This window comes from Saccharothrix sp. DSM 118769, from assembly GCF_052936295.1.
Map to the genome: position 1 here is coordinate 8,242,594 of NZ_CP193627.1, position 225,481 is coordinate 8,468,074.

At 73.7% G+C, this 225,481-nt stretch carries 228 protein-coding genes, 2 tRNA genes, 4 pseudogenes and 2 riboswitches (2 of these 236 running past the window's edge); of the genes and pseudogenes, 67 read left to right on the plus strand and 167 right to left on the minus strand.

Translation table 11 applies throughout. From position 1 onward, the window contains the following. Both ACRAKJ_RS34750 and ACRAKJ_RS34755 read left to right on the plus strand, forming a co-directional pair. Nucleotides 1–81, plus strand: partial view of a 1-acyl-sn-glycerol-3-phosphate acyltransferase gene (locus tag ACRAKJ_RS34750; RefSeq protein ID WP_438919449.1) — the final stretch only. It extends 690 nt beyond the left edge of the window; only the last 81 of its 771 coding nucleotides appear in the window; its start codon lies off the left edge, out of view; its stop codon occupies nt 79–81. Further along, entirely contained in the window at nt 78–986 is a 909-nt protein-coding gene (locus ACRAKJ_RS34755) for an EamA family transporter (RefSeq protein WP_438919448.1), read from the plus strand. Before ACRAKJ_RS34750 ends, ACRAKJ_RS34755 begins: the two co-directional genes overlap by 4 nt. On the opposite strand, the gene ACRAKJ_RS34760 is transcribed toward ACRAKJ_RS34755, so the two are convergent. The 8 genes from ACRAKJ_RS34760 to thyX all read right to left on the minus strand — a co-directional run bounded on the left by ACRAKJ_RS34760 (nt 958) and on the right by thyX (nt 8,002). Then, nucleotides 958–1,146, minus strand: a complete 189-nt coding sequence (locus ACRAKJ_RS34760; RefSeq protein WP_447008792.1) for a DUF397 domain-containing protein — start codon at nt 1,144–1,146, stop codon at nt 958–960. The genes ACRAKJ_RS34755 and ACRAKJ_RS34760 overlap by 29 nt on opposite strands. Continuing rightward, nucleotides 1,106–1,978, minus strand: a complete 873-nt coding sequence (locus ACRAKJ_RS34765) for a Scr1 family TA system antitoxin-like transcriptional regulator (RefSeq protein ID WP_438919447.1) — start codon at nt 1,976–1,978, stop codon at nt 1,106–1,108. The genes ACRAKJ_RS34760 and ACRAKJ_RS34765 overlap by 41 nt, the downstream gene beginning before the upstream one ends. Before the next feature lie 113 nt (nt 1,979–2,091). Beyond that, nucleotides 2,092–3,774 (minus strand): RNase J family beta-CASP ribonuclease, encoded by a 1,683-nt coding sequence (locus ACRAKJ_RS34770; RefSeq protein ID WP_438919446.1) that lies wholly within the window; start codon nt 3,772–3,774, stop codon nt 2,092–2,094. Continuing rightward, nucleotides 3,771–4,667, minus strand: a complete 897-nt coding sequence (gene dapA / locus ACRAKJ_RS34775) for a 4-hydroxy-tetrahydrodipicolinate synthase (RefSeq protein ID WP_438919445.1) — start codon at nt 4,665–4,667, stop codon at nt 3,771–3,773. The genes ACRAKJ_RS34770 and dapA overlap by 4 nt, the downstream gene beginning before the upstream one ends. 37 nt (nt 4,668–4,704) lie before the next feature. Next, a complete protein-coding gene (locus ACRAKJ_RS34780) occupies nt 4,705–5,319 on the minus strand; it encodes a TIGR03085 family metal-binding protein (protein WP_438919444.1) in 615 nt (204 codons plus the stop codon). 13 nt (nt 5,320–5,332) lie between these two features. Beyond that, nucleotides 5,333–6,787, minus strand: a complete 1,455-nt coding sequence (locus ACRAKJ_RS34785; protein ID WP_438919443.1) for a protein kinase domain-containing protein — start codon at nt 6,785–6,787, stop codon at nt 5,333–5,335. A gap of 71 nt (nt 6,788–6,858) precedes the next feature. Beyond that, complete coding sequence (locus tag ACRAKJ_RS34790; protein WP_438919442.1) at nt 6,859–7,248, minus strand: ACT domain-containing protein; 390 nt, start codon at nt 7,246–7,248, stop codon at nt 6,859–6,861. Nucleotide 7,249: 1 nt separating this feature from the next. Next, nucleotides 7,250–8,002: an FAD-dependent thymidylate synthase gene (thyX, locus tag ACRAKJ_RS34795; RefSeq protein WP_438919441.1), complete on the minus strand. Its 753-nt coding sequence runs from the start codon at nt 8,000–8,002 to the stop codon at nt 7,250–7,252. A gap of 161 nt (nt 8,003–8,163) precedes the next feature. Between thyX and ACRAKJ_RS34800 the strand changes: the two genes are divergently transcribed. Both ACRAKJ_RS34800 and ACRAKJ_RS34805 read left to right on the plus strand, forming a co-directional pair. Beyond that, nucleotides 8,164–8,673 carry a toxin-antitoxin system HicB family antitoxin gene (locus tag ACRAKJ_RS34800; protein ID WP_438919440.1) on the plus strand — a complete coding sequence of 170 codons (510 nt, stop codon included), beginning with the start codon at nt 8,164–8,166 and terminating at the stop codon, nt 8,671–8,673. A gap of 11 nt (nt 8,674–8,684) precedes the next feature. Further along, nucleotides 8,685–9,590 carry a DUF4097 family beta strand repeat-containing protein gene (locus ACRAKJ_RS34805; RefSeq protein ID WP_438919439.1) on the plus strand — a complete coding sequence of 302 codons (906 nt, stop codon included), beginning with the start codon at nt 8,685–8,687 and terminating at the stop codon, nt 9,588–9,590. Between the two features lie 57 nt (nt 9,591–9,647). Here ACRAKJ_RS34805 and ACRAKJ_RS34810 read toward each other — a convergent pair whose 3' ends face one another. From ACRAKJ_RS34810 to ACRAKJ_RS34820, 3 genes are all read right to left on the minus strand, one after another. Continuing rightward, the gene (locus ACRAKJ_RS34810) at nt 9,648–10,232 is read right to left on the minus strand and encodes a TetR family transcriptional regulator (protein ID WP_447008793.1); all 585 of its coding nucleotides are present in this window, start codon (nt 10,230–10,232) and stop codon (nt 9,648–9,650) included. Nucleotides 10,233–10,277: 45 nt separating this feature from the next. Next, nucleotides 10,278–11,288: an aldo/keto reductase gene (locus tag ACRAKJ_RS34815; RefSeq protein WP_438927049.1), complete on the minus strand. Its 1,011-nt coding sequence runs from the start codon at nt 11,286–11,288 to the stop codon at nt 10,278–10,280. Nucleotides 11,289–11,375: 87 nt separating this feature from the next. Beyond that, on the minus strand, nt 11,376–12,581 hold the full coding sequence (locus ACRAKJ_RS34820) for a DNA glycosylase AlkZ-like family protein (RefSeq protein WP_438927050.1): 1,206 nt from the start codon (nt 12,579–12,581) through the stop codon (nt 11,376–11,378). Nucleotides 12,582–12,663: 82 nt separating this feature from the next. Between ACRAKJ_RS34820 and ACRAKJ_RS34825 the strand changes: the two genes are divergently transcribed. After that, complete coding sequence (locus ACRAKJ_RS34825; RefSeq protein ID WP_447008794.1) at nt 12,664–13,215, plus strand: N-acetyltransferase family protein; 552 nt, start codon at nt 12,664–12,666, stop codon at nt 13,213–13,215. Nucleotides 13,216–13,236: 21 nt separating this feature from the next. Next, entirely contained in the window at nt 13,237–13,746 is a 510-nt protein-coding gene (locus ACRAKJ_RS34830; protein ID WP_438926804.1) for a hypothetical protein, read from the plus strand. Here the strand turns inward: ACRAKJ_RS34830 and ACRAKJ_RS34835 are convergent. The 3 genes from ACRAKJ_RS34835 to ACRAKJ_RS34845 all read right to left on the minus strand — a co-directional run bounded on the left by ACRAKJ_RS34835 (nt 13,694) and on the right by ACRAKJ_RS34845 (nt 16,391). Then, complete coding sequence (locus ACRAKJ_RS34835; RefSeq protein WP_438926805.1) at nt 13,694–14,074, minus strand: hypothetical protein; 381 nt, start codon at nt 14,072–14,074, stop codon at nt 13,694–13,696. The genes ACRAKJ_RS34830 and ACRAKJ_RS34835 overlap by 53 nt on opposite strands. 119 nt (nt 14,075–14,193) lie before the next feature. Then, the gene (locus ACRAKJ_RS34840; protein ID WP_438926806.1) at nt 14,194–15,657 is read right to left on the minus strand and encodes a hypothetical protein; all 1,464 of its coding nucleotides are present in this window, start codon (nt 15,655–15,657) and stop codon (nt 14,194–14,196) included. After that, entirely contained in the window at nt 15,654–16,391 is a 738-nt protein-coding gene (locus tag ACRAKJ_RS34845; protein WP_438926807.1) for a hypothetical protein, read from the minus strand. Before ACRAKJ_RS34845 ends, ACRAKJ_RS34840 begins: the two co-directional genes overlap by 4 nt. Nucleotides 16,392–16,584: 193 nt before the next feature. Between ACRAKJ_RS34845 and ACRAKJ_RS34850 the strand changes: the two genes are divergently transcribed. Then, a complete protein-coding gene (locus tag ACRAKJ_RS34850) occupies nt 16,585–17,331 on the plus strand; it encodes a cyclic nucleotide-binding domain-containing protein (RefSeq protein ID WP_438926808.1) in 747 nt (248 codons plus the stop codon). 144 nt (nt 17,332–17,475) lie between these two features. On the opposite strand, the gene ACRAKJ_RS34855 is transcribed toward ACRAKJ_RS34850, so the two are convergent. The 19 genes and pseudogenes from ACRAKJ_RS34855 to rimP form a co-directional block, all read right to left on the minus strand. Further along, nucleotides 17,476–17,931, minus strand: coding sequence for a tetratricopeptide repeat protein (locus ACRAKJ_RS34855; protein WP_438926809.1), 456 nt, complete (start codon nt 17,929–17,931; stop codon nt 17,476–17,478). A 5-nt stretch (nt 17,932–17,936) separates the two neighbouring features. Beyond that, nucleotides 17,937–18,722, minus strand: coding sequence for a 4-hydroxy-tetrahydrodipicolinate reductase (dapB, locus tag ACRAKJ_RS34860; RefSeq protein ID WP_438926810.1), 786 nt, complete (start codon nt 18,720–18,722; stop codon nt 17,937–17,939). Then, nucleotides 18,719–20,020 (minus strand): M16 family metallopeptidase, encoded by a 1,302-nt coding sequence (locus tag ACRAKJ_RS34865; RefSeq protein WP_447009111.1) that lies wholly within the window; start codon nt 20,018–20,020, stop codon nt 18,719–18,721. Before ACRAKJ_RS34865 ends, dapB begins: the two co-directional genes overlap by 4 nt. Nucleotides 20,021–20,121: 101 nt before the next feature. Continuing rightward, on the minus strand, nt 20,122–22,359 hold the full coding sequence (locus tag ACRAKJ_RS34870; protein ID WP_447008795.1) for a polyribonucleotide nucleotidyltransferase: 2,238 nt from the start codon (nt 22,357–22,359) through the stop codon (nt 20,122–20,124). Nucleotides 22,360–22,592: 233 nt separating this feature from the next. Further along, the gene (gene rpsO / locus ACRAKJ_RS34875) at nt 22,593–22,862 is read right to left on the minus strand and encodes a 30S ribosomal protein S15 (protein ID WP_438926223.1); all 270 of its coding nucleotides are present in this window, start codon (nt 22,860–22,862) and stop codon (nt 22,593–22,595) included. A 123-nt stretch (nt 22,863–22,985) separates the two neighbouring features. Then, nucleotides 22,986–23,420, minus strand: a pseudogene (locus tag ACRAKJ_RS34880) (2'-5' RNA ligase family protein); the annotation flags it as partial. A 130-nt stretch (nt 23,421–23,550) separates the two neighbouring features. Next, a complete protein-coding gene (locus ACRAKJ_RS34885; protein ID WP_438926222.1) occupies nt 23,551–24,033 on the minus strand; it encodes a helix-turn-helix domain-containing protein in 483 nt (160 codons plus the stop codon). A gap of 89 nt (nt 24,034–24,122) precedes the next feature. Further along, nucleotides 24,123–25,064 (minus strand): bifunctional riboflavin kinase/FAD synthetase, encoded by a 942-nt coding sequence (locus ACRAKJ_RS34890; protein WP_438926221.1) that lies wholly within the window; start codon nt 25,062–25,064, stop codon nt 24,123–24,125. 28 nt (nt 25,065–25,092) lie between these two features. Beyond that, nucleotides 25,093–25,452, minus strand: coding sequence for a hypothetical protein (locus tag ACRAKJ_RS34895; protein WP_447008796.1), 360 nt, complete (start codon nt 25,450–25,452; stop codon nt 25,093–25,095). Between the two features lie 398 nt (nt 25,453–25,850). Further along, on the minus strand, nt 25,851–26,795 hold the full coding sequence (gene truB / locus ACRAKJ_RS34900) for a tRNA pseudouridine(55) synthase TruB (RefSeq protein ID WP_438926226.1): 945 nt from the start codon (nt 26,793–26,795) through the stop codon (nt 25,851–25,853). Continuing rightward, entirely contained in the window at nt 26,771–28,090 is a 1,320-nt protein-coding gene (locus ACRAKJ_RS34905; protein WP_438926219.1) for an MFS transporter, read from the minus strand. The genes truB and ACRAKJ_RS34905 overlap by 25 nt, the downstream gene beginning before the upstream one ends. A 117-nt stretch (nt 28,091–28,207) precedes the next feature. Beyond that, the gene (locus ACRAKJ_RS34910; protein WP_438926218.1) at nt 28,208–29,677 is read right to left on the minus strand and encodes an MATE family efflux transporter; all 1,470 of its coding nucleotides are present in this window, start codon (nt 29,675–29,677) and stop codon (nt 28,208–28,210) included. Continuing rightward, nucleotides 29,674–30,693, minus strand: a complete 1,020-nt coding sequence (locus ACRAKJ_RS34915; RefSeq protein WP_438926217.1) for a DHH family phosphoesterase — start codon at nt 30,691–30,693, stop codon at nt 29,674–29,676. Before ACRAKJ_RS34915 ends, ACRAKJ_RS34910 begins: the two co-directional genes overlap by 4 nt. A 108-nt stretch (nt 30,694–30,801) precedes the next feature. Continuing rightward, entirely contained in the window at nt 30,802–31,251 is a 450-nt protein-coding gene (gene rbfA, locus ACRAKJ_RS34920) for a 30S ribosome-binding factor RbfA (RefSeq protein ID WP_438926216.1), read from the minus strand. Nucleotides 31,252–31,264: 13 nt separating this feature from the next. Then, entirely contained in the window at nt 31,265–31,561 is a 297-nt protein-coding gene (locus tag ACRAKJ_RS34925) for a DUF503 family protein (protein ID WP_438926225.1), read from the minus strand. Nucleotides 31,562–31,639: 78 nt separating this feature from the next. Next, nucleotides 31,640–34,750 carry a translation initiation factor IF-2 gene (gene infB, locus ACRAKJ_RS34930; RefSeq protein ID WP_447008797.1) on the minus strand — a complete coding sequence of 1,037 codons (3,111 nt, stop codon included), beginning with the start codon at nt 34,748–34,750 and terminating at the stop codon, nt 31,640–31,642. An 86-nt stretch (nt 34,751–34,836) separates the two neighbouring features. Further along, nucleotides 34,837–35,172: a DUF448 domain-containing protein gene (locus tag ACRAKJ_RS34935; protein ID WP_438924389.1), complete on the minus strand. Its 336-nt coding sequence runs from the start codon at nt 35,170–35,172 to the stop codon at nt 34,837–34,839. Nucleotides 35,173–35,236: 64 nt separating this feature from the next. Then, entirely contained in the window at nt 35,237–36,259 is a 1,023-nt protein-coding gene (gene nusA, locus ACRAKJ_RS34940) for a transcription termination factor NusA (protein ID WP_438924390.1), read from the minus strand. Next, a complete protein-coding gene (gene rimP, locus ACRAKJ_RS34945) occupies nt 36,256–36,780 on the minus strand; it encodes a ribosome maturation factor RimP (protein ID WP_438924391.1) in 525 nt (174 codons plus the stop codon). The genes nusA and rimP overlap by 4 nt, the downstream gene beginning before the upstream one ends. A 180-nt stretch (nt 36,781–36,960) precedes the next feature. Between rimP and ACRAKJ_RS34950 the strand changes: the two genes are divergently transcribed. Further along, nucleotides 36,961–37,404 (plus strand): hypothetical protein, encoded by a 444-nt coding sequence (locus tag ACRAKJ_RS34950; protein WP_438924392.1) that lies wholly within the window; start codon nt 36,961–36,963, stop codon nt 37,402–37,404. Beyond that, the gene (locus ACRAKJ_RS34955) at nt 37,401–37,841 is read left to right on the plus strand and encodes a DUF4439 domain-containing protein (protein WP_438924393.1); all 441 of its coding nucleotides are present in this window, start codon (nt 37,401–37,403) and stop codon (nt 37,839–37,841) included. The genes ACRAKJ_RS34950 and ACRAKJ_RS34955 overlap by 4 nt, the downstream gene beginning before the upstream one ends. Nucleotides 37,842–37,880: 39 nt before the next feature. On the opposite strand, the gene ACRAKJ_RS34960 is transcribed toward ACRAKJ_RS34955, so the two are convergent. Genes ACRAKJ_RS34960 through ACRAKJ_RS34975 form a run of 4 tightly spaced genes read right to left on the minus strand, consistent with a single transcriptional unit; the run spans nt 37,881 to nt 40,958 of the window. Beyond that, nucleotides 37,881–38,597, minus strand: a complete 717-nt coding sequence (locus tag ACRAKJ_RS34960; RefSeq protein WP_438924394.1) for a hypothetical protein — start codon at nt 38,595–38,597, stop codon at nt 37,881–37,883. A gap of 55 nt (nt 38,598–38,652) precedes the next feature. Continuing rightward, a complete protein-coding gene (locus ACRAKJ_RS34965; RefSeq protein WP_438924395.1) occupies nt 38,653–39,660 on the minus strand; it encodes an aminotransferase in 1,008 nt (335 codons plus the stop codon). 7 nt (nt 39,661–39,667) lie between these two features. After that, nucleotides 39,668–40,150: a DUF4442 domain-containing protein gene (locus tag ACRAKJ_RS34970; protein WP_438924396.1), complete on the minus strand. Its 483-nt coding sequence runs from the start codon at nt 40,148–40,150 to the stop codon at nt 39,668–39,670. Nucleotides 40,151–40,181: 31 nt separating this feature from the next. Continuing rightward, complete coding sequence (locus ACRAKJ_RS34975) at nt 40,182–40,958, minus strand: SDR family NAD(P)-dependent oxidoreductase (protein ID WP_438924397.1); 777 nt, start codon at nt 40,956–40,958, stop codon at nt 40,182–40,184. Between the two features lie 62 nt (nt 40,959–41,020). On the opposite strand from ACRAKJ_RS34975, the gene ACRAKJ_RS34980 reads away from it, so the two are divergent. From ACRAKJ_RS34980 to ACRAKJ_RS34995, 4 genes are read left to right on the plus strand one after another with little or no spacing between them, the layout of a single operon-like run. Next, the gene (locus tag ACRAKJ_RS34980) at nt 41,021–41,428 is read left to right on the plus strand and encodes a YjbQ family protein (RefSeq protein ID WP_438924398.1); all 408 of its coding nucleotides are present in this window, start codon (nt 41,021–41,023) and stop codon (nt 41,426–41,428) included. A gap of 26 nt (nt 41,429–41,454) precedes the next feature. Continuing rightward, nucleotides 41,455–42,564, plus strand: a complete 1,110-nt coding sequence (locus ACRAKJ_RS34985) for a hypothetical protein (protein WP_438924399.1) — start codon at nt 41,455–41,457, stop codon at nt 42,562–42,564. Continuing rightward, nucleotides 42,561–43,250, plus strand: coding sequence for a hypothetical protein (locus ACRAKJ_RS34990; RefSeq protein ID WP_438924400.1), 690 nt, complete (start codon nt 42,561–42,563; stop codon nt 43,248–43,250). Before ACRAKJ_RS34985 ends, ACRAKJ_RS34990 begins: the two co-directional genes overlap by 4 nt. Next, on the plus strand, nt 43,247–43,927 hold the full coding sequence (locus ACRAKJ_RS34995; protein ID WP_438924401.1) for a haloacid dehalogenase-like hydrolase: 681 nt from the start codon (nt 43,247–43,249) through the stop codon (nt 43,925–43,927). Before ACRAKJ_RS34990 ends, ACRAKJ_RS34995 begins: the two co-directional genes overlap by 4 nt. A 4-nt stretch (nt 43,928–43,931) precedes the next feature. Here the strand turns inward: ACRAKJ_RS34995 and ACRAKJ_RS35000 are convergent, their stop codons facing one another. After that, the gene (locus ACRAKJ_RS35000) at nt 43,932–45,683 is read right to left on the minus strand and encodes a proline--tRNA ligase (RefSeq protein ID WP_438924402.1); all 1,752 of its coding nucleotides are present in this window, start codon (nt 45,681–45,683) and stop codon (nt 43,932–43,934) included. 165 nt (nt 45,684–45,848) lie between these two features. On the opposite strand from ACRAKJ_RS35000, the gene ACRAKJ_RS35005 reads away from it, so the two are divergent. Both ACRAKJ_RS35005 and yaaA read left to right on the plus strand, forming a co-directional pair. After that, nucleotides 45,849–46,199 carry a VOC family protein gene (locus tag ACRAKJ_RS35005; RefSeq protein ID WP_438924403.1) on the plus strand — a complete coding sequence of 117 codons (351 nt, stop codon included), beginning with the start codon at nt 45,849–45,851 and terminating at the stop codon, nt 46,197–46,199. Between the two features lie 40 nt (nt 46,200–46,239). Further along, entirely contained in the window at nt 46,240–46,974 is a 735-nt protein-coding gene (yaaA, locus tag ACRAKJ_RS35010; protein WP_438924404.1) for a peroxide stress protein YaaA, read from the plus strand. A 58-nt stretch (nt 46,975–47,032) separates the two neighbouring features. Here the strand turns inward: yaaA and ACRAKJ_RS35015 are convergent, their stop codons facing one another. Then, on the minus strand, nt 47,033–47,260 hold the full coding sequence (locus ACRAKJ_RS35015; RefSeq protein ID WP_438924405.1) for a hypothetical protein: 228 nt from the start codon (nt 47,258–47,260) through the stop codon (nt 47,033–47,035). Between the two features lie 87 nt (nt 47,261–47,347). Here ACRAKJ_RS35015 and ACRAKJ_RS35020 point away from each other — a divergent pair, with 87 nt between their 5' ends. The 4 genes from ACRAKJ_RS35020 (at nt 47,348) to ACRAKJ_RS35035 (ending at nt 52,198) form a co-directional block, all read left to right on the plus strand. Then, nucleotides 47,348–48,298, plus strand: coding sequence for a helix-turn-helix domain-containing protein (locus ACRAKJ_RS35020; RefSeq protein WP_438924406.1), 951 nt, complete (start codon nt 47,348–47,350; stop codon nt 48,296–48,298). Nucleotides 48,299–48,366: 68 nt separating this feature from the next. Next, nucleotides 48,367–48,870, plus strand: coding sequence for a hypothetical protein (locus tag ACRAKJ_RS35025; RefSeq protein WP_438924407.1), 504 nt, complete (start codon nt 48,367–48,369; stop codon nt 48,868–48,870). 409 nt (nt 48,871–49,279) lie between these two features. Further along, nucleotides 49,280–50,194, plus strand: coding sequence for a serine protein kinase RIO (locus ACRAKJ_RS35030; protein ID WP_438924422.1), 915 nt, complete (start codon nt 49,280–49,282; stop codon nt 50,192–50,194). A gap of 525 nt (nt 50,195–50,719) precedes the next feature. Next, complete coding sequence (locus tag ACRAKJ_RS35035) at nt 50,720–52,198, plus strand: DEAD/DEAH box helicase (protein ID WP_438924408.1); 1,479 nt, start codon at nt 50,720–50,722, stop codon at nt 52,196–52,198. A 143-nt stretch (nt 52,199–52,341) separates the two neighbouring features. Here ACRAKJ_RS35035 and ACRAKJ_RS35040 read toward each other — a convergent pair whose 3' ends face one another. Next, the gene (locus tag ACRAKJ_RS35040; RefSeq protein ID WP_438924409.1) at nt 52,342–53,196 is read right to left on the minus strand and encodes a DUF5937 family protein; all 855 of its coding nucleotides are present in this window, start codon (nt 53,194–53,196) and stop codon (nt 52,342–52,344) included. Nucleotides 53,197–53,290: 94 nt separating this feature from the next. On the opposite strand from ACRAKJ_RS35040, the gene ACRAKJ_RS35045 reads away from it, so the two are divergent. Beyond that, a complete protein-coding gene (locus ACRAKJ_RS35045) occupies nt 53,291–54,229 on the plus strand; it encodes a hypothetical protein (protein ID WP_438924410.1) in 939 nt (312 codons plus the stop codon). Here the strand turns inward: ACRAKJ_RS35045 and cobA are convergent. The 10 genes from cobA to ACRAKJ_RS35095 all read right to left on the minus strand — a co-directional run bounded on the left by cobA (nt 54,174) and on the right by ACRAKJ_RS35095 (nt 64,838). Then, nucleotides 54,174–55,391, minus strand: coding sequence for a uroporphyrinogen-III C-methyltransferase (gene cobA, locus ACRAKJ_RS35050; RefSeq protein ID WP_438924411.1), 1,218 nt, complete (start codon nt 55,389–55,391; stop codon nt 54,174–54,176). The genes ACRAKJ_RS35045 and cobA overlap by 56 nt on opposite strands. Nucleotides 55,392–55,461: 70 nt before the next feature. Further along, complete coding sequence (locus tag ACRAKJ_RS35055; protein WP_438924412.1) at nt 55,462–55,761, minus strand: hypothetical protein; 300 nt, start codon at nt 55,759–55,761, stop codon at nt 55,462–55,464. Between the two features lie 81 nt (nt 55,762–55,842). Then, the gene (locus ACRAKJ_RS35060) at nt 55,843–56,631 is read right to left on the minus strand and encodes a trypsin-like serine protease (RefSeq protein WP_438924413.1); all 789 of its coding nucleotides are present in this window, start codon (nt 56,629–56,631) and stop codon (nt 55,843–55,845) included. A 101-nt stretch (nt 56,632–56,732) separates the two neighbouring features. After that, nucleotides 56,733–57,992: a cobalamin biosynthesis protein gene (locus ACRAKJ_RS35065; RefSeq protein WP_438924414.1), complete on the minus strand. Its 1,260-nt coding sequence runs from the start codon at nt 57,990–57,992 to the stop codon at nt 56,733–56,735. Next, a complete protein-coding gene (locus tag ACRAKJ_RS35070; RefSeq protein ID WP_438924415.1) occupies nt 57,989–58,873 on the minus strand; it encodes a bifunctional cobalt-precorrin-7 (C(5))-methyltransferase/cobalt-precorrin-6B (C(15))-methyltransferase in 885 nt (294 codons plus the stop codon). Before ACRAKJ_RS35070 ends, ACRAKJ_RS35065 begins: the two co-directional genes overlap by 4 nt. A gap of 1 nt (nt 58,874) precedes the next feature. Continuing rightward, nucleotides 58,875–60,035 carry an SAM-dependent methyltransferase gene (locus tag ACRAKJ_RS35075; protein ID WP_438924416.1) on the minus strand — a complete coding sequence of 387 codons (1,161 nt, stop codon included), beginning with the start codon at nt 60,033–60,035 and terminating at the stop codon, nt 58,875–58,877. Nucleotides 60,036–60,094: 59 nt separating this feature from the next. Further along, on the minus strand, nt 60,095–61,474 hold the full coding sequence (locus ACRAKJ_RS35080; protein WP_438924417.1) for a cobyrinate a,c-diamide synthase: 1,380 nt from the start codon (nt 61,472–61,474) through the stop codon (nt 60,095–60,097). Continuing rightward, nucleotides 61,471–62,085, minus strand: coding sequence for a cob(I)yrinic acid a,c-diamide adenosyltransferase (gene cobO / locus ACRAKJ_RS35085; protein ID WP_438924418.1), 615 nt, complete (start codon nt 62,083–62,085; stop codon nt 61,471–61,473). Before cobO ends, ACRAKJ_RS35080 begins: the two co-directional genes overlap by 4 nt. A 13-nt stretch (nt 62,086–62,098) precedes the next feature. Then, entirely contained in the window at nt 62,099–64,108 is a 2,010-nt protein-coding gene (locus ACRAKJ_RS35090; protein WP_438924419.1) for a putative cobaltochelatase, read from the minus strand. A 60-nt stretch (nt 64,109–64,168) separates the two neighbouring features. Beyond that, nucleotides 64,169–64,236, minus strand: a riboswitch (cobalamin riboswitch). Between the two features lie 8 nt (nt 64,237–64,244). Beyond that, nucleotides 64,245–64,838 (minus strand): TetR family transcriptional regulator, encoded by a 594-nt coding sequence (locus ACRAKJ_RS35095; RefSeq protein WP_438924420.1) that lies wholly within the window; start codon nt 64,836–64,838, stop codon nt 64,245–64,247. Nucleotides 64,839–64,929: 91 nt separating this feature from the next. Between ACRAKJ_RS35095 and ACRAKJ_RS35100 the strand changes: the two genes are divergently transcribed. Beyond that, on the plus strand, nt 64,930–65,826 hold the full coding sequence (locus ACRAKJ_RS35100; protein WP_447008798.1) for a quinone oxidoreductase family protein: 897 nt from the start codon (nt 64,930–64,932) through the stop codon (nt 65,824–65,826). Between the two features lie 21 nt (nt 65,827–65,847). On the opposite strand, the gene ACRAKJ_RS35105 is transcribed toward ACRAKJ_RS35100, so the two are convergent. Further along, a complete protein-coding gene (locus tag ACRAKJ_RS35105; RefSeq protein WP_447008799.1) occupies nt 65,848–66,762 on the minus strand; it encodes an IS982 family transposase in 915 nt (304 codons plus the stop codon). A 53-nt stretch (nt 66,763–66,815) separates the two neighbouring features. Further along, the gene (locus tag ACRAKJ_RS35110) at nt 66,816–68,012 is read right to left on the minus strand and encodes a cytochrome P450 (protein ID WP_447008800.1); all 1,197 of its coding nucleotides are present in this window, start codon (nt 68,010–68,012) and stop codon (nt 66,816–66,818) included. 36 nt (nt 68,013–68,048) lie between these two features. On the opposite strand from ACRAKJ_RS35110, the gene ACRAKJ_RS35115 reads away from it, so the two are divergent. After that, the gene (locus ACRAKJ_RS35115) at nt 68,049–69,227 is read left to right on the plus strand and encodes an aminotransferase class I/II-fold pyridoxal phosphate-dependent enzyme (RefSeq protein ID WP_438926999.1); all 1,179 of its coding nucleotides are present in this window, start codon (nt 68,049–68,051) and stop codon (nt 69,225–69,227) included. On the opposite strand, the gene ACRAKJ_RS35120 is transcribed toward ACRAKJ_RS35115, so the two are convergent. Together ACRAKJ_RS35120 and ACRAKJ_RS35125 are read right to left on the minus strand one after the other, a co-directional pair. Beyond that, a complete protein-coding gene (locus ACRAKJ_RS35120; RefSeq protein WP_438926998.1) occupies nt 69,181–69,636 on the minus strand; it encodes a GNAT family N-acetyltransferase in 456 nt (151 codons plus the stop codon). The two genes, ACRAKJ_RS35115 and ACRAKJ_RS35120, sit on opposite strands and share 47 nt — an antisense overlap. A 20-nt stretch (nt 69,637–69,656) precedes the next feature. Further along, the gene (locus tag ACRAKJ_RS35125) at nt 69,657–70,394 is read right to left on the minus strand and encodes a trypsin-like serine protease (protein ID WP_438926997.1); all 738 of its coding nucleotides are present in this window, start codon (nt 70,392–70,394) and stop codon (nt 69,657–69,659) included. Nucleotides 70,395–70,571: 177 nt separating this feature from the next. Between ACRAKJ_RS35125 and ACRAKJ_RS35130 the strand changes: the two genes are divergently transcribed. Next, on the plus strand, nt 70,572–71,183 hold the full coding sequence (locus tag ACRAKJ_RS35130) for a LysE family transporter (protein ID WP_438926996.1): 612 nt from the start codon (nt 70,572–70,574) through the stop codon (nt 71,181–71,183). Nucleotides 71,184–71,280: 97 nt separating this feature from the next. On the opposite strand, the gene ACRAKJ_RS35135 is transcribed toward ACRAKJ_RS35130, so the two are convergent. After that, on the minus strand, nt 71,281–72,072 hold the full coding sequence (locus tag ACRAKJ_RS35135; protein ID WP_438926570.1) for a trypsin-like serine protease: 792 nt from the start codon (nt 72,070–72,072) through the stop codon (nt 71,281–71,283). 47 nt (nt 72,073–72,119) lie between these two features. Next, nucleotides 72,120–73,139, minus strand: coding sequence for a M48 family metalloprotease (locus ACRAKJ_RS35140; protein ID WP_438926569.1), 1,020 nt, complete (start codon nt 73,137–73,139; stop codon nt 72,120–72,122). 70 nt (nt 73,140–73,209) lie between these two features. Here ACRAKJ_RS35140 and ACRAKJ_RS35145 point away from each other — a divergent pair, with 70 nt between their 5' ends. Next, nucleotides 73,210–74,142, plus strand: coding sequence for an alpha/beta fold hydrolase (locus ACRAKJ_RS35145; protein WP_438926568.1), 933 nt, complete (start codon nt 73,210–73,212; stop codon nt 74,140–74,142). Between the two features lie 10 nt (nt 74,143–74,152). Here the strand turns inward: ACRAKJ_RS35145 and ACRAKJ_RS35150 are convergent, their stop codons facing one another. Continuing rightward, nucleotides 74,153–74,734, minus strand: coding sequence for a TetR/AcrR family transcriptional regulator C-terminal ligand-binding domain-containing protein (locus ACRAKJ_RS35150; RefSeq protein WP_438926567.1), 582 nt, complete (start codon nt 74,732–74,734; stop codon nt 74,153–74,155). A gap of 72 nt (nt 74,735–74,806) precedes the next feature. On the opposite strand from ACRAKJ_RS35150, the gene ACRAKJ_RS35155 reads away from it, so the two are divergent. Further along, nucleotides 74,807–75,454: a CatB-related O-acetyltransferase gene (locus ACRAKJ_RS35155; RefSeq protein WP_438926566.1), complete on the plus strand. Its 648-nt coding sequence runs from the start codon at nt 74,807–74,809 to the stop codon at nt 75,452–75,454. Between the two features lie 32 nt (nt 75,455–75,486). Here the strand turns inward: ACRAKJ_RS35155 and ACRAKJ_RS35160 are convergent, their stop codons facing one another. Continuing rightward, nucleotides 75,487–76,296, minus strand: a complete 810-nt coding sequence (locus ACRAKJ_RS35160) for a hypothetical protein (RefSeq protein WP_438926565.1) — start codon at nt 76,294–76,296, stop codon at nt 75,487–75,489. A gap of 136 nt (nt 76,297–76,432) precedes the next feature. Here ACRAKJ_RS35160 and ACRAKJ_RS35165 point away from each other — a divergent pair, with 136 nt between their 5' ends. Further along, entirely contained in the window at nt 76,433–78,346 is a 1,914-nt protein-coding gene (locus ACRAKJ_RS35165; protein ID WP_438926564.1) for a patatin, read from the plus strand. Nucleotides 78,347–78,379: 33 nt separating this feature from the next. Here the strand turns inward: ACRAKJ_RS35165 and ACRAKJ_RS35170 are convergent, their stop codons facing one another. After that, nucleotides 78,380–79,180: an SAM-dependent methyltransferase gene (locus tag ACRAKJ_RS35170; protein WP_438926563.1), complete on the minus strand. Its 801-nt coding sequence runs from the start codon at nt 79,178–79,180 to the stop codon at nt 78,380–78,382. Between the two features lie 154 nt (nt 79,181–79,334). On the opposite strand from ACRAKJ_RS35170, the gene lon reads away from it, so the two are divergent. Together lon and ACRAKJ_RS35180 are read left to right on the plus strand one after the other, a co-directional pair. Beyond that, the gene (gene lon, locus ACRAKJ_RS35175) at nt 79,335–81,689 is read left to right on the plus strand and encodes an endopeptidase La (protein ID WP_447008801.1); all 2,355 of its coding nucleotides are present in this window, start codon (nt 79,335–79,337) and stop codon (nt 81,687–81,689) included. Nucleotides 81,690–81,885: 196 nt separating this feature from the next. After that, entirely contained in the window at nt 81,886–82,377 is a 492-nt protein-coding gene (locus ACRAKJ_RS35180; RefSeq protein ID WP_438925656.1) for an HIRAN domain-containing protein, read from the plus strand. A gap of 114 nt (nt 82,378–82,491) precedes the next feature. Here ACRAKJ_RS35180 and ACRAKJ_RS35185 read toward each other — a convergent pair whose 3' ends face one another. Then, the gene (locus tag ACRAKJ_RS35185) at nt 82,492–82,983 is read right to left on the minus strand and encodes an AMIN-like domain-containing (lipo)protein (RefSeq protein ID WP_438925657.1); all 492 of its coding nucleotides are present in this window, start codon (nt 82,981–82,983) and stop codon (nt 82,492–82,494) included. Between the two features lie 147 nt (nt 82,984–83,130). On the opposite strand from ACRAKJ_RS35185, the gene ACRAKJ_RS35190 reads away from it, so the two are divergent. Further along, nucleotides 83,131–83,658: a YbhB/YbcL family Raf kinase inhibitor-like protein gene (locus tag ACRAKJ_RS35190; RefSeq protein ID WP_438925658.1), complete on the plus strand. Its 528-nt coding sequence runs from the start codon at nt 83,131–83,133 to the stop codon at nt 83,656–83,658. Between the two features lie 40 nt (nt 83,659–83,698). Continuing rightward, nucleotides 83,699–85,072: a mycothione reductase gene (locus ACRAKJ_RS35195; protein ID WP_438925659.1), complete on the plus strand. Its 1,374-nt coding sequence runs from the start codon at nt 83,699–83,701 to the stop codon at nt 85,070–85,072. 108 nt (nt 85,073–85,180) lie between these two features. Here ACRAKJ_RS35195 and ACRAKJ_RS35200 read toward each other — a convergent pair whose 3' ends face one another. Then, entirely contained in the window at nt 85,181–86,395 is a 1,215-nt protein-coding gene (locus ACRAKJ_RS35200) for an MFS transporter (RefSeq protein ID WP_438925676.1), read from the minus strand. A gap of 125 nt (nt 86,396–86,520) precedes the next feature. Between ACRAKJ_RS35200 and ACRAKJ_RS35205 the strand changes: the two genes are divergently transcribed. Further along, entirely contained in the window at nt 86,521–87,192 is a 672-nt protein-coding gene (locus ACRAKJ_RS35205) for an FCD domain-containing protein (protein ID WP_438925660.1), read from the plus strand. A 97-nt stretch (nt 87,193–87,289) separates the two neighbouring features. Here ACRAKJ_RS35205 and ACRAKJ_RS35210 read toward each other — a convergent pair whose 3' ends face one another. After that, entirely contained in the window at nt 87,290–88,198 is a 909-nt protein-coding gene (locus ACRAKJ_RS35210) for a LysR substrate-binding domain-containing protein (RefSeq protein ID WP_438925661.1), read from the minus strand. 49 nt (nt 88,199–88,247) lie between these two features. On the opposite strand from ACRAKJ_RS35210, the gene ACRAKJ_RS35215 reads away from it, so the two are divergent. Beyond that, nucleotides 88,248–89,264 carry an EamA family transporter gene (locus tag ACRAKJ_RS35215; protein WP_438925662.1) on the plus strand — a complete coding sequence of 339 codons (1,017 nt, stop codon included), beginning with the start codon at nt 88,248–88,250 and terminating at the stop codon, nt 89,262–89,264. A 31-nt stretch (nt 89,265–89,295) separates the two neighbouring features. Further along, on the plus strand, nt 89,296–90,240 hold the full coding sequence (locus tag ACRAKJ_RS35220; protein WP_438925663.1) for a pentapeptide repeat-containing protein: 945 nt from the start codon (nt 89,296–89,298) through the stop codon (nt 90,238–90,240). A gap of 306 nt (nt 90,241–90,546) precedes the next feature. Here ACRAKJ_RS35220 and ACRAKJ_RS35225 read toward each other — a convergent pair whose 3' ends face one another. Then, entirely contained in the window at nt 90,547–92,106 is a 1,560-nt protein-coding gene (locus ACRAKJ_RS35225) for a cobyric acid synthase (protein WP_438925664.1), read from the minus strand. A 7-nt stretch (nt 92,107–92,113) separates the two neighbouring features. Here ACRAKJ_RS35225 and ACRAKJ_RS35230 point away from each other — a divergent pair, with 7 nt between their 5' ends. Continuing rightward, complete coding sequence (locus ACRAKJ_RS35230) at nt 92,114–92,812, plus strand: alpha/beta fold hydrolase (protein ID WP_438925665.1); 699 nt, start codon at nt 92,114–92,116, stop codon at nt 92,810–92,812. Here ACRAKJ_RS35230 and map read toward each other — a convergent pair. From map to dxr, 9 genes are all read right to left on the minus strand, one after another. Beyond that, nucleotides 92,799–93,656: a type I methionyl aminopeptidase gene (map, locus tag ACRAKJ_RS35235; RefSeq protein WP_438925666.1), complete on the minus strand. Its 858-nt coding sequence runs from the start codon at nt 93,654–93,656 to the stop codon at nt 92,799–92,801. The two genes, ACRAKJ_RS35230 and map, sit on opposite strands and share 14 nt — an antisense overlap. Before the next feature lie 47 nt (nt 93,657–93,703). Continuing rightward, nucleotides 93,704–93,856 carry a hypothetical protein gene (locus ACRAKJ_RS35240; RefSeq protein WP_438925667.1) on the minus strand — a complete coding sequence of 51 codons (153 nt, stop codon included), beginning with the start codon at nt 93,854–93,856 and terminating at the stop codon, nt 93,704–93,706. 72 nt (nt 93,857–93,928) lie between these two features. Further along, entirely contained in the window at nt 93,929–94,111 is a 183-nt protein-coding gene (locus tag ACRAKJ_RS35245; protein WP_438925668.1) for a hypothetical protein, read from the minus strand. Beyond that, the gene (locus tag ACRAKJ_RS35250; protein WP_438925669.1) at nt 94,108–94,374 is read right to left on the minus strand and encodes a type II toxin-antitoxin system Phd/YefM family antitoxin; all 267 of its coding nucleotides are present in this window, start codon (nt 94,372–94,374) and stop codon (nt 94,108–94,110) included. The genes ACRAKJ_RS35245 and ACRAKJ_RS35250 overlap by 4 nt, the downstream gene beginning before the upstream one ends. Before the next feature lie 33 nt (nt 94,375–94,407). Continuing rightward, complete coding sequence (locus ACRAKJ_RS35255; RefSeq protein ID WP_438925670.1) at nt 94,408–96,207, minus strand: penicillin-binding transpeptidase domain-containing protein; 1,800 nt, start codon at nt 96,205–96,207, stop codon at nt 94,408–94,410. Between the two features lie 46 nt (nt 96,208–96,253). Next, nucleotides 96,254–97,108, minus strand: coding sequence for a GNAT family N-acetyltransferase (locus ACRAKJ_RS35260; RefSeq protein ID WP_438925671.1), 855 nt, complete (start codon nt 97,106–97,108; stop codon nt 96,254–96,256). 49 nt (nt 97,109–97,157) lie between these two features. After that, nucleotides 97,158–98,315 (minus strand): flavodoxin-dependent (E)-4-hydroxy-3-methylbut-2-enyl-diphosphate synthase, encoded by a 1,158-nt coding sequence (ispG, locus tag ACRAKJ_RS35265; protein WP_438925672.1) that lies wholly within the window; start codon nt 98,313–98,315, stop codon nt 97,158–97,160. A gap of 30 nt (nt 98,316–98,345) precedes the next feature. Next, complete coding sequence (locus ACRAKJ_RS35270; RefSeq protein ID WP_438925673.1) at nt 98,346–99,539, minus strand: site-2 protease family protein; 1,194 nt, start codon at nt 99,537–99,539, stop codon at nt 98,346–98,348. Between the two features lie 2 nt (nt 99,540–99,541). Next, entirely contained in the window at nt 99,542–100,762 is a 1,221-nt protein-coding gene (gene dxr / locus ACRAKJ_RS35275; protein WP_438925674.1) for a 1-deoxy-D-xylulose-5-phosphate reductoisomerase, read from the minus strand. A gap of 155 nt (nt 100,763–100,917) precedes the next feature. On the opposite strand from dxr, the gene ACRAKJ_RS35280 reads away from it, so the two are divergent. After that, nucleotides 100,918–101,184 carry a GlsB/YeaQ/YmgE family stress response membrane protein gene (locus ACRAKJ_RS35280; RefSeq protein ID WP_438925675.1) on the plus strand — a complete coding sequence of 89 codons (267 nt, stop codon included), beginning with the start codon at nt 100,918–100,920 and terminating at the stop codon, nt 101,182–101,184. Between the two features lie 182 nt (nt 101,185–101,366). Here ACRAKJ_RS35280 and ACRAKJ_RS35285 read toward each other — a convergent pair whose 3' ends face one another. From ACRAKJ_RS35285 to ACRAKJ_RS35315, 7 genes are read right to left on the minus strand one after another with little or no spacing between them, the layout of a single operon-like run. Beyond that, on the minus strand, nt 101,367–101,924 hold the full coding sequence (locus ACRAKJ_RS35285; RefSeq protein WP_438926792.1) for a hypothetical protein: 558 nt from the start codon (nt 101,922–101,924) through the stop codon (nt 101,367–101,369). Further along, entirely contained in the window at nt 101,921–102,571 is a 651-nt protein-coding gene (locus ACRAKJ_RS35290; RefSeq protein WP_438926791.1) for a response regulator, read from the minus strand. The genes ACRAKJ_RS35285 and ACRAKJ_RS35290 overlap by 4 nt, the downstream gene beginning before the upstream one ends. 3 nt (nt 102,572–102,574) lie before the next feature. Continuing rightward, the gene (locus ACRAKJ_RS35295) at nt 102,575–104,218 is read right to left on the minus strand and encodes a histidine kinase (RefSeq protein WP_438926790.1); all 1,644 of its coding nucleotides are present in this window, start codon (nt 104,216–104,218) and stop codon (nt 102,575–102,577) included. A gap of 40 nt (nt 104,219–104,258) precedes the next feature. Beyond that, nucleotides 104,259–105,083 carry an ABC transporter permease subunit gene (locus tag ACRAKJ_RS35300; RefSeq protein WP_438926789.1) on the minus strand — a complete coding sequence of 275 codons (825 nt, stop codon included), beginning with the start codon at nt 105,081–105,083 and terminating at the stop codon, nt 104,259–104,261. Then, nucleotides 105,080–105,922, minus strand: a complete 843-nt coding sequence (locus ACRAKJ_RS35305) for an ABC transporter permease subunit (RefSeq protein WP_438926788.1) — start codon at nt 105,920–105,922, stop codon at nt 105,080–105,082. The genes ACRAKJ_RS35300 and ACRAKJ_RS35305 overlap by 4 nt, the downstream gene beginning before the upstream one ends. After that, nucleotides 105,922–107,067 (minus strand): extracellular solute-binding protein, encoded by a 1,146-nt coding sequence (locus ACRAKJ_RS35310; protein ID WP_438926787.1) that lies wholly within the window; start codon nt 107,065–107,067, stop codon nt 105,922–105,924. The genes ACRAKJ_RS35305 and ACRAKJ_RS35310 overlap by 1 nt, the downstream gene beginning before the upstream one ends. Beyond that, complete coding sequence (locus ACRAKJ_RS35315) at nt 107,064–108,221, minus strand: polyamine ABC transporter ATP-binding protein (protein WP_438926786.1); 1,158 nt, start codon at nt 108,219–108,221, stop codon at nt 107,064–107,066. Before ACRAKJ_RS35315 ends, ACRAKJ_RS35310 begins: the two co-directional genes overlap by 4 nt. A 178-nt stretch (nt 108,222–108,399) precedes the next feature. Between ACRAKJ_RS35315 and ACRAKJ_RS35320 the strand changes: the two genes are divergently transcribed. After that, nucleotides 108,400–108,657 (plus strand): DUF2631 domain-containing protein, encoded by a 258-nt coding sequence (locus ACRAKJ_RS35320; RefSeq protein WP_438926785.1) that lies wholly within the window; start codon nt 108,400–108,402, stop codon nt 108,655–108,657. A 221-nt stretch (nt 108,658–108,878) separates the two neighbouring features. Next, a pseudogene (locus ACRAKJ_RS35325) lies at nt 108,879–108,977 on the plus strand (carbonic anhydrase); the annotation flags it as partial. 95 nt (nt 108,978–109,072) lie between these two features. On the opposite strand, the gene rlmN reads toward ACRAKJ_RS35325, so the two are convergent. After that, complete coding sequence (rlmN, locus tag ACRAKJ_RS35330) at nt 109,073–110,179, minus strand: 23S rRNA (adenine(2503)-C(2))-methyltransferase RlmN (RefSeq protein ID WP_447008802.1); 1,107 nt, start codon at nt 110,177–110,179, stop codon at nt 109,073–109,075. 207 nt (nt 110,180–110,386) lie between these two features. Between rlmN and ACRAKJ_RS35335 the strand changes: the two genes are divergently transcribed. Then, the gene (locus ACRAKJ_RS35335) at nt 110,387–111,055 is read left to right on the plus strand and encodes a helix-turn-helix transcriptional regulator (RefSeq protein WP_438926757.1); all 669 of its coding nucleotides are present in this window, start codon (nt 110,387–110,389) and stop codon (nt 111,053–111,055) included. A 6-nt stretch (nt 111,056–111,061) separates the two neighbouring features. Here ACRAKJ_RS35335 and ACRAKJ_RS35340 read toward each other — a convergent pair whose 3' ends face one another. After that, nucleotides 111,062–112,045 carry an aldo/keto reductase gene (locus ACRAKJ_RS35340; RefSeq protein ID WP_438926758.1) on the minus strand — a complete coding sequence of 328 codons (984 nt, stop codon included), beginning with the start codon at nt 112,043–112,045 and terminating at the stop codon, nt 111,062–111,064. Nucleotides 112,046–112,107: 62 nt separating this feature from the next. Then, a complete protein-coding gene (locus ACRAKJ_RS35345; RefSeq protein ID WP_438926759.1) occupies nt 112,108–112,854 on the minus strand; it encodes a methyltransferase domain-containing protein in 747 nt (248 codons plus the stop codon). Nucleotides 112,855–112,936: 82 nt separating this feature from the next. Here ACRAKJ_RS35345 and ACRAKJ_RS35350 point away from each other — a divergent pair, with 82 nt between their 5' ends. Beyond that, nucleotides 112,937–113,728 (plus strand): VOC family protein, encoded by a 792-nt coding sequence (locus ACRAKJ_RS35350; protein ID WP_438926760.1) that lies wholly within the window; start codon nt 112,937–112,939, stop codon nt 113,726–113,728. A gap of 10 nt (nt 113,729–113,738) precedes the next feature. Here ACRAKJ_RS35350 and ACRAKJ_RS35355 read toward each other — a convergent pair whose 3' ends face one another. The 5 genes from ACRAKJ_RS35355 to rpsB form a co-directional block, all read right to left on the minus strand. Continuing rightward, the gene (locus tag ACRAKJ_RS35355) at nt 113,739–114,596 is read right to left on the minus strand and encodes a phosphatidate cytidylyltransferase (protein ID WP_438926762.1); all 858 of its coding nucleotides are present in this window, start codon (nt 114,594–114,596) and stop codon (nt 113,739–113,741) included. A 115-nt stretch (nt 114,597–114,711) separates the two neighbouring features. Then, nucleotides 114,712–115,269, minus strand: coding sequence for a ribosome recycling factor (frr, locus tag ACRAKJ_RS35360; protein ID WP_438926761.1), 558 nt, complete (start codon nt 115,267–115,269; stop codon nt 114,712–114,714). Between the two features lie 45 nt (nt 115,270–115,314). After that, complete coding sequence (gene pyrH, locus ACRAKJ_RS35365) at nt 115,315–116,025, minus strand: UMP kinase (RefSeq protein WP_438926763.1); 711 nt, start codon at nt 116,023–116,025, stop codon at nt 115,315–115,317. A gap of 148 nt (nt 116,026–116,173) precedes the next feature. Further along, complete coding sequence (gene tsf / locus ACRAKJ_RS35370) at nt 116,174–116,989, minus strand: translation elongation factor Ts (RefSeq protein WP_438926764.1); 816 nt, start codon at nt 116,987–116,989, stop codon at nt 116,174–116,176. A gap of 91 nt (nt 116,990–117,080) precedes the next feature. Continuing rightward, entirely contained in the window at nt 117,081–117,950 is an 870-nt protein-coding gene (gene rpsB / locus ACRAKJ_RS35375) for a 30S ribosomal protein S2 (protein WP_447008803.1), read from the minus strand. A gap of 368 nt (nt 117,951–118,318) precedes the next feature. Here rpsB and ACRAKJ_RS35380 point away from each other — a divergent pair, with 368 nt between their 5' ends. After that, complete coding sequence (locus tag ACRAKJ_RS35380) at nt 118,319–119,023, plus strand: peptidoglycan DD-metalloendopeptidase family protein (RefSeq protein WP_438924119.1); 705 nt, start codon at nt 118,319–118,321, stop codon at nt 119,021–119,023. 213 nt (nt 119,024–119,236) lie between these two features. Here the strand turns inward: ACRAKJ_RS35380 and ACRAKJ_RS35385 are convergent, their stop codons facing one another. The 26 genes from ACRAKJ_RS35385 to allB all read right to left on the minus strand — a co-directional run bounded on the left by ACRAKJ_RS35385 (nt 119,237) and on the right by allB (nt 144,594). Continuing rightward, nucleotides 119,237–120,232, minus strand: coding sequence for a FliA/WhiG family RNA polymerase sigma factor (locus ACRAKJ_RS35385; RefSeq protein WP_438924118.1), 996 nt, complete (start codon nt 120,230–120,232; stop codon nt 119,237–119,239). Beyond that, nucleotides 120,207–121,184: a tyrosine-type recombinase/integrase gene (locus ACRAKJ_RS35390; protein WP_438924117.1), complete on the minus strand. Its 978-nt coding sequence runs from the start codon at nt 121,182–121,184 to the stop codon at nt 120,207–120,209. Before ACRAKJ_RS35390 ends, ACRAKJ_RS35385 begins: the two co-directional genes overlap by 26 nt. Before the next feature lie 33 nt (nt 121,185–121,217). Continuing rightward, on the minus strand, nt 121,218–122,669 hold the full coding sequence (gene dprA / locus ACRAKJ_RS35395) for a DNA-processing protein DprA (RefSeq protein ID WP_438924116.1): 1,452 nt from the start codon (nt 122,667–122,669) through the stop codon (nt 121,218–121,220). Then, nucleotides 122,666–124,177 (minus strand): YifB family Mg chelatase-like AAA ATPase, encoded by a 1,512-nt coding sequence (locus tag ACRAKJ_RS35400; RefSeq protein WP_438924115.1) that lies wholly within the window; start codon nt 124,175–124,177, stop codon nt 122,666–122,668. Before ACRAKJ_RS35400 ends, dprA begins: the two co-directional genes overlap by 4 nt. Continuing rightward, nucleotides 124,177–124,530, minus strand: a complete 354-nt coding sequence (locus tag ACRAKJ_RS35405) for a YraN family protein (protein ID WP_438924114.1) — start codon at nt 124,528–124,530, stop codon at nt 124,177–124,179. The genes ACRAKJ_RS35400 and ACRAKJ_RS35405 overlap by 1 nt, the downstream gene beginning before the upstream one ends. Nucleotides 124,531–124,707: 177 nt before the next feature. Beyond that, the gene (locus ACRAKJ_RS35410) at nt 124,708–125,031 is read right to left on the minus strand and encodes a DUF2469 domain-containing protein (RefSeq protein WP_438924113.1); all 324 of its coding nucleotides are present in this window, start codon (nt 125,029–125,031) and stop codon (nt 124,708–124,710) included. Next, nucleotides 125,031–125,825, minus strand: a complete 795-nt coding sequence (locus ACRAKJ_RS35415; protein WP_438924112.1) for a ribonuclease HII — start codon at nt 125,823–125,825, stop codon at nt 125,031–125,033. Before ACRAKJ_RS35415 ends, ACRAKJ_RS35410 begins: the two co-directional genes overlap by 1 nt. A gap of 9 nt (nt 125,826–125,834) precedes the next feature. Beyond that, the gene (gene lepB / locus ACRAKJ_RS35420) at nt 125,835–126,737 is read right to left on the minus strand and encodes a signal peptidase I (RefSeq protein WP_438924111.1); all 903 of its coding nucleotides are present in this window, start codon (nt 126,735–126,737) and stop codon (nt 125,835–125,837) included. Between the two features lie 16 nt (nt 126,738–126,753). After that, complete coding sequence (gene lepB, locus ACRAKJ_RS35425) at nt 126,754–127,653, minus strand: signal peptidase I (protein WP_438924110.1); 900 nt, start codon at nt 127,651–127,653, stop codon at nt 126,754–126,756. Nucleotides 127,654–127,687: 34 nt separating this feature from the next. After that, complete coding sequence (gene rplS, locus ACRAKJ_RS35430; RefSeq protein WP_438924109.1) at nt 127,688–128,059, minus strand: 50S ribosomal protein L19; 372 nt, start codon at nt 128,057–128,059, stop codon at nt 127,688–127,690. A gap of 161 nt (nt 128,060–128,220) precedes the next feature. Beyond that, nucleotides 128,221–128,955 carry a tRNA (guanosine(37)-N1)-methyltransferase TrmD gene (gene trmD / locus ACRAKJ_RS35435; RefSeq protein ID WP_438924108.1) on the minus strand — a complete coding sequence of 245 codons (735 nt, stop codon included), beginning with the start codon at nt 128,953–128,955 and terminating at the stop codon, nt 128,221–128,223. After that, nucleotides 128,945–129,460, minus strand: coding sequence for a ribosome maturation factor RimM (rimM, locus tag ACRAKJ_RS35440; RefSeq protein ID WP_438924107.1), 516 nt, complete (start codon nt 129,458–129,460; stop codon nt 128,945–128,947). The genes trmD and rimM overlap by 11 nt, the downstream gene beginning before the upstream one ends. 8 nt (nt 129,461–129,468) lie before the next feature. Continuing rightward, nucleotides 129,469–129,708, minus strand: coding sequence for an RNA-binding protein (locus ACRAKJ_RS35445; protein ID WP_015104447.1), 240 nt, complete (start codon nt 129,706–129,708; stop codon nt 129,469–129,471). Beyond that, complete coding sequence (gene rpsP, locus ACRAKJ_RS35450; protein ID WP_438924106.1) at nt 129,705–130,142, minus strand: 30S ribosomal protein S16; 438 nt, start codon at nt 130,140–130,142, stop codon at nt 129,705–129,707. The genes ACRAKJ_RS35445 and rpsP overlap by 4 nt, the downstream gene beginning before the upstream one ends. Before the next feature lie 134 nt (nt 130,143–130,276). Then, nucleotides 130,277–131,050 carry a 5-oxoprolinase subunit PxpA gene (locus ACRAKJ_RS35455; RefSeq protein WP_438924105.1) on the minus strand — a complete coding sequence of 258 codons (774 nt, stop codon included), beginning with the start codon at nt 131,048–131,050 and terminating at the stop codon, nt 130,277–130,279. Further along, complete coding sequence (locus ACRAKJ_RS35460; protein ID WP_438924104.1) at nt 131,047–131,829, minus strand: CPBP family glutamic-type intramembrane protease; 783 nt, start codon at nt 131,827–131,829, stop codon at nt 131,047–131,049. The genes ACRAKJ_RS35455 and ACRAKJ_RS35460 overlap by 4 nt, the downstream gene beginning before the upstream one ends. 9 nt (nt 131,830–131,838) lie before the next feature. Next, entirely contained in the window at nt 131,839–132,540 is a 702-nt protein-coding gene (locus tag ACRAKJ_RS35465; protein WP_438924103.1) for a CPBP family glutamic-type intramembrane protease, read from the minus strand. 129 nt (nt 132,541–132,669) lie between these two features. After that, complete coding sequence (locus ACRAKJ_RS35470; protein ID WP_438924102.1) at nt 132,670–133,746, minus strand: amidohydrolase family protein; 1,077 nt, start codon at nt 133,744–133,746, stop codon at nt 132,670–132,672. Next, nucleotides 133,743–135,293 (minus strand): signal recognition particle protein, encoded by a 1,551-nt coding sequence (ffh, locus tag ACRAKJ_RS35475; RefSeq protein WP_438924101.1) that lies wholly within the window; start codon nt 135,291–135,293, stop codon nt 133,743–133,745. The genes ACRAKJ_RS35470 and ffh overlap by 4 nt, the downstream gene beginning before the upstream one ends. 56 nt (nt 135,294–135,349) lie before the next feature. Then, nucleotides 135,350–135,895 carry an AAA family ATPase gene (locus ACRAKJ_RS35480; protein ID WP_438924100.1) on the minus strand — a complete coding sequence of 182 codons (546 nt, stop codon included), beginning with the start codon at nt 135,893–135,895 and terminating at the stop codon, nt 135,350–135,352. A gap of 274 nt (nt 135,896–136,169) precedes the next feature. After that, on the minus strand, nt 136,170–138,539 hold the full coding sequence (locus tag ACRAKJ_RS35485; protein WP_438924099.1) for a [protein-PII] uridylyltransferase: 2,370 nt from the start codon (nt 138,537–138,539) through the stop codon (nt 136,170–136,172). A gap of 19 nt (nt 138,540–138,558) precedes the next feature. Continuing rightward, on the minus strand, nt 138,559–138,897 hold the full coding sequence (locus tag ACRAKJ_RS35490) for a P-II family nitrogen regulator (protein WP_344035194.1): 339 nt from the start codon (nt 138,895–138,897) through the stop codon (nt 138,559–138,561). Next, entirely contained in the window at nt 138,894–140,237 is a 1,344-nt protein-coding gene (locus ACRAKJ_RS35495) for an ammonium transporter (protein WP_438924098.1), read from the minus strand. Before ACRAKJ_RS35495 ends, ACRAKJ_RS35490 begins: the two co-directional genes overlap by 4 nt. A gap of 347 nt (nt 140,238–140,584) precedes the next feature. Beyond that, nucleotides 140,585–142,150, minus strand: a complete 1,566-nt coding sequence (locus tag ACRAKJ_RS35500; protein WP_447008804.1) for an alpha/beta fold hydrolase — start codon at nt 142,148–142,150, stop codon at nt 140,585–140,587. 123 nt (nt 142,151–142,273) lie between these two features. After that, on the minus strand, nt 142,274–143,302 hold the full coding sequence (gene alc, locus ACRAKJ_RS35505) for an allantoicase (protein ID WP_438924096.1): 1,029 nt from the start codon (nt 143,300–143,302) through the stop codon (nt 142,274–142,276). After that, entirely contained in the window at nt 143,299–144,594 is a 1,296-nt protein-coding gene (gene allB / locus ACRAKJ_RS35510; protein ID WP_438924095.1) for an allantoinase AllB, read from the minus strand. The genes alc and allB overlap by 4 nt, the downstream gene beginning before the upstream one ends. A gap of 115 nt (nt 144,595–144,709) precedes the next feature. Between allB and uraD the strand changes: the two genes are divergently transcribed. From uraD to pucL, 3 genes are read left to right on the plus strand one after another with little or no spacing between them, the layout of a single operon-like run. Then, the gene (gene uraD / locus ACRAKJ_RS35515) at nt 144,710–145,213 is read left to right on the plus strand and encodes a 2-oxo-4-hydroxy-4-carboxy-5-ureidoimidazoline decarboxylase (RefSeq protein ID WP_438924094.1); all 504 of its coding nucleotides are present in this window, start codon (nt 144,710–144,712) and stop codon (nt 145,211–145,213) included. After that, complete coding sequence (locus ACRAKJ_RS35520; RefSeq protein ID WP_438924093.1) at nt 145,210–145,497, plus strand: hydroxyisourate hydrolase; 288 nt, start codon at nt 145,210–145,212, stop codon at nt 145,495–145,497. Before uraD ends, ACRAKJ_RS35520 begins: the two co-directional genes overlap by 4 nt. A gap of 2 nt (nt 145,498–145,499) precedes the next feature. Then, nucleotides 145,500–146,432, plus strand: coding sequence for a factor-independent urate hydroxylase (gene pucL, locus ACRAKJ_RS35525; RefSeq protein WP_438924092.1), 933 nt, complete (start codon nt 145,500–145,502; stop codon nt 146,430–146,432). A 28-nt stretch (nt 146,433–146,460) separates the two neighbouring features. On the opposite strand, the gene ACRAKJ_RS35530 is transcribed toward pucL, so the two are convergent. From ACRAKJ_RS35530 to aceB, 4 genes are all read right to left on the minus strand, one after another. Then, nucleotides 146,461–147,033 carry a GNAT family N-acetyltransferase gene (locus ACRAKJ_RS35530; RefSeq protein ID WP_438924091.1) on the minus strand — a complete coding sequence of 191 codons (573 nt, stop codon included), beginning with the start codon at nt 147,031–147,033 and terminating at the stop codon, nt 146,461–146,463. Between the two features lie 44 nt (nt 147,034–147,077). Then, on the minus strand, nt 147,078–147,536 hold the full coding sequence (locus tag ACRAKJ_RS35535) for an Imm1 family immunity protein (RefSeq protein ID WP_438924090.1): 459 nt from the start codon (nt 147,534–147,536) through the stop codon (nt 147,078–147,080). Between the two features lie 88 nt (nt 147,537–147,624). Next, nucleotides 147,625–148,815 carry a DUF6986 family protein gene (locus ACRAKJ_RS35540; RefSeq protein ID WP_438924089.1) on the minus strand — a complete coding sequence of 397 codons (1,191 nt, stop codon included), beginning with the start codon at nt 148,813–148,815 and terminating at the stop codon, nt 147,625–147,627. Nucleotide 148,816: 1 nt separating this feature from the next. Continuing rightward, nucleotides 148,817–150,382, minus strand: coding sequence for a malate synthase A (gene aceB, locus ACRAKJ_RS35545; protein WP_438924088.1), 1,566 nt, complete (start codon nt 150,380–150,382; stop codon nt 148,817–148,819). A gap of 83 nt (nt 150,383–150,465) precedes the next feature. Between aceB and ACRAKJ_RS35550 the strand changes: the two genes are divergently transcribed. Beyond that, the gene (locus tag ACRAKJ_RS35550) at nt 150,466–151,212 is read left to right on the plus strand and encodes an IclR family transcriptional regulator domain-containing protein (RefSeq protein WP_438924087.1); all 747 of its coding nucleotides are present in this window, start codon (nt 150,466–150,468) and stop codon (nt 151,210–151,212) included. A 176-nt stretch (nt 151,213–151,388) separates the two neighbouring features. Here ACRAKJ_RS35550 and ftsY read toward each other — a convergent pair whose 3' ends face one another. Beyond that, nucleotides 151,389–152,798, minus strand: coding sequence for a signal recognition particle-docking protein FtsY (gene ftsY, locus ACRAKJ_RS35555; protein WP_438925091.1), 1,410 nt, complete (start codon nt 152,796–152,798; stop codon nt 151,389–151,391). Nucleotides 152,799–152,913: 115 nt separating this feature from the next. Between ftsY and ACRAKJ_RS35560 the strand changes: the two genes are divergently transcribed. Beyond that, entirely contained in the window at nt 152,914–154,029 is a 1,116-nt protein-coding gene (locus ACRAKJ_RS35560; protein ID WP_438925090.1) for an anhydro-N-acetylmuramic acid kinase, read from the plus strand. Continuing rightward, nucleotides 154,016–155,572, plus strand: coding sequence for a sodium:solute symporter (locus tag ACRAKJ_RS35565; RefSeq protein WP_438925089.1), 1,557 nt, complete (start codon nt 154,016–154,018; stop codon nt 155,570–155,572). The genes ACRAKJ_RS35560 and ACRAKJ_RS35565 overlap by 14 nt, the downstream gene beginning before the upstream one ends. 342 nt (nt 155,573–155,914) lie before the next feature. Here the strand turns inward: ACRAKJ_RS35565 and ACRAKJ_RS35570 are convergent, their stop codons facing one another. Further along, entirely contained in the window at nt 155,915–156,850 is a 936-nt protein-coding gene (locus tag ACRAKJ_RS35570) for a GNAT family N-acetyltransferase (RefSeq protein ID WP_438925088.1), read from the minus strand. A gap of 48 nt (nt 156,851–156,898) precedes the next feature. On the opposite strand from ACRAKJ_RS35570, the gene ACRAKJ_RS35575 reads away from it, so the two are divergent. The 4 genes from ACRAKJ_RS35575 to ACRAKJ_RS35590 all read left to right on the plus strand — a co-directional run bounded on the left by ACRAKJ_RS35575 (nt 156,899) and on the right by ACRAKJ_RS35590 (nt 159,862). Continuing rightward, nucleotides 156,899–157,525, plus strand: a complete 627-nt coding sequence (locus tag ACRAKJ_RS35575; RefSeq protein WP_438925087.1) for a maleylpyruvate isomerase N-terminal domain-containing protein — start codon at nt 156,899–156,901, stop codon at nt 157,523–157,525. Nucleotides 157,526–157,535: 10 nt separating this feature from the next. Then, entirely contained in the window at nt 157,536–158,741 is a 1,206-nt protein-coding gene (locus ACRAKJ_RS35580; RefSeq protein ID WP_438925086.1) for a cytochrome P450, read from the plus strand. Nucleotides 158,742–158,849: 108 nt separating this feature from the next. Next, on the plus strand, nt 158,850–159,131 hold the full coding sequence (locus ACRAKJ_RS35585) for a hypothetical protein (protein ID WP_306747635.1): 282 nt from the start codon (nt 158,850–158,852) through the stop codon (nt 159,129–159,131). A 14-nt stretch (nt 159,132–159,145) separates the two neighbouring features. After that, on the plus strand, nt 159,146–159,862 hold the full coding sequence (locus tag ACRAKJ_RS35590) for a 1-acyl-sn-glycerol-3-phosphate acyltransferase (RefSeq protein ID WP_438925085.1): 717 nt from the start codon (nt 159,146–159,148) through the stop codon (nt 159,860–159,862). 15 nt (nt 159,863–159,877) lie between these two features. On the opposite strand, the gene smc is transcribed toward ACRAKJ_RS35590, so the two are convergent. The 4 genes from smc to ACRAKJ_RS35610 form a co-directional block, all read right to left on the minus strand. Next, a complete protein-coding gene (gene smc / locus ACRAKJ_RS35595) occupies nt 159,878–163,681 on the minus strand; it encodes a chromosome segregation protein SMC (protein WP_438925084.1) in 3,804 nt (1,267 codons plus the stop codon). Between the two features lie 64 nt (nt 163,682–163,745). Next, nucleotides 163,746–164,435, minus strand: a complete 690-nt coding sequence (locus ACRAKJ_RS35600; RefSeq protein WP_438925083.1) for a zf-HC2 domain-containing protein — start codon at nt 164,433–164,435, stop codon at nt 163,746–163,748. After that, a complete protein-coding gene (locus tag ACRAKJ_RS35605; protein WP_438925082.1) occupies nt 164,432–165,010 on the minus strand; it encodes a sigma factor-like helix-turn-helix DNA-binding protein in 579 nt (192 codons plus the stop codon). The genes ACRAKJ_RS35600 and ACRAKJ_RS35605 overlap by 4 nt, the downstream gene beginning before the upstream one ends. A 33-nt stretch (nt 165,011–165,043) precedes the next feature. Beyond that, complete coding sequence (locus ACRAKJ_RS35610) at nt 165,044–165,331, minus strand: acylphosphatase (protein WP_438925081.1); 288 nt, start codon at nt 165,329–165,331, stop codon at nt 165,044–165,046. 73 nt (nt 165,332–165,404) lie between these two features. On the opposite strand from ACRAKJ_RS35610, the gene ACRAKJ_RS35615 reads away from it, so the two are divergent. From ACRAKJ_RS35615 to ACRAKJ_RS35625, 3 genes are all read left to right on the plus strand, one after another. Further along, entirely contained in the window at nt 165,405–166,118 is a 714-nt protein-coding gene (locus ACRAKJ_RS35615) for a CAP domain-containing protein (protein ID WP_438925080.1), read from the plus strand. A gap of 18 nt (nt 166,119–166,136) precedes the next feature. Next, the gene (locus ACRAKJ_RS35620; RefSeq protein ID WP_438925079.1) at nt 166,137–166,688 is read left to right on the plus strand and encodes a hypothetical protein; all 552 of its coding nucleotides are present in this window, start codon (nt 166,137–166,139) and stop codon (nt 166,686–166,688) included. Nucleotides 166,689–166,823: 135 nt separating this feature from the next. Beyond that, nucleotides 166,824–167,282, plus strand: coding sequence for a hypothetical protein (locus ACRAKJ_RS35625; protein WP_438925078.1), 459 nt, complete (start codon nt 166,824–166,826; stop codon nt 167,280–167,282). 15 nt (nt 167,283–167,297) lie between these two features. Here ACRAKJ_RS35625 and ACRAKJ_RS35630 read toward each other — a convergent pair whose 3' ends face one another. After that, nucleotides 167,298–167,834, minus strand: coding sequence for a GNAT family N-acetyltransferase (locus ACRAKJ_RS35630; protein ID WP_438925077.1), 537 nt, complete (start codon nt 167,832–167,834; stop codon nt 167,298–167,300). Here ACRAKJ_RS35630 and ACRAKJ_RS35635 point away from each other — a divergent pair. After that, nucleotides 167,809–169,005 (plus strand): FAD-dependent oxidoreductase, encoded by a 1,197-nt coding sequence (locus ACRAKJ_RS35635; protein WP_438925076.1) that lies wholly within the window; start codon nt 167,809–167,811, stop codon nt 169,003–169,005. The genes ACRAKJ_RS35630 and ACRAKJ_RS35635 overlap by 26 nt on opposite strands. A 12-nt stretch (nt 169,006–169,017) precedes the next feature. Here ACRAKJ_RS35635 and ACRAKJ_RS35640 read toward each other — a convergent pair whose 3' ends face one another. Then, a complete protein-coding gene (locus ACRAKJ_RS35640) occupies nt 169,018–169,695 on the minus strand; it encodes a response regulator (RefSeq protein WP_438925075.1) in 678 nt (225 codons plus the stop codon). Between the two features lie 256 nt (nt 169,696–169,951). On the opposite strand from ACRAKJ_RS35640, the gene ACRAKJ_RS35645 reads away from it, so the two are divergent. Then, a complete protein-coding gene (locus ACRAKJ_RS35645; RefSeq protein WP_438925074.1) occupies nt 169,952–170,383 on the plus strand; it encodes a MarR family transcriptional regulator in 432 nt (143 codons plus the stop codon). Between the two features lie 72 nt (nt 170,384–170,455). On the opposite strand, the gene mutM is transcribed toward ACRAKJ_RS35645, so the two are convergent. From mutM to ACRAKJ_RS35700, 11 genes are all read right to left on the minus strand, one after another. Then, the gene (mutM, locus tag ACRAKJ_RS35650) at nt 170,456–171,313 is read right to left on the minus strand and encodes a bifunctional DNA-formamidopyrimidine glycosylase/DNA-(apurinic or apyrimidinic site) lyase (protein WP_438925073.1); all 858 of its coding nucleotides are present in this window, start codon (nt 171,311–171,313) and stop codon (nt 170,456–170,458) included. Nucleotides 171,314–171,323: 10 nt separating this feature from the next. Beyond that, nucleotides 171,324–171,554 carry a hypothetical protein gene (locus ACRAKJ_RS35655; RefSeq protein WP_438925072.1) on the minus strand — a complete coding sequence of 77 codons (231 nt, stop codon included), beginning with the start codon at nt 171,552–171,554 and terminating at the stop codon, nt 171,324–171,326. Nucleotides 171,555–171,561: 7 nt separating this feature from the next. Beyond that, nucleotides 171,562–172,365, minus strand: a complete 804-nt coding sequence (rnc, locus tag ACRAKJ_RS35660) for a ribonuclease III (protein WP_438925071.1) — start codon at nt 172,363–172,365, stop codon at nt 171,562–171,564. 30 nt (nt 172,366–172,395) lie between these two features. Further along, nucleotides 172,396–172,578 (minus strand): 50S ribosomal protein L32, encoded by a 183-nt coding sequence (gene rpmF, locus ACRAKJ_RS35665; protein WP_438925070.1) that lies wholly within the window; start codon nt 172,576–172,578, stop codon nt 172,396–172,398. 2 nt (nt 172,579–172,580) lie between these two features. Next, nucleotides 172,581–173,168, minus strand: a complete 588-nt coding sequence (locus ACRAKJ_RS35670; protein ID WP_438925069.1) for a YceD family protein — start codon at nt 173,166–173,168, stop codon at nt 172,581–172,583. Between the two features lie 94 nt (nt 173,169–173,262). Then, nucleotides 173,263–173,979, minus strand: coding sequence for a DivIVA domain-containing protein (locus ACRAKJ_RS35675; protein WP_438925068.1), 717 nt, complete (start codon nt 173,977–173,979; stop codon nt 173,263–173,265). 222 nt (nt 173,980–174,201) lie between these two features. Beyond that, a complete protein-coding gene (gene coaD / locus ACRAKJ_RS35680; RefSeq protein ID WP_438925067.1) occupies nt 174,202–174,684 on the minus strand; it encodes a pantetheine-phosphate adenylyltransferase in 483 nt (160 codons plus the stop codon). A 54-nt stretch (nt 174,685–174,738) separates the two neighbouring features. Beyond that, nucleotides 174,739–175,305 carry a 16S rRNA (guanine(966)-N(2))-methyltransferase RsmD gene (gene rsmD / locus ACRAKJ_RS35685; protein WP_438925066.1) on the minus strand — a complete coding sequence of 189 codons (567 nt, stop codon included), beginning with the start codon at nt 175,303–175,305 and terminating at the stop codon, nt 174,739–174,741. Nucleotides 175,306–175,309: 4 nt separating this feature from the next. Then, a complete protein-coding gene (locus ACRAKJ_RS35690) occupies nt 175,310–176,461 on the minus strand; it encodes an MBL fold metallo-hydrolase (RefSeq protein WP_438925065.1) in 1,152 nt (383 codons plus the stop codon). 105 nt (nt 176,462–176,566) lie between these two features. After that, on the minus strand, nt 176,567–177,103 hold the full coding sequence (locus tag ACRAKJ_RS35695) for a hypothetical protein (protein ID WP_438925064.1): 537 nt from the start codon (nt 177,101–177,103) through the stop codon (nt 176,567–176,569). Nucleotides 177,104–177,185: 82 nt separating this feature from the next. Next, nucleotides 177,186–180,563 (minus strand): pyruvate carboxylase, encoded by a 3,378-nt coding sequence (locus ACRAKJ_RS35700; RefSeq protein WP_447008805.1) that lies wholly within the window; start codon nt 180,561–180,563, stop codon nt 177,186–177,188. A 410-nt stretch (nt 180,564–180,973) separates the two neighbouring features. Between ACRAKJ_RS35700 and ACRAKJ_RS35705 the strand changes: the two genes are divergently transcribed. Next, nucleotides 180,974–182,152: a hypothetical protein gene (locus ACRAKJ_RS35705; protein WP_438925952.1), complete on the plus strand. Its 1,179-nt coding sequence runs from the start codon at nt 180,974–180,976 to the stop codon at nt 182,150–182,152. Nucleotides 182,153–182,155: 3 nt separating this feature from the next. On the opposite strand, the gene ACRAKJ_RS35710 is transcribed toward ACRAKJ_RS35705, so the two are convergent. From ACRAKJ_RS35710 to ACRAKJ_RS35720, 3 genes and pseudogenes are all read right to left on the minus strand, one after another. After that, nucleotides 182,156–182,995, minus strand: a complete 840-nt coding sequence (locus tag ACRAKJ_RS35710; RefSeq protein WP_438925951.1) for a hypothetical protein — start codon at nt 182,993–182,995, stop codon at nt 182,156–182,158. Nucleotides 182,996–183,018: 23 nt separating this feature from the next. Next, nucleotides 183,019–185,208 (minus strand): ATP-dependent DNA helicase RecG, encoded by a 2,190-nt coding sequence (recG, locus tag ACRAKJ_RS35715; RefSeq protein WP_438925950.1) that lies wholly within the window; start codon nt 185,206–185,208, stop codon nt 183,019–183,021. A 94-nt stretch (nt 185,209–185,302) separates the two neighbouring features. Then, a pseudogene (locus ACRAKJ_RS35720) lies at nt 185,303–186,841 on the minus strand (DAK2 domain-containing protein); the annotation flags it as partial. 146 nt (nt 186,842–186,987) lie between these two features. On the opposite strand from ACRAKJ_RS35720, the gene rpmB reads away from it, so the two are divergent. Beyond that, nucleotides 186,988–187,179: a 50S ribosomal protein L28 gene (gene rpmB / locus ACRAKJ_RS35725; protein ID WP_306747451.1), complete on the plus strand. Its 192-nt coding sequence runs from the start codon at nt 186,988–186,990 to the stop codon at nt 187,177–187,179. A gap of 331 nt (nt 187,180–187,510) precedes the next feature. Here rpmB and ACRAKJ_RS35730 read toward each other — a convergent pair whose 3' ends face one another. The 5 genes from ACRAKJ_RS35730 to ACRAKJ_RS35750 form a co-directional block, all read right to left on the minus strand. Then, a complete protein-coding gene (locus ACRAKJ_RS35730; protein ID WP_438925948.1) occupies nt 187,511–188,155 on the minus strand; it encodes an RICIN domain-containing protein in 645 nt (214 codons plus the stop codon). A 115-nt stretch (nt 188,156–188,270) separates the two neighbouring features. After that, nucleotides 188,271–188,945 carry a uracil-DNA glycosylase gene (locus ACRAKJ_RS35735; RefSeq protein WP_438925947.1) on the minus strand — a complete coding sequence of 225 codons (675 nt, stop codon included), beginning with the start codon at nt 188,943–188,945 and terminating at the stop codon, nt 188,271–188,273. A gap of 14 nt (nt 188,946–188,959) precedes the next feature. Continuing rightward, nucleotides 188,960–189,481: a gamma carbonic anhydrase family protein gene (locus ACRAKJ_RS35740; protein WP_438925946.1), complete on the minus strand. Its 522-nt coding sequence runs from the start codon at nt 189,479–189,481 to the stop codon at nt 188,960–188,962. A gap of 18 nt (nt 189,482–189,499) precedes the next feature. After that, nucleotides 189,500–189,970 (minus strand): GNAT family N-acetyltransferase, encoded by a 471-nt coding sequence (locus ACRAKJ_RS35745; RefSeq protein ID WP_438925945.1) that lies wholly within the window; start codon nt 189,968–189,970, stop codon nt 189,500–189,502. 14 nt (nt 189,971–189,984) lie between these two features. Then, a complete protein-coding gene (locus ACRAKJ_RS35750; protein WP_438925944.1) occupies nt 189,985–190,950 on the minus strand; it encodes a thiamine-phosphate kinase in 966 nt (321 codons plus the stop codon). A gap of 97 nt (nt 190,951–191,047) precedes the next feature. Here ACRAKJ_RS35750 and ACRAKJ_RS35755 point away from each other — a divergent pair, with 97 nt between their 5' ends. Both ACRAKJ_RS35755 and ACRAKJ_RS35760 read left to right on the plus strand, forming a co-directional pair. Continuing rightward, nucleotides 191,048–191,281, plus strand: coding sequence for an Lrp/AsnC family transcriptional regulator (locus ACRAKJ_RS35755; protein WP_033431506.1), 234 nt, complete (start codon nt 191,048–191,050; stop codon nt 191,279–191,281). A gap of 20 nt (nt 191,282–191,301) precedes the next feature. Beyond that, nucleotides 191,302–191,886, plus strand: coding sequence for a DUF3515 domain-containing protein (locus ACRAKJ_RS35760; RefSeq protein ID WP_438925943.1), 585 nt, complete (start codon nt 191,302–191,304; stop codon nt 191,884–191,886). On the opposite strand, the gene ACRAKJ_RS35765 is transcribed toward ACRAKJ_RS35760, so the two are convergent. Next, nucleotides 191,883–192,950, minus strand: a complete 1,068-nt coding sequence (locus ACRAKJ_RS35765; RefSeq protein WP_438925942.1) for a D-alanine--D-alanine ligase — start codon at nt 192,948–192,950, stop codon at nt 191,883–191,885. The two genes, ACRAKJ_RS35760 and ACRAKJ_RS35765, sit on opposite strands and share 4 nt — an antisense overlap. 190 nt (nt 192,951–193,140) lie before the next feature. After that, complete coding sequence (gene pdxR / locus ACRAKJ_RS35770) at nt 193,141–194,547, minus strand: MocR-like pyridoxine biosynthesis transcription factor PdxR (protein ID WP_447008806.1); 1,407 nt, start codon at nt 194,545–194,547, stop codon at nt 193,141–193,143. Between the two features lie 67 nt (nt 194,548–194,614). Between pdxR and ACRAKJ_RS35775 the strand changes: the two genes are divergently transcribed. Beyond that, on the plus strand, nt 194,615–195,262 hold the full coding sequence (locus tag ACRAKJ_RS35775; protein ID WP_438926657.1) for a pyridoxamine 5'-phosphate oxidase family protein: 648 nt from the start codon (nt 194,615–194,617) through the stop codon (nt 195,260–195,262). Here the strand turns inward: ACRAKJ_RS35775 and ACRAKJ_RS35780 are convergent. The 4 genes from ACRAKJ_RS35780 to ACRAKJ_RS35795 all read right to left on the minus strand — a co-directional run bounded on the left by ACRAKJ_RS35780 (nt 195,259) and on the right by ACRAKJ_RS35795 (nt 198,681). Continuing rightward, nucleotides 195,259–195,708, minus strand: coding sequence for a cysteine dioxygenase (locus ACRAKJ_RS35780; protein ID WP_438926658.1), 450 nt, complete (start codon nt 195,706–195,708; stop codon nt 195,259–195,261). The genes ACRAKJ_RS35775 and ACRAKJ_RS35780 overlap by 4 nt on opposite strands. Nucleotides 195,709–195,909: 201 nt before the next feature. After that, a complete protein-coding gene (locus ACRAKJ_RS35785; protein WP_438926659.1) occupies nt 195,910–196,974 on the minus strand; it encodes a cystathionine gamma-lyase in 1,065 nt (354 codons plus the stop codon). Further along, nucleotides 196,971–197,975 carry an NAD(P)H-dependent glycerol-3-phosphate dehydrogenase gene (locus ACRAKJ_RS35790; RefSeq protein ID WP_438926660.1) on the minus strand — a complete coding sequence of 335 codons (1,005 nt, stop codon included), beginning with the start codon at nt 197,973–197,975 and terminating at the stop codon, nt 196,971–196,973. Before ACRAKJ_RS35790 ends, ACRAKJ_RS35785 begins: the two co-directional genes overlap by 4 nt. A gap of 1 nt (nt 197,976) precedes the next feature. Continuing rightward, entirely contained in the window at nt 197,977–198,681 is a 705-nt protein-coding gene (locus ACRAKJ_RS35795) for a 1-acyl-sn-glycerol-3-phosphate acyltransferase (protein WP_438926661.1), read from the minus strand. A gap of 84 nt (nt 198,682–198,765) precedes the next feature. Here ACRAKJ_RS35795 and cofC point away from each other — a divergent pair, with 84 nt between their 5' ends. The 4 genes from cofC to ACRAKJ_RS35815 all read left to right on the plus strand — a co-directional run bounded on the left by cofC (nt 198,766) and on the right by ACRAKJ_RS35815 (nt 202,852). Next, complete coding sequence (cofC, locus tag ACRAKJ_RS35800; RefSeq protein ID WP_438926662.1) at nt 198,766–199,368, plus strand: 2-phospho-L-lactate guanylyltransferase; 603 nt, start codon at nt 198,766–198,768, stop codon at nt 199,366–199,368. Between the two features lie 34 nt (nt 199,369–199,402). Next, the gene (locus tag ACRAKJ_RS35805; protein ID WP_438926663.1) at nt 199,403–199,597 is read left to right on the plus strand and encodes a hypothetical protein; all 195 of its coding nucleotides are present in this window, start codon (nt 199,403–199,405) and stop codon (nt 199,595–199,597) included. A gap of 67 nt (nt 199,598–199,664) precedes the next feature. After that, complete coding sequence (locus tag ACRAKJ_RS35810) at nt 199,665–201,932, plus strand: RNA degradosome polyphosphate kinase (protein WP_438926664.1); 2,268 nt, start codon at nt 199,665–199,667, stop codon at nt 201,930–201,932. Continuing rightward, a complete protein-coding gene (locus ACRAKJ_RS35815; protein ID WP_438926665.1) occupies nt 201,929–202,852 on the plus strand; it encodes an NUDIX domain-containing protein in 924 nt (307 codons plus the stop codon). Before ACRAKJ_RS35810 ends, ACRAKJ_RS35815 begins: the two co-directional genes overlap by 4 nt. A 628-nt stretch (nt 202,853–203,480) precedes the next feature. Here ACRAKJ_RS35815 and ACRAKJ_RS35820 read toward each other — a convergent pair. The 3 genes from ACRAKJ_RS35820 to leuC all read right to left on the minus strand — a co-directional run bounded on the left by ACRAKJ_RS35820 (nt 203,481) and on the right by leuC (nt 206,525). Then, a complete protein-coding gene (locus tag ACRAKJ_RS35820; RefSeq protein ID WP_438921852.1) occupies nt 203,481–204,293 on the minus strand; it encodes an HU family DNA-binding protein in 813 nt (270 codons plus the stop codon). 210 nt (nt 204,294–204,503) lie between these two features. Continuing rightward, entirely contained in the window at nt 204,504–205,106 is a 603-nt protein-coding gene (gene leuD / locus ACRAKJ_RS35825; RefSeq protein WP_438921851.1) for a 3-isopropylmalate dehydratase small subunit, read from the minus strand. A gap of 15 nt (nt 205,107–205,121) precedes the next feature. Then, a complete protein-coding gene (gene leuC / locus ACRAKJ_RS35830) occupies nt 205,122–206,525 on the minus strand; it encodes a 3-isopropylmalate dehydratase large subunit (protein WP_438921850.1) in 1,404 nt (467 codons plus the stop codon). A 71-nt stretch (nt 206,526–206,596) separates the two neighbouring features. On the opposite strand from leuC, the gene ACRAKJ_RS35835 reads away from it, so the two are divergent. After that, on the plus strand, nt 206,597–207,298 hold the full coding sequence (locus ACRAKJ_RS35835; RefSeq protein WP_438921849.1) for an IclR family transcriptional regulator domain-containing protein: 702 nt from the start codon (nt 206,597–206,599) through the stop codon (nt 207,296–207,298). A 196-nt stretch (nt 207,299–207,494) separates the two neighbouring features. Here the strand turns inward: ACRAKJ_RS35835 and ACRAKJ_RS35840 are convergent. The 4 genes from ACRAKJ_RS35840 to gltX form a co-directional block, all read right to left on the minus strand. Further along, nucleotides 207,495–207,567 (minus strand) — tRNA-Glu (locus tag ACRAKJ_RS35840). 109 nt (nt 207,568–207,676) lie between these two features. Beyond that, nucleotides 207,677–207,748: transfer RNA gene (locus ACRAKJ_RS35845), tRNA-Gln, on the minus strand. Nucleotides 207,749–207,865: 117 nt separating this feature from the next. Continuing rightward, nucleotides 207,866–208,603, minus strand: a complete 738-nt coding sequence (locus tag ACRAKJ_RS35850; RefSeq protein WP_438921848.1) for an HAD-IA family hydrolase — start codon at nt 208,601–208,603, stop codon at nt 207,866–207,868. Nucleotides 208,604–208,707: 104 nt separating this feature from the next. Further along, nucleotides 208,708–210,198: a glutamate--tRNA ligase gene (gltX, locus tag ACRAKJ_RS35855; protein WP_438921847.1), complete on the minus strand. Its 1,491-nt coding sequence runs from the start codon at nt 210,196–210,198 to the stop codon at nt 208,708–208,710. Nucleotides 210,199–210,271: 73 nt separating this feature from the next. On the opposite strand from gltX, the pseudogene ACRAKJ_RS35860 reads away from it, so the two are divergent. Next, nucleotides 210,272–211,537 (plus strand): annotated as a pseudogene (locus ACRAKJ_RS35860) (FAD-dependent oxidoreductase); the annotation flags it as partial. A 4-nt stretch (nt 211,538–211,541) separates the two neighbouring features. On the opposite strand, the gene ACRAKJ_RS35865 reads toward ACRAKJ_RS35860, so the two are convergent. After that, the gene (locus tag ACRAKJ_RS35865) at nt 211,542–212,312 is read right to left on the minus strand and encodes a fumarylacetoacetate hydrolase family protein (RefSeq protein ID WP_438921846.1); all 771 of its coding nucleotides are present in this window, start codon (nt 212,310–212,312) and stop codon (nt 211,542–211,544) included. A 57-nt stretch (nt 212,313–212,369) separates the two neighbouring features. On the opposite strand from ACRAKJ_RS35865, the gene ACRAKJ_RS35870 reads away from it, so the two are divergent. Beyond that, nucleotides 212,370–213,032, plus strand: coding sequence for a S1 family peptidase (locus ACRAKJ_RS35870; RefSeq protein ID WP_438921845.1), 663 nt, complete (start codon nt 212,370–212,372; stop codon nt 213,030–213,032). On the opposite strand, the gene cimA is transcribed toward ACRAKJ_RS35870, so the two are convergent. The 9 genes from cimA to ilvC all read right to left on the minus strand — a co-directional run. Beyond that, complete coding sequence (gene cimA, locus ACRAKJ_RS35875) at nt 213,013–214,608, minus strand: citramalate synthase (protein WP_438921844.1); 1,596 nt, start codon at nt 214,606–214,608, stop codon at nt 213,013–213,015. The genes ACRAKJ_RS35870 and cimA overlap by 20 nt on opposite strands. A gap of 209 nt (nt 214,609–214,817) precedes the next feature. Continuing rightward, on the minus strand, nt 214,818–215,792 hold the full coding sequence (locus tag ACRAKJ_RS35880; protein WP_438921843.1) for an ABC transporter substrate-binding protein: 975 nt from the start codon (nt 215,790–215,792) through the stop codon (nt 214,818–214,820). Further along, entirely contained in the window at nt 215,792–216,541 is a 750-nt protein-coding gene (locus ACRAKJ_RS35885) for an ATP-binding cassette domain-containing protein (RefSeq protein ID WP_438921842.1), read from the minus strand. The genes ACRAKJ_RS35880 and ACRAKJ_RS35885 overlap by 1 nt, the downstream gene beginning before the upstream one ends. Beyond that, a complete protein-coding gene (locus ACRAKJ_RS35890; RefSeq protein WP_438921841.1) occupies nt 216,541–217,599 on the minus strand; it encodes an iron chelate uptake ABC transporter family permease subunit in 1,059 nt (352 codons plus the stop codon). The genes ACRAKJ_RS35885 and ACRAKJ_RS35890 overlap by 1 nt, the downstream gene beginning before the upstream one ends. A 110-nt stretch (nt 217,600–217,709) precedes the next feature. Beyond that, a riboswitch (cobalamin riboswitch) is annotated at nt 217,710–217,779 on the minus strand. Nucleotides 217,780–218,082: 303 nt separating this feature from the next. Continuing rightward, nucleotides 218,083–219,123: a 3-isopropylmalate dehydrogenase gene (locus ACRAKJ_RS35895; protein WP_438921840.1), complete on the minus strand. Its 1,041-nt coding sequence runs from the start codon at nt 219,121–219,123 to the stop codon at nt 218,083–218,085. A gap of 227 nt (nt 219,124–219,350) precedes the next feature. Next, nucleotides 219,351–222,683, minus strand: a complete 3,333-nt coding sequence (locus ACRAKJ_RS35900) for a S8 family serine peptidase (protein ID WP_438921839.1) — start codon at nt 222,681–222,683, stop codon at nt 219,351–219,353. Nucleotides 222,684–222,974: 291 nt separating this feature from the next. Next, nucleotides 222,975–224,564 (minus strand): phosphoglycerate dehydrogenase, encoded by a 1,590-nt coding sequence (gene serA / locus ACRAKJ_RS35905; protein WP_438921838.1) that lies wholly within the window; start codon nt 224,562–224,564, stop codon nt 222,975–222,977. 197 nt (nt 224,565–224,761) lie between these two features. Beyond that, complete coding sequence (locus ACRAKJ_RS35910; protein ID WP_438921837.1) at nt 224,762–225,031, minus strand: DUF397 domain-containing protein; 270 nt, start codon at nt 225,029–225,031, stop codon at nt 224,762–224,764. Between the two features lie 69 nt (nt 225,032–225,100). Next, nucleotides 225,101–225,481, minus strand: the 3' portion of a protein-coding gene (gene ilvC / locus ACRAKJ_RS35915; RefSeq protein WP_438921836.1) for a ketol-acid reductoisomerase. 633 nt of this gene lie beyond the right edge of the window; 381 of the gene's 1,014 nt are visible here — the last part of the coding sequence; its start codon lies beyond the right edge, outside the window; it ends in the stop codon at nt 225,101–225,103.

The following is a 225,481-nucleotide window of genomic DNA, read 5'->3' on the forward strand; positions in this document are numbered from 1 at the left end:
CTGCGCGTGGACGAACCGGACCAGCCCAGGTTCCACGACCCGACGCGGCCGACCACGGGGTCCTCGCCCTGGCGACCGTGAGGGCGCGCGGGACCGCGCTGGCGCTGCTGTCGTCGTTGACCTTCGGCACGTCCGGCGTGCTGGCGAAGCCCGTGATGGCGGCGGGCGCCGCGCCGGCGCAGGTGACCAGCGCCCGGATCGCGCTGGCGGCCGTCGTGCTGGCGGTGGGCGTGGGCCTGTTCCGGCCGGGGGCGCTGCGGTTCGGGCGCGGCGACGGGCTCCTGCTCGTCGGCTACGGCGCGTTCGGCGTGGTCGGGGCGCCGCTGCTGTTCTTCGTGTCGGCGTCGCGCATCCCGGTGGGCATCGCGATGCTGCTCCAGTTCACCGCGCCGGTGCTGGTGGCGCTGTGGGTGCGGTTCGTGCGCGGCACCCGGCTGCCGGCGGCGGTGTGGTGGGGCACCGGCGTGGCCGTGGCCGGGCTGGCGGTGGTCGGCGAGGTCTGGCGCGCGCCCCGGCTGGACGCGGTGGGCGTGGCGGCGGCGCTGTGCTCGGCGCTGTGCATGACGGCCTACTACCTGCTGGGCGAACGGGCCGGCGCGCGCGACCCGTACGGCGTGCTGGCGGGCGGCATGGTGTTCGGCGCGGTGGTGCTGGCGGTGATCAGCCCGCCGTGGTCGGTGCCGCTGGGCGGGTCGACGGCCCTCGGCCCGGCCTGGCTGGTGCTGCTCGCGCTGGCGCTGGTCGCGACCGTGGTGGCCTACCTGGCCGGGGTGCTGTCGATGCGCCACCTGACCCCGTCGGCGGCGAGCGTGATCGGCCTGCTGGAGGTCGTGGTGGCGGCGGTGCTGGCCTGGTGGCTGCTGGGCGAGGCGCTGACGGCGGCGCAGGTGGTGGGCGCGGTCGTGCTGCTGGCCGGCGCGGCGGTGGTGCAGGTGGCGAGCGGGCGGAAGGCCCCGGCTACGCCCGAAGCGGTGCCGCGCGCGTGAAGGCGCGCCACGCGGCGGGGGTGAAGGCGAGCTGCGGAGCGGTGTTCTTGGAGTCCCTGACGCCGATGAGGTCTTCGGACGCGAACGCCACTTCCACGCAGGCTGCCTCGGGGCCTTCGCTATAGCTGCTCTTGCGCCACCCCGACGCCGTCCACCGCACGCTGGGCCTCCCGCAGCCGGTCGTACCTGTCCGCCCACTCGGCGAACACCGTCCGCGATTCTTCCTCAGCCAGCGCTAGTGCGGCCAGGGCGGCGCAACTGCGCTCGTACGCGCCGGTCGCTTCGGGCGCGTCCAGGAACAACGACACCGGTCCGGCCTCCACGTAGGTCACCGGCAGGTGATCGGCGTAGGTCATGTGCGCGAACGAACCGGACAGCCCCACCGGCAGCGCGGCGGTGAACGGCACCAGGCGGATGCCGCCGTGGAAGACCAGGTGCAGCATCTGCTCGTACATGACCTGGGCAGTCCCCACGAGGCGGTGGAGGGCTGCTTCGTAGAGGTAGAACTCGGCCGCCGGGGGCTTCTGCTGGACCAGGACGGACTGCCGGGCCATGCGCCACCCGACCGCTTGCTCGGCATTGTGGGCATCGCCCATGAGCGCGCGGGCGTAGGAGGGGGTTTGGACCAGTCCCGGCACGACCGCGAGTTCGTACCAGAGCATGGTCTCGGCAGTTCGCTCGTGCAGGTACAGGGTGCGCAGGTTGTCCGGCATCCCCATGTCGTGCGGTCGGACGTGGTAGCCGGTGTCGGTTTCGTGGGCCAGGGCCATGATCCGGTCGAACGCGGCCTGCTCGGGCCGCAGGTAGCCGGCGTAGCGGGCGATGTCGAGCGGGCTGGTGCCCCTGGTGCCCGTCTCCAGCTTGGAGATCCGGGCGACCGACCAGCCCAGCTGCTCGACCAGCGCCCCCGTCCTGACCTTGGAGCGGCGGCGGGCCTGGCGGAGCGCGTCGCCGAGTTCACGGCTGAGCGCGGTGGAGGTTCGTGGTTCCATGCGGGCACGCTAGAACCGCCTGACCAGCGGTTCCCAGCCGTTGTTGATGTTTACACCCCAAGGGGTGCAGCTCGTACCCCGGGTCAACAACGGCCGGGAACCACTCGAAGGTGTCAGTTCACCGGGATGATCGTCGGCACGATCATCGGCCGCCGCCGGTAGGTCTCGGCGACCCAGCGGCCGACGACCCGGCGCACGGCCTGCGCGATGCGGTGCGAGTCGGTGATGTTCTCCGCCTCGGTGCGGGACAGCTCCATCTCCACCAGGGAGATGGCCTGGTCCAACGCCTTCGGGTCGTCGGAGAACCCGCGCCCGGACACGGTCGGCGGGGCGACCGCGCGGCCGGTGGCGGAGTCGATCGCCACCGTGATGGCGATGAAGCCGCCCTCGCCCAGCACGAGCCGGTCGGACAGCGTGGACTCGCCGACGTCGCCCACGGACAGGCCGTCGACGTACACGTGGCCCACCTCGACCTTGCCGCTGACGGCCGCCTTGCCGTCGAGCAGGTCCACGACCACGCCGTCCTCGGCGATGACGACCCGCTCCGGGTCGACGCCGGTGGCGACGGCCAGCGCGGCGTTGGCGCGCAGGTGCCGCCACTCGCCGTGCACCGGCATCACGTTCGACGGCCGCACCGCGTTGTAGAGGAACAGCAGCTCGCCCGCCGGCGAGTGGCCGGAGACGTGGACCTTGGCGTTGCCCTGGTGGACGACGGTCGCGCCGAGCCGCGCCAGGCCGTTGACGACGCCGAACACGGCGTTCTCGTTGCCCGGGATGAGCGAGGACGCCAGCACGACGGTGTCGCCGGCCCGGATGGAGATCTGCCGGTGCTCGCCGCGCGCCATGCGCGACAGCGCGGACAGCGGCTCGCCCTGGGACCCGGTGGACACGAAGAGGACCCGGTCCTCGGGCATGTCCATGGCCTCGTTGAGGTCGACGAACAGGCCGTCCGGCACCTGGAGGTAGCCCAGCTCGGCGGCGATGCCCATGTTGCGGACCATGGACCGGCCGACCAGGGCGACGCGGCGCCCGTAGCGCACGGCCACGTCCAGCACCTGCTGCACGCGGTGCACGTGGGAGGCGAAGCAGGCCACGATGACGCGCTGCCCGGCCTGGCGGACGACGTTCTCCAGCACGGGGCCGATCTCGCGCTCGGGCGCGACGAACCCGGGCACCTCGGCGTTGGTGGAGTCCACCAGGAACAGGTCGACGCCCTCGTCGCCCAGGCGGGAGAAGCCCGCGAGGTCGGTCAGGCGGCCGTCCAGGGGCAGCTGGTCGAGCTTGATGTCGCCGGTGTGCAGCACCAGGCCGGCCGGCGTGCGGACGGCGACCGCGACGGCGTCCGGGATGGAGTGGTTGACCGCGAAGAACTCCAGGTCGTACGGCCCGAACGAGCGCCGCTCGCCGTCGGTGATCTCCACCAGGCGCGGCGTCTGCCGGTGCTCCTTGCACTTCGCGGCGAGCAGCGCGAGGGTGAACCGCGACCCCACCACGGGCACGTCGGGCCGCAGCTTCAGCAGGAACGGCACCGCGCCGATGTGGTCCTCGTGGCCGTGCGTCAGCACGAGGGCCTCGATGTCCTCCAGGCGGTCCTCGATGGCCCGGAAGTCCGGCAGGATCAGGTCGACGCCGGGCTGGTCGTCCTCGGGGAAGAGGACACCGCAGTCCACGACCAGCAGCCGCCCGGCGTGCTCGAACACGGTCATGTTGCGGCCGACCTCGCCGATGCCGCCCAGTGCGACGACGCGCAGACCTCCGTCGGGCAGTGCGGGCGGGGGTGAGTTCGGGTTGATCACGCGTGGGCTCCCAATTCGGCCTCGACGGCCTCGACGTCCTCGGTTGATGCGGGTACGAGGGGCAGCCTCGGGTCGCCCACGTCGAGCCCGCGCAGGCGCAGCGCGGCCTTCGTGTAGGTGACGCCGGGCATCCTGCGGAACGGGCGCAGCAGCGGCAGCAGGGCGTGGTGGATCGCGGTGGCGCGCTTGACGTCGCCGGACTCGAACGCGTCGAGCATGTCGCGCAGGCGGTCGGCGGCGAGGTGCGAGACGACGCTGACGAACCCGACGGCCCCGACCGAGAGCCACGGGAGGTTCAGCGGGTCGTCGCCGGAGTAGTAGGCCAGGTCGGTGGCCGCGATGACCTTGCTGCCCTCGTGCAGGTCGCCCTTGGCGTCCTTGACCGCGACGACGCGCGGGTGCTCCGCCAGCCGCAGCAGGGTCTCCACCTCGATGGGCACGACGCTGCGCGGGGGGATGTCGTACAGCATGACCGGCAGGCCGGTGGCGTCCGCCACGGCCGTGAAGTGGGCGAGCAGGCCGCGCTGGGACGGCCGCGAGTAGTACGGCGTCACCACGAGCAGGCCGTGCGCGCCCGCCGCCTCGGCCTCGCGGGCCAGGTGCGCGCTGTGCGCGGTGTCGTTGGTGCCGGCGCCGGCGACGACGGTGGCCCGGTCCCCGACCGCCTCCACGACGGCCCGGAGCAGGTCGGCCTTCTCCGCGTCGGTGGTGGTGGGGCTCTCGCCGGTGGTGCCGTTGACCACGAGCCCGTCGCTGCCGCCGCGGACCAGGTGCTCGGCCAGTTCCTGCGCCTTGCCGAGGTCCACCGCCCCCCGGTCGTCGAACGGCGTGACCATGGCGGTGAGCACTCTGCCGAACGGGCGTCCGGGTGAGGCGGAAGGACTTGCGGTCATGTGCGAAATCTACCGCGTCACCGTCCGCAAGCTGCGACTACACACCCCGGTCGAGGGCCTTGACGAGCCGCACGGCCTCGTCGGCGCCGTCGTGCTCGACCCGGGAGGCGGAGCGCCCGAACACGTGCAGCAGCAGTTCCCCGACCTCGCCGGTCACCACGACGGGGTCCGCCCCGCGCCTGGCCACCACGGCCTCGCCGTCGGGCCGGCGCAGCACCACGCCCACGGGGCTCTTGCGGTACATCAGCTTCGCGGTGGCGGGCAGGCGCTTCCACAGCACCTCGTCGCGCACCGGATCGGGTGAACGCGGCTCCCAGTGGGGGCGGGCGCGCCGCACGTCCTCGTGGTGCACGAAGTACTCGACGGCGTTGACCGCCTCGTCGACCAGGCCGAGCGGCGCGGGCGGGCCGGTGCGCACCAGCTCGACCAACCGCTCCCACGGCCTCGCCGCGTACGAGTCCTGCACGCTCCTGGTGTGCCCGGCGAGGGGCGCGAGCACGATGCCCGCCGCCGCGTCCGGGCGGCGCTCCCGCAGCACGAGGTGCGCGGCCAGGTCGCGGCTCCGCCACGGGTCGCACAGCGTGGGCGCGTCCGGCCCCACCTGGAGGAACAGCTCGCTCAGCAGCCTGCGTTCGTCGCGCGCCACACCCATGCGACCAACCTACCTACTCGGCGGTCACCTGGCTGGACAGCTCGGCCTTGTCCTTGCTCCACAGCACGCAGGAGACCTCGCGGGTGAGGTCGCTGTCGTTGGGGTCGACCTGCCACTCGCTCTCGGTGGGCACGACGGCGGCGTAGTGCAGCTTGTCGACCTTGCCCTCCAGCGGGACGACGTCGGACATGAAGTGCAGCGTGCAGAAGTTCTCGGCGTAGGCGCGCAGCCACTGCTCGCCGGGGTACTCGTGCTTGCCCGAGGAGCCGAACGGGCTGCCGGCCGCGAAGAACTCGACCCGGTGGTCCTTGTTGCACTCGGTGTAGTTGACCGTGACGGTGGGTTCGAGGAAGTTGTCGCCGCACTTCTGGCCGCTCATCTTGAACTGGCTCGCGGACATCGTGCCGCCGGAGCCGAAGCTGATGGTCTCGACCATCGCGGCGGGCCTGGACGGCGTGAACCACCAGCGCCCGAGGAACACGCCCGCGACCAGCAGCACGACGGCCGCCAGCGCGCCGCCGCCGATCAGCGCGCCCTTGAGCCACGGCTTGCGCGCCACGGCCTGCCGGGCGCCGTTCGCGAGCTGCGTGTAGTTCACCGTCGCGTTGGGCGGGACGCCGAACCCGGTGGGCGGGGTGGGCTGGGCGAGGGCGCGTTCGAGCATGGCGCGGGCCTGCTGGCCGGTGAGGCGGGCGTTCGGGTCGGGCATCAGCAGGCCGGTGATGACCGCGCCGAGCACGCCGTGCGCCCTGGTCAGGCGGGGCGCCTCGTTCATGATCGCGTGCAGGGTGGACGCGGTGGACGAGCGCTCGTAGGGGCTCACGCCCTCGACGGCGTAGGCCAGCGTCGCGCCCAGCGCCCACAGGTCCGAGGCGGGCCCGGCCTCGTGGCCGTGGATGCGCTCCGGCGACATGTAGGCGGGCGAGCCGATGAGGCTGCCGCTGGTCGTCAGGCGCGGGTCGTCGACGGCCTGGGCGATGCCGAAGTCGGTCAGCTTGACCCGGCCGTTCGGGGTGATCATGAGGTTGCCGGGCTTGACGTCCCGGTGCACGACCCCCGCCTGGTGCGCGGAGTCCAGCGCGGACAGCGCCTGCACCGCGATGGAGACGACGCGCTCCTGCGGCATGGGGCCCTGGGCGTTGATGAGCGTGGAGAGCGTGGCGGCCTCCACCAGCTCCATCACGATGTAGGTCATGCCGCCCTCGACGACCACGTCGAACACGGTGACCACGGCGGGGTCGTTGAGGCGGCCCGCGGTGCGCGCCTCGCGCAGCACCCGCTCCTCCAGCACCCGGCGCTCCTCGTGCGCGATGCCGTCGGGCAGGTGCAGCTCCTTGATGGCGACCTGGCGGCCGATCACGGTGTCCTGGGCGCGCCACACCACGCCCATGCCGCCGCGCCCCAGCTCGGCGAGCAGGGTGTACCTGCCCGCGATGACCCGCGGTCGCACGCCTTGTGGACTGTTCACCGTCACTCCTCGCCACCAACCCCAGGAACGGGCGGAACGCTAGCTCAGACCCCGCGCGACCCGATCCGGTTTCACGGTTTCGTGACTTCGTGGCCCGCCGCGCGCAGCGCCCGCACGGCGCGCTCCAGGTCCACCGCCTTCACCAGCAGGTGGTCGGTGTCGTACGTGGACAGCGCGAACAGGCTCACGCCCGCGGCGGCCAGCTCGCCGGACAGCGCGGCCATGATGCCGGTGAGGGTGAACTCAAGCGGGCCGCGGACGGTGAGCAGCCGCCAGCCGGGCTGGGCCGCGCCGGCGGCGGGCGCGTGCTCGCCGGGGCACACCACGGACAGCTCGTCGGGCGTCCTGGTGACGGAGACCAGGCCGGGCCGGTCGAGCAGCCCGGCCGGGACGGGCGCGTCGGCGGGCAGCCGCGCGACGGTGTACTCCCCCGGCCGGACGTCGACGATCAGGTGCTTCACGTCAGCCCTCGGTCACCAGCGGGCTGGAGGCGACCTCGGTGCCGTCGGGCAGCTCGGAGATCGCGAAGTCGGCGAACGCGTTGGCCGCCGCCTTCTGGAGCTGGCGCAGGCACTCCACGGCCAGGGCGCGGATCTCCACGTCGGCGTGCTCGGTCGCGCGCATCGCGATGAAGTGCCGCCACGCGCGGTAGTTGCCGGTCACCACGACGCGGGTCTCGGTGGCGTTGGGCAGGACCGCGCGCGCCGCCTGGCGGGCCTGCTTGCGGCGCAGGGTGGCGCTGGGCACGTCGGAGAACTTCTCCTCCAGGCCCTTGAGCAGCTCGTTGTACGCCTCGACGCTGGCCTGCGCGGCCTTGAGGAACATCTCGTGCAGCTCGGGGTCGTCCGCGATGACGTCCGGCTCGACCATGGCGGCGTCGCGCTCGGGCACGTACCGCTGGGACAGCTGGCTGTAGGAGAAGTGCCGGTGCCGGATCAGCTCGTGGGTGAGCGAGCGGGAGATGCCGGTCAGGTAGAAGCTGACCGAGCCGTGCTCCAGCACGGACAGGTGGCCGACCTCGATGATGTGCTTGATGTAGCCCGCGTTGGTGGCGGTGGCCGGGTTGGGCTTGGTCCACGACTGGTAGCACGCGCGGCCCGCGAACTCGGCGAGCGCCTCGCCGCCGTCGGCGTCGGTGGACCACGGGACGTCCGCCGGGGGGAAGAACTCCGTCTTCGCGATCAACTGCACCTTCGGCGACACCGTCTGAGCCACGACGAACCTTCCCTGGAGCTGCAAGCAACGCAGGGAGCCTAGTCGAGGGCCGGGGGGCGACCTCCCATGGTAGAGCGCTCGTGTCCCCCGCCACACGGCTGCGTCAGGCGTGACACCACTCGTCGGTTGCGTGATGTCGGAAGTGATGTCATGGTGGTGTCATGGACCTGTCGCCTTACATCGCCGCACTGCGCGAGGACCTCGCGACGGCCGCGTCCGCCGGGGACGACAACACCCGGCGCACCGCCGCCCTGCTGTCCGCCGCACTGGAGCCGGCCGCACGGCTGGCGCTCATGAACGCGCTGTCCGACCTGGCCGCCGAGGTCACTGCCGCCCTGGACGGACTGGTGGTCGACGTCCGCCTGGACGGTCGTGACGTGCAGGTGGTCGTCACCGGGGGCGCTCCCCGCGAGGACCGCGAACCGGAGCCCCGGGAGGTTCCCCGGCCGGCCGCCGGTGACGCCACGCGCATCACCCTGCGCCTGCTCGACGAGCTGAAGTCGAAGGCCGAGCAGGCCGCCGCGTCGCAGGGCATGTCGTTGAACACCTTCGTCGCGCAGGCCGTGCAGGGCGCGGTCGGCGGTCGGCGGGGTCACCACAAGAGCTGGGCCCCGCCGACGGACCAGCCGGGCGGCTCCGGCTCCCGGGTCCGCGGCTGGGTCCAGGGCTGAGGAGGGGGAACGTGGAGTCATCCGATGTCGTGCGGCAGCAGAGCTTCGAGGTCGACGGCACCGTCGAGGTCGAGGTGTCCGTGCCGGCGGGCCGGGTGCGGGTGCACCTGGTCGAGGAGCCCGGCGCGCACGTCGAGGTGAAGCACCAGCCGGACGCGGGCGGCGAGCCCTGGGCCGCGGGCCTGTCCGGCCTGCTGAACTGGGCCAACGAGCAGTTCGGCGGCCAGTTCGGCGGTGGCCGCACCCAGCCGTCCGGCCCGGCGGAGGCGGTGCGCGACGCGCGCGTCGAGCTGACGGGGTCGCGGCTGGCGGTGCGGGCGTCCGAGGCCCTGCCGCTGCGCGGCGTGCCGCTGGACGTCGTGGTCCGCGCGCCGCGGGGTTCGCACGTGATCGTGAAGTCGAACTCGGCGGACGTGACCGTGACGGGCCCGGCGGGCAGGCTGGAGATCCGGACCGGCACGGGCCACGTGACGGCGGACCGCGCCGAGGGGTCCTCGCAGGTCGACTCGCGCAGCGGCAAGGTGCGGCTGGGCCCGATGCTGGGCGGCCTGCGGGCCAAGACCGGCTCCGGCGACATCGAGGTCTCGTCGATCGGCGGCAACACCGTGCTCTACACCGGCACCGGCGACGTGTGGCTGGGCGCCGTGCAGGACGACGTGCAGGTCCGCACGGGCAGCGGTGACGTGACGGTCGCCGACGCCGCCGCCGGGCGCATCCAGATGGGCACCGGCTCGGGTGACGTCCGCGTGGGCGTGCGGCCCGGCGTGGCGGCCCAGATCGACCTGGTCTCCAGCTCCGGCGCGGCCCGCTCGGAGCTGGACGTGTCCGACACCCCGCCCCCGGGCGACCCGCTGCTGTTCATCACGGGCCGCACGGGCACCGGCACGGCCCTGGTGACGACGGCGACGACCGGCTGAACCGGCCGGACCCGGCCCGACGCGGCGCGCGCACCCCGGGGTGCGCGCGCCGCGTCGTCACGTCGTGGCCCGCAGACCGGCCACCAGCAGCGACACGACCGCCTCGAACTCGTCGTCCACGTCCGCCCCCGACCACGTCGACGCGTGCGCCGGGTCGTGGTAGCGGGCGGTGGCGGCGAGGACCGCGCGGGCGGCGCGGGCCGGGTCCGGGGTGGTGAAGCAGCCCGTGTCGACGCCCGCCTGCACGATCTTGGTCAGGTCGTCGACCAGCGCGGTCACGTGGGCGGACACGACCCGGCTGTTCTCGGCCACCAGGACCTGGAAGGTGGCGAACAGCTCCGGGTCGCCCAGCGCCTTGCGGCGCTTGGCGTCGAACAGGGCGGCCAGCCAGTCGCGCAGCCGGCGCGGCGGGTCGGTCGGCGCGGTCACCAGCTCCGCCAGGCCCGCGTGGGCGCGGTCGAGCCAGCGCTGGGTCACCGCCTCGCGCAGCGCCGCCTTGGTCGGGAAGTGCCGGTAGACGCTGCCGTGGCTCACGCCCAGCACCCGCGCCACGTCCACCACGGTGGCCTTCGCCGGGCCGAAGCGCCGCAGGACGTCCTCGGTCGCGCCGAGGATGGTCTCCGCGGTGAGTGCTTCGGCCACGGCGTCCTCCAGGTCCGGGTGGGTCCGGTGATTGTGCCCGCCCGGTCAGTGCTCGCTGTCGAGGTGGGCCATCTGCGCTTCGGCGTACCGGCTGCCGGCGGCGGCGTCGGGGGGCACGGCGGCCTCGACGGCGGCCAGGTCGGCCGGGGTCAGCTCCACCTCCAGCGCGCCCAGGGCCTCGGCGAGGCGGTCGCGGCGGCGCGCGCCCACCAGCGGCACGACGTCGTCGCCCCGCGACAGCACCCAGGCGATGGCGAGCTGGGCGACGGACGCGCCCTTGGCGGCGGCGACCGCGCGCAGCGCCTCGACCAGCGCCAGGTTGTGGTCGAGGTTGTCGCCCTGGAAGCGCGGCGAGGCCGCGCGGAAGTCGGCGATCCGGCGGGACGCGGTCCAGTGGCCGGAGATGAGGCCCCGCGACAGCACGCCGTAGGCGGTGACGCCGATGCCCAGCTCGCGCGCGGTCGGCAGGATGTCCCGCTCGACGCCGCGCGAGATCAGCGAGTACTCGATCTGGAGGTCGGTGATCGGGTGCACGGCGTGCGCCCGGCGCAGGGTCTCGGCGCCCACCTCGGACAGGCCGATGTGCCGCACGTACCCCTTCTCGACCTGCTCGGCGATGGCGCCGACGGTGTCCTCGATCGGCACGGCGGGGTCGAGGCGGGCCGGGCGGTAGACGTCGACGTGGTCGGTGCCCAGCCGGCGCAGGGTGTAGGCGAGGAAGTTGCGCACGGCCTCGGGCCTGCCGTCGTTGCCGTGCCAGCCGCCGTCCGCGTCGCGCAGCGCGCCGAACTTCACGCTGATCGCCACGTCCTCGCGCCGCCGGTCGGCCAGCGCGCGGCGGATCAGCATCTCGTTGTGGCCCATGCCGTAGAAGTCGCCGGTGTCGAGCAGCGTCACGCCCGCGTCGACCGCGGCGTGGATCGTCGCCACGCTCTCCGCCTCGTCGGCCGGGCCGTACAGGTCGGACATGCCCATGCAGCCCAGGCCGAGCGCGGAGACGCGGAGGTCGCGGCCGAGCCGCCGTTCGCGGGTGACCCGGGGAGTGGAGTCGGTCATGACCCCACTCTGCCCCATCAGCTGACAGATTTCACTATTTGTCACTCCACCGGAGTCATCCCCCCGGCAGGGTCATCCCCCGGCAGGTCATCGCACCACCGCCGACAGCGCGGGCGCCAGGTCGCCGCGCGGCGCCACGACCACGTCGTCCAGCTCCAGCCAGTCGGCCATGTGCCGCAGCTCGGCGGCCAGCTCCACCGCCACCCGGCCCACGTCCGCCGTCGGCTCGGAGAACGCCGACTGCACGCGCAGCACGCCCGCCGCCCGGTCCGCCTTGAGGTCGACCCGCCCCACCAGCTCGCCGTCCAGCAGGAACGGGAACACGTAGTAGCCGTGCACCCGCTTCGGCGCGGGCACGTAGATCTCGATGCGGTAGAAGAAGTCGAAGATGCGCTCGGTGCGCGCCCGCTCCCAGATCAGCGGGTCGAACGGGCACAGCAGCGCCCGGCCCAGGACCCGGCGCGGCACGCGCGCCTCCACGTGCTTGTAGGCGGGCGCGGTCCAGCCGCGCACCTCGACCGGCTCCAGCACGCCCGCGTCCACCAGCTCGGCGACCGCCTGCCTGCTGCGCGCCGGGTCGAGCCGGTAGTAGTCGCGCAGGTCCGGCTCGGTGGCCACGCCCAGCGCCGTCGCCGCCCGCGCCACCAGCTCCCGCGCGCCCTCCTCCGGCGCCACGCGGCGGGCCAGCACGTCGGCCGGCAGCACCCGCTCGGTCAGGTCGTAGAGCCGCTCGAAGCCGCGCCGGGTGCCCGTCGTCAGCACGCCCGAGCCGAACAGGTACTCGCAGACCTTCTTGACCTCCGACCAGTTCCAGCCCCAGTGGTCCTTGGCCCGCGGCACGCCGCCGGCCAGCGCCTTCTCGATCGCGCCCGCGCCCAGCGGCCCCAGCTCCCCCACCACCGCCAGCACGTCGTCGACGAGCCCCGGCGACGCCTCGACCACCGTCGCGTAGTTGCGCCACCAGCCCTGGCGCTTGGCGCCGGAGTGGAACAGCGGCCAGTCCTCCACCGGCACCAGGCTCGCCTCGTGCGCCCAGTACTCCACCAGCAGCCTCGGCCGGCGCGGGCTGTGCGCCCACGCCGCGTCGTCCAGCAGCGCCGGCTCGTAGGACCCGAGGCGGGAGAACAGCGGCATGTAGTGCGCGCGCACGGCGACGTTGACCGAGTCGAGCTGGAGCAGCCGGACGCGGGACAGCACCTTCTGGAGGTGCCGCCGGGTGGGCGCGCCCGTCGGGCGGGGATCGGCGAAGCCCTGCGCCCCGAGGGCGATGCGGCGTGCGACGTCGGCGCTCATCTTCTGCACGCCCGGATGATCCCACCGGGGTACGACAACCCTGCGGGTGATCACCGGGAGGGCCGCCGGCTAGGGTGCTGCCATGGCCGACGCCGCGGTGCGCACCGCGAAGCCCGACGACGTGGCGGAGATCGCCCGCATCCACCGGGACACGTGGCGGACCGCCTACCGCGACCTGGTGCCCGAGGAGGTGCTGGCGGGCCTGGACGTGGCGGGCACCGCCGCCGCCTGGGCCGAGGCCGTCGAGGGCGGCCGGGTGCTGGTGGCCACCGAGGGCGGCTGGCTGGTGGGGTTCTGCGTGGCCGGTCCCGCGCCCGACGGCGAGGTGGCCCGCGCGGACGGCGCGCTGCCCGCCGACGCGGCCACGACGGCGCTGGTCAGCGTGCTCGTCGAACCCCGCTGGGGTCGGCGCGGGCACGGCGGCAGGCTGCTGGCCACGGCCGCGGCGCGGCTGCGCGAGGAGGGCGCGACCCGGGGCGTCGCGTGGGTGCCGGAGGCCGACAAGGCGTCGACGGGCTTCTACGCCAAGGCCGACTGGGTGCCCGACGGCACGGTGCGCACCCTGGACGCCGGGGGTCGACCCCTGAGGGAAATCAGGGTTTCCGGGGGGCTTTCCCTGCTGTTGACGACGTGATCCGTCGGTAACCTCGGTCACGTGCTCGGGTGGTTGTGCCTCACGTTCGGCATCGCGTTCGGCTCCGCGGTGCTCCCGCTGATCAGCATCGAGATCTTCGTCATCGGCCTGGTGACGCAGCAGCCCGGCATCGCCTGGTGGTGGGTGGGCCTCGCCGTGGCCCTGGGTCAGGTGCTGGGCAAGATGTTCTACTTCCTGGCCGCGCGCGGTTCGCTGCGCCTGCCCGCGTTCCTGCGGCGCGCGGGGAAGCCGGAGAAGCCGGGGAAGCCGCTGCCGCCGTGGCGGCTCAGGTGGGGGGCGAGGCTGGAGTGGGTGCGCCTGCGCTGCCACCGCCACCCGCACTGGATGTTCGGCACGCACGCGGTCAGCTCGGTCGTCGGCCTGCCGCCGTTCATGTTCACCACGGTCCTCGCGGGCCTGGCCGGCATGTCGTCGTGGCTGTTCATCTCCACCGGCGTGATCGGTCGCTTCACGCGGTTCAGCGCGCTGGCCGCGTCGCCTGCCGCGCTCGCGGGCTGGCTGGTGCACTAGCGCCCGCGCGGTCGTGCGGCACCAGCCCCTGCTCGGGCACCGACAGGCCGTAGTGGTCGTGCAGGCGGGTCACGTCGGCGTCGGACAGCGCGGAGTCGTCCACCCGCGGCCCGTCCTCGACCTCGCGGCGGTCCACCGGGATGACGAGCCGGCGGTCGCGGACCTGGGCGCCGCGGATCGGCACGACGGCCGTGCCGGCCGTTCTGCGCACGCAGGCCCACGTCGGCCGGCCGTTCGACAGCCACAGCCCGACGACGTGGCCGATGTGCCGGCCGTGGCGGTCGAGCACGTCGCAGTCGTAGAGGCGGTCCACCGCAGTGCGATCCATGCCCACGCCTTTACCCGGCGCTTCCGCGATGTCACGCGGGTTCACCCGTTCGGACGCCCGGCAGGGTCCCCTGACCGGTCCGGTCGGTCCGGTCCGGTCCGGCAGGGGACCCCTCGGCTTCACCGGGCGCCGTGGCGGGCGCGCACCAGCTTCTGGATGACGTTCAGCGCGTGCTCGTTGTTGCGCCAGGCGACCTTGCCGTTGGCCTCGGCCACCGGCCCGCTGTAGCCGGTGTCGACCTCCAGGGCCTCGCCGCTGGTGATGGACAGCCTGAACTGGTGCGCGAGCGAGATCGTCGCGTCGATGCCGTACACGACCTCGACCAGCTCCGACAGCGGCTTGGGCATCGGGATCGACGTCGAGGAGACGCCGACGATGTCCTGGTAGTGGTGCTCCTGCGTCTCGTCGAACAGGACGTCGCCGGACTCGAAGTCGAGCAGCCCGCGGTAGGCGCTGACCAACCCGCCGGTGAGGAAGAGGATGACGACGTCGTAGGTGTTGGCGCGCAGCTCCCCGTCGCCGCCCCGGCACATCCGGACGCGCCGGGCCGCGCCGTACTGGGACCGCGGGATGCCCACGACCACCTGGGCCGGGACGACGAGGTCGCCGCCGTGGGTGTTGATCCGGATGTTGAGCCGCAGGCGGCGCGCCGCCTTGCGCTTGATGTGCTCCACGTCGTCGCCGAGCCACTCGTCCATCCGCCGGTCGCTCGGCTTCGGCTCGGCGGCGGCCAGCAGCCGCAGGTACTCGCGGTACTCCTTGGCCAGGCGGAAGCCGGCGCGGCCGGCGAAGAACGCGCCCGCGAAGCACACGACGAGGAAGAGGGGGTCTCCCGCGATGAGGCCGACGAGGACGAGCAACGCGGCCGTCGCCGCCAGCGCCTGCCACGGCCACGCCTGCCGGGGCTCCGGCGTGGGGGTGAAGTACTTCCGCACCGCCTCCGCGCGCCTCGGGTCACCGCCGCGCCGCACCTCGTCCACCTCGGCGACGGAGATCGGGATGCCGAGCTCGCCCGCCCGGGTCGTCAGCGCGCGCCACGTCTCCCCGCGGGCGGGCGCGACGTGCTCCACCAAGGTGGTCACCTCGTGCGGGCCGAGCATCCCCACGCCCCTCCGCAGCGTCGCCGCGTCCGGCGGCGGCGCCGGCATCCCGTCGGCGTCGTAGTAGTCGTCCTTGACGATCGCCCACAGCACCGACGCCTGGCTGTGCACGGGGTGCGCCGGGTCCGCCTTCAGCGCGTTCTCCAGGTGCCGGTTGACCCGGAGGACCTCCTCCGGCGTGCGGTACGACGGCGGGCTGCCCGAGAGCAGCGCCATCGCGGCGTACACGTGCGCGCAGGCCAGGGTCACCTGCGCCTCGGCGTCGGCGGCGTCGGCCAGGCCGGCTCGGGGCGCGGTGGCCAGGTAGGTCTCGAAGAGATCGAGCGCCTGGGGGTAGAGGTGGTGCTTGAGCGCTTCCAGGCCGTCGCGGAAGTGGTCCCGGGCTTCCTGCGCGTAGATGTTCTGCGTGCCGCCCTGGTTGGCGTACACGTTGCCGCCCGCGGCGGGTGCGTTGTACTGCCGGGGGCCTTTGTCGTCGATCATCGGGGACCTCCGGTCCAGAAGTGCTGGTTTCCACCTTGACTGGCATAGACGACACCGTGCGCGGACGGCGTGTTGTGCTGCACGAAACCCGGTGCGGATTTCTCCGGGGCCGGTGCGGAGCCGGCGGTACCGGGCATTCGGCGATCGCGCGCCGGCGCGCCCCCGGCGACCCGGAGCCAGGCGTCGACGGCCGTTTCCTTCACCTCGACGGCCACCGCCCGGAAGTCGTCGGGGTCGATTCCGGGATAACCGTGGCGCACCACCTCCTCGTGCACGTGCGCCGAGGTGATCAACGCGAGCGGCGCGGACTCCGGCGCGGTGGCCAGCGCCTGGCGCAACTGCGGTGCGTCGAGCAGCCTGGCCAGGAGTTCCATCGGGCTGCCGACGATGCGGTCGCCGTCGACCAGCACGTCGCCGGCGTGCACCGCGACGCGGACCCTGATCCCGGTCAACTCGCCCGCCAACCGGTTGTGCGCCCGCAATCGTGCGGCCAGTTCCGGCACCAGGGGATGGATGATGCGGTTCTTCGCCGTCATCGCGGGAAAGACGATCATCATCCCGTCACCGAGATCCTCGCGAAAGCACTCCGCCCACTCGATCCCGCTCTCCCGGCAGGAGGATTCCAGTTCCGCGAACAGGACCCGGCGCAACTCCTTGCGCGCCGCTTCCCCCCGGCCGCTGGACCGCTGCACGTCGAGCGCCAGCATGGCCCGGTATTCCAGGTCGTTCAGCATGTTCCTGCTTCCGTGTTCTTTACTCCCACATGCGGGTGATATCCGTCCACGCATGTGGAGAACATGGCAGGAAACAGCCCAGCTGTCTGGGACGGATGTCCCACAGCCCACTGCTCCACCTATTCGTTATCTACCCGATCGGACGATCCCCGGTGACCTGACGTCACGGGGTGCGGCCGGAGAGGCAGGCGTCGTGGCACCGCCGAACCACCGCGGGGGACGCCCCGCACCCGACTCGCTGTGGGCGCTGCTCACCGACGCCGAACGGGAGGTGCTGCTGGCGTGCGGCGTCGAGGAGAGCTACGGCGCGCGCGAGGAGGTGCTGCACGAGGGCGACACGAGCAGGTCGGTCCACGTCGTCCTGGAGGGCCGGGTGAAGGTGGTGGCCGCGTCCACGAGGGGCTGCGGCCACGTCCTGGCCGTGCGGCGCGCGGGCGACGTGCTCGGTGAGCTCGCCGCCATCGACGGGAAGCCGCGGACGGCGACGGTGACCGCCGTCGACGACCTCACCGTGCTCCGGGTGCCGGCGGACCGGTTCACGTCCGCCCTCCGGGCGAACCCGGGCATCGCCCTCGCCCTGCTGGCGGTGATGTGCGGCCGACTGCGCACGGCCACGCGGCGGCGCACCGAGTTCGGCGACAGCACGACCGCCCAGCGCCTGGCGTCGCTGCTGTCCGAACTGGCCGACGAGCACGGCGCGGCGCACGCCGACGGGGTGGCGATCACCCTGCCGTTCAGCCAGGAGGAACTGGCCGGGTCGATCGCGTCGTCGCGCAAGGCGGTCGTGCGTGCGCTGCGCGCGCTGCGGGACGAGGGGATCGTGGCCACTGCACGGCAGCGGGTCGTGGTGCTGCGACCGGACGCGCTCCGCCGCCGCTCCGCGGCCACGTGGGAACCGGAGCCGGCCGGGACGACTAGGTCAGGGCGAGGGCGGCGGTGAGCGCGGCGGCGACGACGAGCAGGGCCACGGTCAGGCGCAGGGCTTCGCAGGTGTGCGTCACAGCCCATACGATACGGAGAGTGACGATCGAATCCAAGGCAAGAGAGCGTTAAGACCGGATGAACCGCGTCTCACTCGGGTGGCTCACGCCCGATTCGTAGGCACGTGGAAAAGGTCGATGGCTTTGCGCATCGTCTCGCGCGCCCGCCCCCGGTCACCCGACAGGTCGTACGCCTGGGCCAGCAGGAACCACGCCCGCCAGTCCCCCGGCCGCGCCTCCACGTCCCGCCCGCGCTCCTCGAACCACGCGTCGGCCGCAGTCCGGTCCACTCGGCCGGACGGCGTGCGCGGCAGGCCGGAGAGGTCGGGCAGCGCGCCCTCTGCCTCCAGCTGCCGCGCCATCCGCTCCGTGGTGAAGCCGAACCTGATGTTGGTCCACGCGATCCACGCGCCGATCAGCGGCAGCAGCAGCACTCCCACGCCGAGCGCGACGCCCACCGGGTCGCCGGTGCCCAGCAGCACCACCGCCCGACCGCCGAGCAGCACGAAGTACACCGCCAGCGCGGCGGTGACGAGGAACGCGGCGGTGCGGGTGCTCATCGCCCTCAGAGGTCCATGTACTTGTCGAGGCCCACGGACAGGCCCGGGTGCTCCCCGATCCGCCGCACGGCCAGCAGCACGCCCGGCATGAACGACTTGCGGTCCAGCGAGTCGTGCCGCAGCGTCAGCGTCTCGCCCTCGGTGCCGAACACGACCTCCTGGTGCGCGATCAGCCCCGCCACCCGCAGCGAGTGCACCCGCACGTCGCCCACGAGCGTGCCGCGCGCCCCCGGCGCCTCCTGCGTCGTCGCGTCCGGCATCGGGCCGAGCCCGGCCGCCTCGCGCGCCTGGGAGATCAGCCGGGCGGTGTGCGCGGCCGTGCCCGACGGGGCGTCCACCTTGCGCGGGTGGTGCAGCTCGACGACCTCGACCGACTCGTAGTACCGGGCGGCCAGCTCGGCGAACCGCATGGACAGCACCGCGCCGATCGCGAAGTTCGGCGCGACCAGCACCCCCACCCCCGGCTTGGCGTCGAGCCACTCGGAGACCGTGCCCAGCTTCCGCGCGTCGAACCCGGACGTGCCGACGACCGCGTGGATGTCGTTGTCCACGCAGAACCGGATGTTGTCCATCACGACCTCGGGGCTGGTGAAGTCGACCACGACCTCGGCGCCCGCGTCGGACAGGTTGAACAGCCAGTCGCCCGCGTCGACCATCGCCACGACTTCCATGTCCGGCGCGGCCTCGACCGCCCGGCACACCTCCGCGCCCATCCGGCCGCGCGCGCCGATGACGCCGACGCGGAGCGGTTCTTCCCGCACGGTCTCGTCGAGGGGGGACGGGTCGTTCAAGAGATCACCTCGTGCACCTGGGACGGCAGATCGTCCACGTGAGAGTAGGGGCCGACCACGGCGCCGGCGACGGGGCGTCGCAACAGGTCGCCCGCCAGCGCCGCGACGTCCTCGGGCGTGACCGCGTCGATGCGCGCCAGGGTCTGCTCCACCGACAGGTGGTCGCCGTAGTTCAGCTCGCCCTTGCCGATGCGGGACATGCGCGAACTGGTGTCCTCCAGCCCCAGCACGAGCCCGCCGCGCAGCTGGCCCTTGCCGCGCGCCACCTCGGCGTCCGACAGGCCCTCGCGGGCCACCGCGTCCAGCACGTCGCGCACGACGCCCGCCACGTCGCCGAGCCGGTCGGGCTGGCAGCCCGCGTACACCGACAGGGTGCCCGCGTCCGCGTACAGGCCCACCGACGAGTACACCTGGTAGGCAAGGCCGCGCCGCTCCCGGACCTCCTGGAACAGCCGCGAGCTCATCCCGCCGCCCAGGGCCGCGTTCAGCACGTTCAGCGTGAACCGGCGCTCGTCGTGCCGGTCCAGCGCCCGCACGCCCAGCATCAGGTGCGCCTGCTCGGTGTCGTCGTCGTGCAGCACCAGCCGGCGCGTCGCCGGGAAGCGCGCCCGGCCCGCGCGCGGCGCCACCGGCGTGCCCGCGCGGTCCAGGCGGGCGCCGACCAGCTTGCGCACCAGGCGCATCACCTGGGCGTGCTCGACGTTGCCCGCCACCGCCAGCACCATCCGCGGCAGCGCGTAGCGGCGCTTGTAGAAGCCGAACAGCGCGTCGCGCCGCATGTCCCCGATGGACTGCTCGGTGCCCAGCACCGGCCGCCCCAGGGGGTGCTCGCCCAGCAGGGCGTCGAGGAACGCGTCGTGCAGCAGGTCCTCGGGGTCGTCGTCGCGCATCGCGATCTCCTCGAGCACCACGCCGCGCTCGGTCTCGAAGTCCCGCGGCTCGCACAGGGCCTCGAACACCACGTCGCACACCAGGTCCACCGCGAGCGGCAGGTCCTCGTCCAGGACGTGCGCGTAGTAGCAGGTGTGCTCCTTCGCGGTGAACGCGTTCAGCTCGCCGCCGACCGCGTCGATCTCCTCCGCGATGGCCGCCGCCGAGCGGTTCGCCGTGCCCTTGAACAGCAGGTGCTCCAGGTAGTGCGCGGCGCCCGCGACCTCGGCGCGCTCGTCGCGCGACCCCACCTGCACCCACAGGCCGACCGACGCCGACCGCACGCCCGGCACGCGCTCCGTGATCACCCGCAGACCCGACGGCAGCAGGGTCCGGCGGACCGTCACGCCGCTGTCGCCGCGCTCCAGCGCGACCGTGCTGCCGGGCTTCTGGAGGTGCCCGGGGCGCCGGGTAAGCGGACGGCCGCGAGCGCCAGCAGCGCTCGCGGCCGTCCCGTTGACGCTCGTCGTCACTCGGCCGAAGCCTCCGCCGGAGCGGCGTCCTGCTCGGGCGCGTCGGCGGCCGGGGCCGCGTCGGCGTCCTCGTTGACCAGGACCAGGCTGATCTTGCCGCGCTGGTCGATGTCCGCGATCTCGACGCGGAGCTTGTCGCCGACCTTCACGACGTCCTCGACCTTGGCGATGCGCTTGCCGTTGCCCAGCTTGGAGATGTGGATCAGGCCGTCCTTGCCCGGCAGCAGCGACACGAACGCGCCGAACGCCGCGGTCTTCACCACGGTGCCCAGGAAGCGCTCGCCCACCTTCGGCAGCTGCGGGTTCGCGATGGCGTTGATCAGGTCGATGGCGGCCTCCGCGGACGGGCCGTCCGCCGCACCGACGTAGATCGTGCCGTCGTCCTCGATGGAGATGTCGGCGCCGGTCTGCTCGGTGATCGAGTTGATCATCTTGCCCTTGGGCCCGATGACCTCGCCGATCTTGTCGGTCGGGATCTTCACCGACGTCACGCGCGGCGCGAACGGGCTCATCTCGTCCGGGCGGTCGATGGCCTCGGCCATGACCTCCAGGATGGTCAGGCGCGCGTCGCGGGCCTGGCCCAGGGCCTTGGCCAGCACGTCGGACGGGATGCCGTCGAGCTTCGTGTCCAGCTGGAGCGCGGTCACGAACTCCTTGGTGCCGGCGACCTTGAAGTCCATGTCGCCGAACGCGTCCTCGGCGCCCAGGATGTCGGTCAGCGCGACGTACTCCGTCTTGCCGTCGACCTCGTCGGACACCAGGCCCATGGCGATGCCGGACACCGGCGCCTTCAGCGGCACACCGGCGTTGAGCAGCGACATCGTCGAGGCGCAGACCGAGCCCATCGACGTGGAGCCGTTCGAGCCCAGCGCCTCGGACACCTGGCGGATCGCGTAGGGGAACTCCTCGCGCTTGGGCAGCACGGGCGTGAGCGCCCGCTCGGCCAGCGCGCCGTGGCCGATCTCGCGGCGCTTCGGCGACCCGACGCGGCCGGTCTCACCGGTGGAGAACGGCGGGAAGTTGTAGTGGTGCAGGTAGCGCTTGTGCGTCTCCGGGGACAGCGAGTCGATCTGCTGCTCCATGCGCAGCATGTTCAGCGTGGTGACACCCAGGATCTGGGTCTCGCCGCGCTCGAACAGCGCCGAGCCGTGCGCCCGCGGGATGACCTCGACCTCGGCCGACAGCGACCGGATCTCGGTGAGGCCGCGGCCGTCGATGCGGACCTTGTCGCGCAGGATGCGCTGGCGGACCAGCTTCTTGGTCAGCGAGCGGAACGCGGCGCCGACCTCCTTCTCGCGACCCTCGAACTGCTCGGCCAGCTTCTCCAGCACCGACGCCTTGATCTCGTCGGTGCGGGACTCGCGCTCCTGCTTGCCCGCGATGGTCAGCGCCTGGGACAGCTCGCCCGCCGCGGCCTGCTCGACGGCCTCGAAGGCGTCGGTCTGGTAGGCCGGGTAGGTCGGGAAGTCGCCGGTGGCCTTCGCGGCGACCCGCGCCAGCTCGGCCTGCGCCTCGCACAGCGACGCGATGAACGGCTTGGCGGCCTCCAGACCGGCGGCCACCACCTCCTCGGTGGGCGCCTGCGCGCCCTCGCCGACCAGGTCGATCACGCGCTCGGTGGCCTCGGCCTCGACCATCATGATCGCGACGTCCTCACCGACGATGCGACCGGCGACGACCATGTCGAACACGGCCTTCTCCAGCTGCTCGTGCGTGGGGAACGCCACCCACTGGCCCTCGATCAGCGCCACCCGGACGCCGCCGATGGGGCCGGAGAACGGCAGGCCCGCGAGCTGCGTGGACGCGGACGCGGCGTTGATCGCCACCACGTCGTACAGGTCCTGCGGGTTCAGGCTCATCACCGTGATGACGACCTGGATCTCGTTGCGCAGACCGTCCACGAAGGACGGGCGCAGCGGGCGGTCGATCAGGCGGCAGGTCAGGATCGCGTCGGTCGACGGGCGACCCTCGCGGCGGAAGAACGAGCCGGGGATGCGGCCCGCCGCGTACATGCGCTCCTCGACGTCCACCGTGAGGGGGAAGAAGTCGAAGTGCTCCTTGGGGTGCTTCGACGCCGTGGTGGCCGACAGCAGCATGGTCTCGTCGTCCAGGTAGGCGACGACGCTGCCGGCGGCCTGGCGGGCCAGGCGGCCGGTCTCGAAGCGGATGGTGCGGGTGCCGAACCGACCGTTGTCGATCACAGCGGAAGTCTCGTGGACCTCGAATTCCGTCATGCGGAAAACTCCTCGTCGTGCGGGCCGCAGCGCGCTCGGGTGCGGGATCGCGGTTCGGACGAGGCCGGTCTTCGATCGAAGTCCCCTGGTCATCTCCACTGCCAGGGGGCCACTACCGAGGACCGGCGAACTGTCGTCCCGTGCGCCGCGCTTACGTCCCTCGTCTTTGTTGTCTTGTTCTTACCTAAGCCGAAGGGGGAGTGATCGTCGTGATCACTCCCCCCCGGCACGTCTCACCTGCGCAGACCGAGGCGACCGATCAGGTCGCGGTAGCGCTGGATGTCCACCTTCTGGAGGTAGTTGAGCAGCCGGCGGCGACGGCCGACCAGCAGCAGCAGACCACGACGCGAGTGGTGGTCGTGCTTGTGCTTCTTCAGGTGCTCGGTCAGGTCGGCGATGCGCTTGCTCAGCAGCGCGACCTGGGCCTCGGCGGAGCCGGTGTCCGTGTCGTGGACGCCGTACTCGGCGAGGATGGTCTTCTTCTCAGCGGTGGAGAGTGCCACGTTCCTGCTTCCTGGTTCTCGTCTTCCCGTGCCGTGGGGCCCCGCTCGCGCGAGGTAGTCGGTACTGGCCGCCACGGACCGCAGCCAGACCCAACTGTCGAGGTTACCAGTAGTGGCGAACGACTACCCGTTCGGCTCGTCCGGCGTGCTCAGCGGCACCCGGTCGAGGACGGTGTAGCCCCCGGTCGGGCCGCTGCGCACCAGGGCCACCTCGGTCGGCGTCCACTCGCGACCGGTGAAGTCGACCACCGGCAGGACCCCGCCGCGGGCGACCGTCAGGTGTGGACGCCAGTCGGCCCGCACGCCCGCCGCGCGCGCGAACCCGGTCAGGTCGCCCTCGACGCCGATCCACAGCACGTTCGCGAAGTGCCCGCCGCCCCGCAGCCGCAGCACCGGCGCGGCCAGTCCCCGCAGGCCCGCGAGCTGGGTCGCCGGGTCCGGCTCGGCCGCGCCGAAGAACCCCACCGTCACGTGGTAGCGATTCGGGTCGGTCCAGCGCAGCGCCGGGTGGGCGCGGCGCACCGGCCGCAGCGCCTCGTGCAGCTCGGCCACCACCGGCTCGGGCGGGAAGAGCGCGGAGAAGGTGTTCCGCTGTCCGGACCGCCGTGTTCACGGTGTTCACGTCGTTCGTTCGTCGTTCATTTCGTCCGCTTTGTCGTTCGTGTCGTTCGTTTGTCGTTCAGGGTGTTCAGTCGCGTTCCTTCGCGGCGCGGCGCAGCAGCTCCGCCAACGCCGGGAAGTCCTCGCCCAGCACGTCGGCGGCCTGCGACAGCTCGCGGCGGTCGGCCAGGCGGCGCAGGAACGGGAACACCACGGCCTCGTGGTCGGCCAGGTTCACCGGCAGCGACTCGCGGCTCACCGTGGGCTTCGAGTCGCGGACCTCGTCCAACGCGCGCTGGAGCGCCTCCGGGGCACCGGTGGCCACGTCGGGGGTGAGGACCTTGCGCTCCAGCATGATCATCCGCGCCAGCACCGACGGGTTGCCGATCTTCGCGCGGCGACCGCTCATGACCTGGCTGAGCATCGGGGCGCTGATCCCCAGGACGTCGGCGAGCTGTGCCTGGGAGACGTTGAACGCGACCACCAACCGGCGCACCCGGTCGCCCAAGGGCTCCCCGTACCACTCGCGCTGCAACGCGAGGTTGCGCTGGACGATCTTGTGGTCCTCCACCTGCGCCTCTCCCTAGCCCGCTCGACGTGACAGCATCTTGCCAGGCCGACCCCCGCGACAAGGGTGGTTCCACCCACCTGGTTCAACCGTCACAGCCGCTCTTCGGCCACCAGGACGTCGCGGGCCACGGCCACGTCGCGGTGCATCTGCTCCAGCAGCGCGTCGACCGCGTCGAACTTCTCCATGCCGCGCAGGCGTTCCACGAAGTCCAGCGCCACCCGCTGGCCGTAGAAGTCCTCGTCCACGTCGAGCACGTACGCCTCGACGCGCCGCTCCCGGCCCGAGAAGGTCGGGTTCGTGCCCACGCTCACCGCCGCCCGCAGCCGCTCCCCGTCGCCGCGGACGAACCAGCACGCGTACACGCCGTCCGCGGGCACCGCCGCGAAGCGGGTCGTGGACAGGTTCGCAGTCGGGAAGCCCAGCTCCTTGCCCCGGCCGTCGCCGCGCACCACGATGCCCTCCAGCCGGTGCGGCCTGCCCAGCGCGTGCGCGGCGGCCGCCACGTCACCCGCGTCGATGCACGCCCGGATGTAGGTCGACGAGTACGTCACCCCGTCATCGGTCACCAGATCCGCCCCCTCAGTCACGAAGCCGAACCGCTTGCCCAACGTGCCCAGCAGGTCGACGTTGCCCGCGGCCTTGAAACCGAACGTGAAGTTCTCGCCGACCACCACGGCCGTCGCGTGCAGCCGCTCCACCAGGATCTCGTGCGCGAACTCGTCCGCGGGCATCCGGGACACCTCGGGGGTGAACGGGATGACGCAGAAGACGTCCGCGCCCAGCCCCTCGACGAGCTCGGCGCGGCGGTGCAGGCTGGTCAGCTGCGCGGGGTGGCTGCCCGGGCGCACCACCTCGGCGGGGTGCGGGTCGAACGTCATGACGACGCTCGGCACCCCCTTCGCCGTCGCCAGGTCCACCGCGCGGCCGATCAGCGCCTGGTGGCCCCGGTGGACGCCGTCGAACACGCCGATCGTCACGACGCAGCGGCCCCAGCCGCCCGGAAGGAGGTCGAGCCCTCGCCAGCGTTGCACGCGGCAAGCGTACGGGGCGGGCCCCGGGCTACGGGTTGGGGTTGACGTCCCGTCCGGCCTGGTAGACCGTGCCGCCGTCGCGGGCGACCGCGTTCTGGTTGATCGTCGTGGGCGAGTTGACGGTGACCGAGCCCAGGTTCCCGGCCTGCACCACGCCACCGTGCACCGTGCCGCTGATCGTGTTGTGCACCGAGGGCTCCCGACGAGCCCGCTCCGGTCGCTCCGACCGCTCCGACCGGGGCGGCGTGGCGGCGCCCTGCTCGGCCGGCCTGGCGTGCGGCTGCTGCTGCATCCGCAGGGTGATCGCCACGCCCAGCACGGTGAGCAGCACGACCACCACCCAGGCCAGCGGGTCACCGGCCGCGTCGGTGGCCACGTTGATGGCCACACCGGTAGCCGAAGTAACCCCACCCGCCGCCGCGGGCAACACCCATCGCGCCATGTGCCCCACGGTAGGTCCGGGAAGCCGAACGCGGAACCGCTATCGGCGGAGAGCGGCCAGGAGGCTTCGCGTTCACCGGAACCGGTGAACGGTGCAACGAGGGACAACCCCGACCGCATTTCTTCCGTTAGCCGGAGGAACACGGCACAGCGGCGGCAGGAGCGGGCGACGCCACGAGCCGGGCCGCGGGAGCGAGCAGGAGGCGCGCCCGGTGGGGTCGGTCGGGCTGGGCCGGGTTGGGCGGGCTCGGGCGGACGCTCGGGCGGGCTCGGGCGGCCTCGGGCGGGTGGGGCGGCCTCGAGCGGGTGGGGCGGCCTCGAGCGGGTGGGGCGTTCGGGGTGGGGTCAGTCCGCGGGGGTGAGGACCACCAGGGGCTTGGCGATGGGGCCTTCGTCCTTCGCCAGGGCCACGACGTGGCCGTCCGGGCCGAAGACGCCGTACGTGCCGTCCAGGCCACCCGCGGGGAGGCGTTGACCGTGGGAGAGGGCCACGGCTTCCCTCGGGGCGATCTCGCGGCGCGGGAAGGCCGTGGACACCGCCGCGTCCAGGTCCAGGGACAGGCCGGGGGTGTCCTCCAGCTGCTGGAGGGTCTTGGCGACCCGCAGGTCGAAGGGGCCGACCCTGGTGCGGCGGAGGTTGGCGAGGTGGCCGCCCACGCCCAGGTCCGCCCCCAGGTCGCGGGCCAGCGCGCGGACGTACGTGCCGGACGAGCACTCGACCATCACGTCGATCTCGGTGGCCTCGCCCTCCCGCCGGATGCCCAGCACGTCGAAGCGGTGCACGGTGACCGGGCGGGCCGGGATGTCGACGACCTCGCCGTCGCGCACCCGCGCGTAGGCGCGCTTGCCGTCGATCTTCACGGCGCTCACGGCGCTCGGCACCTGCTGGATGGCACCGGTCAGCTTGGCGACGCCCGCGCGGATGGCGTCTTCCGGGACCTCGGACGCGTCGGCGCTCGACACGACCTCGCCCTCGGCGTCGTCGGTCGTGGTGGACGCGCCCAGGCGGATCGTGGACAGGTACGCCTTGCTGTCGAGCGCGAGGTGGCCGAGGAGCTTCGTGGCGCGCTCGATGCCCAGCACGAGCACACCGGTCGCCATCGGGTCGAGCGTGCCCGCGTGCCCGACCTTGCGGGTGCCGAGGATGCGGCGGACCTTGGCGACCACGTCGTGGGAGGTCATGCCGTCGGGCTTGTCGACGACGACGAGGCCGGGCGCTACGGGCGGACGGGACGGGCGAGGAGATGCGGGCACGAGCGGACATCTTAGGCGTCGGCCAGGACGTCCCAGCGCCGGCGACGCAACTGCACCGGCACGGTCTCCCCCCGGTCGAGGGCGGCGAACACGGCGGCCCGCGCGCGGCGCCACCAGACGACCGTGCGCCACACGCCGACCAGCAGCACGGCGACCACGGACAGGAACGCGACCCGGTAGGCGTCGGGCGCCGGGGTGGACGCGGTGACGTCGAGCAGGACGCCCACGGCGAGCGCGGTGAACGTGATGGCGCCGAACCCGCCGACGTTGGCGACGCCGGTGGCGGTGCTGACGCGGTGCAGCGGGTTGTAGTCGCGGACGAGCGCGAAGGCGACGCCGGACACGGGGTTGCCGATGGCGAGCAGGGCGAAGACCGCGTAGAGGACGGGGGTGGGCAGCACGCCGCCGGGCCAGCCGAGCAGCACGGCCCAGCACAGGACGGCCACGCCGAGGTAGGCGCCGACGATGGGCATGCGCCACTCGGGGTGGCGGGCGATGACGGTGCCCATGACGGGTCCGGCGACGACGGCGACCACGACGAGGGTGCTGAGCACGGCGGACGCGGCGGGGCGGGTGAGGCCCTGCGCTTCGACGAGGTACGGGAAGCCCCAGAGCAGGCCGAGCAGGGCGGGGGTGGACATGGAGGTGAAGTGGACCCAGAAGCCGAGGCGGGTGCTGGGTTCGCGCCACGCGGTGGCGACGCGCGGGCCGAGGGTGCGCAGCGGCACGGGTTCGGCGGCGGGTTGGGGCACGCCGTCGGGTACCTCGCGGACGCGCCAGGCGACGACGGTCGAGTAGCCGGCGGTGGCGATGCCGGCGATGAGGAACGTCGCGGTCCAGCCGGTGTTCTCCAGGAGGAGGGTGAGCGGGACGGTGGCGACGAGGTTGCCCGCGCCGCCGAGGGCGGCGGACAGGGTCATGACGACGGTGAAGCGGCGGGGCGGGAAGTGGGCGGCGGCGAGCCGCAGCACGCTGACCCAGGTCATGGCGTCGCCGATGCCGAGGACGGCGCGGGCGGCGAGGCCGACGGGGTAGGAGGAGGCGAGGGCGAACAGGACCTGCCCGGTGCCCATGAGCAGTGTGGCGGCGGTGAGGACGCGGCGTGGTCCGAAGCGGTCGACGAGGAGGCCGGTGGGGATCTGCATCAGCGCGTAGAGGCCGATCTGGAGCACGGTGAACGTGCTGAGCGCGGCGGGTCCGACGGAGAACCGCTCGGACGCCTCCAGGCTGGCGACGCCGAGCGAGGTGCGGTGGAACAGTGCGGCGACGTAGACGGCGACGGCGGTTGACCAGATCAGCCACCCTTGTTTCGTGGCGCGATCGACCGGCAAGGGACGACTCCTCGTAGACCGTGCGGCGGCACTCCCAGTATCGAGAAACAGTTGCCTTGTGTTAACGATTCCCGCACGTGCCCCTCACCACACCGGACCGGGGTCGGCCGCCGCGCCTCACCGCACGGCGCCGACCCTGGCCCACTCACCGGAACGGGTGCGCGCCAGCACGGCGACCAGCCGCAGCACCATGAACGCGGTCAGGCCGGTCCAGATGCCGACGAGCCCCCAGCCGAACGCGTGGGACGCCCACACCAGCGGCAGGAAGCCGAGGGCGGCGGAGGCGAGGGTGGCGGTGCGCAGGAACCCGGCGTCGCCCGCCCCGAGCAGCACGCCGTCGAGGGCGAACACGACGCCGGCGACGGGTTGGAGGGCGACGAAGAACCACCAGGCGTGCGGGATCTCGTCGAGGACGAGCCGGTCGGTGGTGAACACCAGGGGCAGCGGCCCGGACAGCGCCGCGAACAGGACGCCGAGCAGCACGCCGAACACCAGCCCGTAGCCGGTGACCTGCCAGGCGAACCGGCGGGCCTGGGCGCGGCGGCCCGCGCCGAGGGCCGCGCCGACGATGGACTGGGCGGCGATGGCGAGCGAGTCGAGGACGAGCGCGAGGAACGTCCACAGCTGGAGCACGACCTGGTGCGCGCCGACGGCGGCGACGGAGGTGCGGGCGGCGACGGACGCGGCGGACAGGAAGCACGCCTGGAACGCGAGGCTGCGCAGCACGAGGTCGCGGCCGAGGCCGAGCTGGGCGCGCATGCGGCGCGGGTCGGGCCGCAGGGTGACGTGCTCGGCGCGCAGGGCGTTGCCGAAGAGGGCGGCGGAGAGGAACTGCGCGATGACGTTCGCGATGGCCGAGCCCTCCAGGCCCCAACCGGCGACGTGCACGAACAGGGGGCACAGGACGGCCGAGATGCCGTTGCCGACGAGCACGTAGCGCAGTGGTCGGCGGGTGTCCTGCACGCCGCGCATCCACCCGTTGCCGGCCATGGTGACCAGCACGAACGGCGCGCCGAACAGGGCGATGCGCAGCCAGGCGACGGCGTTGTCGGCGACGTCGCCGGGGCCGGCGAGGAGGTGCGCGGCGGGGACGGCGAGGAGCTGTCCGAGCACGATCACGAGCGCGCCGACGGTGAGCGCGAGCCAGGTGGCCTGCACGCCCTCCTCGACGGCCTCGGTGCGGCGGCCGGCGCCGAACAGGCGGGCGGCGCGGGCCGTGGTGCCGTAGGAGAGGAAGGTGAGCTGGGTGGCGACCTGGGTGAACAGGACGCCGCCCAGGGCGAGGCCGGCGAGGGGCAGTGCGCCCAGGTGGCCGACGACGGCGGTGTCGACCAGGACGTAGAGGGGCTCGGCGGCCAGGACGACCAGGGCGGGGGCGGCCAGGCCGATCACGCGGCGCGCGGGGACGCGATCGGCGTCCTCGTCGGGGTCCGGCGCGGTGTTCACGTTGTTCAGGGTCGTGTTCGCGGTGTTCGCGGTGTTCAGCGTGTCCGGGCCGGTGTTCGGCGTGTTCGGACCGGTGTTCGGGGTCGTGCTCGCGGTGCTCGGCGTGTCCGGGCCGGTGTTCGGTGGGGTGTCGTCGGTCATCGACCCGCTACCTCGGCCAGCGCCTCCCGCAGCCGCTGGAGCACGGCGTCGGCCGGTCCGGTCGCGGTGAAGCCCGCGGCGAGGCGGTGGCCGCCGCCGCCGAGGAGGTGGGCGACCTCGCGGACGTCCACCCGGCTCACCGCGCGCAGCGACACCGACCACGTGGCGGGCCGCAGCTCCTTCAGCACGGCCGCCACCTCGGCCTCGGCGGTGGTGCGCACCAGGTCGACGACGCTCTCGACCTCCTCGGGCCGCAGCCCGGCGGCGTCGTCGAGCGTCACGACGGCGTGCACGAACCCGAGCCCGCCGGCGGCGTCCGGCTCCAGCCGCGCCCCGCGCAGCACGGTCGACAGCATCCCCAAGTAGCCGAACGGGTGGGAGTCCATGAGCGGCCGGGAGACGGCTTCGGCGTCGACGCCCGCGGCGAGCAGCCGGGCCGCGACCCGGTGCGTGGACGCCGACGCGTGCCGGAACGAGCGGGTGTCGGTCACCAGTCCCGCGTAGACGCAGCGGGCGATGGGTTCGTCCAGTTCGACGCCCAGTTCGTCGAGCAGCCGCAGCACGACGACCGCGGTGGCCTCGGCGCGGTCGTCGACGACGTTGACGTGCCCGAACCGGGGGTTGGACACGTGGTGGTCGAGCACGACGACCACGCCGGCGGTCCGCACGCGGTCGCCGAGCGGGCCGAGCCGGCCGACGCTGCCGGCGTCCAGGGCGACGAGGACGGGTGGCGCGGCGGGCACCTCGGAGGCGGGCACGAGGAGGCCGGCGACGTCCAGGTCGCGCAGGGTCTCGGGCACCTCGTCGGGTGCGCCGAACGACACCCGCGTGGTCACGCCGCGGCGGTGCAGGGCCAGGCCGAGCGCCAGGGCGCTGCCGAGCGCGTCCGCGTCGGGGTTGACGTGGGCGAGCAGCGTGACGTCGCCGGCGGAGGACAGGACGCGGGCGGCGGCGGCGAGGTCGGCGGCGATGTCGGGGGCGGGGCCGGCGGGGTCGCCGGTGGGGTCGTTGTGCACAGCCGGAACGCTAGTCGGCGCGGCCCGGGTGGACTCCAGTCGGCATCCTCCCGGACCGCGCCGGTCACAGCTCCGCCCGCCCCGGTGTCCCGGAGGGGCGGCTGGTGCCTACTCGCCGTCCTCGGTCTCGCGCGGCGGCTTGTACGGGTCGGGCTCACCGGCGGGTTCGGCGCCGGACGCGATGCGCGCCACCTCGGCGTCCGCCTCGCGCGCCCTGGCCAGCAGCTCGTCCATCCGCCGCGCCTCGTCGGGCACGGTGTCGGTGATGAACGTCAGCGTGGGGGTGAACCGCACGCCGGTCTGCTGGCCGACCATGGTGCGCAGCACGCCCTTGGCCTTCTCCAGCGCCGCCGCGGCGCCCGCGAGGTCCGGCTCGGAGTCCAGCTTCTCGCCGAGCACGGTGTAGTAGACCGTGGCGTCGTGCAGGTCGCCCGTCACGCGGGTGTCGGTGATGGTGACGCGGGCCAGCCGCGGGTCCTTCACCTGGTGCTCCAGCGCGGAGGCCACGATCTGCGAGATCCGCTTGGCCAGCTTGCGAGCCCGTGCCTGGTCGGCCACGGCGCTCCCTCCTTCAGTCGTCCTCCGGCCCGACGAGCCTGTGGCGGGCGGAGAGCAGTTCCAGTTCGGGTCGTCCGGCGACGAGCCGTTCGCAGGCGTCCAGGACTTCCCTGACATGCTCGGCGTCGGCGGCGACCACCGCCACTCCGATCAACGCGCGGCGGTGCAGGTCCTGGTGGCCGGCCTCGGCGGCGGACACCTCGAACCTGCGCCGCAGTTCGGCCACGACGGGCTTCACCACGGACCGCTTCTGCTTCAACGAGTGGACGTCGCCGAGCAGCACGTCCAGCTCAAGGGCACCGACGAACAGGGGTCATCACCACGGGGTATCTCGAAGGGGTGCGGGGTCGTCCCGGAGGACGACCCCGCACCTCCTGTCCGGAGACGGTCAGGCGCGCGGCTTCTCGCGCATCTCGAACGTCTCGATGACGTCACCGACCTTCAGGTCGGCGTAGTTGCCGAGCGTCAGACCGCACTCGTAGCCCTCGCGGACCTCGGTCGCGTCGTCCTTGAACCGCCGCAGCGAGCTGATCGGCAGGTTCTCCTGGACGACGTTGTTGTCGCGCAGCAGGCGGGCCCGCGCGTTGCGGCGGATCTCGCCCGAGAGCACGAGGCAACCGGCGATCGTGCCGACCTTGGAGGACTTGAAGACCTCGCGGACCTCCGCGCGGCCCAGCTGGACCTCTTCGTACTCCGGCTTGAGCATGCCCTTGAGGGCCTGCTCGATCTCGTCGATCGCCTGGTAGATCACCGTGTAGTAGCGGACGTCGACACCCTCGCGGTTCGCGAGCTCGGTCGCCTTGCCCTCGGCCCGGACGTTGAAGCCCAGGACGATGGCGGAACCGGCGACGGCGAGGTTGATGTCGCCCTCGGTGATGCCACCGACGCCGCGGTGGATGACCCGCAGCTCGACGTCGTCGCCGACCTCGATCTTCATGAGCGCGTCTTCCAGTGCCTCGACGGTACCGGAGTTGTCGCCCTTGATGATCAGGGTGAGGGCGCTGGTCTCCTTCAGCGCGGCGTCCAGGTCCTCCAGGCTGACGCGCTTCCGCTTCGCCGCGTTCATGGCGTTGCGGTTGCGGGCCTGGCGGCGCTCGGCGATCTGCCGGGCCACCCGGTCCTCCTCGACCACGAGGAACGTGTCACCCGCACCGGGCACCGAGGTGAGGCCGATGACCTGCACCGGGCGCGACGGGGTCGCGACGGTGACGTCCTCGCCGTGCTCGTCGACCATGCGGCGCACGCGGCCGTAGGCGGCGCCCGCCACGATCGAGTCGCCCACGCGGAGCGAACCGCGCTGCACCAGCACCGTGGCGACCGGACCGCGACCGCGGTCGAGGTGCGCCTCGATGGCGACGCCCTGCGCCTCCATCTCGGGGTTGGCGCGCAGGTCGAGCGACGCGTCGGCGGTCAGCAGGATCGCTTCCAGCAGGCCGTCGATGTTGATGCCCTGCTTCGCCGAGATGTCGACGAACATGGTCTCGCCGCCGTACTCCTCGGCGACCAGCCCGTACTCGGTGAGCTGCTGGCGGATCTTGGCGGGGTTGGCCCCCTCCTTGTCGATCTTGTTGACCGCGACCACGATCGGCGCGTTGGCCGCCTGGGCGTGGTTGATCGCCTCCACCGTCTGCGGCATGACGCCGTCGTCGGCCGCCACCACGATGACCGCGATGTCGGTCGAGTTCGCACCACGTGCACGCATGGCGGTGAACGCCTCGTGACCCGGGGTGTCGATGAAGGTGATGAGGCGCTCGTTGCCCTCCAGCTCCGTGTTCACCTGGTAGGCGCCGATGTGCTGGGTGATGCCACCCGCTTCGCCCTCGGCCACCTTCGCGGTGCGGATCGTGTCGAGCAGTCGCGTCTTGCCGTGGTCGACGTGACCCATGACGGTGACGACCGGCGGGCGGATCTCGAGGTCCTCCTCGCCGCCGGCGTCGTCGCCGTAGGTGATGTCGAACGTCTCCAGCAGCTCGCGGTCCTCCTCCTCGGGGGACACGACCTGCACGGTGTAGTTCATCTCGGAGCCGAGCAGCTCCAGGATCTCGTCGGACACGGACTGCGTCGCGGTGACCATCTCGCCGAGGTGGAACAGCACCTGCACCAGCGAGGCCGGGTTGGCGTTGATCTTGTCGGCGAAGTCGGTCAGCGAGGCACCGCGGGGCAGGCGGATCGTCTCGCCGTTGCCCTTGGGCAGGCGGACGCCGCCGACCGACGGCGCCTGCATGTTGTCCATGTACTCCTGGCGCTTCTGGCGCTTGGACTTGCGCCCGCGCCGCGCCGGACCACCGGGGCGACCGAAGGCGCCCGCGGCACCGCCGCGACCACCGGGGCCACCGCCACCGGGACGACCGCGGAAGCCGCCGCCGCCACCGCCGGCCGGGGCACCGCCGCCGCCACCGGGGCGGAAACCGCCACCGCCGGCGCCACCGCCGCCACCGCCACCGGGGCGGAAGCCACCGCCACCGCCGCCACCGCCGCCACCGGGACCGCCGCGGAAGCCGCCGCCGCCGCCACCGCCACCGGGACGACCGCCGCCGCCACCGGGACCGCGGCCACCGCCGGCACCACCGGGGCCGCCGCCGGGACGACCGCCACCGCCACCGGGGCGGGGACCGGCCGGACGACCGGGCATCATGCCCGGGTTCGGCCTGGGCGGCATGTTGCCGGGGTTGGGCCGGGGGCCACCGGGGCCACCGGAACCACCCGGACGGGGACCGGCCGGACGCGGGTCACCGGGCTTGGGACCGGTGGGCCGCTCGGAGCGGTCGCCGCCGCCGGGGGTCTGCGGGCGCGGGCCCTGCGGACGCGGCGCGGGAGCGCCACCACCGACGCCGAACGGGTTGTTGCCCGGGCGCGGCGGCCGGGCACCGGCGGGCTTGGGGGCCTGCGGGCGCGGCGGGACCACGGACGGGGGGTTCTGCGCCGCGGCGGGTTGCTGCTGCTGGGGCGCGGGGCGCGGACCGGGACGCGGGCCGGCGGGCCGGGAGGCCTGCGGCTGCTGGGTCGGCGCCGGGGCCTGGGCCGGCTGCTGGGTCGACGCGGCGGCCGGGGCCGGGGCCGGGGGGGCCACCGGGGGCTTCGGCTGCTGGGTCGGCTGCTGCACCGGGGCCGCGGCGGGAGCCGGGGCCGGCTGCTGGGCCGGCGCGGCGGCCGGGGCCGGGGTCGCGGGCTTCGCCGCGGGCGGCTTCGGGGCCATCGGCTTCGGACCGGGCACGGGGCGCGGGCCGGGCTTGCCGGCGGGCACGCCGGGGCGCGGGGCGTCGCCGCCGCCGTTGGTCGCGGGGACCTGCGGCTTCGGCGGTGCCGGACGGGCGCCGGACGACTTCGGCTTGGAGTCGTTCTTGGCGTAGGCGTCGCGCAGTCGCCGGGCCACGGGGGCCTCGACGGTGCTGGACGCGGACTTCACGTACTCGCCCTGGTCGGCGAGCTTGGTCAGCAGTTCTTTACTCGTGACACCGAGCTCTTTGGCGAGCTCGTGCACGCGGGCCTTGCCTGCCACTGCACTCCTCTGTGAGGGAGGCCGGCGGCAGTCCCGTCGACCTCGTCTTATCGTCGCGCGTTCATGTCTTCAGCTTCACGGCTGACTCATGACGGGTCGACCTGCTTCCTTGCTTCCTGCTGGTCACGGGGCGATCCCGCGACCTCCTGGCGGTGCTGCTCGAAGTGTTCCCGCAAGCCTTCGACGTCGAGCGGACCCTGGACCCGGAAGGCCCTGGGGAACGCCCGTCGCTTCTCCGCGTTGCGGAGGCAGTCCGGATCGGGGTGCAGCCATGCTCCCCGCCCCGGCAACCGTCGGCGCGTGTCCGGGACAACCGTCCCGTCCACGACCACCACGCGCAGCAGCTCGGAGGGCAACGCCCGGGAGCGGCACCCTATGCACGTGCGGACCGGGCCGTAGGGCGTTGAACCGCCGTTCGGCATGAGGTCGTCGTGCGTGGAAACCGATCCCCGACGTTGAACCACTGAGAAGTCTATCCCCTAATGCCTATTCAGCCGAACCGGACGTCGCCGCACCCGCCGGAGCAGCGCCTCCGGGCTCCGCGTCGGAGCGGATGTCGATGCGCCAACCGGTCAGCCGGGCGGCCAGCCGGGCGTTCTGGCCCTCCTTGCCGATGGCGAGGGAGAGCTGGAAGTCCGGCACGACGACCCGCGCCGTCTTGGCGCGTTCGTCGAGCACCCTGACGGAGACAACCTTCGCAGGCGACAGGGCATTCCCGACGAACGTGGCGGGGTCGTCCGAGTGGTCGATGATATCGATTTTCTCGCCCGCGAGCTCGCTCATGACGTTGCGCACACGGGCGCCCATCGGGCCGATGCAGGCGCCCTTGGCGTTCACGCCGGAGACCGTGGAGCGGACCGCGATCTTCGAACGGTGACCTGCCTCACGTGCCACCGCGGGGATCTCCACGGTGCCGTCCGCGATCTCCGGGACCTCCAGCGCGAAGAGCCTGCGCACGAGGTTCGGGTGGGTGCGGGAGAGGGTGATCTGCGGGCCGCGCTGGCCGCGGGACACGCCCACGACGTAGCACTTGAGCCGCGAGCCGTGCTCGTAGGACTCCCCGGGCACCTGCTCGGCCGGGGGCAGCACGCCCTCGGTGTCGCCGACCTGGACGACCACCATGCCGCGGGCGTTCGCGCGGGCGTCGCGCTGCACGACGCCGCCGATGATCTCGCCCTCCTTGGCGGAGAACTCGCCGAAGGTGCGCTCGTGCTCGGCGTCGCGCAGGCGCTGGAGGATCACCTGGCGGGCGGTGGTGGCGGCGATGCGGCCGAACCCCTCGGGGGTGTCGTCCCACTCCTCGGCCACCGAGCCGTCCGGGTTGAGCTCCTGGGCGAGCACGCGGACCACGCCGTTCTTGCGGTCGATCTCGACGCGCGAGTGCGAGTGGTGGCCGTCGGTGTGCTTGTAGGCGGTGAGCAGGGCGGTCTCGATGGCTTCCAGGACCGTGTCGAAGGGGATGTCCTTGTCCCGTTCGATCGCCCTGAGAGCGGCGATGTCGACGTTCACTCCGACTCCTCCTTCAGGTGCTTGCCCTCCAGGAGCGCGAGCTCCTCGACGGGCGGTTGCTTGAACTCCACTTCCACGGCGGCGCGCTCGATCGTCGAGTACTCGACGCGGCGCAGCTCGCCCTTGACCAGCAGCACGACCCCGGTGTCGTCCGCGTCGCCGACCCGGCCGAACCACTCGACCTGGTCGGGTTGCTTGACCTTCACCAGGCGCAAGCGGTTGCGCTTCCAGTGGCGCGGCCTGGTCAGCGGGCGGTCGGCGCCCGGCGAGGTGACCTCAAGCGTGTACGGGCCGGCGATGAGGTGCTCGTTCGCGTCGAGGGCGGCGGACACGGCGCGGCTCGCCTGGGCCACCTCGTCCAGCCCGATCCCCTCGTCGCCGTCGACGACCACCTTCACCAGCCTGCGACGCCCAGCCTGGTTCACGTCGAGCAGTTCGAGGTCGAAGCCGATGGCCTCGACCGCCTCCCGCACGACGGGGGTTAGCTGCGCGGCGAGTTCTCCGCGCGGCGGGCTGGACACGTGGTGACTCCTCGTATTCGCGTGTGCAGGGGCAAGGGCGGAGGGCATGACTGCCCCGGTCGACGCTGCACTCGCCGGCCGTGGTCGCCCAGACTATCTGGTCCCGGCGGGGGCGCACGTCCCACGGGCGGGTGGCCGGGTGGCTCGGCGCCCCTCCCGGCTCTGGCAGGATCGGAACCCGTGATCGGTGAAACGGCGTTCAGCAGGCGGGGGGTGCTGCTGGCGGCGGTCGCGGCGCCGCTGGTGGTCGCCTGCACCCCCGAGCCCCCTCCCCCTCCGCCCCCGGACGTGCTGGAGGGGCTGGTGGAGGCCGCGCTGGCGGACGCCGCCCTGGCCGCGGCGGTCGGCGCGGCGGAGACGGCCGCGGCGCGGGCCGAGCACGCCGACCGGTTGCGCGCGGAGGTCGAGCGGGCGACGCCCCGGGTGCCGGGGTCCACGACGCCGTCCTCGCCGCCGCCCTCGGTGGCGGCGCTCGCGGGTGGGACCAGGGAGACGTTGGTGACATCGCTGCGGGCGGCGCAGAAGCAGGCGGGCGACCTGGCGGTGACGGTGGGGTCGCACCGGGTGGGGTTGGTCGCCTCGGTGGCGGCCGGGTGCGCGAGCTTGGTGGAGGCGCTGTCGTGAGCGTTGTCGTGAGCGTCGACGCGGTGCAGGACGCGTTGGGGGCCGAGCACGCGGCCGTGTGGACGTACGGGCTGGTCAGCGCGTTCATCGACCAGCAGGCGGCGGCCGTGGCGGAGGGGGCCGACGCGCACCGGGCGCGGCGGGACACCACCGAGCGGTGGTTGCGGGACCGGGCGGCGACGCCCCGGCCGCCCGCGGCGGCGTACCTGCCGCCCCAGCCGGTGGACAGCGCGGCGGCGGCCGTGGCGGCGCTGATCGCGGTGGAGACGGACGCGTGCGTGGCGTGGCGCGGGGTGCTGGAGCGGACCGACGACGGCGAGCTGCGGCGGTCGGCGCTGGACGCGTTGACCACGTCGGCGGTGCGGGCCACCCGGTGGCGCAAGGTCGCCGGGGTCGCGCCGTCGTCGATCGCGATGCCGGGCGCCGGGGTCGGCTGACCACCGGTCCCCGGAGGTCAGCCGGCGGTCAGCCGGGGGTCAGGTGATGAGGTCGTCGGCGAGGCGCATGGCGTCGAAGCTGATCTTCTTCATCAGTCGGTTGTGCTCGGCCTCGTTGGCGCCGTGCTTGAGCGAGTCCGACTCGATGATGACCAGGTCCCGGTCCTTGAGCTGGGCCGCGAAGCCGCCGTTGCCCAGGGTGGTCAGGCCCTCGACCTTCACGGCGCCGTCCTTGACCAGGTCGTTGACGTTGCCGGTGCCGTCGCGGCTGGTCAGGTCCTTGAGCTTGGTGGCGTCCTCGGCGGTCTTCATCCGCACGACCGACACCGACGTGTAGACCGTCACCCCGTCGGGGGTCTTCGTCGTGTACAGGCCGCGGGTCAGCTGCAGGCACGGGGTGGCGGTCAGGAACGCCCTGGTCTCGCCGTAGGCGTGCGACGCGCAGTCGCTGTCCTTGAGCGGTTCGGGGACCTGCGCGGAGGTGGCGAAGGTGAACTCCCCCGCCGGCGCGGACGTGGGGGCGGGCGTGCCGGTGGGTGTGTCGTCGGGCATGACCAGCAGCCACACCAGGCCGGACACCACGGCCACGCCGAGCAGGCCGGCGGCCTTCACGAGCAGGCCGCGGCGGGAGGGCCGCGGTGGTGGCGGCGGCGGTGGCGCGGGTGTGGTCAGCAGGGAGTCCAGCTGCCCGATCTCGGACGGCCGCCACAGGGGGGCGGTGTCCGAGGGGCGGATCGGGGAAATCCGCTGCGTCACCTCTTCGGGTGATTCGGGAGGAACCGACACAAAGACCCACGGTAACGGAAGGCCGTCAGCGGAGCGCTTCGAGCACCGCGTCGACGTCCTCGGCCGTGTTGTAGAGGTGGAACGCGAGGCGGACCCGGCCCGCCCGGAGGCTGGAGCGGATGCCGGCGGCGGCCAGTCGCCCGCTCGCGCCGGGGAGGTCGAGGGAGACGATGGGCGTGCTCGCCGGGGGCAGGTCCAGGGCGGTGAGCAGGGAGTTCGCCAGGGCGACGGCGTGGTCGCGGACCTCCGCGAGGTCCAGGCCGGCCAGGTAGGGCAGGGACCGGGCGGCGCCGAACTGGGCCAGCCAGACCGGGGAGAGGTCCAGGCGGCGGGCATCGGGGGCCAGGCGCAGGGGCAGGCCGTAGACGGAGGTCCAGGGGTCGTCGCCCGCGTACCAGTTGGCGGCGGCGGGGACGGTGCGGGCCAGCGCGCCCGGCGAGCAGGCCAGCCAGGCGCAGCCCCTCGGGGACAGCAGGAACTTGTAGCCGGCGGCCACCACCCAGTCGGCCCAGCCCAGGTCCAGCGGGGTCCAGCCGACCGCCTGGGTGGCGTCCAGCAGGACGGGGACGCCGGTGGCGCGGAGGGCCGCGAGGTCCACCGCCCGGCCGTCGGCGGACTGGACGACGCTCACCGCGACGAGGTCGTGGCGCGGCGCCTCGGCGGGGAGGTCGTCGAGGTCCGCTTCGGTGATCCGCAGGCCGCGGGCCGCGAAGGGGAAGGTGAGGCTGGTGAAGTCGCCCTTCGCGACGAGGACCGAGGTGGTGGGCGGGACGCTCGCGGCGACCAGGGCGACCAGCTGGGACACCGAGGCGCCGGACGCGACGCGGTCGCGGGGGACGCCGACCAGGCGGCCGAACGCCTCGCGGGCGGCGGTGACGTGGGGGTCTGCGGTGCTGCCGGTGTCCAGGCCGGTGGACCAGCGGTGGACGGCGTCGGCGACGGCGGCCGCGGTCGGCGTGGGCGGCACACCGACCGCGGCCGTGTTCAGGTAGCCGAGGGGGACGTCGAAGGTCGTTCCGAAGGCGTCGCGCACGCGGTCATCAGACGGCCTGCGGGGCGTCGGTGTCCACCGACTTCCGGGGGCGCTTGCGGCGGGCGTAGACCTGCTTGCGGACGCGGGCGACCACGGCGCCGGCCTCGTCGGTGACCGTGTTCTCGAACCAGACGAGGGCCTTGTCGCCGTCGCGGGTCAGCGCGCGGATCTCGTCGAGGCGCTCGTCGGTGAGGTGGAACTCGGCGGTGACGGTGCCCCGGCCCGGCGCGACGAACTCGATCTCGCCCGCCTTGTCCCAGACGACGTGCTCGCGGCCGAGGTGGTGCAGGACGAGCAGCATCCAGAACGGGTCGGTCATGGCGAACAGCGAGCCGCCGAAGTGGGTGCCCACGTAGTTGCGGTTCCACCGGTGCATGCGCAGGCGGACCTTGGCGCGGCGGTAGTCGTCGGACAGCTCCACGACGCGGATGCCGGCGAAGAGGAACGGCGGCCACAGGTTCATGCCCCGACGGAGGTGAGATGCCTTCACGGACCTGATGTTACCGGCGGGTAGGGCAGGATCAGTGCAGGCTGATCACGTTCTTCGTCACTGCCGCGGCCTCGTCCGAGCAGAGGAAGGCGACGACCTTCGCGACGTCCTCCGGCTGGGAGACGTCGTGCTGGGCGCGGACCGCGTCGTTGACCCAGCCGGTGTCGGTGACACCGGGCTTCACGACGTTGGACGTGACGCCGTGCGGCCACAGCTCGGCGGCGGCGGACATGGCGTAGTTGTCGAGCGCCGCCTTCGCCGCGCCGTAGGTCACCTCGCTGGGGAACCCGAGGGGACCGCCCGAGGTGAGGCCGACGATGCGGCCCCAGTTGCCGCCGCGCGCGATGTGCCGGCGGGCGAACTCGGCGATCATCAGCGCGCCCGCGCGGGCGTCCACGGCGAACTGCGCGTCGAACGCCTGGGGCGTGACGGCGCGCAGCACCCGGCCGAACCGGTCGGTCTCGGCGGCCAGGAACGTGTCCTGCACCCAGCTGGAGGCGTTGTTGACCAGGACGTCCACCGGGCCGAAGACGTGCTCGGCCACGTCGAACAGGCGGGCGGGCGTCAGCGGGTCGGCGAGGTCGGCCTCGACGGCGTGGGCCCTGCCGCCCGCCTCGGCGATGGCGGCCACGACGTGGTCGGCGTTCGACTCGCGGGCGGTGAAGTACTCGGGCGGGGTGCTCGGGTCCGGCGCCGGGGCGAAGCGCAGGAACGTGACGAGGACGTTCACCCCCCGCGCCGCGAGGGCCTTGGCCGTGGCCGCGCCGATGCCCTGGTTGGCGCCCGTGACGATCGCGGTGTGGATCACACCGGTGATCCTGCCCGACGGCCCGCGGGCGCGGCAGGCGATTTTTGGGCAGGGTGTGGGTCATGCGCAGCGAGGAGATCGAGATCCGCACCGGGTCGGACGAGGTCGTGCACGACCTCACGCGGGCGTGCGAGGAGTTCCTGGCCGACGTGGGGGGCGACGGGCTCCTGCACGTGTGGGTGCCGCACGCCACGGCGGGCCTCGCCGTGCTGGAGACCGGGGCGGGCAGCGACGACGACCTGCTGGCCGCGCTGAAGGACCTGCTGCCCGCCGACGGGCGGTGGCGGCACCGGCACGGGACGCCCGGCCACGGCCGCGACCACGTGCTGCCCGCCCTGGTGCCGCCGTACGCGACGATCCCGGTGCTGGGCGGTGTGCTCGCGCTCGGCACGTGGCAGTCGGTGTGCCTGGTGGACACCAACGTCGACAACCCCGTGCGCAAGGTCCGGCTGAGCTTCCTCCCGGGCTAGGCGCGACCTCGGGGTACGGTTCACCGGTGACTTACCCAGGTGACGGGCAGACCGGCTGGGGCGGCCAGTCCAACCAGGGCGACCAGGGTGACTGGGCCCGCCCGCAGCCGCAGGGCGGGTATCCGCAGCAGGGGCAGCAGGGCTACGGGCCGCCGCCGGAGTACGGGCAGCAGCCGGGCTACGGGCAGCAACCGGAGTACGGGCAGCAGCCGGGCTACGGGCAGCAACCGGAGTACGGGCAGCAGCCGGGCTACGGGCAGCAGCCGGAGTACGGCGGGCAGCCGGGCTACGGGCAGCAGCCGGGGTACGGCGGGCAGTACCCGCAGCAGGGGTTCGGGTCCTACGGCGGGCTCGGCGTGTTCTCCGGCGGGGACGAGCCGCCGCCGCGCAAGGACAGGACGAGGCTGTGGATCGCCGTCGGGGCGGTCGTGCTGGTGCTCGTCGGCGGCGGGCTGACGACGTACTTCCTGACCAGGTCCGGGTCCACCCCGGCCGCGCAGGCGTCGAGCGGCTCCCCCGGCCCGACGACCACGACCACGACCGCGCCCAGCACCACGAGGTCCACCGAGGCCGGGCCGTCCTGCGAGGCGGCGAAACCGGACTGGAACTGCCTGCCGGTGCCCGCCCTGTCCTACAGCTACGACGTGCCCAAGGGCTGGTCCCCGGCGGGGGGCTCGGCGAACGTCGAGGGCATGGCGGACGTGAAGCTCACCGGCCTCACGCTGACCGGCGCCTACGACTGCAAGGGCAACGGCTTCACCCGCGGCGGGGCGGGCGGCGTGGTCGTGCCCGCCGGCGACCTGGCGGCGGTGGCCGGGGACTTCGCGCAGAAGCTCGGCACCCAGTTCTACAACTCGGCCCCGCGGTTCGACGTGAAGCTCGGCGAGCCCAAGCCGGTGAAGCTCACCGGCGACGTCGTGATCGAGGGCGTGCAGGTCGACGCGACCATCACCACGTCCGGCAACGAGTGCCTGGCCACCAAGGGCGTGGTGAAGGTCCTCGTGCTCAAGGGCGACCCCGGTTTCCACGTGTTCATGGCCAACGGCGACCTGGAGGGCGGCCCCGCCGAGCCGAAGCCGCCCACCGAGGCCGACCTCCAGGCCATGGTCGACTCCGTGAAGCCGCTGGAGCGGTGAGCTACACCGGTTTCGGGGTCTACCAGCAGCCGCCGGCCCCGCGGAAGCCGAACCGGGCGCCGCTGTGGGTGGCGCTCGGGGTCGTCGGCGCGCTCGCGGTGGGCGGCGCGGTGGCGCTGGTCGTGGCGGGCACCGGCGACGAGCCCGCCGCCCCGCCGCCGTCGCCGTCGTCCCCGGCGGCCCCGGCGTGGCAGGTGGTGGAGGACTCCCGGTCCGGCCTCGCCTACGAGCTGCCGCCCGGGTGGGAGTCGCGGGGCGGCGGGTCGTCGGGGCGGATCGCGCTCGGCTCGTCGTACGTGTCACGGCCGTTCGAGTGCCGGGGCCGCTCCATGATCCAGGCCCAGGCGGTGGCCGGGTCGGTCGTCGACGACGACCCGGAACAGGTCGGCACCGAGCTGGTGCGGCGGCTCGCGACGAGCGGCTACAGCGCGGACGGCGCACCGCCCGAGGTCGGCGAACCGCGGGTCGCGGGCGACGGCGACCGGGTCGTGGTGAGCGTCGGCGTCACGCCGAAGTCCGCCAACGCCTGCTACGCGCCGAGGGCGACGATCACGGCGGTGGCGGTGCGCGACGGCGACGAGGTGGCGGTGTTCGCCCTCAACGTCGCCGAGGGCGGCCCGCACGCGGCCGAAGGACCGTCGGAGGACGACGTGGAACGCATCCTGGGGAGTGTGGAGCTGTCGTGAACACCCTGGTGCTGTGGGACATCGACCGCACCCTGGTCGACGCGGGCGGGCTCGGCGTCGACTGGTACCGGACGGCGCTGCGCGCGGCGGCCGGCCTGGACATGGTGCGCGAGCCGGACTTCGCCGGGCGCACCGAGCGCGCCATCACGCTGGAGCTGCTGGCGCTGCACGAGCTGGACGCCACCGAGGAGCTGATCGCCCGGCTGCACGACGAGCTGATCGACGCGGCGCGGCGGCAGCACGCGCTGCTGACCGAGCGCGGGCGGGCCCTGCCCGGCGCGCTGGAGGTGGTGCGGGCGCTGGCCGGGCGCGACGACGTCGTGCAGACCCTGGTGACCGGCAACCTGGTGGAGGTCGCCCGGTTCAAGCTCGCCCCGTTCGGCCTGGACGAGCACCTCGACTTCGACATCGGCGGCTACGGCACGCTGTCCGAGCACCGGCCCGAGCTGGTGCTGGAGGCGGTGCGGCTGGCGTCGGCCAAGCACGGCCGCGAGTTCCGCGCCGTGGTCGTCGGCGACACCCCGCACGACGTGGACGCCGCGCTGCGCCACGGCGCCGTCGCCGTCGGGGTGGCGACGGGCCGCAGCAGCGCGGAGGAGCTGCGGGAGGCCGGCGCGCACGTGGTGCTCGCCGACCTGTCCGACACGGACGCCGTGCTGGCGGCCGTCCTCCCCTAGCCGCTCAGGCGCCCTGGCCCCGCACGACCTCGACGAGGTGGCTCACGGCGTCGTCCACGGCCACCTCGACGCGCTCGCCGGAGCGGCGGTCCTTGACCTCGACCAGGCCGTTGGCCAGGCCGCGGCCGACGACGAGGATCGTGGGCACGCCGATCAGCTCGGCGTCGGCGAACTTCACGCCGGGGCTGGCCTTGCGGTCGTCCAGCAGCACCTTCAGGCCCCGCGCGGACAGCTCGCCGGCCAGCTTCTCGCCGCCCGCGAGGAGCGTCTCGTCCTTGCCCGCCACGACCAGGTGCACGTCGAACGGCGCCACGTTGCGGGGCCAGATCAGGCCGCGCTCGTCGTGGCTCTGCTCGGCGATGGCCGCGACCAGGCGGGACACGCCGATGCCGTAGGAGCCCATGGTGATGCGGATGGGCTTGCTGTCCGGGCCCAGCGCGTCGAGCTGGAACGCGTCGGCGTACTTGCGGCCCAGCTGGAAGATGTGCCCGATCTCGATGCCGCGCGCGGCGACCAGCACGCCCTTGCCGTCGGGCGACGGGTCGCCCTCGCGCACCTCGGCGACGTCGATCACGCCGTCCGGGGTGAAGTCGCGGCCCACGACCAGGTCCACCACGTGGTGGTCGGCCTTGTCCGCGCCGGTCACCCAGGCGGTGCCGCGCACGACCCGCGGGTCGGTCAGGTACCGCACGCCGTTGGCCTGGAGCGCGCCCGGGCCGATGTAGCCCTTGACCAGGAAGGTGTTGCGGGCGAAGTCCTTCTCGTCCAGCATCGCGACCTCGGCGGGCTCCAGCGCCGCCTCCAGGCGCTTGAGGTCCACCTCGCGGTCGCCGGGCAGGCCGATCGCCAGCAGCTCCCAGTCGCCGCCAGGGACCCTGGTCTTCACCAGGACGTTCTTGAGGATGTCCGCGGCGGTGAAGGCGCGGTCGGTGTTGGCGTTGAGGAAGTCCACCAGGGACTCGATGGTCGGCGTGCTCGGCGTGTGGTGGACCTGCGCCCCGGGCTTGGTCGCCGGGTCCTGCTCGGCGGGGGCGGGCGTGGTGACCGCCTCCACGTTCGCCGCGTAGCCGGACTCCGTGCTGCGCACGAACGTGTCCTCGCCGGTGGGCGCGACCGCCAGGAACTCCTCCGACGCCGAGCCGCCCATCGCGCCCGACGTGGCGGAGACGATCACGTACTCCATGCCGAGGCGGTCGAAGATGCGGATGTAGGCGTCGCGGTGCTGCCGGTAGGAGTGGCTCAGGCCCTCGTCGGTGAGGTCGAACGAGTACGAGTCCTTCATGACGAACTCGCGGCCGCGCAGGATGCCCGCGCGGGGGCGCGCCTCGTCGCGGTACTTCGTCTGGATCTGGTACAGCGTGACCGGGTAGTCCTTGTACGAGGAGTACTCGCCCTTCACGGTGAGCGCGAACAGCTCCTCGTGGGTGGGTCCGAGCAGGTAGTCGGCGCCCTTGCGGTCCTTGAGGCGGAAGATGTTGGGGCCGTACTCGGTCCACCGGCCGGTGGCCTCGTAGGGCTCCTTCGGCAGCAGCGCGGGGAACTGGATCTCCTGCGCGCCGAACGCGTCCATCTCCTCGCGCACGACCTGCTCGATGTTGCGCAGCACCCGCAGCCCCAGCGGCAGCCACGAGTAGCCGCCCGGCGCGACCCGCCGCACGTACCCGGCGCGGACCAGCAGCTTGTGGCTGGGGACTTCGGCGTCGGCCGGGTCCTCGCGCAGGGTGCGCAGGAACAGCGACGACATCCTCGTGATCACGGTGGGTGCTCCTCGTGGCGCTGGTTGTCCGGCAAGGGTAGTGAACGGCGTCCGCGCAGTTCCAACGGGTTCCGCCCGGCGCGGAACCCTCGCGCCCGGCCGCCGCCGGGCCGCGGTCGGCGGCGGGGCCCGGCGTTGTCGGTGGTCGGGTCTAGCGTCCCCGGGATGGGCATCGACATCGACACGATCACGATCGACACGACCGACCCGCACCGGTTGGCGGAGTTCTGGACCAGGGCGCTGGGCACGTCGGTGGAGCACGACTGGGACGGGTACCTGGTCCTCGCGCCCACCGCGGGCGGGCGGGTGCGGCTGGGCATCCAGCGGGTGGACGACCCGGTGCCGGGCAAGAACCGCGTGCACTTCGACGCCCACGTGGAGGACCGCGCGGCCGAGGTGGCGCGGCTGGTGGGGCTGGGCGCGGAGGTGGTGTCGGAGCACAGCGTGCCGGGGCTGGGCTGGACGGTGCCGGCCGACCCCGACGGCAACCGGTTCTGCGTCGGCCAGTCGGACTGAGGGCGGGGGCGCGGGGGAGCGGGTACTAGGCTGCCCGGTCGTGCTGGTGCTGCTCCCCCCGTCGGAGACCAAGGCCGTCGGTGGTGCCGGCGCGCCGCTCGACCTCGACCTGCTGTCGCACCCCGGGCTGACGCCCGTGCGGGCGAAGCTGGTGGACGCGCTGGTGGAGCTGGCGGCCGACGTGCCGGCCTGCCTGGCCGCGCTCGGGCTGTCCGAGCGGCAGGCGGGCGAGGTGGAGCGCAACGCGCGGCTGCGGGGGTCGCCGACGATGCCGGCGCTCGCCCGCTACACCGGGGTGCTGTACGACGCGCTGGCGCTCGACTCGTTCACCAAGGTCGAGCGGGCGCGGGCGTACGAGCGGCTGGCGGTGGCCTCGGCGCTGTTCGGGCTGGTCGGCGGCGGGGACCCGATCCCGGCCTACCGGTTGTCCGGCGGCAGCGCCCTGCCGTCGGTGGGTCCGCTGGGCGCGCTGTGGCGGCCCGCGCTGGAGCCCGTGCTGGCGGGTGCCGGGTTCGTGGTGGACCTGCGGTCGAGCCCGTACACCTCGCTGGCCCGGGTTCCCGACGCGGCGGTCGTGCGGGTGGTCACCGAGGGCGACGGCGGGCGGCGGGTCGCGGTCAGCCACTTCAACAAGGCCCACAAGGGCCGGCTCGCGCACGCCCTGGTGAGGTCGCGCGCCGAGCCGGGTGACCTCAGGGGGGTGGCGAAGGTCGCCGTGAAGGCCGGGCTGCGGGTCGAGGTGACCGGGCCGGGGACGGCCGACCTGGTGGTCTGAGCCGGGGCCGGCCGCGCTGAGCCGGGTCGTGCTGAGCCGGGTCGCGCCCGGCCCGGGGCTAGCAGGAGCAGGCGACCTGCGCGGAGCTGGTGGTCCGGGTCCGGGGAGCGGGCCGGGCGGGTTCCGTGCGCACGGCGGCGGCGCGCAGGTCGGCGCGCAGGCGGACCAGGTCGCGGTCGTCCACGTCGGTGCTGCCGGCCAGGTGGGCGCGGTGGGTGGTGTGGTTGCGCTCCAGGCCGTAGACGACGAGCGCGAGGACGGCCAGGGCGGTGAGGATCGCGGTCATGGCACCAACTGTGCGATGCGCAAGAAGCTGCCACCACTGGCAGTTGTGCCGTTGTGCGTCAAAATCCAGCCAAGTACCGTGGCGGACATGCTGAGCACCGTCGCCACCGTCGTCGTCGACGGCCTGGCGCCCTTCGAGTTCGGCGTGGTCTGCGAGGTCTTCGGCGTCGACCGCTCCGAGGAGGGCGTGCCGGCGTTCGACTTCCGGGTCTGCGGCGAGCGGCCGGGCGAGCCGGTGCGCACCGACGTCGGCGTGTCCCTCGTCCCCCACCTCGGCCTGGACGCCCTGGAGGGCGCCGACCTGGTCGTCGTGCCCGCCGCCGGGGTCCGCGACGAGTACCCGCCCGCGGTGCTCGACGCGGTCGTCCGGGCCCACGCGCGGGGCGCGACGCTGCTGTCGGTGTGCAGCGGCGCGTTCCTGCTCGGCGAGGCGGGCCTGCTCGACGGCCGGCGCTGCACGACGCACTGGCGGTACGCGCGGGAGTTCGCCGAGCGGTTCCCGCGCGCCGAGGTCGACCCCGACGTGCTGTTCGTCGACGAGGGCGACGTGGTGACCAGCGCGGGCACCGCGGCGGGCATCGACGCGTGCCTGCACCTGGTGCGCCGGGAACTCGGCTCGACCGTCGCGGGTGTCATCGCGCGCCGCATGGTCGTGGCCCCGCAGCGCGACGGCGGCCAGCGCCAGTTCATCGAGCTGCCCACCCCGCAGCACCAGGCCGACAGCCTGCAACCGGTGCTCGCGTGGCTCCAGGACCGGCTCGACGAGGAGCACACCGTGGCCGGGCTCGCCGAGCAGGCCAACATGTCCGAACGCACGTTCGCCCGCCGGTTCGCCGCCGAGACCGGCACCACCCCGCACCGCTGGCTCACCACGCAGCGCGTGCTGCGCGCCCGGCAGCTGCTGGAGGAGACGCGGCTGACCGTCGAGGACGTGGCGCACCGCTCCGGGTTCGGCTCGGCGGCGCTGCTGCGCCACCACTTCACGTCCGCCGTGGGCCTGTCGCCCAAGGACTACCGGCGGTCGTTCTCCCGGACCTGACCGGCCAAACGCGTGACGGAGCGCAGCGAGGTGTCACCAGTCGTGACGCGGGTGTCAGAATGGCCCGCGTGAGCCCCGACACACCAGGCGACACACCCGCCGAGACCGTCACCCCCGCCCTCCTGGGGGGGATCACCGAGGACCTGCGCACCCACCCGCTCGACGCGCCCGAGGCGCTCAAGCTGGTCTGGTCCGGGCTGTGCGCGGCCCGGCTGCTCGGCCTGCGGCTGGCCGCGACGGACGGCGACCGCCGGCGGTTCCAGCGCAACGCGGAGTCCGTCGAGCACCAGCTGGCCCGGGACCTCGGCACCTCGTCGACGTTCACCGGCACCGCGCTCGCGCTGCCCGACGACGACAGCCCGTGCCCGCTGGCCGAGCACGAGGTGGACGAGGCGCTCGACGCGCTGGTGGAGTTCAGCTCGGTCGCCCGGCGGCGGATGCTCGCCACCGCGCCCCGGGCGGCGCGGTGGCACGACGAGCGCGTGCTGCGGCACGACTCGCTGGTGATGGGCGAGCTGGCGGCGGCGTGGCTGGGCCACCGCACCAGCTACCGCGTGGACCGCTCGCGCTGAGGACCCGCGCCGCCCACGCCGCTCCGGTGGACCCGTCGAGCGCGGTCGGTCCCGGTCCCGTCGAGATCCGGCCCGTCTAAATCCGGTTGCGGGCGCACGGGGGCGCGGGGGAACCTGTGCGGGCAAGCGTCGCAGCGCCGGCGGTGGAAGCCGCGGCGGACCAGAGGAGGTGCCAGATGGTGATTGCCGTCCGGGACGTGGCACCGACCCGTCCGCCCGCCCCGCTCGCCTGACGCGGACCACCCACGCCGCGCCGGGTGCGGGGGCGACCACCCCCACCTCACCTGGAGCACATCCAGTGCGCGAGCACGACGTCGACATCGACACCAACGACCTTCGGCACGACCACTTCCAGCACGACGACCTCCAGCACGACGACTTCGAGAGCGCCTTCGACCACGCGGACGACCTGGGCTGGCAGTCCAGGAAGGCCGGGAGGGCGCGTCGCCGCGAGGACGTCGACCCGGCCCGCCGGGGCCGCCTCACCGAGGAGGCCAAGGACCGCCTGGCGCAGGTGCGCGAGGACGCGGCGGTCGAGGACGCGCCGCCCGAGGGCGACCGCTGGTCCACCTGGGGCGACGCCGACCAGGGCCCCGAGCCGTACCCGTCGTGGCTGGTCACGGACCTGTCCGCGGTGGACCGCGAGCTGGGGGTCGTGAAGACCGGCAAGGAGGCGGACGTCTTCCTGCTGGAGCGGTGGACGCCCGGCACCGACCGGACGTGCCTGCTGGCCGCGAAGCGGTACCGCAGCAACGACCACCGGCTGTTCCACCGGGACGCCGGCTACCTGGAGGGCCGCCGGATGCGGCGGTCGCGCGAGATGCGGGCGATGGGCAACCGCAGCGCGTTCGGCCGCAACCTCATCGCGGAGCGGTGGGCGGTGGCCGAGTTCGCGGCGCTGAGCACGCTGCACCTGTTGGGCGCGCCGGTGCCCTACCCGGTGCAGCGGGACGGCACCGAGCTGCTGCTGGAGTTCATCGGCACCGACGGGTCCGCCGCGCCCCGGCTCGCCCAGCTGCGGCCGGAGCCCGACGAGCTGCTCGGCCTGTGGCGCCAGCTGGTCGAGGCACTGCACCTGATGGCCTCGGCGGGCCTCGCGCACGGCGACCTGTCGGCGTACAACCTGATGGTCCACGACGGCCGGCTGGTCGTGATCGACCTGCCTCAGGTGGTGGACCTGGCGGCCAACCCGCGCGGGCCGGAGTTCCTGGAGCGCGACGTGCGCAACGTCGCGGCCTGGTTCACCTCCCGCGGCCTGGCACCGGAACTCGCCGAGCCGCTGGAGGTCACCGAGGCCCTGCTGGAGACCGCCGGACTGCGGTGACGAACGGTCCCGCGACGGTTTCCCGCAGCGGCTCCCGCAGCGGCTCCCGCAGGGGTCCCGAGCACGGTTCCCGGCACGCGTCGCCTCGTGGCGCGTGCCGGGCCCGGCCGCCACCGGCCCCGGTTCACCCGTTCGGACGTGGCCGCGCCGCCGTTCGCCGCCGCCCGGCCCGTACCGCGGAGACTTCGTCGGGTCCACCGCCCGACCACCACCGACCCCGCCTCCCACCTGCGCTTCCGCCGTTCCCGACGGCCGCCGGCGGCACCCGTGCGACGCCTCCGCCCGCATTCCGTGTTCCTCGCTACACGGTCGTGGTGGCGAACTCGGTCGCGTGATCGGCTAGACTGAGTGGTGCACCGCCCGGTGGCGCCACGAAGCGCCCCAGGCCGCCAGAGTGGCCGGTGGTGCTTCCAACCACTATCGGCGCGGTCCGCGCGCCGGGCCCGTCCCCGCGATTCGCGCCTGCGCACCCATGCAGAGCAATCTCCGAGACGTGCCTTGTCCCGGAGGTTTGATTTGCCCACCATGTCCCAAGGCCGTTCCGAGCGCCCGCAGTTCCGCAAGTCCCGCAGCAGGCGCCCTGGCCAGGGCAACCGTCGTCCCGCCCCCATCGCGGAGCAGGCGACCACCATGTTCGACGACGTCGAGAACATCATCCCCGACGGTCCGCTGCCCTCGTTCGCCGAACTGGGCCTCGCCGACGAGCTGCTGGTCGCGTTGAGCAAGGCCGGCATCACCGAGCCGTTCCCGATCCAGGCCGCCACCCTGCCCGACGCCATGGCGGGCCGCGACCTCCTGGGCCGCGGCCAGACCGGGTCGGGCAAGACGCTCGCCTTCGGCCTGGCGCTGCTGTCCCGCCTGGCCGGTGGCCGGGCGAAGCCGCTCAAGCCGCGCGCCCTCGTGCTGGTGCCGACCCGCGAGCTGGCCATGCAGGTGGAGGAGGCGCTGTCCCCGTTCGCGCGCTCCCTCGGCCTGTGGTGCCGGACCATCGTCGGCGGCACGTCGTTCCCGCGCCAGATCGACGGGCTGCGCCGCGGCGTCGACCTGCTGATCGCCACGCCCGGTCGGCTGTCCGACCACGTGCGGCAGGGCACGGCCGACCTCTCCGAGGTCATGTTCACCGCGCTCGACGAGGCCGACCAGATGGCGGACATGGGCTTCATGCCGCAGGTCCGCGCCATCCTCGACCTGACGCCGCAGGACGGGCAGCGCCTGCTGTTCTCCGCGACGCTCGACGGCGACGTGGACAAGCTGGTCCGCCAGTACCTGCACGACCCGGTCGTGCACTCGGTCGCGGCGGCCACCGGCAGCGTGACGACCATGGAGCACCACCTGCTGTTCGTGTCCGCCGAGGACAAGCAGAACGTGGTGACCGAGGTCGCCGCCCGCGAGGGCCGGACGATCATGTTCGTGCGCACCAAGCACCACGTCGACCGCCTGGCCAAGAAGCTGCGGTCGATGGGCGTCCACGCGGGCGCGCTGCACGGCGGCAAGGCGCAGAGCGCCCGGACCCGCGTGCTCGGCCAGTTCCGCGAGGGCTCCATGCCGGTCCTGGTCGCCACGGACGTGGCGGCGCGCGGCATCCACGTGGACGACGTGAGCCTCGTCGTGCACGTCGACCCGCCGGCCGACCCGAAGGACTACCTGCACCGCGCGGGCCGCACCGCGCGCGCGGGCCAGTCGGGCACGGTCGTCACCCTGGTGACGCACGACCAGCGCCGCGCCGTGCAGGGCCTCACCGCCCGCGCGGGCATCCGGCCGGCCTCCACCAAGGTCCGCCCGGGTGACGAGGACCTGATCCGCATCACGGGCGCCCGCACGCCCAGCGGCGTCCCGGTCGTCGAGCCGGAGACCCCGATCCGCGCCCGCCGCGGCGGCGGTGGCGGTGGCGGTGGCGGCCCGCGCCGCGCCGGTGGCGGCCAGTTCCGCGGTGGTCGCCCGGAGCGCGACCGCTCGGCCGGCGGCTCCGGCCGCCCGCGCCGCGCCGTGGCGACGCAGCACTGACGCACTGATCGACCGCGAACGCCCGGCCCTCCCAGGGTCGGGCGTTCGCGCTTTCCGCCGCGGCACGACGGGTCGCGCTCCCCCGGCACCCTTCCCGCGTCCTCACCGACCCGGCCGCTACCCGGTTCGACGCCCGATCGCCCTCACCCCAGCAGCGCGTCGGCGCGGGCGGTGCGCATGTGCAGCACGTGCCGGCCCTCGCGGCGCGTCGTCACCAGGCGCGCGGCGCGCAGGACGGCCACGTGCTGCGACACCGCGCCCGCCGTGACGTCCAGCGCGGTCGCCAGGTCGGAGGTGCTGCGCGGGGCCTCCAGGAGCGTCAGCAGGCGGGCCCTCGTGCGGCCGATCAGGGCGGCCAGGTCCTGCGGCGCGTCGCGGTCCTCCCACAGGGTGCCGATGCCGCGCGCCGGGTAGCGCAGCACGCCCTGCCCCACCGGGTCGAGCGCGATCCACGCCTTGGGCCAGCAGAACGCGCTGGGGCACAGCACCAGGCCGTGCTCGGCCAGGTCCACCCGGTGCTCGGGCTTGCGGTGCAGCACCAGTTCGCCGTCGGCCCACGTGACCTCCGGGTGCAGCTCGGCGAACACCGCCTCCACGCCGTGGGACGCGAGCGTGGCCGCGCGCGCCGCGATGTCGGCCTCCAGCACGGCGGTGATCCGCTTCCAGTGCGGTGCGACGACCGCCGCGTGGCAGCGCCTGATCACGTCGGCCTCCACCGGCGGCACGGTGCGCAGCTCCGCCTCCAGGTCGGGCGCCCGCACGTCCGGCACCGGCAGCAGGTCGGCGGGTTTCGCCGGCCCCGCCAGCCTGGACAGCAGCGCGTCGAGGCCGTCGACGCCGGCCAGCCGCTCCCGCGCCCACCGCACCCACGGCCCGTGCACGGCGTGCCCGCCGGGGTCGCGCAGCCCGTCTACCGCCATCACCGTCTCGAACACCGGCGAGTAGGCGAACCTGACCTTCGCCAGTCCCACGCCGGCGAGCCGCACCTGCACCGCCACCCGGTCAGCCTAGGTCGGCACTGGTGCCCGCCCCACCCCGCAACGGCCGGCCGGCACCAGTGAGCCGGGGGTCCCCGCCGGGGAGGCTGCTGCCATGACGAGGAACTGGCACCGCCCGACCCTGTGGTCGGCCGCGGTGATGGGGGTGTTCGCCGTCGCCTTCGCGGTGGCGGCGGTGGTGGACGGGCGGCTGCTGGACGGGGCGCCGCTGTGGGTGAAGCCGCTCAAGTTCGCGCTGGCGCTGGCGGTGTACGCGGCGACGCTGTCGTGGATGCTGTCGCTGCCGCACCGGGGCAGGCGGTGGACGTCGGGGCTGGCCACGGCGGCGGTGGTGATCCTGCTCTTCGACGTGGGCCTGGTGGTGATGCAGGCGGTGCGCGGCACGTTCAGCCACTACAACCTGTCCGACGACGCCTACAACCGGCTGGTGGGGTTCGGTTTCTCCACCACGATCCCGGTGATGTTCCTGGCGAACGCGGCGCTGGCGGTGGTGCTGTCGTTCCAGCGGTTCGCCACGCCGGACGTGCGGTGGGCCGTGCGCGGCGGCCTGTGGCTGGCGACGGCGGGCATGTTCAGCGGCTACCTGATGTTCGCGGCGGGCAAGCGCACCACCACCGACGCGGCGGGCCGCGTCGTCGAGCTGTCGGGCGGGCACTCGGTGGGCGTGGTCGACGGCGGCCCGGGGATGCCGTTCACCGGGTGGAGCACCACGGGCGGCGACCTGCGCGTGCCGCACTTCGTCGGGATGCACGGCCTCCAGGTGGTCGTGCTGGTCGCGGTCGGGCTCATCGCCCTCGGCGTGGCCGAGCGGACGCGCACGCGGCTGGTCGCGGTGACCGTGCTGGGCTGGACCGGGCTGTTCGCCGTGCTCACCCGGCAGGCGCTGCGCGGCGAACCGCTCGTCCACCCCGGCGGGGAGACGCTGGTCGCGCTCGCCGCGCTGGCCCTGCTCGTCGCCGCCGGGGTGGTGTGGTCGCTCAGGAGCGGAACGGCAGCTCCGCGGCGAGCCCCGCTACCGGTCCCACCACGATGATCGCGGGCGGGCGGATGCCGTGCCCGGCGATGTCCTCGGCCACCGAGTCCAGGGTGGACCGCACGACCTTCTGGGTGCGGGTGCCGCCCTCCTGGACGACCGACACCGGGGTGTCGCCGGGCCGCCCGGCGCGCAGGGCCGCCGCGAACGCCCCCGCCCGCTCCACGCCCATCAGGATCACGACGGTGCCGCGCAGCCGCGCCAGCGCGTCCCAGTCGACCAGCGAGCGCGGGTCGTCCGGGGCGACGTGGCCGGACACGACCACGACCTCGTGCGCCACCCCGCGGTGCGTCACCGGCACGTCGGCCAGCGCGGGCACGCCGAACGCGCTGGTCACGCCCGGCACGACGGTGACCGGCACGCCCGCCTCGGCGCACGCGATCAGCTCCTCGAAGCCGCGGCCGAACACGTACGGGTCGCCGCCCTTGAGCCGCACCACGAACTTGCCCGCCTTGGCGTGCTCGACGAGCGTGGTGTTGATGAAGTCCTGGCTGGCCGCCCGGCCGTAGGGGATCTTGGCCGCGTCGACGACCTCCACGTGCGGCGGCAGCTCGTCGAGCAGCTCGCGCGGCGCGAGCCGGTCGGCGACCACGACGTCCGCGCGGGCCAGCAGCCGCCGCCCGCGCACCGTGATCAGCTCGGGGTCGCCGGGGCCGCCGCCGACCAGGGCCACCCCGGCCGGCTGGTCGTGGTGGTCGGCGATCGAGCCGTCGCGCAGGGCCGCGAGCAGGCCGTCCCGCACGCCCGCCGAGCGCCGGTGCTGACCGCCCGCGAGGACGCCCACCAGCAGGCCGTCGTGCTCGCCCGCGGCGGGGGTCACGGCGGTGCCCTTCACGGCGACGTCCGCGCGCACGCAGAACACCCGCCGCTGCTCGGCGTCCGCGGTGATCCGCGCGTTGACCTCGGGGTCGGAGGTGCAGGCCAGCACGTACCAGGCGCCGTCCAGGTCGCCGTCGGCGTAGGGGCGGGCGTGCCAGACGGCCTCTCCGCCGTCCACGAGGCCCTGGACCGCCGGGGTCACCTCGGGCGAGATCACCTCGACCCGGGCGCCCGCCGCGACCAGGCGGGGCAGGCGCCGCTGGGCGACCGTGCCGCCGCCCACGACGACGACCCTCCGTCCGGTCAGGTCCAGGCCCACGAGGTAGTGCTGTTCACCGTGCATGGGTAGAAGCATCCACACCAGACATGCCCTGTCCAACGTGCGTGCTCCACATCACCAGCAGGTGGGACGGCTACTCCTCCTCGATCTCGGCGCCCACCGCCTTCGCCGGGCCGGTGCACGACGCGCCGATCGTGCGCTTGCCGCCGGAGATCGTGGTCCACGGGCTGCGGGAGAACCGGTTGTCGTCGCAGGCGACGACGAGCCGGAACGTGCCGTGCCCGCTGCACCAGCCGGTGCCGACGGTCTCGTTCACCGACGTGCCGCACGAGTGCAGGCCCTCGGGCTCGGCCGGCGCGGCACCCGCCGCGGCGGGGAGGGCGGCCGTCACCAGGGCGGCCATCACCAGGACAGTCGTGAGCGGGGAGCGCATGTCCCCGATGGAACACGCGGGACGTGCCCACGTCCGGGACCTCACCCGGACGTGGGCACGTCGTCGTGCGGTGGTGACGGGTTACAGCTGGGCCGTGATCGTCGAGTGGTACGTGGCGATCCGGGCGTACACACCGGGGTAGCCGGCGCCGGCGCAGCCGCGGCCCCACGAGGTGGCGCCGATCAGCTTGCCGCCCGCGACGAGCGGGCCGCCGGAGTCGCCCTGGCAGGTGTCCACGCCGCCCTGCGGGAAGCCGGCGCACACCATCGCGGTGGCGATGTAGCTCGACCCGTACGCCGTGCGGCAGGTGGCGTCCGAGGTCAGCGGCACGGTGGCGCCGAGCAGGTAGCGCGACGCCGAGCCGCCCGAGGAGGTGGTGCCCCAGCCGAGGATGGTGGCGTTGGTGCCCGCCGCGTACAGCGCCGTGTCGGACGGCGTGGCCAGCGGCAGGTACGGCGACGGCAGGCTGGTGCCCAGGGTCAGCACGGCCACGTCGTAGCCCGAGGTGGCGGTGCGGTAGCTCGGGTGCACCCAGATCCGGCTGACCGTGGCCACGGTGCCCGCCGTGCTCTGCTTGTCGTCGCGGCGGTGCACCACGCGGGTGCTGGACGCCGAGCGACCGCTCACGCAGTGCGCGGCGGTGACGACCTTGGTGGCGCCCACCAGCGTGCCGCCGCAGAACTGGCCGCCGGAGGACGTGGCCAGGTACACCACCCACGGGTAGGTGCTGGTCGACACCCGGGACCCGCCGACGATGAACGGCGAGACGTCGTCCGAGGTCTGCGCGTTCGCGGGCGCGACGGTCATCAGGGCCACGGCCGCGACGGCCGCGGCCAGGGCGGTGATCAGGCGATGCAGGGTTTTCGCCATGTCGGTCCTTCCGTGCAGGGACGCGCCGGGTGGCGCGCTCCTCCCTGCCTAGGACCAAGCGGGCAGGGCCGACAACCACCTTTAGGAGGCTGCGCGCGGCTTCACAGTTGACTGCCGACGCCTGTCACGCGAACGACATCCGCGTGTACCGTGCCCGCAACAACCGGCCCCCGCCCGGGCCCGACGAACGCCACCGCCGCGCCGGACTCGGCCAGCGCCACCGCGCCGTCGGCCCGCACCCGGGTGCCCGGCCGCAGCAGGTGCCGCACCTGCGCCACGCACTCCTCGCTGCCCACCACGACCGACGCCCGCCGCAGCTCGGCCTCGGCGCGCGGCGTGCGGTCGTCCGCGCCGCCCGGCCCGAGGCCCACCAGGGCCAGCCGGCCGCGCGGCAGCACGCGCGCGGCGGCCACCGTGACGCCGTCGCCCTTGGCCTTCTCCGCGGCGATCTCCACCCGGCCGCCGGCGGACAGCTCGACCGCGCCGCGCAGCGCCGCCGCCTCGGCCACGCTGGGGATGCCGATGGCCAGCTCCGCCGGGTTCGGCACCGGGACGACCGCCAGCTCCTCGCCCGGGTAGGACAGCAGCGGCGCGGTGGTCGAGCCGTGCCAGAAGCCCCAGTCCTCCAGGGCGTCGGCGATGCCCTGCTCGGCGACCTTGCGGTCCAGGGTGGCGAACGCGCGGACCGCGCGCAGGTCCAGCCCCTCGTCCTCCTCCAGCCGGGCCAGCGCGGCCGACACCGCCGACGCCGGCACGCCCGTGCCGGAGCCGACGCCGACGACGAGGGTGCGCGGCACGATCCGCACCACGCGCTCCTTCGGCGGCCCCTCCGGGACGCGGTCGTCCACCAGCACGGTCCAGCCGGTCGCGTGGCCGCGGTGCACCACGTTGTCCGGCAGCGCGGGCAGCGGGAAGCCGAGCGGGTTGAGCAGCAGCACGGGCTCGCCGCGCCGCAGGGCCTCGCCGCACCCGGCCAGGTCGCCGTCCGCGGTGGCGTCCAGCAGCTCCACCAGCTCGTCCAGCGGCGAGCCCGCCGAGGCGGAGGTCACCACGGCCCGCAGGCCCAGCACGTCGGCGACCCGTTCGGCCAGCGCGTCCGCGCCGCCCAGCAGCGACACCGCGTACCCGGCGTCGACGCAGACCACGCCGGGGTCGGACCGCTCGTCGCGCAGCAGCGGCGCCACCAGGCGCACGGCGGCCTCCGTGCCGAGGAAGAACACCGCCGCGCCCAGCCGGGGCCACAGGGCGCGCAGGGCGGGCCCCACCGGGCCGTCGGGCAGCACCGCGTCCGGGCCGAGCAGGCCGGCCAGGTCGGCGGCGGCCCGCCGCCCCGCCTCGCCCGCGGCGAACACGCCGATCACGCCGTCGTCCTCCCGTCGCCCGCGCCGAACCGCGGCGCGGTGTCCTTCTTCGTGCCCCACAGGACGGTCACCGGGTTGGTGGCCAGCAGCACGCCACCGGTGAGCCGGGCCGCGGAGAGCTGGCTGCCCCCGACCTCGTAGCCCGCGTCGAGCAGCGCGTCCCGGGACGGCACGACGCGGTCCAGGTCGGGGGTGGCCACCACGACCCGCCGCGCGCCGGAGCGGGCGACGTGGCGGACCGCGTCCGCGCCGCCGCCGCCCACGAACACCGCGTCGGGCGCGGGCAGCTCGCCCGCCTCCGCCAGCTCGGCCTCCACCACCCGCACGTCCACGCCGTGCGCGGAGGCGTTGGCGATGATCCGCACGCACTGCACGGGGTCGCGCTCCACGGCGACGACGGCCGCGCCGAGGCGGGCGCACTCGACGCCGACCGCGCCGGGTCCCGCGCCGACGTCCCACACCAGCACGCCGGGGCGCGGGGCGAGCCGGGCCAGCACCAGCGCGCGCACCTCGGCCGCGGCGACCATGCCGTCGCGGTGCGCGAAGTCGTCGTCGGGCAGCGCCCACCCGCCGGGCGAGGGCGCGAAGGCGCTCTCCGCCAGGCACAGGACCGGGCCGGGCTCCTCCCAGCGGCGCACCACCGCGTCCGCCGGATCCACTGTGGACAGACCGGCGGCGGACCGGACGACCAGCGTGCGGCGCCACCCGGCGAGGTCGCGCGCCAGCGCGGCCGGGTCCGCGCCGGACACCACCACGGCGGGCCTGGCCCGGCACACGTTCACCGCGTGCCGCTCCCCGACCGCGGCGGCGTCCACCACGACCACCTCGTCCCAGGACCGACCGGCCCCGGTGACGAACTCGTGCAGCGCGACGACGTCCACGTCAGGTGGCGCGCTTGCTCTTCTTGGCCCGCGCCGCGGCCGACCTGCGCGGCGTGGTGCTCGCCCGCACGCCCACCTGCTTCGACCTGGTCGCCGCGGCCACCACGGTCTTCGGCCTGGGCTCGGCGGACGCCTCGGCCTCACCGGCCGGGGTCCCGCCGGCGGTGTCCTCGCCGGCGGTGTCCTCGCCGGGTGCCGTCCCCTCGGGAGCGGTGTCCCCGGTGTCACCGGTGGTGTCGGGACCGGTGGTGTCGGGACCGGCGCCGTCGGCGACCAGCTCCAGCACCGGGGCCCCGGTCTCCGGCGCGGACCGGCCGGCGCGCTTGGTGCGCGCGGCCTCCTGCCAGTCGTGCACCACCGACCAGGCGGCGGCGGCCGACGGCGACTCGCCCGCCGGGCGCTGGGCGCGCCGGGACCACTTCGAGCGGCGCACCGGCTCGTCGCCCTCGACGGACGGGGACCGGCGGCGCGCCGGCGGCGGCGCCAGCACCTCGCCCACCAGGAACAGCGTGGTGCGGTAGAGCTTGTGCTCCTTCACGCACGCCTCCAGCCCGCCGAGCGTGGTCTGCGCGACCGTCTCGTCCGGCAGGGACACCTTGTAGGCCACCACGACCGGCGTGTCGTCGGCGTACCCGCCGGCGCGCAGCTGCTCGACGAGCTGACCGGCGCGGGCCCCGGAGGCGGAGATCGCCATCGTGGTGCCGTGCGCGGCGAAGTCCTTGACGTGCTCGGCGGTCTCGGGGCCCGCGAGCACGAGCGACTGGGCGACGTCCGAGGTGGTCAGCTCGCGGCCGACGACCGCCGCCGCGGCGGAGACCTGCGACACGCCGGGCACGACCTCGGTGTCCAGGCCGAGCCGCCGGCAGGTGTCCTGCTGCTCGCGCAGGCCGCCCCACAGCGACGGGTCGCCCGCGTGCAGCCGCACGACCCGCAGCTTGCCCGCCGCGGCCCGCCGGTACACCTCGACGACCTCGGGCTCCGGCACGCGGGAGAAGTCGACCAGCTCGGCGTCCGGGCGGGCGTGCTCGCGCACCGCCTCCGCCTCGACCACCGCGGGCGACCAGACCACCACGTCGGCCTCGGCTATCCGCTTCGCCCCGCGCACGGTGATGAGATCGGCGGCGCCGGGACCGGCGCCCACGAAGGTGACCCGACCAGTCATCACAACTGCTCCCCACGAGGTGTTCGTCTTGGTGGGCAAGGACCGTACCGCGCGGGGGGTCACCACGGACGAGTGGCCTCGGGGCGCGGCGCCGCGACCGCGCAGGCCCGCGCGAAGCGGGCCACGGCCCCCGGCGCGGACGCCGGGTGCGTGTGCAGGTACGACGCGTGCACCCCGCCGAGCACGAACCCCTCGGCCACCGGGCGCAGGTCGTGGCCGCGCCACCGCCAGGCGGGCTTCGCCCCGTGCGGCACGCTCAGCGCGGTGCGGTGGAACTCGTGGCCGGTGACCCGGGAGCCCTCGCGGCCGAGCACCGAGTCGTGCGGCGCGACGGCGTCGCGGTAGCCCAGGGTGAGCCGGGCCGTCATCGCGCCGTCGGCGTCGACCACCCCGCACATCGGCACGCCGTCCAGGGACTTCGCCAGGTACAGCAGGCCGCCGCACTCGGCGTGCACCGGCGCGCCCGACCTGGCCAGGGCGGTGACGGCGGCGCGCAGCGGCTCGTTGGCCGACAGCTCCGCCGCGTGCTGCTCGGGGAACCCGCCGGGCAGCACGAGCCCCGCCGTGCCGGCGGGCAGGGCCTCGTCGCGCAGCGGGTCGACCACGACGACGTCCGCGCCGGCCGCCGCGAGCAGCTCGACGTGCTCGGCGTAGCCGAAGGTGAACGCGGCGCCGCCCGCGACGGCGACCACGGGGCCGCCGTCGACCGGTTCGACCTCGGCGGACGGGTCCCAGGGCGGCACGGCGAGCGCGGGTGCCCGCGCGGCGAGGGCGCGCACGCCGTCGAGGTCGACGTGCCGGGCGACGGCGTCGGCGATGGCGGCCACCGCGTCGACCGCCGCCCGGCCGTGCTCGGCGGCCGTGACCAGGCCCAGGTGGCGGGACGGGAGCGCGAAGGCGTCGTCGCGCGGCAGCACGCCCAGCACCTCCAGCCCCACCTCGGCGCACGCCTGCCGCAGCACCTGCTCGTGCCGCGCGGAGCCGACCTGGTTGAGCACCACGCCGCCCAGCCGCACGGTCGGGTCGTAGCCGCGGAACCCGTGCAGCAGGGCGGCGAGGCTGCGGCTCTGGCCGCGCGCGTCCACCACGAACAGCACGGGCGCGGACAGCAGCTTGGCGACGTGCGCGGTGGACCCGACGCCCTCGGTGTCCACCCGCCCGTCGAACAGGCCCATCACGCCCTCGACGACGGCGATGTCGCAGCCGCGCGAGCCGTGCGCGAACAGGCTCGCCACCCGGTGCTCGCCGACCATGACCGCGTCGAGGTTGCGGCCCGGCCGGCCGGTGGCGACCGAGTGGTAGCCGGGGTCGATGTAGTCGGGGCCCACCTTGAACGGCGCGACCCGGTCGCCGGCCCGCCGCAGCGCCGCCATCAGGCCGGTGGCCACGGTCGTCTTGCCGCTGCCCGAGGCGGGGGCGGCGATGACGAGCCGGTTCACCACTCGATCCCCTTCTGGCCCTTCTGGCCCGCGTCCATGGGGTGCTTGACCTTGGTCATCTCCACCACCAGGTCCGCGGCCTCGACGAGCGCGGCGGGGGCGTACCGGCCGGTGATGACGACGTGCTGGTGGCCGGGCCGGTCGCGCAGCGCCGCCACGACCTCGTCCACGTCGACCCAGCCCCAGTGCAGCGGGTAGGTGAACTCGTCGAGCACGTACAGGCCGTGCCGGCCCTCGGCGAGGCGGCGGGCGATCTCGCGCCAGCCCTCGCGGGCGGCCTCGGCGTGGTCGTCCTCGGTGCCCTGCTTGCGGGTCCAGGACCAGCCCTCGCCCATCTTGTGCCACTCGACGGGGCCGCCCTCGCCGGTCTCCTCGTGCAGCCGGCCCAGGGCGCGGAACGCCGACTCCTCGCCGACCTTCCACCTGGCGGACTTCACGAACTGGAAGACCCCGATGGACCACCCCTGGTTCCAGCCGCGCAGCGCGAGGCCGAAGGCGGCGGTGGACTTGCCCTTCATCTCGCCGGTGTGCAGCACGACGAGGGGCCGGTTGCGGCGCTGCCTGGTGGTGAGCCCGTCGGCGGGGACGACGGACGGCTGTCCCTGCGGCATTCCCGTTCCCCCTTCAGGCGGCGCGCACGGCGCGCACGACGCCGGCGACCTGGTCGGCGGACAGTTCCTCCAGGCGCAGGCACGCGGCGCCCAGCGCGCCGGCGACCCTGGCGGCCAGGCCGAGCCTGACGTGCCCGGCCTCGCAGTCCACGACCACCGAGGCGACGCCGTCGGCGGCCAGCAGCCCGGCCGCGCGCAGGGCGTCGCGCAGCGGGTCGCCGCCCGTGCCGCTCGCCGTGGCGCGGCCGTCGGTGAGCAGCACCAGCAGCGGTCGGCGGCGCGGGTCGCGGACGCGTTCGACCTCCAGCACGCGGCGGGCGCGCAGCAGGCCGTCGGCGAGCGGGGTGCGGCCACCGGTGCGCAGGGCGCGCAGGCGCGCGGCGGCGGCGTCGACCGAGTTCGTCGGGGGCAGCGCGACCTGCGCCTCCCGGCCGCGGAAGGTGACCACGCCGACCTTGTCGCGCCGCTGGTAGGCGTCGCGCAGCAGGGAGATGACCGCGCCGCTGACGGCGGACATCCGCTGCCGGGCGGCCATCGAGCCGGAGGTGTCGACCACGAACAGCACGAGGTTGCCCTCGCGGCCCTCGCGCACGGACCGCCTCAGGTCCTCGCCGCGCAGCTCCAGGCCGGGTCCGGTGCGACCGCGGGCGGCCTGGTGCGGGGCCGCCGCGCCGAGCGTGCCGACCAGGTGCAGCCCCGACCCGTCCGCGGTGGACGGCCGGACGACGCGGCCGGTGCGGGCGCGGGCCCGGGAACGCCTGCCGGGGGCGCCCTCGCCGACGCCGGGCACCTGGAGCAGGCGGGCGCGGAACGCGGGCGCGGGCGTGTGCGAGCGCTCGGTGGCACCCCTACCGCGCGACTCACCGTCCGAAGTGGACTCGGGGGTGTCGCCGGGTGCTCCCGGGCCTCCGCCGTCGTCGCCGGGGCCGCCGTCGGGACCGTCGTCGGGGCCGCCGTCGTCGGGACCTCCGTCGGGGCCGTCGTCGTCCGGGCCCCCGGGCTCCGGTTCGCGCGCGGCCTCCTCGCCCTGGCGGAGCGCGTCGTCGAGCTGCTCCTCCTCCAACCCGGGCTCGTCGAACGGGTCGCGGCGCTTGCGGTGCGGCAGCGCGAGCCGGACGGCGGCCTCCACGTCCCGCTCCCCCACCTCGTCCGCGCCGCGCCAGGCGGCGTGCGCGGTGGCCGTGCGGGCGACGACGAGGTCGGCGCGCATCCCGTCCACCTCGAACGCGGCGCAGATGCCCGCGATGCGGCGCAGCTCGGCGTCCGGCAGCGCCACCGACGCCAGCCGCGACCGGGCGGCCACGATCCGCGCGGCCAGCGCGGCGTCCTCGCCCTCCCAGCGGGCGGCGAAGCCGTCCGGGTCGGCCTCGTAGGCGAGCCGGCGGCGCACGACCTCGGTGCGCGTCGCCACGTCGCGGGAGGCCCGCACCGAGACGGTCAGGCCGAAGCGGTCCAGCAGCTGCGGGCGCAGCTCGCCCTCCTCCGGGTTCATCGTGCCCACGAGCAGGAACGACGCGGCGTGCGAAACGGACACGCCCTCGCGCTCGACGTGCGCGCGGCCCATGGCGGCGGCGTCGAGCAGCAGGTCAACGAGGTGGTCGTGCAGCAGGTTGACCTCGTCCACGTAGAGCACGCCCCGGTGCGCGGCGGCCAGCAGGCCGGGCTGGTAGGCGCGCACGCCCTCGGTGAGGGCGCGCTCCAGGTCCAGCGAGCCGATCAGGCGGTCCTCGGTGGCGCCGACCGGCAGTTCGACCAGGCGGGCGGGCCGGCGCTCGGCGCCGGGGCCGTGCGGCCCGTCGGGGCAGTCCGCCGGGGCCGCCGGGTCGCAGCCGAAGCGGCAGCCCGGGACGACGTCCAGCTCGGGCAGCAGCGCGGCGAGGGCGCGGACCACGGTCGACTTCGCGGTCCCCTTCTCGCCTCGGACGAGCACCCCGCCGATGGCGGGGTGCACGGCGTTGAGCAGCAGTGCCGTGCGGAGGTCGTCGTGGCCGACGACAGCGGAAAAGGGGAAACGCGCGCCCATGCGGCGGTGTCCTTCCTCGGGTGTCCACGCCCGTGTCCGGTGAACGATCACTCGGGGGTCGAGTTCCTGACTCCCGGGGTGAACCGGTCACAGTGGCGGGACCGTGCCGGATTCGCACCGGCTTCCTCGCGCACCCCTACAGCCCAGGCATCGTCGCACCTCGGCCGGCCGGCTCCAAGTCCCCGACCAGCGCCGCGCGCGCGACCGCGATCACACCCGACCGGACGCGGTCGACGCCCAGACCGCACCGGTGGACCAGGTGGTGCAGCACGTCGCCGCGCAGTTGGGCGAGCAGCGCGTGGGCCGCGAGCTCGACGTCCGCACCGGGCCTGACCTGCGTGATCAACGCCGCCAGGCGGGCGTGCGTGGTGAGGTAGGCGCCGTCGCACGAGGTGTCGTGCGCGGACTCCCGCTCCAGGGCCACGACGAGGGGCAGGGAGGCCATCACGTGGTCGAACAGGGTGGCGACGAACGTGATCACCCTCTCCCCCGCGGGCAGGTGGTCGGCGGCCACCAGGGCGCGCGACTGCTCCAGCCACCGCTCCGCGCCGCGCTCGGCCACGGCCCGCACGAGCCCCTCGCGGTCGCCGAACCTGCGGAACACCGTGCCCTTGCCGACACCGGCCTCGACGGCCACCTCGTCCATGGCGAAGTCGAGCCCGCGCTCGGTGATCAGCCGGGCGGCGGCGGCGAGGACCGCGGCGTGGTTGCGCTCGGCGTCCTTCCGCATCGGGAACCTCCCTTGACAAAAGCGGACCGGCAGTCCGTATCGTAGCCGACAGGAAACGGACCGAAAGTCCGTTTCAGTCGAGGAGGTCGTCGTGCGCGCAGTGCGGTTCCACGAGTTCGGTCCGGCGGACGTGCTCCGGGTCGAGGAGGTGCCCGAACCGGAGGCGGGGCCGGGCGAGGTGCCGGTCAGGGTCACCGCGGTGGGGGTCAACTACGGCGAGACGCTCCTGCGGTCCGGCGCCACCGCGCGCGTCGCGCCCTGGGTCGAGTCGCGCCCCGGCCCGCTCGGCGGCGAGGTGGTCGGCGTGACCGACGACGGCCGGCGGCTGATCGGGTTCGCCCTGGGCAACGGCTACGCCGAGCGGGCGGTGCTGCCCGAGGACTCCGCCGAGGTGCCCGACGACCTGTCCGACCACGAGGCGCTGGCGCTGTTCCTCCAGGGCGCGACGGCCGTGGCGGCCGTGGACGCGGTCCGGCTCGCCGCGGGCGAACGGGCGCTGGTCGAGGCCGCGGCCGGCGGGGTGGGCAGCCTGCTCGTGCAGCTCGCCGCACGGGCGGGCGCGACCGTCGTGGCCGCCGCGCGCGGCGGGGCCAAGCTGGCGCTGGCGCGCGAGCTGGGCGCGCACGAGGTCGTGGACTACGGCGAGCCGGGCTGGTCGGCCGGGGTCGAGCCGGTCGACGTGGTGTTCTCCTCGACGGGCGGCGCGGTCGCGAAGGAGTCGTTCGAGCTGCTGCGCGACCGCACGGGCCGGTTCGCCGTGTTCGGCTTCGCCGGCGGGCCGCTGGACGTGACCGCGGCCGACGCGTTCCGCAAGGGCGTCGCCGTGCTCGGCTTCGGCATCCCGATCACCCCCGACAACGTGCGCCGGGCGCTCACGTCGGGGCTGCGGCCGGTGCTCGGCGAGGCGCTACCGCTGGCCGACGCCGCCCGTGCCCACGAGCTGCTGGAGTCCCGCGCCACCACCGGCAAGCTGGTCCTCCTCCCCTAGATGAGTAAGTCCAAGGGGTGGTTAGTGGTCGTAGGCGGTCAGTGATCGCTTGACGGGCTGGTCGGTGTGGTCGTTGTGCCAGATCGCGGCGGTCAGGGCCAGGACGCGTTGCAGGACGCGAGCGATCACGCCGGGTGTGGTGCGTCCGCCGTGGCGCTCCAGGTCCAGCTGGGCTTTGAAGGTCTGGTTGATCGACTCGATGACCTGGCGCAGCGGCTTGAACAGCCGAGCGCCGGGTCGCGGGGTCTCGCCTTTGCGGGCCGGGCGCAGCAGCTCGACACCGGCCGCGGCCAGAGCGTGCTCGAACTCGCGGCCGTAGTAGTTCTTGTCGGCGATCAGCGTCTGACCCGGCCGTTCGGCGGTCAGGGCGGGATCGACGGCCAGGATGTCGAGCAGGGTGGTGCGCTCGTCGGCCTTGGCCCCGGTCAAGGCGAAGGCGACCGGCAGCCCGCCCGGGGTGCAGACCAGGTGCAGGCGCAGGCCCCAGAACCATCGGGAGTGGGAGGCGCAGTAACCGTACTGGGCCCACCCGGCCAGCTCGGAGCGCTTGGTGGTCTGGCGGGACCGGCCGCATTCCACCGGGGTGGAGTCGACCGGCCACACGTCGTCGGTCCACAGCGTGGTGTCGACCGCCAACAGCCGGATCACCTGTTTGACCAGGCCGGATGCGTGGCGCAGCCGCTTGTTGTAGCCGGACTGGCCGGGCAGGTAGTGGAACAGATGGCCGAGGTGGGCGTGGGCGTGGCGCAGGAACCGGGCCTCGCTGGTGAACCCGAGCAGGGCCTGGATCACCGCCAGGGTGACCAGTTCCGCGTCGGTCAGTCTCGGCTTGAGGCCGACCTTCGGTCGCCACGGCGCGAGGTGCGGCGCGTCCTTCAGCAGGTCATCGGTTCTGACGTAGAGTGCGGTCGCGAGGGTGTCAATGTCGGTCGTCACAACCCGTACATCGACACCCTCGCCCCATGTCTCCAGGTGTCTACCCCTTGGACTTACTCATCTAGCCGCGCCGGTTCGCCCAGCGGCGCCGGTTCGCCCAGCAGCACCGGGACGCTGAGCGGCGCGCGGAACGACAGCAGGTTCAGCAGCGGCGGCGGCTCGGCGGACGCGAGGCGGAGGTCCGGGAAGCGGCGGGCCGTCTCGCGCAGCACCACCTCCGCCTCCAGCCGGGCCAGGCCCGCACCCAGGCAGAAGTGCCGCCCGTGGCCGAACGCCAGGTGGCGGTGGTTGTTCGGCCGGGCCGGGCAGAACCGCTCCGGGTCGTCGAACACCTCCGGGTCCGAGCCGCTGCCCATCAGCATGAGCAGCAGCGGCGCGCCCGCGGGCAGGTCCACGCCGGAGAGGGTCACCGGCTCGGCGGTCACCCGCCGCCACGTGGTCACCGGCGGCTCGCGCCGCAGCACCTCCTCCACGCACGCCGCCGCGAACCCCGGCTCGTCGAGCCGGGACCACAGGTCGCCGTGCCGCAGCACCGCGTGGAACACCGCGCACAGCAGCTGCGTCGTCGTCTCCTGGCCGGCGATCAGCAGGAAGTAGCAGAGGCCGGCGGCGTCGCGCGGCGGCACGCCGGCCGCGCGCAGGGCCCCGAACAGGTCGTCCCCGCCGTCCGCGGCCCTGATCCGGGAGGTCAGCCACCGGTGGAACGCGGCGGCGGGTCCGGCCAGCTCGCGCTGCCGCCCCGGCGTGACGTCGCCCCAGAACAGCTCCAGGGACGCCGTGCTCCACGCCTTGAGCGCGGTCACGTCCACGTCGCGGATGCCCAGGGCCTCCAGCAGCACGACCGCGGGCAGGTCGCGGGCCAGCGCCGGGTGCAGGTCGGCGTGGCCGGACAGCCGGTCCAGCCGCTCGCGGGTCAGCTCGGCGACGCGCGGCCCGAGGGCGGCGACCCGGGCGGGGGTGAGGAAGCGGGCCACCAGCCGGCGCAGGTCGGCGTGGGTGGCGGTGCCGTTGTTGGCCAGCGTCGGGGGCAGCGAGAACCCGGCGCGGGCCAGCACCCGCAGCACGGGGCCGGGGATGGGGACCACCGCGTCCAGCGCGTTGTCCGGGCGGAACCGGCGCGGGTCGGCCAAGGCGGCGCGCACGTCGTCGTAGCGGCTGACCAGCCACAGCCCGGTGCACCCGTCGCGGTGGACCGGCGCGGTCTCGCGCAGCTCGCGCAGGTCGCCGGGTCCGTGCTGGAAGAGGTCCACGCCGGCACGGTAGCCGCCGGGTGCGACACTGCCGGCGTGAGTGCGCACACAGGCGAGTCGGTGTTCGACTGGATCGACACGCGGGCCGAGGCCCGCGCGAAGGCCGGCCTGGCCCGCCGGCTGCGGCCCCGCCCGGCCGACTCGACGGACCTCGACCTGGCGTCCAACGACTACCTCGGCCTGGCCCGCGACAAGCGGGTGATGGGCGCCGCCGCGGCGGCCTCGCTGCGCTGGGGCGCGGGCTCGACCGGGTCGCGCCTCGTCACCGGCTCGATCGAGCTGCACACCGAGCTGGAGTACGAGCTGGCGAACTTCTGCGGCGCGCAGTCCGCGCTGGTGTTCTCCTCCGGCTACGCGGCGAACCTCGGCGTGCTGACCGCGCTGTCCGGGCCGGGCACCGCGATCGTCGCCGACCAGCACATCCACGCCTCGCTCATCGACGGCACCCGGCTGTCCAAGGCCGACGTGGTGGTCGCCGGGCACTGCGACGTGCCGCAGGTCACGCACGCCCTGGCCACCCGCGGCAAGCGGCGGGCGCTGGTCGTCACCGACTCGGTGTTCTCGGTGGACGGCGACCTCGCGCCGCTGGCCGGGCTGGCGGCGGCGTGCCGCGAGCACGACGCGGCGCTGGTCGTGGACGACGCGCACGGCCTGGGCGTGGTCGGCGAGGGCGGGCGCGGCGCGGTGCACGCGGCGGGCCTGGCCAAGTCCCCGGACGTGGTGACGACGGTGACGCTGTCCAAGTCGCTCGGCGCGCAGGGCGGCGCGGTGCTCGGCCCGAGCCGGGTGATCCGGCACCTGGTCGACACGGCGCGCACGTTCATCTTCGACACCGGCCTCGCGCCGTCGAGCACCGCGGCGGCGCTGGCCGCGCTCAAGGTGCTGCGGGAGGAGCCCGACCGGCCGGGGCGGGCCCTGGACGTGGCCCAGGACCTCGCGTTCCGGCTGAAGGAGAAGGGGCTGCGGGTCAGCACGCCGACCGCGGCCGTGGTGTCGGTCCAGGCGCCGTCGGCCGAGGCGGCGTTCGGCTGGGCCGAGGCATGCCGCGCGCAGGGCGTGGTCGTCGGCTGCTTCCGGCCGCCGTCCGTGCCCGACCAGGTCTCCCGGCTCCGGTTGACCGCCCGCGCCGACCTCACCGGGGCCGACGTCGAGCGGGTCGTGCGGGTGATCAGCGAGACCGGCGCATCCGCAGGTGCGGTATCCCGTCCTCGATGAACTCCGCGCCCTCCGGCTCGAAGCCGAACGAGGCGTAGAAGTCGGTGACGTGGGTCTGCGCGTCCAGCACGCAGTCGGCGTCGCCGACCTCGGCCAGCGCCGCGTCCACCAACCGGCGGCCGTGGCCCCGGCCGCGGGCGGCGCGGGCGGTGCAGACGCGGCCGATGCGGAAGCCGCCGCCGGGTTCCTCCAGCAGCCGCAGGTACGCCTCCGGCCGGGGGGAGCCGACCGACTCGATCCACAGGTGCCGGGTGCCCGGCTCCAGGTCACGGCCGTCCAGCTCCGGGTAGGGGCAGTCCTGCTCGACCACGAACACGTCGACGCGCAGGGCGAGCAGGGCGTAGAGCTGCTCGGGCGTCAGGTCCGCCGACCACTGCCTGCGCAGGGTGGCGTGGGGCGACTGGCTCACGCGGCCTTGGTACCACAGCCTCAGTCGCCGCGACCGCGCAGCTCGGGCAGGTAGCGGCTCAGCCGGGTGTAGACGCCCGGCTGGTCGGGGCGCGCGCAGCCGCGGCCGTAGGACACGACGCCGACCAGCGCGCCGGCCGCGGTGAGCGGGCCGCCCGAGTCGCCCTCGCACGCGTCCTTGCCGCCCTCGGGGTAGCCCGCGCACAGCATCCCGTCCGGCTGGTAGGCGGGGACGGCGGCGGCGCACTCGGCGTCGGTGCGGATCGGCACGTCCACCTGCCGCAGCCGCCTGCTGGGCGCCTTCAGCTCGCCCGTGCGGCCCCAGCCGTAGACGGTGGCCCGCGCCGGGCCGGTGTCGGCGACGCGCACCGGGTGGACGGGCACCGGCTCGGCCAGGGTGAGCACCGCCACGTCGTGGCCGGAGGCGACGTCGGTGAAGTCGGGGTGCCGCCAGACGGCCCGGACCTCGACGGCGTGCCCCGCGTCCCCGTCGAGGTCGGCCCGGCCGACGAGCGCGGTCACCTCCTCCGGGCGGCGGTCGCGCCGGGTGAGCGCGGTGCGCTCGACCGTGCAGTGCGCGGCGGTGACGACCTCGTCGGGGCCGATCAGCGCGCCGCCGCAGAAGAACCCGCCCGCCCGGTCGACCAGCGCGACGGCCCACGGCACGGGGGGCGCCTCCCGACCGCCGACGACCGCGTCCGCGGGCACCGCGGACAGGACCAGCACGAGGACCGCGAAGACCGGCGCGCTGATGCGCATGGCGTACCCCTCTACGACAGGTGGTCGATCGGGCACCGACCGTAGCGGACCGGCGAGGTGAGCGTCAGCGGGGGATCAAAACCGGAAAATCTGTTGTTAGGATGCCGTAGAGCCGAAGATTTGAAGGCTTGAGAGACAGATCACGCCGATCTGTCCGGATCACGAGGGGGGTTTCCCATGCACCTGGACTTCACCCAGCTCCCGGCGTTCCTCATCGCGTGCGCGGTGGTCGTGCTGACGCCCGGGGTGGACGCCTTCCTCCTGCTGCGCACCTCGATGCGCGCGGGCACCCGGGCCGGTCTGTGGGCACTGGCGGGCATCCACACCGCCGCGTTCACCCAGGTCGCCCTGGTCATCTCGGGCCTGGGCGCGGTGGTCGCGCGCTACCCGGCGGTGCTGACCTCGCTGCGCTGGATCGGCGCGGCCTACCTGCTCTACCTGGCGCTGTCCATCGCGCGCGGGCTCCTCCTGCGGCGCTCCGACGGGGAGGGGGCGGCGGTGGTCGCGGACCGGCCGTTCCGGCAGGGGTTCCTGACCAACATCACCAACCCGAAGATGCTGCTGTTCTCGCTGGCGTTCCTGCCGCAGTTCATCGGCACGGGCGACCCGACGTGGCAGCTCGGCATGCTCGCCGCCGTGTTCCTGGGGCTCGCGGCGCTGTGGGAGCTGACGATCGTGGTGGCCGCGGCACGGGTCGGCGGGTCGCTGCGGCGGCCGGGCGTGACGACGGCGCTGGACGCGGTGTGCGCGACGGTGTTCGCGACCATGTCGGTCGGGCTCGTCCTCTGACCCTCCCCCGAGCCGCGCCGCCCGGAGCGGCGCCGCCCCGGGCGCGGCGCCCCGGCGCACGGCCCCCGGGGCAGCGGGGACCGCGCGCGGGCGCCGGTCAGGACCCGATCTGCTCCTCCAGCACGGCGCGGTAGGTCGACACGCGGGTGTAGATGCCCGGCTTGCCCTCGCGGGCGCAGCCCTCTCCCCACGAGGTGACGCCGATCAGCTTGCCGCCGGCCACCATCGGACCGCCCGAGTCGCCCTGGCAGGTGTCCACGCCGCCCTCCGGGAAGCCGGCGCACGTCATCTCGGCCGGGTCGTACTGGAAGTACGCGGCGGAGCAGTCCTCGTCCGACATCACCGGCACGGTCGCCGCCAGCAGGTACCGCGACACCGGGCCCTGCTCGCTGGTGCGCCCCCAGCCGAAGACCCGCGCCCGGGACCCCTCGGCGTACAGGGCGCTGTCCCCGGGACCAGCCAGCGGCAGCGGCTCCTGCTCGACGGCGTCGCGCAGGGTCAGCACGGCGATGTCGTCGCCCTGGTCGGCCGTCGCGTAGTCGGGGTGCACCCACGGCCTCTCGGCCAGGCGGACGACCACGCCCTCGTCACCGTTCTTGTCCTCGCGCCCCACGACCACGCGGGTGTTCCGGGTCGTCCGGCCCGCGGTGCAGTGCGCGGCGGTCACCACCTTGGTGGGCGCCACCAGCGTGCCGCCGCAGAACTGGAACCCGCTGGAGTCCGTCAGGTACACGACCCACGGGTTCTCCTCGATGGAGACGCGCTCGCCGCCCACCACCCGTCCGTCGACCACGCGGTCGTCGGCGGTCGCCGTCCCCGCGAGAGCCATCAACACTGTCACCAACAACGCGGCAAGCCGCATCGGCCCCTCCTCGTAGATCACCGGCATCCACGAGGAGGTTAGCCAGAACGGACCACCGCGTACGGCCGAACGGTCTAATTACCACCGAACTTGCTACGCACCTTGCCGGCGGCTCCCGCCAGCACGTCGCCGAACTCGTTGAACACCTTCATCAGCGGGTCCTCGGACTCGGCCGCCGACTCCTTGTAGGACCGGGCCGCGGCCTTGAGGTCCTCGGTGAACGCGCCGGTCGGGCGGTCCTCCTCGCGACGCGGGTACTCGCCGGTCAGGATCGCCCGGTAGTCCTCGCCCGCCGCCCACTTCTGGAGCTCCGCCGCCCGCACCACGGCCAGCGGGTGCGTCAGCGGCCAGGTGCGGATGAGCTTGAGCACGGAGTCGCGCACGTCCTCGACCTGCTCGTACTCCTTGGCCTGCTTGAGGAACTCGGCCGTGTCGACCTGGGCGAGGTCCATGCCGCCCGCCATGGCGACGTGCACGCGCAGCGCGGCGGACGGGTCCTGCACGCACAGCAGGCCGGCGCGGTCGCAGGACAGCTCGGTCTTGCGGTACCACTCGCACAGCGCCGCGATGACCGCGCGGATCGCCCAGTAGCCGGCGGGCATCCAGCCCAGGCCGTACTGGAGCTGCATCAGCCGCTGGAGGATCGTCTGGTAGAGCGCGTGCCCGGACAGCACGTGCCCCATCTCGTGGCCGATCGCGAACCGCAGGCCCTCCTGGTCGAGCAGGTCGACCAGGCCCGTGGTGAGCACGATGAACGGCTTGTCGATGCCGAGCGTCACCGCGTTGGGCACCGGGTCGCGCCGCACGAACAGCTCGGGCACCGGGTCGAGGTCGAGCGTCGCCGCCGCCTCCAGCCGGAGCCGGTCCAGCTCCGGGTACTGCTTCGGGCCCACCCGGACGCTCGACGCCAGGTACCCCAGCCGCTCGCCGCGCTCCGTGAACGCGCCCGCCACGGCCTGCAGCACCGGACCGATGCCCGGCACCGCGCGCAGGACCGCCAACGCCCCCCGGTCGACCGGGTGTTCGTACGCCCTCGGGCTGATGCCGGGGAAGCGGACCCGGGCGGTGGACCGGTCGATCTCCTCGCTGCTCATGTCACCCAGGGTGTCACGGTGCGACGACCGCCTCTCCCCGTTCGGGGTAATCGGCGTGCACACTGACCGGGTGGACGCAGCAGACGCGCTCGGGGCCGACTACGAGATCCGCACGCTGCCGCTGGGCGGGGAGCTGAACGCGGTGCTGGTGCGCCGCCGCGCCGAACCCGCCACGCGCGGCGCCGTGCTGTACGTGCACGGGTTCGCCGACTACTTCTTCCAGGCGCACGTCGCCGAGCACTTCACCGCCCGCGGCTTCGACTTCTACGCCGTCGACCTGCGCGCCTACGGGCGGTCGCTGCGCCCCGGGCAGGTGGCCAACTACGTGACCGACCTGACCGAGCACTTCGAGGAGATCGACGCCGCGGTGCGCGTGGTCCGCGAGGAGGACGGGCACCGGCACCTGGTGCTGATGGGCCACTCCACCGGCGGGTTGACCACGAGCCTGTGGGCGCACGAGCGGCGCGACGACGACCTGGTCGACGCGCTCGTGCTCAACAGCCCGTGGCTGGACCTGGCCGAGCCGTGGTTCATGCGGACGGTGGGCACGGCGGTCGTGCGGGGCCTCGGCCGCGTCGCGCCCCGGTTGGTCCTGAGGCGGGGGCTGGGTCCCGTGTACGGCCAGAGCATCCACCGCGACCACCACGGCGAGTGGGACTTCGACCTGACCTGGAAGCCGCTGGAGGCGTTCCCGGTGCACGCGGGGTGGCTGCGCGCGGTCCGCCGCGCCCAGGCGCGGCTGCACCGGGGCCTCGACGTGCGCGTGCCGGTGCTGGTCCTGCGGTCCGGGCGCAGCCACCTGCGCGCGACGGCGTGGACGGCGGAGGCGATGACGTCCGACACGGTGCTCGACGTCGAGCACATGCGGCGGTGGGGGCCGAAGATCGGGCGGGACGTGGTGGGCGTGGCCGTCGAGGGCGGTATGCACGATCTGTTCCTGTCGGCGGAACCGGTGCGCCGGCGGGCGTTGGCCGAGGTGGACGAGTTCCTCGACTCGGTGTGACGCCCCGGCGTCAGAAGACACCCGCGCGGGCGGCGGCGAGGGCGGCGCGGGCGGCCCGTTCCGCCGCGGCGCGGTCCACCGGTTCGCCGGAGACGAAGATCCGGTAGAAGAGCGGCGCGCAGGTCTGGCGGACCAGTTCGCGCGCGTCGACGCCGGCCGGCAGCTCGCCGCGCCCCACCGCCCGGACGGCGATCACCGCGGCCGCCTCGTGCCGGGCGGCGTAGTGGGCGCGCTTGGCCTCGGCCGCCCGGTCCGAGTGGAGGGCCGCGGCGACCAGGCCGATCGGCACGGCGCGGGTCACGGGGTCGGTGAAGGCGTCGACGACCTCGGTGGCCAGGGCGATCAGGTCGTCCTCGACCGCGCCGGTGTCGGGGACGGGCCAGTCGACCTCGCGCCCGCGGTCCAGGGCGTCGGCGACGAGGGCGTCGACCGCGCCCCACCGCCGGTACACGGTGGTCTTGTGCACGCCCGCGCGGTCGGCGACGTTCTCCACGGTCATGCCCGGGTAGCCGCGTTCGGCCAGCTCGGCGTGCACCGCGTCGAGGACGGCTTCGCGCACGCGGGCCGAACGGCCGCCGGGTCTCGTGGTCACAGTGCGACTCCAGTTGCGTTAGTGCGTCGAGGTCTGCCACCCTAACGCAACCCGAGTCGCCTTAGGAGCCCTGTGATCCCCGACCCGAGCCGCCTGCACCCGCTGCCGCACGCCGAGCGCGTCGTCCACCTCAAGCCGCTGATCACGTCGCCGACGATCGAGGTGGGCGAGTACACCTACTACGACGACCCGGAGCACGCGACCGAGTTCGAGACCCGCAACGTCCTCTACGGCTACGGCACCGAGAAGCTGGTGATCGGGAAGTTCTGCGCCCTGGCCACCGGGACCCGCTTCATCATGGCCGGCGCGAACCACCTGACCACCGGCGTGTCCACGTTCCCGTTCACGATCTTCGGCGGCACCTGGCAGGACCGCACGCTCGACCTGCTCACGGGCATGGAAACGCGCGGGGACACGGTCGTCGGCAACGACGTCTGGTTCGGCTACGGTTCGATCGTCATGCCGGGCGTGACCATCGGCGACGGCGCGATCGTCGCCACCGGTTCCGTCGTCGTCTCCGACGTCCCGCCCTACACCGTCGTGGGCGGCAACCCGGCCCGCCCGGTCAAGCCCCGCTTCCCCGAGGACGACGTGGCCCGCCTCCTCCGCGCTCGCTGGTGGGACTGGCCGGTCGAGCTGATCACCGAGCACGTGCGCACGATCATGACCGGCCGACCGGCGGACGTCGAGCGCGTCGCCGAGGAGAACGGCCTGCTGTGACGGGCCTGCCGTGACGGCCCCGTCGGGTCGGGTCAGGACGGCGTGATCGTCCAGTCCCCGTACGACTCGACCTGGATCATCGCCGGCCCCTCCAGCGGCACGGCGCCGTCGAAGGCGCCGATGTGGTTGACCGGCAGGTCCGGCCGCCCGCCGGCGACCGTCACCGTCTTCACGACGAAGTTGCCGTTCCCGACGTTGGTGACCCGCGCCCGCCGCGACTCGCCGGTGAACAGCAGCGCCCGGTCCCCGCTGCCGCCCATCGCGCCGGTCGCGGTGTCGGCCAGTTCGAGGCCGCCCACGGTCAGCGTCCACGCGACGGTCGCCTGGACGGTGATCGTCGTGGTCCGGCCCGCGCCCAGCGCGTCGAACCAGTGCGAGCCCGCGTACGCGCCGATCTTGTTGACCAGCAACCGGTCGAAGCCGTCGGTCCTGACGACGACGTTGCCGGTGCAGGCGGGGCACTCGAACCGCACGACCTTGGCCCCGGGCGGCCGGTCGAGGGTGACCGCGCCGTCGCCCGTGCCCGAGTGGGAGGACGGGGGCGGCGGTGTGCTCGGCGCGGGCGACGCGGTCGGCGTCACCGCCCGGCGGCCGGTGCTCCTCGGCGGGTCCGGGGTCCGGGTGGTGGTCGTCGCGGCGGCGGCCGTCCCCGGGTCCGAGCGGCCGACGACCACGCTGACCAGCCCGACCACCACCGCCGGCACCAGGACCCCGGCCAGGACGAAGGGCCACACCGGCGTCCCGCGCGGCGGGGGCGGCGGCGTGAAGAGGGGCGGCGGGTACTGCGAGACCTGGTACCGCGGCGCGCCGGGGTGGGGCGGGTACGGCGGGGGCTGGGTCATCGCGGCGCTCCGTGCGGTCCTGGACGGCTACCCGGTTCTTCGCGCGACGACGACCCGGCGTTACCCGAACGGCCCAACGGCGGGACCGACCGATCGGTCTAGCGCGGCCACCGGACCGGGCGGGGATCATGGGCGCATGGGCCAGGACTTCGACCGGTACTGCGACCTGACCATGCGCGGTGGGACGACGAGCGGGATCGTGTACCCCTGGGCCGTGGTGGAGCTGGCCGAGCACTACCGGTTCCGGTCGCTGGGCGGGGCTTCCGCCGGGGCGATCGGGGCGGCGTTCACGGCCGCCGCCGAGAAGGGGCGCGACAGCGGCGGGTTCCGCAAGCTCGCGGAGGTCGTCGACTGGTTCGCCGCGCCCGGTTGGCGGATGGCCCAGCTGTTCCAGCCGAGCGGGGACACGCGGAAGCTGTACCGGGTCGTCGTGGCGTCCATGCAGCGCCGGGCGACGACGGGGCGCAGCGCGCTGACGTGCCTGCTGCCGGCCCTGGTCGGCGCGATCGGGTGGCGGTCCCGGCTGCTGCTGGGGCTCGCGCTGGCGCTGTGGCTCGCGGGGCCCGCGCTGTGGTTCCGCGCCGTGCGGTGGGGCGGCACGCCGACGTGGCTGCTCGTGGCGCTCGCGGTCGTCGTGGCGGTCGGCGTGCCGGCGGTCGTGCTGCGCCTGCTGCCGCGCGGGGAGGACGCGTGGCCGCGGCGCCTCGGGACGGCGGCGCTGCTCGTCGTGCCGCTCGTGCCGGTGGCGCTGATGACGCGGTGGACCGCGCCGAGCCTCGCGTCGGCGGCCACCGCGGTGGTGTGGTGGCTGGTGCTCGGCCTCGCGTTCGTCAGCGCGGCGGTGCTCACCTGCTCGCTGAGCGCCAAGCGCCACCTCGACCGGGTGGCCGCCACCAGCCACTTCGGGCTGGTGCCGGGCACGGGCGCGTTCCGGCCCGGTTTCTGGGACCGGCGGTGCGGCGTGCCCGCGTCGACGGGCGTGCCGCCGCTGAGCGACTGGGTCGCCGACCGGCTCGACGACCTGTCCGGGACGACCGACCTCACGTTCGGCGACCTGACCACGAACCTCGTGCTGATGACCACGGACCTGTCCGAGGGCCGCCCCTACCGGCTGCCGTTCACCGAACCGGCGGACGCGTGGCTGTTCTGCCGCCGCTGCCTGTCCCGCGTGCTGCCGGCGCGCACCGTGGACCGGCTCGGCCAGGACCCCACCGGGCACCGCTGCCCCCTGCACGACGACGAGCCCGTGCACGTCCTGCCGCGCGACCTGCCGGTGGCGCTGGCCGTGCGGATGTCCATGCCGCTGCCCGGCCTGATCGCCGCCGTGCCGCTGGTGCGCGCCGAACCGGAGCCGCGGGTGCACTGGTTCTCCGACGGCGGCATCACCAGCAACTTCCCGATCCACTTCTTCGACGTGCTGCTGCCGCGCTGGCCGACGTTCGGGCTGAGCCTCCAGCCGTACCCGCCGGGCGACGACCGCGACGTGTGGCTGCCCGAGCAGGACGCGTCCACCAGTGGCACGCCGTGGCGCGGCGTCGACCGGGTCCGGCACTTCGCGACGGCGATCCTCGACACGGTGCTGGGGTGGCGCGACACCATGCAGTCCGCGCTGCCGGGCTACCGGGGCCGCATCGCGCACGTCCGGGTCGGCGCGGCGGAGGGCGGCACGAACCTGTTCATGCGCCCGGAGACCGTCCGGGCCCTGGCCGAGCGGGGCCGGGAGGCGGGCAGGCTGCTGCGCACCCGCTTCACCGAGGACGACGCCGCCAAGACCGACCGCTACCGGTGGATCAGGATGCGGCTGGCCATGCGCGAGTACCGGCAGCTCGCCGCGCAGGTCGACGAGCGCGCCGCGCTCTACCGCGACCTGACCGCGCGCTACGAGGTGCCCGCCGACCTGCACGGTTGGTTCGCGACGCCGCCGGCGGGCACCGACCCGGAGGCGGCGCGGATCGGCCTGACCCTGGACGCCCTCGGCGCGGTGCCCGACGGGCCGTTCGACGGCGAGCCGCCGGTGGACCCGGACCTCCGCCTCACGCCGCCGGAGTGACCGGGACCGGCGGCGCGACCGGGGCTCATCGGGTCAGGGCTTGCGGCCCACGCCCGCGTAGGCGCTGATGTAGGCGTCGTCCGAGTCGGGGCGCCACTCGGCCAGCGGCACGACGCCGGGCTCGACCACGTCCAGGCCCTCGAAGAACGCGGTGATCTCCGCGCCCGAGCGGAGCACCAGGGGGCTGTCGGTCTTGCGGTAGATGGCGTTGACCTGCTCGCCGCCCTCGATGCCCTCCGCCGAGATGCCGTCCCAGCTCGCGTGGGAGATGGCGACGTGGCTGCCCGGGGCCAGGACCTCGCGGTAGCGGGTGACGGCGGTCTTCGGGTCGTCCGCGTCGGGCACGAAGTGCAGCACGGCCACCATCAGCAGGCCGATGGGGCGGTCGAAGTCGAGCATCCGCTTGACCTCGTCGTTGTCCAGCACCGAGTCCGGGTCGCGCAGGTCGGCCTGGATGGCGCTGGCCAGCGGGTTGTCCGCGAGCAGGGCCGTGCTGTGCGCGACGGCGACCGGCTCGACGTCGGCGTAGACGACCTTCGCCAGCGGGTTGGCCTGCTGGGCGATCTCGTGCACGTTGCCCACGGTCGGGATGCCCGAGCCCAGGTCGAGGAACTGGTCGATGCCCTGGTCCAGCAGGTACCGGACGGACCGGCGCAGGAACGACCGGTTGGCGCGCGCCGCGCCCGGCATGCCGGGGAAGATCTGCTCGACGGACTTCGCCGCCTCGCGGTCGACCGCGAAGTTGTGCGACCCGCCCAGGTAGTAGTCGTACATCCGGGCCGCGCTCGGCCGGTCCAGGTCCACCGAGGACGGGACCCAGCTCGCCTGCTCCATGCGCACATCTCCTCGTCAGCCGACTGCGTGATCGTCGTCGCGCGCCAAACCGGGCACAACCCCCGAATGGACGCTCGCTCAGGGCGAACACCTACCGGAAACAAACCCGGGCTCACCTTGGTTGAGCCAATCAGACTCAACTTTGGAGGAGATCATGGGCGAGACGTTGGCGCTCCCGGTGCTGCCGCTGGACGACGTGGTCGTGCTGCCCGGCATGGTGGTGCCGATCCGGTTGAGCGGCTCGGACGCCACCTCCGAGGCCCGGGCCGCCATCGAGGCCGCCACCGCCGCGGGCGGTCAGCAGAAGGTGCTGCTGGTGCCCCGGCTGGACGGCAAGTACGCGAAGGTCGGCACGTTGGCGCTGATCGAGCAGGTCGGGCGGCTCTCCGGCGGCGAGCGGGCGGCCGTGGTGCGCGGCACGGAGCGCGTGCGCATCGGCACCGGCACGACCGGCCCCGGCGCGGCGCTGTGGGTGGAGGCGACCGTCGCCGACGTGCCGCCGGCCGACGACCGCACCCGCGAGCTGGCCCGCGAGTACCGGGCGATGGTGACCACGATCCTCCAGCAGCGCGGCGCGTGGCAGGTGGTCGACTCGGTGCAGCAGGTCGACGATCCGTCGGCGCTGGCGGACCTGGCGGGCTACGCCTCGTACCTGAGCGACACCCAGAAGGTGTGGCTGCTGGAGACGCCGGACACCGCGCAGCGGCTGGAGAAGCTGCTGGAGTGGGGCCGCGAGCACCTGACCGAGCTGGACGTGGCCGAGACGATCCGCAAGGACGTCAAGGAGGGCGTGGAGAAGCAGCAGCGGGAGTTCCTGCTGCGCCAGCAGCTGGCCGCGATCCGCAAGGAGCTGGCCGAGCTGGACGGCAAGCCGGTCACCGAGGAGCAGGACTACCGGGCCCGCGTCGAGGGCGCCGACCTGCCGGAGCACGTGCGCAAGGCGGCGCTGGCCGAGGTCGACAAGCTGGAGCGGACCTCCGAGCAGTCGCCCGAGGTCGGCTGGATCAGGACGTGGCTGGACACGGTCCTGGAGCTGCCCTGGAACAACCGCACGAGCGACAACTACGACATCGCGGGCGCGCGGGCGGTGCTGGACGCCGACCACGCGGGCCTGGACGACGTGAAGGAGCGCATCACCGAGTACCTGGCCGTGCGGCGGCGGCGCGCCGACCGCGGCATGGGCGTCGTCGGCGGGCGGCGGTCCGGCGCGGTGCTGGCCCTGGTGGGCCCGCCCGGGGTCGGCAAGACCTCGCTCGGCGAGTCGGTCGCGCGGGCCATGGGCCGCGAGTTCGTCCGGGTCGCCCTGGGCGGCGTGCGGGACGAGGCCGAGATCCGCGGCCACCGGCGCACCTACGTGGGGGCACTGCCCGGCCGGATCGTGCGGGCCATCTCCGAGGCCGGCTCGATGAACCCGGTCGTGCTGCTCGACGAGATCGACAAGGTCGGCGCGGACTACCGGGGCGACCCGACCGCGGCGCTGCTGGAGGTGCTGGACCCGGCGCAGAACCACACGTTCCGGGACCACTACCTGGAGGTGGAGCTGGACCTGTCGGACGTGGTGTTCCTGGCCACGGCCAACGTGCTGGAGTCCATCCCCGGCCCGCTGCTGGACCGGATGGAACTGGTGCAGCTCGACGGCTACACCGAGGACGAGAAGGTCACCATCGCGCGCGACCACCTGCTGCCCCGGCAGGTCGAGCGGGCGGGCCTGACGGCCGAGGACGTGTCGGTCGGCGAGGACGCGCTGCGCAAGCTGGCGGGCGAATACACCCGCGAGGCGGGCGTGCGGCAGCTGGAGCGCTCGCTGGCGCGGGTGCTGCGGAAGGTGACGGCGCGGGTCGCGCTGGACGAGGCGGCGCTGCCGGTGACGGTGGGCGTGCCGGACCTGCGCGGGTACCTGGGCTCGCCCAAGCACACGCCGGAGTCGGCGGAGCGCACGGCGGTGCCGGGCGTGGCGACGGGCCTCGCGGTGACCGGCGCGGGCGGAGACGTGCTGTTCGTGGAGGCGTCGCTGGCCTCGGAGGGCACCGGGGCGGCCGGGGTGGTGCTGACCGGCCAGCTCGGCGACGTGATGAAGGAGTCGGCGCAGATCGCGCTGTCCTACCTGAAGTCGCACGACGACCGGTCGGCCGTGCTGGCCGAGCGCGGCGTGCACATCCACGTGCCGGCGGGCGCGGTGCCGAAGGACGGGCCGTCGGCGGGCGTAACGATGACGACGGCGCTGGCGTCGCTGCTGTCCGGGCGGCCGGTGCGGTCGGACGTGGCGATGACCGGCGAGGTGTCGCTGACCGGCCGGGTGCTGCCGATCGGCGGGGTCAAGCAGAAGCTGCTGGCCGCGCACCGGGCGGGCATCACCACCGTGCTGCTGCCGCAGCGCAACGAGCCCGACCTGGACGACGTGCCGGCGTCGGTGCGCGACGAGCTGACCGTGCACCTCGTCCGCGACGTGCGCGAGGTCCTCGACCTGGCGCTGGAGCCGGCCACCGCGGGCGCGACCGCGGCGGCCTGACCACCGCCGGACCCGGAGCCCCGGCGACCCCCGCGGTCGCCGGGGCTCCGGCACGCGCCGACCCGCGTTCGACCGGCACGCGGTGGGCCGTCGCACGGTCGGCCCAACCGCGTTGGGCCGACCGTGCGACGGCCGAAACGGAACGGGGCCGCGACCCGACAGGCGGCTGACACATCGCCGACGCGGAGGTCCCGCCGTGCACCGGACAACACCAGTGGTCGTCGCCCTCGTCACCGTCTCGGTGGCGCTCGCCCTCACCCTCGCCGTCGGCCCGGTCGGCCTCGCCGCGAGCGCGGTGGCGGGCGTGCTGGCGGTGTTCCTGCTGATCAGGCACCGGACGTCGAACGCCGCGCTACCCAGGCCGGTGCCCCTGCCGGTGCCCGGCCCGCTGGACGTGGTCGGCGAGGCCGGGCACCAGGCGGAGCTGGCCCGCTTCACCGACCGCGAGACGACCGCCCTGCTGGTCCCCGAACCCTCGAACCCCTACGACCCGCACGCGGTGCGCGTCGACCTGCTGGACGCCGACGGCACGCCCGCCAAGGTCGGCTACCTGTCCCGCGCGGCGGCCCGGCGCCACCAGCCGCTGCTGTCCGAGCTGGCCAGGCGCGGCGAGGTCGCGTCCTGCCCGGCGCACGTCGCCCGCGGCGCGCTCGGCCTGCACGGCGTGCGCCTGATCACGACCGGCTGACCGCGCGGCCCCGGTTCCCCCCGACCCGGTTCCCCCCGACCCGGTTTCCCGACCCGGTGACCGCGCGGCTCGACGCCGGGCGGCCCGGCGCCGGGTGGCTCACTGCCGGGCGGCTCAGTGCCCGACGTCGATCACGACGCGGGTGGGCGCGTCGAGCAGGAACACGCGGTGCCACGAGTCGCGGGCCGCGCCGAGGCCCACGGTCAGGTTGGCCTCGAAGTCACCGGTGATCGCGACCGCCCGCACGTTCGCCAGCGCGGGCGTGGTGAAGGTCCGCGGACCGGTGTAGGTCGGCGTGCCGGCGTCGTCGTGCGCGGCGGCGGGCGCCATGCGCACCTCCAGGAAGTACGGGCCCGGCAGGTCCACGGGGTTGCCGGAGCCGTCCTCGACGAGCTGGTCGACGCAGCGGACGAAGAACTCCGGCCGGTGGCCGGCCAGGTCGAGCACGACGCGGTCGAAGTCGGCGTGCCGACCGGTGCGGATGCCGGTCAGCACGGGGGTCTGCGTCTGGGACCGGGTCTGGGCCGCGTCGGCGGCGGGAACGGCGCCGCCGACGGCGGCGAGGGTCAGGGCGAGCAGTGCGAGTCTTCGGTAGCGGCGGTCCATCGCGGCCCTCCAAAGGGCTCCTCCCCCCGAGCGGCTGCCAGGGGGTGCACCTCTCAAGACGTGTCGCGCGTCACACGGTTGCGCGGGGGTCGCCGCGACCCGGTGGAGTCCTGCGACGCCCCCGGGCCGGCGATAGGGTCGTGCGACATGAGCCTCGAACGCCCCGTCGCCCCCGACCCGTACGCGCTGCTGCCGCAGGTGCCGTCCTTCACCGTCTCCTCGACCGACGTCGAGGACGGGCAGGCCCTGCCGGAAGCCCAGGTGTTCGAGGGCGGCAACACCTCGCCGCAGCTGACCTGGACCGGGTTCCCGGAGGGGACCAAGAGCTTCGTCGTCACCTGCTTCGACCCGGACGCCCCGACGCCGTCGGGCTTCTGGCACTGGGTCGCGGTGAACCTGCCCGCCTCGGTCACCTCGCTCGACACCGGCGCGGGCGGGTCGGACTCGTCGCTGCCCGGCGACGCGTTCCACGTGCGCAACGACTACGGCACGCGCGCGTTCGGCGGCGCCGCCCCGCCGCCCGGCGACCAGGTGCACCGCTACTTCTTCGTGGTGCACGCGGTGGACGTGGAGCGGCTCGACGTGGACGGCGACGCCTCGCCCGCCGTGGTGAGCTTCAACCTGGCCTTCCACACGCTGGCCCGCGCGGTCCTCACCCCGACCTACGCGCACTGACCCCGGGAACAAGCGCCCCGCGCGCGGAGTTGGAGCCGACGTGAGGCACTTCGACCTGGTCATCATCGGCACCGGTTCCGGCAACTCCATCGCGGACGAGCGGTTCGCCGGCTGGAACATCGCGATCGTCGAGAAGGGCGTCTTCGGCGGCACGTGCCTGAACGTCGGGTGCATCCCCACGAAGATGTTCGTGCACACGGCGGACGTCGCCGGCGCTCCCGCGTCGGGCGCGCGGCTCGGCGTGGACGCCCACCTCGACGGCGTGCGGTGGACGGACGTGCGCGACCGGATCTTCGGGCGCATCGACCCGATCGCCGAGGGCGGCCGGCGCTGGCGGGCCGAGGAGAACGCGAACGTCACCGTCTTCGCCGGCACGGCGCGGTTCACCGGCCCGAAGACGCTGGACACCGGCACCGGCGAGACGATCACCGCGGACCGCTTCGTGATCGCCGCGGGCAGCCGGCCGGTCGTGCCGGACGTCGCCGACATCGAGAGCGTCGGCTACCACACGTCCGACACGGTCATGCGCCTCGACGCCCTGCCGGCCCGGATGACCATCCTGGGCAGCGGGTTCATCGCCGCCGAGTTCGCGCACGTGTTCTCGTCGTTCGGCGTGCGGGTGACGATCGTCGGCCGGTCGGACCTGCTGCTGCGGCACGAGGACCAGGAGGTGGCGCGCCGCTTCACCCGGATCGCCGCCGAGAAGTGGGACGTGCGGCTGCGGCGCAAGGCCGTGCGGGCCGAGCGGGTGGACGGCGTGGTGCGCCTGCACCTGGAGGGCCCGGACGGCGCGGAGGTCGTGGAGTCGGAGGAGCTGCTGGTCGCGGTCGGCCGCACGCCCAACTCCGACCTGCTCGACCTGGCCGCGACGGGCGTCGAGGTGCGCCCGGACGGCCGCGTCGTCGTGGACGAGCACCAGCGGACGTCGGTCGAGGGCGTCTACGCGCTGGGCGACATCAGCTCCGACCACCAGCTCAAGCACGTGGCGAACCACGAGGCGCGGGTCGTGCAGCACAACCTGCTCCACCCCGACGAGCCGATCGCCTCGGACCACCGGTACGTGCCGTCGGCGGTGTTCTCGTCGCCGCAGATCGCGTCGGTCGGCCTGACCGAGGAGCAGGCGGCCGAGCGCGGCCTGCGGTACGTGGTGGGGTCGCAGGCGTACGCGTCCATCGCCTACGGGTGGGCCATGGAGGACACGACCGGTTTCGCGAAGGTCCTGGCCGACCCGGCGACGGGCGAGATCCTGGGCGCGCACGTGATCGGTCCGCAGGCGCCGACCGTGATCCAGCCGGTGATCCAGGCGATGAGCTTCGGCCTGGACGCGGGCACGATGGCCAGGGGCCAGTACTGGATCCACCCGGCGATGCCCGAGGTGATCGAGAACGCCCTGCTCAACCTGCCGCTGGACTGAGCGGGGCGAGCACCCCCGAACGCGCGGAGACCCGGCCGGACCCCTCGAACGGCCGGGTCTTCCCGTGCAACTGTGACCGTGTTATCGGTACGGGCGAGCCGGGCGTTATCAGACGGTGCGCGGGCGGCCGGCCAGGTGGCCGAGAGCGGTCAGCAGCACCAGCAGGGCCACCAGGACCAGCATCGACGTCGTCCAGGTGCCCGTCGCGCCGCGCAGCACGCCGAACGCGAACGGGCCGCTCGCCGAGATCAGGTAGCCGATGCTCTGCGCCATCGCGGACAGCCGGGCGGTGTCGGCGGAGTTCGTCGTGCGCAGCGAGATCATCACCAGGGCGAGCGGGAACATGCCCATGCCGACGCCGATCAGGACGACCCAGAGGCCGGGCGCGGCGGCGGGGGCGAGGGCCAGGCCCAGGACGCCCAGCACGGACAGGCTGCCGAGGGCCAGGACCAGGCCGGACTGGCTCGGGCGGCGCGCCGCCAGGGTCGGGACGATCAGGCTGACCGGGACGCCGAGGACCATGGTGACGGCCAGCAGCAGGCCCGCGGTGGTGCGGTCGACGCCCGCGTCGCCGAGGATCTGCGGCAGCCAGCCCATCACGGTGTAGGCCAGCAGCGACTGGAGCCCGAAGAAGACGGTGACGACCCAGGCCAGCCTGCTGCGGAACAGCGAGCGGCCGGGGGTCGCGCGGCGGGTGGCGGTGCGCGCGGCGAGGCCGTGGCGGGCGCCGGCCAGCCAGATGAGCAGTGCGGCGAGGGACAGCAGGGCCCAGGCGCCGACGGCCGGCCGCCACGAGCCGAAGAACGACTCCAGCCCCGGCGTGAACGCGGCGCCCAGGGCCGCGCCGGCGGCGAGCGCGGCGGTGTAGACGCCGGTGACCAGGCCGACCCGGCCGGGGAACGACTCCTTCACGACCACCGGGATGAGGACGTTGCACACGGCGATGCCCGCGCACGCCACGAACGTGCCGCCGAGGACCGCCGCCGGGCCGTCGACGACCCGCAGCACGAGGCCGACGGTCAGCACGGCCAGGGACAGGCCGACGGCGCGCGCCATGCCGAGGCGGCGGCCGAGCCAGGGCGCGAGGAACGCGGCGAAGCCGAAGCACAGCGTCGGCACGGCGGTCAGCGCGCTGGTCCAGGCCGCCGACACGCCCAGCGACGTGCGCACATCGCCCAGCACGGAGGCGAGGCTGGTGACCGCGGGGCGCAGGTTCGCGGCGGCCAGCGCTACGCCGATCGCCAACAAAGTGCTGCCGACCAGGGCAACTTGACGACTCCGGCCCACCGCACCGGTGGCAGTGGCAGCAGGATGGTCCGCGATCGTCGCATTGGCACTGGGATCGGTGGCAATGTTGACGGACGACGGTGACACGTCCGACCGGGTCTGCGGGATCGTCACCGGATTACTATCGCAGACATGGGATGTTCGGATGAAAGGATGATGCTGTGCCGTTGGCCACTACCCGACGAGCGGGCCTCGTCGACCAGGTGATCGACCAGATGAGAGGGGCGATCGCCGCCGGTGAGTGGCCGGTCGGCCGCCGCATCCCGCCCGAACCGGAACTGGTGACCGCGCTGGGGGTGGGTCGCAACACCGTGCGGGAGGCGGTGCGCGCGCTGTCCCACGCCGGCCTGCTGGAGGTGCGCCAGGGCGACGGCACGTTCGTGCGCGCCACGAGCGAGCTGTCCGGCGCGGTCCGCCGGATGTGCGGCAGCGAGCTGCGCGACGTGCTCCAGGTGCGGCGGACGCTGGAGGTCGAGGGCGCCCGGCTGGCCGCGACCCACCGCACCGACGACGAGCTGCGCAGGCTGGAGGAGCTGCTCACCGAACGGGACGAGGCGCTGTGCGCGAAGGACTGGGCCAGGCTCGTGGAGCGGGACACCGCGTTCCACGTGCTGCTGGTGCAGTGCTCGCACAACACGCTGCTGGCCGAGCTGTACCAGGGCCTGACCGAGGCGGTCCGGGCCAGCATCACCGCGACCGTCGAGACCGACCACGACGACGACCAGGTCTCGCACACCGGCCTGCTGGACGCGGTGCGCGACCGCGACGCCGCGCGCGCCGCCGTCGAGGCGGGCGGCTTCCTGGAGGACCTGCTGGAGCGCCACAAGGACTAGCCGCCACCAGCCGCTACCAGCCGCGACGGCGGGACCCGGCGGCGACGACGGTCCGACGACAGGTCCGGCGACGGGTCGGCGGCGACGGGTCGGCGGTTCAGGCCGTGTCGCGCAGGTCCCAGCACTCCCTCAGCGCCGCCAGCGTGGCCGTCACCGCGGGCCGCCTGCCCGCCTGCGTGCGCCACACCGCGAACACGCGCCGGGTCGGCGTCGGCAGGAACGGCACCGCGCGCACCGACGCGGGCAGGGCCCCGCGCCCCAGCCGGGGCAGCAGCGCGACGCCGATCCCCCTGGCCAGCAGCGCCAACTGCGTCTCGTACTCGGCGACGCGGTGCGCCAGGTCCGGCTCCATGCCCGCACCGCGGAAGGTGTTCACCAGCCAGTCGTGGCAGATCGCGCCCTCCGGCTGGCAGATCCACCGCTCGCCGGCCAGGTCCTCGGGCGTCAGGGACTCGCGCCCCGCCAACCGGTGCCCGACGGGCAGCAGCACGTCGGCCACGTCCTCGCCGAGCCGCGCCCGCGACACCGGCTCGGGCACGGCGAGCCGCGCGTTGACCCAGTCGTGCGTCACGGCCACGTCCAGCTCGCCCCGCGCCACGGCCTCCAGCCCGTCCGGCGGGTCCAGCTCGACCACCCGCACGTCCAGCCGCGGGTGCCGCTCGTGCAGCCGCACGAGGGCGGACGGCAGCAGGCCGCGGGCGGCGGTCGCGAACGCGCCGACGCGCAGCCGGCCCACCGCCTCGCCGCGCTGCTCCTCCAGCGTCACCTCGACGCCCTCGACGAGGGCCAGCACCTGCCCGGCGGTGGTCGCCAGCAGGTGCGCCGCGTCGGTGAGCGCCACGCCCCGGCCGCGCCGCTCCAGCAGCGTGGTGCGGGTCTCGCGCTCCAGCTTGGCGATCTGCTGGGACACCGCCGAGGGCGTGTAACCGAGCGCGGTGGCCGCCGCGCCGACCGAGCCGTGGGTCGCCACCGCGTGCAACGCGCGCAACCGTCCGAGGTCCAACATGTAGCGATCCTAAACCGATTCCTTCAGAACTCGTTGCTGGTGCTAAACGATGGCAGCGCTGAGAGTGGACACCGTGAAACCACGCCACGCCGCCCTCGCGGTGCTCGTCGCCGTCGTCTGGGGCGTCAACTTCGTCGTCATCAAGGTGGGCCTGCGCGACTTCCCGCCGATCTTCTTCTCCGCGCTGCGCTTCCTGGCCGCCGCCGTGCCCGCGCTGTGGTTCGTCGGCCCGCCGCGCGTCGCGTGGAAGTGGGTCGTGGCCGTGGCGCTGGCGCTGGGCGTGGCGAAGTTCGGCCTGCTGTTCGTCGGCATGGGCGCGGGGATGCCCGCCGGGTTGTCGTCGCTGGTGCTCCAGGGCCAGGTGTTCTTCACCGTGCTGTTCGCCGCCGTGCTGCTGCGCGAACGGCCGCGCGCCGTGCAGGTGGCCGGGATGGCCGTGGCGGCGGTCGGCATCGCGGTCATCGGCGTCGACCACGGCACGAGCGGCCCGGTCGGCGCGTTCCTGCTGGTGATCGCGGCCGCGGTGGCGTGGGGCCTGGCGAACGTCGCCACCCGCCGCGCCCAGTCGCCCGACCCGCTCAACTTCATCGTGTGGGTGAGCGCGGTCGCGTTCCCGCCGCTGCTCGGCCTGTCGCTGGTGTTCGAGGGCCCGGCCGCCGGCCTGGCCGCGCTGCGCTCGCTCGACTGGGGCAACGTCGCCGCGATCCTGTTCATCGCCTGGGTCTCCACGCTGTTCGGCTTCGGCCTGTGGAACTCCCTGCTGCGCACCTACGAGGCCGCCGTCGTCGTGCCGTTCGCGCTGCTGGTGCCGGTGGCCGGGATGCTGTCGGGGTGGCTGCTGCTGGACGAGGAGCTGACGCCGGTGCGGCTGGGCGCGGGGGCGCTGGTGGTGCTCGGCATGGCGGCCACCACGCTCCGCCGACGCCCTCCCCGCGTGCGGCCGGAGCCGGGGCCGGCGGCGGAGCGGGAGCCGGAGCCGGCGGCGGTGCCCGGACCGGCGGCGGCGGTGCCGCTCGTGCCGTCGCGCGGTCCGGCCGCGGCCCCTACCGCTCTCCTCGGTGATTGACGATCGCCCGGCGGTTCGTTAAGCCGGACTGGTGGACCCCGGGGCCGAGCACAAGGTGTTGTCGGCGCGGACGATCGTGCTCTGGGGCATCGGGCTGGGCGTCCTCGCCGTCGCCTCGACGGCGGTGCTGGTGGTGACCCTCGGGTCGGGCAGCCCCGGCGCCCTGGCGCGGTTGGACGCGGTCCGCACGGCGGGCGGCATCGTGCTCGGCACGGGCGGCGCGGCGGCGCTGCTGCTCACCGCGCGGCGGCAGCGGTCGACCGAGCTGGACCTGCGGCAGAAGGACCACGACGCGACCGAGCGCCGCGTCACCGAGCTGTACGGCAAGGCCGCCGACCAGCTCGGCAGCGACAAGGCGCCGGTGCGGCTGGCCGGGCTGTACGCGCTGGAGCGGCTGGCGCAGGGCAACCCCGCCCACCGGCAGACCATCGTGCACCTGGTGTGCGCCTACCTGCGGATGCCGTTCACGCCGCCGCCGGAGGCGCGGGTCCGGACGCGCGTCGGGCCGCGCGACGCGCACCGCTACCAGGAGCTGGAGGTGCGGCAGACGGCCGCCGGCCTGCTCGCCGCGCACCTGCGGCCCGACCGGCCCGAGGCGTTCTGGGGCGGGATCGAGCTGGACCTGTCGCACGCCACCCTGGTGAAGCTCGCCCTGACGCACGCGCGGGTGCGGTCGGCGTCGTTCTCCGGCAGCACGTTCGTCGGGCCGGCGACGTTCCGCGGCACCGAGTTCACCGACGGCGCGGACTTCCGCGAGACGTGCTTCCGCGGGCTGGCGGACTTCCGGCGGGTCGGGTTCGGCGAGTCGGTGTTCCGCGGGGCGCTGTTCGAGGGCGAGACGGACTTCGGGGTGCACACCTCGGCGGCGCTGGCGGGCGCGCGGACCCGCGTCGGGACGGCCCGGCGGAAGTGGCCACCCGGGTGGGCGGAACGGCCCGGGGAGCCGGGTCTGGCCACGATCGTGCGCGTTCCGTGACCGGTATAGCCCGATCGGGCGACGTATCCCCCTGGTCCGAACCGGTACTTTCACAGCATGACGAGCCATGAGCGGAGGTGTGACACGTGCGCTTCCTGACGCCTTCGTCCCTCCGCCCGACGGCGGACGGCATCTAGGTCGTCCCGCGCGGACGACCCCGACATCCCGCACGACCGCGACCGCGCGGTCCTCAGGCACCGCCTCGTCGCCCGGCTTGGAGGTCGGGCACCGCGTGCCGCGGACCGGTCGTCGTCGAGACCCGGCGGTCCACCCCGCGACTTGGTGGTCGCGGACCTCGCCAGGCGCTCACGACACGGGCGGCGCACCCGCGGGCGGGATGACGGGCAGCCCCCTCGGGGCTCCGCGCTCCAGCAACCCCTTCACCGCGTCGGTGTCGAGGTGCTCGACGACCAGGTCCCCGAGCAGGTCCAGCTGCGCCTCGCGGCGGCCGGCGAAGTCGACGTCCGGCGCGGGCGCGAACCCGTCCCGCCCGGAGTGGCCCGCGGCCCAGCGCAGGAACGCGCGCCGGAACGCGTCGTTCTCCAGCAGCCCGTGCCAGTGGGTGCCCGCGACGCGCCCGCGCAGCGCGCCCTCCACCGTGCCGTCGGCGAGGGTCACCAGCCCGTCCTCGGTGCTGCGCGCGACCGTGCCGTGGTGGATCTCGTAGCCCGTGACGGGTTCGCCGAACGCCGTGCCGCGCGGCCGGTGCAGGGTCTTGTCCGCCTCGAACCGCACGTCCACGTCGAGCAGGCCGAGCCCGGCCACGGTCCCCGCGCGGGACTCCACCGGGTCGTCGATGCGCGCGCCGAGCATCTGGAACCCGCCGCAGATGCCCAGCACCGGGCCGTCGTGCGCGGCGACCGCGTCGGCCAGGCCGGTGGCGCGCAGCCAGCGCAGGTCGTCCACGGTGGCCTTCGAGCCGGGCAGCACGACGAGGTCCGCGTCGGCCAGCCGGGACGGCTCGGTGACGAACCGCACGGACACGCCCGGCTCGCACGCCAGCGCCTCCACGTCGGTGGCGTTGGAGATGCGCGGCAGCCGCACCACGGCCACCCGCAGCCACTGGTCGCCGCACGGCGCCGCCGGCCGCCCGAGGACGCCGTCCGCGGCGTAGGACAGCGAGTCCTCGGCGTCGAGCCACAGCTCCTCGCGCCACGGCAGCACGCCGTGCACCGGCCGGCCGGTGAGCGCGCGCAGCTGCCGCAGGCCCGGTTCGAGCAGCGCCGGGTCGCCCCGGAACTTGTTCACCACGAACCCGGCCACCAGCGCCTGGTCCGCCGGGTCGAGCAGGGCCAGGGTGCCGAAGAGGTGCGCGAACACGCCGCCGCGGTCGATGTCGCCGACCACCAGCACCGGCAGGCCGGCGGCCCGCGCGAGGCCCATGTTGGCGATGTCGTCCGCCCGCAGGTTGATCTCGGCGGGCGACCCCGCGCCCTCGCAGACCACCGCCTCGAAGTCGGCGCGCAGGCCCTCCAGCGTGGCCAGCACGGTGGTCATCAGCTCGGCCTTGCGCGCCCGGTAGGACAGGGCGGACACCTCGCCCACCGCCTTGCCCAGCACCACGACCTGCGAGCTGCGGTCACCGCCCGGCTTGAGCAGCACCGGGTTGAACCGCACGCTCGGCTCCAGCCCGCACGCGGCGGCCTGGAGGGCCTGCGCCCGGCCGATCTCGCCGCCGTCGCGGGTGACGACCGAGTTGTTCGACATGTTCTGCGCCTTGAACGGCGCGACCCGGACGCCCTCGCGGGCGAGCCAGCGGCACAGCCCGGCGGCCAGGACGCTCTTCCCCGCGTCCGAGGTGGTGCCCGCCACCAGCAACGCGCTGCCCACGAATGTCCCTCCGCCGTCGGTCCCGGCTGACATCATCCACGTCATGGTCGACGTCCCCGCCACCGCGGTCCTGGTGCACAGCCCGTACCTCGGACCCGCCAGCCTCCGCCCGCTCGCGCAGGTCCTGGCGTCCCTCGGGCACGCCGTGCTGCTGCCGGACCTGCGGGCGACGGTCAACGCCGCGCCGGTGCACCAGCGGCTGATCGGGGTGTTCGCGGACGCGGTCGAGGAGTCCGGGGTGACCGGCGACCTGGTGCTCGTCGGGCACAGCGGCGCCGGTCCGCTGCTGCCCGCGTTCGCCGACGCGCTGGAGACGCCGGTGCGCGGCCTGGTGTTCCTCGACGCCGACCTGCCCACGCCCGGCCGGAGCTGGCGCGACGACGCGCCCGCCGAGCGCATGGCGCACCTCAAGTCCATCGCGCGGGAGGGCCTGATGCCGCGCTGGGACCTGTGGTTCGCGCCCGAGGCGCTGTCCGCGATGGTGCCCGACGTGCGGCTGCTGGAGGAGATCGTGGCCGAGGCCCCGGAGGTGCCGCTGGCGTTCCTCAAGGAGGCCCGGCCCACCGTGGCGTGGACCGGGCCGTGCTCCTACCTGCGGCTGAGCCGGGTCTACGACGACGCCGCCGACCGGGCGCGCGGGCTGGGCTGGCCGGTGGTGTCGCTGGACGCGCACCACCTGGCCGCCGTCACCGAACCCGACCTGGTCGCCGAGGCCCTGGTGCCGCTGCTCAGCAGGCGGTGAGGATCTCCGCGCCGTCGTCCGTGACGACCAGCGTGTGCTCGAACTGGGCGGTCCAGCTCTTGTCGCGGGTGGTGACGGTCCAGCCGTCGTCCCACAGGTCGTGCTCGATGCCGCCGAGGGTGATCATCGGCTCGATGGTGAACGTCATGCCCGGCTCGATGACCGTGGGCACGTGCGGGGCGTCGTAGTGCAGCACCACCAGGCCGCTGTGGAAGGTGCGGCCGATGCCGTGGCCGGTGAAGTCGCGCACCACGCCGTAGCCGAAGCGGTTGGCGTACGCCTCGATGACCCGGCCCACGACGTTGAGCTGCCGGCCCGGCTTGACCGCCTTGATGGCGCGCATGGTGGCCTCGTGGGTGCGCTCGACCAGGAGCCGGACCTCCTCGCGCACGTCGCCGGCGAGGAAGGTGGCGTTCGTGTCGCCGTGCACGCCGCCGATGTAGGCGGTGACGTCGACGTTGACGATGTCGCCGTCCTCCACGACCGTCGAGTCGGGGATGCCGTGGCAGATGACCTCGTTCAGCGAGGTGCAGCAGGACTTCGGGAAGCCGCGGTAGCCGAGCGTCGACGGGTAGGCGCCGTTGTCGCAGAGGAACTCGTGCGCGACCGCGTCGATCTCGTCGGTGGTCACGCCGGGCACGATGACCTTGCCCGCCTCCTGGAGCGCCTGCGCGGCCAGTCGGCCGGCGACGCGCATCGCCTCGATCACCTCGGGCGGCTGGACCCACGGGTCGGTGTTCCTCTGGGGTTCCCGCCGGTCGACGTACTCGGGGCGTTCGATCCCCTCGGGTACCGGACGACGCGGGGACTGCACACCTGGCTGGAGGACGGCACGAACGGACATGCCCCCAGGTTACGACGCGTCGCGCGACGCGCGACGCGGTGTGCCCGCTACCCGGTCGCCCCCGCCGTGCCGGGTGCGGCGACGGGCAACCCGATCTCGTCGGCGGCGGTGAGGAGCCGCTCGTCGTAGGCGACGAACGCGGTCAGGCCCTCCCGCAACCGCGGGGTCGAGGCCAGGTGGACCGCGTCGGGGGACTTCACGGGGGAGCGGCAGCGCCCCGGCCGAGTCGAGGAGGTCCGTGGTCATCGTCACGAGGTCGAGCTCCACCAGGATCACGGTCGCGACGCGGATCGCGGCTTCCCCTCGGCCCGCACGGCGCGGACCAACTCCACCCGCGCCGGCGAGCTGCTGACCCTGCGCTGGTCGGGGCGCTCGTCGAGCCACGCGCGCAGGGCGTCGGTCTCCGCCTCGACCTGCACCGGCTTGGCCAGTGCCGAGGCGTCCAGGTAGATCACCGGCGCTCGTCCTCGCGCATCCGCCGCAGCACTTCCGGGATCGGCGTGCCCGAGGTCGCCGGCAGCGGCTCGGGGAACGCCCCGCCCCGACCGCGGAGCAGCTCGCCGTTGACGACCAGGCGGTCGCGCAGCGTCCGGACTCCGGCGGGCGGACCGATCTCCGCCACCACCCGCCCGTGGTCCGTGACCGCGATCCGCTCTCCCGCGCGCCTCACGTACTCCGTCGCGTGGTGGCGCAGTTCGCGCAAACCGACCTGATCCATGTGTAACGCCGCATCACGTGGATCTTGCTCCGTTCAGCCCAGCGCCCCCAGGAACCGGGCCGTCGCCTCGACCGCCGGGGCCGAGGAGTCCGCGCCCACCAGCAGGGTCGCGAAGGCCACGTCGCCGCGGTACCCGACGAACCAGCCGTGCGAGCGGGTGCCGTCCCCGAACTGGGCCGTGCCGGTCTTGCCCCGCACGTCGCCGTACGGCTTGAGCTGCGGCGCGGTGCCCTGGTCGACGACCTCGCGCATCATCGCCCGCAGCGGCTCCAGCACGGCGGGCGTCGGCGGGGTCGGGGTGTGGTCGGCCTTCGTCTCCCGGCCCGCCAGCACGGTCGGCACCGGCACCTTCCCCGACGCCGCGGTGGCCGCCACCACGGCCATGCCGAACGGGCTGGCCAGCACCTTGCCCTGGCCGAAGCCGTCCTCGGCGCGCTCGACCACGTCGGTGGCGGGCGGCACGGAGCCGGTGATGGTGGTGATCGCCGGGATCTCGTAGTCCACGCCCAGGCCGAACGAGTCCGCCGCCTTCGTCAGCGCGTCCGGCGCCATCCCGGCCGCCAGCTCGGCGAACGTCGTGTTGCACGAGAACGCGAACGCCGAGCGCAGCGGGATCGTGCCCTTGTCGAAGTCGTGGTCGTTCGGCACGACCCGGCGGCCGTCGATCGTGGTGCGGCCGGGGCACGGCAGCGGCGTGTCCGCGCCCGCCTGCCCGGAGCCGATCGCCGCCGCGGCCGAGACGACCTTGAACGTCGAGCCCGGCGGGTAGCGGCCGGTCAGCGCCACCGCGCCCTCGGCGTCGGCGGGCGCGTTCTGCGCGACGGCCAGCACGTCGCCGGTCGACGCGGACAGCGCCACCAGCATCGCCGCCTGCGGCACGGGCTCCAGCGCGTCCTCGGCGGCGGTCTGCACGGTCCGGCTCAGCGCGGTCCGGACGGCCTCCGCCGGTTCGGGCTGCTCCTCGTGCAGGGTCTCCACCTCGTCACCGGCCGCGCCCACCGTGTAGACGCGCACCCCGGCGCGGCCCGCGCTCTCCTCCTCGACCTCCGCGCGGATGGCCGGCAGGACCTGCGACCCGAACGTCCGCGACGGCGCGAGCAGGCTCGTCCGCGTGGTGAACCGCACGCCCGGCAGGTCGTAGATGGCGGGCTTCACCGTCTGGTAGTCCGCGTCGCGCAGCGCCGCCACCTGGTAGAGCTGCCCGGACGGGACCTGCGAGGAACCCTCCAGGATGGACCCGGCGGTGATCGCGGCGTCGATCGGGGACAGCGCCGAGGCCAGGGCGGCGGCCACCGCGGGCACGTCGTCCGCCTCCTTCGCGTCGAGCAGGACGGACACGACCTCCTCGGGCGCCAGCAGCGCCACGCCGTCGCGGTCGAGCACGGGCGCCGGGTCGGGCCGCACCTCGGCGCGGCCCAGCGTCTGCTCGGCGGCGAGCTTGGGGTGCACGACGGACGACGCCCAGTGGACCTTCCAGTCCTCGTCCTCGCGCCGGAGGTCGAACGCGGTGCGGTAGCCCCAGGAGTGGCCGTGCCCGAGGTCCCACTCCAGCCCCACCTCGGCGTCCGCCGTGGACGACTCGCCGGACGAGCTCACCCGCTCCACGGTGGTGCGCAGGCCGGCGGGCTTGAGCACCTCGCGGACCTTGCCCAGCAGCTCCTTCGCCCCGGCGGGGTCGTCCGTGACGCCCGCGGCGCCGTCGACGTCGCCCGCGGCGAGCTTGGCGAGGAACTCGTTCGTCACCTGGTCGGGTCCCGGGCGGGAGGAGAACAGTCCGCAGCCGCTGACGAGCAGCAGCACGACCCCGGACAGGGCCAGCGTGCGCGCGATCACGGCCCCGAGTATGCCGGTGCGCCGCGCGGGACCGGGTACCGACCGGTCAGAACAGGACGGTGGCGTACTCGCCGACCTGCGTGAAGCCGATCTTGCGGTAGGCGGCCCGCGCCACCTCGTTGTAGGAGTTCACGTACAGCGACGCGGTCCGCCCCAGACCCCGGACCAGGCGTTCCGCGACGGCCGCGGTGCCGGCCGCACCGATGCCGCAGCCCCGCCGGTCGGGCCGCACCCACACGCCCTGGATCTGGCCGACCCGCGCCGACATGGCCCCGATCTCGGCCTTGTAGACGACGTCGCCGCCCTCGAACCGGGCGAACGCCCGACCGCCCGCGATCAGCTCGGCGACCCGCGCCCGGTAGGACGCGCCGCCGTCCTCGGCGCACGGGTCGACGCCGACCTCCTCGATGAACATGGCGACCGCCGCCGGCAGGTAGCGGTCCAGCTCGTCCGGCCGCACCGGCCGCACCAGCGGGTCCAGCGGGATCGACGGGCCGGTGCCCAACGCCATCAGCGGCTGCTCGGGGCGCACCTCGCGGGCGGGCCCCCAGTCCGGGGACAGCTCCTCCCACAGGCCGAGCACCTGCTCCGCGGGCCCGACCAGCGACGAGCACATCCGGCCGCGCCTGCGCGCCCGGTCGGCGAAGCTGCGCAGCGCCGCGGTGTCACCGCGCAGCGGGATCAGGTTGGGGCCGGCGAAGCACAGGCCGTCCACCCGGCCGCCGCGCAGCGCGCGGTGGTCGTAGGCCCACACCTCGCCGCCCAGCCGCCACGGGTCCAGGCCCGCGACCTCGACCCGGGCGGCGACCATGCAGGACGCCACCGGGTCGGCCGCGAGCACCGCGAGGACCTCGCTCAGGTCCCTCTCGTCGAGCAGGCGCGCGCCAGCCAACCTCAACACGGCTCAAGCCTGCCAGATGGACCGCGTCACCCGCGCGTCCACCACCCGCTCAGCCGACGGAGACGACCGGCTCGCCGCTCTCGGCGGTCTCGCCCATCTCCTCGGCGAGGCGCATGGCCTCCTCGATGAGGGTCTCCACGATCTGGTGCTCGGGCACGGTCTTGATGACCTGGCCCTTGACGAAGATCTGGCCCTTGCCGTTGCCGGAGGCGACGCCCAGGTCGGCCTCGCGGGCCTCGCCGGGGCCGTTGACGACGCAGCCCATGACGGCGACGCGCAGCGGCACCTCCATGCCCTCCAGACCGGCCGTGACCTGCTCGGCGAGGGTGTAGACGTCCACCTGGGCGCGACCGCAGGACGGGCAGGAGACGATCTCCAGCTTGCGCGGGCGCAGGTTGAGCGACTGGAGGATCTGGTGGCCGACCTTGACCTCCTCGACCGGCGGCGCGGACAGCGAGACGCGGATCGTGTCGCCGATGCCCTGGCGCAGCAGCGCGCCGAAGGCCACGGCCGACTTGATGGTGCCCTGGAACGCCGGGCCGGCCTCGGTCACGCCCAGGTGCAGCGGGTAGTCGCACTGCTCGGCCAGCAGCTCGTAGGCGCGGACCATGACCACCGGGTCGTTGTGCTTGACCGAGATCTTCAGGTCGTGGAAGTCGTGCTCGGCGAACAGCGACGCCTCCCACAGCGCCGACTCGGCCAGCGCCTCCGGGGTGGCCTTGCCGTACTTGGCCATCAGCCGCGGGTCGAGCGAGCCGGCGTTGACGCCGATCCGGATCGGGGTGCCGTGGTCGCGGGCCGCCGCGGCGATCTCCTTGACCTTGTCGTCGAACTTCCGGATGTTGCCCGGGTTCACCCGGACCGCCGCGCACCCGGCCTCGATGGCCGCGAACACGTACTTCGGCTGGAAGTGGATGTCGGCGATGACCGGGATCTGGGACTTCTTCGCGATGGCGGCGAGCGCGTCCGCGTCGTCCTGCGACGGGCACGCCACGCGCACGATGTCGCAGCCCGCGGCGGTCAGCTCCGCGATCTGCTGGAGCGTCGCGTTGACGTCCGAGGTGAGCGTGGTGGTCATCGACTGCACCGACACGGGGAACTCGCTCCCGACGCCGACCGAGCCCACCATGAGCTGTCGGGTCTTGCGGCGTTCCGACAACACCGGGGGCGGCATCGCCGGGATTCCGAGCATGACGCCGTCGGTCATGGACAAACACCTCTCACTGGAGCCTGGTCCTCACGGGAGCCGAATCGGGTTGACGATGTCCGCGGTGACCGTCAGCAGCGTGACCGAGCCACCGACGAAGATCACGAAGTAGGTCAGCGGCAGCAACCGCAGGTAGTTCACCGGGGCGCCGTCGGGCAGGCCGCGGAGCTTCCGCACCCAGTTTCGCACCCGTTCGTACAGGTTGACCGCGATGTGACCACCGTCAAGCGGCAGCAGGGGCAGGAGGTTGAACACACCCACGAAGAAGTTCAGGCCGGCCAGCATGAGCCAGAAGAACGGCCACAGGCCCTTCTCGACCGCGTCGCCGCCCAGGACGCTGGCGCCCACGACGCTGACCGGGGTGTCCACGTCGCGCTCCGCGCCGCCGATGGCCTTGATCACCGCGGGGATCTTCTCCGGGAAGCGGAGCAGGCCCTCCCAGACGTTCTGGAACATCGTGCCGGTGAACGAGGTGGCGCCGCCGACCGCGGTGAGCGCGTTGTACTCGAAGTTCTGCTGGTGGATGACGCCGATCGCGCCGATCTCCTGCGTGTAGGTCGAGCCGTCGGGCCTGCGCAGCTCCCGCTCGACGCGCGCCACGTCGGCGGTCAGCGCCAGCTCGCGCCCGTCGCGCTCCACCCGGAACTCGGTGTCGCCGGACCGCTTGCGGGTCTCGGTGATGACGTCGGTCCAGGTGGGGGTGGTGGTGCCGCCCACGGCGAGGATCTCGTCGCCGACCTGGAAGCCCGCGTCCTTGGCGGGCGCGGGCGCGCCGGCGGCGCACTCGGCGTCCACGCTGTTCTGCACGCACGGTGCGACCTCGGCGATCACCGCCGTGTCGCGGACGTTGGGCAGGCCGAACGTGAAGGCCATGAAGTAGAGGATGACGAACCCGACGAGGAAGTGCGTGATGGAGCCCGCGGAGAGCACGACGACGCGCTTCCAGGTCTTCTGCCGGTTGAACGCGCGGGGCGCGTCGTCCGGGTGGACGTCCTCCAGCGCGGTCATGCCGGTGATCTCGCAGAACCCGCCCGCCGGGATGGCCTTGAGGCCGTACTCGGTCTCGCCGCGGCGGAAGGACCAGATCTTGGGGCCGAACCCGATGAAGTACCGGGTGACCTTCATGCCGAACATCTTCGCCGTGGCCAGGTGGCCCAGCTCGTGCAGCGCGATCGAGATGCCGATCAGCAGGGCGAACAGCAGAATGCCCAAGAAGAAGCTCACGGTCAGTTCCTTCCAGACCCCACCGAGGTGGCCACGAGTTCCCGCGCCCGCGCCCGGGCCCATTCCTCCGCCGCGAGCACTTCGGCGACGTCCGCCGGCTCGTGCGCCCAACCGTCCGCCTCGTCGAGCACGCGCCGCACGGTGTCCACGATGGAGGTGAACGTCGTGCGACCGTCGAGGAAGACCGCGACCGCTTCCTCGTTGGCGGCGTTGTAGACGGCCGGCAGGCAGCCCCCGCCGGAGCCCGCCCACCTGGCCAGCCGCACCGCGGGGAACGTCTCGTCGTCCAACGGCTCGAACGTCCACGCGGTCGCCACGTCGAAGGTACACGCGGCGGAGGCGCCGGGGACGCGGTCGGGCCAGCCGAGGCCCAGCGAGATGGGCAGCTTCATGTCCGGCGGGCTGGCCTGCGCCAGCGTGGAGCCGTCGGTGAAGGTGACCATCGAGTGGATCACCGACTGCGGGTGCACGACCACGTCGATGCGCTCGTAGGGCACGCCGAACAGCAGCTGCGCCTCGATCAGCTCCAGGCCCTTGTTGACCAGGGTGGCCGAGTTGACGGTGATGACCGGGCCCATCGACCACGTGGGGTGCGCCAGGGCGTCACGCGCGGTGACGCCGGCCAGCTGGTCGCGGGTGCGACCGCGGAACGGGCCGCCGGACGCGGTGAGCACGAGCCGGGCCACCTCGTCCTCCCGGCCGCCGCGCAGGCACTGCGCCAGCGCCGAGTGCTCGGAGTCCACCGGCACGATCTGCCCCGGCCGGGCCGCCTTGAGCACGAGCGGGCCGCCCGCGATCAGCGACTCCTTGTTGGCCAGGGCGAGCGTGGCGCCGGTGGCGAGCGCGTGCAGCGTCGGTTCGAGGCCGATCGAGCCGGTCACGCCGTTGAGCACCACGTCGGCGGGGGTCGAGTCGATGAGGTCGGTGGTGGCCGTGGGACCGGCCAGGACGCGGGGCAGCTTGAACGCGCCCTCCGCGTAGCCGCGCTTCTGCGCCTCGGCGTAGAGGGCGAGCGTGACGTCCTCCACCGCGGTGGCGCGCGACACGGCGACCGCGTCGACCCCGAACTCGACGGCCTGGGCGGCCAGCGCGGCGGGGTCCGAGCCGCCGGCGGCCAGCCCGACCACGGAGAACCGGTCGCGGTTGGCCGCGATGACGTCGAGTGCCTGGGTGCCGACGGACCCCGTGGAGCCGAGGACCAGGACCGTGCGTGGTGTGCTCATCACCGCCATTGTTCCGGACCCCGGCTGATAACCCGCACAGCGGTACTTCGATAACGGAGTGGTAACAGACGCGTGGCTTCACCCGGCCGTGGGCACTCCCCGATCAAGCGCCACGACGAATCCGCTCGCCGTGGTCCTCAGGAAGGAGAGCCCCCGTGGGCATCTTGGGTTGGATTGTGCTCGGCCTGATCGCGGGTGCCATCGCCAAGGCCATCATGCCTGGTCGCGACCCCGGCGGCATCATCATCACGATGCTCCTGGGCATCGTCGGCGCCATCATCGGCGGTTTCGTCGGTCGTGCCATCTTCGGCACCGACATCAACACCTTCTTCGACCTGAGCACCTGGCTGCTGGCCATCCTCGGCTCGCTGATCGTGCTCGGCATCTACCGCCTGGTGACGGGCAACCGAGCCAGGGCTTGACGTTGACCGACCCGCCGCGGCGGGTCTGACGCGAACCACCGGGCAGCCCCCGCCGACCACGTCGGCGGGGGCTGCTCCGCGTCCGGGTGCCGTCCGGGCAGGTCGGGCCGTCGGGCAGGTCGGGCAGGTCGGGCCGTCGGGCAGGTCGGGCAGGTCGGGGCCGTCGGGGCAGGTCGGGGCCGTCAGGGCAGGTCGGGCCGCACCGCACGCCACGACTCGACCTCGGCGCGCAGCCCGGCGTCCCGCACGTGGTCGACGAGGTGCAGCGCGTACCCGCTCAGGTTCCCGGCCCGCCGCAGCGAGCGGAGCACGTCGAGCGACTCCCCGTCCGGCGCGGCGCCGTCCCCCGGCAGCCGCCACGGGGTCGCCGCCGCCTCGGCGGACGTGCGGCCCACGACGTCCAGGAGCGCGCGGACCAGCGCGTCCGGGTCGAGCGCGGGGTCGGCGTCCGCCGGCCGCAGGCCGTGCCGGAGCAGCGCCGCGCAGAGGAGGAAGCACCGCTCGACTACGAGCCGGTCGTCGACGTCGCCGCACTCGCGCGCCACCCGCACGGCGGCGACCGCCAGCCCGGCGCGGGCGAGCCGCTCCTCCGGCGACGCCCCCTCCGGGGGTTCGAGCCCCGTCAGGAGGCCGAGCCACGAGTTCACGCGCTGCCCCGGTGCGGGGTCCCCGCGCAGGGCGAGCAGGCCCGCGCGGCGCGCGGCGGCGTCCAGGGGCAGCAGGTCCGCGGCGGCGCTCACCCGGCCAGCCCCGCGTCCCTGGCCAGCAGCGCCGCCTGCACCCGGTTGGTGAGGCCGAGCTTGGCGAGCAGCCTGCTCACGTAGGTCTTCACGGTCGCCTCGCTCATGTGCAGCCGCTGGCCGACGTCGGCGTTCGACATGCCCAGCCCGAGCAGGGACAGCACCTCGACCTCCCGCTCGGTGAGGCCCCGGACCTGCCGCACGGCCTCCTGGCGGCGCGGCTGGCCGACCTGGGCGACCATGCCGACGACGCGGCTGGTCACCATCGGCGACAGGTACGCCTCGCCCGCGTGCACGGCCCGCACCGCGCGCAGCAGCTCCTCGGGGGCCGAGTCCTTGAGCAGGAACCCGGCCGCGCCGTCGGACAGGGCGCGGACGATGTTGTCGTCCTCCCCGAACGTGGTCAGCACCACGACCCGCACGTGCGGCGCGACCGAGCGCAGCTCGCGGGCCGCCGCCAGGCCGTCCAGGCGCGGCATGCGGATGTCGAGCACGGCGACGTCCACCCGCCGCTCCCTGGCCAGGGCGACGGCCTCGCGGCCGTCACCGGCCTCGGCGACCAGCTCGATGTCGTCGGCTGTGCCGAGGATGGCCTTGATGCCCGCGCGCATCAGCGGCTCGTCGTCGGCGATGAGGACCCGGATCAACGTTCACATCCCCTGGAGGTGGGTGTTCTTCTCGACGAGCCGGCCGCCCGCGAAGCAGAACCGGACGACCCTGGTGGCCTGCGACCGGTAGCTCTGCTGGTCGGCCACGCGGTACTGGCACGTCGACCCGGCGGGTTCCGGCGGCGCGTCGGAGCTGAGGTCGCCCAGCGGCGGTTCGGCGCCGCCCGGCAGCCGCGACATCACCTCGCCCTCGGACCACCCGACCTCGATCGAGTCGTACAGCGGCTGGTCCACGACCTTGGTGAAGGGCTGCGTGCCGATCCACGTGTAGCCGCCCACGACCACCACCACGACGACCCCGGCGAGCAGGATCGAGCCGACGCCCGCCCACTTGCGGATGCCGGTCGGCTTGGCCGGCTCCGGCTGCTCCTCCTCGAACGGCTCGTCGTCCGCCGCGGCGGTGTCCTCGTAGGGCAGCAGGGCCGCGATCCGGAACCCGCCGGTGGGCAGTTCGCCGACGTGCAGCATGCCGCCCGCCAGCCGCACCCGCTCCCCCAGCCCGATCAGGCCGAACCCGGAGCCCCGGGGCTGCCTGGCCCGCGGCGGGTTGTTGCGGACCTCGACGACCAGCGCGTCCGGCTCGTACTTCACGGTGACCTGCACGCTCGCGCCCGGCGCGTGCTTGCTGGCGTTGGTCAGGCCCTCCTGGGCGATGCGGTAGGCGGCGTGGCTGACCTTCGCGGGCAGCGGCACGGGCTGGCCGCCGCGCACCAGGCTGACCCGCACGCCGGCCCGCCGCGCGCCCTCGACCAGCTCGTCGATGGCGTCCACGGTGCGCCGGACCTGGTCCTCCTCGGGCTCGTCGCGCCGCAGCACGCCGATGACGCCGCGCAGCTCCTCCATCGCGGTCAGGGCGGCGGTGCGCAGCACCTGGACGGCCTCGCGCTGCTTGTCGCCCAGGCCGGTGTCGAGCGCCAGCGCGCCCGCGTGCACGGAGATGAGGCTGAGCCGGTGGCCGAGGCTGTCGTGCATGTCCTGGGCGATCCGGTTGCGCTCCCGCAGCCGCACCTGCCGCGACACCATCCGCCGCTCGCGCACCACCCGCTCCTCGCGCTCCTGCAACGCCGCGACCAGGGCGTTGCGCTGGGCGGTGTAGCGGCCGACGAGGAAGGGCAGGGCGATGACCATGCCGTAGACGGTGAGCATCACGAACGCCCCGAACGGGCCGGACAGGCCGGGCGTGGACACGCCCCAGGCCAGCATGTGCAGGGTGAGCGCGAGCACGGCGGTGAGCAGGGCGCGCTGCCACGGCACGATCCGGTAGCCGGCGCCGTAGGCCAGCATGACGACCAGGGCGAGCCCGCCGTGCTCGGTGCTGAACACGACCCACGTGCCGATCAGCAGCGCGAGCGCCGGGAACAGCAGCCGCGACAGGAACAGCGCCACGTAGCCGAGGCCGAGCGCCGCCACGCCCAGGGCGGACGAGCGCCAGTCGGTCGCGATGAGCCAGCCGGGGAACACGTCCATGACCAGCATCACCAGCACCGCGAGCACCTCGCGGCCGACGCGCCACGGCGTCACCCGGGCGAGGCGCCCGGCGTGGGTGCGCAGGAACGCGGTCGGCGCCTCCCGGAGGTCGGGCAGGTCGGGCCGGAACCGCTGGACGCGGTGCACGACAGGGGTCACAGGTGACCACGGTAGAGAACCCGCAGGTCGTCGGCCGCGTTCATTGGTCGCGAAGGTGCTCGACGAAAGTTGACGCGCGGCCGGCGCGGCGCGCCCGCCAGGTCACCACGAGCACGCCCGCGACCAGCAGGGCCGCGCTCACGCCCACCATCAGCGTGGACAGGGCGACGATCTCCGGCGAGACGCCGCGCTTCGACGCCTGGGCGTAGACGAACACCGGCAGCGTCGTCGAGCCCACCCCGGTCAGGTAGCTCGACGTCACCACGTCGTCGAAGGAGAGCAGGAACGCGAACGCGAACCCCGCCGCCACCGCCGGCGCCACCAGGGGCAGCGTGATCGTGCGGAAGGCGACCAGCGGACCGGCGCCCAGGTCGGCGGCGGCCTCCTCCAGCCGGTGGTCCATGCCCGCCACCCGGGCCCGCACCACCACGACGACGAAGCTCAGCGAGAACGCCACGTGCGCCGCCAGCAGCGCCCCGAACCCGAGCGGGATGCCGGCGAGCTTCACGCAGAACCCGAGCAGCGCCACCCCCAGCACCACCTCGGGGACGACCAGCGGCAGGCTGAGCAGGACCGTCCACAGCCCCCGCCCCGGGAACGCCCGGCGCAGCCCGAACGCGGCCAGCGTGCCGATCAGCGTGGCCACCACGGCGCTGGTCAGCGCCAGCCGCAGGGTCAGGCCGAGCGCGCCGAGCACGCGGTCGTCGGCGAACAGCTCGACGTACCAGCGGGTCGACAGCCCGGTGATCCGGCTCAGCGAGCGGGAGTCGTTGAACGACACGACGGCCAGCCACGCGATCGGCGCGTACAGGAACGCGAGGACCAGCGCGGCCACCCCGCCGAGCACCCACGGTCGCCGGGTCACAGCACGTCCTCCCCGCGCCTGCCGCGCAGCACCAGCACGACCACCACGAGCACGAGCAGCAGCACGGCCATCGCCGAGCCCAGCGGCCAGTTGTTGCCGCCCCGGAACTGGTCGTCGATGACGCTGCCGAACGTCGACTGGTCCACGCCGCCGAGCAGCCGGGGCGTCACGAAGTCGCCCGCCGCCGGCACCAGGACCAGCAGCGACCCGGCCAGCACGCCCGGCGCGACACCCGGCAGCACGACCCGGAAGAACGTCGAGGACCGGCCGTGGCCGAGGTCGTGGGACGCCTCGGCCAGCCGGAAGTCGAACCGCTCGCACGCCACGTACAGCGGCAGCACCATGAACGGCAGGAAGCCGTAGGTCAGGCCGAGCACCACCGCGCCGTGCGTCAGCAGGAACCCGCCCTCGCGGTCCAGCCCGACGTACCCGAGCAGCGTGTTGACCAGGCCCTCGCCGTCCAGCAGCGCCTTCCACGCGTAGATCCGGGCCAGGTAGCTCGACCAGAACGGCACCAGCACCGCCGCGAGCAGCGCCGTCCGGTACCTCCCGCCGTGCCGGGCGGTGAACCAGGCCAGCGGGAAGCCGAGGAGCAGGCACAGCAGCGTCGTGGCGGTCGCGTAGGCCAGCGTGCGGCCGAAGATCGGCAGGAACGCCGGGTTCAGGGCCGTCGCGTACGCCTGCGCGGTCCACGGCAGCACGGCCCGCGCCACGCCGGTGTCCCGGGTGGCGAAGCTGAACTGCACGACCAGCGCCAGGGGCGCGATCAGGAACAGGCCGAGCCACAGCCCGGTCGGCGCGAGCAGACCGGTGGCGACCAGCCAGCGGGGACGGGCCATCAGCCGGTCTTGACCCTGGTCCACGCGTCGGCGTAGCGGGCCTCCAGGTCCGCGCCGAGGTCCTTGGTGAACGGCAGCTTCGCCAACTGCTCCTCCGACGGGTACACCAGCGGGTCGTCCAGCAGCTCCGGCTCGATCATCAGCCGGGCGGACTCGTTGGGGCTGCCGTAGCGGATCGCGTTGGCGAGGGCGGCACCCACCTCGGGCCGCAGGACGTAGTCGATGAACCGGTGCGCGTTCGCGGCGTGCGGCGCGTCCTTGGGCACGCACAGCAGGTCGACGTAGGACAGGCCGCCCTCGGTCGGGATGGCGTACGCCACGTCCTCGTTGGCGTCGCGGGCCTGGAAGGCGTCGCCGGAGTACGCCTGCGCCAGCGGCACCTGGCCCGACGTGAGCGGCTCGATCACGTCCGAGGTGATCTGGCCGAGCTTCTTCTTCAGCGCCAGCAGCGCGGCGGCGGCCTCGTCCACCTGCTTCACGTCCGTGGTGTTCGGGTCGTGGCCCAGCACGAGCAGGCCCAGCGCCATGGCGTCGCGCGCCTCGTCGAGGATCGAGCTGCGGCCCTGCGCGGCGGCCAGGTCGAAGGCCGAGAACCCCGTCACGTCGCCGAGCTGGGACTTCGAGTACGCCAGGCCCGTCGTGCCCCACGCCCACGGCACCGAGTAGCGGTTGCCCGGGTCGTACTCGGCCTCGGTGAACCTCGGGCTCAGGTTGTGCAGGTTCGGGATCAGGTCGTGGTCCAGCGGCGAGAGCAGGCCCGAGCGCAGGAACCGGCGCAGGAAGTTGTCGCTCGGCACGACGAGGTCGTAGCCCGCCGCGCCGGAGGCGATCTTGGCCTCCATCTCGTCGTTGGTGCTGAAGTTGTCGTAGGTGACCTCGACGCCCGAGACCTCCGTGAAGCCCGACAGCGTGTCCGGCGCGATGTAGTCGGTCCAGTTGTAGAAGTTGAGCTTCGGCTCCTCGGTGGCGTTGGTCGCCTTCGTCGCCGAGGTCGCCGCGGCGCTCGTGCCGGACGGCGCCTCGCCCACGCCGCACGCGCCGGTCGCGGCCAGCGCGAAGAACGCGGAGGAGCGCAGCATCGTCCGGCGCGTCACCCGGGGGCCGGCGTCCCACAGACGGGCGATCCGGAGGTTCTTGTCGGTCATCTGCGCTCGCTCTCCAGCAGGACGGTGAAGTCGGGGTCCCAGGCCATGCGCACGGGTTGTCCGGGCGCGCCCGCGTCGGTGGTGCGGCGGGTGTTCTGGACGAACGCGACCAGCTTGCCGCCGCCCGGCACGTCCACCACGTACTGCGTGGACACACCGGTGTAGACGACGTCGCGCACGGTGCCGGTGAGCACGCACCAGCCCGTCGGCGGCTCGTCGTCGAGGTCGTGCAGGTGCACCTTCTCCGGCCGCACGGTCGCCGCGACCCGCTGCCCGTGGTTCACCGACCGGGTGAGGGGCGCGCGCAGGCCGGTGACGCCCGGCGCGTCCAGCACCGCCCAGCCGGCGTCCACACCGGACACCGTGGCGTCCAGGATGTTCGAGGTGCCGATGAAGCCGGCCACGAAGCGGGTCGCCGGGCGCTCGTAGACGTCCTCCGGGTAGCCGACCTGCTCCAGCCGGCCCGCGTTCATCACGGCGACCCGGTGGGACAGCACCAGCGCCTCCTCCTGGTCGTGCGTCACGTAGAGGAACGTGGTGCCGACCTCGCGCTGGATGCGCATCAGCTCGATCTGGAGCTCCTTGCGCAGAACCGCGTCCAGCGCGCCCAGCGGCTCGTCGAGCAGGAGGAGCTGCGGGCCCGCGGCGAGCGCGCGGGCGATGGCGACCCGCTGCTGCTGGCCGCCGGACAGCTGCGCGGGCCGCCGCTTGGCGTACTGCCCGAGTCGAACCAGTTCCAGGTGCTCACCGACCACCTTCTTCAGCTCCGGGCCCCTGGTGCCCTTGCGCTTGACGCCGTAGGCCACGTTGTCCCACACCGACATGTGCGGGAACAGCGCGTAGGACTGGAACACGGTGTTCACGTCACGTCGGTGCGGCGGGACGCCCACCATGTCGACGCCGTCCAGCTCGATCCTCCCCGACGTGGGGTGCTCGAACCCGGCGATCATGCGCAGCAGTGTCGTCTTGCCGCAGCCCGACGGGCCGAGGACGGAGAAGAACTCGCCCTCGTGCACGTTGAGCGTCACGTCGTTCACCGCGGTCTGGTCGGAGAAGCGCTTGGTGACGCCGTGGAGCCCGACCTCGACGGGTGCGAAGGTGTCGGGCATGCGTTCCTCGGCCGGGTGGAAGCCGTGGACCGGCTGATCGGTCAACTCGTCGCCTTTCTGGCAGCGCACAGCCCCGGGTGGCAGGGCGGGATCGGTGCGGACGCGCGCGAGGGGTGAGGGTAGACGCCGGAACCGCGCCGCGCACCTCACGTCCCGCGCGGCGCGGGCGTGTGCGACGATTGCGGCGTAGGTGAACGTGATCGGGCAGGAAGGTCGTGCGGCTGTGTCTTCGTCCTCGGAACTGGACAAGCGTCCGGCGGTCGACCCCCACGACGAGCCGTCGGTCGAGTGGGGTTGGCACGGCACCTTCCCGAAGGGCATCAAGATCGCGGGCTGGCTGTCCACGCTCTCCGTGTTCGCCCTGCTGATCGGCAACCACCACGGCCGCACCGAGGACCTCTGGGTCGTCCTGATCGGCCTCGCCATGGCCGCGGGCCTGATCTGGCTCCAGGTGCGCAGCCGCACCTCCTGGCGCCGCTGACCCCCCGCTCCTCCCGGTAGCCCTCGACGCCCCCGTGCGCGAGGGCTGTCCGCGTCCCTCCCCCACGTGAGGGTTCCTCCGCTCGCCCAAGGGGTGGGTGGTGCGCGGGCAACCGGTCCCACGGGCTGGGCACCGGTTGCCCGCACGGGCCTGCGGCAGTTGGCTCGGTGTCGCGCAGCGCACATGCACCTCCCACCCCCGGCAGAGGACGACGCACGTCCGTGACCGACGACGAGATCCGTTCGCCGGCGATCAGCCGGCGCCTGCTCGGCACGCGCGAGGTCGTCCTGGTCCACCACACCGACTGCGGCATGCCCACCGAGGTCGTCTGACGGTCACCGACCTCCGGGAAGGACAGCTGTTCGGTGCCCGGTCGTGACCGGGCACCGAACAGCCGGGGGCACGACGGGGCGGCTCAGCCCTCCGCCGCCAGCTGCCCGCACGCCGCCGCGATCTCCTGGCCCCTCGTGTCGCGCACGGTGCACTCGACGCCCTGCTCCTTGACCCGCCGCACGAACTCGCGCTCCACCGGCTTCGGCGACGCGTCCCACTTCGAGCCCGGCGTCGGGTTCAGCGGGATGACGTTCACGTGCACCAGCGGGCCCAGATACCTGCGCAGCAGCTTGCCGAGCAGGTCCGCGCGCCAGCCCTGGTCGTTGATGTCGCGGATCAGGGCGTACTCGATCGACACCCGCCGGCCCGTCTTGTCGGCGTAGCCGCGCGCCGCCTCCAGGACCTCGGCGACCTTCCAGCGCGTGTTGACCGGGACCAGGGTGTCGCGCAGCTCGTCGTCCGGCGTGTGCAGCGACACCGCGAGCCTGACCTGGAGGTCCTCCTCGGTCAGCTTCCGGATGGCGGGCACCAGGCCGACCGTCGACACGGTCACCGAGCGCTGCGAGATGCCCAGGCCGGACGGCGCCGGGTCGCAGATGCGGTGCACGGCCTCGACCACGCGCTTGTAGTTGGCCAGCGGCTCGCCCATGCCCATGAACACGATGTTCGACAGGCGCCCGGGACCGCCGGGCAGCTGGCCGTCGCGCATGGCCGCCGCGCCCCGCCGCACCTGGTCGACGATCTCGGCCGTCGACAGGTTGCGGGTCAGGCCGCCCTGGCCGGTGGCGCAGAACGGGCACGCCATGCCGCAGCCGGCCTGCGACGAGATGCACAGGGTGGCGCGGTCCGGGTAGCGCATCAGGACGCTCTCGACGAGCGTGCCGTCGTGGCCGCGCAGCAGCGTCTTGCGGGTCGTGCCGCCGTCGGCCTCGACGCTGCGCAGCTCGGTCCACAGGGGTGGCATGAGGTCGGACACCAGGCGGTCGCGCGTGGCGGCCGGGATGTCGGTCATCGCGTCGGGGTCGACGGTGAGCCGGGAGAAGTAGTGGTTCGACAGCTGCGCGGCGCGGAACGGCTTCTCACCGAGCGCGACGACGGCCTCCCGGCGCTGGTCGGCGGAGAGGTCGGCGAGGTGGCGCGGCGGCAGGCCGCGCTTGGGCGCGTCGAAGACGAGGGGGAGGGCAGTCATAGCACCTCCAGTGTCCCACGACCGCACCGCTCCCCCGGACCACGTGGACCGTGTGCCCGAACACGCTGAGCGACCACCGCCACCGTGACCGGTGACACTGGGTCAGACGCACTATCGCCGTTGCATCGCGATACGTTCCGATATATCGTCGACACGTCACAACCGATCGGTACCGATACCCGGTACGCGACCACGAGGAGCGAGAAGATGCGTTTCCACCACGAGCGCGGCGGACACCGGCACGACCACCTGCACCAGCGCGACCGCGGGTTCGGCGACCCGCGCGGCGGGGGCTTCGGCGGCTTCGGGGCGTTCCCGCCCGGGCCGGTGGTGCCCCCCGGGCCGCCTGCGCCGCACGAACCGCCCGGGTTCTTCGGCCACGGCAGGGGCCGCGGCCGCGGGGGCAGGCAGCGGAAGGGGAACGTGCGCGCCGCCGTGCTCACGTTGCTCGCCGAACGGCCGATGCACGGCTACGAGATGATCCAGGAGATCGGCCGGCGCACCGACGGCCTCTGGCGGCCCAGCCCGGGCTCGGTCTACCCGACCCTGCAACTGCTGGCCGACGAGGGCCTGGTCGCCTCCGCCGAGGAGGCGGGCGGCAAGAAGCTGTTCACGCTGACCGGGTCCGGGCAGGAGGAGGCCGCGAAGCTGGGGGGCGTGCCGCCGTGGCAGCAGGTCAACGACGACCTGGACCAGCACGACGCGAAGCTGCGCACGACGGCGCGCCACCTGGGCGCGGCGATGCAGCAGATGGCCCACGCGGGCACGCGCGAGCAGAAGAGCCGCGCCGTCGAGGTCCTCAACGAGGCTCGCCGCAGGCTCTACGCGATCCTGGGCGAGCTCGACGTCGAGGAGGACGACGCGGACGAGGGGTGAGGCCGCCTACCAGCGGTCGTGCACCAGGGGCCGGATGAGCGAGTCGTACACGGCCCGCACCTCGTCCTGGGCGTCCGCGGACAGCGGCGGGAGGTCCGCGGCGGCCGAGTTGGCGCGCGCCTGCTCGGCGTTGCGGGCCCCCGGGATCACCACGGTCACGCCGGGCTGGTCCACGATCCACCGCAGCGCGAACTGCGCCAGGGTCGCCCCGGCGGGCACGAGGGGCCGCAGCCGCTCCACCGCCTCCAGGCCCACCTCGAACGGCACGCCGGAGAACGTCTCGCCGACGTCGAACGCGTCGCCGTTGCGGTTGTAGTTGCGGTGGTCGTCCTCGCCGAACGTGGTCGACGCCGTGTACTTGCCGGACAGCAGGCCGGAGGCGAGCGGCACGCGGGCGATGACCGCCACGCCCGCCTCGGCCGCCGCCGGGAGCACCCGCTCCAGGGGCTTGAGGCGCAGCGCGTTGAGGATGATCTGCACGCTCGCCACGTTCGGCCGCGCGAGGGCGGTCAGCGCCTCCTCGACCGTCTCCACGCTCACGCCGTAGGCGGCGATCCGCTTGGCGTCGACCATCTCGTCGAGGGTGTCGAACACCTCGTCGGTGGAGTACACCGGCGTCGGCGGGCAGTGCAGCTGCACCAGGTCGAGCGTGTCCACGCCGAGGTTCGCGCGGGACCGGTCGTTCCAGGCCAGGAAGTTCTCGCGGGAGTAGTTCGCGGGCACCTGCTCGACGCGGCGGCCCATCTTGGTGGCCACGGTGATGCCCGCGTCGCCGCGCTCGCGCAGGAACTTGCCGACCAGGGTCTCGCTGCGGCCGTCGCCGTAGACGTCGGCGGTGTCGAAGAAGTTCACCCCGGAGTCGGCGGCGGCGTGCAGCACGGCGAGCGCGTCGGACTCCTCGACCTGCCCCCAGTCCGCGCCGAGCTGCCAGCACCCCAGACCGACGACGCCGACCTGACGACCCAACCTGCCCGCGTTCCTGTTCTCCACGGCGCAATCCTAGGTGAACGCCCCCACCACCGCCGCCGGGGAGGAAGCCCGGGACGCGCGCCTCAGGGCAGCACCAACCCGGTGGGCTTGCGCCGCACGTGCAGCCGGTAGCCGACCTCGAACGACAGGCCGGGCGTCTCGGCGATCGCCCGCTCGGCCACCGCCGCGGAGAACTCGATCCGCAGCACCGCCTCCAGGTCCTCGCGCCGCTCGAAGCGCCACCGCGCGCGCACCCGGCGCAGCGAGAAGCCCTGCTCGGCGAAGAACCGCTCGACGCCCGCCGGGTCGTAGCGGGGCTCGTCCGCGCACAGCCACGGCCCGTAGGGCGCGGCCGAGCCGTCCAGGTCCACGACCGCGAGCGCGCCGCCGGGCCGCAGCACCCGGTCGGCCTCCCGGATGCCCGGTTCGCAGCCGGGGCCGAAGAAGTACGCCGTGCGCGCGTGCACCAGGTCCGCGGACGCGTCGCGCAGCGGCAGCCGCTGGGCGGGTCCGGCGAGGACCGACGCGCCCGGCACGTCCGCGACCCGCGCGCGGGCCCGGCGCACCAGCGGCGCGTGCGGCTCGACGCCGACCACCGACGCGGCGTCGCGGGCGAGGACCGGCAGGTGGAAACCGTCGCCGCAGCCCACGTCGACCACGTCCCGGCCCGTCCAGTCGCACTCCTCGCGCAGCGCGGCCCAGATGGCGCCGTCCGCGTCCTGCGCGCGGTTCTCGACCTCGTAGACCTCCGGCCAGTGCCAGATGTTGGGGCTCGGCAGCACGTCGGCCGGGCGGACGGCGGCCAGGGCGGCGCGTACTAATCCCTTCACGGGACGACTCTAGAGCCGTAGCGTGATCGAAAGGCCGTCGAGCAGGAGGTACGCGGTGTCCATCGTCCCGAATTCTCCCGCTTTGGCCGAATTGCACCACGGCGCGCCGTGCTGGGTGGACATCGCCACCACCGACCTCCAGGCGAGCATCGACTTCTACACGGGCCTGTTCGGCTGGTACTACGCCGCCGACACCGGGGGCCGCACCATCGCCGTCGTGGACGGCATGCCGGTCGCCGAGCTGGTCCCGGCGTCCCGCCCGAGCGCGTGGACGCTCTACCTCGGCACCCCGCACGCCCGCGCCACCGCCGAGAAGGCGCACGCGCTGGGCGGCACGGTCCTGGGCGAGCCGACCGAGGTGTCCACCGTGCTCCTCGACCCGTCCGGCGCGGCGATCGGGTTCCGGCACGTGCCGCCGGACTGGGTGTTCGGCACCAACGGCCACGGCGCGTACGCGTGGGCCGAGCTGAACACGCGCGACGGGCAGGCCGCGGACGCGTTCTTCCACGAGCTGTGCGGCTTCGAGATCACCCAGATCGGTGACGGTCACGCGGTGGACTACACGCTGTGGGCCGTCGAGGGCGAGACCGTCCTCGGCCGGCAGCGGATGGGCCGCGCGTTCGCCCCGGACACCCCGCCGCACTGGATGGTGTACTTCACCGCCGCGCCCGAGATCGGCACGGACTCCGTCGCGTCCCGCGTGCTGGAGCTGGGCGGGCAGATCACCGTGGAGCCGTACGACACGCCGTTCGGCCGCGTCACCGCGGTCGCCGACCACGTGGGCTCGGTGTTCTCGGTGATCGACCCGTCGCGCAGCTCGCCGCTGTCCGACGACGAGGTCGGGTCGGCGATCGACGACCCGTACGACGAGTGAACCCGGGGTACTAGGACGGCACGAACGTGTGCAGCAGCAGCCAGGCCACCACGGCCGACGGCAGCAGCGAGTCCATCCGGTCCATCAGGCCGCCGTGGCCGGGCAGCAGCGTGCCCATGTCCTTGACGCCCAGGTCGCGCTTGATCAGCGACTCGACCAGGTCGCCCGCGGTGGCCGTGACGACGAGCGCGGCGCCGAACAGGACGCCCTGCCACCACTGGCCGTCGAGCATCACGCCGACGGTGAGCGCGCCGCCGACCGTGCCCGCCACCAGCGAGCCGCCGAAGCCCTCCCAGGACTTCTTCGGGCTGATGGCGGGTGCCATCGGGTGCCTGCCCAGGAACACGCCCGCCGCGTAGCCGCCGGTGTCCGACAGCACGACGCCGATCAGGAACGCCAGGACGCGGAACACGCCGTCGTCCGGCACGACCAGCATCACCGCGAACGCGGCGAACACCCCCACGTAGGCCACCGTGAAGATCGACGCGGTGACGTCGCGCAGGTAGCCGTCGGCGCCGTCCTTGAGCCGCCACAGCAGGCAGACCAGCATCGTCACGACGAACGCGCTGAGCACGCCGCCGCGCTCGAACGGCCAGGCCAGCCAGACGACGGCCTGCGAGCCGAGCAGCACGGGCACCAGGGCGACCTTGATGCCCGCGCCGCGCTTCAGGGCGCCGGCCAGCTCGTACACCGACACGGCGACGGCTAGCGCCACGACGCCCACGAACAGCTGGCGCACGGTGAACAGCGACACGAGGATGACCGCGCCCAGCCCGACGCCCACGCCGATGGCCGCGGGCAGGTTGCGCCCCGCGCGGGACGGGGACGCGCCCCCGGTCGGCGCGCCCCCGGTCGACGCGCCCGCCACCGGGGCGCCCTGCTCACCGCCGCCTGACACCTGCTGTGCTCCTATCACGGCCGTCGACCGGCCAAGCGAAAAGCCCGCGGCCGACTACCCGACCGGGTGAACCGACACGACCCGACTAGACCTCGAGCAGCTCGGCTTCCTTGTGCTTGACCAGCTCCTCGACCTGGGTGACGTACCGGTGGGTGACGTTCTCCAGCTCCTTCTCGGCGCGGGAGCCGTCGTCCTCGCCGACCTCGCCGTCCTTGACCAGGCGGTCCAGCTCCTCCTTGGCCTTGCGGCGGATGTTGCGGATGGACACCTTGGCGTCCTCGCCCTTGCCCTTGGCGACCTTGACCATCTCGCGGCGGCGCTCCTCGGACAGCTGCGGGATCACCACGCGGATGATCGAGCCGTCGTTGCTGGGGTTGACGCCCAGGTCGGAGTCGCGGATGGCCTTCTCGACCGAGTTGAGCTGGGTCGCGTCGTAGGGCTTGATGACCGCCATGCGCGCCTCCGGGATGGCGACGCTGGCCAGCTGGTTCAGGGGCGTGGGCGAACCGTAGTACTCGACGACGATGCGGGAGAACATCGAGGGGTTGGCGCGGCCGGTGCGGACCGAGGCGAGGTCCTCCTTCGCCACGGACACCGCTTTTTCCATCTTCTCCTCGGCGTCGAGGAGGGTCTCGTCGATCACGGCTGACTCCCTTGTGTGCGCTGTTCGGCTCGAATCCCAGCAGGTCTAGAAGGACGGGCGACCACCGGGGGTGCTCACCAGCGTCCCGATCTTCTCACCGCGCACGGCGCGCGCGATGTTCCCCTCGGTGAGCAGGTTGAACACCATGATCGGCATGTTGTTGTCCATGCACAGGCTGAACGCGGTCGCGTCCGCGACGTTCAGGCCGCGTTCGAGCACCTCCCGGTGCGTGATGCTGTCGAACATCAGCGCGTCCGGGTCGACCTTGGGGTCGGCGGTGTAGATGCCGTCCACGGCCTTCGCCATCAGGACGACCTCGCAGCCGATCTCCAGCGCGCGCTGGGCGGCGGTCGTGTCGGTGGAGAAGTACGGCATGCCCGCGCCGCCGCCGAAGATCACCACGCGGCCCTTGTCGAGGTGCCGCATCGCCCGGCGGGGGATGTAGGACTCGGCGACCTGGCCCATCGTGATGGCGGTCTGCACGCGCGTGTCGATGCCGTGCTCGCGCTCCAGGAAGTCCTGGAGGGCGAGGCAGTTCATCACCGTGCCGAGCATGCCCATGTAGTCGGCGCGGCTGCGGTCCATGCCGCGCTGCTGGAGCTCCGCGCCGCGGAAGAAGTTGCCGCCACCGATGACGACGGCGACCTGGACCCCTGTTCGGACGACCGCGGCGATCTGGCGCGACACCGTCTGCACGACGTCCGGGTCGACGCCGACACCGCCACCGCCGAACATCTCGCCGCCCAGCTTGAGCATCACGCGGCGGTAGCCGGCGACCGGCTCCTCCTCGCGGGCTCCCGGGCCGTCCACCTCTGGGTTGTCTGCCTCTGGGCTCACGGGTCCTCCTCTGGACACGGCAAGGGCGGGGTCGCGACGTGTGCGCGCAACCCCGCCCTCACGTGGATCAGGCCTGGCCGACCTCGAACCGGGCGAAGCGGGTCACGGTGACCCCGGCCTCGTCCAGCACGGCCTTGACGGTCTTCTTCGACTCCGTCACCGACGGCTGCTCCAGGAGCACCACGTCCTTGAAGAAGCCGTTCACGCGACCTTCGACGATCTTGGGCAGCGCCGCCTCCGGCTTGCCCTCCTCGCGGGAGGTCTCCTCGGCGATGCGGCGCTCGTGGGCCACCACGTCCGCCGGGACCTCGTCGCGGGTGAGGTACTGCGGGCGCATCGCGGCGATCTGCATCGCGGCGCCGCGCGCGGCCTCCTCGTTGTCACCGGTGTACTCGACGACGACGCCCACGGCCGGGGGCAGGTCGGCGGCACGGCGGTGCAGGTAGGTGGTGACGGTGCCGTCGAACACGGCGACCTTGGCCACTTCCAGCTTCTCGCCGATCTTGGCGGAGAACTCCTGGACGACCGCGTCGACGTTCTTGCCGTCCAGGTCGGCGGCCTTGAGGGCCTCGGCGTCGGCCGGGCGGGTGGCCTTGGCGACCGCGACGATCCGGGAGGCCAGCTCCTGGAAGTCGGCGTTCTTGGCGACGAAGTCGGTCTCGCAGCGCAGCTCGATCATCACGCCGTCCTCGGCCACGACCAGGCCGTTGGAGGTCGTGCGCTCGGCGCGCTTGCCGACGTCCTTCGCACCCTTGATGCGCAGGATCTCGACCGCCTTGTCGAAGTCGCCCTCGGCTTCCTCGAGCGCCTTCTTGCAGTCCATCATGCCTGCGGCGGTGAGCTCGCGGAGGCGCTTCACGTCAGCGGCGGTGTAGTTCGCCATCGTGCTGAATCCGTTCCTTCTGCGTATTCGCGCGGGTGTCTGGGCGCGCGCCGCGCCCACCTGCGTCGAGGTGGGCGCGGCGCGCGTCGGATCAGGACTGAGGAGCGGCCTCGGTGCCCTCGGCCGGGGCGGCGGGCGCCTCGGCGGGGGCGGCAGCGGCGGCGGGCGCGTCGGCGCCGACCAGCAGCTCCTGCTCCCACTCGGCCAGCGGCTCGTCGGTGCCGACACCCGGCTCGGGCTTCTCGGCGCCGTCGGCGGCCTGGTTGCGGCCACCCGAGCGCTGCATCAGACCGGCGGCGGCGGCCTCGGCCACGACCTTGGTCAGCAGCGCGGCGGAACGGATCGCGTCGTCGTTGCCCGGGATCGGGTAGTCGACCTCGTCCGGGTCGCAGTTCGTGTCGAGGATCGCCACGATCGGGATGTTCAGCTTGCGAGCCTCACCGACCGCGATGTGCTCCTTCTTGGTGTCCACGATCCACACGGCGCTGGGCACCTTGGACATGTCGCGGATACCGCCGAGCGTGCGCTCCAGCTTGTCCTTCTCGCGGTTCATCATCAGGATTTCCTTCTTGGTGAAACCCTGGAAACCGCCGGTCTGCTCCATCGACTCCAGCTCCTTGAGCCGCTGGAGGCGCTTGTGCACCGTGGAGAAGTTGGTGAGCATGCCGCCCAGCCACCGCTGGTTCACGAAGGGCATGCCGACGCGGAGGGCCTCGTTGGCGATGGCCTCCTGCGCCTGCTTCTTGGTGCCGATGAACAGGATCGACCCGCCGTGCGCGACCGTTTCCTTCACGAACTCGTAAGCCCGGTCGATGTAGGTCAGCGTCTGCTGGAGGTCGATGATGTAGATGCCGTTGCGCTCGGTGAAGATGTAGCGCTTCATCTTCGGGTTCCAGCGGCGGGTCTGGTGCCCGAAGTGCACGCCGCTGTCGAGCAGCTGCTTCATGGTGACGACGGCCATGGCCGGGTTCGCACCTCTTCGTTCGGGCGCACCGGCCGTCTCGGGCCGGCACGCGGTTCCGGTTCATCGCGGCGGACCGGGGTGGACCGCCGCCCTGGTGCCCTTGCCGCCGCCCGAACCGGAGGGGTGTCGCAGTGTGCTCGCCACACCCTCGGGACCGCCGGACTGCGTGACTCGACCACGGAAGCGGGTCGGATCTGCATTGGCACGCGAAGTCGTCCCGCGCTCACACGGGCCGCGGCACGAGTGTACGCCGATCAGCTCCGGAACACCGAACCGCCCCCGGGAGTTGTCCACAGGCCGTCGAGTTGTCCACAACCGACGAGAAGCCGCTGGCAGCCACCGCCGCGACCCCGGACCGTGGAGGCATGACTCCCACGATGCGAACGCCGCTGGTCCTGGCCTTGACAGCCACCCTGCTCCTCACTCCCCCACCCCCGCTGACCGCCCTCCCGGCAACCGCCCTCCCGGCAACCGCCCTCCTGGTGGCCGGCCTCCCGGTGGCCGACCGGGCGGCGGCGAGCCGAGCACCGCGCTTCGCCTGGCCACTGCCCCCACCACGCGAGGTGGTCCGCCGCTTCGAACCCCCACCCGGCCCGTACGCCGCGGGCCACCGGGGCGTCGACCTGGCCGCCCCACCGGGCACCGCGGTCCTGGCCGCCGCCGACGGCGTGGTCCTGCACGGCGGCCCGGTGGCCGGCCGCCCGCTGGTCTCCCTGCTCCACACCGGCGGCCTGCGCACCACCTACGAGCCGGTCACGCCCGAGGTCCACGCGGGTCGGACCGTCCGGCGGGGCGACCGGATCGGCACCCTGCGACCGGGCCACGAGGGCTGCCCGACCCCGGCCTGCCTGCACTGGGGAGCCCTGAGGACGAGCCCGCCCCGAGCCCGCGACTACCTCGACCCGCTGCGCCTGGTGGCCTCGGGCCGGGTGCGCCTGCTCCCCCGAGCCGGGCCGAGCGGGGCGTCAAAGCGGGGCGGGGTGTCAGGGCAGGTGTCCGGGCATGCGTCCGGGCATGCGTCCGGGCATGCGTCCGGGCGGAATGGCGGCGAAGTGGTGGTGCGGGGGTGACGCGATGACGACGCCGCAGCGCGGCGGGTGCTCGACGCCGGTGATCGGTCACCGGGTGTCCCGGCCGTAGATGCCCGGTCGTCGGATGCCGGGTCGCCGGTGCCGGGCCGCCCGATGCCGGGCCGCCTGTGTCCGGTCGCCGGATGCCGGGCCGCCGTGTGTCCGGTCGCCGGGTGCCGGGCCGCCGTTGTCCGGGCGCGGACGCGTCGGGCGTCAGGTTTCGAGCTGCTCGTTGAGCTTGGTGCGGAGGCGCAGGACCGCCCGCGTGTGGAGCTGGCAGACCCGGGACTCGGTGACCCCGAGCACCTTGCCGATCTCGGCGAGGGTCAGGTTCTCGAAGTAGTACAGGGTCACCACGACCCGGTCGCGCTCGGCGAGCTGGGCGATGGCGTCGGCGAGCTGGCGTCGGCTGTCCTGGTCGACCAGGCTCGCGATCGGGTCCTCCGCGCCCTCGTCGGGCAGCGACTCGGCCAGCGAGGAGCCCGCGCCACCGGCGTTGCGGCCCGCGGCGATCAGCTCGTCCAGCGCGACGACGCTGGTGAGCTGGAGCTGGGCGTACAGCTCGCGCAGCTCACCGAGGCCGATCTTCAGCTCGGCGGCCAGCTCGCGGTCGGTCGGGGTGCGCTGGAGGCTGGCGCCGAGGCGTTCGAGCGCGCGCTCGACGTCGCGGGCCCGGCTGCGGACCGAGCGCGGCACCCAGTCCTGGGAGCGCAGGTCGTCGAGGATCGCGCCGCGGATGCGCTGCATCGCGTACGTCTCGAACTTCAGGCCGCGCTCGGGCTCGAACTTCTCGATCGCGTCGACCAGGCCGAAGATGCCGGACTGGATCAGGTCGGCCACGTCGACGTGCGCGGGCAGGCCGGTGCCGACGCGACCCGCGACGTACTTGACCAGCGGGGCGTAGTGCAGCACCAGCCGGTCGCGCAGGCCCTGCTCGCGCGACTCGCCGTACTTGTGCCACAGCGCGATGATCCCGGCTTCCACGTCGTCGGCGGTGCGCGACTCGGACGCCGGGTGCGCCGGTCTGCCGACGGGCGCCGGTGCGGCGTGGCCGTTGAGCCCTTGCGCACCGTCGACGTGGTGACCGTTCGTCCCGGCCGGGGTGCGCGACTCCGACGAGGTCCCGACGTGCGCGGCGGAGGGAGAGGTCACGGTTGCGGTCCGCGAACCTCCCCCTGCGACGTCAGGAGCGGGGGTGGGTTCGGTCATGGATCGCCTTCAGCCGTTCGACGGTGACGTGTGTGTAGAGCTGAGTGGTTGCGAGCGTAGCGTGACCAAGAAGCTCTTGGACGGTGCGCAGGTCCGCTCCTCCTTCCAACAGGTGCGTGGCCGCGGAGTGGCGCAGCCCGTGGGGCCCGGTGTCGTTCGCCCCGGGCACCGCACCCACTACATCGTGGACGACCCGCCTGGCGGTACGCGGGTCGAGCCTGCCGCCCCGCGCACCCAGTAGCAGCGCGCGGTGTGAACGGTCGTTGACCAGCGCCGACCGCCCGTGCTCCACCCAGCGCCGTACCGCCCGTTCGGCCGGAACGCCGAACGGCACCGTGCGTTCGCGGTTGCCCTTGCCCAGAACCCGAATCACCCTTTGGGAGTAGTCCACGTCGTCGAGGTCGAGACCGCACAACTCGGCGACCCGGACACCTGTCGCGTACAGCAACTCCACCACGGCTTGGTCACGCAGCGCAACCGGATCGCCCTGTTCCGCGCTTACTTCCGCTACTGCCATGGCGGCCCCGGCCTGGTCCGGCCGCAGCACCGCGGGCAGCGTCCGGTGCGGGCGCGGCGCGACGAGCCGCGGCCCCGGGTCCGCGGCCAGCGCGCCCGTGCGGGTGGCCCACGCGGTGAACGCGCGGGCGGAGGCCGCGCGGCGGGCGAGCGTCGTCCGCCCCGCGCCCGCCGCGTGCTGAGCGGCGAGCCACGAGCGCAGCCCGGGGAGGTCGACGGCCTCCGCGGTGGCGTTGTCGGGCTCGTCCCCGGCCAGGTGGACCAGCAGGGCGACGACGTCGCCGAGGTAGGCGCGGACGGTGTGCGGGGACAGCCCGCGCTCCATCGACAGGTGGCGCTCGAAGCCGTCCAGCACGGCCGCCACGTCGTCCGGGAGCGCGCGACGGAGGCGCACGAGATCGACACGACGTGTCCGAGCGGGCGGCTGCGGGGACATAGACCCTGACGCTGCGCCCTCGGACGCCCTTGGTCAAGCATCGCCACGCCAACTCGCCTCCTGGGAACGCTTCCAACCTGATTCGCCGCGTTCCGCGAGACGGGCCAGTTCCAGTTGTGGCAGCAGAGCGCGCACCCTCGCCAGCTCGACGCCGGACTCCACCGAGATGGCCTCCGGGCTGTGGCCGAACGCCAGCCCGAGGGCTTCGAACACCCTCATCGCGTCGCCCTGCGGCGGCCCGGCCTCGGTGTTCCGCCGCGCCTCGACCAGGTCGACCCCGAGCCGCCCGGTCGACTCGACGACCTCGGCCACGCTGCTCACCGGCAGCGCCTCGCCCGACCTGAGCAGCTCGTGGCACCCGGTCGAGCTGACCGAGGTGATCGGACCGGGCACCGCCATCAGCACCCGCCCCAGCGCGGTCGTCGAGGCCGCCGTGTTCTTCGCGCCGCTGCGCCGCCCGGCCTCGACGACGACCGTGCCCTCCGCGAGCGCCGCGATCAGCCGGTTCCGGGTGAGGAACCGGTGCCGGGCCGGGGTGTGCGCCGGCGGGTACTCGCTCACCACCAGCCCCTCGGCGGCGATGCGCTCGATCAGCGCCCGGTGACCGGCGGGGTAGGCGACGTCGACGCCGCACGCCAGCACCGCGACCGTCGTGCCGCCGGCGGTCAGCGCGCCCCGGTGCGCCGCCCCGTCGATCCCGTAGGCGGCACCGGACACCACGGTCACCCCCGCCTCGGCCAGCCCGAAGCCGAACTCCTCGGCGACGTGCTGCCCGTACCCGGTCGCGGCCCGGCTGCCGACGACCGCGACGGCGCGCTCGGCGGCGCCGGCCAGGTCCACCCGGCCGCGCACCCACAGCGCCAGTGGCTCCCCGCCGCAGCGCAGGCCGTTGGCGGCGGCCGTGCCCAGCGCGGTGAACGGCCACGACGGCCACTCCGGGTCCTCGGGCACGAGGAGCCGCCCGCCGACCGCCGCCACGAGCTCCAGGTCGCGCTCGGCCCGGACCTCCGCGCGCCGGGCGGAGGTCTGGCTGTCGACGGCGGCGGGCACGTCCCCGCGACGGACCAGCTCCGCCGCCGCGACCGGCCCCACCTCGGCCACGAACGCGTGCAGGGCGTGCGCGGGCGGCTCCGCGACCCGGGACAGGTAGGCCCTCGCCAGCAGGACGTCATCGCCCACCGCAGGCCCCCGCGGCACCGGCACCGGCACCGGCGACGCGGGCCGGCCCATCCCGGCCGGGTGATCCGCTCTGGCGGGCGGGGTCGCGGCCGCTCCGGCGGGCGGGGTTGCGGCCGGGTAGTCCGCTCCGGCGGGCGGGGTCGCGGCGGGGTGGTCCGCTCCGGCGGCCGGGCTGGTAGCCGGGCTGGCGGCCAGGTGGTCCGCTCCGGCGGCCGGGCTGGCGGCCGAGGTGGCGGCCGGGCTGGCGGCCGAGGTGGCGGGCGGGCTGGCGGCCGAGGTGGCGGGAGCGGGCGCGGGGCGCGTCACGACGCACTCCTGTCGCGGAATTCGAGGGCGGCGGCCACGTGGTCGGCGGTCGGGCGGTCCGCCTTCGCCAGGTCGGCCAGGGTCCAGGCGACGCGGAGGCACCTGTCCGCGCCCCGGCCCGTCAGCGCGCCCAGCGCCAGCGCCCGGTCCAGGACCCGGGTGACGTCGCGCGGCAGGGCGTGGTCGCGGCGCAGGACCGGGCCCGGTACCTCCGCGTTGGTCGGCCAGCCGTGGGCGGACCAGCGCTCGGTGGCCCTCGCCCTGGCCTCGCGGACCCTCGCCCTGACCGTCGCGGACGGTTCCGGCGGGCTCACCTCCGCGCCCGACATGGCGGTGAGGGGGCGCATGGTCACGCGCAGGTCCACGCGGTCCAGCAGGGGGCCGGACAGCTTCGCCGCGTAGCGCCGCCTGGCCGCGGGCGGGCAGAGGCAGTCGACGTCCTTCGGCGGCGCGCACGGACAGGGGTTGGTGGCCATGACCAGCTGGAACCTCGCCGGGTACCGGGCTATGCCGTCACGCCTGGCCAGGCGCACCTCGCCCTCCTCCAGGGCGGTGCGGAGGGCCTCCAGCTTGGCCGCGCCGAACTCGCGGGCCTCGTCCAGGAACAGGACCCCGCGGTGGGCCCGGCTCATCGCGCCCGGTTTGGCCGTGCCCGTCCCGCCGCCGACGAGCGCGGCGGTGGAGGTGGAGTGGTGCAGCGAGACGAACGGCGGCGTCGAGACCAGCGGGGCCTCCGGCGTGAGCAGCCCCGCGACGGAGTGCACGGCCGTCACGCCCAGCGCCTCGTCCCCCGCCAGCGGCGGCAGCAGGCCCGCCAGGCGCTGGGCCAGCATCGTCTTCCCGGTGCCGGGCGGCCCGGTGAGCAGGAGGTGGTGGCCGCCCGCCGCCGCCACCTCCAGCGCCCACCTCGCCTCCGGCTGGCCGAGCACGTCCGCCAGGTCCGGGCCGTCCGGCGGCCGGGCCGGGGCCGGTTCGGGCGCGGCGGCCAGGCCGCCCTCGCCCGCCAGCCACGCCAGGACCTCGGTGAGGGTGGACGCGCCGTGCAGGGTCAGGCCGTCGACGAGCGCCGCCTCGGGCAGGGAGTCGACCGGGACGACCGCCTCGGTCAGCCCCGCCCGCCGCGCCGCCAGCAGCGACGGCAGGACGCCGCGGACCGCGCGGACCCGGCCGTCGAGGGCCAGTTCGCCCAGCAGCGCGGTGCCCGCCAGCCGCTCGCCGGGCACCTCCCCGGTCGCGGCCAGGACGACGCACGCGATGGCCAGGTCGTAGCCCGAGCCGTTCTTCGGCAGCGTCGCCGGGGACAGGCCCAGGGTCACCCGCCGCGTCGGCCACGCCCGGCCGCTGTTGCGGACCGCCGCGCGCACGCGGTCCTTCGACTCGTGCAGGGCCGCGTCCGGCAGGCCCAGGAGCTGCGTCCGCACGGTGCCCGCGCCGACGTCGGCCTCGATCTCCACGGGCACGCCGTCGACCCCGAGCAGGGCCACGGACCAGGTGCGCGCCAGCGCCATCACACACCCCGCAGGTGGTGGAGGCGGACGCGACCGCCGGGCGGCCACTCGATCGACACGACGTCCACGCGGATGCGGACGCCGGGCAGGCGGTGCAGCACCGACCAGCGCTGCGAGGCCCGGCGCACCCGGTCGAGCTGCCCGGGCGCCACGGCCTCCAGCGGCGCGCCCCGGTCGGTGCCCGAACGGCACTTCACCTCGACCACGACCAACTGGTCGCCGTCCGTCGCGACGACGTCGAGCTCACCCTCCTCGCAGCGCCAGTTGCGGGCGAGCAGGGACAGGCCCTGGTGTTCGAGGTAGCGGCAGGCCGCGTCCTCGCCGCGCCTGCCCAGGTCGGTTGCCGTGCTCATCTCGTTCCTCCCGGTGGTGGTCGTGTGGTCGACCATCCGGGAGGAACGGGGGGAGCGCCGGCACGATCTCCGGAACTGTGGACAACTCCGCGGCCTGTGGACAACCGGGTGGAGCCACCCGGAGAACGCGGCGGGGGCCTGCCGGACGGCAGACCCCCGCGACGTGGAAGCCGTCTGTCAGGTGTTGAACGGACCGTCCTCGGGCAGCCGCAGCTCGGGCTTGTCGAGCTCCTCGACGTTCACGTCCTTGAACGTGATCACCCGGACGTTCTTGACGAACCGGGCGGGGCGGTACATGTCCCACACCCAGGCGTCGGACATCCGCACCTCGAAGTAGACCTCGCCGTCCGCGTTGCGGACCTGCACGTCCACCGAGTTGGCCAGGTAGAACCGCCGCTCGGTCTCCACGACGAACGAGAACTGGCTGACGATGTCGCGGTACTCCTTGTACAGCGACAACTCCATCTCGGTCTCGTACTTCTCGAGATCCTCTGCACTCATTACGCCTCCGCGCGGGTACTCATCGAATCCGCGCCCCTCCTCGTCGCGAGCCTGCCACCGCTGGTCTGCGGGGGTGTTCCATTCTGGACCACACCGGCGGGCACGACGCCACGCGCCACCCGGTGCGGCGGCTCCAGGCCGTGACGAGCCGCTGCCGCCGCCACATTCGCATACGACCAGCGGTGTTGCGCACTCGGGCCGTGCTCCGCGAGCGCCGCGGTGTGGTCCGCCGTGCTGTAGCCCTTGTGCACGTCGAACCCGTAGGCGGGCAGCTCCCCGTGCAGCTCGGTCATGATCCGGTCGCGCGTGACCTTGGCCAACACCGACGCGGCCGCCACGCAGGCCGCCACGCGGTCGCCCTTGACAACCGGCATGCTCGGCGCCGTGAGGCCCGGGACCGGGAACCCGTCGGTCAGCACGTAGCCGGGATGTGCACCCAAACGGGCGACAGCCCGCCGCATCCCCTCGATGTTCGCCACGTGCACGCCGATCAGGTCGACCTCGGCCGCGGGGACGACGACGACCGCGTAGTCGACCGCGTGCCTGAGCACCAGGTCGTGCACGCGGTCACGGGCGGCGGCGGTGAGCAGCTTCGAGTCGGTCAGGCCCTCGAACTTCGCCGCGTCACCCGGCTTGAGCACGCACGACGCGACCACCAGCGGTCCGGCGCACGCGCCCCGGCCCGCCTCGTCCACGCCCGCCACCGGGCCGAGGCCGCGCCGGTCGAGCGCGGCCTGGAACGCCCAGATGCCCGCGGCCGGCCGGACCTGGACGCGGGGCGGCTTGCGGATCACCCCTCGACCCTATCCCAGGCGCGAACGCCGGAACCGCGCCCGCACGCGCTTGCCCAGCAGCAGCACCGGCCAGGCCGCCGCGAACCCGGCGCCGGCCGGCAGGGCGTCCTGCCAGGCGGGGGCGCCGATGGCCACGACCTGGGGGTTGTGGTCGCCCACGCCCTGCCAGCGGGCCGGCGGCAGCACGATCACGCGGGCCTTGCCCACCACGTTGTCGACCGGCACCAGACCGCCCTCGCGGCCGTCGCCCTGGCACCGGGAGTCGCACGAGTCGTTGCGGTTGTCGCCGAGCACGAACAGGTAGCCCTCGGGGATCTTCAGCTCCGCGAACGACTCCTGCACGGTGCTGCGGCCCGGCTCCCAGTGCACGTAGGGCTCGTCGAGCGGCTTGCCGTCGACCACGACCCGGTTGCGCTCGTCGCAGCACTGCACGGTCTGCCCGCCGACGGCGATGACCCGCTTGACGAAGTCCTCCTCGTTCGCAGACGGGAAGCCCATCAGCGAGCCGAGGCCCTGGATCGCCCTGGTCACCGGGTTGGTCGGCTCCTCGGTCACGAAGTCCTGGTTGATCCAGGTGTCGGGACCGTGGAACACGACCACGTCACCCGGCGAGGGGTCGGTGAAGTCGTAGGTGAGCTTGTCGACCAGCACGCGGTCGCCGAAGCAGCCGTCGGAGCAGCCGTGGAGCGTCTGCTCCATCGACTCCGACGGGATCATGTAGACCTTGGCCAGGAAGGACTGGATCAGCACCGCCAGCACGACGGCGACACCGATGAGGATGGGCAGTTCCTTCCAGAACGAGCCCTTCTTCTTGGCCTTCTCGTGCGCGCGGGCGCGCCACTGCTCGACCTTCTCCTCGTGCTCCGGGTCCTCCCCGTCGGAGGGGCCACGGGACGGTGCGACGTCTACCACCCGCCCAGCGTACCGATCAGACCTGTGAGGCCCTGGTCAACCGCCTCCGCACCTTCCGGGTGAAGAACACCAGGGGCCACGCGGCGACGAGCCCGGCGCCCGCCGGGATGCCCTGCTGCCACGCGGGCGCGCCCAGCGACACGGCCTGCGGGTTGTGGTCGCCGATGCCCTGCCAGCGCGACGGCGGCAGCACGATGACGCGCGCCTTGCCGATCACGTTCTCCTCGGGCACGGTGCCGTTCAGGCCGCCGCCGCCCTGCGCGCGGGAGTCGGTGGAGTTCGTCCGGTTGTCGCCCATCACCCAGAGCTGGCCCTCGGGGACCTTGACCGCCTCGAACGGCTTGTGGTCCTCCGGCGAGGTGCCGGGCGCCCAGTAGACGTAGGGCTCGTCCAGCGGCTTGCCGTCGACCTTGAGCCGGTGCTGGTCGTCGCAGCACTCGACGGTCTGGCCGCCGACGGCGATGACGCGCTTGACGAAGTCGCGCTCGTCCGGCGGCGCGAGGCCGATCAGGGACAGCACGGACTGGAGGCCGGCGACGACCGGGTTCTCGGAGCGCGTCGAGGTGAAGTCGTTGTTGCCCCACGCCTCGGGGCCGCGGAAGACGACGACCTCGCCGGGCTCGATGTCGCCGAAGTCGTAGACCAGCTTGTCGACCAGCACCCGGTCGTTGTTGCACCCGGGGCAGCCGTGGAGGGTCTCCTCCATCGACTGCGACGGGATCACGTACACCCTCGCCAGGAAGGTCTGGATCAGGACCGTCAGGACCAGCGCCGTCGCGGCGAGCACGAGCAGCTCGCGCCAGAGCGGCGGCTTCTTCTTGCCCTTCGGGCCACCACCCGCAGCCTCGTCCGGAGTGGACTCGGCTGCGGGTTCCTGACCGTCTTCGTCAGCGGAGCGGTGCACGGGTTCTGCCACGTGGGCAGGCTACTGGTTCCGCGTGAGCCGGGCGTCAGGAGGCCGGCTTGGCCCCGGGCTTCGCGTCGCGCTTCTCCTTGATCTTGGCGGCCTTGCCGCGCAGGTCGCGGAGGTAGTAGAGCTTCGCGCGGCGCACGGCACCGCGGGAGGCCACCTCGACCTCGGCGATGTTCGGGGAGTGCACCGGGAAGGTGCGCTCGACGCCGACGCCGAACGAGACCTTGCGGACGGTGAAGGTCTCGCGGATGCCACCGCCCTGGCGGCGGATCACGACGCCCTGGAACACCTGGACCCGCTCACGGGAGCCCTCGATGACGCGGACGTGGACCTTCAGCGTGTCGCCCGGCCGGAAGCTCGGGATGTCGGAGCGCAGCGACTGGGCGTCAAGAGCGTCCAGGGTGTTCATCGGTGGTCCGTCCTCGTCCTCACGTGTACGTACTCCCCCGGCGCGCGTTCGGGTGAAACTTCACGGCCTTCGGGGGCGGGCTAGCGCACGCCGGACAAGTTGAACCGGGTGCAGCAACCTGTCCAGTGTGCCAGATGGGCACGGTCCGGACGAAATCGGGCCTAGCCCAGCTCGTCCAGGAGCTTGCGGTCGTGCTTGTCGAAGGCGCTGTCGGGCAGCGCGGCGAGCAGTTCGGGGCGGCGTTCCCGGGTCCGGCGCAGCGACTGGTCGCGGCGCCAGCGGTCGATCAGCCGGTGGTTGCCCGAGCGCAGCACCTCGGGCACGGCCAGGTCGCGCCACACCTCGGGGCGGGTGTAGCTCGGGCCTTCGAGCAGGCCGTCGGAGAACGAGTCCTCCGCGGCGGACTTCGGGTTGCCCAGCACGCCGGGCAGCAGCCGGGCCACGGCCTCGACCACGACGAGGACGGCCACCTCGCCGCCGACCAGCACGTAGTCGCCGATGGAGACCTCGTCCACGCGCACCCGCCGGGCCGCGTCGTCCACGACCCGCTGGTCGATGCCCTCGTAGCGGCCGCAGGCGAACACCAGGTGCTCCTCCGCGGCGAGCTCGTGGGCCATCGCCTGGGTGAACGGGCGGCCGGCGGGCGTGGGCACGACCAGCCGGGTCGCCTCCGTGCACACGGCGTCCAGCGCGTCGCCCCAGACCTGCGGCTTCATCACCATGCCGGGGCCGCCGCCGTACGGGCTGTCGTCCACGGCCTTGTGCACGTCGTGGGTCCAGTCGCGCAGGTCGTGCACGCCGACGGAGATCAGGCCGCGGTCGATCGCCTTGCCCAGCAGGGCGGCCCGGAGCGGGTCGAGGTACTCCGGGAAGATCGTGACGACGTCAATCCGCATCGAGCAGGCCCTCGGGCGGGGTCAGCACGACGCGCCCGCCGGCGACGTCCACCGTGGGCACGATCTCGCGCACGAACGGGACCAGCTGCTCGCCGCGCTCGGTCCTGAGGACCAGCAGCTCGCCGCCGGGGCCGTGCACGATTTCGTGCACCGTGCCGATCTTCGTCCCGTCCACCAGCTCGGCGCTCAGGCCTTCGAGCTCGTGGTCGTAGAACTCGTCCGGGTCGCCGGTCGGCGGCAGGTCGTCCGTGCTGCCGAGCAGCAGCGTGCCGCGCAGCGTCTCGGCCACGTCCCTGGTCAGGACTTCCTCGAAGCGCACCAGCAGCCGCCCGGAGTGGTTCCGGGCGGCTGTGACGGTGAGGTCGCGGGACGTGCCGTCGCGCAACTTCGCGGCCAGCACCGCGCCCGGCGCGAACCGGGCCTCGGGTGAATCGGTGCGCACGTCGACGGCGAGTTCGCCGGTGATCCCGTGCGCCTTGGCCACGCGGCCGACGACGACGTCCATCCGCGGGCTCAGCGGTCGGTGTCGACCACGTCGACCCGCACGCCACGACCACCGATACCGGCCATCACGGTGCGCAGGGCCGTCGCGGTGCGGCCGGAGCGGCCGATCACCTTGCCGAGGTCGTCCGGGTGGACGTGGACCTCCAGCGTGCGACCGCGCCGGGTCGTGACCAGGTTCACCCGGACGTCGTCCGGGTGGTCGACGATGCCCCGAACGAGGTGTTCGAGGGCGTCAGCCAACAAGCTCACGCCTCGTCCTTGGGGGCGTCGGCGGCGGGCTCGGCGTCGGCCTTCTTGGCGGCCTTCTTCTTCGGCGTGGTGGCCTCGGTCGACGGCGCGTCGCCGGCGGCGGCCAGCGCGGCGGCGAACAGGTCCGCCTTGCTGGGCTTCGGCTCCTTGAGCTTCAGCGTGCCCTCGGCGCCCGGCAGGCCCTTGAACTTCTGCCAGTCGCCGGTGATCTCCAGCAGGCGCTGCACGGACTCGGTCGGCTGCGCGCCGACACCCAGCCAGTACTGCGCGCGGTCGCTGTCGACCGCGATGAACGACGGCTCTTCCTTCGGGTGGTACTTGCCGATCGTCTCGATGGCCTTGCCGCTGCGGCGGGTGCGCGCGTCGGCGACGACGATCCGGTAGTACGGCTGACGGATCTTGCCGAGTCGCTGAAGCTTGATCTTGACGGCCACGGGTGTGGGTGCTCCTCGTGCTTCGATGTGCTCAGGTTGGGCAGTCCTCACCCGCGTGGGGCACGGGTGCGAAAAGCCCAGGTGTCTGGGGCGCCACGGCACGGTGAGAGGGACCGACCTCGGCGAACAACCAATCATTCTGCCAGACGCGGCGGCTCCGGTACGAATCGGGCCACGGCCACCCCCGCCGCGCCGAGGGCCGCGCGGATCTCCCGGGCGTGCTCGACGGCGCCCGGCGTGTCGCCGTGCACGCACAGGGAGTCGACCTCGGCCCTGATCACGGACCCGTCGGTGGCGACCAGCTCGCCGCGTTCGGCGAGCCGCAGCACCTGCGCGAGGACCGCGTCGGTGCCGCCGAGCACCGCGCCGGGCTCGCGGCGCGGCACCAGGGTGCCCTCCGGGGTGTACGCGCGGTCGGCGAACGCCTCGCGCACCGCGCGCAGGCCCGCGCGGTCGGCGTGGTGCAGCAGGCGCGAGCCGGGCAGCCCGAGGACGGGCAGGTCGCCGAACGCCCGCACGCCCGCGACCACGGCGGCGGCCTGCGCGTCGTGGTGCACGGTGGCGTTGTAGAGCGCGCCGTGCGGCTTCACGTAGGCCACCCGCGTGCCGGCCGCTCGGGCGCACGCCTCCAGCGCGCCGACCTGGTAGAGCACCTCGTCGGCCAGCTCGCCCGGGTCGGCGTCGATGAACCGGCGGCCGAAGCCCGCGAGGTCGCGGTAGGAGACCTGGGCGCCGACGGCGACCCCCCGCGCGGCGGCCCGCGCGCACACCCGGCGCATCGTCGACGGGTCGCCCGCGTGGAACCCGCAGGCCACGTTCGCGCTGGTCACGACGTCGAGCAGGGCGTCGTCGTCGCCGAGCCGCCAGATGCCGAAGCCCTCGCCGAGGTCGCTGTTGAGGTCGATCACGCGGGCATCACCCCCACCGAGACGAGGAGCAGGGTCAGGCCGGGCAGGAAGTTGTTGACGACGTGCGCGACGACGCTGGCGGTGAGCCTGCGGGTGATCAGCCGGGCGATGCCGATGGGGATCGCGATGACGATCAGCAGCGAGGTCCGCAGCGGTTCCAGGTGGCTCGCCGCGAAGATCAGCGTGGTGAGCGTGAACGCCGCCCACCGGCTCCACCGCTGCCGCTCGATCGCCCCCCACAGCAGGCCGCGGTAGATGACCTCCTCGCAGACCGGCCCGATGAAGCACACGTAGAGGAACATCACGACGGCCGCGCCGAGGGGCAGGCCCGCGCCGTCGACCAGCTCGCCGATGGCCGACGTGGCGTTCTTGTCGCCGACGACCCGGGACCAGATCACGGCGGCCACGTAGGTGAGCACCAGGCCGAGCGCGCCGAGCTTGAGGCCGACCTTCACGTCCGCCCAGTCCCAGCCCAGCCGGAGGTCCTGCCACGGGCCGTTGCCGCGCACGCAGGTGATCACCACGGCGACACCGGCGGCGAGCACGGTCGGCACCACGGAGCCGACCAGGATGAACGCCACCGAGCTGCCGATGTCGGTGCCCGAGGTGCGGGCGATCGCCGTGATGAACACGGCGCTGAGGATGAAGACGGCTTCGACCAGCACGAACGCGCCGAAGCCCCAGCGCTGCCCGGCCCGCACGGGTTCCGGCTCGCGCCCGACCGCCCGGACGCTGGCGATCAGTCCTGTCGGGGGTTCATCCGGTGGGTTCACAGCCATCCACCCTAATCAACCGGTGTACAGGTACACGGCGGGCAACAGGTTGTTCGTCGCGTGGGCCACCACGCTCGACGCCACGCGACCGGTGGTCATGCGGGCCGCGCCGATCGCCAGCCCCTGCGCGAAGAGGCTGATCATGCGCCAGCTCTCCTCGTGCAGGAAGGCGAACACCAGGGCGGTGAGGGCGAGGACGGCCAGTCGAGGGACGCGGTGGTGCGCCAGTGCCTGCCACAGTGCTCCCCTGGTCAGGAGTTCCTCGGTGATCGGTGCGCCGAGGAAGACGAACAGCGCCGCCGCGGCCAGCCACACCGTGCGGCCGCCGGCCAGCGCCTCGATCTGCTCCACGCCCGTCGCCTGGTCCGGGGTCAGCCGGAGCAGGATCGCGCCGAGCAGCCACGCCGCCAGCAGCGCCGCGCCGCCCGCGGCCAGGCCGACCTTGAGGTCGCGGACCGTGGGCAGCAGGCCGAAGTCCCGGTTCGGTCCGGCGCCGCGCCGCCAGGAGACGACGGCGGGACCGAGGCCGAGCAGGACGTTCGGCAGGAACACCAGCAGCAGGAGCGGGCCGAGCACCGGCGGGTCGGAGATGTCGACCTCGGCGAAGCGATCGGCCGTCGCCGCGGTGAACACCAGGGTGGCCAGGTAGTAGCCCGCCAGCCCCGTGAAGAACGCCAGGAAGCACCAGTGTGCCCGCCCGGTGTCCTGTTCCTCCACTCGTCCGAACGTAGTGGTGCCGGGGCGGGGCACGCCGCCCGAGGGCGGTCAAGATCACCCTGACGGCGGCAGCGGGCCTTCGGGCGGTGCGGTTCGGTGCGCTTCGGCGCGGGCGGTGCCGGTGCGGGGTCAGGCGTGCACGCGACCGCGGAGCATGACCAGCGCAGGGTGGCGCAGGGCCTCCAGGTCGACGCGCGGGTCGGTCCGGTAGACGACGACGTCGGCCGCCGCGCCCTCGGTCAGCGACGGGAAGCCGAGCCACTCGCGGGCCGCCCACGACGCCGCGCCGAGCGCGCGCTCCGCCGTCATGCCCACCCGGCGCAGGGCCTGGACCTCGTCGACGATCCGGCCGTGCTCGATGCCGCCGCCCGCGTCGGTGCCCGCGTACACCGGCACGCCCGCCTCGACCGCCTTGGCGACGGTCTCGCCGCTGCGCGCGTACAGGTCGAGCATGTGCCGTTGGTAGACCGGGTACTTGTCGGCGCCCGCGGCGATCGACGGGAAGTTCTCGGTGTTGATCAGCGTCGGCACCAGCGCGGTGCCGGTGCGCGCCATCTGCTCGATCGTGTCGTCGGTGAGGCCGGTGCCGTGCTCGACGCAGTCGATGCCCGCGGCGAGCAGGTCGGGCAGCGCCTCCTCGCCGAACACGTGGGCGGTGACCCGCGCCCTGCCCTCGTGGGCGACCTTGATCGCCTCGGTGAGCGCGTCCCGGGTCCACAGCGGCTTGAGGTCGCCGCTCGCGCGGTCGATCCAGTCGCCGACGAGCTTGACCCAGCCGTCGCCCTGCTCGACCTGCTCGGCGACGGCGGCCGGCAGGTCGGCCGGGTCCTCGACCTCCACGCCCAGGTACTTGATGTACCGCTTGGGCCGGGCGAGGTGGCGGCCCGCGCGGATGATCCGGGGCAGGTCGAGGCGCTCCTGCAACGGCCGGGTGTCCAGCGGCGAGCCGCAGTCGCGGACGAGCAGGGTGCCCGCCCGGCGGTCGGCGAGCGCCTGCTCGGCGGCCTCGGGCAGGTCGACGGCGCCCTTCGGGCCCAGGCCCACGTGGCAGTGCGCGTCCACCAGGCCGGGCACGAGGTAGCCGCCGTCGACCACGGTGGTGGCGCCCGGCACGGGCCGCGTGCGGATGCGGCCGTTGACCACCCACAGGTCGCGCGGGTCGCCGCCCTCCGGGAGGACGACGCCGCGCAGGTGCAGACCGGTCACTTGCCGAACTTCAGCTTCGACGGGTCGAAGCCGGGCGGGAGCTGGTCGAGCCCGCCCAGGCCGGGGGGCAGTTCGGGCGCGCCGCCGGGCATCCCGGGCGGCATGCCACCGGGCATCATGCCCGGCATCATCCCGGGGAAGCCGCCGCGCACCTTCGGGGGCGTCGGGCCGCGGCCCTTGCCCTTCTTCCCCTTCTTGCCCTTGCCCTTGCGGTTGTTCTTGCCGCCGCCCGCGCCGGGCAGGCCGAACCGGCCCGCCATCTGCGACATCATCTTGCGCGCCTCGAAGAACCGGTTGACCAGGTCGTTCACGTCGCTGACCCGGACGCCGGAGCCGTTGGCGATGCGCAGCCGGCGCGAGGCGTTGATGATCTTCGGGTCGTCGCGCTCGGCGGGTGTCATGCCGCGGATGATCGCCTGCACGCGGTCGAGGTGCTTCTCGTCGAGGTTGGCGAGCTGGTCCTTCATCTGGCCCGCGCCGGGCAGCATGCCCAGCAGGTTCGCGATGGGCCCCATCTTGCGCAGGGCCAGCATCTGCTCCAGGAAGTCCTCCAGGGTGAGCTGGCCGGAGCCCATCTTCACCGCGGCGGCCTCGGCCTGCTCGGCGTCGAACGCCTGCTCGGCCTGCTCGATCAGGGTGAGCATGTCGCCCATGCCCAGGATGCGGCTCGCCATCCGGTCCGGGTGGAAGACGTCGAAGTCCTCCAGCTTCTCGCCGTTCGAGGCGAACAGGATCGGCTGGCCGGTGACCTCGCGGACGCTGAGCGCGGCGCCACCGCGGGCGTCGCCGTCGAGCTTGGTGAGCACCACGCCGGTGAAGCCGACGCCGTCGCGGAACGCGGTCGCCGTGTTCACGGCGTCCTGGCCGATCATGGCGTCGACGACGAACAGCACCTCGTCCGGCTGGACGGCGGTCCTGATGTCGGCCGCCTGCCGCATCATCTCCTCGTCCACGCCGAGGCGGCCCGCGGTGTCGACCACGACCACGTCGTGCTGCGACCGCTTCGCCTCCTCGATGCCGCGGCGGGCGACGTCGACCGGGTCGCCCACGCCGTTGCCCGGCTCGGGCGCGAAGACCTTCACGCCGGCGCGCTCGCCGACGACCTGGAGCTGGGTCACCGCGTTCGGGCGCTGGAGGTCGCAGGCGATCAGCAGCGGGGTGTGGCCCTGGACCTTGAGCCACCGGGCCAGCTTGCCCGCCAGGGTCGTCTTGCCCGCGCCCTGGAGGCCGGCGAGCATGATCACGCTCGGCGGGTTCTTGGCCAGGTTCAGCCGGCGGGTCTCGCCGCCGAGGATGCCCACCAGCTCCTCGTCGACGATCTTGACGACCTGCTGGGCCGGGTTCAGCGCCTGGCTGACCTCGGAGCCCTTGGCGCGCTCCTTGACCTTGGCGATGAAGGTGCGCACGACGGGCAGCGCGACGTCGGCCTCCAGCAGCGCGACCCTGATCTCGCGCGCGGTGGCGTCGATGTCCGCCTCGGACAGCCGTCCCTTGCCCCTCAGGTTCTGGAGAACCCCGGTGAGCCGGTCGGAAAGGGTGTTGAACACGGTGCCGCCAGACCTCGCACGTCGATTTCCGCCACTGGTTCCCCCAGGGTAGCCGCTCAGCCCGGGGTGACCGCCAGCCGCAGGCGGTCGTGGCGGGTCAGCACGGTCACGCCCTGCCAGCCGCGCGGCGGGCGGCCGTCGGCGAACCTGGTCCGCAGCCGGGTCGCGCGGCGCACGTGCCGCCCGAAGGACCGCGAGCGGATCAGCCTGCCCCGCTGGACCTGACCGGACAGCGCCTCCTCCGGCGTGGCGTCGAGCCACACGAAGTGCCGGGGCCGGTTGGTCAGCACGCCGACCGCCGCGAGGCCGGCCCTGGTGGTGGGCCGGGTCGACGGTTCGTGCACCAGCAGCAGGCTGGTGGTCGCGGTGAGCGCGAACCAGAGGATGCGACCGCGGTGCACCAGGTGCACCAGGGGTCGGTAGAAGCGGTAGGGGACCGCTCGGGGCAACGCGGCCGTGAGGGCGCTCCGGACCTGGTCGGAGTCCAGCACGACGGTCGGCGCCCCGCCGGTGTCGGCGGCGGCGAGCAGCGTCGTCTTGCCCGCTCCCGGCAGTCCGGCCAGCACCACGAGCGAGCGCGGCCCCACAGCGACAGCGGTCATCACGTCCATACTAAAGAGACGTTTCGGACGCGGGTGAGTTCCGGCGGTGGCCGAAGGCGGCCCAACCCCTCGATGGGCCGCCCCCGGCCACCCGGTGGCGACGTCCCCGCCCCACCCCCCTGCGATCGGGCGGGGTCCCCCTGCCATGCGTGGAAGCTTGCCCGTCGGACGGGCCCGGGGGCAGCGTGAGCACCCGTGATCGGTTGTGCGTAGAGCTACGCAACCCGACCCCGCGAAGTCACCCGGTCCCGCGAAGTCACCCGGTCCCGCGAAGTCACCCGGCCGCGAGCAGCACGGCCCGCTCGACCTCGCGCCGGCCCACGGCGTCGAGCCCACCGGGCACGGTGAGCGCGAACGAGTCGACGACCGTGGAGCCCAGCGTGGCCACCCTCGCCCAGGCGATGTCCACACCGGACCGCTCCAGGGCGTCGGCGACGCGGTGCAGCAGCCCGATCCGGTCCGCGGCGCGCAGTTCCAGCACCACCGCGCCGGTCGACTCGTCGTCGAACCACAGCACCCTGGGCGGCGGCGGGTCCTGGGGCGGGCCGCCGTAGTCGCGCTCCTTGGCGGCCAGCTTGTCGGCCAGCGGCAGCGAGCCGTCCAGGGTCCTGGCGAGCTGCTCGCGCAGCAGCGCCACGTCCGGCAGCGAGCCGAACCGCGGCGACACGGTGAACACGTCGACCGCGGCGGCCCCGGTGGCGGGGTCGCCGTGCGAGCGCAACGTGGCCGCGTGCACCTCCAGGGAGTTCAGCGCGAGCACGCCCGCGGCCCTGGACAGCAGCCCGGGGCGGTCCGGCGCCACCACCGTGACGACGGCGCCCTGGCCGCCCGGGGCGACCAGCACGTCCGGCTTGCCGCTGGCCAGCACGGCGTCGGCGAGGTCCCGCTGGCGTTGGTCGAGCGGTTCCGGCTTGGGCAGCGGGTCGCCCGCCATCGCCGTGCGGCACCGCGCGACCAGGTCGCTGATCAGCGAGGACTTCCACTCCGACCACACGCCGGGCCCGGTGGCCACGGCGTCGGCCTCGGCCAGCGCGTAGAGCAGTTCGAGCAGCACCGGGTCGCCGCCCAGGGTGTCCACGACCCGGCGCACGGTCGCCTCGTCCTCCACGTCGCGGCGGGTGGCCGTGTGCGGCAGGAGGAGGTGGTGGCGCACGAGCGCGGTGAGCGTGGCGACGTCCTGCGGCCACAGGCCGAGGCGTTCGGCGATCTGCGTGGTGAGGGCGGCGCCCACCTCCGAGTGGTCGGCCTGCCTGCCCTTGCCGATGTCGTGCACCAGCGCGCCGAGCAGCAGCAGGTCGGGCCGGGAGACCCTGGTGACCAGGCGCGCGGCGTGCGCGGTGGCCTGCACGAGGTGCCGGTCGACGGTCCAGGTGTGGGCGGCGTCGCGCGGCGGCAGGTCGCGGACCGCGCCCCACTCGGGGAACAGCCTGCCCCACAGCCCGGTCCGGTCCAGCGCCTCGACCACGTCGATCAGGCCCGTGCCGCTGCCCAGCAGGGCCAGCAGCTCGTCGCGGGCCTCGCGGGGCCACGGCTGGCGCAGCTCGGGCGCGGAGTCGGCGAGCTTGGCGAGCGTGCCCGCGGCGATCGGGTGCTTGCTGCGCGCGGCGGCCGTGGCGACCCGCAGCAGCAGCGCCGGGTCGCGGCTGGGCGTGGCGTCGCGCGCGAGGGCCACCTCGGTGCCGTGCAGCACGACGCCCTCGTCCAGCGGGCGGCGGGCGGGCGCGCGGCGCAGCGTGGAGCGGGCGAACACGCCCAGGCCCCTCTTCGGCACGGCGGCGCGCGCGGTGCGCATGGCCACGTCCACCGCGTACACGATCGTCCGCGCGGCCGACGACATCGACCTGGCCAGCGCGAACCGGTCCTGGAGGCCGAGCGCGGCGGCGACCTCGTCGCCGTCCTGGGCGCGCAGCACGTCACGCGGGCGGCCGGCCACGCGGCGCAGTTCGGTGCGCACGTCCAGCAGCAGCTTGCGGGCCTCGTCGACCTCCGCCGAGGGCCGGTCGACCAGTTGGGCCGCGGACAGCGCGTCCAGCAGCGTCACGTCCCGCAGCCCGCCCCGGCCGTGCTTGAGGTCGGGTTCCACGCGGTGCGCGATCTCGCCGCTGCGCGCCCACCGGCGCGACGCGGACTCGGCCATCTCGTCCAGCCGGGTGCGCACCCCCGTGCGCCACGCCTGGCGCGAGCTGTCCACCAGCCGCCGGCTGACCTCCTGGTCGCCCGCGAGGTGGCGGATGTCGAGCAGGCCCAGCGCCGTGCGCAGGTCGCCGGCGGCGACGCGGAGCGCCTCGCCGACCGTGCGCACCGAGTGGTCCAGGCCGATGCCCGAGTTCCACAGCGGGTACCAGAGCTTCTCGGCGATCCCCTCCACGCCCTTGTGCCCGTTGTGCACGAGGACCAGGTCGAGGTCCGAGTAGGGCACCAGCTCGCGCCTGCCCAGGCCCCCCACGGCGACCAGCGCGACACCGCCCCCCGGTCCGCCGACGCCCGCCTGCGAGGCGTGGGCGGTCAGCCAGAACTCGTGCAGGTCGACCAGCGCCTCGCGCAGCGACTCCCCCGTCAGACGGCGCCGACCTGGCGCGAGCAGCCGATCGCGTGCTCGCACCAGGTCGTCAGCCGTGACGACGGCCGTCTCGTCGTTGTCCATCCGGCCGTCTCCCATTGTCTTAAAGGGCGTCCGAGCCGCGCTCCCCGGTCCGGACCCGGATGACCGTGTCGACCGGCGTCACCCAGACCTTCCCGTCACCGATCTTGCCGGTGCGCGCGGCCTCGACCACGGCGTCGAGGACCTTGTCCACGGCCGCGTCGTCGATCAGCACCTCGATGCGCAGCTTGGGCACGAAGTCGACGGCGTACTCGGCGCCGCGGTAGACCTCGGTGTGGCCCTTCTGCCGGCCGTAGCCCTGGACCTCGCTGACGGTCATGCCGAGCACCCCGAGCTGTTCCAGGGATGCCTTCACGTCGTCGAGGGTGAACGGCTTGATGATCGCGGTGACCAGCTTCATGACTTGTTGCTCCCCTCAAGGACCGCGGTGGCGCCCGCGGCGACGCTGGGCTTGGAGGGACCGCGGGTGCCCAGGCCCGAGCCGAACTCGTACGCGGTCTCCGCGTGCTCGGCCTCGTCGATGCCGCCGACCTCGGCCTCCTCGTCGGCGCGGAAGCCGACGGTGATCTTGACCAGGTAGCCGAGGAGCAGGCTGAGGACGAAGGAGTAGGCGAGCACGGCGAGCGCGCCCACCGCCTGGCGCCACAGCTGGTCCACGCCGCCACCGTAGAAGAGGCCGTCGATGCCCGCCGGGGCGGACGAGCTGGCGAAGAAGCCGATCAGGATGGTGCCGGACAGACCGCCGACCAGGTGCACGCCGACCACGTCGAGCGAGTCGTCGAAGCCGAAGCGGTACTTGAGGCTGACGGCCAGGGCGCACAGGGCGCCGGTGATCGCGCCGATGGCGATGGCGCCGACCGGGGTGACCGAGGAGCAGGCGGGGGTGATGGCGACGAGGCCCGCGACGATGCCGGAGGCGGCGCCGAGGGTGGTGGCGTTGCCGTCGCGGACGCGCTCCACGGCGAGCCAGGCGAGCATGGCGGCGGCGGTGGCGACCAGGGTGTTGACGAAGGTGACGCCCGCGGTGGTGTTCGCGCCGAGCGCGGAGCCCGCGTTGAAGCCGAACCAGCCGAACCACAGCAGGCCGGCGCCCAGGACGACCAGCGGCAGGCTGTGCGGCTTCATCCGGTCCTTCGGCCAACCGACGCGCTTGCCGAGGACGATGGCCAGCGCGAGGCCCGCGGCGCCGGCGTTGATGTGGACCGCGGTGCCGCCGGCGAAGTCGATCGCGAGGAGCTTGTTGGCGATCCAGCCGCCGGGGTCGATGACGTTGCCGTCCGCGTCCTTGCCGTCGAAGTCGAACACCCAGTGCGCGACCGGGAAGTACACGACGATCGACCACAGGCCGGCGAAGAGCAGCCACGGGCCGAAGCGGGCGCGGTCGGCGATCGCACCGGAGATCAGGGCCACCGTGATGATGGCGAACATCGCCTGGAACGCGACGAACACGGTCGTCGGGATGGTCCCGAACAGCGATTCCTTGGTCAGCAGGCCGTCGAGGCCGAAGAACTCGAACGGCTTGCCCAGCAGGCCGCCACCGACGTCGGTGCCGAACGCGGTGGAGTAGCCGACCAACACCCAGAGCACACCGACCACGCCGATGGCACCCAGGCTCATCATCATCATGTTGAGCACACTCTTGGACCGGACCATGCCCCCGTAGAAGAAGGCAAGTCCCGGCGTCATCAACAGCACCAGTGCGGCACTGGTGAGCACCCAGGCGGTGTCCCCTGTATCCACGTCGACCTCCACTGCACGTCGGTTGCCGAGGAGCATCGGTATGTCCTGTTTCACGCGGCCGCGCCCCAGGTTTCGCGCCGGTGAACTGTCCCGGTCCCGGTGTTACGGGCAGGTTTCGCGCTCTTGAAGGGGGTTGTTCCTCCTGCGGGGAGTCCACCCGACCGGGGAACCGCCGGTGACGTTACGTGTGAGCAATCCTCGCCCCGCGGGTGACGGGCGGGTCACGACGGCGCGCCCGGCGACGGTGGGTCACCGACGGCTCCGGGGGGCGGGGGTCCAGCGTGCCAGACACGGCGGAGGCCGCCCCCGCGCGGTGGCGGGAGCGGCCTCGTGGTGAGCCGGCGGTGCTACCGGAGCCAGCCGGGCACGCCCGGCGCCGGGCCGGTCGGCAGCGGCGTCGCGCCGAGCGACGCCGCGGTCTGCCCGGGCGGCTCCACGGCGGCGCAGCGCGCGCCGGGCCGCGGGGTCTTCAGGCTGATCAGGTACCGGTCCGCGGCGTCCCGCGTGCAGGCGCTGCGGTCGTACACGCCGTGGCCCCAGCCCTCGTAGGTGAGCAGCACGGTCTTGTCGCGGCTCTGCCGGTTGGCGTTGACGGCCCACTCGTACGCGGTGGCCGGGTCGTGCAGGGCGTTGCTCATCAGGATCTTCGGCGAGTCCTCGATGCGCAGCCGGTGCTGGGGGTTGGCGACCTTCCCCGGCAGGCCGACGCAGGCGGCGATCGCCGAGTGGCCCAGCGAGCCCCCGCGCATGTGCGGCGCGAGCCGGTCGGCGTGGGCCACCAGGGCGGAGAACTCGCGGTAGTCCTTCACCCGCATGGCCCAGTCCTGGCAGAACACCGCGGGGAACGGGTTCTCCACGGTCTCCTGCGCCGCGGCGGGCCGGACGGCCCTGAGCGACACGCCCGGGGTCGGCTCGCCGGCGGCGAGCCGGACGAGGAACTCGGCGAGGGGCGCCCAGTCGGGGCCGTAGAAGGCGCTGAAGGCCACCCGGATGACGTCCCGCGCGGAGACGACGTAGGTCGGGTCGTCCGGGTCGGTGACCTCGCCGCGGTCGGCGCGGGCGAGCAGGCCGTCCCAGAACGCCGGCACGTCCCGGCCGTGCAGGGCGCACGACTCGGTGCGCCCGCACCACTTCACGAACTCGGTGAACGAGTCCTCGGCGGTGACGGCCTCGGTCTCGTTGAAGCGCCACGTGCCGAGGCTGTGGTCCATGTTCGAGTCGATGACCATGGAGCGGGTGTTGCGGCCGAACTCCTCGGCGTACTGCTGGCCGATGAGCGTGCCGTAGGAGATCCCGTAGTAGTTGATCTTCCGTTCGCCGAGGGACTTCCGCAGGGCGTCGACGTCCTTCACGACGGACAGCGTGTCGGCGTGGTCGTAGATCGGACCGCTGCGGGCACGGCAGTCGGCGGCCAGCTCGCGGTTGTGGGCGGCGAGGGCGTCGAAGCCGGCCTGGTCGGTCGGGTAGGGCGACGGCGCGTTCACCGCCAGGTCGAACGAGCACTTCACCGGTTGGCTGCGGGCCACGCCGCGCGGGTCGAAGCCGATGATGTCGAAGCGCTGCCGCACCTCGGGGCTGAAGTAGTCGTCCGCGCCCAGCGCGAAGTCGACGCCCGAGCCACCGGGACCGCCGGGGTTGATGACCAGGACGCCGAGGCGCCGGTCCGGGTCGAGCGCCTTGCGGCGGGCCACGGCGAGGTCGAACCTCTCGCCGCGCGGCTTCGCCCAGTCGATCGGCAGGCTGAGCGTGCCGCACTCGACCTCGGCGATCTCGGGGCAGGGCGCCCACTCGATGGCCGCGACGCCCTGCGCGTCGACGGGTCGTCGTTCCTCGGCCGACGCGAACGCGGCCGTCCCCAGGACGAGCGCGACGACGGTCCCGAGACCGCCGAACGCGCGAATGATCGGTCGCACAGGTTCCTCCCTAGGTCCTGTCACCCAATCGGGTTACGGCAGGCTTTCAGGGGTGTGGTGCGGCCCACAACCAACTCAGGTCGTACAGGTCGTCAGCCCTTGGGGGGACAACTTCGACGACCCTCAGCTCAGTTCGTGGTACCTCCGGGTGATCGCGCTGAGGCCGTCCGCCGTCAGGCGGCCGAACAGGCGGAGGCGTGCCATGCCGCCGTCCGGGTAGATGTCGAGCCGCGCGTGCGTCGCCTCCGGGACCGCGTCGAGCGGGAAGCGGTGGCGGGTGTCGGGTTGCAGGCGCGTGCGGGGCAGGAGCGGGAACTCCGCGCCGGTGCGCACGTCCCGCCCGGTGACCGACGCCCAGCCGGGCGCGTTGCCCTTGAAGTGCGTGGTGTCCAGCTCGGCCAGCCGCACCACGCCGGGCGCGGCCAGCCGCACCTCCACCCAGTCGTTGCCGTCGTCGCGGCGGCGCGCCGTCTCCCAGCCCTCGCCCATCACGGTGGCCTGGCCGGGTGCGATGAGGTTGCCGGGCGAGCCGTAGAACATGTCGCTGCACCCGGTCACCGCGGCCCCGTTCTCCAGCGCCGCCAGGTCCACCGCCTCGGGCAGCAGCAGCGCCGGGTCGGCCACGGGCTCGCCGAGGACCCGCAGCCTGGCCACGCCGCCGTCGGGGTGGATGGTCAGCCGCACGTGGGTGTACCGGCGCCCGGCGGCGACCTCGAAGAAGTTCTTCCGGTCGCCGCCCAGCGGCGACCGGGGCACCAGGACGTCCCAGTCGGTCAGCTCCGCCGGGTCCGGGTGGCCGACCGCCGAGGTGGCCTCGACCGAGGCGAACGGCGGGTAGTTGCCCTTGAAGAACGCCGTGTCGACCACCACCGCCTTGACCACGCCCGGCAGGCCGAGGCGGACGATCGCCGAGTCCTGCCCGGGTTCGCGCCGGCGACGGGTCTCCCAGCCGTCGTAGACCTGCCCCTTGTGGCCGAAGGTGTAGGTCCGGAACACCGGCTCGGCCCGCTTGATCAGGTTCTCCCGCTCGGCGAACAGCTCGTCGTTCGCCCACACCACGCTGCCGCCGAACTCGCGGCAGGCCAGGTCGGGCAGGTGGCTCAGGTCGGGCAGGGCGGCGTCGGGCAGGGTGGGGTCGGGTGCCTCGGTCATGCGTCTCCTCGGGTGAGCAACCGCCCGCGCGGCCGGTCGTCGATCGGCTGCCCGCGCAGCCACGTCCGCCGCACCACGCCGGCCAGCGGTCGGCCGTGGTAGGGCGTCACGGGGTTGCGGTGGTGCAGCGCGTCGCGGTCCACCACGAACGCGTCGTCCGGCGCGAACACGGCGAAGTCCGCGTCCGCGCCGGGCGCGATGCGCCCCTTGGTGGTCAGGCCGACCAGGTCGGCCGGGTTGGTGGCCATCCAGCGCACCACGGCGTGCAGGGTGTGGCCGCGCCGCCGGGCCTGGGTCCACACGGCGGGCAGGCCCAGCTGGAGGCTCGCGATGCCGCCCCACGCGGTGGCGAAGTCGCCCTCCTTGAGGTCCGGCGTGCACGGCGAGTGGTCGGTCACCACGAGGTCGACCACGCCCTCGCCGAGCGCCCGCCACAGCTCCTCGCGGTTGGCGGCGTCGCGGATCGGCGGGCAGCACTTGAACTCGGTGGCCGCGTCGCCGATCTCCTCGGCGACGAACGCCAGGTAGTGCGGGCAGGTCTCGGCGGTGACGGCGAGCCCGCGCGCCCTGGCGTCGCGGACGTGCGCCGCGCCGCGCCCGCTGGACAGGTGCAGCACGTGCAGCCGCGCCCCGGTCTCCCCGGCCAGCCGCACCACGGTGGCGATGGCGTTCGCCTCGGCCGCGTGCGGGCGGGAGTCGAGGAACGCCCGGTAGCCGGGGCCCGGCTCGGTGATGTCGTGCGGGTCCTCGGCGTGCACGATCGTGAGCGCGCCGCGCGGGCGCAGGACGTCCAGGGCGCGCCGCAGCCCGTCCTCCTCGACGTGCGGGAACTCGTCCACCCCGGAGTGCACGAGGAAGCACTTGAAGCCGAACACGCCCGCGTCGTGCAGCGGTCCGAGGTCGTCGAGGTTGTCCGGCACGATGCCGCCCCAGAACCCGACGTCGACGTGCGACCGGTCCCGCGCGACCTCCCGCTTGGCCTCCAGCGCGGCCACCGAGGTCGTCGGCGGCAGGCTGTTGAGCGGCATGTCGACGATGGTCGTCACACCGCCCGCCGCCGCGGCCCGGGTCGCCGTGGCGAAGCCCTCCCACTCGCCGCGGCCCGGCTCGTTCACGTGGACGTGCGTGTCGACCAGACCGGGCAGCAGCACCTCGTCGTCCGCCAGCTCGACGACCTCCGCCCCGTCCAGGCGGTCGGCCACGGCCACGATCCGGCCGTCCTCCACGCCCACGTCGGCCCGGCGCTCGCCGTCCGGGGTGATCACGCGGGCAGCGCGCAGCACCAGGTCCATGCCGATCACCTTCGCACCCGGCGGGGCCGCGGGTCGAGCCGTTGACATGCCCGGGAGGCGCTCGTACCGTCCCCCATTCCGGAAGTGACGTTCCGCCGTGCGGAAAGGAGCCGCAGTGCCCGAACGCGCCGGGTTCGACCTCACCGGTTTCAACACCGCGCCCGCGGACGTGCTGCGCCCCCTGCTCACCGAGTGCCTCGCGGTGCCGCGCTGGGTCGGCGCCGTGCTGGCCGGCCGGCCCTACGCCGACGTGGACGCCCTGCTCGACGCCTCCTCCCGCGCGGCCGACCTGTCGGACGACGAGGTGCGCGGCGCGCTCGCCGGGCACCCCCGGATCGGCGAACGGGCCCGGCACGGCGGGGTGTCGGCGCGGTGGTCGGCCGAGGAGCAGGCCGGTGCCGCCGCGTCGCCGGCCGACCGGCTCGCCGAGGCCAACGCCGCGTACGAGGACCGGTTCGGCCACATCTACCTGGTGTGCGCGACGGGGTTGTCCGGTGAGGAGGTCCTGGCCGACATCGCCGCGCGGACGACCGCCGAACCGGACGCCGAACTGCGCGTGGTGGCGCGGGAACTCGGGAAGATCGCCGCACTGCGGCTGCGGAAGGTGGTGGTGGCGTGAGCACGCTCTCCACGCACGTGCTCGACGCGGAGGCCGGTCGGCCGCGCGTCGGCGTGCCGGTCCGGTTGGAGCGCGACGGCGCGGTGCTCGCCGCCGGCCGCACGGACGACGACGGCCGGCTCCGGTTCGACGAGGAGCTGGACCCCGGCGTGCACCGGCTGGTGTTCGAGGTCGACACCCCGTTCTACCCGGAGATCACGATCACCTTCCGGGTCACCGAGGGGCACCTGCACGTGCCGATCCTGCTGAGCCCGTTCGCGTTCACGACGTACCGAGGGAGCTGACCGTGGGCATCGTCCTGGGGCCGAACCAGTACGGCAAGGCGGAGAACCGCCTGGTGGTCGTGTCGCGCGAGGGCGCCGTGCACACCATCAAGGACCTCACGGTCGGCACGTCCCTGCGCGGTGACCTGGCGGACACCCACCTCACCGGCGACAACTCCAAGGTGCTCGCGACCGACACGCAGAAGAACACCGTGCACGCCTTCGCCAAGCAGGCCCCGGTCGGCGAGATCGAGGACTTCGCGCTGCGCCTGGGCAGGCACTTCGTGTCCTCGCAGGAGGCGATCACCGGGGCGCGCGTGCTGGTCGACGAGCACTCGTGGCAGCGGATCGAGGGCAACGACCACTCGTTCACGGGTGGTTCCGCGGAGAAGCGCACGACCGCCGTGACGATCGACGGCGACCGCGCGTGGGTCGTGTCGGGCGTGCGCGACCTCGTGGTGCTCAAGACGACCGGCTCGGAGTTCCACGGCTTCCCGCGCGACGAGTACACGACGCTGGCCGAGACCGACGACCGCGTCCTGGCCACGTCGGTCACGGCGCGCTGGCGCTACCGCGCGGAGGTCGTCGACCGGGCCGTGGACGCCGACCGGGCGGGTGGCGCCGACCGGGCCGGGGGCGTCGACTGGGCCGGGTCGCACGCGGAGGTCCGGCGACTGCTGCTGGCCGCGTTCGCCGGGAAGCACAGCCTGTCGTTGCAGCAGACCCTGTACGCGATGGGCGAGGCCGTGCTGCTGGAGCGGCCCGAGGTCGCCGAGGTGCGGCTGTCGATGCCGAACAAGCACCACTTCGCGGTCGACCTGTCCCCGTTCGGGCTGGAGAACCACAACGAGGTCTTCCACGCCGCCGACCGCCCGTACGGCCTGATCGAAGGTTCCGTGCTGCGCGACGACGCCGAGGACGCGGGGCTCGCCTGGTACTCCCTGCCTGAGTTTTAAAGGGCCGGAGTTCCGGCGGGCCGGAGTTCTAGCCCGCCGGGTTCCCGGGGGTCGGCCGGATCGCGGCGTACAGCAGCATGTCGACCCGCCTCCCGCCGATCTCCTGGTGGCTGCGCAGCAGGCCCTCGCGCTCGTACCCGGCGGCCTCGGCGGTGCGGACCGACGCGGTGTTCCACGGTTCGACGTACAGCTCCACGCGGTGCAGCGCGGGGATCGTCCAGGCGAAGCGGGTCAGCGCGGTGAGGGCGCGGCCGGCGACGCCGCGGCCCCGGCTGCGGGGCGCGACCGAGTAGCCCGCCGAGGCCCGGCCGGCCGGGAGCCGGGCCAGCCACAGCCCCGCACCGCCCAGCGCCTCGTCGGTGTCCCGGTCGGCGACGCAGAACGAGTAGCCGTAGCCGGTGGCGAGGCGGTCGTGCTGCCGTTCGAGGTAGGCCGCGGCCTGCTCGCGGTCGGCGTTCGGGGGCAGGGTGCCGATGGTCGGCACGTACGGGTCCGTCGCGAGGTCCAGCACCATGTCCACGTCACGGGGCTCGAACGCGCGCAGGCGCACGTCCCCGAAGGCGGGGAGCGGTGACGGCATCACGAGCGGTTCCGGTTCCACCCCGCCGATCATGGTGCGGGACGGCCGCGCGGACCACCGGTTTTTCACGCCTCGTGCAGCGCCATCCGCTGCACCCGCCAGGCGTGGAACAGGTCGGCCTCGTCGTACCAGTCCACGGCGGTCGGCCGCCGCGCGGTGGCCAGGAACTCCAGCAGCACGTCGCGGAACAGCGGCAGGCGCAGGCCGACGCCCGGCGGGAAGTCGGTGTACTGCTCGTCGACGTACGGCGCGCCCGGGTCGCCCTTGGGCCACCCGGTGAAGTCGTCGTCCACGTAGTTGACGTAGCCCCACCCGCCGCGGACGGCGAGGACCAGGTTGTGGTCGCTCTCCCCCTCCGCGTCGAGGTCGCGCCCGAAGTGCTCCAGCATCCCGTCGTTGCACTCGGGCCTCGCCAGCGCGGCGATGAGCGCGTCCACGTCCGCCGCGCACGCCACGACCCGGTACCGGAACTCGGCCCGCTCCAGGTCCGGCAGCCCGGTCCACAACCCGGCCCGCATGGTCATGCCCCCACCATGGCCGGTCGGCGCCCGATCGGCCGCGCGGAACCGCGAGATCACCCGTTCCGGTGACCGCGCGGGCCGTTCGGGGCGGTCACGCGCGGCGGGCGAGCGCCTGGAGCTCGGGCACGTCCAGGCCGGTCGCGCGGCGCACCTCGTCCTCGCCGAGCGCGCCGCAGTCCAGGGCGCGGATGAACGACGACGACAGCGCCTGCGCCGTGGCGGGCTCGTCCAGCACGGACCCGCCCGCCCTCGTCGCGTACGCCCGCAGCCGCGCGGCGTCGGCGGCCAGGCCCTCCAGGTAGAAGGCGTGCACGGCGGCGTACCGGGTCACCAGCTGCGCCGGGTGCAGGTCCCAGCCCTGGTAGAAGCCGTGCTCCAGGGACCGGCGGACGAGCCCGTAGTGGGTGCGCCAGCCGTGCTCCACGTCGTCGCCGACGGGCAGCACGTTGGTCGAGCCGTCGGACACCGCGACGCCCGTGCCGGCCGCCGACACCTGCATGGCGTTGCGGGCGAAGTCGCACGCGCCGTGCGCGAGGTGCTGGTGCGCCGCGCCCAACCCGCAGGCCGCCGTGTAGTCGTAGGTGCCGAAGTGCAGGCCGCTGACCCGACCGCGACCGGCCTCGACGAACCGGGGGATCGCCAGGCGGCCCTCCCGGTCCACGACCGACTGCGTCGTCTCGACCTGGATCTCGAACCGCAGCGGCAGGCCGAGCAGGTCGAGCACGTCACCGAGCACCTCGACCTGCTCGACCGAGGTGACCTTCGGGAACGTGATCACGAACCCCTCGGGCGCGCCGCCCAGCGCGGTGAGGAACACGTCGAGCGTGCGGATGCCGCGCTCGCGCAGCACCCGCGTGTCGAACGACTTCATCCGCAGCCCGAACCGCAGCGGCGCCGCGCCCGAGTCCACCCAGTTCCGCACGACGAGCGCGGTCCGCTCGGCGTCGGCGTCCTCCTCGGCGTCGTCGCGCAGGCCGTAGCCGTCCTCGAAGTCGACCCGGAGGTCCTCCACCGGTTCGGCGGCGAGCTTGGCCCGCACCCGGTCGGGCAGTACGGCGGCCACCTCGTCCGGCAGGTCGAGGACGCGCCCCAGGTCGGGGTGCGCGTCCAGCGCGGCAAGCGCTTGCGCGCCCCAGTCCCGCACGGTGCCCGCGGTGACCCGGTCGGCGGGGACGTAGCAGGTGTGCACCGGCTGCCTGCCGACCGGGGACCGCTGCTCGACGTCCACCAGCCGCGCGGTGAGCGCCCGCACGGCGTCGGCCGGCAGCGACGTGCGCGGCACGTCAGATCCGCTCGTAGGCGGGCAGGGTCAGGAAGTCGACGAAGTCGTCGGACAGCGCGACCTGCTCGAACAGCTCCACGGCGGCGTCCAGGTGCCCGCCGTCGGGGTTCCCGCTCCCGCTGCCGGGGCGCTCGCCCTCCAGCCCGGCCCTGACCCGCGCCAGCACCTCGCGGACCAGGTCGGCGGTGACCGGCGTGCCGTCGTCGAGCACCACGTCGTTGTGCACCCACTGCCACAGCTGGGAGCGGGAGATCTCGGCGGTGGCGGCGTCCTCCATCAGGTTGTGGATGGCCGCCGCGCCGTTGCCGCCCAGCCACGACAGCAGGTAGCGCACGCCGACGTCCACGGCGGACTCGACGCCCGCGCGCGTCGCGGTCCCGCCGGCCGACGCGAAGTCCAGCAGCTGCGCGGCCGTCACGGACACCTCGGGTCGCAGCTCGTGCAGCTGGTTGGGGCGGTCCCCCAGCCGCTCGTCGAAGATCTCCCGGCACACCGGCACGAGGTCGGGGTGCGCGACCCACGAGCCGTCGAACCCGTCGCCCGCCTCGCGGGTCTTGTCCGCGCGCACCTTCGCCAGCGCGTTCTCCGTGACCTCGGGGTCGCGCCGGTTCGGGATGAACGCGGCCATGCCGCCGATGGCGAACGCGCCGCGCTTGTGGCACGTGCGCACCAGCAGCTCGGTGTAGGCGCGCATGAACGGCGCGGTCATGGTGATGCTGTTGCGGTCGGGCAGCACGGCGTCCGGGCCCGCGTCGCGGAAGTACTTGATGACGCTGAACAGGTAGTCCCAGCGGCCCGCGTTGAGCCCGGAGGCGTGGTCGCGCAGCTCGTGGAGGATCTCCTCCATCTCGAACGCGGCGGGGATCGTCTCGATCAACACGGTCGCGCGGACCGTGCCGTGCGGGACGCCGAGCCGTTCCTGCGCGGCGGTGAACACGTCGTTCCACAGCCGGGCTTCGAGGTGGCTCTCCATCTTCGGCAGGTAGTAGTACGGCCGGCCGAGGGCGGCGTTGTGGAAGAAGTGCAGGCCGAAGTCGACCAGCGCGCCGACTGCGGGCCTCCCGTCGACCTCCAGGTGCCGCTCGGGCAGGTGCCAGCCGCGCGGGCGGACCACGATCGCGGGGCGCGCCACGTCGTCGCGCAGGGCGTAGCGCTTGCCCTCGGGCGAGGTGAACCCGATCGTGCCGCGGGCCGCGTCGTAGAGGTTGACCTGGCCGGAGACGACGTTGCGCCAGTGCGGCGTGTTGGCGTCCTCCAGGTCGGCGAGCCACACCCGCGCGCCGGAGTTGAGCGCGTTGACGGTCATCTTGCGCTCGGTGGGGCCGGTGATCTCCACCCGCCGGTCGCGCAGCGGCTCGGGCGCTTCGGCGACCCGCCAGTCGCCGTCGCGGACGTCCTTCGTCTCCGGCAGGAACCCGAGCGGGCGGCGGTGCGCGCGGCGGGCGACCAGCTCGTCCCGCGTCGCGGCGAAGTCGCGGTGCAGGCCGGCCACGAACTCCAGCGCGTCCGGCGTGAGGATCTCGTCCCCGCGCTCCACATCGCCCCCGAGGACGCGAACACCGGACATGGAGGTCCACCTCGTTTCGACTCGGTTTCTACTTCGCGGACTATAGTTTCCGCAACGCGGAACGGCAATGAAGGAGCGATACCGTGGCACGAGAGTCGGGCGGCGGCGTCCAGTCGTTGCAGCGGGCCTTCGACCTGCTGGAACGCCTCGCGGACGCGGGCGGCGAGGCGAGCCTGTCCGAACTCGCCGCCACCTCCGGCCTGCCGCTGCCCACCATCCACCGGCTCATCCGCACCCTCGTCGCCCTGGGGTACGTGCGGCAGAACAGCAACCGCCGCTACACGCTCGGCTCACGCCTGATCCGGCTCGGCGAGACCGCGTCGCGGCAGTTCGGCACGTGGGCGCGGCCGTTCCTGGCGCGGCTCGTGGACCAGGTGGAGGAGACCGCGAACCTGGCCGTGCTGGACGGCGACGAGGTGGTGTACGTGGCGCAGGTGCCGTCGCGGCACTCGATGCGGATGTTCACCGAGGTGGGCCGCCGGCTGCTGCCGCACGGCACGGGCGTGGGCAAGGCGATGCTCGCCCAGCTGCCGCGCGACCGGGTGCGGGCGCTGCTGGCGCGCACCGGGCTGCCCGCGTACACGCCGAACACGATCACCGACGTCGACGTGCTGCTGGCGGAGCTGGACCGGATCGCCGAGCAGGGCTACGCGCTCGACGAGAGCGAGCAGGAGCTGGGCGTGCGCTGCATCGCCGTGCCGCTGCCGGGCGCCCCCACCCTGGCCGCCCTGTCGGTCTCGGGCCCGGACAGCAGGCTGACCAAGGAGTCGGTGGCCCGCATCCTCCCCGAAATCCTGACCACCGCCCACCACCTCACCACCCACCCCTGACCCGCGAGAGTCCAACGCCCAGGACCCGAGAGTCCAACCCTCAGGTCGCGAGAGTCCAACGCCCAGGACCCCTGAGTTCTACGTCCGGAACGTAGAACTCAGGGGTCCTGGAGGTACGACTCTCGCGACCTGGCGGTACGACTCTCGGGGCCTGGGCGTTGGACTCTCGCCGGGGGTCAGGTGAGGAGGGCGTCGACGAAGGCCTGCGGTTCGAAGGGGGCCAGGTGGTCGGCGCCCTCGCCCAGGCCCACGAGCTTCACCGGCACGCCCAGCTCGCGCTGCACCTGGAACACGATGCCGCCCTTGGCGGTGCCGTCGAGCTTGGTCAGCACGATGCCCGTCACGTCGACGACGTCGGCGAACACCCGCGCCTGGGTCAGGCCGTTCTGGCCGGTGGTGGCGTCGAGCACGAGCAGCACCTCGTCGACCTCGGCCTGCTTCTCCACGACGCGCTTGACCTTGCCCAGCTCGTCCATCAGGCCGGTCTTGGTGTGCAGCCGCCCCGCGGTGTCGACGAGCACGGTGTCGACGCCCGCGACCACGCCCTGCTTGACCGCCTCGAACGCGACGGACGCCGGGTCCGCGCCCTCCGCGCCGCGCACGGTCGACGCGCCGACCCGCGAGCCCCAGGTCTCCAACTGGTCGGCGGCGGCGGCGCGGAACGTGTCGGCCGCGCCCAGCAGCACCGTGCGGCCGTCGGCGACGAGGACGCGGGCCAGCTTGCCGGTGGTGGTGGTCTTGCCGACGCCGTTGACGCCGACGACGAGGACGACGGCAGGCTTGCCCGAGTGCGGCAGCGCGTGCACGACGCGGTCCATCTCCGGGTGCAGCGCGTCGACCAGCACGTCGCGCAGCAGGGCGCGGGCGTCGTCGGGCGTGCGCACGCCGCGGCTCGCGATCTGCTCGCGCAGCGCCGCGACGACCTGGTCGGTGATGGCCGAACCGAGGTCGGCCATGAGGAGGGTGTCCTCGACGTCGGTCCACGAGTCCTCGTCCAGGTCGCCCGCGCCGAGCAGGCCGAGCAGGCCCTGGCCGAACGTGGACCGCGACCGCGACAGCCGCCCGCGCAGCCGCTCCAACCGGCCCGCGGTGGGCTCGATCTCGTCGATCTCGGACGCCTCTTCGGGCAGGTCCACCTCGACGAACCCGCGCTTGACCGAGTCGCGCGGCACGGACGCGTCGTCGCCGACGCCCGGCTGGCCGTCGACCTCGGTGCGGTCGGCGACCGGGTGCTCGACCGGCTCGACGACCTCGGGCCCGGCCACCTCAGGCCCGGTCACCTCGGGCTGGGCGACCGGGGGCTGGGCGACCGAGGGCTGGGCGACCGGGGGCTGCGCGGTGTCGGGCCGGACGACGTCGGGCCGGACCACCTCGGGCTCGGCGGTCCGGGGTGGCGCGGCGGTCGGCGCGTTGAACGTGATCGCCCCGCCGGCCTGGTAGCCCTTCGCGGGCTTCTCGACCTCGTCGCGCTGGGCGTCGGTGAGGCTGATCCGCCGGCGCCGGGACAGCGCGACGCCCGCCACGAGGGCGACCGCGAGCAGTGCCGCGACGACGACGATGATCCAGATCAGGGACGTGGTGGACACCGGCCAATCCTCGCACGCCCCCCTATGTGGACGATCGACGAACCGAGTTGATTTCCGGCAACTTTCCCACCGGCACTCTTGCGCGCTGCGGGCTGTGTGGAATACACCACAGGGCGTGAGGGTGATAGGGCTCATCTCGGGCACGTCGATGGACGCCGTCGACGTCGCCGTCGCCGACCTGTCGCTGGACGGGCCGACCGTCCTGCTGACCACCGTCGAGCACGCCGAGCACCCGTTCCCGCCCGAGCTGCGCGTGCCGCCGACGAGCGCCGCCGAGCTGTGCGAGCTGGACACGCGGCTCGGTCAGCTGTTCGCGGACGTGGCGTCGCGGTACGAGGGCGAACTGGTGTCGTCGCTCGGCCAGACCGTGCACCACTGGGTCGAGGACGGCCGCTGCCTCGGCACGCTCCAGCTCGGCCAGCCCGCGTGGATCGCCGAGGCGACCGGCCTGCCCGTGGTGTCCGACCTGCGGGCCCGCGACGTCGCGGCGGGCGGGCACGGCGCGCCGCTGGCGAGCACCCTCGACGCGCTGTGGCTCGCCGACGCCGACGGCCCCACCACCGCGCTCAACATCGGCGGTATCGCCAACGTCACCAAGGTTTCACCCGGAGGTGTGATCGCCTACGACACCGGACCGGGCAACGCGCTCATGGACGCCGCGATGGTCGTCCTCTCCGGCGGGATGCGCGACCGCGACACCGACGGCGAGTTCGCCCGGCGCGGTCGCGTGCACACCGCACTGCTCGACCGGCTCCTCGCCGACCCCTACTACGCGCGGCCCGCGCCGAAGTCGACCGGCAAGGAGCACTTCAACCGCGCCTACCTCGACCGCGTCACCGAGGGCCTGACCATGCCCGCCGAGGACCTGCTGGCCACGCTCACCGAGCTGACCGCGCGCACGGTCGCCGCCGAGTGCGAGGGCACCGTGGTCGGCTCGGGCGGCGGGATGCGCAACCCCGTGCTCGTCGAGTCGCTGCGGCGGCACGTCGACCTGCGCGCCAGCGACGAACTGGGGTTGCCCCCGGACGCCAAGGAGTCCTACCTGGCCGCGCTGCTGGGCTTCCTCGCCTGGCACGGCCTGCCGGCCAACGTGCCGTCCGCCACCGGCGCCGCCGGCCCCCGCCCGCTGGGGTCGTTCACCCCCGGCCGCTATCCCCTGCGCCTGCCCGAACCCGCGATCACCGCCGTTCGCGGGCTCAGAATCACTGGAGGACGCCGTGCGCGCACTTGATGTCGGCATCATCGTGCTGTTCCTGGTGGGCATGCCGCTGCTGGGGGTGTGGATCGGCGGGCGGCAGCGCTCGGCGACCGACTACTTCGTCAGCGAGCGCCGCATCTCGTGGTGGGTCGTGTGCGTCTCGGTGGTGTCCGCGGAGACGTCCACGCTGACCGTGCTGAGCGTGCCGACGATCGCCTACCTGGGCACGATGACGTTCCTGTCGCTCGCGATCGGCTACCTGGTCGGCCGGGTCGTGGTGTCGTTCGTGTTGCTCCCCAAGTACGTCGCGGGCGAGCTGGTCACCGCCTACGGGTTCCTGGGCAAGCGGTTCGGGCCGGGCGTCCAGGGCACCGCGTCGGTGACGTTCCTCGTGACCCGGCTGCTCGCCGACGGCCTGCGGCTGTTCGCCACGGCCATCCCGGTGAAGGTCGTGCTGGCCGCGTACGGCGTGAACGCCTCGTACTGGGTGATCGTGGCCGTGCTCGGCATCGCGATGGTGGTCTACAGCTTCCTCGGCGGCGTGCGGGCCGTCGTGTGGGTCGACGCGATCCAGATGCTCTGGTACGTCGTCGGCGCGGCCGTGGTGATCGTCGTGCTGAGCGGGAAGCTGCCCGACGGCTGGTTCTCGTCGGCCTCCGACGCGGGCAAGTTCCAGGTGTTCGACCTGTCGGCGTCGCCCTTCACGTCGCCGTACGCGATGCTGACCGCGTTCGTCGGCGGCGCGGTGCTGTCGATGGCCTCGCACGGCGCGGACCAGCTCATCGTGCAGCGGCTGATGGCGACCAAGGACGTGAAGGCGGCGCAGAAGGCGCTGATCGCCAGCGGCGTCGTGGTGTTCCTCCAGTTCGCGCTGTTCCTGTTCATCGGCGTGATGCTGTGGGCCTTCTACAAGGCCGCCGCGCCGGTGAAGGACCTCGGGCTCAACAACAACGACGAGCTGTTCGCGCACTTCATCGTCAACGACATGCCGTCGGGCCTGTCCGGGTTCGTGATCGCGGGCATCCTCGCCGCCGCGCTGTCGTCGTCGCTGGGCGCGCTGGCGTCCTCGACGGTGACGGACGTGGTGCAGCGCGTGCGGCGGACGCCGATGAGCGACGCCGAGGTGTTCCGGCAGGGCCGGCTGTGGACGGTCGCGTGGGCCGGGTTGCTGATCGTGTGCGCCGGGCTGTTCGCGACCCTGACGCGGCGCGGCAACCCGATCGTGGAGCAGGGCCTGTCGATCGCCGGGTTCACCTACGGCGCGCTGCTGGGCGCGTTCCTGCTGGGGCTGCTGTTCCGCAGGGCGCGGCAGCTCGACGCGGTCGTGGCGTTCGCGGTGACGGTCGTCGTGATGGCGTTCGTGATCCTGGGCGTGAAGTTCGTCGGCCCGGACGCGACCCTGGCGATCGACTTCTCCCCCGCCGCGCCCGCGCAGAAGATCGTGTCCCTGGCGTACCCGTGGTACACCCCGATGGGTGTGCTGATCACGCTGGTGGTGGGTGGCCTGATGTCGTTGCGGCACAAGGGCGACCAGCCGCCGGACGTGGCGGAACCGGTGTCCGCCAAGGCCGCCTGACGCGGGACCGGCCCGCCGGTTCCGCCGGTGTTGTCGGTGGTGGTCGGTAAGATCGGAAGCAGGGGTCCCCCTGGGCGGGGACCCCTGCTGCGCGTTCGCGTTCGGGGGACTTCGCGGGGCGGGGGTTCGCGGCCGGGGAACTTCGGGTTCCGGGGGTTCGCGGTCCGGGGGTTCGCGGTCTGGGGGCCGCCGAGGGGGTCGACCGGAGCCGGGGCCAAGGTTGGTACCGGGGCCGGGGCCGGGGCTGGACGCGGTCGGGGGCGGCTCGGGTTCGGGCTGAGGGTGGACGGGCGTGGGTCGGGTGGGGCGTGGGTCGGGGCGTGGGTCAGGGCGGGGTGCGGGTCACGCGGCCCGGCCCGCTCGGTAGGCCACGAGTTCCAGGTGCAGCCGGAAGCCCAGGCGTTCGAACAGCCGCTGGGACGACCGGTTGCCCGCGAGGATCGCGGCGGCGGCCTGGGGGCGCGCGCCGGCCGACTCGGCGAGCTTCCAGACCAGTTCGGTGATCAGGGCCGCGCCGACGCCCTGGCCGCGCACGTCCGGTTCCACGGCCACGAAGTCGAGGTAGAACTCGCTCGGCTCGGCCTTGCCGGACGCGTAGCCGAGGACGCGGTCGCCGTCCATGGCCACCACGACGGTGTGCTTGCGGCTGCCGTCGACGAGCGAACGGCCGGACAGGTAGGTCTTCGGGAAGCACCGCTCGTGCAGCACGGCCACGGCCTCGTGCACGGCGCGGTCGGTGGGCAGGACGCGCATTTCGCGCGCCGGGCCGGTGCGCGGGCAGCTCACCTCGCGCAGCAGCAGGGCGCGCAGGCCGTCGCCCTTCAGGGTGTGGATGCCGCACGGTCGGGCGGCGGAGAAGCGGTGCCGCTCGGCGAACGCGGCCAGCCGCCGGTGGCCGGTGTGGCCGAGCAGCTCGCGGTCGGCGACGCCGTCGAGCAGCGGCGCGGCGCGGGCGTAGAGGGCGTCGGCGGTCTGGTCCCAGATGCGGCTGCCCGCCGGGTGGTTGACGGGCACGTCGACGAACGGGCCGTGCAGGAAGGCGCGGTTCAGCTCGGTGTCGACCTCGACGCTCAGCGCGCCGCACACGCGGCCGGAGTCGTCGGTGGCGACGACCGTGCACGAGCCCCAGTCGGGCTCGAACTCGGCCAGTTCGGCGGCGAGGTCGCCGAGCGTCTCGCCGAGGTAGCCGATGTGGTGCGCGTCGTCGGCCTGCAGGCGCAGGACGAAGGCGAGCACGGCGTCCAGGTCGTCCTGGGTGGCGGGACGGATGTCGTACATGTCTGAGATGGTCACCCGCGGGGTCGGATGAACGCGAGGGAGTTTTCAGTGGTGGACGCCGGGGTGGACGCCGGGGTGGGCGTGGGGCCGGACGCGGGGCTGGGCGCCGGGGTGGTGCGGGCGGTCGCGCGGGCGTGCGGCGCGTTCCTCGACGGGGTGGTCGGGGCCGACTGGTCGGCGGAGGTGCCGGAGATCGGCTGGACGGTCGCCGCGACGGTGGCGCACGTGTCGGACTGCCTGCTCTGGTACTCGTCGGACCTCGCCGCGGGGCCGGTGGAGCTGAACGCGGCGGAGGTGCGGGTGCGGCCGTCGTCCCCGCCCGCGGACCTGGTGCGCGCGCTGCGGACGTCGGCCGAGGTGCTCGCCGCCGTCGTGGGGGCGCACCCGCCCGACGCGCGCGGCTGGCACCCGTGGGGCCTGTCGGACCCGGCCGGGTTCGCCGGGATGGGCTGCGACGAGATGCTGGTGCACACCCACGACGCGGCGCGCGGCCTCGGCGCGGTGTTCGCGCCCGACCCGGAGCTGCCCGCGGCGGTGCTGCGGCGGATGTTCCCGGACGTGCCGCCCGGCGACGACCCGATGGCCGCTCTGCTGTGGGCGAACGGCCGGGTCCCGCTCGGCGACCGGCCGCGGCGCACCTCGTGGCGGTGGCGCTGCGCACCGCTCGGCTCCTAACGTCGGGATCATGACGGACGAGGTCCTGGACATCCCCTTCGCCGACGCGTTCTCCTTCGACCCCTCCCCCACGTGGGCCAGGCTGCGCGAGGAGGCGCCGGCCGTGCGGGTGCGCACGCTCGCGGGCGCGCGGGTGTGGCTGGTGACCCGGTACGACGACGTGAGGCTGGTGCTGGCCGACCCGCGGTTCTCCCGCGCGGCGGTGGTCAAGGAGGGCGCGCCGCGGGTGGGCGTCTCGCGACCGCTGGCCGGCACCCTGCCGACCACGGACCCGCCCGAGCACACCCGGCTGCGCAAGCTGGTCTCCGGCGCGTTCGCGCACCGGCGGATCGAGCGGACCCGGGAGTGGGTGCGCGGGCTGTGCGAGCGGCTGGCCGACGACCTGGCCGACGACCTGGCCGCCGACCTGGCCGCCGACCCGGGCGACGGGGCCGACCTGCGGCGGGTGTTCGCGCTGCCGCTGCCGATCCAGGTGATCTGCACGCTGCTCGGCGTGCCCTACGACGACCGGGAGCGGTTCCGCGAGTGGGTCGAGCTGTCGTACAGCCTGGAGATGTCCGAGCGGGAGCGCGTCGAGGGGGCGATGGCGAGCCTGCTGGGGTACATGGGCGCGCTGGTCTCGGAGAAGCTCGCGGCGCGGCGGTCGGACGACCTGCTCGACGAGCTGTGCGCGACCTCGCTGACGCACGACGAGCTGGTGGCGTTCGCGCTGAACCTGCTGGTCGCCGGGCACGAGACGTCGGCGAACCAGATCACCAGCTTCGTCGCCACGCTGCTGCGCGACCGGCGGCACTGGGAACGGCTGGTGGCCGAGCCCGACCTGGTGCCGAGCGCGGTGGAGGAGCTGATGCGGTTCACGCGGCTCAGCGAGGTCGGGCAGCTGCGGGTGGCGCTGGAGGACGTCGAGGTCGCCGGGGTCGTGGTGCGTGCGGGCGAGGGCGTGATGGCGTCGATCGGCTCGGCCAACCGCGACCCGCGGGCGTTCGGCGCGCCGGACGAGCTGGACCTGGCGCGGACGCCGAACCCGCACCTGGCGCTCGGCGCCGGCCCGCACTTCTGCCTGGGCGCCCAACTGGCCCGGATCGAGCTCCAGGAGGCGCTGGGCGTGCTGCTGAGGCGGTTCCCGGGCCTGCGGGCGGCGCGACCGGTCGAGGAACTGGCGTGGCGTCGGGTGCTGGTCAGCGGCCTGGCGGAGCTGCCGGTCGTGCTGGGTTGAGCGACATCACTTGCCGCGCGTTCACGGCTGGGGAACCCTGGACGGGTGAGCAGTGAGGAAACGATCCAACTCGAACTCAACGACAGTGGGGTGGCGGTAGACCTCCCGATGCCCGCCAACCAGCGGGACCAGGTCCAGGAAGTCCCCTACCGGCCCGTGGAGTTCCGCGACGACGACCTGCCCAGCGCGTTGGAGCGCGCCGCCTCGTGGCTGCGGCAGACCCAGGACTGGCTCGGCGAGCCGGTGGACGTGATCGCCGTGCACCTGGACTACGACGACACCAAGGGCTCGCCGTACTACGCGTTGAAGCTGTTGTGCAACGAAGAGGACCTGGCAGGGGTGCCGAAGGTCGTGCGCGAGCACGAAGGCTCCTCCACTACTAGCGAGTAACGTACGCTGGTCGTATGCCAGATCGCGTGTACCCGCCGGTGATCGCCGCGGCCAAGCTGATGTTCCGCGTGCTCGACCTGCGCATCGCCCGGGACGGCACGGAGCACGTGCCGACCACCGGCGGGGCCGTGCTGGCCTCGAACCACGTGTCCTACCTGGACTTCATCTTCGCCGGGTTCGGCGCGCTGCCCGCGCGCCGACTCGTCCGGTTCATGGCCAAGCACGAGGTGTTCGAGCACCGCGTGTCCGGCCCGCTGATGCGCGGGATGCACCACATCCCGGTGGACCGGGGTGCCGGCCAGGCGTCCTACCAGCAGGCCCTGGCCGCGCTGCGCGCCGGCGAGGTCGTCGGGATCTTCCCCGAGGCCACGATCAGCCGGTCGTTCACGGTCAAGGAGGTCAAGAGCGGCGCCGTGCGGCTCGCGGCCGAGGCGGGCGTGCCGCTGCTGCCGACCGCCGTGTGGGGCACCCAGCGGCTGTGGACCAAGGGCCGGCCCAAGAGCCTGACCCAGCGACACGTGCCGATCACGATCGTCGTCGGCGAGCCGATCGAGCCGACCACCGACGCCGCCCTGCGCACCCGGATGCAGGAGCTGCTGGACCAGGCCCAGGCGCGCTACCCGGAGTCCGGCGACGGCCAGTGGTGGCAGCCCGCGCACCTCGGCGGCACCGCGCCCACGCCGGAGGAGGCCGTCCGGCTCGACGAGCGCAGGGGCGCGTCACCCGCGTAGCGGTCCGCGGCGCGGTCACCCGCCGGGCTCGACCCCGGGTTCGGCGGGCTCCGCGGCGGGAACGCCGGTGGTAGCGGGCTCGGCGGCGACGGCGGGCCCGGCAGTGGCGGGGTCAGCGGCAGGCTCGGCGACGGCGGGCTCGGCGGTAGCCGGTTCGGCGGCGACGGGTTCGGCAGCGACGGGCCCGGCAGCCGGCTCGGCGGCGGCGGCGGGCTTGGGCTTGGCGCGCTTCGGCCGGTCCTCCGCCGCGCGCAGGCGCTGCGAGATCACCTGGCTGATGCCGTCACCGCGCATCGAGACGCCGTACAGGGCGTCGGCGATCTCCATCGTCGGCTTCTGGTGCGTGATGATCAGCAGCTGCGAGTGCTCGCGCAGCTGCTCGAACAGGCTGATCAGCCGGTGCAGGTTGGTGTCGTCCAGCGCCGCCTCGACCTCGTCCATCACGTAGAACGGCGAGGGCCGGGCGCGGAAGATCGCGACCAGCATGGCGACCGCCGCCAGGGACTTCTCCCCGCCGGACAGCAGGGACAGCCGCTTGACCTTCTTGCCCGGCGGCCGGGCCTCCAGCTCGATGCCGGTGGTCAGCATGTCGCCCGGCTCGGTCAGCACGAGCCTGCCCTCGCCGCCGGGGAACAGGACCTTGAACACGACCTCGAACTCGCGGGCCACGTCCTCGTAGGCCGCCGTGAAGACCTCCAGGATCTTGTCGTCGACCTCCTTCACGACGGTCAGCAGGTCGCGCCGGGTCGCCTTGATGTCCTCCAGCTGGTTGGACAGGAACTTGTAGCGCTCCTCCAGCGCGGCGAACTCCTCCAGCGCCAGCGGGTTGACCTTGCCGAGCAGCGACATGTCCCGCTCGGCCCGCTTGGCGCGCCGGACCTGGGTGTCGCGGTCGTACGGGATGGGCTGCGGCGCGGTGACGGCCTCGCCGCGCTCCTTGGCCGCCTCGTACTCGGCGACCTCGTGCGGCGACGGCGGGATGAACACGTCCGGGCCGTACTCGGCGACCAGGTCGTCCAGGCCGATGCCGAAGTCGTCGGCGACCTTGCTCTCCAGCTGCTCGATGCGCATCCGCTGCTCGGCGCGCAGCACCTCGTCCCGGTGCACGGCGTCGGTCAGCTTCTCCAGCTCCACCGACATCTCCCGCACCAGGCTGCGCACCTGCGCGAGGAACGCCTCGCGTTGGCCCCGGCGCTCCTGGGCGGCGTCGCGCTCGCGGGCGGCGCGCTCCAGGGACACCGCGATCCGCGCCAGCGCCACCTCGCCGCCGCGCACGACGGCCTTGGCGACGACCGCGCCCCGGGCACGGGCGGCGTGCGCGCGCTGGGCGCGTTCCCGCGCCTCGCGCTCGGCGCGGGCGGCGCGGCGCAGGCCCTCGGCCTTGCCCTGCACCGCGCGGGCGCGTTCCTCGGCGGTGCGCAGCGACAGCCGCGCGTCCACCTCGCCCTGCCGGGCGGAGGCCAGTTCGGCGGCCATCTCGTCGCGGTGCGCGGTGTCCGGCTCGTCCTCCAGGTCCTGCTGCTCCTGGGCGACGAGGAGGCGCTCCTCCAGCTCGGCGAGCTTGAGCAGGTTCTCCTCGCGGGCCGCCTCGACCTTCTCGCGCTGCGCGCGCACCCGCTCGACCTCGGCCTCGGCGGACCGCACAGCCGCGGCGAGCCGGTTGAGCCGCTCCGAGGACCGGGCGCGCCGCACCTTGGCCTCGTTGAGCTGCTCCTTGAGGGCGGCGACCTCGGCGCGCCTGGCCTGCTGCTCGGCCCGCGCGCCCTCCAGGGCCGCCGTGCACTGCTCGGCCGCGCGCTCGGCCAGCGCCAGCTTCTCCGCGGCCTCGTCCACCGCGGCCTGCACCTCGATGACGCTCTGGCTGCGCGCGCCGGAGCCGCCGACGGCCCAGTCCGCGCCCAGCACGTCGCCCTCGCGGGTCACGGCCCGCACGTCCGGGTGGGCCTCCACCAGCGGCCGGGCCGCGCCCAGGTCGTCGACGACGGCGAGCCGGTCCAGCGCCCGGTGCAGCGCGGGCCGCAGCGCCTCGGGCGCCTGCACCAGCTCCACGGCCCACCGCGCGCCCGGCGGCAGCGACGGCCAGCCGGAGCGGTCGGCACCGGTCCCGGCGCCGCCGATCAGCACGCCCGCGCGCCCGCCGTCCTGCTCCTTCAACAGCTCCAGCGCGGCCACCGCGTCGGAACCCGACGCCACCGCCACCGCGTCCGCGACCGGCCCGAGGGCGGCGGCCAGCGCGACCTCGGCGCCCGGTTCCACGGTCAGCAGCGCGGCCACCGACCCGAGCAGGCCGGGCAGCCGGGACGCGAGCAGCGCGCCCGCGCCGTCCTTGCGGGTCAGGCCGAGCGACAGCGCGTCCACGCGCGCCCGCCACGACGCGATGTCGCGTTCGGCGGTCCGCTCGGACCTCACCAGCTCCTCGACCCGGCTCCGCGCCGCGTCGTTCGCCTCGACGGCCAGCCGGTGCCGCTCGTCGAGGCCGACGTCGTCCTCGTCCTCGGTGCCGGTGGCCTCGCGGCCCTCGGCCAGCTCCTGCTGCGCCAGCTCGGAGCGCTCGACGGCCTCGGCGAGCGCGGTGGACATGCGCTCGATCTCCTCGGCGGTCGCGCTCGTCTTGGACCGCAGCGCCTCCACCTGCCCGGACAGCCGGGCCAGGCCCTCGCGGCGGTCGGCGATGGCGCGCACGGCGGCCAGGTGCGCCTTCTCCGCGGCCGACACCTGGCGCTCCAGCTCGGCGCGGGTCTCCACGGCCTCCGCCAGCCCCACCCGGGCCTCGGTCACCGCCTCCTGGAGCTCCTCCTCCAGCAGCGCGGTCTGCTCGGCCTCGGCCTCCAGCTCGTCCGGGTCGCGCCCGCCGCGCGGCGCCTCGACCGCCGCCGACAGGTGCCGCTCACGCTCCACGGCCAGCCGCACGGTGCCGCGCAACCGCTCCTCCAGCGCGGAGAGCCGGTACCAGGTGTCCTGGGCCTGCTGGAGCTTCGGCGCGTCGGCCGCGACCTGGTCCTCCAGCTCGTTCTGCTGGAACTGCGCCTGCTGGAGGGACTTCTCCACCTCGGCCCGGCGGGCGCGGGCGCGGGCCTCGTCCTGCTCCTCGCGGGCCAGCGCCTCGCGCTGCGTCACCAGGTCGTCGGCCAGCAGGCGCATCCGCGCGTCGCGCAGCTCGGACTGCACGACCTGGGCGCGGCGGGCGATCTCGGCCTGCTTGCCCAGCGGCTTGAGCTGGCGGCGCAGCTCGGCGGTGAGGTCGGTGAGGCGGGTCAGGTTCGCCTGCATCGCCTCCAGCTTCCGCAGCGCCTTCTCCTTGCGCTTGCGGTGCTTGAGGACGCCGGCGGCCTCCTCGACGAACGCGCGGCGCTCCTCCGGCTTGGACTCCAGGATCGCGGCGAGCTGGCCCTGGCCGACGATCACGTGCATCTCGCGGCCGATGCCGGAGTCGCTGAGCAGCTCCTGGATGTCCATCAGCCGGCAGGAGTTGCCGTTGATCTCGTACTCGGTGGCGCCCTCGCGGAACATGCGGCGGGTGATCGACACCTCGACGTAGTCGATCGGCAGCGCGCCGTCGGAGTTGTCGATGGTCAGCGTCACCTCGGCGCGGCCGAGCGGCGCGCGGCCGGACGTGCCGGCGAAGATGACGTCCTCCATCTTGCCGCCGCGCAGGTCCTTCGCGCCCTGCGTCCCCATCACCCAGCGCAGCGCGTCCAGCACGTTCGACTTGCCGGAGCCGTTGGGGCCGACGACGCACGTGATGCCCGGCTCGAAGCGCAGGGTGGTAGCCGAGGCGAAGGACTTGAAGCCCTTCAGCGTCAGGCTCTTGAGGTGCACGCGAGGCAGCGTAACCGAGAAGGGTTCCGGCCGGTCACGGGCGGGGCGGGGCTGACCTGCGCGATCACGGCGCCACCGAGACCAGGACCTCCATGTCCACCACCACGTCGAGGCGTTCGATCTCCCCGACCTCGAACGAGGTCGCACCGGGGACGCGCTCGCCGCCGGCGTCGTCGGCGCCCCACCAGCCGCCGACCTCGGTGTGCCCGGCGCGGTCGTGCACGACGAGCTTGCACCTCATGCCCCTGGGCACGTTGCCGATGCTCAGCCTCAGCTCCGTGCCCCACGACCGGCCGACGAGGTCCGCGCGGGCCTCGACGCCGGACGTCGCGTCGACGGCGTGCCAGCTGACCGCGGCCGGGGCGTCGTCGCTCGGCGGCACGAGCAGCAGCGCGCCCGCGACCAGCGGCACGAGCGCCGCCGCGGCGACCGGCAGCGGCCACCGCCACCTCCGGCGACGGCGGGCGACCGGTCCGGGTCCGACCGGTCCGAGTCCGACCGGCCCGGGTCCGGGCGGCGCGGGTTCCGCCGGCGGCAGCGGCCACAGGTCGGGTCCCGGGCCGGGGTCGTCGAACGGCAGCTCCAGGTCCGACAGCCGGACCTGGCCGAGCAGGCCGGGCAGCGGCGCGAGGCGCACCACCTCCCGGCGGCAGGCGGCGCAGCCGTGCGCGTGCCGCTCGAACCACGCCCGTTCCGCCGGGTCGAGCGACCCGAGCAGGTAGGCGCCCAGGGCGACGGTCTCCGTGCAGCTCACGGCCGGGTCACCCCCCGCTCCTCCAGCGCGTCGCGCAGCGCGCGCAGGGCGTAGAAGCAGCGCGACTTGACCGTGCCGGGCGGGACGCCCAGCGCCGAGGCCGCCTCGGCGACCGAGCGCCGCCGGTAGTACAGCTCCACCACGGCGGTGCGGTGGTCGTGGCTGAGGCCCTTGAGCGCCTCGGTGACCTGCCAGCCCTGGAGGACGTGCTCCAGCGCGTCGACCACCGGCGGCAGGCGCCCGGGTCCGACCGGGGTCCCCGGCTCGGCGAACACCCCCGGCTCGGCGAGAACGCGCGGCTCGGCGAGGACCCCCGGCTCGGCGGGGACCTCCGGGGTGCGGCCGGCGCGCTCGCGGAAGCCGGAGACGGCCAGGTCGCGCGCCACGGTGTGCAGCCACGGCCCCGCGTCGTCCGGGGTCAGCCCGCCGGCGTGCCGCCACGCCCTGAGCAGGGTCTCCCGGACCACCTCCTCCGCCCGCCGGTGGTCACCCCCGACCAGGCGCAGGACGTAGCCGTGCAGGGGGCCGCGCCAGCGGCCGTACAACTGCCTGACGACATCTTCGCCCCGGTCCACATCGAGGTACTACGCCACCGGGCGCGGGCGCGTTCAACGCTCGGCGAAACCGGTGAGGCCGCCGCGGGGCTCCGACCAGCGCTCCACGACCGATTCCACCCGACCGGGGGTGGCGCCGGACCGGAGGGCGTCCACCAATCGGCGGCACGCGGGCTCCGGCCCCTCGGCGTTGACCTCCACCCGGCCGTCCCGCAGGTTGGACGCGGAACCGACGAGCCCCAGCTCAAGGGCTCGCGAGCGGGTCCACCACCGGAACCCGACGCCCTGGACGTGCCCGCGCACCCACGCGGTGAGGCGCACGGTCGGTACTTCTTCACCCATCGAGGCCATCCAAATATTTCACCCATTAGTGGTACGGTGCGCGACCGTGACTGCACGACGCGGTAATCGATCCGTGATCGGCGTACTCCTCGGCCTGCTGCTCGGCGCGGCCGGTGCGACCGGCGTGGCGTTCGCCGGTCCGGAGCGGCTGGCCCCGTTCACCGGCCAGAGCACGGCGCAGGGCGGCGGCCCCGGCAAGGGTATCGGCGTCGGCGGTGTGGGCGGCGTCGGCGGGCCCGCCCCGGAGCGCGAGCCCGAGGCACCGCCCGTGACGACCGGGGCCCCGTCGTCCACCACCACGACCACCGAGGCGACGACGACCACCACCGCCGCGCCCACCACCACGACCACCGGGACGACGACCACCGAGACCCGCGAGTCGTCGACCGCGCCCACCACCACGACCACCGAGGCCCCGGTGTCGCCCCAGGCCGAGGTCGTGGCCCTGGTCAACGACGCCCGCGAGCTGGCGGGCTGCGAGCCGCTGACCGTCGACGAGCGCGTGACGGCCGCCGCCCGGGACCACACCTCCGACATGGCCGACCGCGACTACTTCTCGCACACCACCCCGGAGGGCGTGGACTTCGCCCAGCGGATGCGCTCGGCGGGCTACCCCAACCCCGGTGGCGAGAACATCGCGAAGGGCCAGCGCTCGGCCGAGCAGGTCATGAAGGCGTGGATGAACTCCGACGGCCACCGGCGCAACATCCTCAACTGCGGCTTCACCACGATCGGGGTGGGCCTGGACACGCGCGGCTGGTACTGGACCCAGAACTTCGGCTGGTAGATCACCTTGGGAGCACCGTTGCACGACACCCCAGAGCAGGGCACGCCGGGAGACGGCACTCCGGAGTACCGGACCCCGGAGCCCGACACCTCCCGCAGGCGCGTGTCGCCGCACTGGCTGCTGGCCGCGTCCGGTGTCGCCGTGTCGACGATCTTCGCCACCGTCGCCTCCTTCGCGGGCGCGAGCCCCGGCGCGGCGCCCGCGCCCACCCCGCGCGAGGACGTGGTCAACCGCGACACCCTCACCACGGTGCCGCGCACGTCCTCGTCGGCCGAGTCGGTCACCGTGACCACGACGACCGGGACGACGACGTCCTCGTCGGCCGCCGGCACGACGACCACGACCACCGCGAAGCGGACCCGGGTCACGACGGTCACCAACCCCGACGGCACCACGACCACCACGACGGTCGAGGACACCGGGCCGACGCAGCAGCCGACCGACCCCGGCCAGGTGACCACGACGACCACCACGCCGCCGCCGGTCGTCACGACGACCACCACGACCACCACGACGGTGGTGGTCCCGACGACGACCACCACGACGGAGCCCGACAAGCCGACGACGTAACGAGCGTCCGCGCGACCGGTGACGGTCCTCCACACCATCGGGTGGAGGACCGGCTCGGGTGGTGAAAGTCGCGCCCCGCGCCGCCGATACCCCGGACACCCGGCCGACCGACCGGGTTTTCCCCAGGGAGTTGGCGTGTTCGAGGAAGATCGTCCGGCGTCGCCGAAGAAGCGGTTCTCGTCGGTGGCCCTGCTCGCGGCGGGCGGCGCCGTCGTCGCCACCGTCATGGCCACCCTCGCGTCCGTGCTGGCCGGGGGCGACCCGCAACCGGCCCCGCCGGAACCGCGTGCCGGCGTGGACGAGTCGCCGGGCACCTACGAGAGCGTCGCGCCCGACGGCCGCACGGCCACCGTCGTCGTCACGGTGTCCACCCGCGTCGGCGCGGTCAAGCGCGGCGACGCGGCGGCCCCGAAGTCCGGGGAGCCGCGCACCGCCCCGGAGTCGGTGCGGACCACCGCGGTGACGCCGGGCTCGCCGGGGGCACCGGAGACGACGTCGCCGCCGCCGAGCAACCCGCCGTCGTCGTTCGACCCGCCGTCCTCCGCCGCGCCGTCGAGCACCACCCCGACCGGGACGACGACGGACGCCCCGTAGCGCTACCGGGCAGCGCTACCAGGCGTCGCCGGCGCGCCAGTCGCACGCGAGGTCGCCGCGCAGGTCCGGCAGCGCGGTCCCGGCGGGCAGCACGAAGACCCCGTCGTCCTCCTCCTCGGTGCGCACGAGGCCGTCCGGGGTCATCGCGAAGGTCCGGCCGCGCCACCGCAGCCACCCGCGCGCCGCGTAGAAGCCCAGGCCGTCCTCGGAGGCGCTCAGCGCACCGAACGCGTACCCGCCGCGCACGACGCCCTCCAGCGCGCCCATCACCGCGCCGCCGACGCCCCGGCGGCGGTGCGGCGCCCGGACGGCGACGGCCTCGACGTACCCGACCCGCACGGGGCGGCCGTCGTGCGCCAGCTGCCGCCGCACGACCGCCCCGTGCCCGACGAGGTCGTCGCCGTCGCGCGCGAGGGCGTGCACGCCGCCAAGGCAGTGGTCCCAGTCCTCGTCGGAGAACCCGCCGTCGAACGCCTCGTCGAGCAGCGCCCGCACGGCGGCGCGGTCGGCCCGGGACAGCTGCCAGGTGTGGACCAGGGAGACGGGTGACACGCCTCACAGCCTAGGGGCGTCACGTCCCCGGCCCCCGTCCCGCTCCACCACCGGACGAGAGGACGGGAACATGGCGGAGCACATCGTGGTGGTCGGGGCGGGCTACACCGGCCTGGCGGCGGCCAAGCTGGCGGCGAGGTGGACCGGCTCGCGGGTCACCCTGGTCAACGCGCGGGACCGGTTCGTGGAACGGGTGCGGCTGCACCAGCTCGCCGCGGGGCAGCGGCTGCGCGACCTGCCGCTGCGCGACCTGCTCGGGGGCACCGGCGTGGAGCTCGTGGTCGACCGGGTGACCGGCGTCGACCTCGCCGCGCGCCGGGTGCGGCTCACCGGCGGCTCCCTGGGCTACGACCGCCTGGTCTACGCCCTGGGCAGCCGGGCCTCCTTCACCGTGCCGGGCGCGGCCGAGCACGCGCACTCGGTCGCCACGGCGGAGGACGCCGAGCGCCTCGCCGGGGCGCTCGCCACCGCGCGCTCGGTCGTCGTCGTCGGCGGCGGGCTGACCGGTGTCGAGGCCGCGGCGGAGCTGGCCGAGTCGCGCCCGGAGCTGGACGTGGCGCTGGTGACCGGCGGCGGGTTCGGGCAGGCGCTGTCGGCGAGGGGCCGGCGGCACGTGCGCCGGGTGTTCGACCGGCTCGGCGTGGTCGTGCGCGACGGCGCGGGCGTCGCGGAGGTGGACGCCGGCGGCGTGGTGCTCGACGGCGGCGAGCGGGTCGCGGCCGACGCGGTCGTGTGGACGGCGGGGTTCGCGGTCCCCGAGCTGGCCCGCGAGGCGGGGCTGGCGGTGGACGCCGCGGGCCGCGTGCTCGTCGACCAGACCCTCACGTCGGTCTCGCACCCCGAGGTGCTGGCGATCGGCGACGCCGCCGCGATCAGGCGGCAGGACGGCCTGGAGCTGCGCATGGCGTGCGCGACGGGCCTGCCGACCGCGCAGCGGGCCGTGCGGGCGCTGGCGCGGCGGCAGCGGGGCGAGGAGCCCGGGCCGCTGGGCTTCCGGTACGTCAACCAGTGCGTCAGCCTGGGCCGCCGGGACGGGCTGATCCAGTTCGTGGACGCCGACGACCGGCCGAGGGAGCTGGTCCTCACCGGGCGGCTCGCGGCGCGCTACAAGGAGCTGGTGGTGCGCGGGACCGTGCTGTTCGAGCGGCACCCCGTCCTCCCCGCCGGGTGAGGCCGGGCGGGCTCACACCTCGAAGCGGTAGCCCATCCCCGGTTCCGTGACCAGGTGCCGGGGGTGGGACGGCTCGGGCTCCAGCTTGCGGCGCAGCTGCGCCAGGTACACCCGGAGGTAGTGCGTCTCCTTCGCGTACTGCGGGCCCCACACCTCCTGGAGCAGCTGCTTCTGCGCCACCAGCCGGCCGCGGTGGCGGGCCAGGACCTCCAGCAGGCCCCACTCGGTGGGCGTCAGGTGCACCTCGGCGCCGTCGCGCAGCACCTTCTTCGCCGCCAGGTCCACGGTGAACGACGCCGTCTCCACGACCGCGTCCTCGCCCTCCACGACGGCGCCGCGCCGCACCGCCGCGCGCAGCCGGGCCAGCAGCTCGTCCATGCCGAACGGCTTCGTCACGTAGTCGTCCGCGCCCGCGTCCAGGGCCTCCACCTTGTCGGCGGAGTCGACCCGCGCGGACAGCACGATGATCGGCACGGTCGTCCAGCCGCGCAGGCCCGCGATCACCTCGGTGCCGTCGACGTCGGGCAGCCCCAGGTCGAGCACCACCACGTCCGGCTTGCCCTCGGCGGCGGCCTTCAGCGCGGTGGTGCCGTCGTGGGCGGTCAGCACCGCGTAGCCGCGCGCCGACAGGTTGATCCGCAGCGCCCGCACGATCTGCGGCTCGTCGTCTACCACCAGCACCTTCGTCACGCTGGGACACTACGCCGGGAACGCGCCGCACCGCCGTTCCCGATCACGCTGGGCGAGGTTCCTGACACTTTCTTGACGCGGTCGGGTGAACCGCACATCCCACATCTCCACCGGCTGTCCGCACAGGTGCGGACAGTCATGAGTACATCCGGGTGCGAATGAATCCATTCTCTGGACAGGAGTACTGCGATAGTGCGAATGTCCTGTCCGAATTCGGACACTCGCTCACTCACGGTGAGCTACCAGGAGGTCCATGATGACCACCAGTGTGACCAATCAGGACGCGTTACAACTCGTGGTCGCCGTGCACCGGCTGATCCGGAGCCTGCGCCAGTCCGCCTCCGTCCGCCGGCTCCAGCCCACGCAACTGCTGGTGCTGGCGGAACTGGCCTCCCAGGGGCCGATGCGGATCGGCGAGATAGCGGTGCGGGCCCTGTGCTCCCAGCCGACCGCGACCACGGTGGTGACCGGCCTGGAGTCGGGCGGCATGGTCCGCCGCGAATCCGACCCCGCCGACGGTCGGGCCACGATCGTCGACCTCACCGCGCTGGGCCGCGACACGATCGCGTCCCTGGCGCACGGCGAGGCGGAACTGCTCTCCGAGCGGCTCTCGCGCCTCGCCCCGGACGAGCGCGACGCGCTGCGGTCCGTCACGCCGCTCCTGCGCCGACTCGCCGAACCGCGGTGACCCCGCGCCGGTGACCCGCGCCGCGCCCTGCCCGCGGCTCACCGGACTCCCCCGCCCGGCACCCGACCCGGGTCAGCCCCTGGGCCTCGGCTGGCAGCGGGGGCACGAGTACGACGAGCGGTTCATGAACGGCTCGCGCCTGATGGGCGTGCCGCACCGCCGGCACGGCTCGTCCTCCCGCCCGTACGCGGCCAACGAGCGGTCGAAGTACCCCGACTGGCCGTTCACGTTGACGTACAGCGCGTCGAACGACGTCCCGCCCTGCCCCAGCGCCTCGTGCATCACCCGCGTGGCGTGCGCGAGCAGCTCGGCGGCCTTCGGCCGGGACAGCTTGTCCGTCGCGCGGGCGCCGTGCAGCCTCGCCCGCCACAGCGCCTCGTCGGCGTAGATGTTGCCCACGCCCGACACCAGCGTCTGGTCGAGCAGGGCGCGCTTGACCTCGGTCCGCCGCCTGCGCAGCGCGGCCACCGCCGCGTCCGGGTCGAACGCGGGGTCCATCGGGTCGCGCGCGATGTGCGCCACGGGCAGCGGCAGCCGCGCGCCGTCGACCTCCACGACCTCGGCCAGCGCCAGCCCGCCGAACGTCCGCTGGTCCACGAACCGCAGCTCGGGGCCGTCGTCGTCGAACCGCAGGCGCACCCGCAGGTGCTTCTCGTCGGGCGCGTCGACCGGCTGGACCAGCATCTGGCCGCTCATGCCGAGGTGCGCGAGCATCGCGTCACCGCCCGACAGGTCGACCCACAGGTACTTGCCGCGCCTGCGCGCGGCCTCGAGGACCTGCCCGGTCAGGCGCACGGCGAAATCCGCCGCACCGGGCAGGTGTCGGCGGATCGCTCGTGGGTGGAGGACCTCGACCGCGGCCACGGTCCTCCCGGCGACGTGCTCGTGCAGACCCCGGCGGACGACCTCTACCTCGGGCAGCTCGGGCACGGGCGGTCGATCAGTCCTCGGACTGCTCGCGCTCGGCGGCGGCCTCGGCCTGCTCCAGCTCCTCCAGGAGCTCGTACGCGGCGGCCTGCGGCTTGGTCGGCTTGAGCATCCAACCGCCCGCCTGGGCGGTGTCGCGCACGAGGACCAGGCCCTGGATGCCGCCGCTGCGGGAGGCGTTCAACGGGCGGGACGGGCGCGCGTGGCGCGCGCGCCGGTTCGTCCGGACGTTCGTGGCATACATTTCGGCGTCAGTCTTCCTGAGTAGGTGAAGCCTGCGTGTTCGCCGAGTCGGGGGCGTGGCCGTTCCCGGCCGCACCGGCTTCCTGCTCGGCGCGGACCCGTTCGTGGAGCACGCGGTAGGCGGCCTCGGCCGCCTTCTGCTCGGCTTCCTTCTTCGTGCTGCCGTCGCCGGTCCCGTGGGGCCGGCCACCGACGAGCACCGTGGCGGTGAACTCCTTGCGGTGGTCGGGCCCCTGGTCGTCGACCCGGTACTCGGGGACGCCCAGGCCCGCCGAAGCGGTCAGCTCCTGCAAGCTGGTCTTCCAGTCCAGCCCGGCTCCCCGCAGCGGCGCTTCGGCCAGCAGGGGGTCGAACAGGTGGTGGACCAGCTGACGCGCGGTGTCGATGCCGAACTGCAGGTAGACCGCGCCGATGACGGCTTCGAGGCCGTCGGCGAGGATGCTCGCCTTGTCCCTGCCGCCGGTCAGCTCCTCGCCGCGGCCGAGCAGCAGGTGACCACCCAGGCCGTCCTCACCCAGGTTGCGCGCGACGCCCGCGAGGGCGTGCATGTTCACCACGCTCGCGCGGAGCTTGGCGAGCTGCCCCTCGGGCAGGTCCGGGTGCGTCTGGTACAGGTGGTCCGTGACGACGAGGCCGAGCACCGCGTCGCCCAGGAACTCCAGGCGCTCGTTCGGCGGGAGCCCGCCGTTCTCGTACGCGTACGACCGGTGCGTCAAGGCGAGCGTCAGCAGCTCGGCGTCCAACGGGACGCCGAGCGCTTCGATCAACGGGGCGCGGTCGGCGGACCGACCGCGCGACGACCTACCCCCCACGATTCGCCGCTACCTTCGCCAGAGGAGTGATCAGGCCGGCTGGACGACCTGGCGGCCGTCGTACTGGCCACAGGTCGGGCAGGCGACGTGCTGCGGCTTCGGCTGGCGGCAGGCCCTGTTCTGGCAGGCCACCAAGTGCACGGCAGCGGTCTTCCACTGAGCGCGGCGCGAGCGCGTGTTCGAGCGCGACATCTTCCGCTTCGGGACGGCCACGACTAGTTCTCCTCTGGATTGTCACGATTCCCGTCGAACCGCTCCTGAAGGGCGGCCCAACGGGGGTCAATCGTCTCATGCCCGTGGTCGGGGCCGAGATCGGCCAGCCTGCCGCCGCAGTCGACGCACAGCCCGAGGCAGTCCGGCGAGCACAGCGGCACCTGCGGCAGCGCGAGCACGATCGCGTCGCGCACCACCGGTTCGAGGTCGATCAGGTCGTCGTGCAGACGGCTGACCTCGTCCTCTTCGGTCGTCTCGTCGGTGGCGCTGTCCGGGTACGCGTACAGCTCGGTCAGCTCCACCTCGACCTCCGCGGACAGCGGTTCCAGGCAGCGCGAGCACTCCCCTTCGACCACCGTCGCGGCCGTGCCGGTCACGAGCACGCCTTCGACCACCGACTCCAGCAGGAGGTCGAGTTCGACCACGCCCCCCGCCGGCACCGCGATCACGCCGAGCAGGCCGACACCTTCCGCCGGGACCGTTCGCTGGTAAGCGCGGCTGGAGCCCGCGCGACGACCCAGGTCCCTGGTGTCGATGACCCAGGGCCCGGCTGCTGTGGGACGCGCGGCGGCGTGACGGTGCTCAGACATGATGTGTGGGTGCTGTCGGGCGACTTACCACGACCAGCCAATCAAGGGTACGGGACAACCGCCCCGGACGTGAAATCGGCAGGTCGGACGTCGTTCAGTCGTGGTAGTCGAACGGTGCGGCGGCGCTGGCGACGACCGGGCCGCGCAGGTGCGAGCGCCCCTTGCCGACGCTCCGCAGGGTGTGCGCCAGCAGGTCCTCGAAGTCGGCGAGCTTGCCGTCCACGTACGCGTCGCACTCGCTGCGCAGCCGGACGGCCTCGGTCTGCGCGGCCTCCAGCACGCGGGCGGCCTCGTTGTGGGCGGCCTGCACGACCTCGGTCTGGTCGACCAGGCGCGCCTGCTCCGACCGGCCCTCCTCGATCGCGCGCTCGTAGTTCGCCCGGCCGGCCTGGACCATGCGGTCGGCCTCGGCGTGGGCGCGGCCCACCAGGTCCTCGTACTCCTGGCGGCCGGCGGCGACCGTGCGCTCGGCCTGGTCCTGCGCCTCGGCGACCATCCGCTCCGCGCGGGCGCGGGCCTCGGACAGCATCCGCTCGGCCTCGTGCTGCGCCTCGTTGACCATGCGGTCGGCGTCGGAGCGGGCCTTGCTCAGGCTCTGCTCGACCTCGTGCTGCGCCTTGCCGACCAGTTCGTCGCGGTGGTCGAGCACGTCCTGCGCGTCGTCCAGCTCGGCGGGGATCGCGTCGCGCACGTCGTCGAGGAGTTCGAGCACGTCACCGCGCGGCACGACGCACCCGGAGGTCATCGGCACGCCACGCGCTTCCTCGACGATCGTGACCAGCTCGTCGAGGGCCTCGAACACCCGGTACACGTCACACTCCTCGCGCCCACAGCAGTACCCGTCCAGTGTGCCCTGCCGGTCTCGTCCCCGCCGGGAGATCGGCAGGGCGTGTCCGGTCAGACGACGCCGCGGGCCGAACCGCACGGCGCGTGGTGTGATCACGCTCATGGCCGGGGGGCGGGCACCGCACCGGGTGACCCCCGAGCGTGACGGGCGGTCGCTCCGGGTGACCGGGTCGCTCCGGGTGACCGGTCAGCGGCTCTCGGCGAGCCGGGCGAGCAACCGGTCCTTGATCGTCGGCGGCAGCAGGCTGGTCACGTCGCCGCCGTAGGTCGCGACGTCCTTGACCAGGGAGCTGGCCAGGAAGCTGTAGATGGGGTTGGTCGGCATGAACAGCGTGTCCACGCCGGTGAGCTGGTGGTTCATCTGCGCCATCTGCAGCTCGTAGTCGTAGTCGCTGACCGCCCGCAGGCCCTTCACGATGGCCTTGATGTCGTTCTCCAGGCAGTAGTCGACCAGCAGGCCGTGCCAGGCGTCGACGCGGACGTTCGGCCACTGCGCGGTGACCTCGCGCAGCATCTCGGTGCGCTCCTCGACCGAGAACAGGGTCTTCTTGTTCTTGTTGATGAGCACGGCGACGACGACCTCGTCGAAGAGCTTCGCCGCTCTGCCGATGATGTCCAGGTGTCCGTTGGTGGCCGGGTCGTAGGAGCCGGGGCACACGGCACGCGTCATGGTTTCGGACGGTAGCACCCGATCGGACGCGTCCAGTCCGGTGCGTGGTCCGCATCACCCGGTGGCGGCCACCTGTTCGGCCCAGTGCAGGGCCGTGTCGCCGTATCGCTTGCCGCGCAAGGATTCCACGCCGACCGGCCAGAGCGGTTCGGGGTCGCGCGCGGCCCGTTCCACGACGAGCAGCGAGCCCGGCCGGGTCCAACCCGCGGTGACCAGGGACTCCAGCACGCGGTTGAGCTGTTCGGCGGTGACCGCGTACGGCGGGTCGGCGAACACCACGTCGCACGGCTCGTCGGGCGCGGTGGCGGCGACGGCCTCCGCGGTGCGGTTCAGGACGGTCGCGCCGGGCAGCCCCAGCGCCCTGGCGTTGCCCTTCAGCACTTCGGCAGCCCGCTTGTCCGACTCCACGAACACGGCCCTGGTCGCGCCCCGGGACAGGGCCTCCAGGCCGAGCGCGCCGGACCCCGCGTAGAGGTCGAGCACGGCCGCGCCGTCGAGGTCGACCAGCGCCTGCAACGAGCTGAACAGCGCCTCGCGGACGCGGTCGGAGGTGGGGCGGGTGCCGCGCGGCGGCACCTGGAGGCGCCGGCCACCGGCGACGCCCGCGACGATCCTGGTCACCCGCTCATCGTCCCAGGTGCGCCCCGCCGCCGACGGCCGCCACCTGCCCGGTGGCCCCCCGCCCCGCCGGCGGGGTCGTGAGCGCCTGCCACCACCCGTCCACCGCCGGGGGGCGCGCGACGTCGACCCTCTCCCCCGGGCGCGGCACGGCGAGCGGCACGCCCTGGGCCTCGGCCTCGCGCCACACCCGGTCCACGGGCTCCGACCAGTCGTGCAGCGCCAGGTTGAAGGTGGCCCAGTGCACCGGGACCAGCAGCCCGCCGCGCACGTCGCGGTGCGCCGCCACGCCCTCCTCGGGCGTCATGTGGATGTCCGGCCAGCCCGACCCGTACGCGCCGATCTGCACCAGCGCCGCGTCGAACGGCCCGTGCTCCTCGCCGATGGCCTTGTAGCCGTCGAAGTAGCCCGTGTCGCCGCTGTAGTACACGCGGTGCTCGGGCCCCTTGACGACCCAGGACGCCCACAGCGTGTTGTCGCGCTCGAAGCCCCGGCCGGAGAAGTGCTGCGCGGGGGTGGCGACCAGCGTGATGCCCGCGACCTCGTGCGACTCGTGCCAGTCCAGCTCGACGATCCGGTGCTCGGGCACGTCCCAGCGGCGCAGGTGCGCGCCGATGCCCAGCGGCACCACGAAGACCGCGTCCTGCCCGTCGGTCAGCGCCCGCACGGTCGGCAGGTCCAGGTGGTCGTAGTGGTCGTGCGAGATGACGACCGCGTCGACCCGCCCGACCTCGTCGAGCCGGTGCGGCACGGGGTGCAGGCGCTTGGGGCCGACCACCGGGGACGGCGAGCAGCGGTCGCTCCACACCGGGTCGACCAGGACGCGCGCGCCGTCGATCTCGATCAACGTCGAGGCGTGGCCGTACCAGGTGATGTGCAGTCCGTCCGGCGTGCCGGGGACCGGCGGCACCAGGGGCACCTCGCCGACCGGGCGGCGCTGCTGCCCGCCGAAGAGCATGTCGCGCAGCGTCCCGCCCGCGTCGGAGGGCGGCATGGTCCGGGTCTGCCTGGCGTTGCGGAACTTCCCGTCGCGGAACTGCGGCGAGTTCCGGACCCGGTCGCTGGCGGGGGTGCCGCCCAGCGCGGCCGGGACGTCCCGGGCGGCCCACGCGACCGCTCCCGCGGTGAGGGCGAACAGTGCTGCGGCGACCTTCTTCATGGAGCCTCCAACGCGGTGTGCCGCACCCCGGTTCCCGGCCCCGTCCTCGCGTGGCCCACCTCACGGCGCACGGCGGAGCGCGGCTCCCGGGCCGCGAACCGGGCCCTACAGCTCGCCCGCCACCAGGACGGTGCGGTGCCCGAGCCGGGCGGACAGCTCGGCGACGAAGCCGGGGCGCAGCGGCGGCCAGTTCCAGAAGGTGAAGGCCAGGGCGCCGAAGCCCCACCGCGGCGTCCAGCGCCACCCGTTCGGGTCGAGTTCCCGGCCGCACGACGGGCACGGCCGCGTCCCCGGTTCGCCGCGCAGCCACTCGTCGAACGCGTCGTGGAGCTGCTCCAGGCCGACGTCCGCGCCGCAGTGCGGGCAGGACACGCCCTGGTCGGTGCCCTTCGCGTAGTGGACGGCGCGGCCGGCGACCACCTGGAGGCCGTTCCACGCGTGCGCGGCGAGGGCGTCGTCCGGCGCGTCCACGGCGGAGGCGTAGTCCGGTCCGGGCGCGCGGCCGGGGCCGCCGGCGCAGCTGGTGACCCGCGCCACGACGACGCCCCGTTCGACGAGCCACGCCGTCACCGCCGCGGCGAGGTCGGCGGCCTCGTGGTCGCCCGCCTCGACGTCCACGACCGTCTGGTACCCGTTGCGCATCAGGCAGGTCTACACGCACCGGGGGCGGGGCACCGCACCGGTGCCCCGCCCCCGATCCGCTCTCCCTATCGGCCCAGCACGATCAGCCCAGCACGATCAGCAGGTCGCCGCCCTCCACCTGCTGCACGCCGCCGACCGCGAGCCGCGCCACGCGGCCCGCCTTCGGCGCGGTGATCGCGGCCTCCATCTTCATCGCCTCGATGGTCGCCACGGTCTGGCCCGCCTCGACCCGGTCGCCCTCGGCCACGCTCGGCGTGACCACGCCCGCGAACGGGGCGGCGACGTGGTCGGGGTTGGTCCGGTCGGCCTTCTCGGCGGCCGGGACCTCGGCGGCGATCGACCGGTCGCGCACCTGGATGGGCCGCAGCTGGCCGTTGAGCACCGCCATCACCGTGCGGATGCCGCGCTCGTCGGGCTCGCTGATGGCCTCCAGGCCGATGAGCAGCCGCACGCCCGGCTCCAGGTCGACCGAGTACTCCTCGCCCGGCTTGAGGCCGTAGAAGAAGTCCTTGCTGCTCAGCACGCTGGTGTCGCCGTAGGCGTCCCGGTGCGCCAGGAACTCCTTGGTCGGCGCCGGGAACAGCAGCCGGTTGAGGGTGGCGCGGCGGTCGCCCTCCAAGCCCTTCTCGTCCTCCTCGGTCAGCTCCGCCACGCCCTTGGGCGCGGCACGGCCCTGGAGCGCCTTGCTGCGGAACGGCTCCGGCCAGCCGCCGGGCGGGTCGCCCAGCTCGCCGTGCAGGAACCCGATCACCGAGCCGGGGATGTCGAACCGGCCCGGGTCGGCCTCGAAGTCCTCCGGCTTCACGCCCGCGCCCACCAGGTGCAGCGCGAGGTCGCCGACGACCTTCGAGGACGGGGTCACCTTCACCAGCCGGCCGAGCATCCGGTCGGCGGCGGCGTACATGGACTCGATCTCCTCGAACTTCTGCCCGAGGCCGAGCGCGACCGCCTGGGTGCGCAGGTTGGACAGCTGCCCGCCGGGGATCTCGTGCTTGTAGACGCGGCCCGTGGGACCGGGGATGCCGGACTCGAACGGCGCGTAGACCTTGCGCACCGACTCCCAGTACGGCTCCAGGTCGCACACCGCCTGGAGGTCCAGGCCGGTGGCGCGCTCGGTGTAGTCGGTGGCCGCGACGATCGCCGACAGCGGCGGCTGCGACGTCGTGCCCGCCACCGAGGCGACCGCGCCGTCCACCGCGTCCACACCGGACTGGATCGCCGCCAGGTAGGTGGCCAGCTGACCGCCCGCCGTGTCGTGGGTGTGCAGGTGCACGGGCAGGTCGAACTCCTTGCGCAACGCCGTGACCAGGCGCGCGGCGGCCGGCGGGCGCAGCAGGCCCGCCATGTCCTTCACCGCGAGCACGTGCGCGCCCGCGCCGACGATCTGCTCGGCCAGCTTGAGGTAGTAGTCGAGCGTGTAGAGCCGCTCCTCGGGGTTCGACAGGTCCGAGGTGTAGCAGAGGGCGACCTCGGCGACCGCCGTGCCGGTCTCGCGGACCGCCTCGATGGCCGGGCGCATCTGCTCGACGTCGTTGAGGGCGTCGAAGATGCGGAAGATGTCGATGCCGGTCTTCGTGGCCTCCTCGACGAACGCGCTGGTCACCGCCTCGGGGTAGGGCGTGTAGCCCACCGTGTTGCGACCGCGCAGCAGCATCTGGAGGGTGATGTTGGGCACCGCCTCGCGCAGCGCCGCCAGCCGCTCCCACGGGTCCTCGGCGAGGAACCGCAGCGCCACGTCGTACGTCGCGCCGCCCCACGCCTCCAGCGACAGCATCCGCGGGGCCATCCGCGCCACGTGCGGCGCGATGGCCAGCAGGTCCTTGGTGCGCACGCGGGTGGCCAGCAGCGACTGGTGCGCGTCACGGAACGTGGTGTCGGTCACGCCGAGCGCCGTCGACTCCCGCATCCAGCGGGCGAAGCCCTCCGGGCCCAGCTCCACCAGCTTCTGCTTCGACCCGGCGGGCGGCTCCGCGGCCAGGTCGACCGCCGGCAGCTTCTCGCGCGGGTCCACGACGGACGGCCGCGGGCCGTTCGGCTTGTTCACCGTCACGTCGGCCAGGTAGGTCAGCAGGCGCGTGCCGCGGTCGGCCGGGACGCGCGCGGTGAGCAGCCGGGGGCGCTTCTCGATGAACGAGGTGGTGACGCGGCCCTCGTAGAAGTCCGGGTCGTCCAGCACCGCCTGGAGGAACGGGATGTTCGTGGACACGCCGCGGATGCGGAACTCGGCGACCGCGCGGCGGGCCCGCGCCACGGCGGCGGAGAACGTGCGACCGCGGCAGGTGAGCTTGACCAGCATCGAGTCGAAGTGCGCGCCGATGGCCGTGCCCGCGCCGGTCGTGCCGCCGTCCAGGCGGATGCCCGAGCCGCCCGGCGAGCGGTAGGCGCTGATCATGCCCGTGTCGGGGCGGAAGCCGTTGGCCGGGTCCTCGGTGGTGATGCGGCACTGGAGGGCCGCGCCGCGCAGCTGCACGGTCTCCTGGCTCAGGCCCAGGTCGTCCAGGTCCTCGCCGCTCGCGATCCGCATCTGCGACTGCACGAGGTCGACGTCGGTGACCTCCTCGGTCACCGTGTGCTCGACCTGGATGCGGGGGTTCATCTCGATGAAGACGTAGTTGCCGTGCGGGTCGAGCAGGAACTCGACCGTGCCCGCGTTGCGGTAGCCGATGTGCCGGGCGAACTTCACCGCGTCGTCGCAGATGCGGGCGCGCAGCTCCGGGTCCAGGTTCGGCGCGGGCGCGATCTCGATGACCTTCTGGTGGCGGCGCTGCACCGAGCAGTCGCGCTCGAACAGGTGCATCACGTTGCCCTCGCCGTCGGCGAGGATCTGCACCTCGATGTGCCGCGGCTCGACCACGGCCTGCTCCAGGAACACCGTCGGGTCGCCGAAGGCCGACTCGGCCTCGCGGGACGCCGCCTCCAGGGCCTCGCGCAGCGAGCCCTCGTCCTCCACGCGGCGCATGCCGCGACCGCCACCGCCCGCGACCGCCTTCACGAAGACGGGGAAGGTGATGTCCGCGGCGGCGGCCAGCAGCTCGTCGATGTCGCTGGAGGGCGCGCTGGACTTCAGCACGGGCAGGCCGGCCTCGCGGGCCGCGGCGATGGCGCGGGCCTTGTTGCCGGTCAGCTCCAGCACGTCGCCGGGCGGACCGATGAACGTGATGCCGGCCTCGGCGCACGCCTTGGCCAGCTCGGGGTTCTCGGACAGGAAGCCGTAGCCGGGGTAGACCGCGTCGGCGCCCGCCTTGCGGGCCGCCTTGATGATCTCCTCCACCGAGAGGTAGGCGCGGACCGGGTGCCCCGGCTCGCCGATCTCGTAGGACTCGTCTGCCTTCAGCCTGTGCAGGGAGTTGCGGTCCTCGTGGGGGAAGACCGCAACCGTGCCCGCGCCCAGCTCGTAGGCGGCGCGGAAGGCCCGAATCGCGATCTCGCCGCGGTTGGCGACAAGAACCTTGCGGAACATGCGGCGTTCCCTCCCGGTTGCTCGGCGGTGAATCAAGGCACGCTACCGTGCGCTTCCCGCCCCTCGGGAGTTCCATCTCACGTGACGGACGTCATCGTGATCGGTCACTCATCCGGTCAAGGGCGGTGCGACCTGGGACCATGCCCCGGGATTCTCCCCTGTGGCGCCGTCGTGCGCAGCTCCCCGTTCCGCCGAACACCCGTTCGACGCAGCGCGGTCGCGCTCCGTCCACCGCGTACCGACGATCACCGGGCCGTCACGGTGCGTTCGCCACATCGGGTGACTGCGCCCGCCGAAGTCTCGGTAGGGTTGAGGTCATGGCCGGGGCTGAAGGGACTGGGCAGCCTGCTGCCCGCACCCATTTCGACGTAGTTCTGCGCGGGTACAACCAACGCCAGGTGAACGAGCGCGTGACGCGTCTCGAGTTCGACCTGAAGAACTCCAACAGAGCGCGTGAGGCGGCGTCGACCCAGGTCGCGGAGCTGTCCAAGCTGCTCAGCTCCACCCGTGCCGAGCTGGACAAGGTCAAGGGCCAGGTGAGCAACCTCGCCAACAGCCCCGTCAACGCCTCCAACGTCACCGAGCGCGTGCGCGTGATGATGACGCTCGCCGAGGAGGAGATCGCCGACATCCGCAAGGCCGCGCTCGACCAGGCCAACGCGACGCGCGCCGAGGCCGAGCGCGCCGCCGCCGAGGGCCGGGTGGCGCACCAGCGGGCCATGACCGAGCTGGAGGAGCGCCGCCGCCAGCTGGAGGCCGCCCACCAGCAGCGGACGACCGAGCTGGAGCGGCAGTACGAGGAGCGGCGCGCCGAGCTGGAGAAGTCGCTGGAGGAGCTGCGGGTCAAGCTCAACCGGGAGCACGAGGCGCTGGTCGCCGAGACCACCGCGGAGCGCGAGCGGCTGACGGCCGACTTCGAGGGCAGGACCGCGGAGCTGGCGGCCAGGCGCACCGAGCTGGAGCAGAAGTACAAGGGCCACCACGACGACCTCGACAAGGAGTACGACGAGCTGCGCACCACGCTCCGCAAGGAGCACGAGGTGCACGTCGTGGAGGCGAAGGCGGAGGCCGCGAGGCTCCTCGACGCCGCCCGCGCCGAGGTCGCCGAGCTGGAGTCCGAGGCCCTGGCCAAGGCCGAGGAGGCGATCGCCGACGCCAACTCCCGCGCCGAGCGGACGATCACCGAGGCGGACGCCCACGCCGACCGCCGGGTGACCGCGGCCGACCTCAAGCTCGCCGAGCTGCACACCGTGCACCGGGCGGTGACCGAGCAGTTCGCCGCGGCGCAGGAGGCGATCACCCGGGCGATGGCCACCCTGTCGCCGCTGGACGTCGAGGCCCGGGCGGAGGAGGAGGCCGCCGCCGCGAAGGCCGAGCCGACCGACGACCGGCCTGCGCAGGCCGAGCCCGCCAAGGCCGAGCCCGCCAAGGCCCAGCCCGCCAAGGCCGAGCCCGCGAAGGCCCAGCCCACGAAGACCGAACCGGTGAAGCCCGAGCCGGCGGCGAAGGCCGAGGAGCCGGCGAAGGCCGGGGTGGACCCGTCCGAGCAGCCCACGACCCAGCTGCCGGTGCCCAAGAAGCGCAGGTAGGGGCTACTGGGGCAGCTGGTCGGCCGGCACGACCTCGGCCTGGTTCGGCACCGCGATGCCCACCGGGCCGCCCCAGTCGCGGAACCGGGTGGTCGACTGCTTGACGACCTTCCCGTCCAGCTGGAAGCGGTACTCGGCCTTGAGCGGCGCGCTGGTGGCGTCCACCCACACCGAGGCGGCGATCGCCACGCCGTAGTCGGCGAGCTGGGTGTGCTGGAGCTGGATGTCCGGGTCCTCGACGACCTTCGCCATCTTCATCGGGTCCACGACCAGGTCGTAGCGGGTCACCGGCACGTCGTCGAGCCGCTCGGTCGTCGTGCCGGTGATCAGCGCGGCGCTCGGCTGCACGTAGTCCAGCTCGGCGCCCACGGTGGCGCTCGGCCCGAAGCCGCGCAGCAGCGCCGCCAGCGAGCCGCTGTTCTCGGGCGTGTAGTGGCCCCACTTCTTGCCCTCGGGCATGGGCGCGCCCGCGACCTGCACGTACGTCCCGGAGGGCACCACCACGAGGGTCGTCCGGTTCGGCGGCTGACCGCCGGTCGAGACGTCCATCACCATCGACGCGCTGAGCCCGCCGGGCGAGTGCCTGACCGACCCGTCGACCACGGTGCGGACCTCGGTGGCCTCCCCGTCGGAGGCGAAGCCCTCGGTGTGGAACGCGGCCGTGGACAGCTCGGCGCGCCGCTGCTCGACGCGTTCGGCGAGGACCGCCAGGTCGCCGCGGGGCGGCGGGGCGCTCGACGGGGCCGGGTCACCACCCGGGCCGGGCGAGCAGGCGACCAGCGCCGACACCAACGCCGGCAGGACCAGGGCCGACGGGACCAGGGCGAGCGGGGAACGGCGCACGAGTCAGGGTAACCGGCCGCCGCTCACGCCTTCTCCAGGTACTCGGCGCGCTCCTCGTCCAGCAGCCCCGCCACCAGGCCGGCCAGCCCGGGGTGCGCGGCCAGGTCCGGGTCCGCCTCCACGACCTCCTGCGCCACGACCCGCGCGTCGGCGATCACGTCCTCGTCGCGCAGCAGCGACAGCATCTTCAACCCCGACCGCGTGCCCGACTGGGCCGCGCCCAGGACGTCGCCCTCGCGCCGCAGCTCCAGGTCCAGCTGCGCCAGCTCGAAGCCGTCCAGGGTGGACTCGACGGCCCGCAGCCGCTCCATGGTCGACGTGCCGCCGGGCATCTCGGTGACCAGCAGGCACAGCCCCGGCGCGCTGCCCCGGCCGACGCGCCCGCGCAGCTGGTGCAGCTGGCTCACGCCGAACCGGTCGGCGTCCATGATCACCATGACGGTGGCGTTGGGCACGTTCACGCCGACCTCGACCACCGTGGTGGCCACCAGCACCTGCACCTCGTTCGCCGCGAACGCCCGCATCACGGCGTCCTTGTCGTCCGGGGCCATCCGCCCGTGCAGGACGTCGATCGCCAGCCCGCGCAGCGGCCCGGCGGCCAGCCGGTTCGCGACGTCCACCACGGCCAGCGGCGGCCGGCGGTCCGAGCCGTCGCCCTTGCCGTCCTCCTTCGGCGGCTCCTCGCCGTCCTCGTTCTCCCCGTCGCCGATGCGCGGGCACACCACGTACACCTGGTGCCCCTTGCGCACCTCCTCGTGGATGCGCTGCCACGCCCGGTCCAGCCACTGCGGCTTCTCCGCGATCGGCACCACCGACGTGGAGATCGGCGAACGCCCGCGCGGCAGCTCGCGCAGCGCGGACACCTCCAGGTCGCCGTAGACGGTCATGGCCACGGTGCGCGGGATCGGCGTCGCCGTCATCACCAGCACGTGCGGCGCGGACCCGCCGGCCCGCCCGCTCAGCGCGGCGCGCTGCTCCACGCCGAACCGGTGCTGCTCGTCGACCACGACCAGCCCGAGGTCGTGGAACCCGACCTTGTCCTGGATCAGCGCGTGCGTGCCGACCACGACCCCGGCCTCGCCGGTCACGATCTCCAGCATCGCCTTCTTCCGCGCCGCCGCGCCCATCGAGCCGGTCAGCAGCGTGACGCGCGTCGCGTGCTCCGCTCCCCCCAGCTCACCGGCCTGCGCGAGGTCGCCCAGCTGCTCCCGCAGCGACCGGGCGTGCTGCGCGGCCAGCACCTCGGTGGGCGCCAGCATCGCGGCCTGCCGGCCCGCGTCGACGACCTGGAGCATCGCCCGCAGCGCCACCATCGTCTTGCCCGAGCCCACCTCGCCCTGGAGCAGCCGGTTCATCGGCACGTCCCGCGACAGGTCCGCCGCGATCTGCTCGCCGACCTCGCGCTGGCCGGCGGTCAGCTCGAACGGCAGGCGGGCGTCGAAGGCGTCGCGCACGAGGCCGTCGCGGGGCGGGCACGCGGGTGCCGGGCGGGCCGTCGAGGACTTGCGGCGCTGGGCCAGGGTGAGCTGGACGGCCATCGCCTCGTCCCACTTGAGGCGCTGCTGCGCCACGGTGATCGCGGCCCACCCGTCCGGGCGGTGGATGTCGCGCAGGGCCTTCTCCAGCGGCACGAGGTCGCGGGCCCGGCGCAGGTCCTCGGGCAGCGGGTCCTCGGCGACGCCGTCCCACAGGGCGAGGACCTGCTCCACGCAGTTGGAGACGTTCCACGACTGGATGCCCTGCGCCGCCGGGTAGACCGGGATGAACGCGCCCGCGAACTTGGCCGCGTCGCCGTCGAACCCGTCGAGCACCTGGTAGTCGGGGTGGGCGAGCTGGAGCTTGCCGTTGAACACGCCGACCTTGCCCGCGAACATCGCCTCGCGGCCGGGCAGCAGCTCGCGCTCGACCTTGCGCGAGCCGCGCCCGAAGAACACCAGGTGCAGGTCGCTGGAGCCGTCGGTGATGACGGCCTCCAGCAGTTCGCCGCTGCGCGACTTCATCCGCCGCTGCCGCGCGCTCTTGACCCGCGCCTGCACGGTGGCGTGCTCGCCCAGCTCCAGCCCGGCGATCTCGGTGAGCTTGCCGCGCTCGTCGTAGCGGCGCGGGTAGTGGCGCAGCAGGTCGCCGACCGTGCGCAGGCCCAGGCCGGACTCCAGGGCGTCGGCGCTCTTCTTGCCGAGCACCGCCACCAGCTTCTCGTCGAAGGTCGTCATCAGCGGCCCATCCAACTACTCGACACCGACAAACGACACCGACGACGACGAGGGCGTCCGGCTGTCCGCCCTGGTAGGCGGCCAGCTCCACCTCCGGGTGGGTCACCCGCAGGTGATCTTCCAGCACCCGTTCCAGCCCGTCCGGGGCACCCCGCCCGAGCAGCACGGTGACCAGTTCGCCGCCGCTGGCGAGCATCCGGTCGACCAGGCGGCACGCGAGGTCGCCGACGTCCTCGCTGCCGGGCGCGACGAGCACGACCTCGCCGTCGACCATGCCGAGCAGGTCGCCCGGCTCGCACCGGCCCACCCACGTGATGGCCTCGCGGGCGGACACCGCGACCTCGCCGCGCCGGGTGGCCGCGGCGGCCTCGGCCATGGCGACCACGTCGTCGCCCGCGCGGCGCGTCGGCGAGTGCACGGCGAGCGCGGCCAGCGCCTGCACCGGGGAGAACGTCGGCACGACCACGACGTCCTGCCCGGCGGCGACGGCCTGCGCCACGGCCTCGTCGAGCGGTCCGCGCCACGCCGGGTCGCCGGGCAGCACGGTCACCTGCCGCGCCCGCGTGCCCGTGACGACGGCGAGCAGGTCGGCGGCGGTCACGTCCGCGTCGCCGGGCTCGAACACCACGGCGCCCTCGGAGCGGAACAGCTCGGCCGCGCCCGGTCCGTCGACGAGCACGACGATCGCCCGGTCGCGGGCGAAGCGGGACGCGGCGGCGACCTGGTCGGCGAACCGGGCGACGGTGACGCGGTGCGGGCGGCCGACCGCGATGCCCGCCTCGATCGCCGCGCCGATGTCGTTGCAGTGCACGTGCACGGTCCACAGGCCGGCCCCGTCGCCGACGACGGACGCGCAGTCGCCGACCGCCTCCAGCGCCGCCCGGAGCCGGGGTGCGTCGAGGTCGCCGTCGAGCAGGTACATGACCTCGTACTCGTAGTCGGCCGACCCGGCTTCGCGGGCGGTGGTGAGGGCGTCGCGCGGCACGCTCGCCGGGGCCGCGCCGGAGGTCTCCGGCGCGCGGCCGGTGACGACGCCCGCCAGGGTGTCCAGGAGCACGACGAGGCCCCGCCCGCCTGCGTCGACGACCCCGGCGCGGGCCAGCACGGCGAGCTGGCGGGGCGTGTCGGCGAGCGCGGCGGCCCCGGCGCCGGCGGCGGCGGTGACCACCTCGTCCAGGTCGTCGGAGCCGCAGTCGCGGGCCGCCTCGGCGGCGGCGTGCAGGACGGACAGCACGGTGCCGGGCACGGGCGCGGACACGGCGGCGGTGGCCAGCTCGTCGGCGCGCTGCAACGCCCGCCGCAGCGACGAGCCGCCGGCCGTGGACGCGCCCTGGGCGGCCTCCGCGAGGCCCCTGAGCACCTGGGACAGGATGACGCCGGAGTTGCCGCGGGCCCCGGCCAGCGCGCCGCGCGCCAGGGCGGCCAGGGCCGTGCCGACGCCGGCGTCCTCGTCGGCGGGGGTCCGGAGCAGGTTGTCCAGCGCCGAGCGCATGGTCTGGAGCAGGTTGGTGCCGGTGTCGCCGTCGGGCACCGGGAACACGTTGATGCGGTCGATGTCCTCCCGGTTGGCGTCCAGGGACCGCACACAGGCGTCCGCCCACTGGCGCACCGCGACCGCATCGAGAGCCCGCATGGCCGCCGAGGGTATTCGACCCGGTTTGGAGGCGGTGCGGCCGACCGGCTACCCTGTCCAGGTTGCCATGCCCGGCTGAGGCTTGTGCACGCTTGCGCGCCCGCCGGGGCGTGAGTACCCCCGAAGAACCTGAAGGAGTGGCTGACGTGGCTGCCGTGTGCGACGTCTGTGGCAAGGGGCCGGGCTTCGGCCATTCTGTCTCGCACTCCCACCGGAAGACGAACCGCCGGTGGAACCCGAACATCCAGACCGTGCGCGCGAAGGTGTCCTCTTCGCAGCGCCAGCGGCTCAACGTGTGCACCTCGTGCCTGAAGGCGGGCAAGGTGGTGCGCGGCTGACGCCGTGCCCTGAAGCGTGGCGAAAGGCCCCCGGGTGGTTCACCCGGGGGCCTTTCGCTGTCCGCGAGGCGCTCGGGCGCGGGTCCGGGGTGCCAGGTGGACGGACTCGCTGTGCCCTGGTGGCGAACCCGGGCGGCACGCGGAGGTCGGCGGTTCGGTCGACGGCGGTTCGGCGGTCGGCGGCGGATCAGTGGTGGGCAGCGGGTCGGTGGGCAGCGGCGGGTCAGTGGGCGGCGGCGGGTCGGTGGGCAGCGGCGGGTCGGTGGGCAGCGGCGGGTCAGTGGGCAGCGGCGGGTCAGTGGGCAGCGGCGGGTCAGTGGGCAGCGGCGGGTCAGTGGGCGGCGGCGGGTCGGTGGTCGACGGCCCAGACGTGCTCCGGGCGCGGGTCGGCGGTGGCGGGCGCGAAGACGGCCGTGGCCGGGCGGTCGCCGTCGTAGCCGACGCCGAGCACGAGGTCGCGGTCCGCGCCGCGGGCGAGGGTCCAGCCGCCGTCACCGCTGGGGCGCAGGGCCCAGCGCTGGTCGGGGGCGCCGTCGCAGGCGCGGAGGCCGACCCGCGCACCCGGCCGCGCGTCGGCGGCCGGCGCGGTCAAGCACCGGTCGGCTGCGGTGTTGCGGACGCGGACGCCCTCGGGGGTCTGGTCGACCTCCCACGAGTCGGCGTCCGACGCCCGGTCGGTGAGCACGACCGACTCGCCGTTGACGGCCAGCCTCGTGCCGGTCGACGGGTTCGCCAGCCGCGTGGTGTCCGGTTCGGCGCCCGCCCGACCGGGGACGGCGACGGCGGTGGGCGTCACCACGGGCACCGGGACGGGCCGGCCGGCTCGCCCCGCACCTGCCTGCACTGCACCTGCCTGCACCGGACCGGACTGCGCGGGACCGACCTGCACCGGCCCGGCCGCCAGGGCGGTGGCGGCGCAGGCCACCGCGCAGACCGCGACGAGCGCGCCGGCCGTCAGCGTGCGAGCGAGCGCCATCTCCGTCGTCCTTCCCATCGGTCCTGGGGACCTCCGGGTTGCCCGCTCGGCACGGCCTACCCGACCGATCACCCGACCGGGGGCACTTCTCCCACCTACGGGTGACGGACGGTGCTCACGGCAGCTTCCAGTCCACCGGCTCGGCCCCCTGCTGCTCCAGCAGCGCGTTGACCTTGCTGAACGGCTTGGAGCCGAAGAAGCCGCCGGACGCGGACAGCGGGCTCGGGTGCACCGACTCGACGCACGGGTACGGCGCGAGCATCGGCTTGAGCGCGCGGGCCTGGCTGCCCCACAGGACGGCCACGAGCGGGGTGTCGCGGGCCGCGAGCGCCTTGATGGCCTGCTCGGTGACCGGCTCCCAGCCCTTGTTGCGGTGGGAGTTCGACTTGCCCGGCTGCACCGTCAGCGCCCTGTTGAGCAGCAGCACGCCCTGCTCGGCCCACGGCGTCAGGTCGCCGTTGGACGGCTTGGGGTGGCCCAGGTCGGACGTGTACTCGGTGTAGATGTTGTTCAGGCTCTTGGGGATGGGCCGGGTCTCCGGCGACACCGAGAAGCTCAGGCCGACGGCGTGGCCCGGCGTCGGGTACGGGTCCTGGCCGACGATCAGCACGCGCACCGAGTGGAACGGCTGCTGGAAGGCCCGCAGCACGTTCTCCCCCGCGGGCAGGTACGTCCGCCCGGCGGCGACCTCCGCCCGCAGGAACTCGCCCATCCTGGCGACCTGATCGGCGACGGGCGCGAGTGCGGCGGCCCAGCCGGCTTCCACGATTTCCTCAAGGGGACGACCCACGGCGGGACCCTACCTCAGTCGAGCCGCCGCAGTTCCCCGCGGTAGCGCGAGATGTTGTCCACGTACCTGTCCACGGCGAACTGCCACGCGCCGTCGGGCACCACGTACCCCTCGCGGACCTTCGCGGGCACGCCGAGCGCCATGGACCGCGCGGGCACGCGCCCGTCGAACGAGACCACCGCGCCGGCCCCGACGATCGCGCCCTCCTCCACCACGGAACCGTTGAGCACCACCGAACCCGACGCGATGAGGCAGCGGTCGGCGATGGTGGCGCCCTCGATGTGCACGTTGTGCCCGATGACGCACTCGGCGCCGATGACGGCGGGGTGGAACTCGGTGCAGTGCACGACCGTGCCGTCCTGGACCGACGTGCGCTCGCCGACCTCGATGCGCCCGTAGTCGCCGCGCAGCACGGCCTGCGGCCACACGGAGGCGTGGGCGGCGATCCGGACGTCCCCGATCACGGTGGCGTCCGGGTGCACGTAGGCGTCCGGGTGGATCACCGGTTCGAGGTCACCCAGCGCGTAGATCGCCACAGCCGCTCCCCTTGGCCCTCAGAGTTCCTTCGCGTAGCACAAGCTGTCCGGATGATGCCGGTAGACGCCGAAGTTGTCGATGCGCGCGTACCCGCTCGCCTCGTACAGGCCGATCGCCTCGGGCTGGCGGGTGCCGGTCTCCAGCACCATGCGGGTGCGGCCGGCGGCGCGGGCGGCGTCCTCCAGCTCGGCCAGCACGAGCCGGGACAGGCCCCGCCCGCGCAGCGCGTCCACGACGTACATGCGCTTGATCTCGGCGTCGCCGGGGCGCAGGGAGTCCTCGGCCACGTCGTGCGCGCGCCACCCGCCGCACGCCACCGGCGCGCCGTCGAGGTAGCCGACGACGAAGTGCCCCAGGGGCGCGGAGAACTGCGCCGGGTCCACCGGGGTCACGTCCTCGTCGCCGTAGCGGACCACGAACACCTGCTGGAGCTCGGCGATCAGCTTGACCGAATCTGGATGGTCATACGGAAGCGTGCATAGTTCCACATTGTCGAGCTTACCTACCGCCAATGCTCCCAACCAGGGGGTTTCTCGTAGGCGCGACCGTCCACGGTGACCCCGCTGCCGTGCCGGACGGTGCCGATCGTCTGCCACCCGTCGGGCACGGCGGCCGGCTCGGGGAACGTCGCGGCGAGGGCGTGGTCCTCGCCGCCGGTGAGCGCCCAGTGCCGGGCGTCCGCGCCCAGCGCCGCGGCCACGTCGATCAGCCGCGGGTGCACCTCCAGCAGCTCGGTGCGGATGTCGATGCCGATGCCCGACTCGTCGGCGATGTGCCCGAGGTCGGCGAGCAGGCCGTCCGACACGTCGATCATCGCCGTCGCGCCCGCGGCGGCGGCCTGCGGACCGGCGGCGTAGGGCGGTTCCGGGGTGCGCTGCGCCCCGACGACCGCGACCGGCGAGCGGAACCCGCGCTGGAGCACGGCGAGGCCGCCCGCCGCCCAGCCGAGCCGCCCGCACACCGCGACCACGTCGCCGACCTGCGCGCCGGCCCGCGTCACGGGCTCCAGGCCGCCCATGTCGCCCATCGCCGTAACGGAGATCACCAGTGTCGCGGAGGACACCATGTCGCCGCCCACCACGCCGGCCCCCGCGACGACGGCCTCCTGCCACAGCCCGGCGGTGATTCCCTCCACCACCGAGGAGGGGGTGTCGGCGGGGCACGCGAGGCCGATCGTGAGGGCGGTCGGGACGGCTCCCATGGCGACCACGTCCGCCAGGTTCACGGCCGCCGCCTTGCGGCCGACCTGCTCGGGGGAGGACCAGTCGAGTCTGAAGTGGACGCCTTCGACGAGCACGTCGGTGGACACCACCACGCGGCCGTCGGGCGCCGCGACCACAGCCGCGTCGTCACCCGGCCCGAGCAGGGTGGTGGGCGGCTGCGTCCGACCTGCCGTCACCCGGCGGATGAGACCGAACTCACCCACGTCAGCGACCGTGTCCGCGTTCCGCGGCGGCTCCGGACGCAAGATTGCCTCCCGTTCTGAGCATTCGGAACCCCGACTGGGGTACGTTGCTGTGCACGTTCCTACCCCGACCTAACCTGTCGCGACGAAGGGGCACGCCGTGGTGCACGCATACATCCTCATCCAGACCGAGGTCGGGAAGGCAGCCGCCGTCGCGGCGGAGATCTCCGGCATCCCCGGGGTGGCCCAAGCGGAGGACGTCACCGGTCCGTACGACGTCATCGTCCGCGCCGAGGCCGACACCGTCGACCAGCTGGGACAGCTCGTGGTCGCCCGCATCCAGAACGTGGAGGGCATCACGCGAACGCTGACCTGCCCGGTGGTGCACCTGTAGGCCCGTGCTGTCATAACCGCGTGGCACAGGAACCGGAACCCGCCTCGCTGCTCCCCCGTCCGCTGCTCGCCGTGGCCCTGGGCCTGCCGGCGCTGCTCGCGGCGGGCGTGGCGGCCGTGGGCCTCTTCCTCGGCGCGGGCGGCAAGGACGACCCCGCCGACCCGTCGGTCGACCGCTCCGGTCCCGTGGCGCTGGTGCCCGTGCCCGCGCCGGGGGCCGGGTCGGGCGAGTGCGCGGCGCTGGTGAGCGCGCTGCCCATGCAGCTGCTGTCCAACGGCGCCACGCTGTCGCGGCGCGAGCTGGCGGCCCCGGCCCCGCCCGGCGCGGTGGCCTGGGGCGACGCGGCGCACGAGCCGATCGTGCTGCGGTGCGGCCTGGACCGACCGGCTGACCTCACGCCGACCTCCACCCTGCGGACGATCTCCGACGTCGACTGGCTGGTGCTGTCCGAGGGTGCCACGTCCACCTGGTACGCGGTGGACCGGCCGGTGTACGTGGCGCTGACCGTGCCGTCGGACGCGGGCACGGGGCCCTTGCAGGACATCTCGACGACGATCCGAGACGCCCTCGCCAAGGGCCCCGTGGACACGCAGGGGCGGCGTTAGCGCAGGCCGGTGCCGCGGGCGAGCGCGGTCTCCACCAGGGTGGTCAGCAGCGTCGGGTAGTCGAGGCCGGTCTTCGCCCACATCGCCGGGTACATCGAGATGGGCGTGAAGCCGGGCATCGTGTTGACCTCGTTGACGACCAGCTCGTCGTAGTCGGTGACGAAGAAGTCGACGCGGGCCAGGCCCTGGCAGTCGAGCGCGTGGAAGGCGGCCACGGCCATCGCGCGCAGGTCGCGGGAGACGTGGTCGTCGAGCTTGGCGGGGATGTCGAACTCGGCGACGTCGTCGAGGTACTTGGCGTCGAAGTCGTACCAGTCGACCTGGCCGCCGACGATGCGCAGCTCGGCGGGCAGCGACGCCTCGACGCGGCCGTCCGGGAACTCCAGGACGCCGCACTCGATCTCGCGACCGGACACGGCGGCCTCGATGATGACCTTCGGGTCGGTCTTGCGGGCCAGCGCGATCGCGCTGTCCAGGTGGGACCAGTCGACGACCTTGGAGATGCCGACGGACGAGCCCGCGCGGGCCGGCTTCACGAAGACCGGCAGGCCCAGCCGGTCGCGGTCGGCGTCGGACAGCGTCTCCTGGTCGCGGCGCAGCACGGCGAACTCGCCGACCGGCAGGCCCGCGCCCTGGAGCAGGCGCTTGGTGAACTCCTTGTCCATCGCGACCGCGCTGGCCAGGACGCCGGGGCCGACGTAGGGGATGTCGGCGAGCTCCAGCAGGCCCTGGACCGTGCCGTCCTCGCCCCACGCGCCGTGCAGGACGGGGAAGACCACGTCCACGTCGTCCAGCACCGCGTCGGGCGTGACCGGGACCAGCTCGCTGCCGGACACCGGCACCAGGGAGTCGACGCTGGGGAGCTGCCGTTCCCGCACCTCCAGCGCCTTGGTGTCGTCGGCGCCGATCACCCACGCCCCGCCCTCGGTGATGCCCACCGGCACCACCTCGAACCGCTCGCGGTCCAGGTGCGGGAGGACGCTGCCGGCGGACAGGCAGGAGACGGTGTGCTCGCTGCTGCGCCCGCCGAACACCACGGCGACCTTGGTCTTGCGCTGTGTCATGGCTCGGACCCTACCCGGATGGCGTAACCACCCATCGCGAACGCGGAACTCAAGGGTCGCGAGCGCTGGACTCGCGGGTCGCGAGCGCTGGACTCGCGGGTGAACGGCCACCGCACCGGCGAGTCCAACGCCCAGGACCCGAGAGTCCAACGCCCAGGACCCTTGAGTTCTTCATTCGCGAGTGGAGAACTCAGGGGGCCTGGGCGTTGGACTCTCGGGGGTGGGCGAGGATGCGGATCAGGGTGGGGACGGCGGCGGTGAGCTGGTCGCGCGAGCAGGCGCTGTAGCCGATCGCGGCGCCGTGCAGCCTGGGGCGGGCGGCGTGGTGGCGGCCCAGGCCGTCCAGGCGCAGGCCGTGGGCGAGGGCCTCGGCCAGGGCGTCGCGCTCGGCCTGCGCGGAGGGCAGGGGCACGACGACGTGCGCCCCCGCGTCGTCGCCGAGGACCGGCACGCCCGCGTCGGCGAACGCGGCGGACAGCAGGGCGCGGCGCTCGGACAGCTCGCGCCGCAGCTTGCGCAGGTGACGGCCCAGGTCGCCGTTGCGCGCCAGCTCCACCAGCACGCGCTGGCCCGCCGCGGACGGGCTGGTGCCGGTGCGGTCGCGGTGGGCCAGGACCTCGGCGGCGATGGGTTCGGGGGCCACCATCCAGCCCGCGCCGAGCGTCGGGGTGAGGATCTTGCTCGTCGTGCCCAGGTGCACGACGACGTCCGGCGCGAGCGCGGCCAGCAGCGGCAGGGGCGCGACGTCGTAGCGCAGCTCGCCGTCGTAGTCGTCCTCCACGACCAGCCACCCCTCGGCACGGGCCCGCTCCACGAGGGCGACCCGCCGCCCGGCCGACATGCGCCCGCCCATCGGGTACTGGTGCGCGGGCGAGCAGTACACGCCCCGCACGCCGGCCGGCACGGCGTCCACGAGGATGCCCTCCTCGTCCACGGGCGCCTGCACGACCCGCACGCCGGCCGACCGCAGCGCCCACACGGCCCGCTGGTAGCCGGGCTCCTCCACGGCCACCACGTCACCGGGCTCCAGCACGGCCGACGCCAGCTCGACCAGCGCGGCGGTGGTGCCGCCGGTCGCCAGCACGTGCTCCTCGCGCAGCCCGCCGCGCACGGCCAGCCCCCGGTGGCGCAGCAGGTGCTCGGCGACCACGGCCCGGTACTCGGGCAGCCCGGCGCGCGCGGGCCGGAACAGCGGCGGCACGTCCGCCGCCGCCCGCCACGCCCGCCGCCACGCCGCCCGGTCCAGCCCCTCGGCCCACGGCGCGCCGGGCGCCAGGTCGATGAAGTCGGGGGTGTCGGCGGGCGTCGCGGCACGGCGGGCGCGCGCCCGCAGCGCGCCGGGCGGCGTGGTGGTCACGTAGGTCCCCGACCCGTGCCGCCCGGCGATCCAGCCCTCGGCGTGCAGCTGCTCGTAGGCCGCCGCCGTCACGGTCCGGCTCACGCCCAGCCGCTCGGCCAGCGCCCGGGTGGACGGCAGCCGGTCGCCGCTGCGCAGCCTGCCGTCGGCGGCGGCCGTGCGCAGCGCGTCCGCGAGCTGCACGGCCAGCGGCTCGGCCGACGCGCGGTCGAGCGAGACGGCGAGCGCGGTCTCCGCCACAGTGGCCTCCTCAAATCACCGAGAATTGGCACTTGTGGATAGCCACTCTACCGCAGACGCTGGTCGCATGACGTTGTCACCGACCCCGCGCAGCACCGTCAAGCGCGGACGCAAGCGCGCCGTGACCGACCGCGCCGCCCTGCACGCCGTCCTCGACGCCGCCCTGGTGTGCCACCTCGCCGTCGTCGTCGACGACGCGCCGCTGGTGCTGCCGACCGGCTACGGCCGCGACGGCGACACCCTCTACCTGCACGGCTCGACCGGCGCGCGCAGCCTCCGCGAGGCCGCCCTCGGCGTGCCGGTGTGCGTCGGCGTCACCCTCCTGGACGGCGTCGTCTACGCCCGCTCGGTGTTCGACCACTCCATGAACTACCGCGCGGCCGTGATCCACGGCACCGCCGTCCCGGTCACCGAGCCGGACGCCAAGGCGCACGCCCTGCGCGTGCTCACCGAGCACATCGCGCCCGGCTCGTGGGACTACGCCCGGCAGCCGACGCCGAGGGAGCTGGCCGCGACGTCCGTGCTCTCGCTCGACCTCGCCGAGGCGTCGGTGAAGATCCGCAGCGGCCCGCCCGGCGACGAGGGGGAGGACGTCGCCGCGAACGAGCGGTGGGCCGGTGTGCTGCCGCTGCGCACCTCGTGGGGCGCCCCGGAACCGGACCCGGCGCTGGTGGGCGACTGGGAGGTCCCACCGCACGTCGCGGGCAGGCGCTAGCCGAGGGGCGCGAACCGGACCGGGCGCATGGTGCGCCCGCCGTCGCGGTACACGTGGATCGTGACGGCCGGGTCGACGCCGTCGTTGCGCACCTGGTGGGCGTAGTCGGGCCCGAACACGCGGGACTGGCCGGCCACCAGGTTGTGCAGCACCTGGTGCCCGTTGAGCGCGACCACCTCGGTCAGCGAGCCGCTGACCACGGTGAACGCGCCGGCCGTCGGGCCGTGGTCGTGCAGGTCGGTGTGCTGGCCGGGCAGCCAGCTCATGAGCCACACCTCCTGCTCGTCGGTGCGCTCGACGAGGGCGGCGAAGCGGGTGTCGGGGTCGTAGCGGAGCAGGTGGGCCCAGCGCTCGCGCCGCGCCGCCACGTCGAGCGCGATCCGCACGGGGTGCGGGGCGGCGTGCGACGGGGGCAGGGCGATCGTGTTCTCCGGGACGGCGAACATCAGGTTCCTTCTTCGGGATGCCGGGGGTGGCGAGCGTCGACTGCTCGCGGGACGCGGGGCGATCACCGACAGGAACAGAGCGCGCTGGCGACCAGGCCGAGGTCGATGTGACCCCACCCGTCGATCATGGCGCGGAAGGACATGCGACGAGGGTGGCAGCGAGCCGCCACCCCCGCAACCGCGTCCCACGAAATGGACCCGTCAGAGTGACTTCAGCACGTCGGCCACCAGGTCCGCGGTGTCCTCGCAGCCCGCGGACAGCCTGACCAGGCCCTCCGGCACCGGGTCGCCCCACTGGGCCCGCCGGTCGAGGCTCGTGTGCAGGCCGCCGAAGCTGGTGCTCGCGTACACCAGCTCCGACCGCTCCAGGAACGCCGCGACGGCGCCCGCGTCCGCCAGCAGGAAGGTCAGCACCCCGCCGAAGCGGCGCATCTGCTTCGACGCCACGGCGTGCGCCGGGTCCTCGGGCGCGCCGGGCCAGCGCAGGCCGGTCACCGCCGGGTGCGCCTTCAGCGCGTCGTACAGGGCGGCGGCGTTCTCCGCCTGCCTGGTCAGCCGCAGGTCGAGCGTGCCGAGCCCGCGGTGCGCCAGCCACGCCTCGAACGGGCCGGGGATCGCGCCGCCGGTGGTGCGGGCCGCGCGGACCTCCTCGGCCAGCGCCGGGTCGGCCGCGGTCACGTGCCCGAGCAGCACGTCGCTGTGCCCGGCCACGGCCTTGGTGTCGCTGCTCACCACGGCGTCCGCGCCCAGCGCCAGGGGCAGCTGCCCGAGCGGCGTCGCGGTCGTGTTGTCCACCGCCACCAGCGCGCCGGCGGCGTGCGCCGCCTCGGCGAGGGCGGCGATGTCGCACACGTCGAGGCCGGGGTTGGACGGCGACTCCAGCAGCACGAGCCGCACCCCGTCGAACGACGGGTACGGCCCGGCGGTGGGCACCTCGACCACGTCCACCGGCATCTGCGCGACCAGCGAGCGGGTCAGGAAGTAGCCGTCGCCCGGCAGCACGACGGTGTCACCGGGCGCGAGGACCACGCGCAGGAACGTCGAGATCGCCGCCATGCCGGACGGGAACAGCACCGCGGTGCCGCCCTCCAGGTCGCCCAGCGCCTCCTCCAGCACCCGCCACGTCGGGTTGTGCGCGCGGCCGTACGTGTCCGCGCCGCCCAGGTGGTAGGCCGAGGCGAACACCGGGCCCGCGGTGAACGGCTGCCCCGGCACGGGAGCCGTCGTGTGCACGACCCGGGTGCCGTCGCCCCACCTGCCGGTCATTGCCGTTCCGCCTTCCGCTCGCGCCCGAGCAGCGCCGCGGTCAGCACGCGCGGGTCGAGCCCCTCGTGGCACACCTGGTGCACGCCCTCGGTGATGGGCATGTCCACGTCGTGGCGCGCGGCCAGCTCGCGGATCGACGAGCACGACTTCACGCCCTCGGCGACCTGCCCGTGCGCCGCGTCCTGCGCCTGCGCCAGGGAGTCGCCGCGACCGAGCCTCTCACCGAACGACCGGTTGCGCGACAGCGGCGACGCGCAGGTCGCCACCAGGTCGCCCAGGCCGGCGAGGCCCGCGAACGTCAGCGGGTCCGCGCCCAGCGCCGCGCCCAGCCGGGCCGTCTCGGCCAGGCCGCGGGTGATGATCGAGGCCATCGTGTTGTCGCCGAACCCCATGCCCGCCGCCATGCCGCACGCCAGCGCGATGACGTTCTTGCACGCCCCGCCCAGCTCGCAGCCGACGACGTCGACGTTCGTGTACGGCCGGAAGTAGGCGTTGGAGCAGGCGTGCTGGAACTCCACCGCGCGGTCGTGGTCGGTGCACGCGATGACCGTGGCGGTCGGCTGCTCGGCCGCGATCTCCTTGGCCAGGTTCGGCCCGGTCACCACGGCGACCTGGTCCTCCGGCACGCCGGCGACCTCGCGGACCACCTCGCTCATCCGCTTGAGCGTGCCCAGCTCGACGCCCTTGGCCAGGCTGACCAGCGTCGCGCCGGGCGGCAGCGACGCGCGCCAGCCGGCGAGGTTCTCCCGCAGCGTCTGGCTCGGCACGGCCAGCACCACGGCCCCCGCCCCGTCGAGCGCCTTGTCGGCGTCGGCGGTGGCGGTCAGGTTCGCCGGCAGCACCACGTCCGGCAGGTAGTCGGTGTTGACCCGGCCCGCGGAGATGGCGTCGGCCACCTCCGCGCGCCGCGCCCACAGCACCACGTCGGTGCCGGAGTCGGCGAGCACCTTGGCGAAGGCGGTGCCCCACGACCCGGCGCCCAGCACCGCGACCCGGTCCACGTCAGGACTTCTTCGCCGAGTAGAAGCCGTCGGGGGCCTGCTCCTCGCGGACCTCCGCGAGCAGCCCCTTCACCTCGCCCATCAGCAGGTCGGTGACCTCGCGCAGCAGGGCGAGGTTCTGCGGCCGGCCGCGGTGGGCGGACAGGTCGACCGGCGCGCCGACCTTCGTCACGACGGTCTTGCGCGGGAACGGCCGGAACTTCCTGCGGTAGTGGTCGTAGACGTCGCGGGTGCCCCAGCGGGCGGCGGGCAGCACCGGCACGTCGTGCTCCAGCGCGAGCCGCGCCACGCCCGTGCGCGAGGTCATCGGCCAGCCGTCCGGGTCGCGGGTGATCGTGCCCTCCGGGTAGATGATCACCACCATGCCCTGCTCCAGGGCGTCGTGGGCGGCGCGCAGGCTCTGCTGGGCGTCGGCCGTGCCGCGGTAGACGGGGATCTGGCGGGCGCCCCTGAGGACGGAACCGAGCACCGGGACGTTCCACAGGCCGTGCTTGGCCAGGAAGTGCGGCACGCGCCCCTGCCGGTGCGTGAAGACCGCGTCGTAGACCGGGTCCAGGTGCGACACGTGGTTCATCACGACGAGCGCGCCGCCCTCCCGCGGGAGGTGCTCGCCGCCCTCGACGCGCCGGCGCGCCATCGCGGTGGTCGCCGGGTAGAAGACCACCGCGGCGAACCCGACCCAGAAGCCGCCCTTCTCTCTGGCCACGTGCACTCCCTCTCCAGTTCGTGGACCTGGAGTCTTCCCCGGAGCCCCCGGCCAGGTCCAGCCGGCATCGGGGAGTATGGCGGGGTGGGAGCCGAAGTGGACCTGGTGGTGCCGGTCAAAGCGCTGGACCGGGCCAAATCTCGCATCGTGGGGCTGGACCGGCCGGTGCTCGCCCTGGCGTTCGCGCTCGACACCGTCACCGCCGCCCTGCCCGCCGTGCGGCGTGTGGTGGTCGTCACGTCGGACCGGGCGGTGGTGGCGGAGCTGCGGGCGCTGGGCGTCGAGTCGGTCGCCGGGCCGGAGGGGCTCAACGCGGCGCTGCGGTTCGGCGCGGGGGTGCTGCGCGCCGAGGACGCCTCGTCCGTCGTGGGCGCGCTCCAGGCGGACCTGCCCGCGCTGCGGACCGCCGAGCTGGCAGCGGCGCTGGCCGCGGCGCGGGGCCGGTCGTTCGTCCCGGACCGCCAGGGGACGGGCACGACGATGCTGCTGTCCGCGCCGGGCGGCCCGCTGGACCCGTCGTTCGGCGCGGGCTCGGCCGCGGCGCACGCGGCGTCGGGCGCGGTGCCCCTGGTGGGGCCCTGGCCGTCGCTGCGGCACGACGTGGACACGGCGGAGGACCTGGGGTCGGCGGCGGCGCTGGGCCTGGGCGCCCGGACGGCGGCGGCCACCACCCCGGTCCGCGGCTGAGCCGCGGCGCCGCCCCATCGGCTAGCGTCGCCCCGTGACCGAGCAGGCGACCGTGAGCGCGCACCACCCGGACGGCTCGGCCACGGTGCTGCGCGACGACGGCGTGCTGGTGGACGTCCCGGCCGCCGCGGTGGCCGAGGGGGGTTGGCGCTCGCTGCGCCCCGGCCAGCGGGTGACGCTCGTGCGTGACGGCTCGGGTGCGGTGCGCGGCCTGCTGCGACCGGTGTGACGGGGAGTTCACCTCCCGGCCGGCTCCGATCGGCGCGCGAGGTCCCTCGTTGGTGGACAATACGACCGTGAGCACGGACAACACGCCTGAGCAGCCCGCGCCGAAGCGACGCACCCGGACGTCGCGGGCCACGCCCCCCGCGAGCACGCCGAAGCGCCGACCGCGCCCGGCCGCGCGCCGGGCGGGCACGCGCGGTTCCGCCGGGCAGCCGACCCCGGAGACGCCCGCCCGGCCGTTCCCGAGCTCACCGCCCGCCGTGACGGCCACCGAGGCGCAGGCCGACCTGCCCGACGACCGGTACTTCAACCGGGAACTGTCCTGGTTGGACTTCAACGCCCGGGTCCTGGCGCTGGCCGAGGACGCCTCGCAGCCGCTGCTGGAGCGGGCGAAGTTCCTGGCGATCTTCGCCTCGAACCTCGACGAGTTCTACATGGTGCGGGTCGCGGGCCTGAAGCGCCGCGACGAGACGGGCCTGTCGGTGCGCAGCGCGGACGGCCTCACCCCGCGCGAGCAGCTGGTCAACATGTCCAAGCGCGCCCAGGAGCTGGTCGAGCAGCACGCCCGCGTGTTCCTCGACCACGTGCAGCCGGAGCTGGAGAAGCACGGCATCAGCATCGTCAACTGGACCCAGCTCAGCGACTTCGAGAAGCTCCGGCTGTCGAACTACTTCACCGACCAGGTGTTCCCGGTGCTCACGCCGCTGGCCGTGGACGCCGCGCACCCGTTCCCCTACATCTCCGGCCTGTCGCTGAACCTGGCCGCGACGGTGCGCGACCCCGAGGGCGGGGCGGAGCGGTTCGCCCGCATCAAGGTGCCCGACAACGTGCCGCGCCTGGTCCGCGTGGAGAACGACCGCACCAGCCCGACGGCGACGTTCCTGCCCGTCGAGGAGCTGATCGCGGCGCACCTGGGCGAGCTGTTCGCCGGGATGCAGGTCGTCGAGTGCCACGCCTTCCGGGTCACCCGCAACGCCGACCTGGAGGTCGAGGAGGACCAGGACGAGGACCTGCTCCAGGCGCTGGAGCGGGAGCTGGCGCGCCGCCGGTTCGGTCCCCCGGTCCGCCTGGAGGTCGCCGACGACATGACGGAGAACATGCTGGAGCGGCTGCTGCGGGAGATGGAGGTCGACCCGCACGACGTCGTCCAGGTGCCCGGTCTGCTGGACCTGTCGTGCCTGTGGCAGCTCTACGGCGTGGACCGCAAGCAGCTCAAGGACGCGCCGTTCGTGCCCGCCACGCCCCCGGCGTTCGGCGAGCGGGAGACGCCCAAGAGCATCTTCGCGACCCTGCGCGAGGGCGACGTGCTCGTGCACCACCCGTACGACTCGTTCTCCACGTCCGTGCAGCGGTTCATCGAGCAGGCGGCGGCCGACCCGCGCGTGCTCGCCATCAAGCAGACCCTGTACCGCACCTCCGGCGACTCCCCCATCGTCGACGCGCTGATCGACGCGGCCGAGGCGGGCAAGCAGGTCGTGGCGCTGGTGGAGATCAAGGCGCGGTTCGACGAGCAGGCCAACATCAAGTGGGCGCGGGCGCTGGAGAAGGCGGGCGTGCACGTCGTGTACGGCCTGATGGGCCTCAAGACGCACTGCAAGACGTCGCTGGTGGTGCGCCAGGAGGGCTCGCGCATACAGCGCTACTGCCACATCGGCACCGGCAACTACAACCCGAAGACCGCGCGGATGTACGAGGACGTCGGCCTCCTCACCGCCGAGCCGACCATCGGCGCGGACCTGACGGACCTGTTCAACGTGCTGACCGGGTACGCCCGCCAGGACCACTACCGCAGCCTGCTGGTCGCGCCCTACGGCGTGCGGCGGGGCATCGTGGAGCGCATCGAGCGGGAGGTCGAGCACGTCCGCGCCGGCCGGCCCGCCGGGGTGCGCATCAAGGTCAACTCGCTGGTGGACGAGCAGGTCATCGACTCGCTGTACCGGGCGTCGCAGGCGGGCGTGCCGGTGCAGGTCGTGGTGCGCGGGGTGTGCTCGCTCAAGCCCGGCATCAAGGGGCTGTCGGAGAACATCCACGTGCGCTCGATCCTCGGCCGGTTCCTGGAGCACTCGCGGGTGTTCCACTTCGTCGGCGCCGGGGAGCACTGGATCGGCAGCGCCGACATGATGCACCGCAACCTCGACCGGCGCGTCGAGGTGCAGGTGCGGGTGACCGACCCGAAGCTCACCGCGCAGCTCGACTCGATGCTCGATTCGGCGCTGGAGCCCACGACCCGCTGCTGGGTGCTCCAGCCCGACGGGGGGTGGGAGGCGTCGCCGTCCGACGGGAGCCGCGTGCGCGACCACCAGACCGAGCTGCTGCGCGCCCACCGCGCGACGGGGTGAGGCCCGTGATCAGGGCTGCCGGCGCCGTGCTGTGGCGCGAGGGTTCCGTGGCGGTCGTGCACCGGCCGCGCTACGACGACTGGTCGCTGCCGAAGGGCAAGCTGGACCCGGGCGAGACCGTGCCCGCCGCGGCGGTGCGCGAGGTCCACGAGGAGACCGGGTTCCGCGCCGTGCTGGGGCGGCACCTGTGCCGGGTGGACTACGAGGCGTTCGGCAAGCCGAAGGTCGTGGACTACTTCAGCGCGCGCGCCGGGTCGGGGGCGTTCGAGCCCAACGACGAGGTGGACGAGCTGCGGTGGGTGCCCGTCGCCGAGGCGGCGGCGATGGTGACGCGGGACACCGACCGGACCGTGCTGGAGCGGTTCGCGGCGGAGCCGGCGGACCTGGCGACCGTGCTGCTGGTGCGGCACGCGAAGGCGGGCAAGCGGGGCAACTGGCCCGGCGACGACGACCTGCGGCCGCTCAGCTCGGCGGGCTGGCGGCAGGCGGCCGGGCTGCGCGCGGTGCTGCCGCTGTGGGGCCCGTCGCGCGTGCACGCCGCGCCGCGCCTGCGGTGCGTGGACACCGTGCGGGGGGTCGCCGACGACCTCGGCGTGGACGTGCTGCTGGAGCCCCGGCTGTCCGAGGAGGGCTACTGGCCCGACCGCGAGGCGGGCCTGGTCCGGCTGCTGGAGATCGCCGACGGCCCCGGCACCCCGGTCGTCTCCAGCCAGGGCGGGGTGATCCCGGACATCGTCTCCACCCTCGCCGACCTGGGCGGCCTGCCCCTGGCGGACGTGCCGTGCAAGAAGGGCAGCACCTGGCTGCTGGCGTTCCGCCGCCCGGCGCCGGGTTGGTCCACATCGGACTCGTCCACGGGCTGGCCGCGCCTGGTCTCGGCGCACTACCTGCCCACCGCGCTGGCCGCGCCGACCACCTGACGGGCACAGCGGGTTCCCGGTCGCCCGGTGCGGTTGGGCCGGACGGGTTCGCCGTGCGGCCGGTCGGGTCACGCCGGGAATGCGCGGCGGCACCGCGGGTTCCGCGTTCCCGGGACCGGTGCGCGGGTCCGGGGTTCGGGGACCCGAAAAGCGGCGACCCATTTCCCGCCGGATTCCACGCGGCGGCGCCGACTTCCGCCGGGCGGTCCGGTGTTCGCCTCTTCCGCCACCGGCGCCGGGCGCCTGAGTCGGACACCGGAGTCGGGCAGCGGGATCGGGCAGCGGGATCGGGCAGCGGGATCGGGCAGCGGGATCGGGCAGCGGGATCGGGCAGCGGGATCGGGCAGCGGGATCGGGCAGCGGGATCGGGCAGCGGGATCGGGCAGCGGGATCGGGCAGCGGGATCGGGCAGCGGTCATCCGGGCGAAAGGCGCGGAAACCCGAACTCGTTAACCCGTAAGTGTGGTCTTGGGAACGGCCCGCCCGGTCGGTCGGGCGCTGAGCGGGCCGCTGAGCGCCGAACGACCCCCGCCCACCCTTTGAACAGGCTCAGGGCCCGGTGCGCGTCCGCACCGGGCCCTGAGCGCCTGGAACCGCTGTACCTGGCCGGTGATCACCCGGCTCAGGGTCACTTCTTCTTGGCCGGGGCCTTCTTGGCCGCGGGCTTCGCCGCGGCCGAGGTGGTGGCCTTCGCCGCCGGGGTGGCGGTCTTGGCCGCCGCCGGGGTGGCCGCCTTGGCCGCCGCCGGGGCGGTGGCGGTCTTGGCCGCCGCCGCCGTCGTCGTGGCCTTGGCCGTGCTCGCCTTGGCCGTGGTCGCCTTCTTGGCGGCCGGGGCCTTGGCCGTGGTGGCCTTGGCCGCGGGCGCCTTCGTGGCGGTGGCCTTGGCCGGTGCGGCCGCCTTGGTCGCGGTGCTCTTCGCAGGCGCGGCCTTGGTGGCGGTGGCGGCGGGCTTCGCAGCCGCGGCGGTCCGGCGGGTTGCCGGGGCCTTCGTCGCGGCGGCGGCGGCGCGAGCGGTGGTGGTTGCGGTGGTGGAGCTGCTGCGCGTCGAGCGCGACGAGGTGCTGCGGGTGGCCGGGGCCTTCGTGGCCGGGGCCTTCGTCGCCGCGGTGGCGGCCGCCGCGGGCTTGGCGGCAGCGGGCTTCGCGGCCGTCACGCGGGGCAGCTTCTTCGTGCCGCTGATGACGTCCTTGAACGTCGAACCCGCGCGGAACGCGGGAACGTTGGTCTTCTTGACCTTCACGGTCTCACCGGTGCGCGGGTTGCGAGCGGTGCGGGCCGCGCGGGCACGCTTCTCGAAGACACCGAAGCCGGTGATGTTGACCTTCTCGCCCTTGTGGACGCTGCGGACGATCACGTCGACGATGCCGTCAACGGCAGCAGCGGCGTTCTTCTTGTCGCCAAGGCGCTCGGCGAGCGCCTCGATGAGCTGGGCCTTGTTCACCTTCAGTCCCTCCCAGGACGCTCACGGCCCTTAGCTCGGGCCGACTGATTGCCCACGGTAAGCCCATATGCAAGGAAATACCAATCGCCACGCCAGATTTTCCGTTGTGGCGTGGGCGATTACGACCCTTCGAGGGACACCCCGGGAGGCCCCGGAGGAAACGAAGGGGCCGGATTTCCGCTGCTAGAGGCTGAAATCCGGCCCTTCGCACTACCTGGAGGGCAGCGGATCGGTGGTGGGCAGCCACGCCGCCCTTCGCTGCTCGAACTCCGTCACCTCATCGGCGTGGCGCAGGGTCAGGGCGATGTCGTCCAATCCCTCCAGCAGCCGCCAGCGGGTGTACTCGTCGATGCCGAAGGGGGCGGTGAAGTCCTTCGCAGCAACCGTGTTCTTCGTCAGGTCGACCGTCACCGGGGTGCCGGGATCGTTCTCGAGCACCTTCCAGAGCAATTCGACATCGGACTGCTCCAGCTGCGCCGCCACGAGGCCCTGCTTGCCCGCGTTCCCCCGGAAGATGTCGGCGAACCGGGAGGAGATGACCACCCGGAAGCCGTAGTCCATGAGCGCCCAGACGGCGTGCTCGCGGGACGAGCCGGTGCCGAAGTCGGGCCCGGCGACGAGCACGCTGCCCGCCTTGAAGGGCTCCTGGTTGAGCACGAAGTGCTCGTCGGCGCGCCAGGCGGCGAACAGGCCGTCCTCGAAGCCGGAGCGGGTGACCCGCTTGAGGTAGACGGCCGGGATGATCTGGTCGGTGTCCACGTTGGACCTGCGCAGCGGAACGCCGACCCCGGTGTGCGTGGTGAACGCTTCCATGGTTGTAGAACTCCCTCAGACCAGGTCGGCGGGCGACGACAGGGTGCCCCGCACGGCGGTGGCGGCGGCCACGAGCGGCGAGACGAGGTGGGTGCGACCGCCCTTGCCCTGCCTGCCCTCGAAGTTGCGGTTGGAGGTGGACGCGCTGCGCTCACCCGGCTTGAGCTGGTCCGGGTTCATGCCCAGGCACATCGAGCAGCCGGCCTGGCGCCACTCGGCGCCCGCCGCCAGGAAGACCTCGTGCAGCCCCTCGGACTCCGCCTGCGCGCGCACGCGCATGGAGCCGGGCACGACGAGCATCCGGACGCCGTCGGCGACCTTGTGGCCCTTGAGCACGTCCGCGGCGGCCCTCAGGTCCTCGATGCGGCCGTTCGTGCAGGAGCCGAGGAACACGGTGTCGACGTGGATGTCGCGCAGCGGGGTACCCGCCTCCAGCCCCATGTAGGCCAGCGCCTTCTCGGCGGCGACCCGCTCGTGCTCGTCGGTGATCGCTTCGGGGTCCGGCACGCGGTCGGACAGCGGCAGACCCTGGCCGGGGTTGGTGCCCCAGGTGACGAACGGCGTCAGCTCGGCGGCGTCGAGGCGCACCTCGGCGTCGAACTCGGCGTCGTCCTCGCTGCGCAGCGTCTTCCAGTACGCCACGGCCTCGTCCCAGCGCTCGCCGGTCGGCGCGTGCGGGCGGCCCCGCAGGTAGTCGAACGTGGTCTGGTCCGGCGCGATCATGCCCGCGCGGGCGCCGGCCTCGATCGACATGTTGCAGACGGTCATGCGGGCTTCCATCGACAGCGCCTCGATCGCGCTGCCCCGGTACTCCACGACGTAGCCCTGGCCGCCGCCGGTGCCGATCCTCGCGATCACCGCGAGGATGACGTCCTTGGCCGTGACACCGGGCTTGAGCTGCCCGTCGATGGTGATGGCCATGGTCTTGAACGGTTTCAGCGGCAGCGTCTGGGTGGCCATCACGTGCTCGACCTCGGACGTGCCGATGCCGAACGCCAGCGCGCCGAACGCGCCGTGCGTGGAGGTGTGGCTGTCACCGCACACGACGGTCATCCCGGGCTGCGTGAGGCCGAGCTGCGGGCCCACGACGTGCACGATGCCCTGTTCGTAGTCGCCCATCGGGTGCAGGCGGACGCCGAACTCCGCGCAGTTCTTGCGCATCGTCTCGACCTGCGTGCGCGACACCGGGTCCGCGATCGGGAGGTCGATGTCCACGGTGGGGACGTTGTGGTCCTCGGTGCCGATCGTGAGGTCGGGCCGGCGCAGCCTGCGCCCCGCGAGGCGCAGGCCGTCGAACGCCTGCGGGCTGGTCACTTCGTGCAGCAGGTGGAGGTCGATGTAGAGCAGGTCCGGCTCGGCGCCACTCCCGTGGCGCACGACGTGTGCTTCCCACACCTTCTCCGCGAGCGTGCGGCTCATCGCAACTCTCCCAAGATCTGGACAGTCGATAGATCTGGACTTCCCAGACAGTGGGAAGTTAGTATCGGCTTGTGGGACAGCATAGCGGGATCGGCGTGTTGGACAAGGCAGTGGCTGTCTTGAACGCAGTCGCGAAGGATCCGTGTGGGCTCGCCGAGTTGTGCAACCGGACGGGCCTGCCGAGGGCGACCGCGCACCGGTTGGCGGTCGGCCTGGAGGTGCACCGGTTGCTGCGGCGGGGTTCCGACGGCCGCTGGCGGCCCGGCGCGGCGCTGGCGGAGCTGGCGGGCGGCGCGACCGACCCGTTGCTCGACGCGGCGTCGTCGGTGCTGCCGCGACTGCGTGACATCACGGGTGAAAGCGTCCAGTTGTACCGGCGGGACGGGATGCAGCGGATCTGCGTCTCCTCCGCGGAACCGCAGAGCGGTTTGCGCGACACCGTTCCGGTCGGCGCGCGTTTGCCGATGACCGCCGGATCGGGCGCGAAGGTATTGGCCGCGTGGTCCGACCCGGGCACCCAGCGGGCCGTTCTCGCGGACGCCGTATACGGCGAACGCACTTTGTTGGAAGTGCGCCGGCGCGGCTGGGCACAAAGCGTGGCGGAACGGGAACCGGGCGTCGCGAGCGTTTCCGCGCCGGTGCGCGACAGTTCCGGCGCGGTGGTCGCCGCGGTATCCGTTTCGGGCCCCATCGACCGCATGGGCCGCCGTCCGGGTGCCCGCTGGGCCGCGGACCTCCTGGCCGCCGCGGAAGCCCTCCAGTCACGCCTCTAGAGCCCTGGAACGCCCTCCAGTGCCCTGAAACGCGAGGCCCCCGCCCTGGGCGACCACGGCGGGGGTGCGGAGGACGGTCAACCCGCAGGGGGTGCGGGGGGCGAAGCCCGCCTGCACGGGGTCCGGGGGTCGCACCCCCGGTGTAAATGCGAAATGTCCCTGTTCTGCAGTGCAGAACAGGGACATCCCGGATATGTAGCCCCGAAGGGATTCGAACCCTCGCTACCGCCTTGAGAGGGCGGCGTCCTAGGCCGCTAGACGACGGGGCCCTGGGAACTTCCGTTGTATTCAGTTTAGCAGATCCGGTGTTTCCCACCAAATCGGGGGTCTCGCTCTGTTGCTCCGGTAGTCTAGCAGGTCTTTCTTCTACCGTTGCAGCTGGGGTACCAGGACTCGAACCTAGACTAACTGAACCAGAATCAGTCGTGCTGCCAATTACACCATACCCCATTGGTTTCCCGGCCAGCTTACCCGTCCTCCCGGGATCTTGTCCTCGGGGTTTCGGGGGCTCTCCGTTCCGCCGGGAGGAATACTAGACCACGAGCCCGGCGGAACGGAAATCGGGGGTCACGCCGAGGCGGCCGACAGCTCGCAGACGAGGAGTTCGGGCAGCTCAGCGAGGCTGGAGATGGCCGAGATGCCGGCCGGCAGCCCGCCCTCGCGGGGGCCCTGCCGGTTGAGCCAGACGCCCCGCATCCCGGCGTCGCGCGCACCGATGGCGTCGGCGTGCAGCCGGTCGCCGACGTGCACGGTGTCGTGCAGCTCGACGCCGAGGTCGGCGCACGCGGTGTCGAAGATCACCCGGTCGGGTTTGGCCGCGCCGACCTCGCCCGCGATGAGGACGGTGTCGAAGTACTGGGTCAACCCGAGGGTGGCGATCTTCACCCGTTGGTGGCGACCCGAGGCGTTGCTCACGGCGGCGACGGGCAGACCGGTGGCCCGCAGCCACTCCAGGCACGGCACGACGTCGGGGAACAGCCGCCAGCCCGCCGCGAGGACCTCCTGGCGGCGCAGCTCCCGCCGCGTCGCCTCCTCCTGGTCCAGCTCCTCGCCGAGGGCCGCGAAGAAGGCGCGCGTGCGGATGTTGCGCATGCTCTCGTACTGCAGCTCGCCGGCGAGGAGGCGGGCGCAGTGCTCGTCGGTGATGCGCTGCCACAGCGGCCAGGCGTCGGCGTTGCCGACCATCGCGGCCAGGGCGGCCCGGGACGAGGTGCTGTAGTCGACGAGGGTGTCGTCGACGTCGAGGCACACTGCCCGGATCTCGCCGGTTCTCCGAGGGGTGAAGGTCGGGGCTGCGGTTGTCACCCCGTGAGGCTAGGTGCGGTCACCCCTCGTCCGACTCGACCAGAGAGGTGATATCTGGCGATGCTTGCACGATCAAGCACCGCGCAACCGCCCGATGGCACCAGTCAGATTGCCCCGAGCGCGCGCCGCAATCGCCCGATCGAGCGACTTTGGCCCAGCAGTTCCATGCTTTCGTAGAGCGGAGGCGAGACGGTACGGCCCGTCACGGCGACCCGCACCGGTGCATATGCCTTGCGCGGCTTGAGACCCAGGGAGTCCACAAGGGACACCTTCAGCGCCTCCTCGATCGCGGCGGTCGTCCACTCCGGCAGCGGCTCCAGGGCCGCGATCGCCGCCTCCAGCACGGGGCGCGCGTCCTGGCCGAGCGCCTTCGCGGCGGAGTCCTCCTCGGGCGTGAAGTCCTCCTCCGCCACGAACAGGAACCTGACCATTCCGGACGCTTCGGACAGCACGACCAGGCGCTCCTGCACGAGCGGCGCGACGCCGGCGAGCACGGCGAGCTGCTCCGGCGTCGGCTCGGCCGGCAGCACGCCGTCCTTGACGAGGTACGGCAGGGCCCGGTCGACGAACTCGCCGACGGGCAGCGCGCGCAGGTGCGTGGCGTTGATCGCCTCGGCCTTCTTCAGGTCGAAGCGGGCCGGGTTGGCGCTGACCTTGGCCAGCTCGAACGCCGCGACCATCTCGTCCATGGAGAAGATGTCGCGGTCGTCGGCGATGGACCAGCCGAGCAGCGCGAGGTAGTTCAGCAGGCCCTCGGGCACGAAGCCGCGGTCGCGGTAGAGGAACAGGTTCGACTGCGGGTCGCGCTTGGACAGCTTCTTGTTGCCCTCGCCCGTGACGTAGGGCAGGTGGCCGAAGAGCGGGGTGAACGTGGTCACGCCGATCCGGGTCAGCGCCTCGTACAGGGCGATCTGGCGCGGGGTGGACGGCAGCAGGTCCTCGCCGCGCAGCACGTGGGTGATGCCCATGACCGCGTCGTCGACGGGGTTCACGAACGGGTACAGCGGGTCGCCGTTGGCGCGCACCATGACCGGGTCGGGCGTGCTGCCCGCCTTGAACGTGACCTCGCCGCGGATCAGGTCGTCGAACGTGATGTCGCGGTCGGGCATCCGCAGGCGCAGCACCGGGGTGCGCCCCTCGGCGCGGTACGCGGCCTTCTGCTCGTCGGTCAGGTCGCGGTCGTAGCCGTCGTAGCCGAGCTTGGGGTCCTGGCCGGCGGCCCGGCGGCGGGCCTCGACCTCCTCGGGCGTGGAGAACGACTCGTACAGCTCGCCCGCGTCGAACAGGCGCTTGGCCACGTCGTCGTACAGGTCGCGCCGCTGGGACTGCCGGTACGGCGCGTGCGGGCCGCCGACCTCGGGACCCTCGTCCCAGTCGATGCCCAGCCAGCGCATGGCCTCCAGCAGGGAGAGGTACGACTCCTCGGAGTCGCGGGCCGCGTCGGTGTCCTCGATCCGGAACACCACGGTGCCGCCCACGTGGCGGGCGTACGCCCAGTTGAACAGGGCGGTGCGGATGAGCCCCACGTGGGGCGTGCCGGTCGGCGACGGGCAGAAGCGGACGCGGACCTCTGGGGATGCTGCTGATGCGCTCATGACCCGATCAGCCTATCCGGCTTGACCACGGCGTTTCACGGGAGCATGCTCAAGTTATTCAACTGGTGTTGAAAACTGGACGGAGCAGGTCATGGAGAGGACAGGCGTCGTGGTCGTCGGCGGCGGACCGGCGGGCGTGGTGTGCGCGCTGCTGCTGGCCCGGGCGGGCGTGGAGGTGACCGTGCTGGAGAAGCACGACGACTTCCTGCGCGACTTCCGCGGCGACACGGTGCACCCGTCGACGCTGGCGCTGCTGGACGAGCTGGGGCTCGGGCCGTCGTTCGCCGAGGTGCCGCACCGGCTGGTGCGGCAGGTGCGGGTGCTGCTCGACAGCGGCCCGGTGACGATGGGCGACATGTCGCGGCTCCCCGGGCCGCACAAGCACATCGCGATGGTCCCGCAGTGGGACCTCCTCGACCTGCTGGCGGACGCGGGCCGGCGCGAGAGGACCTTCTCGCTGCGGATGGGCACGGAGGCGGTCGGCCTCCTCCGGGAGGGCGGCCGGTTCACCGGCGTCCGCTACCGCACCGCGGCCGGCGCGACCGGCGAGCTGGCGGCCGACCTGGTGGTCGCCGCCGACGGCAGGCGCTCGCTGCTGCGCGACGAGGCGGGGCTGCCGGTGCGCGCGTTCGGCTCGCCGATGGACGTGTGGTGGTTCCGCCTGCCGCGCAGGCCCGACGACCCGGACGGCGCCACCGGCAGGTTCAGCGCGGGCAGCGGCCTGGTGCTGATCGACCGGGGCGACTACTTCCAGGCCGCCTTCCTGATCCGCAAGGGCACCGACCGGGCGCTGCGCGAGGAGGGCGTCGAGGCGTTCCGGGCGCGGGTGGCGGCCCTGGTGCCGTGGCTGGGCGACCGGGTCGACGAGGTCGCGTCGATGGACGACGTGAAGCTGCTCGACGTGCGGATCGACCGGTTGCGGCGCTGGCACGCCGACGGCCTGCTGTGCATCGGCGACGCGGCGCACGCCATGTCGCCGATCGGCGGGGTCGGCATCAACCTGGCCGTGCAGGACGCGGTGGCCGCCGCGCGGATCGTGGCCGCGCCGCTGCGGCGGGGCGAGCTGACGCCGAAGGTGCTGGCGGGGGTGCGCCGCCGCCGGTGGCTGCCGACCGCGGCGGTCCAGGCGGCCCAGCGGCGCGTGCAGGACTCGTTCCTCGCGCCGACGCTGGCGGGCACCTCCGGCGCGGCCGGGGGCCGGGTGCCCCTGCCCGTGCGGCTGGTGCGGCGGTTCCCCGCCCTCCAGGTGGTGCCCGCCTACCTCATCGGGATCGGGCTGCTGCCCGAGCACGCGCCGGTCTTCGCCCGCCGCGCGCCGGAGCGGGTCGAGCGGACCTGACCGGTCAGCGCTCGGAGACGGTGTTGGTCAGCGTGCCCAGGCCCTCGACGGTCACCGAGACGCTCTGCCCGGCGGTCAGCGGGCCGACGCCGGCGGGGGTGCCGGTGAGGATCACGTCGAGCGGGCGCAGCGTCATCACCGACGAGATGTACTCGATCAGCTCGGGGATGCCGTGGAGCAGCAGCGAGGTCCGCGAGTCCTGCTTCACCACGCCGTCCACCTCGGTGCGGATCGCGACGTCGGACGGGTCGAACTCGGTCTCCACCCACGGGCCGAGCGGGCAGAACGTGTCGAAGCCCTTGGCGCGCGTCCACTGCCCGTCGATCTTCTGCAGGTCCCGCGCGGTGACGTCGTTGGCGATCGTGTAGCCGAGGACGGACTGCGCCGCGCGGGACGCGGGGATGTCCCGGCCGCCGACGCCGACCACCACGGCCAGCTCGCCCTCGAAGTCGACCCGCTCGGACACGGCGGGCAGCTTGATCTCGGCGTTCGGGCCGACGACCGCGGTGTTCGGCTTGAGGAACATGAGCGGTTCGGCGGGCACCTCGTTGCCCAGCTCGACCGCGTGCTCGGCGTAGTTGCGGCCGATGGCGACGATCTTGGGCGGCAGGAACGGCGCCAGCAGGCGGACGTCGGCCAGCGGCCACGAGCGGCCGGTGAACGTCGGGTTCGCGAAGGGGTCGTCGGCGATCTCGACCGCGGTCAGGTCGTCGCCCTCGCCGCGGATCTCGGCGAAGGCCAGGCCGTCGGGCTGGGCGATACGGGCAATGCGCACGCTGTTCACCCTAACCGGCGGCTGAACAGCGCACCGTGCGTGCCTAACGTCGGGGGGATGCGAACCCTGCTGATCGCCCTCGTCCTGTTGCTGGGGACGGCCGCCCCCGCCGCCGCCGTCCCCGTCCTCGCCGCCCCGGTGCCCGCCGCCCCGGTCTCCGCCGCCCCGGTGCCCCTCGAAGCGGGCACCCCGCTCACCACCGCCGCCGGCGCGCGGTGCACCAACGGCTTCAACGTCCGCGGCCACCTGCTCGTCCAGCCCTCCTGCGGGCCGGTCGGCACGGTGGTCCGCGGCCCCGGCGGCGGCGTCGTCGGGTCGATCACCGCCGTCCGGCCGACGTACGCGGTGGTCACGATCACCGACGCCGCCGCCTGGGTGCAGCGGCCCACCGTCGCCGGGCGGCCCGGCGTCGTCACCGGCTCGGTCGAGACCCCCGTGGGCGGGTCGGTGTGCCGGGTCGGCGGCGCCACCGGGCTGCGCTGCGGCACCGTGCAGGCCAGGAACGTCACCGTCTTCCTGCCCGCGGGCACCATCACCGGCGTGACGCGGACGAACCTCTGCCCGGAGCCCGGCGACCACTGGGCCCCGGTGATCAGCGGCTCGAACGCGCAGGGCCACGTGATCGGCGGCTCCGGCGGCTGCTCCTCCGGCGGCACGACCTTCTTCTACCCGGTCAACCGCGTCCTGGCGGCCGAGGGCTTCACGCTGGTGACGGGCTGACCCGCATGGCCTTGTGCGCCAGCGCGTCGCACAGGGCCAGCCAGCTCGCCTCGACGATGTTGCCGTGCACGCCCACGGTGGTCCACTCGCGCTCGCCGTCGGTGGACTCCACCAGCACGCGGGTGACGGCGTCGGTGCCGTGCTGGTCGGTGAGGATGCGGACCTTGTAGTCGTTCAGCTCCACGGCGTCCAACCAGGACAGGTGGGGCAGCAGCGCCTTCCGCAGCGCCGCGTCGAGCGCGTGCACCGGCCCGTTGCCCTCGGCGGTGGCGATGACCCTCTCCCCCGCCACGTGCACCTTGACGGTCGCCTCCGACACGATCTCGCCGCCCTGGTGGTGGTCGAGCACCACCCGGTAGGACTCCAGCCGGAACGGCGGCGCGTCCAGTTCGGACAGCTCGTCGCGCATGAGCAGCTCCAGGGAGGCGTCGGCGGCCTCGAACGACCAGCCGCCCGCCTCCAGCTCCTTCACCCTGCGCACGGCGTTCGTCAGCGCCTCGGGGCGGCGGGCCAGGTCGATCCCGAACTCGCGTCCCTTGAGTTCGAGGCTCGCCCGGCCCGCCATCTCCGTGACCAGCACCCGCATGTCGTTGCCGACGGTCCCCGGCTCGATGTGGTTGTACAGCTCCGGGTCGACCTTGATCGCGCTCGCGTGCAGCCCCGCCTTGTGGGCGAAGGCCGACGACCCGACGTAGGCCTGGTGGGAGTCGGGTGCGATGTTCGCGATCTCGGCGAGGGCGTGCGAGACGCGGGTCAGCTCGGCCAGCGACTCGTGCGGCAGCACCTGGAGGCCGAGCTTGGTCACGAGGTTCCCCACCACGGCGAACAGGTCGGCGTTGCCCGCCCGCTCGCCGTAGCCGTTCGCGGTGCACTGGACGTGGGTCGCCCCCGCCTGCACCGCCGCCAGGGTGTTCGCCACCGCGCACGACGTGTCGTCCTGGCAGTGGATGCCGACCCGGAAGCCCGTGCGGGCGACCACGTCGGCGACGGTCTCGGCCAGCCCGAGGGGGAGCTGCCCGCCGTTGGTGTCGCACAGCACGACGACGTCCGCGCCGCCCTCCACCGCGGACTCCAGCACGCGCAGCGAGGTGTCCGGGTCGAACGCGAAGCCGTCGAAGAAGTGCTCGGCGTCGAGGAACACGCGGCGGCCCTCGCCGACGAGGAAGCGCACGGTGTCGCGCACCATCGCGCAGTTCTCCGCGACGTCGGTGCGCAGGGCCTTCTCGATGTGCCTGCGGTCGGACTTGGCGACCAGCGTCACGACCGGCGCGTGGCTGTCCAGCAGCGCCTTGACCTGCGCGTCCTCCTCGACCCGCACGCCCGCCTTGCGGGTGGAGCCGAACGCGACGAGCTGCGCGTGCTTGAGCGTCAGGTCCCCCGCCGCGGCGCGGGCGAAGAACTCGGTGTCCTTCGGCAGCGCCCCCGGCCAGCCGCCCTCGATGAACCCAACGCCCAGCGAGTCGAGCAGCCGCGCCACGGCCAGCTTGTCGGTGACCGAGTACGTGATGCCCTCGCGCTGGGCACCGTCGCGCAGGGTCGTGTCGTAGACGTGGAACGAGTCGCCGAGGGGGGCCACGGGAGGTCTCCTAGAGATCTGGGAAACGAGATCCGGAAAACAAAAAGACCCCCCGCGGGATGCGAGAGGTCTGCGCGTCGGGTGCTCGGTGGGAGCACTACCCGACGCGCTGGGCGATAATGATCACGGCGTGGAGAGCCACGTCGGGAATGGTGCCACACCCCGTCCGCGCTGACCAAGCCACGGACGGGTTGTCCCACATGGTGGGGCTAGTGACCGGCGAGGAACTCGGCGAACGCCTCGATGGCGGCGGGGTTGCGGGGCGATTCCACGAGAGCGGCGTAGGGCAGCACGAAGAACTTCCCGTTCCGGACCGCCGAGACGTCCTTCAGCGGCGCGTAGGACTCCAGGAACGCCCGCTTCTCCTCCGGGGTGTTCGCGTCGCCGTCGGCGTAGTCGTTGATCAGGATGACGTCGGGGTCGCGCGCCACGACGGCCTCCCAGCCGACCGTCGTCCAGCTGTCGTCGAGGTCGCCGAAGACGTTGTCGCCGCCGGCCTTGCCGATGACGTCCTGCGGCGCGGCGTTGCGGCCGGCGGTGAACGGCTGGTCGAGGCCGCTGTCGTAGAGGAACACCTTCGGGCGGTCGCCGGTGACGAGCCCCTCGGCGGCGGCCACCTGCTCCCGGTACCCCTCGACCAGCTCTCGCGCCCGGTCCTCCACGCCGAAGATGCGGCCCAGGTTCTCCAGGTCGGTGTAGAGGGCTTCGAGCGGCGGCATGATGCCGCGCTGCTTGCCCGTGCCGTTCCGGCACGCCTCGGTGAGCTGGTAGGTGGCGATGCCGAGGTCCGCCAGGGCGTCGGGGGTGAAGCCGGTGCTCTCGGAGAACCCGTAGTTCCAGCCCGCGAACACCAGGTCGGCGCCCGCGCCCTGGACGACCTCCTTGTTCACCTCGTCACCCAGGTGCGGCACGCGCTCGAAGTCGGCCTTCCACGGCGAGGACGCGACGTCGCCCGCCTTCGCGGCGGTGGGGATCGTGTAGCCGGCCATGCGGTCGGCCAGGCCCAGGGCGAACATCAGCTCGGTGATGCCGGTGTCGTTGGTGACGACCCGGGTCGGGGAGCCGTAGGAGACCTGCCGCCCGCAGTTCACCACGGTGGTGGTGGCCTGCGCGGCGGGTTCCACGACCTGTGCGCCGCACGCCGTCGTGAGCAGGGCGGTGGCGAGCGCGAGGACTCGTCGCATCACGGGGTGACCTCCCGGTCGAACAGCAGTTGGGGCACCCCGCTGGTGGGGTGCGGGACGACGTGGGCGCGGACGCGGAAGACCTCCGCGAGCAGGTCCGGGGTGAGCACCTCGGCGGGCGTGCCGCTGCGCACCACCCGGCCTTCGGCGAGCACGTGCAGGCGGTCGCAGTGCGCGGCGGCCAGGTTCAGGTCGTGCAGCACCGCGAGGACCGTGACGCCGAGGCCGCGGACCAGGCCGAGCACGGCGAGCTGGTGGCTGATGTCGAGGTGGTTGGTGGGCTCGTCGAGGACGAGCACCTCGGGCCGCTGGGCGAGGGCGCGGGCGATGAGGACGCGTTGCCGCTCGCCGCCGGAGAGGGTGAGGAAGCTGCGGTGCGCGAGGTGCGCGGCGTCCACCCGGGACAGCGCGTCGGCGGCGACCCGCGCGTCCTCCTCCCGGCCGGTGCGGTGCGGGAGGCGGCCCATCGCGACCACCTCGGCGGCGGTGAAGTCGAACTCGACGTGGCTGTCCTGGGTGAGCGCGGCCAGCCGGCGCGCCGTGTCGGCGACCCGCTGCCCGGCGATGTCGCGGCCGTCGAGGAGCACCGCGCCGCCGGACGGCGCCAGCGCCCGGTAGACGCACCGCAGGGCGGTGGACTTGCCGCTGCCGTTGGGGCCGACGATCCCGTGCACCTCGCCCCCGCCGACGCGCACGTCGACGCCGCGCAGGATGCCGTCGATGACGAGGGAGTCCAGTTCGAGGTCCATCAGCGGCCCCCGAACACGTAGCCGCGGCGGCGCATGAGGAACACGAAGCACGGCACGCCGAGCGCGGCCGTGATGACGCCCAGCGGCAGCTCCTCGGGCGCGGCGAGCAGGCGTGCGGCGACGTCCACCCAGATCAGGAACACCGCGCCCGCCAGGGGCGCGACGGCGAGCACGCGGCGGTGGTCCGCGCCCACGACCAGCCGCACCAGGTGCGGCAGCATCAGCCCGACGAACCCGACCGCGCCGCTGACCGCCACCAGCACGCCCGTCATGGCGGCGGTGACCACGAACAGGCCGCGGCGGGCCCTCGTCACGTCGACGCCGAGCGTCGTGGCCGTCTCGTCGCCCATCGACAGGGCGTTGAGGTGCTTCGCGCGGGCCGTGAGGTGGGCCGTGCCGGCCAGGACCACCGCGGCGGCGACCGGCAGGGACGCCCACGTGACGCCGCCCAGGCTGCCCAGCAGCCAGAACATCGCCGACCGGGCCGCCTCGCCGCGCGGGGCGCGGAACACCAGCAGCATGGCGAGGGCGCTGAACCCGTAGGCCATGGCCGTGCCGGTGAGGACCAGCCGCAGCGGGGTCAGGCCGCCTTGACGTGCGATCAGGTAGACCACGGCCATCGCGACCAGCGCGGCGAGGAACGCGGCGGTGGACAGGGCGTAGACGCCCAGGGACGCGAACAGGCCCGTGGTGGCGACCGCCGTGGCGCCGACGCTCGCGCCGGAGGAGATGCCCAGCACGTACGGGTCGGCGAGCGCGTTGCGGACCATCGCCTGGATCGCCACGCCGACCGCCGTCAGGCCCGCGCCGACGACCGCGGCGAGCAGGACGCGCGGCAGGCGGATGTCCCAGACGATGCGGTAGGCCCCGACGTCGGCGCCCTCGACGACCCCGCCGGTGAGCCCGGCGCGCAGCAGGCGGACGACGTCGCCGAACGGGACGCGCACCGGTCCCAGCGCGACGCCGGCCACCACCGACAGGACCAGCAGGAAGCCCAGGACCAGGCACAACGCGGTGGTGGAGCGCACGCGGCGCGGTACGGGGTCGATCGCGGTCACCGGGCGCCTTCCGGGCGGGTGGCCTCGACCCGGTTGAGCGCAGCCCGCGGTGGACCGGCGCACCCGTCCCGCAGACCACGGCAGGAGTGGAGCTTCTTCCCACCGCCCGCGGGTGATCGGGCTCGCCCCTCGCGGGGCTTACCGTTGCGGGTCAGCGCCGGACTCTCACCGGACTTCCCCCGAGGGCAGCGCCCCCGACCCTACGGCAGCCCCCACCCCCGCAGCGCCCCACCCGCAGTAACCCTGCTCACCACCCCCACCCGCGAGAGTCCAACCCCCAGGTCCCGAGAGTCCAACCTCCAGGACCCGTGAGTTCTTCGTTCGGGCCGACCGGTCGGTATGCGGAACGGAGAACTCACGGGTCCTGAGCGTTGGACTCTCGGGCCTTGAGCGTTGGACTCTCGAGGTCTGAGTGTTGGACTCTCGGGGACGGGAAGGGCCACCGCGCGCTGGTCGCGGTGGCCCTCGTCGCGTGCGGTCGTGCTAGGCGCCGGTCCTCACGTTCGAGGAGACCAGCGCGGCCAGGCGGTCGCCCACCGCGTAGGTGGCGCCCGGCGACGCGTGGTCGCGGGTGGCCAGGTCGAACGCCACCGACGCCTCGATCCGGCGCGCCGCCTCCGACTCGCCCAGGTGGTCGAGCATCAGGGCCACCGACAGGACCGCCGCCGTCGGGTCGGCGATGCCCTGGCCCGCGATGTCCGGCGCGCTGCCGTGCACCGGCTCGAACATGCTCGGGTTGCGCCGCGTCACGTCGAGGTTGCCGGACGCCGCCAGCCCGATGCCGCCGGTCACGGCCGCCGCCAGGTCCGTCAGGATGTCGCCGAACAGGTTGTCGGTGACGATCACGTCGTACCGGCCCGGGTCGGTGACCAGGTGGATCGTCGCGGCGTCCACGTGCTGGTACGCGACCGTCACGTCGGGGTGCTGCAGCGACACCTCCTCCACGACCCGCGACCACAGCGAACCCGCGTGCGTGAGCACGTTGGTCTTGTGCACCAGCGTGAGGTGCTTGCGCGGCCGGTTCGCGGCGCGGGCGAACGCGTCGCGCACCACCCGCTCCACGCCGAACGAGGTGTTGATCGACACCTCGGTGGCGATCTCGTGCGGCGTGTCCTTGCGCAACAGGCCGCCGTTGCCCGCGTACAGGCCCTCGGTGCCCTCCCGCACGACCACCATGTCGATCTCCGGCGGGTCGGCGATCGGGCTGCGCACACCGGGGTAGAGCCGCGCCGGGCGCAGGTTCACGTGGTGGTCGAGCTCGAACCGGAGCCGGAGCAGCAGGCCGCGTTCCAGGATCCCGCTGGGCACCGAGGGGTCGCCCACGGCTCCGAGCAGGATCGCGTCGTGCTGGCGGAGCTCGCCCAGCACGGACTCCGGCAGCAACTCACCTGTGGCGTGCCAGCGCGCCGCGCCGAGGTCGTAGCGGGTGATCTCAGCCGCTGGAACGACCTCACCGAGCACCTTCAGGGCCTCGGCGACGACCTCGGGCCCGATCCCGTCTCCTGGGATCACTGCGAGCCGCATCCACACACCTCCCAGGTATCAGTCCCATTTAGCGGGACTAGTTTCCTTTGCGAAAGGCTACCGGTCCCCAGGGGTGAAACCGCACTCGGAACACCCCTCCGTGGCCGAGTCTCCCGGACTGCGGGACACCCGAACGGTTCAGTGCGTCCGAATGGCGGTCACCCGATGCGCTTAAACGGCTCTGGCCGGCCGGGGCAACCCCGACCGGCCAGAGCGGCGTACGGCGATCAGTCCGCGGAGCGGTTGTTCGCCTTGCCCTTCACCTTCACCACGGACGCCCGGTCACCCGTGGCGTTGTGGTGGTGCAGGACCAGCAGGCTGTCCGCGGCGTCGGTCGCGAGCGACGCGGCGTCGCGGTTGACCACCAGCGCGGTGCCCGGGCGGGCGGAGTAGGACAGCGCGGCGTCGCCGCCGCCCTGCGCCCACAGGCCCGGCTTGAGCGGGTCGAACGACAGCTGGCCCGGGGTCGAGTCGATCAGGCCGTTCGTGCTGCCCGGCGCGAGGTAGAAGCCGGACGTGCCGGCCTGGTACCTGATCCGCGAGGTGTCCGCCGAGGCGTCGATGCCGATCGCCGACAGCAGCACCGGCAGGACCACGACGTTCGTGTCGAACACGTTCGTGTCCACGTCGCCGAACTGGCCGTTGACGCCCTGGATGTCGACCGCGACGCCGGTGGCGAGGTCCACCGTGGTCGCGACCAGCAGGTCGGTGTCGGTCAGCTTGGTCGCGTAGACCTCGTAGTCGAACACGCCGTCGCCGTTGGTGTCGATGTCGACGAACGGCACGGTGTTGCTGCCCAGGTTGTACCAGTTGCCCCAGGTCGCGATGCCGAACGCGAGCAGCGCCTCCTCCGGCGCGCCCTGCGCCTTGGCCAGCGGCGCGGTGGACGCGGCGCCGACGTAGCGCAGGTCACCGCCCTTGGCCGTGTCGTTCAGGGTGCAGTTGGTGGTGACGTTGCGGCGGCACTCCGGCAGCTTCGGCGAGGTGGCCTGGAGCTCCAGGACGCTCACCAGCGACTGGTAGGCGCCCTGGTTGAGGCCCTTGCCGGTCAGGTTGAGCACGGCCTGGCCGCTGTTGTTCGCCTTGACGCTGCCCGGCACGTCGATGTCCGCGACCGGCTTCGGGGCGGAGTACACCGGCACGCGCAGCGGCACGGTCGTGCCCGACTTCGGCGAGAACACGACCCGGCCCGACGCGTCGGCCAGGAACTGGCGCGGCACGTCCAGCTGGAGCGGCTCGACGGTCGGGTCGACCGTCTTGCGCAGCGCCTTCGGGTCGTCGATCCTCAGCGTGACCTTGACCCGGGCGACGCCGCGCGGCGACACCCGGACGGTGTTCGCCGACAGCTCGTAGCGCACGCCGGGGATCTGGGTCAGGGCCTCGTAGCCGACGGTGTAGTCGACCCACTTGGTGGACTTGTTGACCACCTTGATCGTCTTGGTCAGCGACACCGGCTTGGCGACCTCGACCACGCCGAACGACGCGGACACGGTGCCCGGGTCGTCCTGCACGTAGGCCAGCACCTGGTTCTCGACCGCGGCCTTGCCGTCGATGCGGCCGGAGCCGACGCGGTTCGGGGCGTAGGTCTTGCCGTCCTGCGACTTCACGTCGGCCGAGGCGCTGTTCATGACCGCGGCCTTGACCTCCTCGGGCGTCCAGTCCGGGTGGACCTGGCGCACCAGCGCGGCGATGCCGGTGGTGTGCGGGGCCGCCATCGAGGTGCCCGAGATGACGAGCGTCTTGTCGCCCGAGCCGACCAGCGCCGAGGCGATGGTGTCACCGGGGGCCGCCACGTCCGGCTTCACGGCCGGGCCGCGCACGCCGCGCGAGGTGAACGAGCTGGGGGTGTCGGTGATCGCCTGGTCGAACGTCGGCAGCACGGTGCGCAGGTCGCCCGCGAGGCGGACGGTCAGCGTGCCGGCGGCCAGGGCCGGGCGCAGCGCCGCGGTGGCGGAGCCGGTGAACTGGAGGACCGGGACGGCGGCGTTGCCCGCGATGCCCGCGTTGAAGTGCTCCAGCTGCGAGGTGAACACCGCGCCGATGGCGCCCGCGGCGGTCACGTTGTTCGTGCGGCCACCGGAGCCGCAACGGCGCGTCGCGTCGTTGTCGTCCCACTCCAGCCACGCGATCCTGCCCGCGACGGCGGCCTTGTCGGCGGCCGACAGCGGGAGGCAGCCGTCCTTGTTGGCCGGGTCGGACAGCGGCACCACGACACCCGTGACGCTCTTGCCCTCGTAGTTGTAGTTCTGGCTGTACTGGCCGGGCTTCCGCCCCGCCACCGCGGCCGGGGCGGTCACCTCGGCCGCGTCGCGCAGCACGTACGAGTCGCGCGTGCTGGCCACGGTCAGCGCCTCGGGGGTGCTGCCCGGCGAGCCGCCGATGTCGTACAGGTCGCCGCCGTTGCCCGCGGAGAACACGGTCAGCACGCCGGAGGCGTTGAGCTTGCGCACGAACAGGCTGTCGGGGTCGTCCGGGGCGCCGTAGTCGGAGCCCAGGGACAGGTTGACCACGTCGAGGTGGTCGGAGAAGTCGCCGTCGCCGTCGGGGTCGAGCGACCAGTCGAGCGCCTGCGCGGTGACGTTGGTCGAGCCCTCGCAGCCGAACACCTTCAGCGCGTACAGCAGGGCCTTCGGCGCGGTGCCGGGGCCGATGCGCATCGCGTCGAGCGCCTCGGGGGTGAGCTTGGTGTAGTCACCGGTGAAGGTGGAGCCGTCGGCGTTGACGCCGAAGCCCGCCGCGGTGCCCGCCACGTGCGAGCCGTGGCTGTTGCAGTCGATCGGGTTCGGGTCCGGCTTCGGGGTGTTGAGCGCCGGGTCGTCGCTGGCGCCGTCGTAGGCGTTGCCGACGAAGTCGTAGCCGCCGACGACCTTGGCGGTCGGGAAGTACGACGCGTCGACCTTCGTCTCGTCGATCGCCTGGAACGCCTCGATGGTGCCCGGGCCGCCGAAGTCGGCGTGGGTGTAGTCGATGCCCGTGTCGATGATGCCGACGCGGGTGTCGTCACCGAGCTTGCCGTACTGCTGCCACGCCTTGAGCGTGTTGGTCAGCTGCACGGCGGTGGAGTTCTGGCGGGACTTGGGCACCACGGTGCGCACGGACTTCACGTCCGCGCGCTGCGCCAGCTCGCGCACCTTGGCGGCGTCGGCGGTGACCACCACGCCCGGGACGCCGTTGGTGGTGCGGTACAGCTCCTTGGTGGCGGAGTCCTTGCCCCTCAGGTCGGTGACCACGCGGTCGACGACCTTGCCGGTGTCGTTCCTGGTCGCCTTGGCGGCGTCCTTGGCCTGCTGCTTGCTCGCGCCCTGGCTGGTCTTCTCCGCGTAGGTGTCGACGGCCGGCTTGGCCTCCAGCTCGACGAACGCGGTGACCTTGCCCTGGGCGGCGGTGAGCCGCTTCGAGACCTTCAACTGCAACTTGCCGGCGTCCAGCCCGCGCGCGGCGGCGACGGACGGTGCCGGCGGATCTTCGGCGGCCAGTGCCGTACCCGCCGTGGACGCCGCGAGGAGGATCGCGGCGAACACCGGTACGGCTGATCTGGCGACAACGCGAGATCGGCTCACAACGTGCCCCAACCGAGGTCGTGTTCGACCGGGCGGGCAGCGTCGCGACGACTGTGGGGGGACTGCGTGCCCGCGTGGTGCCGTGCCCTCTACGGCACCGGGTCAACCTCGTGGGCAGCAACCTAACCGCTCGAAAGAGCCGAACAATTAGTCCGAACGAGTGACAACACCAACAGTTTTAACGACTAACGGTCAAATGTGACACCGCCGAGACCTGCGACGATATACACCAACAGGTCTCGGCGGCACTAGTCCGATTCAGCTATGGGTGCCCTCGGCGGGCGACCCCGTTCAGTCGAAGTTGACCGCGCGGGCGGTGCGGGCGCCCACGGACGCGCCGATCGGGGCCAGCACGGCGGTGTCCACCGGGCGGTCGACGCGCAGCAGCATGAACGCGTCCTGCCCGTCCTTGGTCTGGCTGATCTGCGCCGCCTCGACGTTCACGCCCGCCTCGCCCAGCAGGGTGCCGACGGTGCCCATCACGCCCGGCCGGTCCGGGTACTCCAGCAGCAGCACGTTGCCCTCGGCGCGCAGGTCGAAGCCGCGGCCGTTGATGCCGACCAGCTTCTGCACCTGGTCCAGGCCCGACAGCGTGCCCGACGCGGTGATGACCGCGCCGTCCGCCTGCACCGCGCGCACCGTGACCAGGCTGCGGTGCGCGGCGCTCTCCGGCTCCTTCACCAGGTCGACCGAGACGCCGAGCGAGTTGGCCAGCGCCGGGGCGTTGACGAAGGTGACCTGCTCCTCGACCACGCTGGAGAACACGCCGCGCAGCGCGGCCAGCGGCAGCACCGCGACGTCCTCGTTGGACAGCTCGCCGCGCACCTCGACGGTGACCGAGGTCGGGGCCTTCGCGCTCAGCGCGGCGACCACCGTGCCCAGCTTCTGCACCAGCGGCAGGTACGGGCGGACCTCCTCGCCGACCACGCCGCCGCCCTGCACGTTCACCGCGTCCGGCACGAAGTCGCCCGCCAGCGCCAGCAGCACCGACTTGGCCACGTCCGTGCCCGCGCGGTCCTGCGCCTCGGACGTGGACGCGCCCAGGTGCGGCGTGACGACCACGTTGGGGACGCCGAACAGCGGGTTGTCGGTGGTGGGCTCGCTGGAGAACACGTCCACGCCCGCGCCGCCGACCTGGCCCTCGCGGACCGCCTCGGCCAGCGCCTCCTCGTCGATGAGCCCGCCGCGCGCGGCGTTGACGATGATGACGCCGCGCTTGGCCTTGGCCAGCTGCTCGGCGCCGATCAGGCCCTTGGTCTCCGGGGTCTTCGGCAGGTGGATCGAGATGAAGTCGGAGCGCTCCAGCAGCTCCTCCAGCGACACCAGCTCGATGCCGAGCTGCGCGGCGCGGGCGGCGCTCACGTACGGGTCGTAGGCGATCAGCGTGGTGCCGAAGGCGGCGATGCGGGCCGCGAACAGCTGGCCGATCTTGCCGAGGCCGACGACGCCCACGGTCTTGCCGTTGACCTCGACGCCGTTGAACTTGCTGCGCTTCCACTCGTGGTCCTGGAGCGTGGCGTGCGCGGCGGGGATCTGGCGGGCGGTGGCGAGCAGCAGCGCGACGGCGTGCTCGGCGGCGCTGACGATGTTGGAGGTCGGCGCGTTCACCACCATGACGCCGCGCTCGGTGGCGGCGGGCACCTCGACGTTGTCCAGGCCCACGCCGGCGCGGGCGACGACCTTCAGCTTCGTGGTGGCCTTGAGGACCTCGGCGTCCACCTTGGTCGCGGAGCGGACCAGGAGGGCGTCGGCGTCGGCCACGGCCGCCAGCAGGGCGGGGCGGTCGGTGCCGTCGACGTGGCGCACCTCGATGTCTTCGCCGAAGACGTCGAGAACGGACGGTGCGAGCTTCTCGGCGATGAGGACAACGGGCTTGGTCACGGACGTCGCTCCCAGTGGTTCTGTTCGTGTGGGGAGCGCGGGGCCGTCGTGCAGGTAGTCACCCGCGCCGGCCGGCCACGGCAATGTGTCCGGTTTGTTAACGAGCTTAGTCGGCGACCGTTCACCGATTCACACCCGGGTACCGCGTTTCACCTGCTGGGACCCGGTACGCACGTCCTGCTTGGCGCCCGGCGGGGTCACCAGGGTTCGTCGAACTCGCCGTCCTTGACGCCGAGGATGAACGCCTCCCACTCGGCCGGCGTGAAGACCAGCACCGGACCCTCGGGGTGGGCGGAGTTGCGCATGGCCGTGTAGGTGATGCCGTCGGTGTGCTCGACGAACGCGATCTCGACGTGCTCCTCCTCGTCCTCGGCCCCCTCGTCGCTGCGGACCCACTCCGCGGCGGTGAGGTCGAGGTTGCCGCGGACGTGGGCCTTGTCGTCGTATATCGGCGCGCTGTCGGTCATGGGACCTAGGTATACCGGAGCCCGCGGCGTGCGTGAACACCGCGGGCTCCGGGGGTGGAACAGCAGGTACTAGGCGGTTTCGGTGATCGGGCGGTCGACCCACGACATGAGGCCGCGCAGCTTCTTCCCGACCTCCTCGATCGGGTGCTGTTCGCCCTCCTGCTGCAACTTCTTGTAGTTGCCGCGGCCGGCGTCGTCCTCGTTCACCCACTCGGTGGCGAAGGTGCCGTCCTGGATCTCGCCCAGGATCTTGCGCATCTCCTCCTTGACGGCCGGCGTCACCACGCGCGGGCCGCGGGTGAGGTCGCCGTACTCGGCGGTGTCGGAGATCGAGTAGCGCATCCGGGCGATGCCGCCCTCGTACATGAGGTCCACGATCAGCTTCAGCTCGTGGAGGCACTCGAAGTAGGCGACCTCGGGCGCGTAACCGGCCTCGGTCAGCACCTCGAA

Excerpts from the sequence above, each read along its gene's own strand:
- ACRAKJ_RS34765 (WP_438919447.1), bottom strand. The coding sequence starts at position 1,978 with ATGGAACCACGAACCTCCACCGCGCTCAGCCGTGAACTCGGCGACGCG.
- dapA (WP_438919445.1), bottom strand. The coding sequence starts at position 4,667 with ATGACCGCAAGTCCTTCCGCCTCACCCGGACGCCCGTTCGGCAGAGTG.
- ACRAKJ_RS34780 (WP_438919444.1), bottom strand. The coding sequence starts at position 5,319 with ATGGGTGTGGCGCGCGACGAACGCAGGCTGCTGAGCGAGCTGTTCCTC.
- ACRAKJ_RS34800 (WP_438919440.1), top strand. The coding sequence starts at position 8,164 with ATGGACCTGTCGCCTTACATCGCCGCACTGCGCGAGGACCTCGCGACG.
- ACRAKJ_RS34815 (WP_438927049.1), bottom strand. The coding sequence starts at position 11,288 with ATGACCGACTCCACTCCCCGGGTCACCCGCGAACGGCGGCTCGGCCGC.
- ACRAKJ_RS34820 (WP_438927050.1), bottom strand. The coding sequence starts at position 12,581 with ATGAGCGCCGACGTCGCACGCCGCATCGCCCTCGGGGCGCAGGGCTTC.
- ACRAKJ_RS34825 (WP_447008794.1), top strand. The coding sequence starts at position 12,664 with ATGGCCGACGCCGCGGTGCGCACCGCGAAGCCCGACGACGTGGCGGAG.
- ACRAKJ_RS34835 (WP_438926805.1), bottom strand. The coding sequence starts at position 14,074 with ATGGATCGCACTGCGGTGGACCGCCTCTACGACTGCGACGTGCTCGAC.
- ACRAKJ_RS34840 (WP_438926806.1), bottom strand. The coding sequence starts at position 15,657 with ATGATCGACGACAAAGGCCCCCGGCAGTACAACGCACCCGCCGCGGGC.
- ACRAKJ_RS34845 (WP_438926807.1), bottom strand. The coding sequence starts at position 16,391 with ATGCTGAACGACCTGGAATACCGGGCCATGCTGGCGCTCGACGTGCAG.
- ACRAKJ_RS34855 (WP_438926809.1), bottom strand. The coding sequence starts at position 17,931 with ATGAGCACCCGCACCGCCGCGTTCCTCGTCACCGCCGCGCTGGCGGTG.
- ACRAKJ_RS34870 (WP_447008795.1), bottom strand. The coding sequence starts at position 22,359 with ATGACGGAATTCGAGGTCCACGAGACTTCCGCTGTGATCGACAACGGT.
- ACRAKJ_RS34910 (WP_438926218.1), bottom strand. The coding sequence starts at position 29,677 with ATGACCGACGACACCCCACCGAACACCGGCCCGGACACGCCGAGCACC.
- ACRAKJ_RS34935 (WP_438924389.1), bottom strand. The coding sequence starts at position 35,172 with ATGCCGAACGGCGGTTCAACGCCCTACGGCCCGGTCCGCACGTGCATA.
- ACRAKJ_RS34980 (WP_438924398.1), top strand. The coding sequence starts at position 41,021 with ATGCGCAGCGAGGAGATCGAGATCCGCACCGGGTCGGACGAGGTCGTG.
- ACRAKJ_RS35005 (WP_438924403.1), top strand. The coding sequence starts at position 45,849 with ATGGGCATCGACATCGACACGATCACGATCGACACGACCGACCCGCAC.
- ACRAKJ_RS35015 (WP_438924405.1), bottom strand. The coding sequence starts at position 47,260 with ATGACCGCGATCCTCACCGCCCTGGCCGTCCTCGCGCTCGTCGTCTAC.
- ACRAKJ_RS35020 (WP_438924406.1), top strand. The coding sequence starts at position 47,348 with ATGCTGAGCACCGTCGCCACCGTCGTCGTCGACGGCCTGGCGCCCTTC.
- ACRAKJ_RS35035 (WP_438924408.1), top strand. The coding sequence starts at position 50,720 with ATGTCCCAAGGCCGTTCCGAGCGCCCGCAGTTCCGCAAGTCCCGCAGC.
- ACRAKJ_RS35045 (WP_438924410.1), top strand. The coding sequence starts at position 53,291 with ATGACGAGGAACTGGCACCGCCCGACCCTGTGGTCGGCCGCGGTGATG.
- cobA (WP_438924411.1), bottom strand. The coding sequence starts at position 55,391 with ATGCACGGTGAACAGCACTACCTCGTGGGCCTGGACCTGACCGGACGG.
- ACRAKJ_RS35055 (WP_438924412.1), bottom strand. The coding sequence starts at position 55,761 with ATGCGCTCCCCGCTCACGACTGTCCTGGTGATGGCCGCCCTGGTGACG.
- ACRAKJ_RS35060 (WP_438924413.1), bottom strand. The coding sequence starts at position 56,631 with ATGGCGAAAACCCTGCATCGCCTGATCACCGCCCTGGCCGCGGCCGTC.
- ACRAKJ_RS35075 (WP_438924416.1), bottom strand. The coding sequence starts at position 60,035 with ATGACTGGTCGGGTCACCTTCGTGGGCGCCGGTCCCGGCGCCGCCGAT.
- cobO (WP_438924418.1), bottom strand. The coding sequence starts at position 62,085 with ATGCCGCAGGGACAGCCGTCCGTCGTCCCCGCCGACGGGCTCACCACC.
- ACRAKJ_RS35090 (WP_438924419.1), bottom strand. The coding sequence starts at position 64,108 with ATGGGCGCGCGTTTCCCCTTTTCCGCTGTCGTCGGCCACGACGACCTC.
- ACRAKJ_RS35095 (WP_438924420.1), bottom strand. The coding sequence starts at position 64,838 with ATGCGGAAGGACGCCGAGCGCAACCACGCCGCGGTCCTCGCCGCCGCC.
- ACRAKJ_RS35125 (WP_438926997.1), bottom strand. The coding sequence starts at position 70,394 with ATGCGCATCAGCGCGCCGGTCTTCGCGGTCCTCGTGCTGGTCCTGTCC.
- ACRAKJ_RS35130 (WP_438926996.1), top strand. The coding sequence starts at position 70,572 with ATGCACCTGGACTTCACCCAGCTCCCGGCGTTCCTCATCGCGTGCGCG.
- ACRAKJ_RS35135 (WP_438926570.1), bottom strand. The coding sequence starts at position 72,072 with ATGCCGGTGATCTACGAGGAGGGGCCGATGCGGCTTGCCGCGTTGTTG.
- ACRAKJ_RS35140 (WP_438926569.1), bottom strand. The coding sequence starts at position 73,139 with ATGAGCAGCGAGGAGATCGACCGGTCCACCGCCCGGGTCCGCTTCCCC.
- ACRAKJ_RS35160 (WP_438926565.1), bottom strand. The coding sequence starts at position 76,296 with ATGACCCAGCCCCCGCCGTACCCGCCCCACCCCGGCGCGCCGCGGTAC.
- ACRAKJ_RS35165 (WP_438926564.1), top strand. The coding sequence starts at position 76,433 with ATGGGCCAGGACTTCGACCGGTACTGCGACCTGACCATGCGCGGTGGG.
- ACRAKJ_RS35170 (WP_438926563.1), bottom strand. The coding sequence starts at position 79,180 with ATGGAGCAGGCGAGCTGGGTCCCGTCCTCGGTGGACCTGGACCGGCCG.
- lon (WP_447008801.1), top strand. The coding sequence starts at position 79,335 with ATGGGCGAGACGTTGGCGCTCCCGGTGCTGCCGCTGGACGACGTGGTC.
- ACRAKJ_RS35185 (WP_438925657.1), bottom strand. The coding sequence starts at position 82,983 with ATGGACCGCCGCTACCGAAGACTCGCACTGCTCGCCCTGACCCTCGCC.
- ACRAKJ_RS35190 (WP_438925658.1), top strand. The coding sequence starts at position 83,131 with ATGAGCCTCGAACGCCCCGTCGCCCCCGACCCGTACGCGCTGCTGCCG.
- ACRAKJ_RS35210 (WP_438925661.1), bottom strand. The coding sequence starts at position 88,198 with ATGTTGGACCTCGGACGGTTGCGCGCGTTGCACGCGGTGGCGACCCAC.
- ACRAKJ_RS35215 (WP_438925662.1), top strand. The coding sequence starts at position 88,248 with ATGGCAGCGCTGAGAGTGGACACCGTGAAACCACGCCACGCCGCCCTC.
- ACRAKJ_RS35225 (WP_438925664.1), bottom strand. The coding sequence starts at position 92,106 with ATGATGTCAGCCGGGACCGACGGCGGAGGGACATTCGTGGGCAGCGCG.
- ACRAKJ_RS35230 (WP_438925665.1), top strand. The coding sequence starts at position 92,114 with ATGGTCGACGTCCCCGCCACCGCGGTCCTGGTGCACAGCCCGTACCTC.
- map (WP_438925666.1), bottom strand. The coding sequence starts at position 93,656 with ATGTCCGTTCGTGCCGTCCTCCAGCCAGGTGTGCAGTCCCCGCGTCGT.
- ACRAKJ_RS35250 (WP_438925669.1), bottom strand. The coding sequence starts at position 94,374 with ATGGATCAGGTCGGTTTGCGCGAACTGCGCCACCACGCGACGGAGTAC.
- ispG (WP_438925672.1), bottom strand. The coding sequence starts at position 98,315 with ATGACCGACGGCGTCATGCTCGGAATCCCGGCGATGCCGCCCCCGGTG.
- dxr (WP_438925674.1), bottom strand. The coding sequence starts at position 100,762 with ATGAGCACACCACGCACGGTCCTGGTCCTCGGCTCCACGGGGTCCGTC.
- ACRAKJ_RS35305 (WP_438926788.1), bottom strand. The coding sequence starts at position 105,922 with ATGGCCCGTCCCCGCTGGCTGGTCGCCACCGGTCTGCTCGCGCCGACC.
- ACRAKJ_RS35310 (WP_438926787.1), bottom strand. The coding sequence starts at position 107,067 with ATGACCGACAAGAACCTCCGGATCGCCCGTCTGTGGGACGCCGGCCCC.
- rlmN (WP_447008802.1), bottom strand. The coding sequence starts at position 110,179 with ATGACTGCCCTCCCCCTCGTCTTCGACGCGCCCAAGCGCGGCCTGCCG.
- ACRAKJ_RS35335 (WP_438926757.1), top strand. The coding sequence starts at position 110,387 with ATGCGTTTCCACCACGAGCGCGGCGGACACCGGCACGACCACCTGCAC.
- pyrH (WP_438926763.1), bottom strand. The coding sequence starts at position 116,025 with ATGCTCAAGCTGGGCGGCGAGATGTTCGGCGGTGGCGGTGTCGGCGTC.
- tsf (WP_438926764.1), bottom strand. The coding sequence starts at position 116,989 with ATGGCGAACTACACCGCCGCTGACGTGAAGCGCCTCCGCGAGCTCACC.
- rpsB (WP_447008803.1), bottom strand. The coding sequence starts at position 117,950 with ATGGCCGTCGTCACCATGAAGCAGCTGCTCGACAGCGGCGTGCACTTC.
- ACRAKJ_RS35380 (WP_438924119.1), top strand. The coding sequence starts at position 118,319 with ATGACTCCCACGATGCGAACGCCGCTGGTCCTGGCCTTGACAGCCACC.
- ACRAKJ_RS35385 (WP_438924118.1), bottom strand. The coding sequence starts at position 120,232 with ATGACCGAACCCACCCCCGCTCCTGACGTCGCAGGGGGAGGTTCGCGG.
- ACRAKJ_RS35390 (WP_438924117.1), bottom strand. The coding sequence starts at position 121,184 with ATGTCCCCGCAGCCGCCCGCTCGGACACGTCGTGTCGATCTCGTGCGC.
- ACRAKJ_RS35400 (WP_438924115.1), bottom strand. The coding sequence starts at position 124,177 with ATGGCGCTGGCGCGCACCTGGTCCGTGGCCCTGCTCGGGGTCGACGGC.
- ACRAKJ_RS35405 (WP_438924114.1), bottom strand. The coding sequence starts at position 124,530 with ATGAGCACGGCAACCGACCTGGGCAGGCGCGGCGAGGACGCGGCCTGC.
- ACRAKJ_RS35410 (WP_438924113.1), bottom strand. The coding sequence starts at position 125,031 with ATGAGTGCAGAGGATCTCGAGAAGTACGAGACCGAGATGGAGTTGTCG.
- rplS (WP_438924109.1), bottom strand. The coding sequence starts at position 128,059 with ATGAACACCCTGGACGCTCTTGACGCCCAGTCGCTGCGCTCCGACATC.
- trmD (WP_438924108.1), bottom strand. The coding sequence starts at position 128,955 with ATGCGGATTGACGTCGTCACGATCTTCCCGGAGTACCTCGACCCGCTC.
- rimM (WP_438924107.1), bottom strand. The coding sequence starts at position 129,460 with ATGGACGTCGTCGTCGGCCGCGTGGCCAAGGCGCACGGGATCACCGGC.
- ACRAKJ_RS35460 (WP_438924104.1), bottom strand. The coding sequence starts at position 131,829 with ATGGCTGTGAACCCACCGGATGAACCCCCGACAGGACTGATCGCCAGC.
- ACRAKJ_RS35480 (WP_438924100.1), bottom strand. The coding sequence starts at position 135,895 with ATGACCGCTGTCGCTGTGGGGCCGCGCTCGCTCGTGGTGCTGGCCGGA.
- ACRAKJ_RS35485 (WP_438924099.1), bottom strand. The coding sequence starts at position 138,539 with ATGGACAACGACGAGACGGCCGTCGTCACGGCTGACGACCTGGTGCGA.
- ACRAKJ_RS35490 (WP_344035194.1), bottom strand. The coding sequence starts at position 138,897 with ATGAAGCTGGTCACCGCGATCATCAAGCCGTTCACCCTCGACGACGTG.
- alc (WP_438924096.1), bottom strand. The coding sequence starts at position 143,302 with ATGACCGAGGCACCCGACCCCACCCTGCCCGACGCCGCCCTGCCCGAC.
- allB (WP_438924095.1), bottom strand. The coding sequence starts at position 144,594 with ATGGACCTGGTGCTGCGCGCTGCCCGCGTGATCACCCCGGACGGCGAG.
- ACRAKJ_RS35535 (WP_438924090.1), bottom strand. The coding sequence starts at position 147,536 with ATGACCATGCGGGCCGGGTTGTGGACCGGGCTGCCGGACCTGGAGCGG.
- aceB (WP_438924088.1), bottom strand. The coding sequence starts at position 150,382 with ATGTCCGGTGTTCGCGTCCTCGGGGGCGATGTGGAGCGCGGGGACGAG.
- ACRAKJ_RS35570 (WP_438925088.1), bottom strand. The coding sequence starts at position 156,850 with ATGTACGACATCCGTCCCGCCACCCAGGACGACCTGGACGCCGTGCTC.
- ACRAKJ_RS35580 (WP_438925086.1), top strand. The coding sequence starts at position 157,536 with ATGACGGACGAGGTCCTGGACATCCCCTTCGCCGACGCGTTCTCCTTC.
- ACRAKJ_RS35585 (WP_306747635.1), top strand. The coding sequence starts at position 158,850 with ATGCCCGCCAACCAGCGGGACCAGGTCCAGGAAGTCCCCTACCGGCCC.
- ACRAKJ_RS35590 (WP_438925085.1), top strand. The coding sequence starts at position 159,146 with ATGCCAGATCGCGTGTACCCGCCGGTGATCGCCGCGGCCAAGCTGATG.
- ACRAKJ_RS35610 (WP_438925081.1), bottom strand. The coding sequence starts at position 165,331 with ATGGGTGAAGAAGTACCGACCGTGCGCCTCACCGCGTGGGTGCGCGGG.
- ACRAKJ_RS35645 (WP_438925074.1), top strand. The coding sequence starts at position 169,952 with ATGACCACCAGTGTGACCAATCAGGACGCGTTACAACTCGTGGTCGCC.
- ACRAKJ_RS35655 (WP_438925072.1), bottom strand. The coding sequence starts at position 171,554 with ATGTATGCCACGAACGTCCGGACGAACCGGCGCGCGCGCCACGCGCGC.
- ACRAKJ_RS35670 (WP_438925069.1), bottom strand. The coding sequence starts at position 173,168 with ATGTCTGAGCACCGTCACGCCGCCGCGCGTCCCACAGCAGCCGGGCCC.
- coaD (WP_438925067.1), bottom strand. The coding sequence starts at position 174,684 with ATGACGCGTGCCGTGTGCCCCGGCTCCTACGACCCGGCCACCAACGGA.
- ACRAKJ_RS35690 (WP_438925065.1), bottom strand. The coding sequence starts at position 176,461 with ATGAAGAAGGTCGCCGCAGCACTGTTCGCCCTCACCGCGGGAGCGGTC.
- ACRAKJ_RS35695 (WP_438925064.1), bottom strand. The coding sequence starts at position 177,103 with ATGCGCAACGGGTACCAGACGGTCGTGGACGTCGAGGCGGGCGACCAC.
- ACRAKJ_RS35700 (WP_447008805.1), bottom strand. The coding sequence starts at position 180,563 with ATGTTCCGCAAGGTTCTTGTCGCCAACCGCGGCGAGATCGCGATTCGG.
- recG (WP_438925950.1), bottom strand. The coding sequence starts at position 185,208 with ATGACGACCTTCGACGAGAAGCTGGTGGCGGTGCTCGGCAAGAAGAGC.
- ACRAKJ_RS35730 (WP_438925948.1), bottom strand. The coding sequence starts at position 188,155 with ATGGCGCTCGCTCGCACGCTGACGGCCGGCGCGCTCGTCGCGGTCTGC.
- ACRAKJ_RS35765 (WP_438925942.1), bottom strand. The coding sequence starts at position 192,950 with ATGACACAGCGCAAGACCAAGGTCGCCGTGGTGTTCGGCGGGCGCAGC.
- ACRAKJ_RS35775 (WP_438926657.1), top strand. The coding sequence starts at position 194,615 with ATGACGTTGTCACCGACCCCGCGCAGCACCGTCAAGCGCGGACGCAAG.
- ACRAKJ_RS35780 (WP_438926658.1), bottom strand. The coding sequence starts at position 195,708 with ATGTTCGCCGTCCCGGAGAACACGATCGCCCTGCCCCCGTCGCACGCC.
- ACRAKJ_RS35785 (WP_438926659.1), bottom strand. The coding sequence starts at position 196,974 with ATGACCGGCAGGTGGGGCGACGGCACCCGGGTCGTGCACACGACGGCT.
- leuD (WP_438921851.1), bottom strand. The coding sequence starts at position 205,106 with ATGGAAGCGTTCACCACGCACACCGGGGTCGGCGTTCCGCTGCGCAGG.
- leuC (WP_438921850.1), bottom strand. The coding sequence starts at position 206,525 with ATGAGCCGCACGCTCGCGGAGAAGGTGTGGGAAGCACACGTCGTGCGC.
- gltX (WP_438921847.1), bottom strand. The coding sequence starts at position 210,198 with ATGAGCGCATCAGCAGCATCCCCAGAGGTCCGCGTCCGCTTCTGCCCG.
- ACRAKJ_RS35870 (WP_438921845.1), top strand. The coding sequence starts at position 212,370 with ATGCGAACCCTGCTGATCGCCCTCGTCCTGTTGCTGGGGACGGCCGCC.
- ACRAKJ_RS35880 (WP_438921843.1), bottom strand. The coding sequence starts at position 215,792 with ATGCGACGAGTCCTCGCGCTCGCCACCGCCCTGCTCACGACGGCGTGC.
- ACRAKJ_RS35885 (WP_438921842.1), bottom strand. The coding sequence starts at position 216,541 with ATGGACCTCGAACTGGACTCCCTCGTCATCGACGGCATCCTGCGCGGC.
- ACRAKJ_RS35895 (WP_438921840.1), bottom strand. The coding sequence starts at position 219,123 with ATGCGGCTCGCAGTGATCCCAGGAGACGGGATCGGGCCCGAGGTCGTC.
- ACRAKJ_RS35910 (WP_438921837.1), bottom strand. The coding sequence starts at position 225,031 with ATGACCGACAGCGCGCCGATATACGACGACAAGGCCCACGTCCGCGGC.